At 69.9% G+C, this 210,801-nt stretch carries 193 protein-coding genes and 1 pseudogene (1 of these 194 cut by a window edge); 74 read left to right on the top strand and 120 right to left on the bottom strand.

Annotation, left to right across the window (positions count from 1 at the left end):
* The 5 genes from ABZ880_RS22730 to ABZ880_RS22750 all read right to left on the bottom strand — a co-directional run.
* Positions 1 to 909, bottom strand: the 5' portion of a protein-coding gene (locus tag ABZ880_RS22730) for a dipeptide ABC transporter ATP-binding protein (RefSeq protein WP_361265812.1). It extends 141 nt beyond the left edge of the window; the window shows 909 of its 1,050 coding nt (coding positions 1-909); its start codon is at positions 907 to 909; the stop codon falls past the left edge of the window.
* Complete coding sequence (locus ABZ880_RS22735) at positions 902 to 1,876, bottom strand: ABC transporter ATP-binding protein (protein WP_361265815.1); 975 nt, start codon at positions 1,874 to 1,876, stop codon at positions 902 to 904. The genes ABZ880_RS22730 and ABZ880_RS22735 overlap by 8 nt, the downstream gene beginning before the upstream one ends.
* A 475-nt stretch (positions 1,877 to 2,351) precedes the next feature.
* Positions 2,352 to 3,329 (bottom strand): ABC transporter permease, encoded by a 978-nt coding sequence (locus tag ABZ880_RS22740; RefSeq protein WP_361265818.1) that lies wholly within the window; start codon positions 3,327 to 3,329, stop codon positions 2,352 to 2,354.
* Positions 3,322 to 4,245, bottom strand: coding sequence for an ABC transporter permease (locus ABZ880_RS22745; RefSeq protein ID WP_361265821.1), 924 nt, complete (start codon positions 4,243 to 4,245; stop codon positions 3,322 to 3,324). Before ABZ880_RS22745 ends, ABZ880_RS22740 begins: the two co-directional genes overlap by 8 nt.
* Positions 4,246 to 4,251: 6 nt before the next feature.
* Entirely contained in the window at positions 4,252 to 5,883 is a 1,632-nt protein-coding gene (locus ABZ880_RS22750) for an ABC transporter substrate-binding protein (protein ID WP_361265824.1), read from the bottom strand.
* Between the two features lie 450 nt (positions 5,884 to 6,333).
* Between ABZ880_RS22750 and ABZ880_RS22755 the strand changes: the two genes are divergently transcribed.
* From ABZ880_RS22755 to ABZ880_RS22775, 5 genes are all read left to right on the top strand, one after another.
* Positions 6,334 to 7,362, top strand: a complete 1,029-nt coding sequence (locus tag ABZ880_RS22755; RefSeq protein ID WP_361265828.1) for an ABC transporter permease — start codon at positions 6,334 to 6,336, stop codon at positions 7,360 to 7,362.
* 81 nt (positions 7,363 to 7,443) lie between these two features.
* A complete protein-coding gene (locus ABZ880_RS22760; RefSeq protein WP_361265831.1) occupies positions 7,444 to 9,201 on the top strand; it encodes an ABC transporter substrate-binding protein in 1,758 nt (585 codons plus the stop codon).
* A gap of 93 nt (positions 9,202 to 9,294) precedes the next feature.
* Positions 9,295 to 10,275 (top strand): ABC transporter permease, encoded by a 981-nt coding sequence (locus ABZ880_RS22765; RefSeq protein WP_361265833.1) that lies wholly within the window; start codon positions 9,295 to 9,297, stop codon positions 10,273 to 10,275.
* Between the two features lie 47 nt (positions 10,276 to 10,322).
* Entirely contained in the window at positions 10,323 to 11,360 is a 1,038-nt protein-coding gene (locus ABZ880_RS22770) for an ABC transporter ATP-binding protein (RefSeq protein ID WP_361265837.1), read from the top strand.
* Between the two features lie 26 nt (positions 11,361 to 11,386).
* Entirely contained in the window at positions 11,387 to 12,436 is a 1,050-nt protein-coding gene (locus ABZ880_RS22775; RefSeq protein WP_361265840.1) for a dipeptide ABC transporter ATP-binding protein, read from the top strand.
* 136 nt (positions 12,437 to 12,572) lie between these two features.
* On the opposite strand, the gene ABZ880_RS22780 is transcribed toward ABZ880_RS22775, so the two are convergent.
* The 9 genes from ABZ880_RS22780 to ABZ880_RS22820 all read right to left on the bottom strand — a co-directional run bounded on the left by ABZ880_RS22780 (position 12,573) and on the right by ABZ880_RS22820 (position 25,468).
* Entirely contained in the window at positions 12,573 to 13,844 is a 1,272-nt protein-coding gene (locus ABZ880_RS22780) for an MFS transporter (protein WP_361265843.1), read from the bottom strand.
* A gap of 51 nt (positions 13,845 to 13,895) precedes the next feature.
* Positions 13,896 to 14,309 carry a VOC family protein gene (locus tag ABZ880_RS22785; RefSeq protein ID WP_361265846.1) on the bottom strand — a complete coding sequence of 138 codons (414 nt, stop codon included), beginning with the start codon at positions 14,307 to 14,309 and terminating at the stop codon, positions 13,896 to 13,898.
* A 155-nt stretch (positions 14,310 to 14,464) separates the two neighbouring features.
* Positions 14,465 to 15,589 (bottom strand): oligopeptide/dipeptide ABC transporter ATP-binding protein, encoded by a 1,125-nt coding sequence (locus ABZ880_RS22790; protein WP_361265849.1) that lies wholly within the window; start codon positions 15,587 to 15,589, stop codon positions 14,465 to 14,467.
* Between the two features lie 11 nt (positions 15,590 to 15,600).
* Positions 15,601 to 16,662, bottom strand: coding sequence for an ABC transporter ATP-binding protein (locus ABZ880_RS22795; RefSeq protein ID WP_361265852.1), 1,062 nt, complete (start codon positions 16,660 to 16,662; stop codon positions 15,601 to 15,603).
* Positions 16,663 to 16,683: 21 nt separating this feature from the next.
* A complete protein-coding gene (locus ABZ880_RS22800; protein WP_361265855.1) occupies positions 16,684 to 17,664 on the bottom strand; it encodes an ABC transporter permease in 981 nt (326 codons plus the stop codon).
* A gap of 91 nt (positions 17,665 to 17,755) precedes the next feature.
* Positions 17,756 to 19,561: an ABC transporter substrate-binding protein gene (locus tag ABZ880_RS22805; RefSeq protein WP_361265858.1), complete on the bottom strand. Its 1,806-nt coding sequence runs from the start codon at positions 19,559 to 19,561 to the stop codon at positions 17,756 to 17,758.
* Positions 19,562 to 19,662: 101 nt separating this feature from the next.
* Positions 19,663 to 20,697, bottom strand: a complete 1,035-nt coding sequence (locus tag ABZ880_RS22810; RefSeq protein WP_361265861.1) for an ABC transporter permease — start codon at positions 20,695 to 20,697, stop codon at positions 19,663 to 19,665.
* 591 nt (positions 20,698 to 21,288) lie between these two features.
* A complete protein-coding gene (gene typA, locus ABZ880_RS22815) occupies positions 21,289 to 23,196 on the bottom strand; it encodes a translational GTPase TypA (RefSeq protein ID WP_361265864.1) in 1,908 nt (635 codons plus the stop codon).
* A 139-nt stretch (positions 23,197 to 23,335) separates the two neighbouring features.
* Positions 23,336 to 25,468 (bottom strand): ABC transporter family substrate-binding protein, encoded by a 2,133-nt coding sequence (locus tag ABZ880_RS22820; RefSeq protein WP_361265867.1) that lies wholly within the window; start codon positions 25,466 to 25,468, stop codon positions 23,336 to 23,338.
* Between the two features lie 333 nt (positions 25,469 to 25,801).
* Here ABZ880_RS22820 and ABZ880_RS22825 point away from each other — a divergent pair, with 333 nt between their 5' ends.
* The 4 genes from ABZ880_RS22825 to ABZ880_RS22840 are packed head-to-tail and all read left to right on the top strand — an operon-like array spanning position 25,802 to position 29,646.
* Positions 25,802 to 26,092 (top strand): hypothetical protein, encoded by a 291-nt coding sequence (locus ABZ880_RS22825; RefSeq protein ID WP_361265870.1) that lies wholly within the window; start codon positions 25,802 to 25,804, stop codon positions 26,090 to 26,092.
* A 19-nt stretch (positions 26,093 to 26,111) separates the two neighbouring features.
* The gene (locus ABZ880_RS22830; RefSeq protein WP_361265873.1) at positions 26,112 to 26,933 is read left to right on the top strand and encodes a hypothetical protein; all 822 of its coding nucleotides are present in this window, start codon (positions 26,112 to 26,114) and stop codon (positions 26,931 to 26,933) included.
* Positions 26,933 to 28,876: a fumarate reductase/succinate dehydrogenase flavoprotein subunit gene (locus ABZ880_RS22835; RefSeq protein WP_361265876.1), complete on the top strand. Its 1,944-nt coding sequence runs from the start codon at positions 26,933 to 26,935 to the stop codon at positions 28,874 to 28,876. Before ABZ880_RS22830 ends, ABZ880_RS22835 begins: the two co-directional genes overlap by 1 nt.
* Positions 28,873 to 29,646: a succinate dehydrogenase/fumarate reductase iron-sulfur subunit gene (locus ABZ880_RS22840; RefSeq protein WP_361265879.1), complete on the top strand. Its 774-nt coding sequence runs from the start codon at positions 28,873 to 28,875 to the stop codon at positions 29,644 to 29,646. Before ABZ880_RS22835 ends, ABZ880_RS22840 begins: the two co-directional genes overlap by 4 nt.
* Here ABZ880_RS22840 and ABZ880_RS22845 read toward each other — a convergent pair.
* The 3 genes from ABZ880_RS22845 to ABZ880_RS22855 all read right to left on the bottom strand — a co-directional run bounded on the left by ABZ880_RS22845 (position 29,624) and on the right by ABZ880_RS22855 (position 32,224).
* Positions 29,624 to 29,956, bottom strand: a complete 333-nt coding sequence (locus tag ABZ880_RS22845) for a hypothetical protein (RefSeq protein ID WP_361265882.1) — start codon at positions 29,954 to 29,956, stop codon at positions 29,624 to 29,626. The genes ABZ880_RS22840 and ABZ880_RS22845 overlap by 23 nt on opposite strands.
* A complete protein-coding gene (locus ABZ880_RS22850) occupies positions 29,953 to 30,957 on the bottom strand; it encodes an aminoglycoside phosphotransferase family protein (RefSeq protein ID WP_361265885.1) in 1,005 nt (334 codons plus the stop codon). Before ABZ880_RS22850 ends, ABZ880_RS22845 begins: the two co-directional genes overlap by 4 nt.
* Positions 30,958 to 31,024: 67 nt before the next feature.
* Positions 31,025 to 32,224, bottom strand: a complete 1,200-nt coding sequence (locus ABZ880_RS22855; RefSeq protein WP_361265888.1) for a hypothetical protein — start codon at positions 32,222 to 32,224, stop codon at positions 31,025 to 31,027.
* A gap of 233 nt (positions 32,225 to 32,457) precedes the next feature.
* On the opposite strand from ABZ880_RS22855, the gene ABZ880_RS22860 reads away from it, so the two are divergent.
* Complete coding sequence (locus tag ABZ880_RS22860; protein WP_361266235.1) at positions 32,458 to 33,924, top strand: hypothetical protein; 1,467 nt, start codon at positions 32,458 to 32,460, stop codon at positions 33,922 to 33,924.
* Positions 33,925 to 34,010: 86 nt separating this feature from the next.
* Here ABZ880_RS22860 and ABZ880_RS22865 read toward each other — a convergent pair whose 3' ends face one another.
* From ABZ880_RS22865 to ABZ880_RS22890, 6 genes are all read right to left on the bottom strand, one after another.
* Entirely contained in the window at positions 34,011 to 36,668 is a 2,658-nt protein-coding gene (locus tag ABZ880_RS22865; protein ID WP_361265891.1) for a SpoIIE family protein phosphatase, read from the bottom strand.
* Between the two features lie 259 nt (positions 36,669 to 36,927).
* On the bottom strand, positions 36,928 to 37,389 hold the full coding sequence (locus tag ABZ880_RS22870) for an ATP-binding protein (protein WP_361265894.1): 462 nt from the start codon (positions 37,387 to 37,389) through the stop codon (positions 36,928 to 36,930).
* Between the two features lie 133 nt (positions 37,390 to 37,522).
* Positions 37,523 to 37,930, bottom strand: coding sequence for a (deoxy)nucleoside triphosphate pyrophosphohydrolase (locus tag ABZ880_RS22875; RefSeq protein ID WP_361265898.1), 408 nt, complete (start codon positions 37,928 to 37,930; stop codon positions 37,523 to 37,525).
* 25 nt (positions 37,931 to 37,955) lie between these two features.
* Positions 37,956 to 38,156: an SPOR domain-containing protein gene (locus ABZ880_RS22880; RefSeq protein ID WP_361265901.1), complete on the bottom strand. Its 201-nt coding sequence runs from the start codon at positions 38,154 to 38,156 to the stop codon at positions 37,956 to 37,958.
* A 352-nt stretch (positions 38,157 to 38,508) separates the two neighbouring features.
* On the bottom strand, positions 38,509 to 39,261 hold the full coding sequence (locus ABZ880_RS22885) for a GntR family transcriptional regulator (protein WP_361265904.1): 753 nt from the start codon (positions 39,259 to 39,261) through the stop codon (positions 38,509 to 38,511).
* Positions 39,262 to 39,408: 147 nt separating this feature from the next.
* On the bottom strand, positions 39,409 to 40,611 hold the full coding sequence (locus ABZ880_RS22890; RefSeq protein ID WP_361265907.1) for a DUF4190 domain-containing protein: 1,203 nt from the start codon (positions 40,609 to 40,611) through the stop codon (positions 39,409 to 39,411).
* Positions 40,612 to 40,755: 144 nt separating this feature from the next.
* Between ABZ880_RS22890 and ABZ880_RS22895 the strand changes: the two genes are divergently transcribed.
* Both ABZ880_RS22895 and ABZ880_RS22900 read left to right on the top strand, forming a co-directional pair.
* The gene (locus ABZ880_RS22895) at positions 40,756 to 41,961 is read left to right on the top strand and encodes a serpin family protein (protein WP_361265910.1); all 1,206 of its coding nucleotides are present in this window, start codon (positions 40,756 to 40,758) and stop codon (positions 41,959 to 41,961) included.
* A complete protein-coding gene (locus ABZ880_RS22900) occupies positions 41,958 to 43,181 on the top strand; it encodes a serpin family protein (protein WP_361265913.1) in 1,224 nt (407 codons plus the stop codon). The genes ABZ880_RS22895 and ABZ880_RS22900 overlap by 4 nt, the downstream gene beginning before the upstream one ends.
* Here the strand turns inward: ABZ880_RS22900 and ABZ880_RS22905 are convergent.
* Entirely contained in the window at positions 43,178 to 43,624 is a 447-nt protein-coding gene (locus tag ABZ880_RS22905; protein ID WP_361265916.1) for a MarR family transcriptional regulator, read from the bottom strand. The two genes, ABZ880_RS22900 and ABZ880_RS22905, sit on opposite strands and share 4 nt — an antisense overlap.
* A 127-nt stretch (positions 43,625 to 43,751) precedes the next feature.
* On the opposite strand from ABZ880_RS22905, the gene ABZ880_RS22910 reads away from it, so the two are divergent.
* Entirely contained in the window at positions 43,752 to 44,732 is a 981-nt protein-coding gene (locus tag ABZ880_RS22910; protein ID WP_361265919.1) for a superoxide dismutase, read from the top strand.
* A gap of 3 nt (positions 44,733 to 44,735) precedes the next feature.
* Here the strand turns inward: ABZ880_RS22910 and ABZ880_RS22915 are convergent, their stop codons facing one another.
* Positions 44,736 to 46,913 carry an SNF2-related protein gene (locus tag ABZ880_RS22915; protein WP_361265922.1) on the bottom strand — a complete coding sequence of 726 codons (2,178 nt, stop codon included), beginning with the start codon at positions 46,911 to 46,913 and terminating at the stop codon, positions 44,736 to 44,738.
* Between the two features lie 78 nt (positions 46,914 to 46,991).
* Positions 46,992 to 47,822: an oxidoreductase gene (locus ABZ880_RS22920; RefSeq protein WP_361265925.1), complete on the bottom strand. Its 831-nt coding sequence runs from the start codon at positions 47,820 to 47,822 to the stop codon at positions 46,992 to 46,994.
* An 81-nt stretch (positions 47,823 to 47,903) separates the two neighbouring features.
* Between ABZ880_RS22920 and ABZ880_RS22925 the strand changes: the two genes are divergently transcribed.
* Positions 47,904 to 48,830, top strand: a complete 927-nt coding sequence (locus ABZ880_RS22925) for a LysR substrate-binding domain-containing protein (RefSeq protein WP_361265926.1) — start codon at positions 47,904 to 47,906, stop codon at positions 48,828 to 48,830.
* Here the strand turns inward: ABZ880_RS22925 and ABZ880_RS22930 are convergent.
* Positions 48,814 to 51,129 (bottom strand): DUF4132 domain-containing protein, encoded by a 2,316-nt coding sequence (locus tag ABZ880_RS22930; RefSeq protein WP_361265929.1) that lies wholly within the window; start codon positions 51,127 to 51,129, stop codon positions 48,814 to 48,816. The genes ABZ880_RS22925 and ABZ880_RS22930 overlap by 17 nt on opposite strands.
* Positions 51,130 to 51,267: 138 nt before the next feature.
* On the opposite strand from ABZ880_RS22930, the gene ABZ880_RS22935 reads away from it, so the two are divergent.
* Positions 51,268 to 52,977 carry an APC family permease gene (locus ABZ880_RS22935; RefSeq protein WP_361265932.1) on the top strand — a complete coding sequence of 570 codons (1,710 nt, stop codon included), beginning with the start codon at positions 51,268 to 51,270 and terminating at the stop codon, positions 52,975 to 52,977.
* On the opposite strand, the gene ABZ880_RS22940 is transcribed toward ABZ880_RS22935, so the two are convergent.
* The 3 genes from ABZ880_RS22940 to ABZ880_RS22950 are packed head-to-tail and all read right to left on the bottom strand — an operon-like array spanning position 52,958 to position 56,005.
* Positions 52,958 to 54,667, bottom strand: a complete 1,710-nt coding sequence (locus ABZ880_RS22940) for a hypothetical protein (RefSeq protein ID WP_361265935.1) — start codon at positions 54,665 to 54,667, stop codon at positions 52,958 to 52,960. The genes ABZ880_RS22935 and ABZ880_RS22940 overlap by 20 nt on opposite strands.
* Entirely contained in the window at positions 54,664 to 55,692 is a 1,029-nt protein-coding gene (locus tag ABZ880_RS22945) for a hypothetical protein (protein WP_361265938.1), read from the bottom strand. Before ABZ880_RS22945 ends, ABZ880_RS22940 begins: the two co-directional genes overlap by 4 nt.
* 1 nt (position 55,693) lies before the next feature.
* The gene (locus ABZ880_RS22950) at positions 55,694 to 56,005 is read right to left on the bottom strand and encodes a hypothetical protein (protein WP_361265941.1); all 312 of its coding nucleotides are present in this window, start codon (positions 56,003 to 56,005) and stop codon (positions 55,694 to 55,696) included.
* A gap of 141 nt (positions 56,006 to 56,146) precedes the next feature.
* Here ABZ880_RS22950 and ABZ880_RS22955 point away from each other — a divergent pair, with 141 nt between their 5' ends.
* Positions 56,147 to 57,061, top strand: coding sequence for a squalene/phytoene synthase family protein (locus tag ABZ880_RS22955; protein WP_361265944.1), 915 nt, complete (start codon positions 56,147 to 56,149; stop codon positions 57,059 to 57,061).
* On the opposite strand, the gene ychF is transcribed toward ABZ880_RS22955, so the two are convergent.
* Positions 57,051 to 58,139 carry a redox-regulated ATPase YchF gene (gene ychF, locus ABZ880_RS22960; protein WP_361265947.1) on the bottom strand — a complete coding sequence of 363 codons (1,089 nt, stop codon included), beginning with the start codon at positions 58,137 to 58,139 and terminating at the stop codon, positions 57,051 to 57,053. The two genes, ABZ880_RS22955 and ychF, sit on opposite strands and share 11 nt — an antisense overlap.
* Positions 58,140 to 58,339: 200 nt before the next feature.
* Between ychF and ABZ880_RS22965 the strand changes: the two genes are divergently transcribed.
* On the top strand, positions 58,340 to 58,912 hold the full coding sequence (locus ABZ880_RS22965) for a DUF6542 domain-containing protein (RefSeq protein ID WP_361265950.1): 573 nt from the start codon (positions 58,340 to 58,342) through the stop codon (positions 58,910 to 58,912).
* Here the strand turns inward: ABZ880_RS22965 and ppgK are convergent.
* Entirely contained in the window at positions 58,909 to 59,655 is a 747-nt protein-coding gene (ppgK, locus tag ABZ880_RS22970) for a polyphosphate--glucose phosphotransferase (protein WP_361265953.1), read from the bottom strand. The two genes, ABZ880_RS22965 and ppgK, sit on opposite strands and share 4 nt — an antisense overlap.
* Before the next feature lie 29 nt (positions 59,656 to 59,684).
* Positions 59,685 to 60,695 carry a 4-hydroxy-3-methylbut-2-enyl diphosphate reductase gene (locus tag ABZ880_RS22975; RefSeq protein ID WP_361265956.1) on the bottom strand — a complete coding sequence of 337 codons (1,011 nt, stop codon included), beginning with the start codon at positions 60,693 to 60,695 and terminating at the stop codon, positions 59,685 to 59,687.
* 216 nt (positions 60,696 to 60,911) lie between these two features.
* Here ABZ880_RS22975 and xseA point away from each other — a divergent pair, with 216 nt between their 5' ends.
* The 3 genes from xseA to ABZ880_RS22990 all read left to right on the top strand — a co-directional run bounded on the left by xseA (position 60,912) and on the right by ABZ880_RS22990 (position 63,076).
* Positions 60,912 to 62,144, top strand: a complete 1,233-nt coding sequence (gene xseA / locus ABZ880_RS22980) for an exodeoxyribonuclease VII large subunit (RefSeq protein ID WP_361265959.1) — start codon at positions 60,912 to 60,914, stop codon at positions 62,142 to 62,144.
* Entirely contained in the window at positions 62,141 to 62,374 is a 234-nt protein-coding gene (locus ABZ880_RS22985) for an exodeoxyribonuclease VII small subunit (RefSeq protein ID WP_361265962.1), read from the top strand. Before xseA ends, ABZ880_RS22985 begins: the two co-directional genes overlap by 4 nt.
* A gap of 111 nt (positions 62,375 to 62,485) precedes the next feature.
* Positions 62,486 to 63,076, top strand: a complete 591-nt coding sequence (locus ABZ880_RS22990; RefSeq protein WP_361265964.1) for a malonic semialdehyde reductase — start codon at positions 62,486 to 62,488, stop codon at positions 63,074 to 63,076.
* An 80-nt stretch (positions 63,077 to 63,156) separates the two neighbouring features.
* Here the strand turns inward: ABZ880_RS22990 and ABZ880_RS22995 are convergent, their stop codons facing one another.
* On the bottom strand, positions 63,157 to 63,678 hold the full coding sequence (locus ABZ880_RS22995) for a DUF4245 domain-containing protein (RefSeq protein ID WP_361265967.1): 522 nt from the start codon (positions 63,676 to 63,678) through the stop codon (positions 63,157 to 63,159).
* Between the two features lie 127 nt (positions 63,679 to 63,805).
* Here ABZ880_RS22995 and glpX point away from each other — a divergent pair, with 127 nt between their 5' ends.
* Positions 63,806 to 64,840 (top strand): class II fructose-bisphosphatase, encoded by a 1,035-nt coding sequence (glpX, locus tag ABZ880_RS23000; RefSeq protein WP_361265970.1) that lies wholly within the window; start codon positions 63,806 to 63,808, stop codon positions 64,838 to 64,840.
* 174 nt (positions 64,841 to 65,014) lie between these two features.
* Here the strand turns inward: glpX and ABZ880_RS23005 are convergent, their stop codons facing one another.
* Both ABZ880_RS23005 and ABZ880_RS23010 read right to left on the bottom strand, forming a co-directional pair.
* On the bottom strand, positions 65,015 to 65,392 hold the full coding sequence (locus ABZ880_RS23005; RefSeq protein WP_361265973.1) for a WhiB family transcriptional regulator: 378 nt from the start codon (positions 65,390 to 65,392) through the stop codon (positions 65,015 to 65,017).
* A gap of 174 nt (positions 65,393 to 65,566) precedes the next feature.
* Complete coding sequence (locus tag ABZ880_RS23010) at positions 65,567 to 66,259, bottom strand: DUF1707 domain-containing protein (protein ID WP_361265976.1); 693 nt, start codon at positions 66,257 to 66,259, stop codon at positions 65,567 to 65,569.
* A 157-nt stretch (positions 66,260 to 66,416) separates the two neighbouring features.
* On the opposite strand from ABZ880_RS23010, the gene ABZ880_RS23015 reads away from it, so the two are divergent.
* From ABZ880_RS23015 to ABZ880_RS23040, 6 genes are all read left to right on the top strand, one after another.
* A complete protein-coding gene (locus ABZ880_RS23015; protein ID WP_361265979.1) occupies positions 66,417 to 68,084 on the top strand; it encodes a fumarate hydratase in 1,668 nt (555 codons plus the stop codon).
* Positions 68,085 to 68,254: 170 nt separating this feature from the next.
* Entirely contained in the window at positions 68,255 to 68,806 is a 552-nt protein-coding gene (locus tag ABZ880_RS23020; RefSeq protein ID WP_361265982.1) for an SH3 domain-containing protein, read from the top strand.
* A 201-nt stretch (positions 68,807 to 69,007) separates the two neighbouring features.
* Positions 69,008 to 69,790, top strand: a complete 783-nt coding sequence (locus ABZ880_RS23025; protein WP_361265985.1) for a DUF2690 domain-containing protein — start codon at positions 69,008 to 69,010, stop codon at positions 69,788 to 69,790.
* 67 nt (positions 69,791 to 69,857) lie between these two features.
* Positions 69,858 to 71,243 carry a class II fumarate hydratase gene (locus tag ABZ880_RS23030; protein ID WP_361265988.1) on the top strand — a complete coding sequence of 462 codons (1,386 nt, stop codon included), beginning with the start codon at positions 69,858 to 69,860 and terminating at the stop codon, positions 71,241 to 71,243.
* A gap of 72 nt (positions 71,244 to 71,315) precedes the next feature.
* Positions 71,316 to 72,011, top strand: coding sequence for a DUF402 domain-containing protein (locus ABZ880_RS23035; RefSeq protein ID WP_361265991.1), 696 nt, complete (start codon positions 71,316 to 71,318; stop codon positions 72,009 to 72,011).
* A gap of 319 nt (positions 72,012 to 72,330) precedes the next feature.
* Positions 72,331 to 74,418 (top strand): SpoIIE family protein phosphatase, encoded by a 2,088-nt coding sequence (locus ABZ880_RS23040; protein ID WP_361265994.1) that lies wholly within the window; start codon positions 72,331 to 72,333, stop codon positions 74,416 to 74,418.
* 65 nt (positions 74,419 to 74,483) lie between these two features.
* Here ABZ880_RS23040 and ABZ880_RS23045 read toward each other — a convergent pair whose 3' ends face one another.
* Positions 74,484 to 76,865 carry a transglycosylase domain-containing protein gene (locus ABZ880_RS23045; RefSeq protein ID WP_361265997.1) on the bottom strand — a complete coding sequence of 794 codons (2,382 nt, stop codon included), beginning with the start codon at positions 76,863 to 76,865 and terminating at the stop codon, positions 74,484 to 74,486.
* A 460-nt stretch (positions 76,866 to 77,325) separates the two neighbouring features.
* On the opposite strand from ABZ880_RS23045, the gene ABZ880_RS23050 reads away from it, so the two are divergent.
* The 4 genes from ABZ880_RS23050 (at position 77,326) to ABZ880_RS23065 (ending at position 81,480) form a co-directional block, all read left to right on the top strand.
* Positions 77,326 to 77,772 carry a hypothetical protein gene (locus ABZ880_RS23050; protein ID WP_361266000.1) on the top strand — a complete coding sequence of 149 codons (447 nt, stop codon included), beginning with the start codon at positions 77,326 to 77,328 and terminating at the stop codon, positions 77,770 to 77,772.
* 170 nt (positions 77,773 to 77,942) lie between these two features.
* Positions 77,943 to 78,467 carry a PadR family transcriptional regulator gene (locus ABZ880_RS23055; RefSeq protein ID WP_361266002.1) on the top strand — a complete coding sequence of 175 codons (525 nt, stop codon included), beginning with the start codon at positions 77,943 to 77,945 and terminating at the stop codon, positions 78,465 to 78,467.
* The gene (locus ABZ880_RS23060) at positions 78,464 to 79,150 is read left to right on the top strand and encodes an ABC transporter ATP-binding protein (protein ID WP_361266004.1); all 687 of its coding nucleotides are present in this window, start codon (positions 78,464 to 78,466) and stop codon (positions 79,148 to 79,150) included. Before ABZ880_RS23055 ends, ABZ880_RS23060 begins: the two co-directional genes overlap by 4 nt.
* The gene (locus ABZ880_RS23065; RefSeq protein WP_361266006.1) at positions 79,147 to 81,480 is read left to right on the top strand and encodes an FtsX-like permease family protein; all 2,334 of its coding nucleotides are present in this window, start codon (positions 79,147 to 79,149) and stop codon (positions 81,478 to 81,480) included. The genes ABZ880_RS23060 and ABZ880_RS23065 overlap by 4 nt, the downstream gene beginning before the upstream one ends.
* A 54-nt stretch (positions 81,481 to 81,534) precedes the next feature.
* On the opposite strand, the gene ABZ880_RS23070 is transcribed toward ABZ880_RS23065, so the two are convergent.
* The 7 genes from ABZ880_RS23070 to ABZ880_RS23100 all read right to left on the bottom strand — a co-directional run bounded on the left by ABZ880_RS23070 (position 81,535) and on the right by ABZ880_RS23100 (position 88,532).
* Positions 81,535 to 81,963 carry a hypothetical protein gene (locus tag ABZ880_RS23070; protein WP_361266008.1) on the bottom strand — a complete coding sequence of 143 codons (429 nt, stop codon included), beginning with the start codon at positions 81,961 to 81,963 and terminating at the stop codon, positions 81,535 to 81,537.
* A 4-nt stretch (positions 81,964 to 81,967) separates the two neighbouring features.
* The gene (locus tag ABZ880_RS23075; protein ID WP_361266010.1) at positions 81,968 to 82,354 is read right to left on the bottom strand and encodes a roadblock/LC7 domain-containing protein; all 387 of its coding nucleotides are present in this window, start codon (positions 82,352 to 82,354) and stop codon (positions 81,968 to 81,970) included.
* A gap of 66 nt (positions 82,355 to 82,420) precedes the next feature.
* A complete protein-coding gene (locus tag ABZ880_RS23080) occupies positions 82,421 to 83,245 on the bottom strand; it encodes a MarR family transcriptional regulator (protein WP_361266012.1) in 825 nt (274 codons plus the stop codon).
* 224 nt (positions 83,246 to 83,469) lie between these two features.
* Positions 83,470 to 84,846 (bottom strand): AI-2E family transporter, encoded by a 1,377-nt coding sequence (locus tag ABZ880_RS23085; RefSeq protein ID WP_361266014.1) that lies wholly within the window; start codon positions 84,844 to 84,846, stop codon positions 83,470 to 83,472.
* A 156-nt stretch (positions 84,847 to 85,002) separates the two neighbouring features.
* A complete protein-coding gene (locus ABZ880_RS23090) occupies positions 85,003 to 85,686 on the bottom strand; it encodes a transglycosylase SLT domain-containing protein (RefSeq protein WP_361266016.1) in 684 nt (227 codons plus the stop codon).
* A gap of 418 nt (positions 85,687 to 86,104) precedes the next feature.
* A complete protein-coding gene (locus ABZ880_RS23095) occupies positions 86,105 to 87,430 on the bottom strand; it encodes a PhoH family protein (RefSeq protein WP_361266017.1) in 1,326 nt (441 codons plus the stop codon).
* A gap of 328 nt (positions 87,431 to 87,758) precedes the next feature.
* Positions 87,759 to 88,532, bottom strand: a complete 774-nt coding sequence (locus ABZ880_RS23100; RefSeq protein ID WP_361266018.1) for an isoprenyl transferase — start codon at positions 88,530 to 88,532, stop codon at positions 87,759 to 87,761.
* A 770-nt stretch (positions 88,533 to 89,302) separates the two neighbouring features.
* Between ABZ880_RS23100 and ABZ880_RS23105 the strand changes: the two genes are divergently transcribed.
* On the top strand, positions 89,303 to 90,457 hold the full coding sequence (locus ABZ880_RS23105; RefSeq protein WP_361266020.1) for a winged helix DNA-binding domain-containing protein: 1,155 nt from the start codon (positions 89,303 to 89,305) through the stop codon (positions 90,455 to 90,457).
* A gap of 27 nt (positions 90,458 to 90,484) precedes the next feature.
* On the opposite strand, the gene ABZ880_RS23110 is transcribed toward ABZ880_RS23105, so the two are convergent.
* From ABZ880_RS23110 to ABZ880_RS23130, 5 genes and pseudogenes are all read right to left on the bottom strand, one after another.
* Positions 90,485 to 91,276 (bottom strand): methyltransferase domain-containing protein, encoded by a 792-nt coding sequence (locus ABZ880_RS23110; protein WP_361266022.1) that lies wholly within the window; start codon positions 91,274 to 91,276, stop codon positions 90,485 to 90,487.
* A 16-nt stretch (positions 91,277 to 91,292) separates the two neighbouring features.
* The gene (locus ABZ880_RS23115) at positions 91,293 to 91,886 is read right to left on the bottom strand and encodes a nucleoside deaminase (protein WP_361266023.1); all 594 of its coding nucleotides are present in this window, start codon (positions 91,884 to 91,886) and stop codon (positions 91,293 to 91,295) included.
* Between the two features lie 43 nt (positions 91,887 to 91,929).
* A complete protein-coding gene (locus tag ABZ880_RS23120) occupies positions 91,930 to 92,802 on the bottom strand; it encodes an LLM class flavin-dependent oxidoreductase (RefSeq protein WP_361266025.1) in 873 nt (290 codons plus the stop codon).
* Positions 92,803 to 93,013: 211 nt separating this feature from the next.
* Positions 93,014 to 93,307: pseudogene (locus ABZ880_RS23125) on the bottom strand (deaminase); the annotation flags it as partial.
* Complete coding sequence (locus ABZ880_RS23130; protein ID WP_361266026.1) at positions 93,304 to 94,056, bottom strand: A24 family peptidase; 753 nt, start codon at positions 94,054 to 94,056, stop codon at positions 93,304 to 93,306. The pseudogene ABZ880_RS23125 and the gene ABZ880_RS23130, both read right to left, overlap by 4 nt.
* Before the next feature lie 124 nt (positions 94,057 to 94,180).
* Here ABZ880_RS23130 and ABZ880_RS23135 point away from each other — a divergent pair, with 124 nt between their 5' ends.
* Entirely contained in the window at positions 94,181 to 94,558 is a 378-nt protein-coding gene (locus ABZ880_RS23135) for a DUF192 domain-containing protein (protein WP_361266028.1), read from the top strand.
* Between the two features lie 197 nt (positions 94,559 to 94,755).
* Here the strand turns inward: ABZ880_RS23135 and ABZ880_RS23140 are convergent, their stop codons facing one another.
* The 26 genes from ABZ880_RS23140 to ABZ880_RS23265 all read right to left on the bottom strand — a co-directional run bounded on the left by ABZ880_RS23140 (position 94,756) and on the right by ABZ880_RS23265 (position 117,344).
* On the bottom strand, positions 94,756 to 95,289 hold the full coding sequence (locus ABZ880_RS23140) for a hypothetical protein (RefSeq protein WP_361266030.1): 534 nt from the start codon (positions 95,287 to 95,289) through the stop codon (positions 94,756 to 94,758).
* Complete coding sequence (locus ABZ880_RS23145) at positions 95,286 to 96,125, bottom strand: hypothetical protein (RefSeq protein WP_361266032.1); 840 nt, start codon at positions 96,123 to 96,125, stop codon at positions 95,286 to 95,288. Before ABZ880_RS23145 ends, ABZ880_RS23140 begins: the two co-directional genes overlap by 4 nt.
* Positions 96,122 to 98,170 (bottom strand): hypothetical protein, encoded by a 2,049-nt coding sequence (locus tag ABZ880_RS23150; RefSeq protein WP_361266033.1) that lies wholly within the window; start codon positions 98,168 to 98,170, stop codon positions 96,122 to 96,124. The genes ABZ880_RS23145 and ABZ880_RS23150 overlap by 4 nt, the downstream gene beginning before the upstream one ends.
* Before the next feature lie 272 nt (positions 98,171 to 98,442).
* Entirely contained in the window at positions 98,443 to 98,802 is a 360-nt protein-coding gene (locus ABZ880_RS23155; RefSeq protein WP_361266035.1) for a hypothetical protein, read from the bottom strand.
* Positions 98,799 to 99,278, bottom strand: coding sequence for a hypothetical protein (locus ABZ880_RS23160; protein WP_361266037.1), 480 nt, complete (start codon positions 99,276 to 99,278; stop codon positions 98,799 to 98,801). The genes ABZ880_RS23155 and ABZ880_RS23160 overlap by 4 nt, the downstream gene beginning before the upstream one ends.
* 319 nt (positions 99,279 to 99,597) lie before the next feature.
* Positions 99,598 to 100,257, bottom strand: coding sequence for a hypothetical protein (locus ABZ880_RS23165; protein WP_361266038.1), 660 nt, complete (start codon positions 100,255 to 100,257; stop codon positions 99,598 to 99,600).
* A complete protein-coding gene (locus ABZ880_RS23170; protein ID WP_361266040.1) occupies positions 100,254 to 100,811 on the bottom strand; it encodes a hypothetical protein in 558 nt (185 codons plus the stop codon). Before ABZ880_RS23170 ends, ABZ880_RS23165 begins: the two co-directional genes overlap by 4 nt.
* 88 nt (positions 100,812 to 100,899) lie before the next feature.
* A complete protein-coding gene (locus tag ABZ880_RS23175) occupies positions 100,900 to 101,304 on the bottom strand; it encodes a hypothetical protein (protein WP_361266042.1) in 405 nt (134 codons plus the stop codon).
* A gap of 164 nt (positions 101,305 to 101,468) precedes the next feature.
* Positions 101,469 to 102,737 carry a putative T7SS-secreted protein gene (locus tag ABZ880_RS23180; RefSeq protein WP_361266044.1) on the bottom strand — a complete coding sequence of 423 codons (1,269 nt, stop codon included), beginning with the start codon at positions 102,735 to 102,737 and terminating at the stop codon, positions 101,469 to 101,471.
* 50 nt (positions 102,738 to 102,787) lie between these two features.
* On the bottom strand, positions 102,788 to 103,084 hold the full coding sequence (locus tag ABZ880_RS23185) for a hypothetical protein (protein ID WP_361266045.1): 297 nt from the start codon (positions 103,082 to 103,084) through the stop codon (positions 102,788 to 102,790).
* A 22-nt stretch (positions 103,085 to 103,106) separates the two neighbouring features.
* Complete coding sequence (locus tag ABZ880_RS23190; protein WP_361266046.1) at positions 103,107 to 104,177, bottom strand: hypothetical protein; 1,071 nt, start codon at positions 104,175 to 104,177, stop codon at positions 103,107 to 103,109.
* On the bottom strand, positions 104,177 to 104,827 hold the full coding sequence (locus ABZ880_RS23195; protein ID WP_361266048.1) for a hypothetical protein: 651 nt from the start codon (positions 104,825 to 104,827) through the stop codon (positions 104,177 to 104,179). Before ABZ880_RS23195 ends, ABZ880_RS23190 begins: the two co-directional genes overlap by 1 nt.
* A 523-nt stretch (positions 104,828 to 105,350) precedes the next feature.
* Positions 105,351 to 105,998 (bottom strand): OmpA family protein, encoded by a 648-nt coding sequence (locus ABZ880_RS23200; protein ID WP_361266050.1) that lies wholly within the window; start codon positions 105,996 to 105,998, stop codon positions 105,351 to 105,353.
* 8 nt (positions 105,999 to 106,006) lie between these two features.
* The gene (locus tag ABZ880_RS23205; protein ID WP_361266052.1) at positions 106,007 to 106,585 is read right to left on the bottom strand and encodes a hypothetical protein; all 579 of its coding nucleotides are present in this window, start codon (positions 106,583 to 106,585) and stop codon (positions 106,007 to 106,009) included.
* Positions 106,586 to 106,619: 34 nt separating this feature from the next.
* Positions 106,620 to 107,228, bottom strand: coding sequence for a pilus assembly protein TadG-related protein (locus ABZ880_RS23210; RefSeq protein ID WP_361266054.1), 609 nt, complete (start codon positions 107,226 to 107,228; stop codon positions 106,620 to 106,622).
* Complete coding sequence (locus ABZ880_RS23215) at positions 107,228 to 107,461, bottom strand: hypothetical protein (protein WP_128802046.1); 234 nt, start codon at positions 107,459 to 107,461, stop codon at positions 107,228 to 107,230. The genes ABZ880_RS23210 and ABZ880_RS23215 overlap by 1 nt, the downstream gene beginning before the upstream one ends.
* A 253-nt stretch (positions 107,462 to 107,714) precedes the next feature.
* Entirely contained in the window at positions 107,715 to 108,668 is a 954-nt protein-coding gene (locus tag ABZ880_RS23220; protein ID WP_361266056.1) for a response regulator transcription factor, read from the bottom strand.
* Positions 108,669 to 108,735: 67 nt separating this feature from the next.
* Positions 108,736 to 109,920, bottom strand: coding sequence for a histidine kinase (locus tag ABZ880_RS23225; protein WP_361266237.1), 1,185 nt, complete (start codon positions 109,918 to 109,920; stop codon positions 108,736 to 108,738).
* A 554-nt stretch (positions 109,921 to 110,474) separates the two neighbouring features.
* The gene (locus ABZ880_RS23230) at positions 110,475 to 111,362 is read right to left on the bottom strand and encodes a DUF5936 domain-containing protein (RefSeq protein WP_361266239.1); all 888 of its coding nucleotides are present in this window, start codon (positions 111,360 to 111,362) and stop codon (positions 110,475 to 110,477) included.
* A 36-nt stretch (positions 111,363 to 111,398) separates the two neighbouring features.
* Positions 111,399 to 112,343: a type II secretion system F family protein gene (locus tag ABZ880_RS23235; protein ID WP_361266058.1), complete on the bottom strand. Its 945-nt coding sequence runs from the start codon at positions 112,341 to 112,343 to the stop codon at positions 111,399 to 111,401.
* Between the two features lie 41 nt (positions 112,344 to 112,384).
* Positions 112,385 to 113,722 carry a CpaF family protein gene (locus tag ABZ880_RS23240; RefSeq protein WP_361266060.1) on the bottom strand — a complete coding sequence of 446 codons (1,338 nt, stop codon included), beginning with the start codon at positions 113,720 to 113,722 and terminating at the stop codon, positions 112,385 to 112,387.
* Positions 113,723 to 113,740: 18 nt separating this feature from the next.
* Positions 113,741 to 114,094 carry a TadE/TadG family type IV pilus assembly protein gene (locus ABZ880_RS23245; protein WP_361266062.1) on the bottom strand — a complete coding sequence of 118 codons (354 nt, stop codon included), beginning with the start codon at positions 114,092 to 114,094 and terminating at the stop codon, positions 113,741 to 113,743.
* Between the two features lies 1 nt (position 114,095).
* Positions 114,096 to 114,476 carry a pilus assembly protein gene (locus ABZ880_RS23250; protein WP_361266064.1) on the bottom strand — a complete coding sequence of 127 codons (381 nt, stop codon included), beginning with the start codon at positions 114,474 to 114,476 and terminating at the stop codon, positions 114,096 to 114,098.
* Positions 114,477 to 114,490: 14 nt separating this feature from the next.
* Entirely contained in the window at positions 114,491 to 115,738 is a 1,248-nt protein-coding gene (locus ABZ880_RS23255) for an AAA family ATPase (protein ID WP_361266066.1), read from the bottom strand.
* Between the two features lie 9 nt (positions 115,739 to 115,747).
* Positions 115,748 to 116,458, bottom strand: coding sequence for a Flp pilus assembly protein CpaB (gene cpaB, locus ABZ880_RS23260; protein ID WP_361266068.1), 711 nt, complete (start codon positions 116,456 to 116,458; stop codon positions 115,748 to 115,750).
* Positions 116,459 to 116,534: 76 nt separating this feature from the next.
* Positions 116,535 to 117,344, bottom strand: coding sequence for a hypothetical protein (locus ABZ880_RS23265; RefSeq protein ID WP_361266241.1), 810 nt, complete (start codon positions 117,342 to 117,344; stop codon positions 116,535 to 116,537).
* A gap of 334 nt (positions 117,345 to 117,678) precedes the next feature.
* Here ABZ880_RS23265 and ABZ880_RS23270 point away from each other — a divergent pair, with 334 nt between their 5' ends.
* The 5 genes from ABZ880_RS23270 to ABZ880_RS23290 all read left to right on the top strand — a co-directional run bounded on the left by ABZ880_RS23270 (position 117,679) and on the right by ABZ880_RS23290 (position 122,419).
* A complete protein-coding gene (locus tag ABZ880_RS23270; protein ID WP_361266070.1) occupies positions 117,679 to 119,241 on the top strand; it encodes a hypothetical protein in 1,563 nt (520 codons plus the stop codon).
* A 20-nt stretch (positions 119,242 to 119,261) separates the two neighbouring features.
* Positions 119,262 to 119,825: a hypothetical protein gene (locus ABZ880_RS23275; RefSeq protein ID WP_361266072.1), complete on the top strand. Its 564-nt coding sequence runs from the start codon at positions 119,262 to 119,264 to the stop codon at positions 119,823 to 119,825.
* Positions 119,826 to 119,827: 2 nt separating this feature from the next.
* On the top strand, positions 119,828 to 120,259 hold the full coding sequence (locus tag ABZ880_RS23280; protein WP_361266074.1) for a DUF3592 domain-containing protein: 432 nt from the start codon (positions 119,828 to 119,830) through the stop codon (positions 120,257 to 120,259).
* On the top strand, positions 120,259 to 120,654 hold the full coding sequence (locus ABZ880_RS23285; protein WP_361266076.1) for a hypothetical protein: 396 nt from the start codon (positions 120,259 to 120,261) through the stop codon (positions 120,652 to 120,654). The genes ABZ880_RS23280 and ABZ880_RS23285 overlap by 1 nt, the downstream gene beginning before the upstream one ends.
* Before the next feature lie 70 nt (positions 120,655 to 120,724).
* Positions 120,725 to 122,419 (top strand): glycoside hydrolase family 18 protein, encoded by a 1,695-nt coding sequence (locus ABZ880_RS23290; RefSeq protein ID WP_361266079.1) that lies wholly within the window; start codon positions 120,725 to 120,727, stop codon positions 122,417 to 122,419.
* Positions 122,420 to 122,430: 11 nt separating this feature from the next.
* On the opposite strand, the gene ABZ880_RS23295 is transcribed toward ABZ880_RS23290, so the two are convergent.
* Positions 122,431 to 123,141, bottom strand: coding sequence for a hypothetical protein (locus ABZ880_RS23295; protein ID WP_361266081.1), 711 nt, complete (start codon positions 123,139 to 123,141; stop codon positions 122,431 to 122,433).
* Positions 123,142 to 123,285: 144 nt separating this feature from the next.
* Between ABZ880_RS23295 and ABZ880_RS23300 the strand changes: the two genes are divergently transcribed.
* Together ABZ880_RS23300 and ABZ880_RS23305 are read left to right on the top strand one after the other, a co-directional pair.
* The gene (locus ABZ880_RS23300; protein WP_361266083.1) at positions 123,286 to 123,792 is read left to right on the top strand and encodes a SigE family RNA polymerase sigma factor; all 507 of its coding nucleotides are present in this window, start codon (positions 123,286 to 123,288) and stop codon (positions 123,790 to 123,792) included.
* A 40-nt stretch (positions 123,793 to 123,832) separates the two neighbouring features.
* Positions 123,833 to 125,080 carry a hypothetical protein gene (locus tag ABZ880_RS23305; RefSeq protein ID WP_361266085.1) on the top strand — a complete coding sequence of 416 codons (1,248 nt, stop codon included), beginning with the start codon at positions 123,833 to 123,835 and terminating at the stop codon, positions 125,078 to 125,080.
* A gap of 113 nt (positions 125,081 to 125,193) precedes the next feature.
* Here ABZ880_RS23305 and ABZ880_RS23310 read toward each other — a convergent pair whose 3' ends face one another.
* From ABZ880_RS23310 to ABZ880_RS23320, 3 genes are all read right to left on the bottom strand, one after another.
* Complete coding sequence (locus tag ABZ880_RS23310; protein ID WP_361266087.1) at positions 125,194 to 125,685, bottom strand: ATP-binding protein; 492 nt, start codon at positions 125,683 to 125,685, stop codon at positions 125,194 to 125,196.
* A gap of 77 nt (positions 125,686 to 125,762) precedes the next feature.
* Complete coding sequence (locus ABZ880_RS23315) at positions 125,763 to 126,668, bottom strand: MEDS domain-containing protein (protein ID WP_361266089.1); 906 nt, start codon at positions 126,666 to 126,668, stop codon at positions 125,763 to 125,765.
* A 51-nt stretch (positions 126,669 to 126,719) separates the two neighbouring features.
* Entirely contained in the window at positions 126,720 to 129,065 is a 2,346-nt protein-coding gene (locus tag ABZ880_RS23320) for a LuxR C-terminal-related transcriptional regulator (protein WP_361266091.1), read from the bottom strand.
* A gap of 363 nt (positions 129,066 to 129,428) precedes the next feature.
* Here ABZ880_RS23320 and ABZ880_RS23325 point away from each other — a divergent pair, with 363 nt between their 5' ends.
* Positions 129,429 to 130,772 (top strand): M14 family metallopeptidase, encoded by a 1,344-nt coding sequence (locus ABZ880_RS23325; RefSeq protein ID WP_361266093.1) that lies wholly within the window; start codon positions 129,429 to 129,431, stop codon positions 130,770 to 130,772.
* A 6-nt stretch (positions 130,773 to 130,778) separates the two neighbouring features.
* Here the strand turns inward: ABZ880_RS23325 and ABZ880_RS23330 are convergent, their stop codons facing one another.
* The 5 genes from ABZ880_RS23330 to ABZ880_RS23350 all read right to left on the bottom strand — a co-directional run bounded on the left by ABZ880_RS23330 (position 130,779) and on the right by ABZ880_RS23350 (position 135,312).
* Complete coding sequence (locus ABZ880_RS23330; RefSeq protein WP_361266095.1) at positions 130,779 to 131,396, bottom strand: hypothetical protein; 618 nt, start codon at positions 131,394 to 131,396, stop codon at positions 130,779 to 130,781.
* 94 nt (positions 131,397 to 131,490) lie between these two features.
* Positions 131,491 to 132,996 carry a gluconate:H+ symporter gene (locus ABZ880_RS23335; protein ID WP_361266097.1) on the bottom strand — a complete coding sequence of 502 codons (1,506 nt, stop codon included), beginning with the start codon at positions 132,994 to 132,996 and terminating at the stop codon, positions 131,491 to 131,493.
* Positions 132,997 to 133,103: 107 nt separating this feature from the next.
* Positions 133,104 to 133,514, bottom strand: coding sequence for a RidA family protein (locus ABZ880_RS23340; protein WP_361266099.1), 411 nt, complete (start codon positions 133,512 to 133,514; stop codon positions 133,104 to 133,106).
* A complete protein-coding gene (locus tag ABZ880_RS23345; protein WP_361266101.1) occupies positions 133,511 to 134,275 on the bottom strand; it encodes an IclR family transcriptional regulator in 765 nt (254 codons plus the stop codon). The genes ABZ880_RS23340 and ABZ880_RS23345 overlap by 4 nt, the downstream gene beginning before the upstream one ends.
* Positions 134,272 to 135,312 (bottom strand): sugar kinase, encoded by a 1,041-nt coding sequence (locus ABZ880_RS23350; RefSeq protein WP_361266103.1) that lies wholly within the window; start codon positions 135,310 to 135,312, stop codon positions 134,272 to 134,274. Before ABZ880_RS23350 ends, ABZ880_RS23345 begins: the two co-directional genes overlap by 4 nt.
* A gap of 137 nt (positions 135,313 to 135,449) precedes the next feature.
* On the opposite strand from ABZ880_RS23350, the gene ABZ880_RS23355 reads away from it, so the two are divergent.
* Together ABZ880_RS23355 and ABZ880_RS23360 are read left to right on the top strand one after the other, a co-directional pair.
* Positions 135,450 to 136,721 (top strand): amino acid deaminase, encoded by a 1,272-nt coding sequence (locus ABZ880_RS23355; protein WP_361266104.1) that lies wholly within the window; start codon positions 135,450 to 135,452, stop codon positions 136,719 to 136,721.
* A gap of 10 nt (positions 136,722 to 136,731) precedes the next feature.
* Positions 136,732 to 138,363, top strand: coding sequence for a D-aminoacylase (locus ABZ880_RS23360; RefSeq protein ID WP_361266106.1), 1,632 nt, complete (start codon positions 136,732 to 136,734; stop codon positions 138,361 to 138,363).
* On the opposite strand, the gene ABZ880_RS23365 is transcribed toward ABZ880_RS23360, so the two are convergent.
* Together ABZ880_RS23365 and ABZ880_RS23370 are read right to left on the bottom strand one after the other, a co-directional pair.
* Positions 138,364 to 139,233 (bottom strand): serine protease, encoded by an 870-nt coding sequence (locus ABZ880_RS23365; protein ID WP_361266108.1) that lies wholly within the window; start codon positions 139,231 to 139,233, stop codon positions 138,364 to 138,366.
* A gap of 418 nt (positions 139,234 to 139,651) precedes the next feature.
* Positions 139,652 to 140,311: a hypothetical protein gene (locus ABZ880_RS23370; RefSeq protein ID WP_361266110.1), complete on the bottom strand. Its 660-nt coding sequence runs from the start codon at positions 140,309 to 140,311 to the stop codon at positions 139,652 to 139,654.
* A gap of 125 nt (positions 140,312 to 140,436) precedes the next feature.
* Here ABZ880_RS23370 and ABZ880_RS23375 point away from each other — a divergent pair, with 125 nt between their 5' ends.
* The 6 genes from ABZ880_RS23375 to ABZ880_RS23400 all read left to right on the top strand — a co-directional run bounded on the left by ABZ880_RS23375 (position 140,437) and on the right by ABZ880_RS23400 (position 146,727).
* The gene (locus tag ABZ880_RS23375; RefSeq protein ID WP_361266112.1) at positions 140,437 to 141,648 is read left to right on the top strand and encodes a pyridoxal phosphate-dependent aminotransferase; all 1,212 of its coding nucleotides are present in this window, start codon (positions 140,437 to 140,439) and stop codon (positions 141,646 to 141,648) included.
* A 72-nt stretch (positions 141,649 to 141,720) separates the two neighbouring features.
* A complete protein-coding gene (locus ABZ880_RS23380; protein WP_361266113.1) occupies positions 141,721 to 142,137 on the top strand; it encodes a hypothetical protein in 417 nt (138 codons plus the stop codon).
* Positions 142,138 to 142,314: 177 nt separating this feature from the next.
* Positions 142,315 to 143,379, top strand: a complete 1,065-nt coding sequence (locus ABZ880_RS23385; protein ID WP_361266115.1) for a substrate-binding domain-containing protein — start codon at positions 142,315 to 142,317, stop codon at positions 143,377 to 143,379.
* 12 nt (positions 143,380 to 143,391) lie between these two features.
* Positions 143,392 to 144,603 carry a toxic anion resistance protein gene (locus tag ABZ880_RS23390; RefSeq protein WP_361266117.1) on the top strand — a complete coding sequence of 404 codons (1,212 nt, stop codon included), beginning with the start codon at positions 143,392 to 143,394 and terminating at the stop codon, positions 144,601 to 144,603.
* Complete coding sequence (locus ABZ880_RS23395; protein WP_361266119.1) at positions 144,600 to 146,141, top strand: VWA domain-containing protein; 1,542 nt, start codon at positions 144,600 to 144,602, stop codon at positions 146,139 to 146,141. Before ABZ880_RS23390 ends, ABZ880_RS23395 begins: the two co-directional genes overlap by 4 nt.
* The gene (locus tag ABZ880_RS23400; RefSeq protein ID WP_361266120.1) at positions 146,128 to 146,727 is read left to right on the top strand and encodes a hypothetical protein; all 600 of its coding nucleotides are present in this window, start codon (positions 146,128 to 146,130) and stop codon (positions 146,725 to 146,727) included. The genes ABZ880_RS23395 and ABZ880_RS23400 overlap by 14 nt, the downstream gene beginning before the upstream one ends.
* A gap of 2 nt (positions 146,728 to 146,729) precedes the next feature.
* On the opposite strand, the gene ABZ880_RS23405 is transcribed toward ABZ880_RS23400, so the two are convergent.
* The 7 genes from ABZ880_RS23405 to ABZ880_RS23435 all read right to left on the bottom strand — a co-directional run bounded on the left by ABZ880_RS23405 (position 146,730) and on the right by ABZ880_RS23435 (position 154,061).
* Positions 146,730 to 147,896, bottom strand: coding sequence for a hypothetical protein (locus ABZ880_RS23405; protein WP_361266122.1), 1,167 nt, complete (start codon positions 147,894 to 147,896; stop codon positions 146,730 to 146,732).
* On the bottom strand, positions 147,893 to 148,690 hold the full coding sequence (locus ABZ880_RS23410; protein ID WP_361266124.1) for a PP2C family serine/threonine-protein phosphatase: 798 nt from the start codon (positions 148,688 to 148,690) through the stop codon (positions 147,893 to 147,895). Before ABZ880_RS23410 ends, ABZ880_RS23405 begins: the two co-directional genes overlap by 4 nt.
* A gap of 3 nt (positions 148,691 to 148,693) precedes the next feature.
* On the bottom strand, positions 148,694 to 149,455 hold the full coding sequence (locus tag ABZ880_RS23415) for a hypothetical protein (protein WP_361266126.1): 762 nt from the start codon (positions 149,453 to 149,455) through the stop codon (positions 148,694 to 148,696).
* A 24-nt stretch (positions 149,456 to 149,479) separates the two neighbouring features.
* Positions 149,480 to 150,409: a hypothetical protein gene (locus ABZ880_RS23420; RefSeq protein ID WP_361266128.1), complete on the bottom strand. Its 930-nt coding sequence runs from the start codon at positions 150,407 to 150,409 to the stop codon at positions 149,480 to 149,482.
* A 116-nt stretch (positions 150,410 to 150,525) separates the two neighbouring features.
* Positions 150,526 to 150,810: a hypothetical protein gene (locus tag ABZ880_RS23425; RefSeq protein WP_361266129.1), complete on the bottom strand. Its 285-nt coding sequence runs from the start codon at positions 150,808 to 150,810 to the stop codon at positions 150,526 to 150,528.
* A 157-nt stretch (positions 150,811 to 150,967) separates the two neighbouring features.
* On the bottom strand, positions 150,968 to 151,954 hold the full coding sequence (locus tag ABZ880_RS23430; RefSeq protein WP_361266131.1) for a serine/threonine-protein kinase: 987 nt from the start codon (positions 151,952 to 151,954) through the stop codon (positions 150,968 to 150,970).
* A 283-nt stretch (positions 151,955 to 152,237) separates the two neighbouring features.
* On the bottom strand, positions 152,238 to 154,061 hold the full coding sequence (locus ABZ880_RS23435; RefSeq protein ID WP_361266133.1) for a phosphoenolpyruvate carboxykinase (GTP): 1,824 nt from the start codon (positions 154,059 to 154,061) through the stop codon (positions 152,238 to 152,240).
* 342 nt (positions 154,062 to 154,403) lie between these two features.
* On the opposite strand from ABZ880_RS23435, the gene ABZ880_RS23440 reads away from it, so the two are divergent.
* From ABZ880_RS23440 to ABZ880_RS23455, 4 genes are all read left to right on the top strand, one after another.
* The gene (locus tag ABZ880_RS23440) at positions 154,404 to 155,147 is read left to right on the top strand and encodes a hemolysin III family protein (RefSeq protein ID WP_361266135.1); all 744 of its coding nucleotides are present in this window, start codon (positions 154,404 to 154,406) and stop codon (positions 155,145 to 155,147) included.
* 113 nt (positions 155,148 to 155,260) lie between these two features.
* Positions 155,261 to 156,814, top strand: a complete 1,554-nt coding sequence (locus tag ABZ880_RS23445) for a DHA2 family efflux MFS transporter permease subunit (protein ID WP_361266137.1) — start codon at positions 155,261 to 155,263, stop codon at positions 156,812 to 156,814.
* A complete protein-coding gene (locus tag ABZ880_RS23450) occupies positions 156,811 to 157,452 on the top strand; it encodes a TetR family transcriptional regulator (RefSeq protein ID WP_361266139.1) in 642 nt (213 codons plus the stop codon). Before ABZ880_RS23445 ends, ABZ880_RS23450 begins: the two co-directional genes overlap by 4 nt.
* Positions 157,453 to 157,485: 33 nt before the next feature.
* A complete protein-coding gene (locus tag ABZ880_RS23455) occupies positions 157,486 to 158,211 on the top strand; it encodes a Mut7-C RNAse domain-containing protein (protein ID WP_361266141.1) in 726 nt (241 codons plus the stop codon).
* Here the strand turns inward: ABZ880_RS23455 and ABZ880_RS23460 are convergent.
* The 6 genes from ABZ880_RS23460 to ABZ880_RS23485 all read right to left on the bottom strand — a co-directional run bounded on the left by ABZ880_RS23460 (position 158,208) and on the right by ABZ880_RS23485 (position 167,537).
* A complete protein-coding gene (locus tag ABZ880_RS23460; RefSeq protein ID WP_361266142.1) occupies positions 158,208 to 160,625 on the bottom strand; it encodes a galactose oxidase early set domain-containing protein in 2,418 nt (805 codons plus the stop codon). The two genes, ABZ880_RS23455 and ABZ880_RS23460, sit on opposite strands and share 4 nt — an antisense overlap.
* On the bottom strand, positions 160,622 to 161,815 hold the full coding sequence (locus ABZ880_RS23465) for a glycosyltransferase family 2 protein (protein WP_361266144.1): 1,194 nt from the start codon (positions 161,813 to 161,815) through the stop codon (positions 160,622 to 160,624). The genes ABZ880_RS23460 and ABZ880_RS23465 overlap by 4 nt, the downstream gene beginning before the upstream one ends.
* Positions 161,812 to 163,470, bottom strand: a complete 1,659-nt coding sequence (locus tag ABZ880_RS23470; protein ID WP_361266146.1) for a phospholipid carrier-dependent glycosyltransferase — start codon at positions 163,468 to 163,470, stop codon at positions 161,812 to 161,814. Before ABZ880_RS23470 ends, ABZ880_RS23465 begins: the two co-directional genes overlap by 4 nt.
* Positions 163,467 to 164,744: a glycosyltransferase gene (locus ABZ880_RS23475; RefSeq protein WP_361266148.1), complete on the bottom strand. Its 1,278-nt coding sequence runs from the start codon at positions 164,742 to 164,744 to the stop codon at positions 163,467 to 163,469. Before ABZ880_RS23475 ends, ABZ880_RS23470 begins: the two co-directional genes overlap by 4 nt.
* 191 nt (positions 164,745 to 164,935) lie before the next feature.
* The gene (locus tag ABZ880_RS23480) at positions 164,936 to 166,966 is read right to left on the bottom strand and encodes a thioredoxin domain-containing protein (protein WP_361266150.1); all 2,031 of its coding nucleotides are present in this window, start codon (positions 166,964 to 166,966) and stop codon (positions 164,936 to 164,938) included.
* The gene (locus ABZ880_RS23485) at positions 166,947 to 167,537 is read right to left on the bottom strand and encodes a helix-turn-helix domain-containing protein (RefSeq protein ID WP_361266151.1); all 591 of its coding nucleotides are present in this window, start codon (positions 167,535 to 167,537) and stop codon (positions 166,947 to 166,949) included. Before ABZ880_RS23485 ends, ABZ880_RS23480 begins: the two co-directional genes overlap by 20 nt.
* A 114-nt stretch (positions 167,538 to 167,651) precedes the next feature.
* Here ABZ880_RS23485 and ABZ880_RS23490 point away from each other — a divergent pair, with 114 nt between their 5' ends.
* Together ABZ880_RS23490 and ABZ880_RS23495 are read left to right on the top strand one after the other, a co-directional pair.
* Positions 167,652 to 168,107: a hypothetical protein gene (locus ABZ880_RS23490; protein WP_361266153.1), complete on the top strand. Its 456-nt coding sequence runs from the start codon at positions 167,652 to 167,654 to the stop codon at positions 168,105 to 168,107.
* 77 nt (positions 168,108 to 168,184) lie between these two features.
* On the top strand, positions 168,185 to 171,385 hold the full coding sequence (locus ABZ880_RS23495; protein ID WP_361266155.1) for a tetratricopeptide repeat protein: 3,201 nt from the start codon (positions 168,185 to 168,187) through the stop codon (positions 171,383 to 171,385).
* 28 nt (positions 171,386 to 171,413) lie between these two features.
* Here ABZ880_RS23495 and ABZ880_RS23500 read toward each other — a convergent pair whose 3' ends face one another.
* Both ABZ880_RS23500 and mca read right to left on the bottom strand, forming a co-directional pair.
* The gene (locus ABZ880_RS23500) at positions 171,414 to 171,662 is read right to left on the bottom strand and encodes a hypothetical protein (protein ID WP_361266157.1); all 249 of its coding nucleotides are present in this window, start codon (positions 171,660 to 171,662) and stop codon (positions 171,414 to 171,416) included.
* The gene (gene mca, locus ABZ880_RS23505; protein WP_361266243.1) at positions 171,655 to 172,515 is read right to left on the bottom strand and encodes a mycothiol conjugate amidase Mca; all 861 of its coding nucleotides are present in this window, start codon (positions 172,513 to 172,515) and stop codon (positions 171,655 to 171,657) included. Before mca ends, ABZ880_RS23500 begins: the two co-directional genes overlap by 8 nt.
* Before the next feature lie 132 nt (positions 172,516 to 172,647).
* Here mca and ABZ880_RS23510 point away from each other — a divergent pair, with 132 nt between their 5' ends.
* Both ABZ880_RS23510 and greA read left to right on the top strand, forming a co-directional pair.
* Positions 172,648 to 173,046 (top strand): DUF4307 domain-containing protein, encoded by a 399-nt coding sequence (locus tag ABZ880_RS23510; protein WP_361266159.1) that lies wholly within the window; start codon positions 172,648 to 172,650, stop codon positions 173,044 to 173,046.
* 174 nt (positions 173,047 to 173,220) lie between these two features.
* On the top strand, positions 173,221 to 173,721 hold the full coding sequence (gene greA, locus ABZ880_RS23515) for a transcription elongation factor GreA (RefSeq protein WP_361266161.1): 501 nt from the start codon (positions 173,221 to 173,223) through the stop codon (positions 173,719 to 173,721).
* 76 nt (positions 173,722 to 173,797) lie between these two features.
* On the opposite strand, the gene ABZ880_RS23520 is transcribed toward greA, so the two are convergent.
* From ABZ880_RS23520 to ilvA, 3 genes are all read right to left on the bottom strand, one after another.
* The gene (locus ABZ880_RS23520; RefSeq protein ID WP_361266163.1) at positions 173,798 to 174,643 is read right to left on the bottom strand and encodes an ABC transporter permease; all 846 of its coding nucleotides are present in this window, start codon (positions 174,641 to 174,643) and stop codon (positions 173,798 to 173,800) included.
* Positions 174,640 to 175,656 carry an ATP-binding cassette domain-containing protein gene (locus ABZ880_RS23525; protein ID WP_361266165.1) on the bottom strand — a complete coding sequence of 339 codons (1,017 nt, stop codon included), beginning with the start codon at positions 175,654 to 175,656 and terminating at the stop codon, positions 174,640 to 174,642. Before ABZ880_RS23525 ends, ABZ880_RS23520 begins: the two co-directional genes overlap by 4 nt.
* A gap of 97 nt (positions 175,657 to 175,753) precedes the next feature.
* A complete protein-coding gene (gene ilvA, locus ABZ880_RS23530) occupies positions 175,754 to 176,983 on the bottom strand; it encodes a threonine ammonia-lyase (protein WP_361266167.1) in 1,230 nt (409 codons plus the stop codon).
* A gap of 166 nt (positions 176,984 to 177,149) precedes the next feature.
* Between ilvA and ABZ880_RS23535 the strand changes: the two genes are divergently transcribed.
* The 3 genes from ABZ880_RS23535 to ABZ880_RS23545 all read left to right on the top strand — a co-directional run bounded on the left by ABZ880_RS23535 (position 177,150) and on the right by ABZ880_RS23545 (position 178,609).
* On the top strand, positions 177,150 to 177,656 hold the full coding sequence (locus tag ABZ880_RS23535) for a MarR family transcriptional regulator (RefSeq protein ID WP_361266245.1): 507 nt from the start codon (positions 177,150 to 177,152) through the stop codon (positions 177,654 to 177,656).
* A gap of 169 nt (positions 177,657 to 177,825) precedes the next feature.
* The gene (locus ABZ880_RS23540; protein ID WP_361266168.1) at positions 177,826 to 178,329 is read left to right on the top strand and encodes a sigma factor-like helix-turn-helix DNA-binding protein; all 504 of its coding nucleotides are present in this window, start codon (positions 177,826 to 177,828) and stop codon (positions 178,327 to 178,329) included.
* Positions 178,330 to 178,360: 31 nt separating this feature from the next.
* The gene (locus tag ABZ880_RS23545; protein WP_361266170.1) at positions 178,361 to 178,609 is read left to right on the top strand and encodes a hypothetical protein; all 249 of its coding nucleotides are present in this window, start codon (positions 178,361 to 178,363) and stop codon (positions 178,607 to 178,609) included.
* 12 nt (positions 178,610 to 178,621) lie between these two features.
* Here the strand turns inward: ABZ880_RS23545 and ABZ880_RS23550 are convergent, their stop codons facing one another.
* Positions 178,622 to 179,776, bottom strand: a complete 1,155-nt coding sequence (locus ABZ880_RS23550; RefSeq protein WP_361266172.1) for a cystathionine gamma-synthase — start codon at positions 179,774 to 179,776, stop codon at positions 178,622 to 178,624.
* A 199-nt stretch (positions 179,777 to 179,975) separates the two neighbouring features.
* Here ABZ880_RS23550 and ABZ880_RS23555 point away from each other — a divergent pair, with 199 nt between their 5' ends.
* The 4 genes from ABZ880_RS23555 to ABZ880_RS23570 all read left to right on the top strand — a co-directional run bounded on the left by ABZ880_RS23555 (position 179,976) and on the right by ABZ880_RS23570 (position 183,697).
* Positions 179,976 to 181,094, top strand: a complete 1,119-nt coding sequence (locus ABZ880_RS23555) for a hypothetical protein (RefSeq protein ID WP_361266174.1) — start codon at positions 179,976 to 179,978, stop codon at positions 181,092 to 181,094.
* 82 nt (positions 181,095 to 181,176) lie between these two features.
* Positions 181,177 to 181,806 carry a DUF4291 domain-containing protein gene (locus tag ABZ880_RS23560; RefSeq protein WP_361266175.1) on the top strand — a complete coding sequence of 210 codons (630 nt, stop codon included), beginning with the start codon at positions 181,177 to 181,179 and terminating at the stop codon, positions 181,804 to 181,806.
* 8 nt (positions 181,807 to 181,814) lie between these two features.
* Positions 181,815 to 182,927: a serine hydrolase domain-containing protein gene (locus ABZ880_RS23565; RefSeq protein ID WP_361266177.1), complete on the top strand. Its 1,113-nt coding sequence runs from the start codon at positions 181,815 to 181,817 to the stop codon at positions 182,925 to 182,927.
* On the top strand, positions 182,924 to 183,697 hold the full coding sequence (locus ABZ880_RS23570) for a hypothetical protein (protein WP_361266179.1): 774 nt from the start codon (positions 182,924 to 182,926) through the stop codon (positions 183,695 to 183,697). Before ABZ880_RS23565 ends, ABZ880_RS23570 begins: the two co-directional genes overlap by 4 nt.
* On the opposite strand, the gene ABZ880_RS23575 is transcribed toward ABZ880_RS23570, so the two are convergent.
* Positions 183,698 to 184,081, bottom strand: a complete 384-nt coding sequence (locus ABZ880_RS23575) for a VOC family protein (RefSeq protein WP_361266181.1) — start codon at positions 184,079 to 184,081, stop codon at positions 183,698 to 183,700.
* A 165-nt stretch (positions 184,082 to 184,246) separates the two neighbouring features.
* Here ABZ880_RS23575 and ABZ880_RS23580 point away from each other — a divergent pair, with 165 nt between their 5' ends.
* Positions 184,247 to 184,393, top strand: a complete 147-nt coding sequence (locus ABZ880_RS23580; protein ID WP_361266183.1) for a hypothetical protein — start codon at positions 184,247 to 184,249, stop codon at positions 184,391 to 184,393.
* Between the two features lie 48 nt (positions 184,394 to 184,441).
* On the opposite strand, the gene ABZ880_RS23585 is transcribed toward ABZ880_RS23580, so the two are convergent.
* Positions 184,442 to 185,485, bottom strand: coding sequence for an NAD(P)-dependent alcohol dehydrogenase (locus tag ABZ880_RS23585; RefSeq protein ID WP_361266185.1), 1,044 nt, complete (start codon positions 185,483 to 185,485; stop codon positions 184,442 to 184,444).
* A 182-nt stretch (positions 185,486 to 185,667) separates the two neighbouring features.
* Here ABZ880_RS23585 and ABZ880_RS23590 point away from each other — a divergent pair, with 182 nt between their 5' ends.
* Positions 185,668 to 186,576 (top strand): helix-turn-helix transcriptional regulator, encoded by a 909-nt coding sequence (locus ABZ880_RS23590; protein ID WP_361266187.1) that lies wholly within the window; start codon positions 185,668 to 185,670, stop codon positions 186,574 to 186,576.
* Here ABZ880_RS23590 and ABZ880_RS23595 read toward each other — a convergent pair.
* The 7 genes from ABZ880_RS23595 to ABZ880_RS23625 all read right to left on the bottom strand — a co-directional run bounded on the left by ABZ880_RS23595 (position 186,567) and on the right by ABZ880_RS23625 (position 198,571).
* Positions 186,567 to 187,337: an antibiotic biosynthesis monooxygenase gene (locus ABZ880_RS23595; RefSeq protein WP_361266189.1), complete on the bottom strand. Its 771-nt coding sequence runs from the start codon at positions 187,335 to 187,337 to the stop codon at positions 186,567 to 186,569. The genes ABZ880_RS23590 and ABZ880_RS23595 overlap by 10 nt on opposite strands.
* An 84-nt stretch (positions 187,338 to 187,421) precedes the next feature.
* Positions 187,422 to 190,760 carry a S8 family peptidase gene (locus ABZ880_RS23600; protein ID WP_361266191.1) on the bottom strand — a complete coding sequence of 1,113 codons (3,339 nt, stop codon included), beginning with the start codon at positions 190,758 to 190,760 and terminating at the stop codon, positions 187,422 to 187,424.
* 101 nt (positions 190,761 to 190,861) lie between these two features.
* Positions 190,862 to 194,098, bottom strand: a complete 3,237-nt coding sequence (locus ABZ880_RS23605) for a S8 family peptidase (RefSeq protein ID WP_361266193.1) — start codon at positions 194,096 to 194,098, stop codon at positions 190,862 to 190,864.
* A 269-nt stretch (positions 194,099 to 194,367) separates the two neighbouring features.
* Positions 194,368 to 195,051, bottom strand: coding sequence for an ABC transporter ATP-binding protein (locus tag ABZ880_RS23610; RefSeq protein WP_361266195.1), 684 nt, complete (start codon positions 195,049 to 195,051; stop codon positions 194,368 to 194,370).
* 44 nt (positions 195,052 to 195,095) lie between these two features.
* On the bottom strand, positions 195,096 to 196,571 hold the full coding sequence (locus tag ABZ880_RS23615; protein WP_361266197.1) for an FtsX-like permease family protein: 1,476 nt from the start codon (positions 196,569 to 196,571) through the stop codon (positions 195,096 to 195,098).
* A 146-nt stretch (positions 196,572 to 196,717) separates the two neighbouring features.
* The gene (locus ABZ880_RS23620) at positions 196,718 to 197,983 is read right to left on the bottom strand and encodes an Ig-like domain-containing protein (RefSeq protein ID WP_361266198.1); all 1,266 of its coding nucleotides are present in this window, start codon (positions 197,981 to 197,983) and stop codon (positions 196,718 to 196,720) included.
* A 243-nt stretch (positions 197,984 to 198,226) separates the two neighbouring features.
* On the bottom strand, positions 198,227 to 198,571 hold the full coding sequence (locus ABZ880_RS23625; RefSeq protein WP_361266200.1) for a hypothetical protein: 345 nt from the start codon (positions 198,569 to 198,571) through the stop codon (positions 198,227 to 198,229).
* A gap of 109 nt (positions 198,572 to 198,680) precedes the next feature.
* Here ABZ880_RS23625 and ABZ880_RS23630 point away from each other — a divergent pair, with 109 nt between their 5' ends.
* Both ABZ880_RS23630 and ABZ880_RS23635 read left to right on the top strand, forming a co-directional pair.
* A complete protein-coding gene (locus ABZ880_RS23630; protein ID WP_361266202.1) occupies positions 198,681 to 198,995 on the top strand; it encodes a hypothetical protein in 315 nt (104 codons plus the stop codon).
* 42 nt (positions 198,996 to 199,037) lie between these two features.
* Positions 199,038 to 199,847: a hypothetical protein gene (locus tag ABZ880_RS23635; RefSeq protein ID WP_361266204.1), complete on the top strand. Its 810-nt coding sequence runs from the start codon at positions 199,038 to 199,040 to the stop codon at positions 199,845 to 199,847.
* A 70-nt stretch (positions 199,848 to 199,917) separates the two neighbouring features.
* Here ABZ880_RS23635 and hutH read toward each other — a convergent pair whose 3' ends face one another.
* The 3 genes from hutH to ABZ880_RS23650 all read right to left on the bottom strand — a co-directional run bounded on the left by hutH (position 199,918) and on the right by ABZ880_RS23650 (position 203,583).
* A complete protein-coding gene (hutH, locus tag ABZ880_RS23640; protein WP_361266247.1) occupies positions 199,918 to 201,456 on the bottom strand; it encodes a histidine ammonia-lyase in 1,539 nt (512 codons plus the stop codon).
* Between the two features lie 96 nt (positions 201,457 to 201,552).
* Positions 201,553 to 202,698 carry a GGDEF domain-containing protein gene (locus ABZ880_RS23645; protein WP_361266205.1) on the bottom strand — a complete coding sequence of 382 codons (1,146 nt, stop codon included), beginning with the start codon at positions 202,696 to 202,698 and terminating at the stop codon, positions 201,553 to 201,555.
* An 84-nt stretch (positions 202,699 to 202,782) separates the two neighbouring features.
* Complete coding sequence (locus ABZ880_RS23650) at positions 202,783 to 203,583, bottom strand: enoyl-CoA hydratase-related protein (protein ID WP_361266207.1); 801 nt, start codon at positions 203,581 to 203,583, stop codon at positions 202,783 to 202,785.
* A gap of 261 nt (positions 203,584 to 203,844) precedes the next feature.
* Between ABZ880_RS23650 and ABZ880_RS23655 the strand changes: the two genes are divergently transcribed.
* The gene (locus ABZ880_RS23655) at positions 203,845 to 204,327 is read left to right on the top strand and encodes a hypothetical protein (RefSeq protein ID WP_361266209.1); all 483 of its coding nucleotides are present in this window, start codon (positions 203,845 to 203,847) and stop codon (positions 204,325 to 204,327) included.
* Between the two features lie 6 nt (positions 204,328 to 204,333).
* Here ABZ880_RS23655 and ABZ880_RS23660 read toward each other — a convergent pair whose 3' ends face one another.
* Complete coding sequence (locus ABZ880_RS23660) at positions 204,334 to 205,461, bottom strand: adenylate/guanylate cyclase domain-containing protein (protein ID WP_361266211.1); 1,128 nt, start codon at positions 205,459 to 205,461, stop codon at positions 204,334 to 204,336.
* Between the two features lie 112 nt (positions 205,462 to 205,573).
* Positions 205,574 to 206,434, bottom strand: a complete 861-nt coding sequence (locus ABZ880_RS23665) for a biotin--[acetyl-CoA-carboxylase] ligase (RefSeq protein ID WP_361266213.1) — start codon at positions 206,432 to 206,434, stop codon at positions 205,574 to 205,576.
* Between the two features lie 111 nt (positions 206,435 to 206,545).
* Between ABZ880_RS23665 and ABZ880_RS23670 the strand changes: the two genes are divergently transcribed.
* The 4 genes from ABZ880_RS23670 (at position 206,546) to ABZ880_RS23685 (ending at position 209,279) form a co-directional block, all read left to right on the top strand.
* Entirely contained in the window at positions 206,546 to 208,141 is a 1,596-nt protein-coding gene (locus ABZ880_RS23670; RefSeq protein ID WP_361266215.1) for an acyl-CoA carboxylase subunit beta, read from the top strand.
* Between the two features lie 22 nt (positions 208,142 to 208,163).
* Positions 208,164 to 208,373 carry an acyl-CoA carboxylase epsilon subunit gene (locus ABZ880_RS23675; protein ID WP_361266217.1) on the top strand — a complete coding sequence of 70 codons (210 nt, stop codon included), beginning with the start codon at positions 208,164 to 208,166 and terminating at the stop codon, positions 208,371 to 208,373.
* 137 nt (positions 208,374 to 208,510) lie between these two features.
* The gene (locus ABZ880_RS23680) at positions 208,511 to 208,639 is read left to right on the top strand and encodes a hypothetical protein (RefSeq protein WP_361266219.1); all 129 of its coding nucleotides are present in this window, start codon (positions 208,511 to 208,513) and stop codon (positions 208,637 to 208,639) included.
* Positions 208,640 to 208,658: 19 nt separating this feature from the next.
* The gene (locus tag ABZ880_RS23685) at positions 208,659 to 209,279 is read left to right on the top strand and encodes a nucleoside triphosphate pyrophosphatase (RefSeq protein WP_361266221.1); all 621 of its coding nucleotides are present in this window, start codon (positions 208,659 to 208,661) and stop codon (positions 209,277 to 209,279) included.
* On the opposite strand, the gene ABZ880_RS23690 is transcribed toward ABZ880_RS23685, so the two are convergent.
* Positions 209,248 to 209,742 (bottom strand): hypothetical protein, encoded by a 495-nt coding sequence (locus ABZ880_RS23690; RefSeq protein WP_361266223.1) that lies wholly within the window; start codon positions 209,740 to 209,742, stop codon positions 209,248 to 209,250. The genes ABZ880_RS23685 and ABZ880_RS23690 overlap by 32 nt on opposite strands.
* A 382-nt stretch (positions 209,743 to 210,124) precedes the next feature.
* Here ABZ880_RS23690 and ABZ880_RS23695 point away from each other — a divergent pair.
* Positions 210,125 to 210,801, top strand: a 677-nt coding sequence (locus tag ABZ880_RS23695; protein WP_361266225.1) for a biotin carboxylase N-terminal domain-containing protein, incomplete at its 3' end; no start/stop codon positions are given.

Consider the following 210,801-nt stretch of genomic DNA (forward strand, 5'->3'; position numbering starts at 1 on the left):
CCGCTCCTGCGCCTTCCAGCAGCGGGTGCGGAAGCGGCATCCGGAGGGGATGTTGGTCGGCGACGGCACGTCCCCCGCGAGGATGATCCGCTCCCGGTGCTCACGGGCCTCCGGGTCGGGCACGGGTACGGCCGACAGCAGCGCCTGCGTATAGGGGTGCGTCGGGTGGTCGTAGATCTCCTCGTGTCCGCCGATCTCCACGATCCGGCCGAGGTACATCACCCCGACCCGGTCCGAGATGTGCCGCACGATCGACAGGTCGTGCGCGATGAAGACGTACGACAGCTCGAACTCGCTCTGCAGCCGGTCGAGCAGGTTGACCACCTGGGCCTGTACGGACACGTCGAGCGCGGAGACCGGTTCGTCCGCGACGATGACCTCCGGGCGCAGCGCCAACCCCCGTGCGATGCCGATGCGTTGGCGCTGGCCGCCGGAGAACTGGTGCGGATAGCGGTTGATGTACTCGGGGTTGAGGCCGACGACGTCCAGCAGGTCCTGGACCTTCTTGCGCCGGTCGCCCTTCGGGGCCACCTCGGGGTGGATCTCGTACGGCTCCCCGATGATGTCGCCCACGGTCATACGGGGGTTGAGGGAGGTGTACGGGTCCTGGAAGACCATCTGGACGTTGCGGCGGACGGATCGCAGGGCCTTGCCGGAGAGCCTTGCGATGTCCTCGCCCTTGTAGTGGATCCGCCCTGCCGTCGGCTTCTCCAGGTTGACCAGCATCTTGGCGACCGTCGACTTGCCGCAGCCGGACTCACCGACGATGCCCAGGGTTTCGCCCCTGCCGAGGGTGAAGTCGACGCCGTCGACGGCCTTCACGGCGCCGACCTGCTTCTTGAAGACGATGCCCCGGGTGAGCGGGTAGTGCTTGAACAGCCCGCTGACCTCCAGAATCGGCTCAGCCATTCAGGCACTCCCTCCAGAAGTGGCAGGCGCTGCGCCGGTCCTCGTCCACCTCGTACAGCGGCGGTACGTCCGTGCGGCACACGTCCTGGGCCATCGGGCAGCGGGGGTTGAAGGCGCAACCGGGCGGGATGTTCATGAGGTTGGGCGGCAGGCCCTTGATGGCGTAGAGCTCCCGGCCCTTCTGGTCGAGCCGCGGGATCGACTCCAGCAGACCCTTGGTGTACGGGTGCGCGGGCGCCTTGTAGATGTCGTGCACCGGGGCCGACTCCACGATCCGGCCCGCGTACATCACGGCGATCCGGTCGGCGACGTCGGCGACCACGCCGAGGTCGTGGGTGATGAGGATGAGCCCCATGTTGTACTCGCGCTGCAACTCGGCGAGCAGGTCCATGACTTGGGCCTGGACGGTGACGTCGAGGGCGGTGGTGGGCTCGTCGGCGATGATGAGGGCCGGCTCCAGGGCGAGGGCCATCGCGATCATGATGCGCTGGCGCATGCCGCCGGAGAACTGGTGCGGGTAGTCCCTGACCCGCTCCTTCGCCGCCGGGATCCGCACCCGCTCCATCAGCTCGACGGCCCTGCCCCGCGCGTCCTTCTTCGACATCCCCTGGTGCACGACGAACATCTCGCCGAGCTGGTCGCCCACGGAGAGCACGGGGTTGAGGGAGGACAGCGCGTCCTGGAAGATCATCGCCATCTCGGCGCCGCGGACCTTGCGCCGCTCCTCTTCCTTGAGCTCGAGCAGGTTCCGCCCCTGGAAGAGGATCTCGCCGCCGGTGATCCTCCCGGGCGGCATGTCGAGAATCCCCATCACGGCCTGCGCGGTGACGGACTTCCCCGACCCGGACTCCCCGAGCACGGCAAGGGTCTCCCCCGCGTCCACGCCGTAGTCGACCCCGTTGACGGCCTTGGCGACCCCGTCCCGGGTCCTGAACTCCACATGCAGATCCCGTACTTCGAGCAGCATGACGCCATCACCTCAACTTCGGATCGAGGGCGTCGCGCACCAGGGCGTCCCGCCGGGCAGAGCAGGGATGCGAACCGCGTCGGCCGGCAAAGTGCCCGGGCCCCGAAAGCCTCTCGCCCGACACGACCGCACGACCGGCCGACCCGGCCATCGCCACGACGCAGGAACAGCCGCCACCCGACCCCACACCGGCCCCCGAACCCACGCCCACGGACCACACGCCGCCACCACCAACACGCCATCACCTCAACTTCGGATCGAGGGCGTCGCGCACCAGGGCGTCCCGCCGGGCAGAGCAGGGATGCGAACCGCGTCGGCCGGCAAAGTGCCCGGGCCCCGAAAGCCTCTCGCCCGACACGACCGCACGACCGGCCGACCCGGCCATCGCCACGACGCAGGAACAGCCGCCACCCGACCCCACACCGGCCCCCGAACCCACGCCCACGGACCACACGCCGCCACCACCAACACGCCATCACCTCAACTTCGGATCGAGGGCGTCGCGCACCGCGTCGCCGAGCATGATGAAGGCGAGCACCGTGACCGCCAGCGCTCCGGCCGGCCACAGGAGCATGTGCGGGGCGTTGCGGATGTAGGCGGAGGCCGCCGAGATGTCGATGCCCCAGCTGACCGTGGGGGGCTTCAGGCCGACGCCGAGGTACGACAGGGTCGCCTCCAGGGCGATGTACGTGCCGAGCGCGATGGTCGCGACGACGATCACCGGCGCGACGGCGTTCGGGGCGATGTGGCGCAGCAGGATGCGGGAGTCGGAGGCGCCCAGGGCGCGGGCGGCCTGCACGTAGTCGTTCTGCTTGGCGGTGATGACCGAGCCGCGTGCGATGCGGTAGACCTGCGTCCAGCCGAGCAGCACCATGAACCCGATGACCGGCCAGATGGTGTTGCTGGTCACCACGGAGAGCAGGACGAGACCGCCGAGCACGACCGGGATCGCGAAGAAGATGTCGGTGATCCGGGACATCAGCGAGTCCATGCCCCCGCCGAAGTACCCGGCGAGCCCGCCCAGGATCGAGCCGAGAACCGCGATGCCGGCCGTGGCCAGAACGCCGACGCTGATGGAGATACGGGTCCCGTACACGGTGCGGGTGTAGACGTCGCAGCCCTGCCCGTCGTAACCGAAGGGGTGGCCGGGCTGGGAACCCTCCTGTGCCTTGGCGAGGTCGCACTTCAGCGGGTTTCCCGACGCGATCAGCGACGGCCAGATGGAGATGACGACGAGGAAGAGGATCACCAGCGCCGAGATGATGAAGACGGGGTTGCGGCGCAGGTCGCGCCACGCGTCGGACCAGAGGGAGCGCGGCCTGCCCGCCGGGGCCGTGCCGTCCGGTCCCCCGGGCGTCCTCTCCAGGGTCTCCGCCTCCGTCACGGCCAGGTCCATCGCGCCGCCCATGCCCGCGGAGGAGATGGCACCCTCGGACTCGTACTGCTCAGGCATAGCGGATCCTCGGGTCGAGTACGGCGTACAGGAGGTCGACGAGCAGGTTGGCCACCAGGAAGACGAGGACGAGTACGGTCACGAAGCCGACGACGGTCTGGGTGTTCTGGCGGAGGATGCCCTGGTAGAGCTGGTAGCCGACGCCGTGGATGTTGAAGATCCGCTCGGTGACGATCGCGCCGCCCATCAGCGCCCCGATGTCCGTGCCGATGAAAGTGACCACGGGGATCAGGGAGTTGCGCAGCAGATGCCGGACGATCACCCGGCGCCGGGGCAGCCCCTTCGCCACGGCCGTACGGACGTAGTCGGAGCGGCGGTTCTCCGCGATGGAGGTACGGGTCAGCCGTGTGACGTAGGCGAGGGAGACCGAGGCCAGGACCAGGCCCGGCACGATCAGCTCGCCGAAGGTGGCTTCCGTGGAGACCGACGGTTTGATCCAGCCCCACTCGACGCCGAGCAGCAGTTGGAGCAGCAGGCCGGTGACGAAGGTCGGGACGGAGATGACGACGAGGGTGGTCAGCAGGACCGAGGTGTCGACGGGCCGCCCGCGCCGCAGGCCGGTGATCACACCCAGCGTGATGCCGATGACGATCTCGAAGAGGATCGCGACGATCGTCAGCCGGATGGTCACGGGGAACGCCGTCGACATCAGCTCGGTGACCTTCTGACCGTTGAACGCCGTACCGAAGTCGCCGGTGAAGACGTTCCCCATGTAGGTCAGGTATTGCTGCCAGACCGGCTTGTCGAGGCCGAACTCCTTCTTCAGCTGGGCGGCCGTGGCCGCGTCGCACTGCCGCTCGCCGCACAGTCCCGCGATGGGGTCGCCCATCACGTTCACCATCAGGAAGATCAGCAGCGTGGCCCCGATGAACACCGGGATCATCTGGAGCAGACGCCGGACCACGTACCGTCCCATGGGCCGTCAGCCGACCTTGATCTCGTTGTAGACCGGCACGCTGAACGGGTTGAGCGCGACGTTGGAGAGCCGGTCCGACCAGCCGGCGCTGCCGTTCTGGTACCAGAGCGGGATGGCCGCCATGTTGTCGCGGACGACCTTCTCGGCGTTCTGGAAGATGCCGATCGCCTTGGTGGTGTCGGTCTCGGTGTTGGCCTGGTTGACGAGGCTGTCGAAGTCCTTGTTGGACCAGTGGCCGTCGTTGGAGGAGGCGTTGGTGTAGTAGAGCGGCTGCAGGAAGTTCTGGATGAGCGGGTAGTCCATCTGCCACCCCGCCCGGAACGGACCCGACATCTTCTTCTGCGTGATCTGGTTGCGGAAGTCGGCGAAGGTGCCGACCGGGTTGCCCACGCACGCCTTGTCGTTGCCGAGCGCGTTGTTGATGGAGTTGCAGACGGCGTCCACCCACTCCTTGTGCGAGCCGGTGTCCGCGTTGTAGGTGATCTTGACCTGCCCGCCCGGAAGCCCGCCGCCCTCCTTGACCAGCTTCTTCGCCTCGGTGGGGTTGTAGTCGCAGGCGCCCCCGCACAGCCCGTCCTGGAAGCCGCCCTTGGTGCCGAGGACCGGTGAGGTCCAGTCGGTGGCCGGGGTGCGGGTCTTCTGGAAGATCGTGTTGGTGATCTGCTCGCGGTTGATCGCCATGGACAGGCCCTGACGGACCTTCTCCGAGCCGCTCTTGTTCCAGTCCGGGTCGTAGAAGGGGAAGGCGAGCGTCTGGATGATGCCGGCGGGCGTGTTCAGATACCGGCTCCCGAGGTCGCTCTTGACGTTCTTGAGCTGGGCGGCCGGGACGTCGTCGACAAGGTCGAGGTTGCCGGCCATCAGGTCGGTGTAGGCGGTGTTGTTGTCGGTGTAGACCTTGAGGTCGACGCCGCCGTTCTGTGCCTTGTCGGTGCCCGGGTAGGCGTCCCACTTCCGCAGGGACATCATCGAGCCCTTGGTGTACGACGACACCGTGTACGGCCCGTTGCCGACCGGCTTCTCGATCCACCCGGCGTGGTCGGTGAAGAAGGCCTGGGGCAGGGGCGCGAAGGCCGGGTAGCCGAGGGTGTCCGGGAAGGTCGAGAACTTCTGGGTGAGCTTGACGGTGAAGGTCAGGTCACCGGTGACCTTCAGCCCGGAGAGCGTGTCGGCGGTCTGCTTGCCGGTTTCCGGGTGGACCTTGTCGTAGCCCTCGATATAGCCGAAGAAGTACGCGTTCTTCTGGTTGTTCTTGAGACTCGCGCCGTAGTTCCAGGCGTCCACGAAGGACTTGGCGGTGACGGCCTCGCCGTTGCTGAACTTCCAGCCGCTCTTCACGGTGACCGTGAAGTTCTGCGAGTCCGTGGTGTCGATCTTCTCGGCGAGCATGTCCTCGGCCGCGCCGGTCTTGGAGTTGTACCGCTTCAGCCCCCGGAAGATCATGTCGAGGACCTTGCCGCCCTGCACCTCATTGGTGTTGGCCGGCTCCAGCGGGTTCTGCGGGTCACCCCAGGAGGAGCTGAGCACCGCGCCGCTGTCCCCACTGCCGCTGCCGCTGTCGCCGCCCCCGCAGGCCGTCGCGGCGAGCGCGACCGCCGCCGCGCCCGCGGCCCATCTGGCGTGCGTGGCTCCGCGCATGGAGTGCCTCCTCGTGACCGCCGGTCCGTCACCGGTTCCGTTACCGGCCAATATCGGCGCAAAGGGCCTATTTCGCATACGCACCGAGGCCATTAGAGGAGGCAGCCATCGGCGACAATGGATCTTCCGCAGGGAGCGCAATGGATCTTCGCCATCCGATGCCGAACCGTTGGATTGTTACGCCAAGATGTACGGATTTCGATACGGAGGCATCCGCATATCGAACTCGTTGACCGTTTCGCGCAGTTGGCCCGAATCGGGACACGGATCGATTACGACGCGCTACACGCGTAGCTACAGAACAGTCAAGCACAAGCAAAGAAGGTAAAGAGAAACCCAAGCCGACCGAGATTTTATTGACCTTGAACGAATTGCGTTGAAAAAGTCCGGCGTAGCCCGTAGGGGAGCGCCCTGCGGAGTCATCAGACCCTCCCTTGGGCCAGGAGCACCATGACCCCCCCAACTCCATCGGCGGCTGCCCCGCTTGAGGTGACCGACGCGAGCGTCGAGAAGTCACCTTCGCCCTCCACCCCTAAGGGCAACGAGAGCCGCTCCCCCGGGCGTCTGGCCTGGACTCGCTTCAAGCGTGACCGCACAGGTGTCATATCCGCCTACATCGTGATCTTCTTTTTCGTGATCGCGATCGCCGCGCCGCTGATAGCGAAGCTGTACGGCAAGGACCCGTACACGACGTACGCCAGCCAGCGTCCGGACCTGCTCAACGCCTTCTCGTACCCGGCCGGCCCCAACGGCGGCATGAGCTCGGAGTTCTGGTTCGGTATCGAGCCCCAGCTCGGGCGGGACGTCTTCACGTTCCTGCTCTACGGCATCCGCACCTCGCTGGGCATCGCCGTCGCCGCCACCCTGCTCACCACGATCGTCGGCGTGATCGTCGGTGTCACGGCGGGCTATCTGGGCGGCAGGACCGACTACCTCGTGGGCCGGATCATCGACATCCTCCTGTCGTTCCCGTCCACCCTCTTCTTCATCGCGTTCATGCCGGTCGTCTACGGCCTGTTCGTCGCCCCCGACGACGACATCCCGACCTGGCTGCGCGCCACCGCCCTGATCCTGGTCCTCTCGGCCTTCGGCTGGGCGTCCATCGCCCGTCTGCTGCGCGGCCAGGTGCTGGGCCTGCGCGAGCGGGAGTTCGTCGAGGCGGCCAAGGTCACGGGCGCCTCGCCCCGGCGGATCGTGTTCAAGGAACTGCTGCCCAACCTGTGGACCCCGATCATCATCCAGTCCACGTTGATGCTGCCGGCCTACGTGACCGCGGAGGCGGGTCTGGCCTTCCTCGGAGTCGGCATCATCGACCCGACTCCGGACTGGGGCGTGATGATCCAGCGCGGCGCCCAGTTCTACACCGAGGACATCACCTTCATGCTCTTCCCGGGCCTCTCAATGGTGATCTTCGTTCTCGCCTTCAACCTGCTCGGCGACTCGGTGCGCGACGCGCTCGACCCGAAGTCCAAGCGGTAACCCCAAGCCCCATCCCGGCCCGGATCGACGACGTCCGGCTGGTCACGTTCGTTCCGACTCAATCCACGAGGCAGGCTCAGCATGTCCTTTTCCCGCAGAAACTTCCTGATTGCCACCGGTGTGGCCGCTGCCGGCACCACCGTGCTGAGCGCCTGTAGCAGCGGCAGCAGCAGTTCCTCGAACGACAAGGTCCCCTCGGTCACCGGCGCCAAGACCATGAACATCCCGGTCGGCACCAAGGCCGACTCGACCGGTCCGGCTCCGGAGGTCAAGGGCGCGGTCAAGGGCGGGACGATCTACTCGCTCGACCAGTTCGACATGGACCACATGGACCCGGCCCAGATCTACGTCTCGACCGAGGGTGCCATCACCCGGCCGGTCCTGCGGGGCCTGACCGGCTACAAGATCGACGAGAAGGGCGGCTGCACGCTGGTCGGCGACGTCGCCACCGACGCCGGCACCATGAAGGACGGCGGCAAGACCTGGTCGTTCACGATCAAGGACGGCATCAAGTGGGAGGACGGCGCCGATCTCTCCATGGACGACGTCCGCCACACCTTCGAGCGCCTCTTCGCCTCCTTCATCACCGAGGGTCCGCGCTACGTCCAGCAGTGGCTGGTCGGCGGCGACAAGTACAAGGGCCCCTACGACGGCAAGAGCCTCGACTCCATCGAGATCGACGGCAAGACCGTCACCTTCCGCCTCACCGAGGCCCGCGCCGACTTCAACTACACGCTCGCCATGCCGGGTTACGGCCTCGTGCCGAAGAAGAAGGACACCAAGGAGAAGTACGACAAGCGTCCGTACTCCCTCGGTCCGTACAAGGTCGAGAGCCGCAGCATCGGCAAGTCGATGACGTACGTCCGCAACGAGCACTGGGACCCGAAGACGGACGCCATCCGCAACGCGTACCCGGACAAGTTCGTCTTCCAGTTCGGCTTCGAGCCGGTCGCCTCCACCGACCGCTACATCGCGGACAAGGGCAACGACCAGTACGCGATGTCGATCTTCAACGAGGTCGCCGCGGAGCGCATCGCCCAGGTCCTCACCAACGCCAAGCTCAAGAAGCGCGTTCTCACCGAGGTCGACACGGTCACCTACTACTGGCCGATCAACACCACCCGGATCAAGGACGTCAAGGTCCGCCAGGCCATCAACTGGGCCTGGCCGCACCAGCAGCTGCAGACCATCCGCGGCGGCAAGGCGACCAGCGAGCTGGCCACCACGATCCTGTCCCCGGTGACCCCCGGCTACGAGAAGTTCGACCTCTACGGCACGGACACCAAGCCGGGCGGCGACCCCAAGAAGGCCAAGGCCCTGCTGAAGGAGGCCGGCAAGCTCGGCCAGAAGCTGGTCATCGCCTACCAGCAGTCGGACAACGCGGTGAAGCAGGCCGTCGCGATCAAGAACGCCCTGGAGGACGCGGGCTTCACGGTCGTCAACAAGCAGGTGGACAAGTCGACCTTCTACACCCAGATCGGCAAGATCGACAACGACTTCGACCTGTTCGCGGCCGGCTGGAGCCCCGACTGGCCGGGCGGTTACTCGGTCTTCTACCCCTGCTGGAGCGGCAAGAACATCGGCGACGGCCGTAGCAACTACGCCCAGCTCAACGACCCGAGCGTGAACAAGGCGATCGACACGGCCTCCACCATCGCGGACACGGCCAAGGCCAACAAGGCCTGGGGCGCCATCGACAAGCAGATCATGGAGCTCGCGGCGGTCGTCCCGGACTACCACTCGATCCGCAACTGGATGTACGGATCCAAGGTCGGCAACGTCGTGTACGACTCGGGCAACACCTGCGTCGCGCTCTGCAAGCTCTACGCCACCAAGTAGTCCACCGGGGGCGGCCGTTCCGACGGCCGCCCCCCTGCGGCCCACCCCCCTCAACTCCCCGGCGACGGCGCCCCGTCCGGAAAGTCACGCCCCATGTTCCGCTTCCTTGTCCGCCGAGTACTCGGTGCCATGGTCATCCTGTTGATCATCAGCGCCGTCACCTTCTGGCTCTTCTACGCCATCCCGCGTGACCCCGCCACGATGTCCTGCGGCAAGAACTGCACGCCTGACATGCTCGCGCAGGTCCGGCACAACCTGGGTATCGACCATCCCGTTCCGGTCCAGTACTGGGACTGGCTCAAGGGCATCTTCGTCGGGCGCGACTACGCCGGTTTCGGGCACTGCGACGCGCCCTGCCTCGGTTACTCCTTCGCCAACCGCGAGCCCGTTCTCGGCACGATCATGGACCGCCTGCCGCTGACCCTCTCACTCGCCTTCGGCGCAGCCGTCGTGTTCCTGATCTTCGGTGTCGGCACCGGCATGCTCGCGGCCCTCAAGCAGGGCAAGTGGCAGGACAAGGTGGCCAGTTCGGCCTCACTGCTCGGCTCGTCACTGCAGATCTACTTCGTCGGCTACATCGCGATGTACTTCCTGGTCGCGAAGCTGGGCATCCTCGACAACCCGTCGTACACGCCGCTCACCGACGACCCGGTCGCCTGGGCTTCCGGCCTGCTGCTGCCGTGGTTGGTGCTCGCGATCATCTTCACCGCCAACTACACCCGCATGGCCCGCTCCCAACTGGTGGAGCAGCTCAGCGAGGACTACGTCCGCACGGCCCGCGCCAAGGGGCTGTCCCGCGCGAACGTCTTCTTCCGCTTCGCCTGGCGCGGTGCGATGGGCCCGATCGTGACTGTCTTCGGCATCGACCTGGGCACGCTCATCGGCGGTGCGATCATCACCGAGTACACGTTCAGCCTGCAGGGTGTCGGTCGGCTCGCGGTGCAGTCCGTGGACAAGAGCGACCTGCCCATGCTGCTCGGCGTCACCCTGCTGTCGGCGGGCGCGATCGTGTTCCTGAACATCATCGTCGATGCCGTCTACGCCCTCATCGACCCGCGGATCCGGCTCGCCTGACCTCCGCCCTGCCCCCTACCTCCGCATCACCCCCCAGGAGCGTCCCCGTGACGAGCACCGATCAGCAGCCCTTCCTCTCCGTCAGGGACCTGAAGGTCCACTTCTCCACCGAGGACGGCACCGTCAAGGCCGTCGACGGGCTCTCCTTCGACCTGGCCAAGGGCAAGACCCTCGGCATCGTGGGCGAGTCGGGCTCCGGCAAGTCCGTCACCAACCTGACGATCCTGGGCCTGCACGACCGCGCCCGCACGGCGATCGACGGCGAGATCCTGCTCGACGGCAAGGACCTGCTCACCGCCAAGGAGCGGGAGTTGGAGCAGCTGCGCGGCAACAAGATGGCCATGATCTTCCAGGACGCCCTGGCCTCCCTGTCGCCGTACCACACCATCGGTTCGCAGATCGGTGAGACCTACCGCAAGCACACCGGCGTCTCCAAGAAGGAGGCCCGGGACCGGGCGATCGAGATGCTGAGGCGGGTCGGGATCCCGCAGCCCGACATCCGCGTGGACGACTACCCGCACCAGTTCTCCGGCGGTATGCGCCAGCGCGCGATGATCGCCATGGCCCTGGTCTGCGACCCCGAGCTGCTGATCGCCGACGAGCCGACGACCGCCCTCGACGTGACGGTCCAGGCCCAGATCCTCGATCTCCTGAAAGACCTCCAGCAGGAGTTCGGCACCGCGATCATCTTCATCACGCACGACCTCGGTGTCATCGCCGACATCGCGGACGACGTGCTGGTGATGTACGGCGGCCGGTGCGTGGAGCGCGGTACGAAGCAGGAGGTCCTGCGCACTCCGCAACACCCGTACACGCTGGGCCTGCTGAGCTCGATGCCGAGCCTCGACGGTCCGGTCGACGTGCCGCTGAACCCGATCCCGGGCTCGCCGCCCTCGCTGCTCAACCCGCCGTCCGGCTGCCGCTTCCACCCGCGCTGCACCTTCGTCGAGAAGGTCCCGGGCGGCCTGTGCTCCACCGAGCAGCCGGTACTCGAGGTGCTGGAAGGCCGCGGTTCGGCCTGCCATCTCTCGCTGGACCAGCGCGAGGAGTTCTTCGCCGACTTCGCCGTATCCCGGCACAACTGACGGACAAGAGACGGGATTTCACGACCATGAGCAACACCACCCCCCTCCTGGACGTCTCCGGGCTGACCAAACACTTCCCGATCAAGGGCGGCTTCCCGATCCGGCGCACGGTCGGCGCCGTGCAGGCGGTCGACGGCCTCGACTTCCAGGTCGCCGAGGGCGAGAGCCTCGGCCTGGTCGGCGAGTCCGGCTGCGGCAAGTCGACGACGGGCCGCCTGATCACGCGCCTGCTGGAGCCGACGGGCGGCAAGATCTCGTACCGAGGCCAGGACATCACCCACGCGGGCCGCAAGCAGCTGGCGTCGGTCAGGTCCGAGATCCAGATGATCTTCCAGGACCCGTATGCGTCGCTGAACCCCCGCCAGACGGTCGGGAAGATCATCTCCGGCCCGATGGAGATCAACGACATCAACCCGGCCGGCGGCCGCGAGAAGCGCGTGCGTGAGCTGCTGGAGATCGTGGGCCTGAACCCCGAGCACTTCAACCGCTTCCCGCACGAGTTCTCCGGCGGCCAGCGCCAGCGCATCGGCGTGGCAAGGGCGTTGGCCCTCGAGCCCAAGCTGATCGTGGCCGACGAGCCGGTCTCCGCCCTGGACGTCTCGATCCAGGCACAGGTCGTCAACCTGCTCCAGAAGGTCCAGGAAGAGCTCGGTATCGCCTTCGTCTTCATCGCCCACGACCTGGCGGTCGTACGGCACTTCTCACAGCGGGTGGCGGTGATGTACCTCGGCAAGATCGTGGAGATCGCCGACCGCGACGACCTGTACGAGAACCCCCGCCACCCCTACACACGGGCCCTGCTGTCCGCCGTACCCGAGGCGACGGTGGACGAGGACGCGCCCGCCCGCGAGCGCATCCGCCTGACCGGCGACGTCCCGTCCCCCATCTCCCCGCCCTCCGGCTGCCGCTTCCGCACCCGATGCTGGAAGGCGACGGACAAGTGCGCGGCCGAGGCCCCGCCGCTGGTGCAGGTCGAGGGCAACAAGCCCGGCCATCTGACCGCCTGTCACTACCCGGAGACGGAGCCGACCGTGTCGACTCCGCGTCTCTCCAAGAACCCCGAGGCGGCGGCCTGACACACCCCTTTCCGTCAGCCGCCTCCTTTCAGGAACGGACTTTCTCGGCCCATTGACCCGAGCCCATGAGCGTCCGACTCCTGGGGAGAAGGCCCACGCAGCACACTCGTGCCGCGTGGGCCTTTTGGCGTCTCCTTCACGATCGTTCATTTTCCGGCGCCGTGTTCGAAGACCTTGTGTCGTCGGAATGCGTCCTCGCCACGCCGAGGGTACGAACCTGAGGCGAGAGCAGGGCCGCCGTGGTCGCCAGGACGATCAAGGCCGCACAGCCGGCGAGGGACCAGCCCGTGCCCACGGACTGTGCAACGGGTCCGGCGACGAGGAGGCCGAGTGGGGCGAAGGCCAGCGAGCCGAACCAGTCGTAGGAACTGACCCGTGACAGGGCCTGTTCGGGGACCTGCCGCTGGATGGTGGTGGCCCAGAGAACTCCGAAGACATCGCCGGCGATCCCGGCGCCGAACATCGCCGCGGCGATCAGCCATACCGGTGCCCGAGCGCTGAGCAGAGCAACGGGCACGGCAGCCGGAAACGTGCACAGGACGGCCACCAGAACGGGCCGGTTCACTCTCACCCGGGCGGCGAACCCCGCCCCGGCGACGGTGCCCAGGGACTGCGCGGCCACGACGACCGACCACGCCCGAGCTCCTCCGAGATGCTGCTCGGCCGTCAGCGGGCCCAGAACCCCGAGGTTGGCATTGACCGCGGCGACGACGACCGCGTACTGGGCGACCACGACCCACAGCCACTGCCGGGAGGCGAACTCCTGCCAGCCCTCCCGCAGATCGGTCCACCCCGACGCCTTCTTGCGGGGCGGCACGGTCACGCCCAGCCGCGCCGTCAGCGCCGAACTGACCACGAAGGACGCGGCGTTGAGTGCGAGCGCCCAGCCGGCGCCCACCATGGCGACGGTCACCCCGGACAGGGCCAGCCCCAGCAGCATGGAGCTGTTCATACCTACCCGCAGCAGAGCATTGGCCTGTTGCAGACGGCTCGCCGGGACGAGCAGAGGAACCAGGCCGTCCATGGCGGGCGCGAAGAGGGCCGTCGCCGTCCCGGCCACCACGGCGAGCAGGCACAGGGCGGCCAAGGGCGCATGCCCGGTCAGCACCATGGCAGCCAGACCCACATAGGCTCCGGCTCCCAGTCCGTCGGCCAGCGCCATCAGCCTCGACCGGGACATCCGGTCCGCGATGACACCGCCGGCCAGGATGAAGACCAGCTGCGGCAGCGCCTGGCAGGCCACCACGAGCGAGAGCCTGCCCGCACTCGCTCCCGGGAGAGCCAGCACGGCGAACGCCAGTGCCACGCGTGCGAAGCCGTTGCCCAGTACGGAGATGACGCGTGCGCTCATGAGCAGCACGAACTGCCGATCCCGCCACAGCGGCGGCGTCGCCGAAGAATCCGTCACGGCCAGGAACCCTACGGTCCGCCACCCGACGCAGACTCCGAACCAGCCAACTCAGAAGCCGGTCCCCACAGCCCGTGGCACCCCCTGAGCCACCACCTCCACCTCGAACCCGTCCTCGTCCTCGAGGTACACCGCAAAGTGCTCGGGTCCACCCGCATAAGGATGACGGTCGGGGAAGAGGAGAGTCCAGCCGTGGCCGGGCGCCGCGTCGGCCAGGGCGTCGACCGCCGCGCGGCCGGGGGCGTGGAAGGCCAGGTGGTTCAGGCCGGGTCGCATGCGGTCGTGGCCGGTACCGGGGCGCAGGGCAGGGGACTGTTCGAGCACGATGTACGTCTCCCCCATCCGCCAGCTGCGCCCGTCCGGCCAGTCCTGGTACGGCTCGTATCCCAGCCGCTCCAGCAACCATCCCCACGCCCCGGCCGCCCGCTCCAGGTCAGGCACCCAGAGCTCGACATGGTGCAGCAACTGCCCTCCCTGGACCGGTCGTTCGGGTCGGCATGCGGCCTCCGACCGGTCCCGGGTCTCTTCGTCCAGCGCTCCGGGGCGTCGTCGCGCCCGGCGGGAACGTGGTCGTGCCGGGTTCTTGGTCGTTCGGCAGAGCGTGGGCAGCCGCGGCCCCGTCAGTCCTCCGCCCCCTCCTCCAGCGCAGCCAGCGCCGGGTCCAGCACGATGTCCTCGTCCCGCGCCTCGATCGTCGGCTCCTCCGGGAAGTGGCAGGCCGTCAGGTGGCCGTCGTGGTTGCCGGAGAGCTGGATCAGCGGCGGTTCCTCGGCGGCGCACTTGTCCTGGGCCTTCCAGCAGCGGGTGCGGAAGCGGCAGCCGGAGGGCGGGGAGATGGGGGACGGGACGTCGCCGGCCAGGCGGATGCGTTCCCGACCGGCCGCGTCCTGGCCCTCCGTCAGGCTCACCTCGGGGACCGCGGACAGCAGGGCATGGGTGTAGGGGTGGCGGGGGCGGGTGTAGATGGACGTACGATCGCCGATCTCGATGATCTTGCCGAGGTACATCACCGCCACCCGCTGCGAGAAGTGCCGTACGACCGCCAGGTCATGGGCGATGAAAAGGAACGCGATGCCCAGTTCCTCCTGCACCTTCTGGAGGAGGTTCACCACCTGGGCCTGGATCGAGACGTCGAGTGCCGACACCGGCTCGTCCGCCACGATCAGTTTCGGCTCCAGGGCCAACGCCCTTGCCACGCCGATGCGTTGGCGCTGACCTCCCGAGAACTCGTGCGGGAAGCGGTTGAAGTGTTCCGGGTTCAGGCCGACGATCTCCAGGAGTTCGCGTACGCGCTTCTCCCGGCCGCCCTCCGGCTCGATGCCGTTGATCTCCATCGGACCCGAGATGATCTTGCCGACCGTCTGCCGCGGGTTCAGCGACGAGTACGGGTCCTGGAAGATCATCTGGATCTCGGACCGGATCGGCGCCATCTGCTTGCGCGAGGCGTGCGTGATGTCCTTGCCCCGGTACGAGATCGTCCCGGCCGTCGGCTCCAGCAGCCGCGTGATCAGGCGGCCCGTCGTCGACTTGCCGCAGCCGGACTCGCCCACCAGGCCGAAGCTCTCGCCGACGTGCACGGTCAGGTCGATGCCGTCGACCGCCTGCACGGCGCCGACCGTACGGCGGATCGGAAAGCCGCCCTTGACCGGGAAGTGCTTGGTCAGGCCCGAGACTTCGAGCAGTGGCTCGCCGTCCGGACCGGCACCTGCTTCCCGCGGGGCGGGGAGGACGAGGTCCTCTGTCATGACGTCTCCTCCTAGCCCAGACGGGGCTTGATCTCTTCCACGAAAATGGTGCGCTTCTGCTCGGCCGTGAGATGGCACGCGGAGGCGCGGTCCGGGGCCAGGAGCGGGCGTTCGGTGATGCAGCGGGTGCCGCCGACCCGGTCCTGGAACGTGCACCGGGGGTGGAAACGGCAGCCGGACGGCGGGGTGAGGAGGGAGGGCGGGGCGCCGGGGATCGGGTTGAGCGGGGAGTCGAGGTCCGAGTCCAGGCGGGGCATGGAGTTCAACAGGCCCCAGGTGTACGGATGCTGGGGCGAGCGCAGGACCTGGTCGGTGGTGCCGCGCTCCACCGCGCCGCCCGCGTACATCACCATGATGTCGTCGGCCATGTCGGCGATGACACCGAGGTCGTGCGTGATGAAGATGATCCCCGAGCCGAACTCCTGCTGCAGGCTCTTCAGCAGGTCGAGGATCTGGGCCTGCACCGTCACGTCGAGGGCCGTCGTCGGCTCGTCGGCGATCAGCAGGCCGGGGTCGCAGACCAGCGCCATGGCGATCATCGCGCGCTGGCGCATACCGCCGGAGAACTGGTGCGGGTAGTCCTTGGCCCGTTCCTTGGGGTTGGGGATGCCGACCTTGCCGAGCATCTCCACCGCACGCTCCCAGGCCGCCTTCTTCGAGGCGCCGGTGTGCTTCATGAACGGCTCGGCGATCTGCCGGCCCACCGTGTAGTACGGCGACAGCGCGGTGAGCGGGTCCTGGAAGATCATCGCGACCTTGTTGCCGCGCAGCTTCTCCAGCTCCGACTCCCGGGCCGTGGTCAACTCCTGGCCCTCCAGGAGGATTTCGCCCTCGACGGTGGTGAACATCGGGTTGTGCAGCCCGAGGACCGTCAGGTTGGTGACGGACTTGCCGGAGCCCGACTCGCCCACGATGCCGAGGGTCTTGCCCTTCTCCAGGTCGAAGGAGAGCCCGTCGACGGCCTTCACGATGCCGTCCTCGGTCTTGAAGCTGACGTGCAGGTCCCGCACCGAGAGGAAGGCGCCCTCGTCGGCCGGTACGGGTGCCCCGGCTTCCTTGGTCACAGTGGTCACGACAGTCTCCTCATACCCGGCCTAGGACAACCGCACGCGCGGGTCGATGAAGGCGTAACAGGCGTCGACGATGATGTTGAACAGAAGGATCATGGTGGCCGAGAACAGCATCACGCCCAGCAGCAGCGGCAGATCGCTGAACGACACGGCGTCCACGGCGAGATGGCCGAGCCCCGGCAGACCGAAGGTGTACTCGGTGATGATGGCGCCGCCGAGGAGCGAGCCGAGGTCGATGCCGAAGATGGTGACGATCGGGATCAGCGAACCCCGCCAGGCGTAGCGGAAGAAGACGTACTTGCGGGACATGCCCTTGGCGCGGGCGGTGCGGACGTGCTCCTCCTGGAGCTGCTCGATCATCGACGAGCGCGCCATACGGGTGTACTGCGAGGCGAAGATCGTCGACAGCACCACCCACGGGATGATCAGCCCGGCGAACCAGGTGACCGGATCGGCGGTGAAGTCGTTGTAGGCGGGTTTGCTGAAGATGTGCGTCTGGTAGACGAGCGCGGCCAGCGCCAGCGGTCCCAGGAAGTAGATCTGCATCGAACTGAGCACCATGGACCCGGCGGTGACCGTTTTATCCAGTAGGGTCCCGCGCTTCCATGCCGCGAGCATGCCGGTGCCGAGCCCCACGAAGAGGAAGACCACCGCGGCACCGAGGGTCAGCGAGACGGTGATCGGCAGCCGGTCCAGCAGGGTCGACCAGACCTGGTCGTTGGTGTGGTACGAGTACCCGAAGCACGGAGCGGGGCACGGGCCCTGGGCGAACTGGTTGCTGCCGAAGACGAGGTTGTGCAGGAAGATCCCGTACTGCTCGGGAATCGACTTGTCGAGGCCGAGCACATGGTGGATGTTCGCGAGGCTCGTCGGGTTGCACGTCTTGCCGCACATCAGCAGCGCCGGGTCGCGCGGCATCCCGAAGAACAACAGGAACGTCACGATGCTCAGCAGGAACAGGATGACGACGGAACCGAGGAACCGGCGGACGAGGAAGCGCAGCATGACAGGGGCAGCTCTCTGACGTCGACGGGCCCGGCGGTACCCGGTACGAGTGCCGCTGAGGGCTCACGCACCGGGTACCGGGCGGACAGGGTTACTTGATGTAGAGGCGACGCGGGTCGACGCCGCCGATCACGTCGTCGTAGACGAAGCCGCCGACCTTGGAACCGGCGATCTGGACCTGCTTGTAGTACGCGGTCGGGACCTCGTTCACCACCTTGGTGAGGAGGTACTTGTCGAGCTTCTCCCACTCCGCCGCGGACTTCACCGGGTCGGTGATCTTGTTGATGCGGTCGATCTCGCTGTTCACGTGCTCGTCGTTGACCTGCGAGTAGTTCGACGAACCGTCGGCGATCAGCCGGCCGTCGTACAGCGGCGGGATGACCGTCGAGGAGGACGGCCAGTCGGCGCCCCACGCGGTGTGGAAGATGTCGTAGTTGTTGTCGACCTTGCTGACCTGGTCGTAGTACGACTCGGCCGGGATCTCCTGGCGCTGGACGTCGAAGCCGGCCTTCTTCAGACCCGCCGCCATGGCCGTGGAGTACTGCTGGCCCTCAGGGGTGTTGATGTAGCCGAAGGTCAGCTTCATGTTGAGCTTGCCGGCCTTCTTCAGCAGCTCCTTGGCCTTGGCCGGGTCGCCCGCGGGCTTCTTCTTCTTGCCGTACGGGTCGAAGCTCGCGTCGTAGCCGCTGACGGTCGGGCTGATCAGACCGCCGGCGACCTCCATGGCGTCGGTGCCGCCGTAGGCGCGGACGAACGGCGTGACCGGCAGGGCGTAGGCGATGGCCTTGCGGACGTTGATGTCCTTGAGCTCCGGCTTGCTCATGTTGATGTTCATCTGCCCGACGTACGGCTGGTAGCCGGAGATCGTGCGGGACTTCATCTTCGGGTCCTTGAGCACGTTGGACAGGTTGCCCGCGTCGACCTGGTTGCTGAGGCTGATGCCGGCCTGGTCGGCGCCGCTGTCGGCGAGGAGCGCCTTGGTGGACTGCTCGAACTGCTGGTTGAACGTGAAGTCCCACTGGTTCACGTACTGGTTGCGGATCGGGTCCGTCTTCGGGTCCCAGTTGGTGTTCTTCACGAGCACCATCGACTTGCCGGACTTGAACGACTGGATCTTGTAGGGACCGGTCGTCACCGGGTTCTTGTCGTACTTCTCCTTGGTGTCGCCCTTGGCCGACACGACGGAGTAGCCGGCCATGGCCAGTGCGTACGGCAGGTCCGGGTGCGCCGACTTGAACTTGAAGATGATGGTCTTGTCGTCCGGCGTCTGCAGGATGCTGTCCGGCAGGTGCTTGCCCTTGTACGGGCCGTCCGGCAGCAGCTTGCGGTACTCGGTGCCCGAGGTGTTGGCCAGCCACTGCTGGATGTAGGTCGGGCCCTGGTTGACGAAGGACGCGAACTGCCGCTCGAAGGTCTGGCGGACGTCCTTGGACGTGATCGCGGTGCCGTCCGCGAACTTGATGCCGTCCTTCAGCGTGTACTTCCAGGTCTTGCCGCCGTCCGTGGTGGTGCCGGAGTCGGTGGCGAGGTCGCCGACGACCTCGTGCGCCTTGCCGTTGTCGCTCGCCTTGTAGCCGGTGAGGCCTCTGTGGATCAGCTGGGAGAGCGCCATCTCGTCGGAGACGTAGATCTGCGCGGGGTCGAGGTGGGCGAAGCTGTCGCGCTGCAGCACCTCCATCGTGCCGCCCGACTTGGCGCCCTTCACGGCAGCCGCGGGTCCCTGGGAGTCCGCCGCGTCGCCGAACTTGATCGACGACTGCTGCCGCTTGGCGTTCTCCTGGTCCTGCTTGTTGTTGTCGCTCGCGTCGCTGCCGCCCTTGCTGCAACCGGTGAGCACGAGTGCCCCGGCCGCGAGCACGGACAAAGCGGCGTATGCGTGGCGTCCGCCCCTACTCATCACGAAGTTTCCACCCATCTGTGTGTCACCAGTGCAATGTGCGATATGGAATGCGGGAATGGCCGTGCGGATCCGGGCGAGGACGCCCTCGAACTGGCCGGTCAGCGCGCCGACTTGGGATCGAAGGCGTCCCTGACCGAGTCCCCGAGCAGGTTGAACGCGACGACGAAGATGATCATCGAGACGCCGGGGAAGAACATGTAGGTGATGTCGTTCTGCAGCACGAGCTCGGTCGAGGCCTTGGAGAACATCTGGCCCCAGTCGGGTGTCGGCTCGACGATGCCGACGCCGAGGAACGACAGGCCGGCCTCGATCGTCACGAAGTTCGGCAGCAGATACGTCGACTGCACCAGCAGAGGTGTCACGACGTTCGGCAGGATCTCCCTGCGGATGATCCGCCAGGGCGAGGCCCCGCTCACCTTGGCCGCCTCGATGAACTCCCGTTCCCGCAGGGCGAGTGTGGTGCCGCGCAGGATGCGGGCGAGGCTCATCCAGCCGAGCACCCACTGCACCACGATCAGCGCGACCACGCGCACATAGGTCGGTGTCTCGTCGCGCGGGCTCACGAACAGGGAGACCACGACCGGCATGCTGGCGATGAAGAACAGCTGGGAGGGGAAGGCGAGCAGGAAGTCGATGACCCGGCCGATCGCGTAGTCGGTCTTGCCGCCGACGTAGCCCGCCGTGACGCCGAGGAGGATGCCGGTGACGACGACGGCGACGGTGACCGCGACGGAGATCATCAGCGAGGTGCGGATGCCGTAGATCAGCTTGGTGAACACGTCGTAGCCGTTGCCCGGTTCGAGGCCGAACCAGAACTCGCTGCTGATACCGCCGTTGGGCTGGACCGGCACACCCGCGCTGTCGAAGAGTTCGGGGCGCTCGTCCGCGTAGACGGTGTACGGGTTCTTGCCGTACAGCTTCGAGATCAGCGGCGCGGCGGCCGCGATCACGAAGAAGAAGAGGACGACGAACGCCGAGATCACGCCGGTGCGGTCGCGCTTGAAGCGGATCCACATCAGCTGGCCGGGGGACCGGCCCTCGAGCTTCGCGGCCTCGGCCGTCTCCGGAGGCTGTGGTGCGCCGTCGACGACGACCGACGTCCCGCCGCCCTCAACGTCGATAGGACTTGTCACAGTTCGCCCATTTCACAGGTGTGGGTGTGGAAGCGTCAGGGCACCCCGAGGATGGGGGGAAACCCGCAGCCGGACGCGCGTAGGCATGGGCCCGCACTGACCGGCCGGTGAAATCCTCAGAGTGAACTGCCGTACACGGGAGGGCACTTACCTGCGAAAGACCGTGTGACCCACCTGGTGCTCGTGACACCGCGCATGGGACTCCTCCTCATGACTCCACGTGTTCACCAACAGGAGGAGATGCATGTGAACCCCCCGACACCCCTGACGGAGGGTCAAACATCCCCTGGTGCTCGTGAGTCGGCGCCGCCCCCGCGGCGCGAGACCCATTGACCCGAGCGCTACGCGGCTAACTATCTGCCATTGGCCAGAGGCCGACCACCGTCTTTAAATCTCAATTCAGTCACAGCTGGCGCGTACATCTTCCAAAAACTGGACAAACCGTTCGGGAGAAGAAGCCCACGAAACGGACGTGTTACATGGCTATCGGGCGCAGCATTCCGCATTTCGGACACCGGCCGACGGAAAATGAGTTGCAAAAAGCCCGGGCGCTCCCAAGATGGGAGCGCCCGGGCTCGAAGTGGCTTGTTGTCAGCCGTGCTTGGCGCGGCTCGCGGCGCGGGCGCGCTCGCGGGCGTCCAGGTTCACCTTGCGGATGCGAACGGCCTCCGGGGTGACCTCCACGCACTCGTCGTCGCGGCAGAACTCCAGCGACTGCTCCAGCGAGAGCTTGCGCGGCGGGACGATCGCCTCGAACGAATCGGCCGAGGAGGACCGCATGTTCGTGAGCTTCTTCTCCTTGGTGATGTTCACGTCCATGTCGTCGGAGCGCGAGTTCTCGCCGACGATCATGCCCTCGTACACCTCGGTGCCGGGGTCGGTGAACAGCACGCCGCGCTCCTGGAGGTTCGTCATCGCGAAGGCGGTGACGGCGCCGGCGCGGTCGGCGACCAGGGAGCCGTTGTTGCGGGTCTGCAGCTGGCCGAACCAGGGCTCGTGACCCTCGTGGATGGAGTGGCCGATGCCCGTACCGCGCGTCTGAGTCAGGAACTCGGTACGGAAGCCGATGAGGCCGCGGGAGGGAACCACGAACTCCATGCGGACCCAGCCGGAGCCGTGGTTGGACATGTTGTCCATCCGGCCCTTGCGGACGCCCATGAGCTGCGTGACCGCGCCCATGTGCTCCTCGGGCACGTCGATCGTCATGCGCTCGACCGGCTCGTAGACCTTGCCGTCGACGTCCTTGGTGACGACCTGGGGCTTGCCGATGGTCAGCTCGAAGCCCTCGCGGCGCATCTGCTCGACCAGGATGGCGAGCGCCAGCTCACCACGGCCCTGGACCTCCCAGGCGTCCGGACGCTCGGTGTCGAGCACGCGCAGGGAGACGTTACCGATCAGCTCGCGGTCCAGGCGGTCCTTGACCTGGCGGGCGGTGACCTTGCGGTCCTTGACCGCGGCCTTGTTGTCCGCGCCCTTGCCGGTGCCGCCACGGCCGACCAGCGGCGAGGTGTTCGTACCGATGGTCATCGAGATCGCCGGCTCGTCGACCGTGATCAGCGGCAGCGGAATCGGGTTCTCGGGGTCGGCGAGGGTCTCGCCGATCATGATGTCCGAGATACCGGCGACGGCACAGATGTCGCCCGGGCCGGCCATCTCGGCGGGCTTGCGGGTGAGCGCCTCGGTCATCAGCAGCTCGGTGATGCGCACGTTGGACATCGTGCCGTCACGCTTGATCCAGGTGACGGTCTGGCCCTTGCGCAGCTCGCCCTGCTCGACGCGGAGCAGCGCGATACGGCCGAGGAAGTTGTCGGCGTCCAGGTTGGTGACGTGCGCCTGGAGCGGCGCGGCCTCGTCGTACTCCGGGGCCGGCACGTGCGACAGGATCGTGGAGAAGAAGGGCTCCAGGCTGTCGCTGTCCTGAGGGACCGTGCCGTCCTCGGGCTTCGTCAGGGAGGCCACACCGTCACGCGCACACGCGTACACGATGGGGAACTCGATCTGGTCCTCGTCGGCGTCGAGGTCGAGGAAGAGGTCGTAGGCCTCGTTCACGACCTCGTCGATGCGCGAGTCGGGGCGGTCCGTCTTGTTGATGCACAGGATGACGGGCAGGCGGGCCTGCAGCGCCTTGCGCAGCACGAAGCGGGTCTGCGGCAGCGGGCCCTCGGAGGCGTCGACCAGCAGGACCACCGCGTCCACCATCGACAGACCGCGCTCGACCTCGCCACCGAAGTCGGCGTGACCGGGGGTGTCGATGATGTTGATCGTGATGACGTCGCCGCCATCCTTCGGGTGGTACTTCACGGCCGTGTTCTTGGCCAGGATCGTGATGCCCTTCTCACGCTCCAGGTCGTTCGAGTCCATCATGCGGTCGTCGAGCGATTCGGCGGCGTGCGCAGCGAAGGCACCGGCCTGCTTCAGCATGGCGTCGACGAGGGTCGTCTTGCCGTGGTCGACGTGGGCGACGATGGCGACGTTGCGGATGTCGTGGCGCGTGGCCATAAAGCGGCGTTCTCCCGGAGTGTGAGGAAGACCTGCGCGTACATCTGTGTGACGCGGGCCCTGCCGGGCTTGACATGCCACGGCCTCACCCCATGTTACGTGGCCCTGCGGGTAGCGGCCTCCGCAGGGCCGTGCGGGCTCAGTTCCCGGACGGGCTCGCGGAGGGTTTCGCGCCCTTCTTCAGGAAGCCCATGTCCTCGTAGAGCGGCGTCCGGAAACCGAAGGCACCCGCGTTGACCACGCTCTTCTTCGCCGCGATCAGCTGGGGCCGCTGGTACAGCGGGATCGAACCCGCCGCCGCCCAGATGCGGGAGTCGGCCTTGCGGATGAGGGAGTGGTTCTCGTCACCGTCCAGCGTCCCGGCGGCCTGGTCGAAGAGCTGGTCGACCTGGTCGGTGCCGACGCGGGTGTAGTTCTGCTCGACGTTCAGGGACCCGTCGGCAGCCGGAACCGGCTTCGCGTAGATGGGCCGGGCGTCGGTGGCGGGGAAGGCGGTCGCGGGCCAGGAGTACAGCGCGAGGTCGTACTGCCCGGACGCGATGTAGTCCTTGAAGTAGCTGTCGTCGGAGACCTTCGTGGTCTGCGTACGGATGCCGACGCGCGTCAGCATGCTGCTGATCCGGTCGGCGACCGCGCCCAGCGCCTGCGAGCCGGTCCCCGACGGGATCACGAAGCGGAGCGTGAGCGGCTTGCCGTCCTTGGCGAGGATCCCGGACGCGGCACCGGCCGGGGCGGGGGTGCCCTTGGGGGCGTAGGCACCGGCCTTGTCGTGGTTCTTCTTGTGGTCCTTGGGGTCCCTCTTCTCCCGGTCGGCCTCCCGGGGCGCCTTGTCGTCCTCGCCGACGATGTACGTCCCGTCGTCGCCGCCCTCGGACTCCTCCTCGGAATCGCCGTCGGCCTTCCCGTGCTCGGCGCCGGCGGCCTTCTCGCCCTTCTTCTTCTCCTCCTTGGGCGGCTCCTCCTTGACCGGGCCGCCGCGCACCCATCCGGCGTCGGCGAGCAGCGCCTGCGCCTCCTCGGTGTCCTGGCCGCCGAGGGCGCCGCTGTTGTCGGCGTAGGCGGCCTGGCCGGACAGGGCGAGGTGGCTGCCGACGGGCACCGCGGGCAGCCCGAGCGGCTTGAGCACCATCCGGACGAGCTCCTCGCGGTCGAGGGCGCGGGCCACGGCCCTGCGGACCCGCTCGTCGGCCAGGGGGCCCTCGGAACCGTTGAGGGCGAGCTGGGTGAAGGCCGGCTCCAGCGACTTGCGGACCTCGAAGCCGCGGAGCTCCTCCGGCCGGCGTTCGTCCGCAGTGCCGTGGAGAGCGGGCGCCTTCGCGGCGACGGGGCCGCCGCCGGGGCCCGCGAGCGGGGCCGGGCCCTGCAGTGGCGTACCCGTGCCCTGGGCGCGGTGGGCGAGGGCGATGCGGTCGGCGGTGGCCGGGTCGACCTCGGCCAGGTCGATGTCGCCGTCGGCCAGCGCGGCCGCCCGCTTGTCGAGCGGTACGGCCCGGAGGTCGATCTCGGCGAGCTTGGCGGGCTGTCCCCACCAGCGGGCGTTGCGAACCAGGGTGACCTGGGCGTTCTTGTGGTCGACCGCCTTCAGGGCGAAGGGCCCGGCGGTGACCTTCAGCTTCCTGCGCGCGCCGTCGTTGAACGAGTCCGGCGTGCCCATGACGTCCTTCGGGTACAGCGGCGAGAACAGCGACTGCCAGTCGGCGTACGGCCGCGCGAAGGTGACCTTGACCTCGAGGTCGTTGGCGCCGCGCTCGATCTTCGCGATGCGGTCGTAGCCGGCGTTGCGGGCGGTCCAGTACGCGGTTTCCCTGCCGGACAGGGCACGCCACTGGGCGGCGAAGTCGGCGGCGCCGATCTCCCGGCCGTCGCTCCAGACGGCCTGCTGGTTGAGCTTGTAGACGACGACCTGCTTGGGCTCGGTCTTGACGACCTTGGCGGACTCCAGGAAGTCGGCGTTGCGCTGGGGCCGTCCGCTGCCGTCCAGCCGGTACATGGACGGCAGCACGGCCTGCGCGATGCGGGTGGTGGTCGCGTCGGCGTCCGACTGGAAGGTGTTCAGGGTCTCCGGCACGTCGTCCACGGCCCACCGCAGTGTGCCGCCGTCGGCGACCAGATCCCGCGCGACGGGCACGATCTGCGGCCCGGCGAGCGGCTTGCCCGCCTTGTCCTCGGAACTGCACCCGGCGAGCAGGGGCACCGCTAGCACCCCTGCAGTGAGGAAGGCGACCGAGCGCATCACTGCACCGGGCCTGAGTCCGACGCCGTCGTGGGACATCTCTGCTACCTCCGAGGAGCCGCTCCCGCCGGTGACACGGGTGGGGGTCTGATCACATTTGGCGGTATTTTGGAGTTGATCAGATCTACGGCCCACTGAAGAGGAAAGGGTTCTTCGACCGGCGCCGACACGGCGACAGGCGCGGAGAAGCCCACTCGTACGGCCCAACGTGCGCCCCCGGCGCACACAGAGCGCTTGCAGGCGTGCACTGGAGGCGTGCAATCCGCCAATCGCTGCACATCCCTTCCCACCGGCAGGTGTGACGCGCAACACTCGCAGGCGCATGAACGTTGCCACCTGGGGCCCGAGGGCCCATGGAAGTGAGGTCACGTCATGTCCGTGCAAGACGACCTGACGCAAGTCCAGCGCTGCCTAGACGACCTGTCCCGGTCGGTGGGCCGCCTGGAGCAGCAACTCGGCAGCGGCGGTCTCGACATGCGCCGCGTCCGCGCCGACGCCGACCACCTGCGGGAGAGCGTCGCGCTCCTGCGCGAGGCGGCGAGCACCCCGGCCGCGCAGCGCAAGCCCGAGCTCGTCACCATCCCCGACACCCCGTACGACCCCTCGCTGTGGGTCGACACGGACGACGAGGGACTGGGCGCACGCGACCGCCACGCCCCCTGAACCCGACCGGAGTCATGAGTTGGCCACTGGTACGGAACCACATCTGAACAGCGGCGGCGTACGAGCCGGTACGCGCGCCGCGATCGACGCCCCGCATCTGCGCACCGACCGCTGGTGGCTGGCCCCGGCCGCCACCGCGGCCGGACTGCTGGCGTTCATCGTGTACTCGACATGGCGGGCCTTCGCGAACGCGGACTACTACTCGGCGCCGTACGTCTCGCCGTTCTACTCGCCCTGTCTGGCGGAGAACTGCAAGGACATGCCCTCGGGCCCCAATGCCGACCTCTTCGGCAGCTGGTGGGGAATCTCCCCGGCGATCATCATCCTGATCTTCCCGCTGGGCTTCCGCCTGACCTGCTACTACTACCGCAAGGCCTACTACCGGGGCTTCTGGGCCTCGCCCCCGGCCTGCGCGGTGGCCGAGCCGCACAAGAAGTACACCGGTGAGACCCGCTTCCCGCTGATCCTGCAGAACATCCACCGGTACTTCTTCTACGCCGCCATCCTGGTCGCCGGCATCCTGACGTACGACACCGTGCTGTCGTTCCGGGACACGGACGAGAACTGGGGCCACATGGGCCTCGGCACCCTCGTCTTCCTGGTCAACATCACGCTGATCTGGGCGTACACGATCTCCTGCCACTCCTGCCGGCACATCGTCGGCGGCAAGCTCAAACACTTCTCCAAGCACCCCGTGCGCTACAAGGCCTGGCAGTTCGTCGGGAAACTCAATGCCCGTCACATGCTGCTCGCCTGGGCGTCGTTGGTGAGCGTGGCGCTCGCCGACTTCTACGTCTATCTGCTGGCGTCCGGCGCCTTCGACGATCCGAGGTTTTTCTGATGTCCGTGGTCGACCGCCAGGAGTGGGACGTCGTCGTGGTCGGTGCGGGCGGCGCCGGGCTGCGCGCCGCCATCGAGGCGCGGGAGCGGGGCGCCCGTACGGCCGTGATCTGCAAGTCGCTGTTCGGCAAGGCGCACACGGTGATGGCCGAGGGCGGCATCGCGGCGGCCATGGCCAATGTCAACGAGCACGACAACTGGCAGGTGCACTTCCGCGACACCATGCGCGGCGGCAAGTTCCTCAACCAGTGGCGGATGGCCGAACTGCACGCGCAGGAGGCCCCGGACCGGGTGTGGGAGCTGGAGACCTGGGGCGCCCTCTTCGACCGTACGAAGGAAGGGAAGATCTCCCAGCGCAACTTCGGCGGCCACGAGTACCCGCGCCTCGCGCACGTCGGCGACCGTACGGGCCTGGAGCTGATCCGCACCCTCCAGCAGAAGATCGTCTCGCTGCAGCAGGAGGACAAGAAGGAGACCGGCGACTACGAGTCGCGGCTGAAGGTCTTCCAGGAGTGCACGGTCACACGGGTTCTGAAGGACGGCTCGCGGGTCTCCGGGGTCTTCGCGTACGAGCGTGAGACCGGCCGCTTCTTCGTGCTGGAAGCGCCCTCCGTGGTGATCGCGACCGGTGGCATCGGCAAGTCCTTCAAGGTGACGTCGAACTCGTGGGAGTACACGGGCGACGGCCACTCGCTGGCACTGCTGGCCGGGGCGCCGCTGCTGAACATGGAGTTCGTGCAGTTCCACCCGACGGGCATGGTCTGGCCGCCGTCGGTGAAGGGCATCCTCGTCACCGAGTCGGTGCGCGGCGACGGCGGCGTGCTCAGGAACTCCGACGGCAAGCGGTTCATGTTCGACTACATCCCCGACGTCTTCAAGGAGAAGTACGCGCAGTCGGAGGAGGAGGGCGACCGCTGGTACGAGGACCCGGACAACAACCGGCGTCCCCCGGAGCTGCTCCCCCGCGACGAGGTCGCCCGCGCGATCAACTCCGAGGTGAAGGCGGGCCGCGGCTCCCCGCACGGCGGGGTCTTCCTGGACGTGTCGACGCGGATGCCCGCCGAGGTCATCCGGCGCCGGCTGCCCTCCATGTACCACCAGTTCAAGGAACTGGCGGACGTCGACATCACGGCGGAGGCCATGGAGGTCGGGCCGACCTGTCACTACGTGATGGGCGGTATCGCGGTCGAGTCCGACACGGCGGCGGCGCGCGGGGTGCCGGGGCTGTTCGCGGCCGGCGAGGTGGCCGGCGGCATGCACGGCTCCAACCGGCTCGGCGGGAACTCGCTCTCCGACCTGCTGGTGTTCGGGCGCCGGGCGGGCTGGCACGCGGCCGAGTACGCGACGGGCCTCGCCGACGGGCGGCCGCCGGTGGACGAAGTCCAGATCGACACGGCGGCGGCCGAGGCACTGCGCCCCTTCTCCGCGGAGGGCCCGGCCCCCGGCGAGGAGGACGGACGCCCGCCGGAGAACCCGTACACCCTCCACCAGGAACTCCAGCAGACGATGAACGACCTGGTCGGCATCATCCGCCGCGAGGCCGAGATGGCGCAGGCCCTGGAGAAGCTGGCCGATCTTCGCGTACGGGCCCGTCGGGCCGGCGTCGAGGGGCACCGCCAGTTCAACCCGGGCTGGCACCTCGCGCTGGACCTGCGGAACATGCTGCTGGTCAGCGAGTGCGTGGCGCGGGCCGCGCTGGAGCGCACCGAGTCGCGCGGCGGCCACACCCGCGAGGACCACCCGACGATGGACCGCAAGTGGCGCAACATCAACCTGCTGTGCCGACTGACCGACCCCACGGGCGGGTTGGCGGCCACGGACCCCGTCCGCGGCCAGATCGCCCTCACCCGAGAGACCACCGACCCCATCCGCGCCGACCTGCTCGCCCTCTTCGACAAGGAGGAGCTGGTCAAGTACCTCGCCGAAGAGGAGCTGTACGAGTGAGCAGCTACGAGGCCCGCTTCAAGGTGTGGCGGGGCGATGTCAAGGGCGGCGGCCTGGAGGACTTCAAGGTCGAAGTCAACGACGGCGAGGTGGTGCTGGACATCATCCACCGCCTCCAGGCCACCCAGGCACCGGACCTGGCGGTCCGCTGGAACTGCAAGGCGGGCAAGTGCGGTTCGTGCTCCGCCGAGATCAACGGCCGGCCGCGCCTGATGTGCATGACGCGCATGTCGGTCTTCACACGGGAGGAGACGATCACCGTCACACCCTTGCGGGCCTTCCCGGTCGTACGGGATCTGGTCACGGACGTCGGCTTCAACTACACCAAGGCGCGCGAGGTTCCGGCGTTCGTGCCGCCGGAGGGTGTGGGGCCCGGCGAGTACCGGATGATGCAGGAGGACGTGGACCGCTCGCAGGAGTTCCGCAAGTGCATCGAGTGCTTCCTGTGCCAGGACACCTGCCATGTCGTGCGCGACCACGAGGAGAACAAGCCGGCGTTCGCCGGGCCGCGCTTCCTGATGCGGGTGGCGGAGCTGGACATGCACCCGCTGGACGCGGCCGCCGAGGGCGGGCTCGACCGCAAGAAGACCGCCCAGGACGAACACGGCCTCGGCTACTGCAACATCACCAAGTGCTGCACGGAGGTCTGCCCCGAGGGCATCAAGATCACGGACAATGCGCTGATCCCCTTGAAGGAACGGGCAGTTGACCGCAAGTACGACCCGCTGGTGTGGCTGGGGTCGAAGATCAGGAGACGGTCTTCGTCGTAGCGGCCGGCGCGTGGGTACGGCCGGGTCGCAGGCCGAGGTGCTGGAGCACCAGGCCGCCCATGAAGGCGACCCAGCCGACCCACGGCAGGGGCCCGAAGCCGCCGTGCGGCCCGTCCAGGGGGCCGAGGAAGCTGAAGACGCCCGCGCCGATGGCGGCGAGCAGCGCGCCGGCGCCCCACAGCCTCGGCCGCAGTACCGCGCGGCCCCATGGCGGCGCCCACTCCTTGACGATCCCCGCGAGGCCGATCACGGCCAGGGCCGTCACGACCAGCGCGGTCGCCACCACCAGGAAAGTGTGCATGGCGGTCATCGCGCCACGAACTCCAGCGCCCGGAGAAGGTTGTACTCCGCGATCTCCCGCATCCAGCCCGGGTTCGGGAAGTCGCCCTCGACGAGGCGGAGGGGGCCTGCGACCAGGGACAGGTGCATCGCCAGGCCGTAGAGGCGGAGGCGGTCCTCGTCGAGGCCGGGGGTGCGCAGGGCGTCGTAGTGCGGGCCGAAGCGGAGCTCGAGGAAGACGTGCTCGTACTCCACGTCGAAGTACAGCAGACCTTCGATGTCGATGAGTGCCGGGTGGCCGTCGGGGGTCAACAGGACGTGGTCCGGGCCGAGTTCGCCGTGGATGAGGGTGTGGCGGGTGCGGGGACGGACCTCGGAGGCCGATGACCGTACGGCGTCCGCCAGTTGGTCCCGTGCTGCCGCCGCCCTCGGATCCCGTACGGCGATCTCCTCGATGTCGCGCAGCGCGCCGTCCGTGACGCGCTGTTCGCATGAACCGGCGTCCGGGGCAACGCCGTTGTCGACCGCGGCGACCTTGCCGAAGGTCGGGCCCTCGTGCGCGTGCAGCGCGGTGAGCTGCTCGGCGAGGCGGGCCAGGGCCTCGGCCCCCGCTTCCGGGTCGCGGTCCAGGGCCTCCTCCAGGCTGCCGCCGGTGACGTCCTCGACGATCGCCGCGTCGGCCGGGAGATGGGTGTGGGTGGCGTCGGCGTGCAGGAGGCGGGGCGTGCGGACGCCGGCTGCGGTCAGGCGGTCGTGGGCCGCCGTGAGCAGGTCGAGGCCGGTGCCGTGGGAGAAGGGGTCGCGCAGGTCGGGCGGGGCGGCGTCCCAGTAGTCCTCGTCCGGCGACCAGACGTAGGCGACGGCGGTGGAGTCGTCGTCGAAGGCGAGACGGTAGACGCCCTTCTTGGTGCCGCCGTGGAGGCGGGTGACGGCGGCGAGGGTGCGGTGGCCTCCGGCGGCGGCGCGGGCGAGGGGGGCGAGGTCGGCCCGGGTCAGGTGCCTGCGGGCGGGGTGCTTGCGGGGCGCGGTCATTCGGCAGATCGTGGCAGGCAGGGAGAGGGGTGCGCAGGCGGTTTTTCGGCGCGGGCTGCCTTCGGCTTCAGTGGACCCAGTCCTTCTCGTACGCCTTCCAGTCCGTTTCCTTCGCCGCGAAGTCGACGTAGAGCGCGACGCCGAAGTTCGCCCGGTCCGCGTCCGTGCGGGACAGGCCGAGGCGGACGCCGCGGACGGCTGCGGGGACGGTCTCCGCGTGATTCCAGTGGCCGAACCGGTTCTCGTGGTAGAAGGGCAGGCCCATCAGCAGGTCCGTCGACTCCGGGGTGACCTCCAGGGCGAGCGAGGTCTGCTGGGCCACGTAACCGCCGTACAGGCTCTGCAGCGGCTGCATGGTGTCGTACGACATCACGGCGATCTGGTCGACCCGGCGCGCCACCTGGCCGAAGAAGCGCTGCGACCACCACTTCGGGTGTCCGGCGACCGTGCCCCAGAAGGAGTGGAAGCCGGGGAGGGGGTCGATCTGGTGGGCGGCGACGGAGAGTTGGGCGTTGTGTGCACGGGTGACGGAGCGGAGGGAGTCGAGGAGGGTGAGGTAGTCCCGGTCGCCGGAGTGGAGGGGCTCGAGGTCGAAGTGGGCGCCTTCGAAGCCGGCGGCCAGGATCTGGCGGGTGGAGGCGACCACGGCGGCCCGGGTCGCGGGGCGGTCGAGGCGCATGCCGGTGGGGCTCTCGGTCGCGAGTACGTCGCCGAGCCAGGCCTGTACGCGGAGGCGCGGCGCCCGGCGGTGCAGGGTGGTGATCAGCCAACGCGCCTTCGGGTACGCCGACTCGGGGAGCGTGCCGTCGTGTTCCAGGGGGCCTGCGTGGACGTACAGGTCGCGGATCCCGGTGGTCTCGAGGCGGTCGGCGAGGGCGGTGACGTCGGTGGTCGTCTTGCGGCCGTCGAGCCAGGCGTGGCCCAGCCAGATGGCGTCCTTGGTCCTGGTGTACGTGCCTTCCGCGGGGTCGCCGGTGTAGTTCACACGTAGGGCGATTTCGGCGGCGAGGGTGGGGAGGAGCAGGGCGAGGACGAGGGTCAGGGCGGTGCGTTTGAGTCTGCGGCGCCAGGGGTGGCTCGGGTTTCTTGTGTTTCCACCCGCACCACCCGTGCTGCTTTCGTCGTCGGGTGCGGGTGGCCCCTGTGGGGGGTCCTGAGCGTCGGCGGCTGCGGGTTCGTGGGCGGCGGCCGCGGCGGGTTCGTGGGTGGGGGTCGCAGGTCCTTCCGCGTCCGAGTGATCCCTGTGCGTGCGCTCCGTCCGGTCCATTGCCGCTCCCCCTGTCGCGTCATCGTCCGTGGTCATCCGTCCCCCTGTGTCACTTCACCCCCACCCCGGACGCATCCCGGTCGCGTGTTCGCATTCCTGCTCATACGCTCCGAAATGTGACGTCATCCTTGATCCGGGGCCGGCCGCGGCGCGCCACCTCCCAGATATCCGTGCGGGTGCTGCACACGCTGGTGGGCGCGCTGGCCGGGGTGGTGTGGCTGGTGTTGCCGTGGATGACGATCAACGCCGACGTGATGGTTCCGGCGACCCGTGCGCATTCCGCCGCCCCGACCGCGGCCGCCGCGCAGCAGGACGAGACGTCGGTGATCGACCTGGTGCTGCCGCTCCTCGCGGTGGGCGTCGTGGGTGTGCTCGCCGGGTACGGGTATGTGCGGCGCACCCGGCGGGCCCGGACGCGGACAACGCCCGGTGGGGCCGTCGCCCCCGTCGGGGCCGCCGTACCGCCCCTCTCCGAACTGGACGAGCGGGCGCGGGCGTTGCTCGTCGAGGCCGACGACTGCGTGCGCACCAGCCGGGACGAACTCGGCTTCGCCCGGGCGCGGTTCGGCGCGGAGGCCGTGGCACCCTTCGCACAGGCCGTGCGGGACGCCGAGTCCGAGCTGGCGGCCGCCTTCCGGATGCGGCAGCAGTACGACGACGGTGTCCCGGACGACGAGACGTCCCGGCGGCATGCCCTCGCCGGGATCGTCGGTCGGTGCCAGGAGGCGGGGCGGCGGCTGGACGCGGAGGCGGGCGGGTTCGACCGGCTGCGTGCACTGGGGCCGGGCGGTGGTCTGGAGGAAGCCCTGCAACTGGCGGAGGTCCGTTTCCGGGAGCTCACCGCGCGCACCGGGGGCGCGGAGGCCACGGTCGCCGAGCTCGGGCGGCGGTACTCCCCCGCCGCGATCGACGCCGTCACCGGGTACACCGAACAGGCCAAGGACCGCCTGGTGTTCGCCACCACCCGCTTCAACCAGTCCCGCCAGGCGGCCGACTTGGAGGACGGCGAGGGCGCGATACGCCATCTGCGCGCCGCCGAGGGCGCAACGGCCCAGGCCTCGGTGTTCGTCACCGGCATCGAACGCCTCGCCGCGGACCTCGCGTCGGCCGCGGGGCTGCTGGCGGCCGCCCTGACCGGCGCGGAGACGGAACTCGCGGCCGCGAAGACGGGCGGCGCGGACCTCCCCGCGGGCGAGCTGCACGCCCGGGTCATGCACGCCGACCTCGCCCTGGCCGCCGTACGAGAGGAGCTGACCGCCGGGCCGTACGACCCGCTCGACGCGCTGCGGCGGATCGTGCACGCGACCGCGCCGGTCGCGGTGGGGCGGGCCGGGGTGCTGCCGGTCGCCTCCCTGCTCGTCGCGCGCAGTGCCCTCGACGCGGCGGAGGGGTTCCAGGCGACGCATCGGGGCGCGGTGGGCTACGCGGCGCGCACCCGGCTGGCAGCGGCCCGGCGCCTGCTCACCGCGGAGCCGCCGGACGTCCTGGCCGCCGACGCGTCGGCCCGCCAGGCCCGTGACCTGGCCGAACAGGACGTGCGCGTGCACGGCAACCCGTTGGGCGGTGGGGCTGAGCCCGAGAGCGGAGTCGCCGGGGCCGTCCTCGGCGGGGTGCTACTGGGCGGAACCCCGCACGGCGGCCCGCCCGCGAGCTTCGGCGGTCCCCGCACTCGTGCCCGCCGCGGCACGAGCACGCCGTAAAGGGGCGCGGGGAACTGCGCGACCAGCCCCCGCCAACCCGCAGACGCCGAACCACCAGCAGCCCCCACCCAGTGGGCGCACCGCCGTCAGAACAGACTCAGCAACGCCTCCGCAGGATCCGCCAACCCCGTCTCCCCGTCCGGCAGCGGGAGTTCGAACCAGACCGTCTTCCCACGCGGCGTCCGGCGAGAGCCCCACGCCGCCGACAGCAACCCGACCAACTGCAGCCCACGACCACCCTCATCGGTGTCCCTGGCCCGGCGACGCCGAGGCTGAACCAGCCCCGAGTCCCACACCTCGCACACCAGCGTGCGATCCAGCAGCAGCCGCAGTCTGATCTCACCCTCGCCGTACCGCAACGCGTTCGTGACCAGCTCGCTGACCAGCAACTCCGTTGTGTCGACGAGGGGTTCGAGGTCCCACGACAGCAGCTGCCCGCGGGCGTACTCGCGGGCCCGGCCCACGCTGCGCGGCTCCCGCGGCAGCGTCCAGTCGCCGACCGAGTCGGCCGGCAGACCCTGGACACGTGCCATCAGCAAGGCGATGTCGTCCTCGCCGTGGTGGGTGTCGAGGGTGTTGAGGACGTGGTCGCAGACGTCCTCCAGCGGGCGGGTCGGGTCGGTGAGGGCGCCCACGAACGCCTGCAGGCCCTCGTCCAGCGGATGGTCGCGGGATTCGACCAGTCCATCCGTGTAGAGCGCGAGAAGGGCACCTTCGGGTAGTTCGACCTCTACCTCCTCGAAGGGCTCCCCGCCCACGCCGAGCGGCATGCCCGGCGGCACGTCGAGCATCAGCGCGTCCTCACCGGGTTCGACCAGGACGGGTGGCAGATGGCCGGCGTTGGCGAAGGTGCAGCGGCGCGTCACGGAGTCGTAGACCGCGTAGACGCAGGTCGCGAGGTACACCTCCGACAGGTCCGCCTCGCGGGGGCGGCGGGCCGCGCGCGTGGCCTGCTGGACGCCGCCCGGGGCGCCGAGGCCGCGCGCGATCTCGTCCAACGCGCTGAGCACCTCGGCCGGTTCGAGATCCAGCAGGGCCAGCGTCCGTACGGCGGACCGGAGTTCGCCCATGGCCACCGCAGCCCGCAGGCCGCGTCCCATGACGTCGCCGACCACCAACGCCGTACGGTGACCGGGCAGTTCGATCACGTCGAACCAGTCGCCGCCGACCTCGCTCGGCCGGTCCGAGGACGAGTTGCCGGGCAGATAGCGGCAGGCGATGTCCAGACCGGAGGCCACCGGGTCGCCCGGCGGCAGCAGGGACCGCTGCAGTATCAACGCCCGCTCGTGCTCACGCCGGTACAGGCGCGCGTTGTCGATACACACCGCCGCGCGCGCCGCCAGCTCCACCGCGAGGTCCCGGTCCCGTTCCCCGAACGGCTCGCTGCCCTTCGTACGGGCGAACTGCGCCAGTCCCACGACGGTGTCGTGGGCGACCATCGGCACGGCCAGCGTGGACTGGACGAGGCCGCCCTCCTCGGCAGGGACGAGCTGCGTACGGGCGGTGCGCAGGGCGTCCGCACAGGGCGAGTTGAAGGGGTAGTGGTGGACCGCGCCGACCGGGATCGGCGGCCCGGAGCCGATGAACGGCGCGTCGGAGACCGCGCTCGCGAACGCGACCCGGCGCAGCTCCGCGCTGCCGTCGGCGAGCCCGGGCGGGGTCTCGTCGCCGACCAGCAGGCCCTGGTACAGGTCGACCGTCGCGAGGTCGCAGAAGCCGGGGACGACGACGTCGAGGAGTTCGCGGGCGGTGGTCTCCAGGTCCAGGGAGTTGCCGATACGGGCGCCGGCCTCGTTCAGAAGGGCGAGATTGCGCCGTGCGGCGGCCGCTTCCCGGGCTGCCGCGCGACGGGAGGTGATGTCGGTTCCGAGCCATGCGATGCCGATGGGGCGCCCGGAGCCGCTGTGCACCCGGTAGAGGTTGATGGACCAGTGACGGCGGTCGTCCGAGCCCGGCACGAAGCCCGTGACGTGCATGTCCGTGATGGAGTCGCCGGTCTCCAGGACCCGGCGCAGCGTCGCGGACACCCGCTCGGCCTCCGGGCTGCGCAGATAGTCGTGGACTCCGCGGCCGCGGTGGTCGTCGGGGGTGCCGCCGAAAGTGCCGGCGAACTGCTGGTTGGCACGTCGGACCCGCAGATCGGTGTCGATCAGCAGGAAGCCGAACGGAGATTGACCGAAAATCGCCTGCGCGGCGGCGAGGTCGGTCTCGATGCCGCGCAGTGTGCGTACGTCGACGACGATGCAGACGGCGGCCCGCTCGCCCTCCTCGGTCCGCGTCGGCATGACGTAGACCTCGGCGAGGCCCTCCTTCACACCCTGCCCCTCGACCGGCTCGGGCGTGCGGAACGGGACCACGCCGGTCCACTCCCGGCCGTCGAGGATCTCGGCCATCTTGCGCTGGCCCTGTTCGTGCAGGTCGGGGTCGATGAACGCCTCGATGGGGTCCATGCCGACGGCGCGCTCGGCAGCGATGCCGAAGAGCTGCTCGGCGCGCAGACTCCACTGGTCGACGAGGCCGTCGGGGCCTATGGAGAAGGACGCGACCTTGATGTAGTCGTAGATGGAACCGGGCGGACTGCTCTGCCACATGGCGTCACCACCCGGTGCCTCCTCGGAGGAGGACAGCCCCGTCCCGCCTGTCGCACGACGCGGCGCGTCCGCCACGGCATCACCCGCGGCCTCGGCCCTCGCGCCGTCCGACGGGTCGTCGGACTCCGTGGCCTTCGCTGGTATCTCGCTCACGCGAACCGTCCCCTCCAGCTCACCGCGTCCGGCACCGGTCACCGGCGGCGGCTGCCCGCAGTATCCAGCACTACGGTGCCGCACAACACGGTGTTCACGATCACAGCACGATCCCGATGGTTTTCGGTCCGGGCTACAGCAACACTTCCAGTCTTCTAACCAGCCAACACGCCGTCGAATCACGCATTCCAACAACTGCCACTGGCCTGAACCAGCCGGTCGACAGAGCGGAGACGGCCGTACAGGCCCGTACGGTGCGTCAACTCGGGACGGCGAGTTCGAACCACACCGTCTTGCCCGCCTCGTCGGGCCGGGTGCCCCAGCGGCGGGAGGAGTGTGCGACCAGCTGCAGTCCGCGGCCGCTCTCGTCCTCGGGGTGGGCGATGCGCTCGCGGGGCGGGTCCGGGAGCGGGTCGGAGACCTCGACCAGCAGGACGCCCTCGAGACCCGCGGGGCGTACCAGACGGACGCCGATGGGTCCGGTGGCGTGCCGCAGGGAGTTGGTCACCAGCTCGCTGACCAGCAGGGCGGTGAGATCACAGAGGGAGTCGAGTTCCCAGCTGCGCAGTTGGCCACGGACGGCTGCGCGGGCGTTGCGGACGGCGCCCGGTTCTGCGGGAAAGCTCCACTCGGCGCGGTCGTCCACGGTGTCGATCACGCCGATCACTTCCCAAGCCAGACGCTCACCCCATGTCCGGTTTCGTGGGGTTAATTGGGACATACCCGATATCGAGCGGGCAGTACCGTCTGCCTACGGCGTTTAGGCGCGTGCGCCTATGGGCTCGGGCGCTCCTGTCGCCTGGCGACTGCCGGCTCGTTGTGGCCTGTCGCGCCCCGCGGCGGAGCCGCTGATGTCACAGCCCCGCGCCCCTGAGGGCGGCGACTGCTCGGACGGCTTCCACGTCCTCGTCGAGCCAGTTCACGTCCCAGAGCTCGCCGGGGCCCAGCCAGCGCAGCTCGTCGTGGTCCTCCAAGGGCTTCGGATCGGCAGAACCCGGGAGCAGGCGGGCCGTCCATACCTGGAGGACGTACGGGGGCTTCAGGGGCCACTCGCCCGGGACGCGCTCCACGGCTTCCGCTTCGACGCCGAGTTCCTCGTGCAGTTCGCGGGTCAGGGCCGCCTCGGGGGTCTCGCCCGGTTCCACCTTGCCGCCGGGGAGTTCCCAGCGGCCGGCCAGGTCGGGGGGTGCGCTGCGGCGGGCGGCGAGGAGGTGGGGGCCGTCGAGCAGGGCGGCGCCCACCACCACAATCCGTTCTGTCATGCGCCGGAGCCTACGGGAGTCCGGGTCAGTTGGCCGTGGCCGTTCCGCCCTGGCCGTTCTGGCCGATGCGCTCGACCCAATACAGCTGCTTGTGGCCGCGGTTGTCGAGGCTGTCCGCGATTTTCTGGGCCTCGGCCCTGGTCGCGTACCTGCCCACGCGGTAGCGATTGCCGTTGTCGTCCTGCCGTATGACGAGCCAGGGAAGAGTGATCGTGCCGTCGTTCATCGCGCCCCACCGCTCCTTCCCGTCTCGGCCCGACCGCAGCCCACCCGCGGTTCGTGCCGTGCCCCGCCCCATAAGGAAACCGCAATCCGCATATGCCCGAGCCTACGCCTAACCTTTACGCAGCGAATACGACTTTTCACAAAGAGGTACGCAACCGGCCAGACCGAGGGGGGCGCACGGCGTCGAACGCGCCGTGCGCGGACGTGGACGCATCCGGTCAGCGGTGTGCCGGGCGGGCCTGGGTCGACCTGCGAGAACGGCCAGATTCCACCGGCGCGCGGAGGTGTTCCGAGCGCTGGTGGGAGCGGGCGCGGCGGGGTGCTGTGAGCGGTGACCGCCGTATAGGTGTGCGCTACTTCACTGGGAGGTGGTACGCGACCCGGTAGCGGTCGGCCGGGATGACGACGTCGGCGGTCTCGACGGGGCGGCCCGAGGCGTAGAACGTGCGCTGGATGACCAGGACGACATGGCCGGGGACGCCGCCCAGGGCGAGGAGTTCCTCGGCGAGGCCGGGGCGGGCGCCGACCTCCTCCGTGACGTTGTCCACGATCACGTCGATCGCCGCCATGCGCTCGACGACGCCCATGCCGCCGAGCGGGCCCTCCTCGGGGAGCATCACGGGGGTACGGCCGGTGACCGCGAGGGGCTCCCAGGAGGTGGAGAGCATCATCGCCTCGCCGCCCTCCCGGAAGACGTACCGCGTGCACATCACGCGGTCGCCGGGCTTGACGGAGAGCCGCTCGGCGACCGAGGCGCTCGCCTCGGCCTGCTCGCTGCTGGACTCCCAGGTGCCGCGCGCCCCGCCGTCGGCCTGCTCCTGCCGGAAGGGGGTGGCCCCGCCGTCCGGGCGGAAGCCGGAGCGGGCGACGCTGCGCGGGACGGGGCGCTCGCGGACATAGGTCCCCGATCCCGAGCGGCCCTCGACCAGGCCCTCGGCCATCAGGACCTTGCGGGCCTCCAGCGCGACCGTGTCCGAGACGCCGTACTCCTCGCGGATTCTGGCCTGGGAGGGCAGACGGGTGTGCGGTGGCAGCGAGCCGTTGACGATCTTCTTGCGGAGATCACCCGCGACGCGCAGGTACGCCGGCTGCTCACCGAAAGTCACTGGCCGCTCCCATCAGGTTGTACAGACAGCAACAGCGTGGCAACCGTGGGTTGGCCCATGCAAGCAAAGGCCAGAGAATCACTCGATGTGATGACATGTGCCGCGGGAGGGCTTTACGCAGGCACTTTCTCCCCGCTATGGCGGCCGTCACACCTCAAGTTCGGAGCCGCCTGTGTCGTCGTCCCCGCCGGCGTCTCCGTACGCGCCTGCGGGAGGCGTCGTGGCCAGGCCCAGAGCCTTGCGGGCGGTGACCGCGCTGTCCGGGGTGGAGAGCTTCATGACCCGGTCGTAGTGCTCGTAGAAGGTGTCCGCGTCGGTGGCCGCTGCGGCCCGGACCCATTCCTTCCGTACGGCCTCCACGTCCTCGGCGACCTTGGTCACCGGCCTCTTCGCACCGGCCGGCCAGGGGTGGTCGCGCAGCATCCGGGCCTCCTTGGAGAGCGCGGCCGACACGCGCCCGGCCCATGCGCGGTTGCTCTTCAGGTCCTCCTCGGGGGTGTCCAGGGGCTGGCTGTCCAGGGCGGCGTTCTCGAGGTTGACGGCCTTGAGGTAGGCGATCTGCTCGGCGTCCAGCGTGCGTGAGTCGTTGCGGAGGGAGCCCTTCAGACCGGCCTTCTCGTCGATGTTGCCGAACATGCAGGTGACCTCGCGGTCGTCGAGCCGCCAGCTCCCCCGGGTCGGCGTCAGGTAGTACACGTCGACGTCCTCGGGTACGGCCCAGGCGTCCATGGCGTAGCCGTAGCGCAGCGCGAAGCACTTGCTGCCGGCCACCTCCTGCACCTTGCCGTCCCCGGGGTAGGCGGCGCCGCCCGTCATCCTGAAGGCGGCGAAGACCTCGGCGTCGTGGAGGCCGTCGCAGGGCACCTTGTCGACGTTGTAGGCCCTGCCCAGCAGGGAGCCGCCCGGGGCGTCGAAGCAGTCGCCCCTGGTGAGGGAGTAGGCGCTGCCGTGGTCCTTCGCGGCGTCCCTGAAACCGTCCCAGAAGTCGGACACGGCGCCCGTGGCCAGCACCAGCACCCACAGCGCGAGCCCCACCGACGACAACACCGACCCGGCCACCGCCATCGCCTTGCCGCGCTCGCCCTTCCTGCGGATCTGCCCCAGCGCGATCAGACCGAGAAGCAGTCCGAGGGCGGGGACGAAGCAGAGGACGCCCAGGACGAGGGAGGCTATGGCCAGCCCGTTGACGGGGGCGGGGCGGTTGTACGGGCTGTAGCCCTGGCCCCAGGGCTGGTACGGGGACGGCCCGGGAGCGGCGTAGGGGCCCTGCGGGTACGGGTACTGGCCCTGCGGATACGGTCCTTGAGGTCCCGGGGGCTGGTGGGGCCCAGGGGGCGGAGGTATGGACACAGGTACCGTGCTCCTGGTTCCGGGGGCGGGCGCGGGGCTGCGCGGAGACGTGCGGGGTCGAACGGACTGCCGTACGGGACCGACGTGCAGAGCCGGTGTACGACTGACTGGGCGCATGGTAAGCGCGAGGTGAGCGGGGGCGGAATGGGCATCTCAGATCCTGCGATCAAGGCGGTCAACGGCCTGACCGCGCGGTGGGCCGGCGCGATCCGCGGCGGCACGGTCTTCTCGGCGGCGGGCGTGTGGCCGCTGCTGGCGTTCCTGGCGGACGGGGCGGGGGGCGCCGCGCGGGCCGAGCTCGAGGAGGCCGTGGGCCTGTCTGCCGGTGAAGCGGCTTCCGCGGCGCGGGAGTTGCTGGGGGCGATGGGGCGGATGCGGGGCCTGGACTGTGCCCTCGGGCTGTGGACCAAGCGGACGCTGGAGCTGCGGGAGGCGTGGGAGGCGGGGCTGCCGGCGGGGGCGCACGGGGTGCTCACGGGGGATGCGGTGGGCGATCAGGAAGCGCTGGATGCCTGGGCGGCGAAGCGCACCGGCGGGCTCGTCGAGCGGATGCCGGTGGAGCTGCGCGAGGACACCGAGATGGTGCTGGCGAGCGCGCTGGGGATGCGTACCGACTGGCTGCGCCCGTTCCGGGAGGTGCCGCTGCGGCCGCGCTCCGGGCCGTGGGGGGACCGCACGCTGCTCGGCCTGCACCGCGAGAGCGCGCTGCTGGACCGGGTGGGCGTGGCGGACACGCGCAACGGCCCGGTCACCGAGCTGAGGGTGCTGGGCAACACCGCCATCGACGTCCATCTGCTGCTCGGCGAGGAGGACATGACGCCCGGGCAGGTGCTCGGCGCGGGCGTGGACATCCTCGCGGGCAGGTCCCCGGTGGTGCAGGGGGACCGGCTTCCCCACGGCGACGCCGGCCCCGGCCTCCGCGTCGAGAAGGAGCGTCGCACCCGGCCGCGACCGCCGACGCTCGACGTGACGACGGTGTCGTACGGCATGGCCGCGCACCACGATCTGCTGGAGCTGCACGGGCTGTTCGGGCTCACCACCGCGCAGGACACCGACCACGGCCACTTCCCCGGCATCAGCGGATTCCCGCTGGCCGTCGGGTCGGCCGAGCAGGGCGTGACGGCCGGGTTCGGCCCGCTGGGCTTCCGTGCGGCGGCGGTGACGTCCTTCGGGCTGGCCGCGGCCGGCGGGATTCCCGAGCTCCGTTTCGTGACCACCACCGTCAGGGCCCGCTTCGACCGCCCCTTCGGTTTCCTCGCCGTGCACCGGCACTCGCGGCTGGTGCTGGCGGCGGGATGGGTGACGCGGCCGGCACCGATGCCGGGCTTCGAGGAGTTCGCCGACCGATGAGCCTGACGGACGAAACCGTCCACGCCGTGGGCGCCCTTACGGCCCGCTGGGCTTCGACGGTCGACGACGGCACCGTCTTCTCGGCGGCCGGCGTCTGGCCGTTGCTCGGCTTCCTGGCCGACGGGGCGGCGGGCGCGGCGCGCGAGGAGCTGGCGGGGGCGGTGGGCATCCCTGCCGGCCAATCGGCTGCTGCCGCGCGGGAGTTGCTGGACGCGATGGGGCGGATGCGGGGCCTGGACTGTGCCCTCGGGCTGTGGACCCGGCGGACGGTCGAGCTGCGGGAGGCCTGGGAGGCCGGGCTCCCGGCGGACGCGCACGGGGTGCTCACCGGGGACGCGAAGGCCGACCGGTCGGCGCTGGACGCATGGGCGGCGAAGCGCACCGGCGGGCTCGTCGAGCGGATGCCGGTCATGCTGCGGCCGGACACGGCACTCGTGCTGGCAACGGCGCTCGCGTTGCGGACCGATTGGGAGGTGCCGTTCACGGGCGAACTCGCCGCCTGGCGGGGTCCGGTGGAGCGGGCCGAGGACTGGGCGGGCCTCACCCGCACCACCTCCGACCTGGACGACGTGTCGGTGGCCCGGGCCTGCGACGGCACGGTGACCGCCGTGAGAGTGCGGGGCACGAACGGACTGGACGTCCATCTCCTGCTCGGGGACGAGCGGATGGCGCCCGGGCGGGTCCTGTCCGCCGGAGTGGACATCCTGGCGGGTGGCCTCGCGGCCGTCCCCGGCAGTCGGCTGCCGCTCGGCGGGCCGGGCCCCGGCCTGCGGGTGAACAGGATCCGCACCCTGCGCCCTCAGGCCCCCAGTCTGGTGCTCGACACCGTGGAGTTCGCGCTCGCCGCCGACCACGATCTGATCGCGCGCCCGGAGCTGTTCGGCCTGGCCACCGCGTCCGACGGCGCGCCCGGCCACTTCCCCGGGATCAGCGCGGCACCGCTCGGCCTGCGGTCCGGGCAGCAGTCCGCCACGGCGACCTTCAGCGCCGAAGGGTTCCGCGCGGCCGCCGTGACGACGATGGAGCCGGTGTGGCTGAGCGCGCCCGAGCAGCAGCCGGAACCGGAGTACGAGACGACGGTGACCCACGCCGTCTTCGAGCGCCCCTTCGCCTTCCTCGCCGTCCACCGGGCGACACGGCTGGTCCTCGCGGCGGGCTGGGTCGCTGAACCGAAGCCCTTCCGCGAGGACGACTACGACTGGCCGGGCACAGCCCCTTAGGCCCGCCCGCGCTCCTTCTCCAGAAGTTCCACGCATCGCCCCAACAGCCCGACCAGCGCCTCGCGTTCCTCGGGTGCGAACTCGGCGGCCAGGGCGCGTTCGACGCGTACGGCGCGGGCGTCCGCGTCGGCCATGACCGTGCGGCCCTCGTCGGTGAGGCGGGTCTCCAGGACGTTCCGGTGCCATTCGTGCGGGGTGCGCTCGATGAGGGCGCGGTCCTGGAGGTTCTTCAGGACCGTGTTCATCGTCGGCGGTGTGACTCCGCACAGGCGGGCCAGGGCCGCGGCCGAGATGCCGGGGTTCTCGGAGAGGTGGAGCAGCGCGGAGTACTGCGCGACGGTCACGCCCGCCGGTTTCAGGACCGCGGCCTTGGTCGCCATGAGGGCCTGCTCGGCCAGCTTGAGGTGCGAGCCGAGGCGCTCGGAGGCGGGCATGGACGTCATCAGCGCATGGTATCGGGGCGATTCTTGATGTGCCTCCACATGGCCATTAGTGCATTGACGATGATTAGAGTTCTAACCTAGATTCGTCTACGTCATGGAATGTGAAGCCGAATCGAGAGGCACCAGCGTGTCCCGTTCGATCCACCGCCGTACCTTCCTCACCAGCAGCGCCGGCCTGGCCCTCGCCGCCGCGCTTCCGGCGACCACCGCCCGGGCGGCCGCCGCCGTCCGCATCAGCACCGCCTTCACGCTCCCCGGCGACCGCCCCTACCCCGAGGGCATCGCCCTCGACCCGTACACCGGCGACGCGTACGTCGGCTCGTACACGACCGGCGCGGTGTACCGGGCGGCGGCCGGCGGCCGTGCCGCCGAGGTCTTCCTGCCGGCCGGGGCGGACGGCCGCAACACCGCCAACGGCCTGAAGGTCGACCGCTCCCGTCGGCTGTGGGTCATCGACTCCACGGCCGGGGTGGACGTCTACGACCTGCGCACCCGCGCCCCGCTCGCCCGATTCACCGTGCCCGGCAGCGACCCGTCCTTCGTCAACGACCTGGCGATCGGGCCGGACGGCACGGCCTACCTCACCGACAGCACCCGCCCGGTGGTCTACCGCGTCACCCCGGCCGACCTCCGCCGTGCCCGCGGCGGCAGTGCGACGCTCGACGCCGCCTACGACCTGAGCGCAGTGGCCCCCGCCGACGGGCTGTTCCTCAACGGCATCGTCGTCGACCCGGCGGGGCGGCATCTGTTCGTCGTCGGGATGACCGGCGGCGGTCTGTACCGGGTGACCACCACCTCCGGGGCTGTGAGCCAAGTCACCCTGAACGGCGGCGACTTGACGCACGGCGACGGTCTGGAGCTGGCCCGCGGCACGCTGTGGGCGGCGCACAACACGAGCAACACGATCAGCCGCTGGCGGCTGTCCGGGGACGGCGCCTCGGCCCGGCTGGAACGGCGGTTCACCGACACCGCGCTGCAGATCCCGACCACCCTCGCCCGCGCCCACGGCCGACTGCTGGTGGTCCGCTCGCAGTTCGACAAGGGCGGGCCGATGGGTCCCGGGGTGCCCGAGGAGCCGTTCACCGTGGCGTGGGTGGACGGAATCTGACGGTCAGTCGACCCGCTCCGCGGCCAGTCTTCGCTGCTCCTCCTCGACGATCCGCCGCGCGATGCCGGCGTCCGTGACGTCGACCGCGTCCGGCGTGGCGTCCGCGGTGTCGCTGCGGCGGGCGTAGGCGTCGAAGAGGCGGTCCTTGTTCTCCAGGATGCGCAGCAGGCGTTCGTCGACGCTGTCCGTGGCGAGCAGGCGGTGCACCTGGACCGTGCGGGTCTGCCCCATGCGGTGGGCGCGGGCCACGGCCTGGTGTTCCAGGGTGGGTTTGACCTGTGGTTCGCAGAGGATCACCACGGACGCGGCCTGGAGGTTCAGGCCCACACCGCCGGCCTCGATCTGGGACAGCAGCACCGCGTGCCCGTCGGCGGCGGTGAAGTCGTCGACGAGCTGCTGCCGGCGGGCGGCGGGGACGGAGCCGGATATCGGTCCGAACACGTCCTCGCCCAGGGCCTGCCGGACCGTGGCGAGGACGTCGCGGAAGTACGAGAAGACGACCACCTTCAGGCCGTTGTCCGCCGCCTCCGCGACCAGCTCGCGCAGCCGCTGCAGCTTCGCGGACTTCTCCGGGTCGGCGTACGCGGCCCTGCGCATCGCCATGAAGTTCCCGGCCACGACCGCCGTGCGGTACGCGTCCTGGTCCGCGGCGCCGAGCTCCTCCCACTCGTCGACCTGCAGCAGTGCGGGCAGCTCGGTGAGCACGTCCTGCTGGTTGCGGCGCAGGTAGGCGGGCGCGACCGATCTGCGGAAGACCTGCGGGCCGGCGACGGCGTCGCTGTCGCGTATGCCGGGGAGCAGGTCCGGCTGGAGGTGGCGGACGAGGGTGCGGAACTCCTCGACGCGGTTCTCCATCGGTGTGCCGGTGAGGAAGAGGACGCGGTCGCAGGCCTTCGTCCAGGCCGCGATCGATCTGGCGCGGCGGGTGTCCGGGTTCTTCACGTAGTGCGCCTCGTCGACCACGAGCATCCCCGGCCTGGTGCCGTCCGGGCCGGGCAGGGTGTGCAGCAGGGCGAAGGTGGTCAGGGCGACGCCGCCGCGCTCGCGCCACTCGGCGTACGCGTCCTGCCGGTCCGGGCCGTGCACCGGCACCGCCCGCAGTGTGCTGCGGGAGCGGATCTCCCGGGTCCAGTTGATCAGCACGCTCGCCGGGCACACCACCAGGAAGTGGCTGTGCCCCTCGGCCGCGAGGTGGGCGAGCGCGGCGATCGCCTGGACCGTCTTGCCGAGCCCCATCTCGTCGCCGAGGACGACCCGGCGCTGGGCGAGCGCGAAACGGGCGCCGAAGGACTGGTAGCCGCGCAGCGAGACCCGGCGGTGGGTGTCGTCGAGCGGCTGCGCGTGCACCCGCTCGGCCACCTCCGACGGCAGGAAGCCCTCGGCGGCCGCCTCGTCGGTACGGTGCTCGGAGACCTCGGCGAGCTGGCTGTAGTACTCGGCGGAGCGCAGCTCGAAGTCGACCCAGGCCTCGATGTCGGAGGCCGGTGCGCGCAGCAGGTCGGTTGCGGCCTGCGTCAGCTGCAGCCGGGTGCCCTTGTCGGCCGCCTCCGCCGTCAGCGCGCGCAGCTCGGCCGTCGCCACGAGAGCCGCCTCCTTGCGGCGCCGACCGGTCAGCGCCAGGCGCAGCCGACCGGTCGCCGGGCGCGCCGCGGGCAGCAACTCGCGCAGCCGCCGGTCGAGTTGCCCGGCGGTGTCCACCGCGCGGCGCACTTCGGGCCCGGCCTCGACCAGCCGGTGCAGCGCGACGACCAGGGCGGTGGTGCGGGGTTCGGGGTTGTCGACGTCGATCCGGACCGACACCGTCTCCTCGACCGCCCGCGCGATCTGCCGCGCCGCGGCCAGCGCCTGGTCGGCGGTCTGGGCGCCGACGCCGGGGATCTGCCGCAGCTCGTGCCGGCTCGCCTCGTACACCGCGCGCACCGATGCGAACCCCGCCGCCTCCACGGCCGCCAGCCGCAGCCGCCCCTCGGTCGCGTCCTTGAGCCGGGCGACCGGGATGGACTCCAGCTCCTTGACGACCAGTTCTTCCCTGAGCGGCGCCAGCGCCGAGCGGACCGCCTCCAGGGCGCGGGCGTGATCGGCGAGTACGGTGCGCGCGGCGTCGTAGAGCCGAATGCCCTCCGCACACACCTCCCGGGCCCGCCGCCCCACCGGCGCCTGCACCTCCCCCACGTCCACCATGCCGCCCCTCACGTGCCGTCCACCCCAGTACGCCCATCTTGGCACCGGGGTCTGACAACCGGGGGCCGCAAGCGGGCGTCAGGCGTCGAAGGCCGTCGCTCGTGTGCGCTTCTCCCAGGCCGCGATCTCCGTGCGCACCTGGTCGAGCTTGCCGAGCACCGCCTCGACGCCGTCCTCGCCGAGCGGCAGGTGCAACGGGGTCTCCTCGGCCTCGAGGGCGGCGAGGATGAGGGCGGCGGCCTTGGCGGGGTCGCCGGGCTGGGTGCCGTCGCCGCCGGCGACCGCGCCGCGGGTCTCGCTCACCCTGGCGTACACGCCGCTGTCCGCGCTGACTCCGGCGCGACTCGTGTCGAACAGCGCCGTCCGGAAGGCGCCCGGCTCCACGATCAGCACCTTGATGCCGAACTCCCGCACCTCGTCCGCGAGCCCCTCCGACAGACCCTCCAGCGCGAACTTGGTTCCGCTGTACGCCGAGAAGCCCGCGAAGGACATCTGCCCGCCCATGCTGCTCATCTGCACGACGGCCCCCGAGCGCCGCTCGCGCATGTGCGGCAGCACCGCGCGCGTGAGGGCCACGGGGCCGAAGACATGCAGGTCGAACAGTTCGCGCAGTTCGGCGTCGGTGGTCTCCTCGAAGGCGCCGACGTGGGTCCGGCCCGCGTTGTTGACCAGCACGTCGATCCGCCCGTGCCGCGCCACCACGTCCCGTACGGCCGCCTCGGCGGCGGCGGTGTCCGTGACGTCCAGGCGCAGCGCCTCCACCTGGTCGGGGTGCGCGGCCACGAGGTCGTCCAGCGCCTCGGGCCGGCGGGCGGCGCCGACGACCACGTCACCGGCGGCGAGGGCCGCCTCCGCGATGGCCCGCCCGAAGCCGCTGCTCGCACCGGTGACCAGCCAGACCTTGTTCATGAGCCTCTCCGTCCCTGAGTGATTCCTCATTCAGGCTGCCGCCGCCCCCTGTCGCCCGTCCAAGACCTACGCTGATAGCCGATGGCTATGACGACGGACGTTCATGTGCGGGACCTGCGGTACTTCGTCACGGTGGCCGAGGAGCTGCACTTCACGCGCGCGGCCGAGCGGCTCTACGTGTCGCAGCCCGCGCTGAGCAAGCAGATCCGGGCGCTGGAGCGGCAGTTGGGGGTGGAGCTGTTCCGGCGGGACCGGCAGGGCGTGGAGCTGACCGGGGCGGGCGCGGCGCTGCTGCCGTACGCCCGGCGGGTGCTCGCGGCGTGGGCCGAGGGCGCGTCCGTGGTGGCGGAGGCGCGGGCGGCGCAGCGCAGCACGCTGGTCGTGGGCATGAGCACCAGCCCGGGCCGCGGCGGTCTGCTCCCGGCGATCCGCTCCCGTTTCACGGCCGGGCACCCCGAGGCCACGGTTCGCCTGCGCCAGGTGAGTTGGGAGGATCCGTCGGCGGGTCTGGCCGACGGCGACGCGGACGTGGCCTTCGTCTGGCTGCCCCTCCCCGACCAGGACCGGTACGCGTGGACCGCGGTGGCCGAGGAGCCCCGCCTGGTTGCCCTCCCCGACACCCACCCCCTCGCCGCCCGCAACGAGATCGACTTCACGGACCTCGTCGACGAACCCTTCCTCGCCCTGCCCGAGTCCGCGGGCCCGCTGCGGGACTACTGGCTCGCCCTCGACGAACGCTCCGGCCGCCCGCCCCGCATCGGCGCGGAGATCGCGAGCACGGAGGAGACGTACGAGGCACTGGTCGCCGGCCTGGGCGTGTGCCTGGTGGCCGCGGGCAACGCACCACTGGTCACGCTGGGCGGCGTGGTGACCCGCCCCGTGCGCGGCGTCAGCCCCAGCCGCTACGTCCTGGCCTGGCGCAAGGGCGACCGCAGACCGCTGGTGCGGGCGTACGCGGAGGCCTGCCGCCTGGCGACGGCGGCGGCGCCCGTCACGCGCCGCGCTTGATCTGCGTGAGGATGGACCGGTCGGTTATTCGGTCGTCGTCGGCGAGCAGGAACGCCTTGCTGAGGATCAGCGACAGCCGGTCGTCCTCGAACGGCAGGAACACCTTTCCGTCGCCCTTGCCGCGCGAGGGGACGATGCACAGATAGGAGTCGTCCGGCTCCATCAGGATGTTGGCCGATCCGAGATGGATCCTGTACGTGCGCAGCGCGCCCCGCACGACCAGGAAGCGCCCGTCGAGCGCGCACCGGTCGGCGATCTTCAGGCGCGGCAGGATGCGTTCCAGGACGTCGCGGCGGGCCACCGCGCTCTCGGTCAGCTCGGCGAAGCCGGCCCGCTCCCAGTAGGCGCGCACCGGACCTCCGTCGGTCCAGTCCGGGTCGGCGGCGACCGAGGTGACGCCGACGAAGAGGTCGACGTCACGCATCGCCTCGCTGAACACCAGCGGCGGCACGTCGGCCAGCGGCGCGTTCCGCCAGACGCCGTCCTCGCGGCGGGCGAAGCACACCCGGTCGGTCGAGGCCAGCAGCTCCTCGCCGTCCCAGTCCGCCAGGGAGTGGAAGAACCGGACCTGCCACTCCCCCGCCGCCAGGGTCCGTACGGCGTCGTCCTGCTTCCCGCCGTCCCAGGGCCCGAGCAGGTCGCTCTTCCACCCGCGGGCCCGGAACAGCGCGAACATCCGCCGGTAGTGGACCAGATGGGCAGCGAAGCGGTTGGAGTGGACGCGGGTCTCCTGCTCGGCCGGGGTGAGGAGGTAGATCTCGCGGAACGCCTGCTTGAACGGCTGCCGGATCCGCCGCTCGGTCAGTAGGTCCCGCCAGGCACGCACGGTGTCCGGGTCGGAGCGGAGCGGGTGCCAGAGCCGTACGGAGGCGTCGTCGGGCGCGTCGGGGAGTTCCTCGGTCTCGGGCAGGACCGTCCGCCATCTTCCCGGCTCGGTCTCGACCTCCCAGATCAGGCGGCGTACGACGGACCGGGCGAGCGGATGCCCGGCCAGGTCGGTGCGCCACCAGCCGTACGGGTGGGCGGCGTCGAGCGCGAAGCCGCCCTCCAACGCCCTTGCCAGGGTGCCGAGTTGGATGCCGACCCGCTTCACCAGGGCACGCAGCTCCTTGACCAGGTCGCCGTGGTCGCGGCGCACGGGCGCGGGGACGGAGCGCAGCGGGCGGCCGTCCTTCTCCCAGGTCAGTTCGGCGGCGGTGCCGTCGACGGTGACGACCGCCGCGTATCCCTCCACCTCTTTGCGCAGCACGCCGCCCTCGCCGAACCCGAGCGTCGGCATCCGCAGCGCCACATCGGTGCGTTCGGCCAGGGCCGCGTCCACATGCTTGAGCATCTTGTCGAGCTGCTTGGGCACCCCGGCGTGCCGCACGATCGTCCGCACGGTCCGGATCGCGGTGACCAGCTCGGGGGTCGGGAAGTCCTGTGCGGCGCGGACCAGTTCGTACAGAAGCGCCTGCGACGGCAGCGTCCTGGCGGCCGTCGGGGCGAGGGCGATGCCCGGCAGCAGGCGGTCGAACAGGGCCGGGAGCCACGGCTCGTCACGCAGCAGGGCGACCCGGGCGGCCTGTCCGAGCGTGGTGATCTCCCGGTCCGTGAACGCCTTGTCCGCCCGGTACGGGATCTCCCCCGCGCGGATCGCGTCGGCGCGGTCGGCCGCGGCTTCCAGCGCACGGCGGGCGAACGCGACGTAGGCGGGGTTCTCGGCGGACCTGTGCCAGGCGTCGGCGAAGGACGGCGAGGCGAACCGGTGTTCCCGGCCGATCCCGGACAACTGCGCCTGCTCGGCCGGACCGAGACCGGCGATGACGGCGATCTCGTCGGCGACGATGGGGCCGACGTCCTCGCAGAGCCGCTCCACGACCGCCCGCAGCGTCCCCCCGCCCGCGAGCCCGGCGACCGCCAGCAGTGCGTACGGCTGGCGTACCGCGTCCTTCGCCAGACGGAACTCCACCAGGGCGCGCGCCGGTTCGGACACGTCGGGCAGCGGGCCGGTGCAGTGTTCCAGCGCGTCCACACCCACCGTGAGGTCCACCCAGCCGCGCTCCTCGCTGCGCTCGACGAGCACCTCGAACATCCGGCGGCACGCGTCGGGCGTGAAGCGCGGCCGGCGCTCCTTGGCCGCGCCCTCGATCGCGAAGGCCAGCATCGTCAGCGCGTGCGGCGCCGAGGAGGGCACGCCGTAGGCCTCCGGAAGGAGGGTGCCGAGCTCCTCGTCGGAGAGCCGGGGCAGCTCGGCGTACGGGACCTCGATCCGGCAGTCCGGATCGGTCAGCGCGCGCATCAGCCTGTCGTAGAGCATGAGTTGGATGATGGCAGCCGGCACTGACAATGCCGTCCCGCCCACCCCACTGGCATGTACACACATGATCCGCACCGCTGTACCCTGTCGCCACTGTGCGTGAGGAGCCGCCGACGCTACACGGGGGTACAAAGGCGGATGGTCCAGACATTGCAGCACCACAGCACCGGGCCGGGGGAGTTCGAGGACGAGGACGAGCAGCGGCGGCTGTCGGTGTTTCACCTCGTCGGTCTGGCGGCCGGCGGTGTGATCGGCTCGGGCTGGATCCTGGGCGCGGACGAGGCGTTCCGCACGGCCGGTTCCGACGCCTATCTGGCCTGGCTGTTCGGCGGTCTGCTCATGCTGCTGATCGCCGCGGTCATGGTCGAACTGGGCACCGCGGCGCCCAAGACCGGCGGCCTGGTCTTCCTGCCGCTGCAGAGCAGCGGCGCGCTGGTGGCGACGGTGGTCGCGGCCGGTCTGTGGATCTTCTACGCCATCAATCTGGCCAGCGAGGCCGTGGCTATGACGAAGGGGGTCGCCCAATGGGTCGGCGGACTCCTGGACCGCTCGGCCACGCTGACGCCCAAGGGCTGGTGCTACGCGCTGACGTTCATGGCGGTGATCGCCGCCGTGAACCTGATCGCCCCGCGGATCTTCTTCCGGATCAACTCCTGGCTGACGGTGCTGAAGATCGTCATCCCCGTCCTGGCCGTCGTGCTGCTGATCGCGGCCGGCTTCGGCCACGACGGTGCTCCGGCCGGCGGCCACACCCGCGGGATGGGCGCCGACGCGGCACTGACCGCGGTGGTCGGCAGTGGCGTGATCTATGCCTATGTGGGCTTCCAGGGCCCGCTGGACCTCGCCGGGAACATCAAACGACGCGGCATCGGGGAGGCGGCGCGGCTGCGGCGGGCGGTGTTCGGGACGATCGTCGGCTCCATGGTCCTGTACATCTCGCTCCAGGTCGTCTTCACCCGGTACGCCGCCACCTGGAGCCCGAGCGTCGACGAGTCGTCGCCGTACGCCCACTTCGCGAGGATCGCCTCGCTGATGTGGCTCGGCTGGCTGCTCAGGATCGCCGCCGTGGTCTCGCCCATGGGCGCGGGGCTCGTCTTCGCGCACGCGGTCACGCGCGAGGTCGCGGCGCTCAGCCGGGCCCATCTCACCCACCGCGGGCTGCAGACCGCACGCAAGGCGACGCTGAACCGGCGCTACGACGTCTACTGGCTGGTGCTGCTGGTCGACTTCTTCATCGCGGGGACCGTACTGGTGGCGGTCGGCGGCAGATGGGACACCCTGGTCGAGATCACCGGGGTCCTGACGCTGGTCGTCTACGCCGTCCCGGGCGTGGTCCTCGTGTCCCTGCGCCCCTATCTGACCGGCTGCTCCCGCCGTCGGCGGGGCGTCCACGAGGTCCTGGCGCGGGCGAGTTTCGCCCTGATAGCGCTGATCCTCTACGGAGCGGGCTGGGCGCCGTTGTGGCGGGGCATGCTGACGCTCACGGTGGGCTGCGTCCTGCTGCTGTTCCTGCCGATCCTGGCCCGCTGGCTGCCCGCCTTCGGCCGCATCTACGACGCCAAGGTGCACGTCACGCTGTTCCGCGACTGGCGCACCAGTCCCGCGGCGCAGGCGGCGCTCTGGCTGATCGGCCATTTCGCGGTACTGACGCTGCTCACGCTGCTGGGCAACTCCTCGGTCGGCATGGACGACAAGAAGCTCCTCGGCGGCCTGGCCGTCCTCACGGCGCTCGTGTCCTTCGAGGGACTGGTCGCCGCGTCCCGAAGACACATGACCGAAGTGGCCCCCATGCTGCCGGCTCCGGGCGCGGGGCCGGCCGCCCCGGAGGCTAGCGCAGCGAGCGGATGACCTCCTTGGCCTCCGCCTCGAAGCCGCCGGCGCGCAGTTCTCCGACCGCCGCCTCGCGGCGGTGGGCGTCGGACCAGCGGCCCACCGTGGCTCGCAGCAGGAAACGCCGGTCGTCCTCCGCCATCGTGCAGGCACAGAGGCGTTCGACGACGACCGCCACCTCCTCGGGGGCGATCCGCTGCTCGTTCTCCAGGCACCGTTCGAGCAGGTCCCAGCCGTCCCGGTCCAGACCCTCGTCGTACAGCCGGGCCGCGATCTCCGCGATGACCGTGCCCGAACCCGCGGGCGGCCGCACGGAGTCCGGGGGATCCGCCAGTTCCTTGCAGGCCAGGTAGACCGCCTCGGCCCGGCCGGTGCCGCGCAGCCCGGTGACGTAGTCGACGAACAGACCGGCGTCGGCGCCCTGTTCGAGGACGCGTACGGCGAGCCGCTGGGCGATGGTCTGCGCGGCGCGGTTGCGGTCCCGCGTCCCCTCGATCCTGCCGAGCAGGGCGACCAGGTCGGCGCCGGAGCGGCCGTCGGTGTGCACCGCGGCGGCGATGCGCAGCAGCCGTCTGCACTCGGGCGCGGCGTTGACGTTGCCCAACACCGTGTGCAGGCGGTCGAGTTCCCTGGGCGAGCGCGGTCCGGCGTCCCCTTTGGCGACGATGTCGGCGAGCAGGTCCTTGGTCGTCCTGGTGAGGGCCTGGGACTCGTGCCAGGCTCTGACGATCTCGGCCAGTTCCTCCAAGTTTTCGCGCAGTGCGGCGTGTTGACGTACATGTACGCACTTCTCGGCGAGCGGCGACTTCGTCAGCTCATCGCAGATCTCCACGATGTCGTAGTGCTTGCGCCGTCTGCCGACGTGTTCCACGAGGGTGTCGCGGCCGTCCGTCCCGCTGGCGATCAGCTGGGCGACGATCCGTCTCGTGTCGTGCACGTGGTCCTCGAGCCGCAGCTGTGCGTCGATCCACTCCTCCAGGATCCGCTCGGAGGGGCTGAGCTGGTGGAGCGCTCCGGCGAGATCCTGGAACTCCCTCGGGACGGTGTCCGACGCCACCGCCGAACCGTTCTCGGTGATGGAGAACAGGGTCTGGCGCAGCAGCTCGGCCGCCTCCTCGGCGCAACTCTCGTCGCGCAGCGCGATGTAGAGCAGGGCCTTGTCGAGGTTGGTCCGCCCGGAACTCGGCGTGGTGAACATGCGCACCGTCCGGTCCACCATCTCGCGCCTGCCCACCCGTCGGCACTCGCGGATGAACACGGCGACGTCGAGGACGGTCCGCTGGCAGGCGATGTCGTGGATGATGCCGTCGGTCAGCCGGAGGGGCCTCGCGTCGCTCTCCTGCTCGGCATCCCATTGTTTGATCGCGAGCTCCGCGGCCTGCAGGATGTTCCGGCTGAGCGCCGCGGTGGCCAGCATGTTGATGGCGTCCCGGTCGTCGAACTGCCGGGCGGAGACGATGAGTTCGTCGATGGAGCGCTTGAGGGCGAAGGCGTGCAGCGCCCGGATCGCGGTGGCGGGCCGCGGGTCGCTGACCCCGGGTGTGCCCTCCCGTATGGCCTCCACGCGTCGCTTGAAGATCTGCACCGAGCAGGTGGTCACCCACTCGTAGCCGACGCTCCACGCTCCCCCGCTCTCGGCTTCGCTCGAGCGGGAGGGGCCCCCACCGTCCCCGCCCTCGGAGCCTGTGGCCTCCTGGCCCTCTCTCATACGCGCAGTGCCTTCTCCACCTGGTTCCAGTAGCGGGCGAAGGCGTGGGGCGAGCTGAACGTCCGGTTGGCCCGGGCGTCTATGTGCCGCGCGAGGTGCCGGCCGGCCTCGTCCGGCCTGGCGCTGAGGAGTGCGACGACGTCACCGGTTTTCCGTTCGTCCTTGAGCAGTTCGTCGAGACGGGAATCCCGGTCCAGCATCAGCGTCCTGACCCACTCCTCGGGAGCCACCGGCAGCAGCGGGATCTGGTCCCGCCTCGTGGGCTCCATCCGGTTGGTGAACAGCGGTGTGCCGTCCCGGGCGTCGTTCAGCGACATGCGCGGCACCTGGTGGCGGGCCCCGGTGCAGCGCTCCATCTCCGCCTTCACCGCCTCGCGCAGCAGGCCGATGGTGAGCTGGTGGTTGTAGTCCTTCGTGCCGTCCTGGAGTATGCGCAGCAGGTGCCCGCTGAACGGCGTGCACTTCGCGAGGTCCGCGGGCAGGGCCGAACAGCCGTCGGCGGACGCGAAGTTCGCGTTCTTCACGGCGGTGAAGACGCAGGTTCCCTCGTCCAGCTCGCCCAGCACTCCGGGCAGCAGCGGTTCCTCGCCCAGCTGGGGCAGCAGGTTGGAGTAGCAGCAGTCGGCGATCAGGACCTTCAGCCTCGCCCGGGCCTTGCGCATGACGCGGTAGACATACCAACTGGACAGCCACGTCCAGGGTTCGTCCCGGTGGGAGGCGCCCACGGAGAAGTGGACCTGGGCGCCGGGCAGGTCGCTCCAGTACTGGCCGTGGCCGACGTAGACCACGAGGAGTATGTCGTCCGGACCGGTCTCGTCCGCGGCCTGCTGCAAGGCCCGCATGACGCCGTCGGCCGTCTGCACCTCGTCCTCGCCGAGGACCCGGCAGGAGTCGGTCCCCCACATCCCGTCGCCGGCCAGGATCTCGCCGTACATGCGGGCGCTCTCGCCGATCGACGGGTGACTGTCGATCCCGGAGTTCTCGGCGTACCGCGCCGGCCCGATCACCACCGCCCGGAACGCCATGTCAGTCACCCCGCTCGGGGTCGGGCACGGCTTCGGTGTCGACCGTCGCCTCCGGCGGCTCCAGGCGCTCCCGGCGCCAGCGCTCCACGACCCGCTTCACCGCGTCCACCGTGGCCTCGAGGGTCATCTCGGCCGCCTTCACGGCCACTGCCACGAGGATGACCTCGACGACGCCGCCGGAAAGAACCCTGCCCTCGTCGACCGGCTCCGGGTGCCACGTCAGTCCGGTCTCCGCCTCGAGCTCGGCGAGCATACGGTCGGGATCGTCCAGTCCGATCATCCCTTTGACGGACACCGAGATCCTCGTAGCCATGCAAAGCCTCCCCGTGCCGCCAACGCCCGTACAAGCGTACCCATTTGGGCAAGCCCCGTCCGGAGGACCGAGACAGGGCGTGACATAACATCAACTTCCTTCTCACTCGGCCACTCACTCCGAAGGCGGACGGTCACAAAGGTGAACACGTGGAGGCGGAGCCTGAACGCGGCCGGGATCCGGGAACCGGAACTGCGCAGGGACTACAGCAACGGGCGGCGGCTGGTGGCGCGGTTCCGTCGCAGTTCCTACCTGGCGGCCCGTCTGCTGCTGCCGCCGTCGGTGCTGCCGCACGTGGTGGCCGCGACGGCCGTGATGCACCACGGGGACAACCTGCTGGACACCGGCCCGAAGCCGCAGCGGATCGCGGCGTGGGCGTCCTGGGAGCGGCAGCTGCGCAAGGCACTGGAGACGGGGGTGGCCGACGACCCGCTGATCCGCGCGTTGCTGCACACCGTCGCCGCGTATCCACGGCTCCGGCAGGCGGTGGAGGAGTATCTGTCCACCGCCGCCGCCGAGTTGGAGTTCACCGGCTTCGACTCCGAGGCCGACTACCAGGCCTACATCGACGCCTACTCACTGCCCGGCTTCATGCTGCTCGCCGTACTGCTGGGTCCGGAGGAGGACGACGACGGCCGGTACCGGGCGATGTGCCGGACGCTCATCGACGGCAGCCAGCGGCTGGACTTCGTCAACGATCTCGCCGAGGACACCGCGGAAGGGTGGCCGGGCATTCCGGCCGGCACGCTGGCGCGTTTCTCGGTCACGGCGGCCGACCTCACTCCGGGGCAGGACCCGCCGGGTCTGCGCCCGTTGGTGGAACACGAGATCACGGCGGCCCGGACCGCCCTGGAGGCGGCCCGCGACCTGTCCGCCGGGGCCCCGGCCCCCGGCCGGGTACTGCTGAACGCCTTCGTCGAGATCGAGCTGCTGACCGCCGACGCGGCACTGGCACGCGGAGCAGCACTGCTGCACGGCTCCGCGAGCCCTCCCCTGTCGGGCACGCTGAGGGTCCTGCGCGAGGCGCGCAGGGCCGCCAGGCGCGCTAGACGTTGAAGCGGAACTCCACCACGTCCCCGTCCTGCATCACATACTCCTTGCCCTCCATCCGCGCCTTCCCCTTCGCGCGGGCCTCGGCCACCGAGCCGGTCTCCACCAGGTCGTGGAAGGAGATGACCTCCGCCTTGATGAAGCCCTTCTGGAAGTCGGTGTGGATGACACCGGCGGCCTCGGGGGCGGTGGCGCCCTTCTTGATGGTCCAGGCGCGGGATTCCTTCGGGCCGGCCGTGAGGTACGTCTGCAGGCCGAGGGTGTTGAAGCCGACGCGGGCGAGGGTGGCGAGGCCGGGCTCCTCGGCGCCGACCGACTCCAGGAGCTCCAGGGCGTCCTCCTCGTCGAGCTCGGCGAGGTCCGCCTCGAGCTTGGCGTTGAGGAAGATCGCCTCGGCGGGGGCGACCAGGGCGCGCTGCTCGTTCTTGAAGTCGTCGTCGACCAGCTCGTCCTCGTCGACGTTGAAGACGTAGAGGAAGGGCTTCGTCGTCAGCAGGTGCAGGTCGTGGAGGAGCTCGGCGCGCTCGCTGCCCTGGACGATGCCCTGCGAGAAGAGGGTGTCGCCCTTGTCCAGGATCTCCTTGGCCTCCTCGACGGCCTTGACCTTGGGCGCGATGTCCTTCTTGATGCGCGACTCCTTCTGGAGACGCGGCAGGACCTTCTCGATGGTCTGGATGTCGGCGAGGATCAGCTCGGTGTTGATCGTCTCGATGTCGTCCTTCGGCGAGACCTTGCCGTCGACGTGCACGACGTTCTCGTCCTTGAAGGCGCGGATGACCTGGCAGATCGCGTCGGACTCACGGATGTTCGCGAGGAACTTGTTGCCCAGGCCCTCGCCCTCGGAGGCGCCGCGCACGATGCCCGCGATGTCGACGAAGTCCACCGTCGCCGGGAGGATGCGCTGCGAGGAGAAGATTTCGGCCAGTTTCGTCAGACGCGCGTCCGGGACGCCCACAACGCCGACGTTCGGCTCGATCGTGGCGAACGGGTAGTTGGCCGCGAGCACGTCGTTCTTGGTCAGGGCGTTGAACAGGGTCGACTTGCCGACATTCGGCAGACCGACGATTCCGATCGTGAGCGACACGTTGCGACTTCCCGTACGTGAGAGGACTTCAGGGGGCTGGGGCGGTGGGCCCGGTCCTTCTTCGGTGCGCGGGCGGGCCGATCCACCAGTCTACGGCGTGCCGGTCCCCGCCCCGGCGCCCCGTCGAACACATGGCCAAGGTCTGCCCGTCGGCGTGTCAGACGGGCGATTCGGCACATTAACCGACCTAAGTTGGTCCAGTGGAGCAACACAGGGCGCGACCCCCGCACAACGGACCGCGACGCGGCACAGCTCCGCTGCCCCCACAGGCGGCGCGCGGCGGCAGCGGTGGTGCGCGGCCTGCCGGACGCCGTCCGCCCGCCCGTCCCACGCCTCCACGACAGCCCGGCCCGCCCCTGCTCCAGGCCCTGCGCCGACTGCCCAACCCGCGGCTGACCGGGCTGGGCGGCGGCCTGTTCTGCGGGACCGCGATGTTCGCCCTGGGCTGCCTCGACCAGCTGCTGTTCGGGGCGTCTCTGACGCTGTACGGCGTGCTGTTCCTGCCGGTGTGCCTGCTCACGGCGGTGTGGGTGCGGGGCAGCGATCTGGTGACCGCTCCTGTCGTCGTCCCCATCGCCTTCACGGCGGGCCTGCTCCCCGTAGCCGACAGCGGCGGCGGACTGCTGGGCCGCATGATGGGCCTGGTGACGGCGCTGGCCACGCAGGCCGGGTGGCTGTACGGCGGAACGCTGGTCGCCGGTGTGACCGCGACCGCCCGGAAGGTCGCCCTGATGCGCCAGCGCGTGGCCCGCCGCCGCCCGCCCGCTTCCTAGCCCTTCTCCACCGCCCGCATCGCCGCGCCCACGATGCCCGCGTTGTTCTGCAGCTGCGCCGGGACGAGCTCCGCCTTGACGCCCTCGATGAGGTGCAGGAACTTCTGGGACTTGCGGCTGACGCCGCCGCCGATGATGAAGAGGTCGGGGGAGAACAGCATCTCGACATGCTCCAGGTACTTCTGGACGCGGTGCGCCCAGTGCTCCCAGTTCAGCTCGCCGTCCTCCTTGGCCTTGCTGGAGGCGCGCTTCTCCGCGTCGTGCCCGTGCAGCTCCAGGTGGCCCAGCTCGGTGTTGGGCACGAGGACGCCGTCGACGAACACGGCGCTGCCGATGCCGGTGCCGAAGGTCAGCAGGATGACCGTGCCCCGGCGGTCCTTGCCGGCGCCGAAGTGCATCTCGGCGACGCCCGCCGCGTCCGCGTCGTTGACCACCGTCACCGGCAGGTCGCCGAGGCGCTCGCTGAACAACGCGCGCGCGTCCGTGTCGATCCAGCTCTTGTCGACGTTGGCCGCCGTACGGATGTGGGACCCGTCGGTGACCACGCCCGGGAAGGTGAGTCCGACCGGGCCCGTCCAGCCGAAGTGGTCGATCACCTGCTTCACGCCGTCGGCCACGCCGTCGGGCGTCGCCGGGTGCGGGGTGAGCACCTTGAAGCGCTCCTCCGCGAGGTCGCCCCTGTCGAGGTCCACAGGGGCGCCCTTGATCCCGGACCCGCCGATGTCCACACCGAAGATCTGCATGGCTCTACGTTACGACGTACGACTGACAGTCACTCGGCCGAGGTGCCCGTACGCTCGGCGATCAGCGCCGCAGCCTCGTCGCGCAGGTCGCGGCGCAGCTCCTTGGGCAGCGAGAACGTGATCGACTCCTCGGCCGCCTTGACGATCTCGACGTCCTCGAAGCCGTGCTGCGCGAGCCGCTCCAGGACCTGCTCGACCAGGACCTCCGGAACGGAGGCACCGGAGGTGACACCCACCGTCGTCACGCCCTCCAGCCAGGCCTCGTCGATCTCGTCGGCGAAGTCCACGAGGTAGGCCTCGCGGGAGCCGGCGAGCTTGGCGACCTCGACGAGCCGCTTGGAGTTGGAGGAGTTGCGCGAGCCGACCACGATGACGAGCTCGGCCTCGGCGCCCATCTGCTTCACGGCGAGCTGGCGGTTCTGCGTGGCGTAGCAGATGTCGTCGCTCGGCGGGGAGATGAGCTGCGGGAACTTCTCCTTCAGGGCGTCGACGGTCTCCATGGTCTCGTCGACGGAGAGCGTGGTCTGGGAGAGCCAGACGACCTTCGACTCGTCGCGGACCTCGACCTTGGCGACGTCTTCCGGCCCGTCGACGAGCGTGATGTGGTCGGGGGCCTCGCCGGAGGTGCCGATGACCTCCTCGTGGCCCTCGTGCCCGATCAGGAGGATGTCGTAGTCCTCGCCCGCGAAGCGGACGGCTTCCTTGTGGACCTTGGTGACGAGCGGGCAGGTGGCGTCGATGGTGGCCAGCTTGCCGCGCGCGGCCTCCTCGTGGACGACGGGGGCCACGCCGTGCGCGGAGAACATCACGATGTTCCCCTCGGGGACCTCCTCCGTGCGCTCGACGAAGATGGCGCCCTTCTTCTCCAGGGTCTGCACGACGTACTTGTTGTGCACGATCTCGTGCCGGACATAGATCGGAGCCCCGTACTGCTCCAGGGCTTTCTCGACGGCGATCACGGCGCGGTCCACACCCGCGCAGTAGCCCCGGGGGGCGGCGAGCAGGACACGGCGGCCAGGCGAAGCAGTCATGCGATCCATCGTAAGGCCGCGCCCCCGGGGTCGAAGATCGCGCCCTCGGGGAGACCGGCCGGCGGAGCGGGAGGGGTGGGCAGGGACACAGCACATGAGGCACGGCTGCTTTCCGTCGCCCCGTGGCGGCCGTCCACGCCTGTCCGCACCCGCCGGCGTCCGTCGGCGTGTCACGGCGGCTCACGGCTCGGCGGCGTTGTCGTACCCGGCCGTTACTCTCGCGGCATGGCTTTGAACACGTCCGCCGAGACCCCGCTGCCCGTCGGTGAGGTCTCGCGGCTCATCGGGGGGTGGATCGACCGGCTCGGGGCCGTGTGGGTCGAGGGGCAGATCACCCAGCTGTCGCGGCGGCCCGGCGCCGGCGTGGTGTTTCTGACGCTGCGGGATCCCTCGTACGACATCTCCGTCAGCGTCACCTGTTATCGCCAGGTGTTCGACGCGGTCGCCGACGTCGTGACCGAGGGCGCGCGGGTCGTCGTACTCGCGAAGCCCGAGTGGTATGCACCGCGCGGGCAGCTCTCGCTGCGGGCCGCCGAGATAAGGCCCGTGGGAGTCGGTGAACTGCTCGCCCGGCTCGAGCAGTTGAAGAAGGCTCTCGCCGCGGAGGGGCTGTTCGCGCCGGAGCGGAAGAAGCCGCTGCCCTTCCTGCCGCAGCTCGTGGGGCTTGTGTGCGGCCGTGCCTCCGCCGCCGAGCGGGATGTCCTGGAGAACGCCCGGCACCGCTGGCCCGCCGTCCGCTTCGAGGTGCGCAACGTCGCCGTCCAGGGCGTGCACGCCGTCCCGCAGGTCGTGCAGGCCGTGAAGGAGCTCGACGAGCTCGGCGACGTGGACGTGATCATCGTCGCGCGCGGGGGCGGCAGCGTGGAGGATCTGCTGCCGTTCTCCGACGAGCAGCTCGTGCGCGCCGTCGCCGCGTGCCGCACGCCGGTCGTCTCCGCCATCGGGCACGAGCCCGACACCCCCCTCCTCGACTACGTCGCCGACCTGCGGGCCTCGACCCCGACGGACGCCGCCAAGAAGGTCGTACCGGACGTCGGGGAGGAGTACGAGCGCGTCCAGCAGCTGCGCCACCGCGCGCGCAGGTGCGTCGAGGCGCTCGTCGAGCGGGAGGAGCGCGGGCTCGCCCATGCGCTCGCCCGGCCCTCGATAGAGGACCCGCACCGGATGATCGACGAGCGGGCCGACCATGTGGCCTCGCTGGTCGAGCGATCGCGGCGCACCGTCGGGCACCTCCTCGACCGCGCCGACTCGGAGCTGACGCACACGCACGCGCGCGTGGTGGCCCTCTCCCCCGCCGCCACCCTGAAGCGCGGGTACGCCGTGCTGCAGAAGGCCGGCGGGCACGTCGTGCGCGACCCGGGCGAGGTCACGGCGGACGAGCCGCTGCGGGCGCGGGTCTCCGAGGGCGAGTTCTCCGTACGAGTGGATGCCGAGCCGATGCATAGGGTGGGCGAATGACCAGCAAGGTGGATGAGGCGCTCGGCTACGAGCAGGCGCGGGACGAGCTGATCGAGGTCGTACGGCGGCTGGAGGCGGGCGGTACGACGCTGGAGGAGTCCCTCGCGCTCTGGGAGCGCGGCGAGGAGCTGGCCAAGGTGTGCCGGCGCTGGCTGGACGGCGCCCGGGCCCGGCTGGACGCGGCCCTCGCCGAGGAGGAAGAGGCCGAGGACGGGGCGGACGGGGAGTAACCAGCCGCGTGCGCTGTGAGTCGGATCACCACGCTCCGGTTTTTGTTGAAGGTTGAACTTCTCTGGTTTAGTGTCGGTACCACCTACCGCTCATCTCCCGAGAAGGCCGATATGTCCCTCGTTCTTGACCCCGCCGCCCAGGACCTGCTGTTCCGCGAGGCCCGCACCGCGAACACCTTCACCGACGAGCCGGTGACCGACGAGCAGGTGCAGGCGATCTACGACCTGGTCAAGTACGGCCCGACCGCCTTCAACCAGTCGCCGCTGCGCATCACCCTGGTCCGCTCCGCCGAGGCCCGCGAGCGCCTCGTGCAGCACATGGCCGAGGGCAACCAGCCGAAGACGGCGACGGCCCCGCTGGTCGCGATCCTCTCCGCGGACAACGAGTTCCACGAGGAGCTGCCGGCCCTCTTCCCGCACTTCCCGGCCGCCAAGGACGTCTTCTTCTCCGAGCGCCCGGCCCGCGAGGGTGCCGCCGCGCTGAACGCCGCCCTGCAGGCCGCGTACTTCATCGTCGGCGTCCGTGCCGCCGGCCTGGCCGCCGGCCCGATGACCGGTGTCGACTTCGCGGGCGTCCAGAAGGAGTTCCTGGACGGCGACCACACCCCGCTGATGGTGGTCAACATCGGCAAGCCGGGCGAGGACGCCTGGTTCCCGCGCTCGCCGCGCCTGGAGTACGAGCAGGTCGTGACAACGGTCTGAGCGACCCCCGCGGGACAGCGAGCCCCGCATGACACAGGCCCCCGGCACATACGCCGGGGGCCTCTTCGTGTCCGGGGCGGTCAGGACATCTTCAGCGCCTGCGCCATCTCCGTCAGCTGCTTGAACGAGCCCGTGCCCGCGACCACCGTCGTCGAGCTCCTGCCGGGGAGGACCAGGGCGTCGTAGCGGCCGCCGGTGTAGTGCGTCCAGGTCCGGCCGGCAATCTCCTGGGTGGTCTTCGTCGCCTTCGCACCCTGGCTGGCCTCGTCGATGAACGTCGACGCCTTCTGAGTCGACTGCTCGACCTGCACGTACTGGTCGTCGGGGGTGTGGAAGCCCAGATGCCAGGAATCGAAGTCGTCACCCCGGAAGCGGACCGAGGTCGCCTTCCAGCTCTTGGACAGGCCCTCGGGGGCGGCCACCGGGTAGTCCGCGGCGCGGCGCGCCGTGAGCAGCTCGACACGGTAGTCGACCCGCGGGATGTCGGGAGCCGAGTCGTCGTGCGGAATGAAGACGTAGATGACCGCCGCCGCGATCCCGATCAGGCCCAGGGAGAGGATCATGTCCCGGACCGTTTTCTGCCTGCCGTTCGAACCTGCCACGTCCCCTATCGTCGCAGGTGCCCGGTCCGCTCATCCGTGGGGTCCCCTGCTCATTTTGTCGGACTGACGATAGAGTCGAGGATCGAACCCTCATCCGGCCGTCGTCGTATCAGAAAGGTGCGCCTCGATGACCGAGCATCATCACTTGCCGTCCGAACTCGAAGTCCCCAGCGAAGCCCCCGACCGCAACCTCGCCCTTGAACTCGTCCGGGTGACCGAAGCAGCCGCGATGGCGGCCGGCCGCTGGGTCGGGCGGGGCGACAAGAACGGCGCCGACGGTGCCGCGGTGCGCGCCATGCGGACCCTCGTCCACACCGTGTCGATGAACGGCGTGGTCGTCATCGGCGAGGGCGAGAAGGACGAGGCGCCGATGCTCTTCAACGGGGAGCGGGTCGGCGACGGGACCGGGCCCGAGTGCGACATCGCCGTCGATCCGATCGACGGAACCACCCTCACGGCCAAGGGCATGCCGAACGCCATTGCCGTGCTGGCGGCTGCGGACCGGGGGTCGATGTTCGACCCGTCCGCCGTCTTCTACATGGACAAGCTGGTCACGGGGCCCGAGGCGGCGGACTTCGTCGACATCGACGCGCCCGTGTCGGTGAACATCCGGCGCGTCGCCAAGGCGAAGCGTTCGACGCCGGAGGACGTGACCGTGGTGATCCTCGACCGGCCTCGGCACGAGGGGATCATCAAGGAGATCCGGGAGGCCGGGGCGCGGATCAAGCTGATCTCCGACGGTGACGTGGCGGGTTCCATCTACGCGCTGCGCGAAGGTACCGGCGTCGACATGCTGCTCGGCATCGGCGGTACGCCGGAGGGGATCATCTCGGCCTGTGCGGTGAAGTGTCTCGGAGGCACGATCCAGGGGAAGTTGTGGCCCAAGGACGACGAGGAGCGGGCTCGGGCGATCGATGCCGGGCACGATCTGGATCGGGTGCTGGGGACCGACGACCTGGTGTCGGGCGAGAACGTCTTCTTCGTCGCCACAGGGATCACCGACGGTGAGTTGCTGCGGGGTGTTCGGTACCGGTCGGATTCGGCGACGACCGACTCGATCGTGATGCGGTCGAAGTCGGGGACGGTGCGACGGATCGACTCGGAGCACCGGCTCAGCAAGCTGCGTGCTTACAGTGCGATCGACTTCGATCGCGCCAAATAGCCCGGGGCTGCGGGCTGCTGGGCGGGTGCGGGTGATCTGTGGCTTGTCGCGCCCACGCGGCGGAGCCGCAAACTGATACAGCCCCGCACCCCTGGCGGTGACCGCGGTTGCCCAGCGTCGAAGGGGCGCCCCCTGGTGCGGTAGGGGGCGCCCCTTTCATGCGCAGTCGACGGGCTAGCCCGCTGCCGCTATGCGGCCCTGTGCGCGGGTCGCCTTCTTCAGCTCCATTTCGCGGCGGCGGCGACGGGCCAGGACCACTCGGCGTTCTGCTGCGGTGAGGCCGCCCCAGACGCCGTAGGGCTCGGGTTGCAGGAGCGCGTGCTCGCGGCATTCGACCATGACCGGGCAGCGGGCACAGACGCGCTTGGCCGCCTCCTCGCGGGAGAGCCGGGCGGCGGTGGGTTCCTTGGAGGGGGCGAAGAACAGGCCGGCCTCGTCGCGCCGGCACACCGCCTCGGTGTGCCATGGAGCGTCTTGGTCCCTGTCCCGCACTGGCACCCGCTGGGCCGGAACGGCAGCTACCTGCAGGGACGAATGCGGCGGTTGCAGCACGGTCTACTCCTGACGACGGCTTCGCGAGCGAGAGACGATGCAGCAAGGCCTACCCGCTGTACGCGCGCCTATGCACTGAGTTCCGAACCGCTGGACTTCGGGTGGTCCCGAGCGCCTGCCGGCCCCGCCCGCAGGTGGACCAATTCCCTTCGGGCGCCACCGAATTCACAACCGTCAACGATCCAGGTGTTTGCGCAAACTCCTGTCGACCTTGTGCTGCACCCGATCGAGAATGTCCGCCACGAGCTTGCCCCGCTTCGGCCGCGCCTCGACGTTGCCCAGCACGGCCCAGCCGTCGATGTAGACGACGGGGGCGTCCGGATCGGTCGAATCCAGGGGCGCCACCTCGAAGTTGCCCAGGACTCCGCCGCCGGTGCCGCGCAGCGAGATGTTCTCCGGGACGCGGATCTCGACGTTGCCGAAGACCGAGATCGTCTTGATCACGACCTGCTGGTACTCGAAGAGCGCCTCGCTGAGGTCTATGTCCACGCTGCCGAAGATCGCATACGCATGGATACGGCGCCCGGCGCGCCAGCGGCCCTTGCGGACCGCGCTGCTGAAGACCGCCACAACGTTGTCGTCCGGGTCGGCCGGGATCGCGCCCAGGGTGGGGCGGTTGGGGGCCGCGGCGAAGGCGGGGGCCGCGCGGTGCCGGTGGGCCGCGGGCAGGTCCCGTATGAAGACCTCCAGCTCGCCGACCGTCTTGGCGGCGAGCACGCCCTCGACCCGCTCGGCGTGCTCGTCGGCGGTCAGGCGGCCCTCGGCGAGGGCGTCGCGCAGGATGTCGGCGATGCGGTCGCGGTCGGCGTCCGAGGCCCGCAGCTCGGGCGCCGCGGGTGCGGGTTCGGTGTGCTTCTGAAGGTCCACGACAGCAGCGTACCCAAACGCGATAGATCGCGACTACCCCAAACCGGGAACCAACTGAGGACAACCTCACAAGCCCGCTGTCAGCGGCAGGTTCTACGCTGGTGGGCGCCCGCCAGTGTCGGCGGGCGGCCGTCTGTCGAGTGAGGAATGGGCTGCGATGCCTGAGTTCGCGTACACCGATCTGCTCCCCATGGGAGAGGACACCACCCCCTACCGGCTGGTGACCTCCGAAGGTGTCTCCACCTTCGAGGCCGACGGGCGGACGTTCCTCAAGGTGGAGCCGGAGGCGCTGCGCAAGCTCGCCGAGGAGGCCATCCACGACATCCAGCACTACCTGCGGCCCGCGCACCTGGCCCAGCTGCGGCGGATCATCGACGACCCCGAGGCCTCCAGCAACGACAAGTTCGTGGCCCTGGACCTGCTGAAGAACGCCAACATCGCGGCCGCCGGTGTGCTCCCCATGTGCCAGGACACCGGCACGGCGATCGTCATGGGCAAGCGCGGGCAGAACGTGCTCACCGAGGGCGGCGACGAGGCGGCCCTCAGCCGTGGCATCTACGACGCCTACCTGAACCTCAATCTGCGGTACTCGCAGATGGCCCCGCTGACCATGTGGGACGAGAAGAACACCGGGTCCAACCTCCCCGCGCAGATCGAGCTGTACGCCACCGACGGCGGCGCGTACAAGTTCCTGTTCATGGCGAAGGGCGGCGGCTCGGCCAACAAGTCGTTCCTGTACCAGGAGACGAAGGCCGTTCTGAACGAGGCCTCCATGATGAAGTTCCTGGAGGAGAAGATCCGTTCGCTGGGTACGGCCGCCTGCCCGCCGTACCACCTGGCGATCGTGGTGGGCGGTACGTCCGCCGAGTACGCGCTGAAGACCGCCAAGTACGCCTCCGCGCACTACCTGGACGAGATCCCGGCCGAGGGCTCCGAGCTGGGCCACGGCTTCCGGGACAAGGAGCTGGAGGAGAAGGTCTTCGAGCTGACGCAGAAGATCGGGATCGGGGCGCAGTTCGGCGGCAAGTACTTCTGCCACGACGTGCGCGTGGTGCGGCTGCCGCGGCACGGCGCCTCCTGCCCGGTCGCCATCGCCGTCTCCTGCTCGGCCGACCGTCAGGCCGTCGCGAAGATCACCGCCGAGGGCGTCTTCCTGGAGCAGCTGGAGACCGACCCGGCGCGCTTCCTGCCGGAGACGACCGACGAGCACCTCGACGAGTCCTCCGACGTCGTCAAGATCGACCTGAACCAGCCGATGGAGTCGATCCTCGCCGAGCTGACCAAGTACCCGGTGAAGACCCGGCTTTCGCTCACCGGCCCCCTCGTCGTGGCCCGTGACATCGCGCACGCCAAGATCAAGGAGCGCCTTGACGCGGGCGAGGAGATGCCGCAGTACCTGAAGGACCACCCGGTGTACTACGCGGGCCCGGCGAAGACGCCGGAGGGCTACGCGTCCGGCTCCTTCGGCCCGACCACGGCCGGCCGTATGGACAGCTACGTCGAGCAGTTCCAGGCGGCCGGCGGCTCCAAGGTCATGCTCGCCAAGGGCAACCGCAGCAAGCAGGTCACGGACGCCTGCGACGCGCACGGCGGCTTCTACCTCGGCTCCATCGGCGGCCCGGCCGCGCGCCTCGCCCAGGACTGCATCAAGAAGGTCGAGGTCGTCGAGTACGAGGAGCTCGGCATGGAGGCGGTCTGGAAGATCGAGGTCGAGGACTTCCCGGCGTTCATCGTGGTCGACGACAAGGGCAACGACTTCTTCCAGGACCCGGCGCCCGCGCCGACGTTCACGACCATTCCGGTACGGGGGCCCGGACTGGCCTAGCGTCCCGGGACGCCGTACGACATCGCCGTACGACGTCGGCCGACTCCTGGATGCCGTCCCACTTCGTCCCAGGAACGGGTGGGACGGCATCTTTGCGAAGTTCGCCGGAAACGCTCCGTGCTGACTGGATCACAGCCCGTGATCCGCAGGTCATCTCGGAGGGACAACCCATGATTCGACGCACACTGCGCGGTGGTCTCGTCGCCGCGTTCGCGGTCGTCGCCGTCTTCCCGGTGGCGGCCGTCGCCTCCGCCGGGCCGGCCGCGCCCGCCCACGCCTGGAACTCCACTCCCCCGCAGATCTCCGTGCCGGGGTGGCAGCCGGTAGCCACGCCGTCCGTGCTGCCCGCCCGGCCGAAGGCCCCGAAGCACCACGCCCACCACACCGCGTGCCACCACCTGACGAAGCACACCCGGCGGCACTCGGTCGCCCGCACCGGCTACCAGCGCCGGATCGGGCACCTCCACGGCGTCCGGCACCTCGTCACGACGCACACCTGGGGCGACGTCACCACCCGCCACCTGCGGCTGAACGTCCGGTCCGGTCCGGGCACCGGGTACCGCGTCGTCGGCTCGCGGCCGGCCGGCGCCCGGGTGGCCGTCACCTGCAAGGTGCGGGGCTCCGTCGTCCGCGGCAACCACCGCTGGTACCGGCTCCCCCACCACAAGGGCTATGTCTCCGCCCGCTACGTGCGCAACCTCAGCACCGTCCGCTGGTGCTGACGGCCACTCGACCGCACCACTCATGATCCGTGGCACCTCCCGGCGGGAGGTGCCACCCGGTCGACCGGCCGTCCCCCGGGTGGCGTAATCGCAGGTCAACTCCCCTTCATATTCCGGTGATCGCGGTATGAGCGGGCACCGTCACCGGGAACACATCAGGCGGTCACTCCGGCACGGCGAGGGAGCGAGATGGAGAGCCACGTGACGGTCAAGAGGCAGCGGCTGCCCGACGCGTCGCAGGACGAGGGGCGGCTCCTGACGGAGCGGCTGCGTACCCTCAAGCAACGGACGGGGCTGAGCCTGGCGGCACTGGCCACCGTCACCCCGTTCAGCAAGTCGACCTGGCACCGCTATCTGAACGGCGACCAGTTCCCGCCCCGGGCGGCGGTCGTGGCGCTGGCCCGGCTCGCGAACGCCGATCCCGGCCCGCTGCTCGCCCTGTGGGACTCCGCCGCCCGGGCGCAGGCCGACGCGGCGGCCACCATGAAGCGGCCGCCGGCCCCGCCCGCGGTCGTACGGCGGCCCCGCCGCCTGCGCCGGCCGAGTCGCGCCGTCGTCGCCCTCGCCGCCATGGCCGCCACCGTGGCCGTCACCGCCGGCGCCGCGGACGTACTGGACCCCGACCACGCCGCGGCGACCAGAACGGCCGCCTCCTGCCACGGCGGCGACTGCCAGGGGGAACTCCCCACCTCCGAGACCTGCGACCGGGACGCCCGTACCGAAAGCAGCGTCACCGAAGGCGCCGAGGCCGTACTGCTGCGCTTCTCCCCGTCCTGCGCCACGGTCTGGTCCGAACTGCGCACCCACGCGGGCGGCCCGCGGGAGATCTCGATCAGGTCGGGCCAGGACGAACTGTCCGCTCAGTACCCGGGTCACCGGTCGGACGGGTACAGCAGCCCGATGCTGGCCGCGCCGGACCCGCGCGGGGCACAGGCGTGCGCCGAGGTGGCCGGAAAGCCCGCCTGCACCGCGCTGCCACGGTGAGATCCGGTCATGCCCCCGGGTGGCCGGGAGTCCGGAACATCCCCACCTCCCCGATCGCTATACGGACATGAGCGAATACCGCATCGAGCACGACTCCATGGGCGAGGTACGGGTCCCGGCGGACGCCAAGTGGCGGGCCCAGACGCAGCGTGCCGTCGAGAACTTCCCCATCTCCGGGCAGCGCATCGAGCGCGCCCACATCGAGGCCCTCGCCAGGATCAAGGGCGCGGCGGCGAAGGTGAACGCGCGGCTCGGGGTGCTCGACAAGGACATCGCGGAGGCGATCCAGGAGGCGGCCGGTGAGGTCGCCGAGGGGCGGTGGGACGAGCACTTCCCCATCGACGTCTTCCAGACCGGGTCCGGGACCTCGTCCAACATGAACACCAACGAGGTCATCGCCACGCTCGCCACCGAGCGGCTCGGCAGGGACGTACACCCCAACGACCATGTGAACGCCTCACAGTCCTCCAACGACGTCTTCCCCTCCTCCATCCACATCGCCGCCACCGCCGCCGTCACCCGTGATCTGATCCCCGCACTGGAGCACCTCGCCGGCTCCCTCGAGCGCAAGGCCGAGGAGTTCGGGGACGTGGTGAAGTCGGGGCGGACGCATCTGATGGACGCCACGCCCGTGACCCTCGGCCAGGAGTTCGGCGGATACGCGGCCCAGATCCGCTACGGCGTGGAGCGGCTGCACGCCTCCCTCCCCCGCCTCGCCGAGCTGCCACTCGGCGGCACCGCCGTCGGCACCGGCATCAACACCCCGCCCGGCTTCTCCGCCGCCGTCATCGAGGAGGTCGCCCGCGTCACGGGGCTGCCGCTCACCGAGGCCCGCAACCACTTCGAGGCGCAGGGCGCCCGGGACGGGATCGTCGAGACCAGCGGGCAGCTGCGCACCGTCGCCGTAGGACTCACGAAGATCGCGAACGATCTGCGGTGGATGGCCTCCGGGCCGCGGACCGGGCTCGCCGAGATCAACCTGCCCGATCTGCAGCCCGGTTCGTCGATCATGCCCGGCAAGGTCAACCCCGTGATCCCCGAGGCCGTGCTCATGGTCGCCGCCCAGGTCACCGGCAATGACGCCACCGTCGCCGCCGCCGGGGCCGCCGGCAACTTCGAGCTCAACGTGATGCTGCCGGTCATCGCCAGGAACGTGCTGGAGTCCGTACGGCTGCTCGCCAACGTCTCCCGGCTGCTCGCCGACCGCACCGTCGACGGAATCACCGCCAACCGGGAGCGGGCGCGCGAGTACGCCGAGTCCTCGCCGTCCGTCGTCACGCCGCTCAACAAGTACATCGGGTACGAGGAGGCCGCCAAGGTCGCCAAGAAGGCCCTCGCGGAGCGGCGGACGATCCGCGAAGTCGTCCTGGAGAGCGGGTACGTGGAGCGCGGTGACCTCACGGAAGAGCAGCTCGACGAGGCCCTGGATGTCCTGCGTATGACGCATCCGTAACCAATCGTCGCCCCGGCGAGAACCGTGACGCGCGCCGCAGCGTCGTATGCCTGTGGCACCTAATATCTGTTCATGGCAGAGGGTGGAGCGGTGAGAGCGGAAGTGGACACGGGTTCGGCGACGGGCTTCTGGGCCCCCGGGACACAGGTCCTGTGGCGATACCGGGAGAACGCCGGCGAGCGCTTCCACATCGCGCGCCCCGTCACCGTCGTCCGCGACGACGCCGAACTGCTCGCCGTCTGGATGGCGCCCGGCACCGAGTGCGTGAAGCCGGTGCTCGCCGACGGTACGCCCGTGCACCTGGAACCCCTGGGATCGCGCTACACCAAGCCCCGGACCGTACAGCGCGACCGGTGGTTCGGCACGGGCGTGCTGAAGCTGGCCCGGCCCGGTGAGCCCTGGTCCGTGTGGCTGTTCTGGGAGCCGGGCTGGCAGTTCAAGAACTGGTACGTGAATCTCGAGACGCCGCTTGAGCGTTGGGGTGGCGGGGTCGACTCCGAGGACCACTTTCTCGACATCTCCGTGCACCCGGACCGCAGTTGGCACTGGCGTGACGAGGACGAGTTCGCACAGGCCCGACGGGACGGACTGATGGACGATCAAGTCGCCGAACGGGTACGGCAGGCGGGGCGGGACGCAGTGGAGGTGATCCGCGCCTGGGGCCCGCCCTTCAGCGAGGGCTGGCAGCACTGGCGCCCGGATCCGTCCTGGGCTGTACCGTCTTTGCCGGAGGACTGGGACCGTACGCCCGCGCACATGTCCACATGAGACCCTTGATGCGCCCCCGGTCCACAACCGTAGGATCGTCCTCCGCAAGGGAGCGCAACGGCAACTCCCGGAGCATGCGCTGGGCTTGACCGATCGTCACCGAGGGGCGGCAGGACGTGAGCGAGGGGTACAAGGGCAACACCGGTAGGGCCTGCCCTGACCGCAGACGGTTCGCCGATGGCACAGGAACAGCCTCTGACCACGCGGGAATCCCGTTCCGGGGGCACCTATTCCGGGTATCGGGATTTCGGCGGGACGAACTGTACGCACGGCGTGCAGCCCCGGACGGACGGATTCGACGCGCGTGACGGAGCACCCCATGTCCTTCGAGCGCCCACAGCCGGGCGCCGACCCCGCGGACCCCCGCGGGGCGCTCCTGCACACCCAGACGCCCGCGCCCTCGGCCGCCTTACCCGCACAGGCGCGCACGGGAGAGACGCCGTCGACGCCGGGCACGGCCAAGCCGTGCGGCAAGGGAAAGGAACCGGCCTCGCCCCCCTCCGACACCAGCGGCCCCGAGCACTCACAGCCCGCGGCCGTGGAACCAGACACGCACCGCCCTCGGCCCGTGCCCGAGAGCATCCCGGCCCAGCCCGGCACCGAGCAGAACGGCCCGCAGGGGTCCGGGAGCCAGGAACGCCGCAAGGGACAGGGAGTGCAGCCCGGCCAGCCCACGCCGATGCGGCGCGACGGGGACCGGCTGCGGTTCGTGGGCGCCGCCACGCGCCGGATCGCCCGCGGCATCGACCTCGACGAGATCGTCATGGGCCTGTGCCGGGCCACCGTGCCGACCTTCTCGGACGCGATCCTCGTCTATCTGCGCGACCCGCTGCCCGTCGGCGACGAGCGGCCCACCGGCCCGCTGCTGCTGCGCCTGCGCCGCACCGACCGGATCCCGGCCGAGCGGGACACCGAGGGCGGCTTCTCGCCCGCACTGCAGCCGGAGCCCGCGGAGATCTCGGGGCTCGACGCGCTGGGCGCCGAGATGTGCGAGGTGCGGCCCGGCAGCGCGCTCGCCGAGGTGCTGCGCGGAGTGCGGCCGGTCTTCACCGACGCGCCCGCCGCCCATGCCGCCCTGCCCGAACTTCTGGGCGAGGGTGGAGAGTTGGTCGTACCCGGCGGTCAGCGCGCGATCCTCGCCCCGCTGCGCGGCCGGCGCCGCGTGATCGGCGCCGCGCTGTTCCTGCGCCGGCCGGAGCGCCTCGCCTTCGAGCCCGACGACCTCCTGGTCGCCGCCCAGCTCGCCACACACAGCGCGCTCGGCATCGACAAGGCGGTGCTGTACGGCCGCGAGGCGTACATCGCCGACGAGCTGCAGCGCACCATGCTGCCCGAGACCCTCCCGCGCCCCACGGGCGTACGGCTGGCCTCCCGCTACCTCCCGGCCGCCGAGACGGCACGCGTGGGCGGCGACTGGTACGACGCCATCCCGCTGCCGGGCAGCCGCGTCGCGCTGGTGGTGGGCGACGTCATGGGCCACTCCATGACCAGCGCGGCCATCATGGGCCAGCTGCGCACGACCGCGCAGACCCTCGCCGGGCTCGACCTGCCCCCGCAGGAGGTCCTGCACCACCTCGACGAACAGGCCCAGCGGCTGGGCACCGACCGCATGGCGACCTGCCTCTACGCGGTCTACGACCCCGTCTCGCACCGCATCACCATCGCCAACGCCGGCCATCCGCCGCCGGTCCTGCTGCACCTGGGCGGCCGCGCCGAGGTGCTGCGGGTGCCGCCGGGGGCGCCGATCGGTGTGGGCGGCGTCGACTTCGAGGCCGTGGAGCTGGACGCCCCTGCGGGAGCGACCCTGCTGCTGTACACCGACGGGCTCGTGGAGTCGCGCCTCAGGGACGTGTGGACCGGCATAGAGCAGCTGCGCGAGAAGCTCGCCGCGACCGCTCAGCTGACCGGACCCGACCATCCGCCGCCGCTCGAGGCCCTGTGCGATGAGGTGCTCGACATGCTCGGCCCGGGCGACCGGGACGACGACATCGCGCTGCTCGCCGCCCGCTTCGACGGCATCGCGCCGAGCGACGTGGCGTACTGGTTCCTGGAGCCCGAGGACGCGGCACCCGGCCGCGCCCGGCGGCTCGCCCGGCGGGCGCTGTCCCGGTGGGGCCTGGAGGAGCTCAGCGACTCCGTGGAGCTCCTCGTGAGCGAGGTCGTGACGAACGCCGTGCGGTACGCCTCCCGGCCGGTCACGCTGCGGCTGCTGCGGACCGACGTACTGCGGTGCGAAGTCGGCGACGACGTACCGCAGTTGCCGCGGCTCAGGCAGGCCCGGGCCACCGACGAGGGCGGACGCGGGCTCTACCTGGTGAACAGGCTGGCCCGACGGTGGGGCGCGACCCGGCTCAGCACCGGCAAGGTGGTCTGGTTCGAGCTCAGCAAGACCCCCGCACAGATCTGACGGTCACGGCACGACGAAGAAGGGGCGCCCGGTCTTCGCCGGGCGCCCCTTCTTGTGGTCGGTAGCTACTGCTGACCGTTCGGGTTCAGCGGGTCCACCGGATCGGTGCCGTCCGTCGGAGTCGACGTCGACGGAGTCGTCGGCGTCTGGGTCGGCGTCTGCGTGGGTGTCTGGGTCGGGGTCTGCGTCGGCGTCTTCGTCGGGGTCGGCGACGTCGGCGCCTCGCTCGTCGGAGTCTGCGACGGCGTCCGGGACGGGGTCTGCGACGGCGTCGGCGTGTACGTCGGCTGGACCGCCGCGCCCTGCGTGGTGTCCAGGTCGAACTTCAGGCCCGTCTCGGAGACGCCGAAGGTGTACGCCGCCCAGATCTGCGCCGGGAAGCCACCACCGTTGACACGGGGCAGCCCGCCCGCCTTGTACATCGAGACCTGGGCGCCGCTCTTCTTGGACTCACCGAACAGGCCCACCGAGGTGACCAGGTCGGGCGTGTAGCCCGTGAACCAGGCCGAGCGGTTCTCGTCGGACGTACCCGTCTTGCCGGCCACCTTCCGGCCGTCGCGGTTGGCGTTGTCCCGCACCGACACCTTGGCCGTACCGTCGTCGACCACGCCGGTCAGCACCGAGGTGACCGAGTCGGCGGCCTCGCGGCTGACGACCTGTTCGCCGATCGGGTTCGGCAGGGTGACCGAATGCCTGCTGTTCTCCACGGACTTGATGATGGTCGGGGTGACCTTCTTGCCGTGGTTGTCGAGGGTCGCGTACACACCGGCCATCTGCAGCGGGCTCGCGCCCATCGTGCCGAGGGTCTGCGCGGGTACGGCCTTCAGGTCCGCGGTGTCCATGCCGAGCTGGCTCGCGACCTTCAGCACCTTGTCCATGCCCACGTCCACGCCCATCTGCGCGAAGACGGAGTTGACGGACTTGTTCATCGCCGTCTGGACGGTGATGTTGCCGTAGTTCTGGTCGTCCTCGTTCTCCGGAGCGAAGCCGACCTTGGAGCCGTCGTCCACGACCTGGCGCTTGCTGGTGCCGTCGTAGACCGTGTTCGCGGTGATCGGCTTGTCGCTCTGCGTCTGGGCGTCCTCGTCCAGGGCGGCGGCGAGGATGACCGGCTTGAACGTCGAGGCGGGCTGGTAGTCCGTGCGGGTCGCGTTGTTGCGGAAGTGCTTGTAGTAGTCCTGGCCGCCGTACATCGCCACGACCGCGCCCGTCTTCGGGTTCACGGAGACGGCACCGGCCTGGACGTCCGCGTCGACCGAGCGCTTCTTCGGGTCGAGCTTGCTGGTCAGCTGCGACTTGGCGGCCTTCTCCAGCGCCGCCTGCTTCTTCTTGTCGATGTTGAGCGTGATGGTCCAGCCGCCGGCCTTGACCATGTTCACGGCGTCGTTGATGTTGTCGGCGGTGCCCTGGGTGACCAGCTGCTTGGCGAGCTGGTTGTTGGCCGCGTCCACCAGGTAGCCGGTCTGGCCGCCCATGCCGGGCGCCGCCTTGGGCGCCTCGGGCGTCGGGAACTTCATGTCGTCGCGCTTGGTCTTGTCCAGCCAGCCCTCCTCGACCATGTTGTCGAGGACGTAGTTCCAGCGGGCCTGCACGAGCTTCTTGCCGGTGTCGGTCGCGATCGCCCAGTCGTACTGGTTCGGCGCCTGCAGCAGCGCGGCGAGATAGGCGCCCTTCTCGACCGAGAGGTCCTCGGCGTCGACGCGGTAGTAGGCCTGGGCCGCGGCCTGGATGCCGTAGGCGCCACGGCCGTAGTAGCTGGTGTTGATGTAGCCGGCGAGGATGTAGTCCTTGGACTTCGTCCGGTCCAGCTTCAGGGAGATGACCAGTTCCTTCAGCTTGCGCGTGACGGTCTGGTTCTGCGTCAGGTAGAAGTTCTTGACGTACTGCTGGGTGATGGTCGAACCACCCTGGGCGCCCTTGCCGGAGAGCGTGTTGAGCAGACCGCGGGCGGTGCCCTTGAGGTCGACGCCGTTGTCCTTGTAGAACGTCTTGTTCTCTGCGGCGACGAAGGTCCGCTGGACCGGCTTCGGCACCTTCGCCAGGTCCACGATCTCGCGGTTGCGCTCACCGTCGCGGGTCAGCAGCTTGCCGTCGCTGTATTTGTAGACGTTGCTCTGCAGCGTCGCGTCGGCGTTGCCCTTGGGGATGTCGATCATCAGGTACAGCGCGACGAAGGCGCCCATGCCGAGCAGGCACATCGCGAAGAACGCCCCGACGATCTTCTTCCAGGTGAACAGCCGGCGTATGAAGCTCTTGCCGTCCTTGTTCTTGCCGTTGCTCTTGCCCTTGCCTCTGCCCTGAGCCGCCCTGCGCGCCGCGGCCCGGCCGCCGACGACCGTGACCGGCTCCTCCGGCAGTGCCGCGGTCGCCGTTGCCCCGGACGAGCGCGTGGGCGCCGCGCGGCGGCCACCGCGCTGTCGCGCTCGTCTGTCTTCCGCTCGTCCCATTGGTCCGATCCGCTCCGCTTCGTTCATGTGTGCCCATACGCCACACAGGTTCGCCGCTCAGGTCAACTCAGAAAGCTAACACCGGGAGATGTGGCAAAGGTCCGCCGATCCCGCCTTTTGCGGACGTGACAATCAGCACGCCGGTTCAATGGAACCGACTCACACCGGCACGCAAGGGTTGCGCAGATCCCCGGTGACCGCCGAACAGGCCAACAAGGCGTTTGTCATTGTCATGACCCTTACGTAATATAGGCACTCACGTTCGAATCGACCGCTCGAACGCGAACGGGGGGCTCCAGTGGGCAGGTGGACGGCCGACGGAAAGATCAACTACGGCCTCGACACCGACGGCGAGGGTGGCCACACCTGACGGCCGCGTGCCTGTTGATCAACGCATCCCCCCTCTTTGGCCTCATGACATGCCAACGCTGCTCTGGACGCAGCCCACAGGAGGAACTCCTTGATCAAGAACCACCGGCTCACGCGAATAGGCACCGTCGCAGGCACCCTCTCCGCCGCCCTTCTCCTCACCGTCACCCAGGCAAATGCCGCCGCCGGTGAAATCGAGCGCGCGACCGCCACTGATTCCTCCAATGAGGTCGAGTGGGTGAAGTGCGCCACCATAAAGGAGGACGGCGCGAACGTGTACCGGGCCTGCTTCTCCCCTCCGGGCGACTGGTTCGAGGTCTTCGACGGTAAACCGGATGGCTCCTCCGCCGTGGTGGACTGGGAAGTGGGGAGCCGATGGGGCTCCATTTTCAACGCTGACGGCCAGCAAACCGACCGCTACAAGAACAAGGACTTCACCGAGAGCGTCACGATCCGCTTCCGCGTCTGCCTGGGCCACTGGTCCACCAAGACGATCACTGCGGGTACCTGCTCCGGCTGGGTGAGCAACCTCACCTGACGAGACCCGGGCGCCCCGGCCTCCGACCCTGGAGGCCGGGGCGAACGCACCCGAGCCCCAGTGACACAACCGTGACAATCGGCCCCCACCAGGGCCTTGGCACCCCACCGTCGAGCACTGCACACGCTGCGTATACACACTAGGTATACACCGCATGTACAGTGCTCCCCATGTCCATCGGTCACACCCTTCTGGGGCTCCTGGAGTCCGGGCCGCGTCATGGCTACGACCTGAAGCGGGCCTTCGACGAGAAGTTCGGTCACGACCGGCCGCTGCACTACGGCCAGGTCTACTCGACGATGTCCCGTCTGCTGAAGAACGGCCTCGTCGAGGTCGACGGCATAGAGGCGGGCGGCGGCCCCGAGCGCAAGCGGTACGCGATCACCGACGCCGGCATCACCGACGTGGAGCGGTGGCTGGCGACGCCGGAGCCGCCCGAGCCGTATCTGCAGTCGACGCTGTACACCAAGGTCGTCCTCGCGCTGCTGACCCACCGCAACGCGGCCGACATCCTCGACAACCAGCGCGCCGAGCACCTGCGCATGATGCGGATCCTCACCGACCGCAAGCGCCGGGGCGACCTCGCCGACCAGCTGATCTGCGACCACGCACTGTTCCATCTCGAGGCCGACCTGCGCTGGCTGGAGCTCACCGCCGCGCGCCTCGACAAGCTCGCCGAGGCGGTGGCCAAGTGACTCCTGCCGGTTCCCTGCTGGTCGCCGACGACCTGCACAAGGCGTACGGGCCGACCACCGCGCTCGACGGTGCCGAGTTCTCCATCCACCCCGGCGAGGTCGTCGCGGTGATGGGCCCCTCCGGCTCCGGCAAGTCGACGCTGCTGCACTGTCTCGCCGGGATCGTCACGCCCGACTCGGGCTCGATCACGTACAACGGCCGCGAGATGGCAACCATGAGCGACGCCGAACGCAGTGCGCTACGGCGCTCCGAGTTCGGGTTCGTCTTCCAGTTCGGCCAGCTCGTGCCCGAGCTCACCTGCGTCGAGAACGTCGCCCTGCCGCTGAGGCTGAACGGCACCTCCCGCAAGGAGGCCGAGCGGACCGCTCTCACGTGGATGGAGCGGCTCGAGGTCGACGACCTGAAGAAGAAGCGTCCCGGTGAGGTCTCCGGCGGTCAGGGGCAGCGCGTCGCCGTCGCCCGGGCCCTGGTCACCAGCCCCCGTGTGCTGTTCGCCGACGAGCCCACGGGCGCACTCGACTCGCTCAACGGCGAGCGTGTGATGGACCTGCTCACGGACGCCGCCCGGTCGACCAACGCCGCCGTCGTCCTCGTCACGCACGAGGCGCGGGTGGCCGCCTACTCCGACCGCGAGATCGTCGTACGGGACGGCAAGTCCCGGGACATGGAGCGCATCGTATGAGGATGCGGCAGTGGGCCGACGATCTGGCCATGGGGGTCCGGTTCGCCTTCACCGGCGGCCGCGAGGGGTGGACCCGGGCGCTGCTGACGGCGGTCGGCGTGGGGCTCGGGGTGGCACTGCTGCTGCTGACGACCGCCATACCGAACGCGCTGTCCGACCGCAACGCCCGCTCGACCGCCCGGGACGACTTCACGTACAGCGCGAAGGTGCTGCCGAAGGCGGACAACACACTGGTCATCGCCGGTGTCGACACGACGTTCCACGGCAAGGACGTACGCGGCCGGCTCCTGGAGCCCGAGGGCGCGCGGGCGCCGCTGCCGCCGGGCGTCGGGAAGTTCCCCGCGAAGGGCGAGATGGTCGCCTCGCCGACGCTGAAGGAGCTGCTCGAGTCCGGCTCCGGCAAGCTGCTGCGCGAGCGCATCCCGTACCGGATCACCGGAACCATCACGAAGTCCGGGCTGGTCGGGCCCGCCGAACTCGCCTACTACGCGGGCGGCAAGGGACTCGAGGACCATCTGGCCGGCGGCTCCGTCGAGCGCATCAGCTACTTCGGGCCCTCCCCCGGGCACCAGCAGGACAAGCTGGACCCGATCCTGATCCTGCTCGTCATGATCATCTTCATTGTGCTGCTGTTGCCGGTCGCCGTGTTCATCGCCGCGGCCGTGCGCTTCGGCGGCGAGCGCCGGGACCGCCGGCTCGCGGCGCTCAGGCTGGTCGGCGCGGACGGGCGGATGACACGCCGGATCGCCGGCGGCGAGGCCCTCGCGGGAGCGCTGCTCGGGCTCGTCTTCGGCACCGGCTTCTTCCTGCTGGGGCGTCAGTTGGCGGCGCTGTTGCACGTACGGAACATCAGCGTCTTCTCGAGCGACCTCAACCCGTCGCCCGCGCTCGCGGTGCTCGTCGCCGTCGCCGTGCCGACCGCGGCCGTCCTGGTGACGCTGTTCGCGCTGCGCGGGGTCGTCATCGAACCGCTGGGCGTGGTCCGCGCGGCGAAGCCGCCGCGGCGCCGGCTGTGGTGGCGGCTGCTGCTGCCGGTGGGTGGTCTCGCGCTGCTGTACCCGATGATCGGGCAGGGCAACACCAACGGCGAGTTCAACCAGTGGATGGTCATCGGCGGCACGGTGCTGCTGCTGATCGGCGTCACCGCACTGCTGCCGTGGGTCGTCGAGGCCGTGGTGGCCCGGATGGACGCCGGCGCGGTCTCCTGGCAACTGGCCGTTCGCAGGCTGCAGTTGAGCAGCGGCACGGCCGCCCGCATGGTCAACGGCATCGCGGTCGCGGTGGCCGGGGCCATCGCGCTGCAGATGCTGTTCGCCGGCATCGAGCACGACTACACCAAGTCGACGGGCAACGACGTGAACCGGGCTCAGCTGGAGGTCGGCCTCAGGGGCGACGTCCAGCCGACCGAGGCCGGCCGGCAGCTCGCGAAGATCGAGGGCGTGCGCCGTGCGTCGGCCGTCTCCATGGGTTCGGCCGGAGACCGGGCGAAGGAGCCGGAGAACACGCTGGAGGTGGCCGTCGGCAGCTGCACCGAACTGCGCGAGGTGGCGCGGCTCGCGTCCTGCCGGGACGGTGACGTCTTCCAGATCCTCGGCGGCGAGTACGACAGCGAGTCGAAGAAGCTCACCAAGTCCGGCGGCACCCTGTACTTCGACCCGGAGTACACCGGGTCGAGCGCCCACACCGTGGCCTGGAAGGTGCCCTCCGGCATCAAGACGGCCGGGCAGCGCGAGGACCCGACAGGCTACGCGCGCAGCGGCCTGCTCCTCACCTCGGGCGCACTGCCGAAGGCGGCGGCGGCCGGCCTGTACCAGCGGGTGTTCGTCTCGCTGGACCCGTCGGTGCCGGACGCCCAGGACCACGCGCGCAACACCGCCGCGCGGCTGGATCCGCTGGCGGACGTGTTCACGCTGGCGGCCAGCGAGCAGTCGCTGCAGTTCCGGTCCATCCGCAACGGCCTGTTCGTCGGCGCCACCTGTGTCCTGGTACTGATCGGCGCGAGCCTGCTGGTCTCCCAGCTGGAGCAGCTGCGCGAGCGCAAGAAGCTGCTGTCGTCGCTGGTGGCCTTCGGCACCCGGCGCCGCACGCTGAGCCTGTCGGTGCTGTGGCAGACGGCGATCCCGATCGCGCTGGGGCTGCTGCTGGCATCGGCGGTCGGACTGACGCTGGGCGCGGTGCTGCTGAAGATGGTCGACGCCTCGGTGAGCGTGGACTGGTCGAGCGTGCTGTCGATGACGGCGATCGGCGCGGGAGTCGTCCTCGTGGTGACCCTGCTCAGCCTGCCGCCGCTGCTCCGCCTGATGCGCCCCGACGGACTGCGCACCGAGTAGACCGCGAAAGCCGTACGCAGGCCCCTCCCCGGACGGGGAGGGGCCTGCCCGCGTTCACAGGCTGTACTCGCGCACCACCCGCCGTACCTGTGCGAACAGCATGCCGACGTTGACCGACTTGCGGCAGACGACGACGGCGACGACGTCCTGCTGCTCGTTCATGCGCACGAACAGGTGGGTGAGGTTCTCACTGTTGACGAGGATCTCCTGGAAGAAGTGGTTCTCGCTCTGCATCCCACGGCGTTCCTTGAAGACGTCCTCGATCATCACGACCGTGCGCCCCTGGAACAGGTCGAGGGTTGCGCCCGCCAGCAGGTCCAGGACCTCCGGCGGATGGTTGTCGACGGTCTCGTACGACAGCAGCATGCCGGTGGACATGTCTACGACGCCCGAGGCCACACAGTCCGGGGCGTCGGTTCGCAAGGACTTGACCAGGCCCATCACCTGGTCGGAGAAACCGGGGGTCATACGCTTCGTCGCCATCCCTTCAGACTCCTTCTGCTGTCTTGTTCATGAGGATCGAGCCGATCCGGTCGAGGGCGGGCTGGGTGGCCCGGTGCAGTCGGTCCACGTCCATGCCCTCGTCGCCCAGGACGACCATCAGGGCGGTGTCGCCGACGGCGTAGAAGGCGGCACAGCCGTGGCTGCCGTACGTCACGCTCTGGCGCAGCGTGCCGCGGGCGGTCGCCTGGGCCGTACGGCGGGCGAGACCGAGGCCGGCCGCGGCGAGCGCGGCGAGGCCTTCCGGGTCGATCGAGTCGGCGGTGTCGGCCGCGATGAGCAGCCCGTCGGCCGCCGCGACCGCGGTATCGGTGATGCCGGTCACCTGCTCTCGCAGGCCACGCATCTCGTGCGCGAGGGCTTCGTGGTCCATGTGGTCAACTCCCGTATTTCTTCTTGGGATTCAGGGATCTGGTGAGCTGGGGGTGCAGGGGTTCGGTCATCTCGGGGTTCCGTTGCGGAGTCGGAAGAAGCCGCCCGGCCTGCGGCGCGGCAGGTCGGCGGGGACGGGCGGTTCGGGTGGGGGCGGTGCCGGCGGCGGGGGTGTGCGGTGGCGTATGCCGTCGGGGGGTGTGCGGACCGGGATCGGGGTGGGCGGCGGGGCGTGCTCCATGAGGCCCTCGGCGAGCATGCGGGCCAGTTCGACGGTGACGGTGTAGACGCCGCGTCCGGTGCGGAAGGCGAGGTCGCGGGCGGTGCGGCGGCCGTCGGCGTGGGTGAACAGGTCGCGGCGCAGTTCGGTGAGCGGGCCGTCGAACACCCGGGCGGGGACGGGGCGTTCGCGGTCGGGGTGGATGGGGTGGGGCAGCGCGGCGAGGGCGGCGATCTTGCGGGCCGCGTCCTCCAGGAGCCGGGCGGGAGGTTCGCCGACGGGGACCGGGGCGGGTGGCTCGAAGACCGGGGCGGCACGCTCGCAGCCGTCGACCCGGCCCGCGACGATCGCGAACGCCGCGTCCTGCAGGGCCATCACGCACACCACCCTGAGCTGGGCGGCCCCGGCGTAACCGTGGGCGATCAGCCCGGCGGCCGGCCAGCGCGTGCCCCCGGCCTCCCGCACCAGCGCGGCCCACTGCTCCCCGCTCACCCGCCCGGAGCGCAGCAGCAGCGCCTCCGCTCCCGGCGCCCCGGGCGACTCGACTGCGACGACGAGCCCGCCCCGCAGATGAAAGGTCCCGCCGGGCTGCCCGCCCACCCGCAGCTCACCGCTCAGCCCCTCACGCCCGCACTCATGCAGGGTCCGCGCCAGCAGCTCATAGCCCGACATCACGCTCCCCGCCGCCCCGGCCAAGTCGCACATACGCCTCACGCGTAGCGCTGAGGGGGGAATGTGTATCAGTCAGGGCGCATATTCCGTCCGGAGATTTCCGACCTGTCCCGAGGTGACGGAAGTTGAGCCGCGAGCCCACCCAAATAGCTTTGTTCGGCGCTCATTTGACCGATTGGGAGACGCATTTCAAGCAGCCGCGGACGTGCGGGTGCGGCCCCCGTTCACCCTTGGCGGGCGGGGTCCTCGGCGTTTTCGGTGCCGTCCCCGGGGGCTGCGTCCCCGGACTGTTCGGCCCGAACGGCCTTGTCCTCGATCGCCGGACCGGCCTGCCGGCCGCCGGCACCGGCCTCGGCACGGGTCTGTTCCGCCGAGTACGCCCGCAGATAACCCACCACCGTGTTCGACACCGCGACCAGCGGTACGGCCACCACCGCGCCGCCGATGCCCGCGACCATGCCGCCCGCCGCGACCGACAGGACCACTGCCAGCGGGTGGACGCGGACCGCGCGGCCGAGGATGAACGGCTGCAGGATGTGGCCCTCGATCTGCTGGACGGCCAGGACCACGACCAGCGTCATCACGGCCGTGAACACGCCCTGGGTGACCAGCGCGACGACCACCGCCAGCGCGCCGGACGCCACCGCGCCCACGAGCGGGATGAACGAGAACAGGAAGATGAAGACGGCGAGCGGGACCGCCATGGGGACATCGAGGAAGTAGATGCCCAGGCCGATGAAGATCGCGTCGATCAGCGCCACCAGCACCGTGCCGCGCACATAGGCCGTCAGCGTGCGCCACGCCCGCGGACCCGCGCCCGCGACGCCCGGCCGCGCCGCCGCCGGGACGAGCTTCAGCGTCCACTCCCAGATGCGCCGGCCGTCGTACAGCAGGAACAGGGTCGAGAAGAACGTGAGCAGAATGCCGGTCAGCGCCTCGACGACCACCGTCACGCCCTCGAGACCGGCGGAGGTGATCTGGTCGGTGTTCGCACCGACCGCCTCCCGCAGGTTCTTGGCGATCTGGTTGATCTGCTTGTCGGTGACGTGGAAGGGGCTCTTCAGCAGCCAGTTGCGCAGATCGTCGATGCCGTTCTGGATCTGGTCGGAGAGGTTGTCGATGTTCTCCATGACCTGCCAGGTCACGAACCAGCCGAGCAGACCCAGCACGACGAAGCCGAAGATCGCGGTGAGGGCGGTGGCCGGGCCGCGCGGCACTCCGTAGCTTTTCAGCCGCGCCACCGTCGGCTGCAGCAGAGCCGTGATGAGCAGTGCGACCACGAAGGCGAAGACGACGAGTTGTACGGCGCTGATGACCCGCATCAGGACCCAGACCGTGCCCGCCAGGATCAGCAGCCGCCAGCCGGCCTCGGCGGCGACGCGCACACCCCAGGGCACCGCCTGCGCCGGGTCGGGGCGGGCCGGTACGACGGTCACGTGCTCGGCGAGCGGCGGGGTGGCGTGGTCCGGGTCCGGGCGCGGCGGCGGCGGGTCGGCCACGGCGTCCTCGCGCTCCACCTCGGCCCGGCGCTCGTCCAACCGCTCACTCACCTCGGTCAGTCCGGCACCGATACGACCGAGCCACCCTGGCACTCGCGACATGATCCGTCCTCTTCCCCCGTCTCTCCCCACCACTCCCCCCTGGAGTCGCTGCGTCAGACCGTACAGGGCATCCGCCCGCAGATGGCGAAAGCCCCTCCCCCTAGGACGGGGAGGGGCTGCGCAAGGTTGAGAGGCGAGGCCGCGGGCCTCGGCGGCTCAGTACCAGTGGTTGGCCGACCAGAACGACCAGGCCTCACACGGGCTGCCGTACCGGCTGTTCATGTAGTTCAGGCCCCACTTGATCTGGGTGGCCGGGTTCGTCTGCCAGTCGGAGCCGACGGACGAGTACTTCGAGGCGGGTAGTGCCTGGAAGAGGCCGTAGGCGCCGGAAGAGGCGTTGACCGCGTGGTAGTTCCAGCTGGACTCGTGGTCCACGATGTTGCTGAAGCACTGGAACTGGCCGCTCGGGACCATCTGCCGTGCCATCGACTGGATCTCGGCGATGGAGTACGAGCTCTGGACGGGGAAGTCAGCGGAGCTGCGGCTGGCCTTCGTCTTGGCCTCGGCGCGCTCCTTGGCCTCCTTGGCCGCCTTCTCCGCCGCTTCCTTCTTGGCGACCGCGGTGTCGGCGGCAGCCTTGCGGGCGGCTTCCTCGGCGTCCTTCTTGGCGCTCGCGTCGGCCTGGATGGCCTGGGCGTCGGCCTGCTGCGTCAGGGACGCGGTCTGCACCTGGGCCTGCTGGCCCGTGGGTATGTCCGCGAGCAGCGTGGCGTCGGCTGCCGTCGCCTCGGCGTCGTTGGGCTGCGCGGTGCTACCCGAGGCAACGCCGACAACGCTTCCGACGGCGGTGACCGCGGTGGCCGAGGCCACTGCGAATCCCCGGACCGAAATCCGGCTCACACGGTTTCCTTCCAGCATCGCCCGCTTCGGTGACCCTGGCGGACGCAATCGTGCCCCTGGCGCTGGCCTCCCAACTACGGGGTCACGGGAGGCGCGGGCCCGGTGGGCAACTCCCCTGCGGGGAGCGCCGCGTGGTGCTCGGGCGGCATACGACGACGCTGTGGAGTTAGCTGTGGTGCTTCTGTGGTGCCGTACCGCTGGGGGTACAGGTGTGTCGTATGCGGGGCCTGACAGGAGTGAGACTCTGCCGCAACCGGACGCCGGGTGGCAATTCTGAGTTGCGTGTGAAAGCTCACATCCCGTTTGACCCAAGGGATTTTGAGAAACCGCAACACGCGAAGGCGCCGCCCCGCTAGGCTCACAGCCTTTGCGGAACGGCGCCAACTGGCCCGGATTACCTCAGATTTGGCCGATCACCTCAGATTTGGCCGTCTTCGAGCATTTCGGTCACAAGGGCCGCGATCTGGGACCTCTCGGACCTGGTCAGCGTCACGTGCGCGAAGAGCGGGTGCCCCTTCAGCTTTTCCACGACGGCGACGACACCGTCGTAGCGACCGACGCGCAGATTGTCCCTCTGTGCCACGTCATGGGTGAGAACCACCCGTGAATTGGCGCCGATTCGGGACAGAACGGTGAGAAGCACATTCCTTTCCAGTGACTGCGCCTCGTCCACGATGACGAACGCGTCGTGCAGCGAGCGTCCGCGGATGTGGGTGAGCGGAAGGACCTCGAGCATCCCGCGCGCGGTGACCTCTTCGATGACCTCGCGGCTGGTGACCGCGGACAGCGTGTCGAAGACCGCCTGCGCCCAGGGGCTCATCTTCTCGGCCTCGGAGCCGGGCAGATAGCCGAGCTCCTGCCCGCCGACCGCGTACAACGGCCGGAAGACCATGACCTTCTGGTGCTGGCGTCGCTCCAGCACCGCTTCCAGACCCGCGCACAGCGCGAGCGCCGACTTGCCGGTGCCGGCCCGGCCGCCCATGGAGACGATCCCGACGTCCGGGTCGAGGAGCAGGTCGAGCGCGATCCGCTGCTCGGCGCTGCGGCCCTTGATGCCGAACGCCTCCCGATCGCCGCGCACGACGCGGACGTTGCCCTCGGCCGTGACCCTGCCGAGCGCCTTGCCGCGCTCGGAGTGGATGGTCAGACCGGTGTGCACGGGCAGGTCGGCCGCCTCGGGAACGTAGACGTGCCCCTCCTCGAAGAGGACGTCCACCTGCTCCGCGGGCAGAGTCAGTTCGGACATTCCGGTCCAGCCGGAGGAGTCCGTGATGGCGAGTTCGGCGCGGTACTCCTCGGCGAGGAGACCCACGGACGAGGCCTTGATCCTGAGCGGCAGATCCTTCGAGACGACGGTGACGTCGAATCCCTCGGCCTGCAGATTGCGGGCGACCGCGAGGATGCGGGAGTCGTTGTCCCCCAGGCGGTAGCCGGTCGGCAGAACGCTGGGGTCCGAGTGGTTGAGCTCGACACGTACGGTCCCGCCGAGTTCCCCGATCGGGATGGGGGCGTCGAGGCGGCCATGCTTCACCCGGAACTCGTCGAGCAGACGCAGGGCCTGCCGGGCGAAGTAGCCGAGTTCGGGATGGTGCCGCTTCGCCTCCAGCTCCGTGACCACGACGATGGGGAGCACGACCTCGTGCTCGTCGAAGCGGCTCAGGGCGTTCGGGTCGGCCAGCAGAACGCTGGTGTCGAGAACATAGGTGCGCCGGTCTGGCTTGTGGCGCTTTGTGCTGGTCACCACGGAAGGACGTACCCCCTCGGATGAGGTCGGGGAGCGACGGAGTGGAGCTGGGCCGGTCGTCGGCCGCATTGCACGGGCCGAGAACCGGCCCTCCGCCTTGTCGTCCGTGCAGTGACCGCACGATCGGGCTGGTGCAAAGGGCCTCCCGGGCGGACGGCCCCGTGCCGTCCGCTGAGATCCGACACCCGTGGTTCGGGCATCGACCTGACTGGCTTATGCCCTCGAACATGCGTCACCATGCCGACGCAAATGACGGCGCCCTGGTGAACTCCTTGTTACATCCGTCCCATATTGGGGTACTCGCGCCCGCTCAGGGGGGTGCGGTGTGTCAGCCGCCGTAACGCCGGTGTCGCGCCGCGTAGTCTCGCAGGGCGCGCAGAAAGTCCACCTTGCGGAAGGCCGGCCAGAAGACCTCGCAGAAGTAGTACTCGGAGTGCGCGGTCTGCCACAGCATGAATCCGGACAGCCGCTGCTCGCCGCTGGTGCGGATCACGAGGTCGGGGTCGGGCTGGTCGCCGGTGTAGAGGTGACGGCCGATCGCGTCGACGCTGACGGACTCGGCGAGCTCCTCCAGCGAGGTGCCCTTGTCTGCGGCGTCGAGCATCATCGACCGTACGGCGTCGGCGATCTCCTGGCGGCCGCCGTAGCCGATGGCGACGTTGACGAGTATCCCGTCGATACCGGCGGTGGACTCCTCGGCCTCCTTCAGCGCGGTCTGCATCTGGGAGGGCAGCAGGTCGGGGGTCCCGACGTGGTGCACCCGCCAGCGGCCGTCCGCCGCAAGGGTCCGTACGACGTCCTCGATGATCCCGAGCAGCGGGCCGAGCTCTTCCTGCGGCCGGTCGAAGTTGTCCGTCGACAGCAGCCAGAGGGTGACGACCTCGACGTCCGTCTCGCTGCACCAGCCGAGGAACTCCTCGATCTTCTCGGCGCCGGCCCGGTGACCGTGCACGGTGGTGGAGCCAGAGGCCTTCGCCCAGCGCCGGTTGCCGTCCATGATGACGCCGATGTGCTTGGGCACCTGAGCGTGGTCCAGGTGACCTTCCACCCGGCGTGCGTACAGCCTGACCAGCAGGCCGCGCAGCTTGTCGCGCAGGTTCACGTGATTGTCAGCCCCTCCGTACGGATCGGACAGGCGCGGCCCGGGCTCGGCGGCTCGGCCGAGGGCGGGCCCTGTCCGTATGGCGGTCCGGGATCTCCGTATGACGGTCCCCGGAGGCGAAGCCTACCCCTGCCGCACCGGGCCGCCGCCAACGGGTGCCGGGCGCAGGGGATTCCACCGTGCGACAGCTGCGCGCTTGACATGTCCCGGACTCTGCGCCGCAGGCCAGGAGGCGTTCGTCCGGGCATGAAAAACGGGCCGGTCCGTGGGGGGGAGACGGACCGGCCCGAGGGGGGGTTTCCACCATAACCCTTCGTAAGTGATGCTGCGTGCATCGGCGTGCCACAACTACTCTCCGAAATCGCACGGCGACGCGCGGGTGGCCACGGACGCGCTGCTCCGTGGCCGATTCATGGCCGAATCGCAGCGGATTCCCGGCCACCCTCGCATCCCCCGGCCGGGTGACGCGGCACGTTGACGCGGGCCCTGATGCAGGAAAGGCACCGCGCAGCCCCCTCCACTGCGCGGTGCCGCCCGCGCAGCTTTGCTCACGCGAATTACCTTGGTCTGAACTTACGTGAGAGACAGGGGTCGAGGCGAGTCGGCCTCGATAACAATGCGGAAACCGCATCCGACCTGCGAATGTGCGGATGCGATCTGCCCTTCATGCGTCGATTGTCCGGTACGGGGGCATGGAGGCGGGTGTGAGTTTTCCAAGGGCGTCTGCATGTAGGACACCTTCTGACCTGGTTCCGGCCTAGCGTCGAGGCATGACCACGACGATCACGTGGAACGAGACGAGCGCGCGCCGCTTGGAACGGCAGTTCCTGGCCACGCCCGCCGAGAGCGGCACGCCGGTCGCGGAAGTCGTCGGCGCGATGCTGGGCGCGCATGCGCAGGTGCTGTCGGCGGCTGAGGTGTCGGTGGGGGTGCGGGCGGACGGCGTGACCAGGGCGGACGTGCGAGCCGCGCTGTGGGAGGACCGCTCGTTGGTGAAGACGCACGGCCCGCGCGGGACCGTGCATCTGCTCCCCGCACGCGAACTGCCCCTGTGGTGCTCGGCGTTGCCCGCGGTGCCGTCCGGAGCGAGCCCGTTCGCGCCGGGCGCCCGGGTCACCGAAGAGCAGGCGCGCCAGATCGTGGCGGCGATCGGGGACGCGCTCGAGGGTGCCTGTCTGACCGTCGACGAACTGGGCGAGGAGGTCGTCGCCCGCACCGGCTCCTGGGCCGGCGACCGGGTGATGCCCGCCTTCCAGGACCTGTGGCCGCGCTGGCGGCAGGTCCTGCACCGGGCGGGCCAGTCGGGTGCGCTGTGCTTCGGCCCGAACCGGGGCCGCAGGGTGACCTACACCCGCCCGCCGCACTTCACCCCGGTGCCACCGGACGAGGCGCTGCACGAACTCGTCCGCCGCTACCTGCGTGCGTACGGCCCGTCGACCCCGCAGAACTTCGCCAAGTGGCTTGCGGCGCCGGGAGGTTGGTCCGCCGAGCTGTTCGGGCGGCTGGCCGGGGAAGGGGCGATCGAAGAGGTCGTCTTCGAGGGAGCGCCCGGGCGGTGGGTCGCGGCGGGCGACACGGCGTTCCCGGAGGGGCGGGTGCGCGGGGTCCGACTGCTGCCGTATTTCGATGCGTACGGCATCGCCGCGCAACCCCGGGAGTCGCTGTTCCCGGGGGCCGCGTACCGGCGGGCGCTCGCGGGCGGGCAGGCGGGCAACTACCCGGTGCTGCTGGTGGACGGTGTGGTGGCGGGCGTCTGGCACCAGCGGCGCCGGGGACGTCGTACGACCGTGACGGTGGAGCCGCTCGGGCGGCTGACGGCCCGGCAGGAACGGGAGTTGGGCGAGCAGGCGGAGCGGGTGGGTGAAGTGCTGGAGGCGGAGGCGGAGTTGGTGGTAGGGGAGGTCACGGCGGGGCCTCACGCGTAGGGCTCGTCGGGCTTGGGCTCGCGGGGCTCACCGGTGGTGCGGCTTGCGGGCGTCGACGAGGTGGCGGGTGCTGTGTGCGACGAAGGGGCCGTGGGCGGTGATCTGCTCGTGCAGGGCGCGGAGTCGGGGCTCGTACGTCTCGACGGTGAAATCGGGGACCATCCAGATCACCTTGCGGAGGAAGTGGACGACGGCCGCGATGTCGTGGAACTCCATGCGGAGCCGCTCGGCGCGCAGGTCGACGATCTCGAGGCCGGCGGCCTCGGCGGCGGCGCGTTCGCTGTCGGGGTGGCGGGCGCCGAGGTTCCGGTCGGGCTGGGGCCCGAGGAAGTGCTCGACGAGCTCGAACGCGCTGCCGGGGCCGACGTGTTGGGCGAAATAGGTGCCGCCGGGTGACAGTACGCGGGCGATCTCCGTCCAGTGCGGGGCCACCGGGTGCCGGCTGCTGACGAGGTCGAAGGCTCCGTCCGCGAAGGGCAGCGGAGCGTCCTCGGGGGCGTCGACGACCACCGTGCCGCGGGGGCGGAGCAGGGCGGTGGCCTTGGCGACGTTCGGCGGCCAGCCCTCGGTCGCGGCGGTCAGCACCGGCGCCTTCGCGGCCCGGGCGAGCGCGAAGTCGAGGACCTCCCCTCCCCCGGTCTGGACGTCCAGCGCGGCGCCGGCCGCGGCGAGCCGGTCGGCCAGGGAGACGGCGTACCCCCACGAGGGCCGCTCCTCCGTGGCCCGGCCCTCGAACCAGGAGAAGTCCCATCCTTCGGTGGGGACGGCGGCGCCTTCGGCCACGAGGTCTTCGAAGCGGTGGAGTTCGCTGTGGGGCATGGGGTGATCGGTCCTGTCAGAGGTGGGGCCGGAGGAGGTCGTACGCCGCCTGGGCCGTCGGGGCTTCGAGGAGGCCGTCGGCTGCTGCGAGGCAGGGGCGGGCTGTGCGGGTGGCGGTGGGGTCGGCCCCGTCCGGGTTGTGGAGCACGCCCCACAGCTGCATGAGCAGTGCGCCGAACGTGGCGAGCGGCCCCTCGACGGGTCCTTCCCGCCGTGCCCAGCGGTCGGCGATCAGTCCGCCGACGCCGGGTACGTCCTCGATGCCACGCCAGAGCGGATCGGGTGCGGCGTACACGACATGGCGGACATGGCTGTGGATGAGGGCGCTGCTGGACAGCAGGCAGGGTCCGAGGGTGGTGTGGAGCCGGTGGCCGTCGGGGCGGCGGCCGGCCGGGAGCCGGGCGAGGGCGTTGATCTCGGCGTGGGCGATGTCGGTGCCGGCGAGCTGCCCGGGCGGGGCGACTGATTCCTGGCTCCGGTTGCGCCCGGTGGCGACGACCTCCCCCGCGGCGTCGACGACGACCGCGCCGACGGGCCGGCTGCCCGCCCGGAAGGCTTCCCGGGCGAGCTCGAAGGGGAGGCGCCAGGGGGCGGGCAGCGGCTCGTTCACGGGACTTCGGCCATTGCGGTCACGGGGTGGGCCCTCACGTGTTTCACGGCACGAGGGGTCGAACCTCTTCCGCCACGAACCGCACGAAGCCCTCCGGGTCGGGCTCGTCCCCCGTCGGCTGGAGGATCACCCGGTCGGCCCCGGCCTCGGCGAGCCGCTGGACGGCCTTCGCGACGGCCCCGGCGTCTCCGGCGACCCCGAGCTCCGGGACGGACTCGAGCCCCTCGTCGACGAGTTCGGCGCGGAGCCGGGCGGCGGCGTCGGGTCCGGTGGCGGTGAGCAGGTAGACGACGACGTCATGCGGGTCGGTGCGGCCGGCCGACTCCCGCCCCTGCTGGATGAGTTGACGTGCCTGCCGTACGCCGTCCGCGGTGGTGGACGCGGTGAGGATGGTGCCGTCGGCCGCCTCCCCGGCCAGCCGCAGCGAACGGGGCCCGGTGGCGCCGGCGACGACGGGCACGGGCCCGGCGGGCGGCCAGTCGAGCGCGACGTCGTCGAGGCGGACGTACCGCCCACTGGTGGTGAGGCGCTCCCCGCCCAACAGGGCGCGCAGCGCGAGGAGATGCTCCCGCAGCAGGGTGACCGGCGACTCGACGCGCGCCCCGACCTGCCCCATCCAGTCCTGTACGCCGTGCCCGATGCCGACGACGGGGCGCCCGGGGAACATCCGGTGCAGAGCGGCGATCTCCATGGCGGTGATGGCGACGTTCCGCAGGGGCACGGGCAGCAGCCCGACGCCGACCCGCACCCGCTCGGTCCAGGCGAGGGCGGCAGCGGCGGTGGAGATCCCGCCCTCCCGGAAACAGTCCTCCCAGAGCCAGAGCTCCTCGAGCCCGCTCTCGTCGGCGAGACGGGCGACGTCCCGCAGGCGCTCGGGAGGCAGTTGAGGTCGGAACACAGCACCGAGTCCAGTCATGACGCCTTCCTACCCGCACGGGAACGAACCGGACAACACCTTTATGCGCTGCCGTCCTTGTCATCCCGGTCGTCCCGGTCGTATCGGTCGTATCGCAGCAGCACGACCCCGTTCCCGAACACATGACTCTCCACGAGGCGCAGGGACGCGGCGATGCCGGCCTGCGGAAAGGGCCTCGTGCCGCGCCCGACCAGCGGGGATGGACGTACACCCGGTACTCGTCGACGAGCCCGAGCCGCAGGAAATCCGCGGCGATCACGGCCCCACCGAGCGCGAGATCCCCGCCCGACCGCTCCTTGAGCGCCCTGACCTCGTTGGGTACGACACTCGGCGGGTCCCGCCCGATCCCGGCGAACTCAGCGAACTCGGCGAACTCGGCGAACTCGGCGAACTCGGCGAACTCGGCGAACAAGGCGGGGGCGTAGGGGTCGGCGTCGGCGTCGGCGGGTGGGCCAGTAGTCGGCCATGACCCTCGTAGACAGGGCGGCCGTGGCCGCGCCGTCATCCGGCAGCGAAAGCCCCCAGCACCAGCCCCGTGAACGCCCCGCCGATCATGAACGGCCCCAGTGGAATCGCCGACTTGCGGCCCGCCCGGCGCAGTACCACCATGCCGAGGCCGTACAGGGCACCGTAGAGGAGACCCGCGAAGGCGCCGGTCAGGAGGATCTGCCAGCCGTACCAGCCGAGGGCCGTGCCGAGGGACAGGGCGAGTTTTACGTCGCCGAAGCCCATGCCGGAGGGGTTGATGAGGAAGAGGAGAAGGTACGCGGCGCCCAGGCTCAGGCCACCGAGGAGGGCGCCCGGCCAGGAGCCCGTGGTGGAGGGGAGGGCGGAGGCGATGCCCAGGAGGGCGGCGGTTCCTGCTGCCAGGGGGAGGGTCAGGGCGTCCGGGAGGCGGTGGACCCGGTAGTCGATCAGGGCCAGGAGGACGGCGACGGGGGTGGCGAGGAGCCAGACCGCGGTCTCGGGGTGGGGGCCGGTTGCGGCGGCAAGTGCCGCGCAGGTGAGGCCCGTTGTCGTGGAGACGGTCACCGTGCTCGGGCCGTACGGGCCGCACTGCTCCGTCTCCTCGCCCTGGCTGCAGTTCGCCCTGCCCAGCCAGCCGGCGAATGCGCCTGTGATTCGGTGGCCGCCCGGGCAGTGGTCGCTCCACGGTCGGTCCGGGTCGACCGAGAAGCGGTGGGCCGCGCGGGGCAGGAGGACGCCCGTTCCCGCGCCCCACAGGGCCGCCACGAGGGTGAGGAGTGTGCGCACGGCGGGACCCTATGCCCGGTGCGGGCGGGACGGCATGGGTCCCTGGGCCCATGTGGGGCCCACTCCCGTGCGGATACGTTCGGTTCGCCCGGCGGGCGGCAGCGTCAACGGAAGGTGGCTCGGTATGGGACGGCGATGGCAGGACGGGCGGGGGAAGTTGATCGTGCACGGTGCGGGCGGGGCGAGCGTGGTCGCCGTTCCGCTGGAGATCGCGACGTCCTACCGCGCCCGTACGAAAGGGTTGTTGGGGCGGGACTCCGTCGACGGGGCGATCCTGCTGTCGCCCGCCAACAGCGTGCACACGTTTCGGATGCGGATGCCGATCGACGTCGCGTACGTCGACCGCGACCTCGGCGTCATCGCCGTACACACCATGAAGCCTTGGCGGTTGGGACTGCCGCGCTTCCGTTCGCGGCATGTGCTGGAGGCCGAGGCAGGGGTGATGGCCGGCTGGGGGCTGCGGGCCGGGGCGCGGGTGGAGGTGGCGGTCGACGTCCCCTGAGCCCGGCTTGGACTCTGCGGAGCAGTACGGCGAGGACGAGGGAGGTCAGTTGTTGCTGCGCCGCCTCCTCCGTCTCGTTCCACTCCGATCGTTCCACTCCGACCCGTATACGCCGGTCCGGGCTTCGCCCTCCCACCGGGGCCCGATGACGAAGCCCTGACGGCGGGTCACGTCGAATGTCTCGCCCGCTCGCGCGGTCACTGTTTCTCCCCGTGCCCGTTCTCCTGCTCCCAGCGACGCATGTCCTCGGCGTTGCCGATTCTGATGCCGAAGGTCCAGGTCGGGTCGAAGAAGAGCCAGTAGCGGGACTCGAGTTCGAGGGCGAGGCACTTGAGGACGCCCTCGGCGGGGTTCGAGCCGGCGCCCGTGAAGGGGCGGACGGTGGTGCAGCGTAGGCGTTCCCAGCTGTCGCCGAAGAGCTGTTCGCCCTGAGAGGCGAGGGCGAGGGCGAGTTCGTCCCCTGCTTCCTCGATGTCCGCGAAGAGCTCGACGCCGTCCAGAGTGACCGAGTCCACGACCCGGACCTCCAAGCAGCCATACCCGCCGACCGACTCCAGCCGTAGGGCTCCCTCGTCGAGCAGAACGAAGACGACGAGCGGCTGCGGGGCGAACCAGGGAATCGTCCCGTCCCGGTCGATTCGACCCGGGACCAGGACGTCCGTGACGTATCGCTGCCGCAGGACTTCCTCGACACGGCTCCAGGGCACATCGCGGGCCGTGCTTCGGGTCACCAGGGAATGCTCCTCGGACTCGGGGTCCTCTGCCGCCACCACCGTGCGGTTTCCTCCTGCGCGCCCGGCTCGGTCCAGGTGCGGAAGTCGGCGTCCAGGTGGGCCAGGACGGTGCGCAGGCCCTCCGCATGGTCGTCGTCGACCTCGGTCACGAGTTGCGCCAGGTCGTCGCGGGCCCGCAGGTCACGTTGGAAGAGGGCCCTGTCGTACCGCCCGGCGGGACCCCACTGGGCCGTCGCCAGACGCTGAACGAGCCGTTCCCACACACGCAGGCAGTAGTGGACACGTCCTTCGACGCTCGCCGTCGTGCCCGTCGGATACGTGGCGAGGAAGGCGTCGGAGACGGGCGTTGCGATGTGTTCGTACTCGATGACCTCCGGCAGGACCTCCACCCTCGCGCGAGGGAGATCGGCGACCTTCTCCTCCACCACGTCGACCCGGTACGTCGTGTCCTCGTCGGAGTCGATCGCCTCCAGCCGGCAGCGCACGGCACGTCCGTCCGCGGTCGCGACCCAGTAGGCGCTGGGCAGGTCGAGGTCCAGGGCGGGGTGGAGGACCGAGGTGGCCGTCCGCACCGCGAGGCCCTGCGCGAGACCGGTCTCCGTGAGGGCACCGGCCGTCCCGTCCGCCACGTGGATGTCGAGCTCCAACGCCAGGTCGCCGAGCGGCAGTACACGGTAGGTGCACAGGACGGGTGCGTCCCACCGTCGCGCTTCCTGGTCTCCGTCCGTGTCGGCGACGTCGACCGCCAGGTCCGGTACGGCCAGGAACTCGGCCAGTGCGCTGCGGAGGGCGGACGGCTCCAGTTCCGCGACGGTGAAGAGATTCGCGATCACTTGTACGTCCCGTCGTACACCTGCTTGGCCTTCGCGACCTTGTCCGGGTTGTTGACGAACTTGGGATCGCGCTGCAGTTGCTGCGATTTGCTGAGATCGCCCTTGTTCCGCACGATCTCCTTCAGGGCAGCGTATTCAATACGGTCCATGTCGACCAAGCCGGGCCCGGACTTGGGGAAGACCGTGCCGGTGTCCTCGACTCCGTACTGGCGGCCGTTGATCTCGTACGTGTTTCCGTCCGGCAGGAGCTTGGCGCGGCCCTTCGCGATCGCCTCGATGTCCTCGCGGACCAGATCCTCGTTCCCGCGCAGGATCACGGTGTTGCGTTCCTTGACCTGACCGCTGCCCGCTCCGCCGACGGTGTGCCTCTTGTTGGGGAACCTCAGCGTCTTCCCGCCCGCCGGGCCGGGAACGTCGTCCCCCGCCTGCCACCGGTCCGCCGCCTTGTCCGCCTCGTCGGCCTGCTTACGGGCCTCCTCGGCCTCCTCCTTGGCGTCCTCGTCGCAGCCGTCCTCGGCGAGTACGACGTAGGGGGAGCCGCCGGCGGCCAGGACGGCGGTGCCCGTGCCGGAGGAGCCGGTGAATGTGCCCCTGCCGTCCGGTGCCGTGTCGTCGTACGGGATCCTGCGGCTCGGCGCGGAGATCGTGCAGCCGGTCTTCCTGGCCTTCTGCTCCGCCTCCTCGGCCGCGTCGTCGGCCTCCTTCGCGGCCTTCTCCGCGCCCGCCACGTCACCGGCCTTGGCCGCCCTCTTGGCGTCCTCGGCCGCCTTGCCCGCCTTCTCCGCGAGCTTGCCCAACTTGCCCAGCTTGCCGAGTACGCCGATCTTCTCGACGACCTTTCCGACGTCGTAGCCGGGGATGAAGAGCGAGCCGACGTTCCACAGGACGGTCGTGACGGCGCGGGTCTTGTTGCCGTTGTTCCACTGGTCGGCCACGTCGTCGCCGATGAACATGTCGTAGAGGACGGTCCCGCCGGTCTTCAGCGAGGCACCGCCCCAGCCCAGTACGGCGCCCAGGTAGTCGCCCTTGGACCATTTGTCGCGGGCGTCCTTGGAGTTGTCCATCCAGTCGCTGCCGAGCTGCTTGCCGTAGTCGCCGATGCCGCTGAGCGTGTCGAGGGGGTGGCGGACCATGTCGTAGATGCCGGTGAGGTCGCCCCAGACGCCGTCGACGAACAGTCCTTCACCGACCTGCTTGATCTGGTTGCCGGCACAGCCGAAGAAGGCACCGAAGCCGGAGAAACAGCCGTCGTCCTTCTCGTCGCCCTTGTCGCCCTTGTCGCCCTTGTCGTCCTTCTTGTCGTCCTTCTTGTCTCCGGTGTCGCCGTCCGTGGGCTCGTTGTCGTTGTCGTCGGTGGTCCGGGGGTCGCCCGCGGGGTCGTCGCCGCCGGTACCCCCGTTCGTGCTGCCGTTGCCCGCCGTGGCCCCGCCGGTGTCGCCCTTCCCGGCGTTGACGTCCGTGCCGCCGCCCGACGGGGCCGGGCAGCCCATGCCGGCGACCTTGCAGATCTGCGCCTCGATACCGCCGTAGATCTGGGTACCGAGCCCGCTGACGAGCAGCGCCGTGACGATCGCGGCGACGATGGCGACGAGACCGGCGTACTCGATCGCGGTCTGCCCCTCGTCCCGGCGCCAGCGGATCATGCGGGCCAGGGAGAAGGGGCGGTGCTCGGCGCGGTCCAGTTCGGGGAGCTCGTACCAGCGGCGGCTCTCGGAGCGGAGCAGGAAGCAGAGGATGAGGACGGGCAGGACGAGCTGCATGCCGCCGCGGGCGGATCCCGCGACGAGGTTGGCGACACCGCTGAGGATCAGCCAGACCTGTACGGCGACCAGCCCGCCCCAGACCCGGACCCCGCCCTCCCAGCTGCGCCGGGCCAGCCACCAGCCGAGGGTGCCGGGCGCGGCGGCGTAGGCGATGAGGGCCAGTACTTCGCCGTCGAGGGCGTCGTAGGAGGTGACGGTGAGGAGTAGACCGAGCCCACCGACGATCGTGAACGCGAAGAGGGCGTGGGTGAGGACCAGGGCGGAGGCGAGGGAGGCGGGCATGTTCCGACGCCCGCCCTGCCACGTAGGCCCAACGGCCCCGGAATCCGACACTCCCCCGATCGAAGCCATGCCCGCCCCCTCCTCAACTCCCCGGGAGGGACGGCACGTTCACGCGATTCCGCGCAACTCCAGCCGGTTCCCCCGCCGTTGGTTCACGACAGGGTTCGACGGTAGGGAGGGGGTGGCTGGGTGGGATGGGTCTGGGGGCCCAAATCGGTGCCCAATCATCTCTGCGGCCCCCGCTTCGAAGATCCCGCCACGGAGCCGCGGGCTCAGGTGCGGTCTGTGGCGCGAGGGTGTCCGGTGCCTGCGAAAGTGATCCAGCAGGTGTCGCGGGCGATGTCCAGGAGATACCAGATCCGTCCTCCGCCGGTGACCTCGATCTGCCACTGCTCGCAGGTCTGTCCCCGGTGCATGCCGTGAGCGAGGCTGCCCTTGAGTCGGTGGTGGCGGGGTGTCTCGGTGGCCGGCCTGGGGTCCTGGCGCATTGCGACCCAGGCGCGGTAGGTGTTCTCGCGGGCCTGTCGGCAAAGGTTCTCCCACCCCTTGGCCGAGGCTGCATCGGCGAAGCGGACTTCCCAGTGGCCGTCCGGGGCCGGCGGTGCGGCGCGGTCACCGCGACCCACGCTCATGCCGTGTCCCGCGGGTCGGGCGCCTGACCGTAGTCCTCACCGTGGTCTCTGGTCAGCGCTGACAGCAGTTCGGGGTCGGAGTGGACCTCGGCGGTGTGCTGCCAGGCGATGAGCAACTGGGCCACGGAGGCGCTGTTGCCGACGGAGTCGGCGGCTCGCATGGTGTCGACCAGTTCGACGGCAAAGGCGTGGACGTCGCTCTCGGGCAGAAAACGAACCCAGGGAAAGGCGTCCGGCAGTATGTCCAGGAGCAGCTCCATACTGCCGGGCTCGCGGCGCGCCATCGCGGCCAGCATGCGGGTGGCAGCAGACACCACGGTCTGGTCCTGCTCGGCCCGCGCCGCGGTGGTGAGGACCAGATCCTCCCCGTCTCTGCGGTGCAGCAACAGCCGTGGGGATTCCTTGAGCCGGGCGAGCGTCTGCTTGTTCTTGTTGACCAGTTCGGAGAAGTTCACAGCGGCGTTCTCAGTAGCCATGACTTTGAAGCTACTTCGAAACTCGCACAGAAGCCATCGCCCGGAGGAGTGACGCGAGGGTCATCGCAAACCGGAGGAAGGCCGACGGCATCTCAGCAGGCGTGAGTCCTCGGTGGGGTGTTGGTACAAGAGGAAAAGGCGTCGAGACCCGGGGACCGAGAGAACTCCAGGGAGCGAAGCAGAGCCGCACCGGCCATTGCGGGCCCAGGATCAGGAGCAGGCTCCCGAGGCAGACCAGCGCCAGAGGATCTGACCGATGACAGCCCATGTCCAGAGCGACGTCCAGGCGCGGGCCGCGCTGCCAACTGCACCCCGTGCTCTACGACTCCGCGCCCGGCAGGATCTCACCTGTCGGTTCGAGATCCCAGATTCGGACCTGGATTCTGTGCGTGAGTTTCTCGATGTCCTCAGTGGCCCGCATTAGTTCGACGACGTGATCCGTCACCGTGCGCAGCAGCACGTCGGCGCCGGCCTCGTCGTCACGCCACGCGTAACGCAGGCCTGCCAAGAGCTCATTGGCATCCTCCTGGCTCACGTAGCGGAAGGAACGGAGCCCGTCACCGACCAATTCGGCTCGATGGGGCTCGACGACCGGGGGCTCGACGGCGTCGGGGTCCGCCGCCAGGACCAAGGTCCGGAGTATCGCATCGCGCTCGCCTTGCGCCGGCTCGACAGAAGCGAAAAGCGGCAGCGGCATGCTCACCGGGTCCCATACATGCAGCAGCACCCGCGTGGCGAAGTCTTCCGGCGAGAAGGCTTCAGCACACCGGCGCAGCGTTTCGGTGAGGAACGGAAGCCCCGACGGGCCCGGATCGTTCCCGTGCGACCTCCACAACAGTTCGGCACACTCGCTCGCCCATGCGTCGATGTCCTGCCAGGTCTCCGTCTCCCAACGCGGCGGGAGCTCCAACCAGAGGCTCGGATCGTAGGTGATATCGAGGTCGAACTCGTGCTCCAGATGCACGTGGTCGTCGGTCACGTCCAGCTCCAGCGGAAGGTCGTCATCAACGCGTCGAACCACTCGACCATGGCGTCGGCGAGATCGTCCCGCGGGTCTCCGGCCCCGATAGTGGAGAACGCGGCAACGAACCAGCGGCCCGGATCGCCAGGAACGGACACGAAGTAGTCGACTCTTCGGGCGGCCGACTCGACTCCTTCGCCCGCAGCCGCGGGTGCCACACGTTCTCGGCGGACCACCAGCGCGCCGTCGATCTCACCGCTGCTCACGTCCATGTCGCCCGCCCGTCCGGAGAGCAACTGCACGGCGATCTCCGCCGGATCAGCTCCTTGACCGGGGGTGCCGACCGAGCCGGTGCGTGCGGGAAGCAACGCTTCGGAGACGATGATCGACGCACCCAGATTCACGTCGCCCGACAGTCGCATGGGTAGGTAAAGCTGCACTGCTTTGGCCTTGTGGGCCTCGACCACCGCTGCTCGAAGCCGCCGCTCCAACTCCAGCCGGAGTGGAGTCAGTTTGTCGCGGGGTACGTCAGTCGGCACGCGGGCGAAGGCCGCGCTGACGATGGAACGCACAGTCTCCTCAGTGTTGCCATGCCGCAAGGGGACCTGGATCCAGTCGGAGGGCAGGAGGAGGCGGTAGCCAGTAGGGGGTGATGTCGGCTCAGCCACGAATACGTGCCTGCCTGTTCGTGTACCAGATGCCTGCAAACACAGCGGTGCTGAAGACAATGGCGGGCAGGAGCAGCCAGATCCCCTCATTTACCGCTCCAGCCACTGCCATGAAGAGGTAGAGGCCACTGATGATCCTGAGGTCGAATTCAACGGTTACGCCGCTCCTCCTGGCCGCCGGCTCCCGGAACAGGACCAGCGCCAACAGCGGGGTGATTGCCGCGATATCGGTCCACCAGGTGGGCATCGGGATCTCCCAGCCCGCCAACGTCGCGCCTCTGAACGCAGGCAGGAACCACAGAAGGGTGAACGCAGCTACAGCGACGAGCACGTAACGCATCCTCACCGCGAGCTTGAAGAACCTCTCGTCTTCCTCGTCCGCCTCGCTTCGCCCCATACCGGTGATACCAGAGGAGTTGGGCGTGGCCCCCTCATCAGCGCCCCGCCTGGACAGACGAGGATGATGCGGTCCTGTGGCACGAACACGCCCTTGCGCTTGGCGCGCCTTCTGCGAACGGGCGTTCGCGGAGTCCCCCGCTCCCCGCTTGACCGGCTTGAACCTCACCATTGCGACCCCAGTCCCAGTACCGGGGCTGTCATGTGCCCCTTGGCGTTCGTATAGGTGGACGAGTACTCGTCGCCGATTCGACCGGCGGCGTCGAGAGCGGTACTTGCTCCCCAGGTCGCTCGGGCAACTCCCAGTTGACGATTTGCTTCTGTGGCGGTGGTGCCCAGTCGCGGATTGTCGGGGTACTGGTTCTGCCATCGGCGGATGTCCTTCGCCTGCTTCGAGGTGTCCCGGTCGCCGAGGGCGAGGAGTTTTTCCTTTCTCGTCAGCTCGGGCATGGGCTCTTCGTGAACCTGCCTGCCCGCAGCACGCCCCGCCGCGTTCTCCCGGACCCGGTGCATCCGAGCAAGCGGACCGCCGCCTCTTCTGCTTGCCGCGTTGGCGCGCGTGGCTGCTCGCCTGGTCTGGGCCCTGGCCAGTCCCTCTGAGATCCCCCGGGCCTCCTTCTGCAAACTCTTGACGGCCTTGGCCGCCTTGATTCCGTTACGGGCCATCTTGAACGCCGCGATATCGGTGAGGACGTCGAACCAGGAACCATTGCCGGTCAGCGCCTGAATGAGGTGGATGGCCATGACGATTCCCGTGAGGATGCCGACTACCACACCGACGGCCGGGAAGAAGATCGCGATGATGGAGAGCACGGAGGTGATGTCGCTCAACCACTCGGCCAGGTCTCCCAGCCAGTCCCCGCCTGCCCACGCTTTGAGATCGTTCCACCAGTTGTCCTCCATGTCGTCGTCGATCGACGATCGGATCTTGCTTGCCCAGTGGTCCGCTTGATCGCCGTAGAAGGTGATCGCCGAATTCAGCTTCCGGCGGGCTGCGTCCAGATCCTCCTCGGCCCGCTTGACTGCCGGATCGTCGGATCCGGCGTCCTGGTCGGAAGTCTTCTTCGCATCGTGGTCCGGCTTGCGCTTGTCCAGGATCCGCTGGGCGTCCTTGGCGTCGTCCAACGCCCGGTCCGCCTTCTTCTGGGCGGTCTCCATGTCGGTCGCCCAGTGGCCGAGGTGTCCCTTCACCTCGCGGTAGCGGTCCTCGGCGAGGTCCAGACGACGTCCGAGTCCGCGCGCCTTGTCGGCAAGGGCGTCCGCGTATTTGCCCTTCAAGCCGTCGCAGTCGGCCATCGCCTCCATGGCGGCGGCCTGCGTGCGCAGCTTCTCGGCCACCTTCTTCATGTGCGTGACCTCGCGCCGAATCCCTTCCGGATCGCCCGGAACGGGATCGGCTTCAGCGAGCGGCGCCCAGTCGGTCGGCCGCGCCATGGTCGCTCCCCCTGCGAAATGTTGTGGGCGTGTCGGTGAATGAGGTGCTGCTACTTCTTGCCGTTGGCGGTCCTGGCCAGGTCGTCGTCGAGGCCCTTGAAGGCGTCGCTGGTCGTCTTGACCATCTTTCCGACCTCCTCGATCTCCTCGACCAGCCGCTTGCGGTTGTTGTCCCAGTTGTCCACAAAGTCCCTCATGGCGCTCTGAACACGGCTATCGCCGAGGAAGGAACTGATCTCTTGTTTCCAGTCCTCCAGGCCCTTGAACTTACGGCGGATCTGGGCGAGTTGTTTCGCGCTCGTGGCCAACAGGTCGTAGTCGACCTGGAGATCCGATCCCTTCGACATGCCTGCTCCTCACGGATCAAAATCAGCGGTTGACGGCCTGGATCTCCTGGACCGTCATGTCTTGGGCCGTCTCGAAGGTGCCGTCCGGCAGGTCGCCCTTCGCGCCGCCGGAGCCTTCCCAGGAAATCTGCCAGGTGATCGACGCCTTCAGCTTGTACGGCTGGCCGTTGCTCGCGCGTAGATACGTGATGCCGCACGGCGGGGTCTTGCCGGCGTCGCCCTTCGTGTACGGGGTGCCGATGCTGCCGTCATCGTTGATCCCGCAGTTGCCAGAGGCGGGGAGGGTCTTGGCTTCTTCCGTGCCCGGGTCGAGGTGAAGGGCGACCGGCTTGGCCATGGTCTGCGCCCACACACCGGCGTCAGCCAGTTCGGCGCGGACCCTGACCTCCTTGAACGTGCCCTTGTCCAGCCAGACCCAAGTCGGAGCGTTCACCGTTGACTTCGCGGCCGGCTTCAGCTCGACCCTGGTCGAGGGGACATTGATCCTGCCGTAGGCGTAGGCGGCCAGTACATCCGGAGTGGGAGCGTGCTTGTCGTCCGGGAGGGTGCCGGCGTTCTGCCAGAACAGGGTCCGTTCGCAGACGGCGGACTCGGGGTCGTTCTCGCGATTCTTGTTGATCACCCCGCGCCAGAACCGGCCGTCCTTGCCGAGGTTGTAGTTCGTGTAGCCGTCTCCGCTGCCGGACTCCGCCTTGCCCTTTTCGTAATGGTCCACCATCAGCTCCTCGCCCCAGCTGAGCGTGGGAGTGACGGGCACCAGGTCCCCGCCCTTCTTCAGGCGGTCCACGGCGTCCTTCAGACCCTGGGGCGCGGCCACCGGCTCGTACCAGCACGCCGGGGGCCGCCAGTTGGGGTCCACCGGGGCCAGCGGCTTGGCGGAACGGCCAGAGGCGCCGCCACCGATTTGGGTGACTTTGATGTGGGTAGCGGTGGCCGACGCGGTCAGCGTGCTGCCGGACCTATCGCCGGAACCCTTGGAAGACGACGGTGCCTGGCTGTCATTGTCGCCAATGGCGCGAGCCGTGGTGGAAGAGCCCAGCAAAGCGCAGACCGAGACACCGGCCAGAGCACACGCCTTTGCAACTCCACGCATCAGCTGCACGCCCCGGGGACCGTGGTCAGGGACGTGATCTTCCACACGCCGTGCGCGTTCTTGTCCAGCCGGAGCCGGTACTGGATCAGCGATTCAGGCCTGTCCGGAGTGTTGACGACCTTGCCGGTCTTACGGTTCTTCGTGGAGGCCTGTCGCTCATCCACGCAGTAGAAGAGCACGCCCGAGCCCGTGTCGCTGATCAGAGGTTGGGGCTTGAAGACCCTGACGCTGCCGATGATGCCGTCATCGGAGTCAGTGAACTGCTTGATCCATTTACGGGCGGTCGCCAGGGTCGAATCCGAGTTGTAGAACGCCACCGCGTCGGAATCCGGGGTCCCTTCGATGATGGCGGCGTACTTCGCCCGCAGCTCCTCGCGTCCATCGTTCAGGATGGCCTGCAGCTTCGCGTCGCTGTTCGTCCAGCTCTCGAAGTTTGCCTGGAACGTCTTGGGGAGCGTGATCTCCGGCCGCTTGACGCCGCCCGGCGATGCAGAGGGAGAGGCACTCACCGATGCCTTCGCTCCTCCGGCGTCCGCCCCCTCGATCTTGTCCGGAGACTTGTCGTCGTCTCCTCCCGAGCCACAGGCGTTCAGCAGCAGGGCCGCGGATGCGGTGAGCACGGCCGTTACGAGCCGGGCGGGGCGGTTCACTTTGGACTCCCGTTGAGGTGGGGGGTTAACTCAAGCGAACCAACGTTATCCGTGGGGCCCATGAGGACACCAATTGGGATTCCGGCAAGATGCAACCAACTAGGGCGCGCAATCTACCGATTCGTACGGAATCTCATGCACGTCACGTAGTCGGTCGATGCGTCTCGAGTGACCCACCACACTCACACGGACCACGACGAACGGCCTGGTGGAACGATGCCGTGTGCCAACGCATGCTTCACTCTCAGGGAGTTGCCGATGCGCGACGCAGCAGAGGCAAGCCCCCATGACTCCTGCTGCGAGCTCACGATCGGTCACCGGACAGCGGGCCTCTCACGCACGCCTGACGCCGCGTGCCTCCGCGGCGGCGGTGAGCTGGTCGCGGACTTCTGCTGGCGCGCGGATCATGGCGTCGGGAGTATCGGGAGTATGCGCCACGCATACTCCCTCATACCGAGATTGACGCCGGCCCGTCCCCGCCGGTGTTTGCGCGAACGGGCCCATGGCATCCGAGAGTTGTCGGTCAGCTCTCCGTGCGCGGGAAGCTGACCTCCACCCGGCGGTTCTTCTTGCGGCCCGCCTCCGTGGAGTTGTCGGCGATGGGGTACTGCTCGCCGTAGCCGCGGACCTCGAAGGTGATGTTCGCGTCGTTCAACTCCTGCTCGAGGACCCCCTGTACGGCGTCCGCGCGCTGCTTGGACAGGACGTCGCCGTGGGCTGACGAGCCCAGGTTGTCCGTGAAGCCGAAGACCCTGACCTTGGTCGCGTTCTGGTTCTTGATCTCGTCGGCGATCGCGGAGATACGGGACTTGGCCTCGCCGCTGAGTTTCGCGCTGTCCTTGCTGAAGAGGACCTCGGCCTGGAGGGCGAACTTGACGTCGGAGTTGGTATCTTCGCGGCGTTCGTCGCCGCTTTGGTCTTCTACGACGGATTTGATGTCGAGGACTTTGGGGTCGGCGAGAGTTGCGCCGTCCGGCAGTTTCAGGTCCGGGTCATTGGGGTCCACTTTGACGGGCGCCGAGGCACTCGCCTCGGTGCCTGGGGGGACACTTGGGCTTTCGTCCGCGTGGGCAACGACGGCGCCGAAAAGGTTGGCGGCGACCATGACCGAGGCGGCAGTCAGGGTCAGGGCAAGCCGGGGAACCCCCGGCCGGGTTGTGGTGACGGTCATGATGAGCCTCACCCGGAGATCTGGATGGAGGCGGTGGCGAAGCCCGGCAGTTGGAAATCGACGTCGGTCGTGCTGGTCGGCGGTGACGGGAACTGCATGAACACCGGGATGGACTCGCCGGCCTTCAGGGTGGGCAGCCCGGTGGTGGTCAGGGGGCGGCCATCCGTGTCGCGGAGTACGTAGTAGCGCTTCTTCCCCTTGGAGTCCACGAGCGTGGCGCCACCGAGTGAACTGCCGTTCCTGATGATCTCGGTCTCATTGCCGCTGAGGTTGGAAGGGATGACGACGCTGTCCCCGCCGTCGTTCTTCATGGTGGCGTTCACCGTGACGAAGCCGCCGGAGTCCCGCTTGGCGGAGGTGATCTGAAGGAGCAGGCTGTTGGGCCCCTTCAGTTCGGCCAACGGCGTGTCCGACTGCCCTTCCTGAGCACTCGGGTTGGACCCGCCGCCCTTGGAGGCGGAGGCAGAGGCATCCGGCTTCTTGTCGTCGCCGCCCCCGCCGCAACCGGCCACGCCGAGGGCCAGACCGGCCGCAACGGTCAACGCGACCATCCCCCTGCGGGCCTTCGTAGTGAACCGAATGCTCATGACTCTGTTTCCTTCTCCACTCGTCGTTCGCTTGTCAGTCGGCCAGATGGACGTCGAAGAGGTCTTCGGGTCCGGGCAGATCGGTGAGGTCGTCCGGGTCCAGGTCCCAGTCCCTGTCCTTGCAGGAGAGCCGCGGCAGCACGTCGGCACCGGCATCCTCGGCCGGAGGCTTGAATGTGCAGAGCGATTCGATCACGGCAGTGGCGTGCGCATGCGCGTAATGGTTCTCCGTGCCGGGGACGATGGACTCCCCAACAGGCTTGTCGGCCTTCACAAAGACCGTGTAGCTCAGGGGCACCAAGCTCGGCTGGCAGCCGCCGGTGGGGCCATCCACATGCGCGTCGTTCTGAGCCGCCAGCTGGTCTGCGCGTGGGCAGCCGTTCAGCACCGCCTTGTTGCCGTTGAGGATGTCCTGCCATTGGGTGGGGTCGAGTACGTTGTCCACCCACATGCCGGCAAGTTGGTCCCGGGTTTCCTGTGCCGCCGCGAGTGCCGCCGCATCGGCGGCCGTCTGAGCACCGTTCCGATTCGCCGCGGCCTGGCCGACCGCGAAGTAGGCGAACGCAAGAAAGAGCAGGCCCCCCACCACCGTGATGTAGATGGGGAAGGCCTGCCCTGCATCGCCGTACCGGCGACCTCGCATCAAGGAGCGACCTTGGCGATCTGCGCCTTGATCTTGTCCAGGATCGTCTGACCGAGATCCGTACCGGTGATCGCCAGAACGATCGCCACGACCACCGCAATGATGCCCAGGTACTCGACCGCGGTCTGACCCTTGTCGCCGGCGCGGCGCTGCATCGCCTCGACCGTGGTGTTCTTCCAGCCGTTCACGCGGACCTTGGTCGCAACGGCGGTCTTCAGCATCAGGTCGCTCATGGTGTTCCCCTCCGGGTTCGGCCGGCCGCTCACCGGCCGACTGCTGAGTCTCTGTGCCGTTCGCGTTACCGGCTTCCTCCTTGCCGGTGCCGCTTTCGACACGAGAAACGTACGGCGGAACACCCGGTCCACCAGAGGGTCCCAGGGCCCAATCACGGGCCCAAACCGAGGCCCAACCACCACTTCGGGACTGCACGTCGGCGACCTGGGCCCGCAGGCCCAGCCCCCTACCCCCCCGTACGGTCATCGCAGGTCACCCCAGCCCTCGACCCGAACCCGGGGCCGTGCCCAGCCACTTGGCGGCGGCCTCCGAGCGACTGGTGCTGTGGAGCTTCGCGAAGATGCGGTTGATGTGGTTCTTGACCGTCTTCTCGCTGATGAAGCACGTGGCGGCGATCTGCTGGTTGTTCATGCCGGACGCGATGTGGTCCATGATCTCCGCCTCCCTCGTGCTGAGTTGGAACCTCGACCTGTCGGGAGCAGCCGGACGGCCACTCGTCCACCCAGACGAAGACTGTCCCACATCTGGTTGCACTTGCGAAAGCACTTTTGGAGAAACGGTGGGCACTGGGGCTCGACTTGACGTCAAATACCCTGGTGGAGTGGGTGGTTCTGGATTCACATACGATGGCGCGGGCGCTGCATTTCCGTATGCACTCGCATCCGCCTGCCCCAACCCCTCGGGCAGCGACACACCACCTCCCGCCCCCTGCCCCTGCCGGAGCTGCGCCAGCAGTGCCCCTGCCGCCGTCGGGGTGAAGTGGGCCCGGCCCTCCTTGATGTCCCGTACCGCTGCGACCAGTTGGTCCGCGGTGAACTCGCCGTGGACCAGGTAGCCGCCGGCGCCCCGGCGCAGGGCCTCCTGGACGATCTCCGACTCCCTGCTGTACGTCAGCATCACCACCGGGGCGATCTGCACCAGGTACGGGAGTGCCGAGATGCCGTCGACGCCGGGCATGCGGACGTCCAGGAGGACGACGTCGGGGCGGTGTTGGACGGCGACTTCGTAGGCCTGGCGGCCGTCTGCCGCTTCCGCCACCACCGTTATGTCCGCGCGGCCGGAGAGGAGTGCGGTGAGGCCTGCACGCACCACCGGGTTGTCGTCCGCCACCACTACCTTCAGCGGTTCGGGGGGCGGGAACGCCTCGAACGGGTTGTGGGCCGGCGGCTGCTGGGGGCCGGTGTGGGGAGGTGTCTGGTCCGGCATGAAGCGGCCTCCTCTCTTGTCGTGGGGGACGTGTGCGGCGTACTGCTCATCCGGCTGATCGCGATCTCTAGGTCGTCAGGGCCGCCAGCGGGAGTTCCAGGCGGACTTCCGTGCCGCGGGGGTGGGCGCCGCGGCCGATGCGGATGCGGGCGCCCACCGAGGCAGCCCGCTCCACCATTCCGACCAGGCCGAAGTGGCCTGCCCGGCGAAGCTGTTCGAGGGTGGTGCCCGGCGGGAGGCCGCGGCCGTCGTCGTACACGCTGATGCGCAGCAGGTCGCCGTGGACGCCTGCGTTCACGTCCACCCGGGTCGGGCCCGCGTGGCGGTTCGCGTTCTCCATCGCTTCCGTTGCGATCGTGAGGAGTTGGCGGGCCACCGCGGGTGGGACCGGTGGCACCGAGTGCTCGCCGGTGGGGCGGTAGGTGGCCTGGAGGCCGGTCCTGGTGCTGAAGTCCTTTGTACGGGCGGCCAGTTCCACCAGGACGTCCGTGGCGTGGTCCGGGTCGGACTCGCGGCGCAGGTCGGCCAGCAGCTCGCGGGACTCGGCGGCGGCCCGGCGGGCCGACCGGGCGACCAGTTCGGCCTGTTGCCTGACGAGTTTCGCGTCCATGCGGGAGGCGCCCGCGGAGCCCGCCAGGCCGTCTGCGGCGAGCGCGACGCCGTGCAGCGTCTTTGCCACGGAGTCGTGCATCTCCCTTGCCAGACGGGCCCGTTCGGCACTCACCGCCTCCGTCACCGCCAGACGGGCCTGGACCGTGGTCAGGGCCTGGGTCGCCGCGCCGAAGCGGAGCATGAGGTTGCGCAGGGCCGAGCCGACCGCGCCCGCGATGACACAGAGGCCGGGCAGGAGCAGGCTCTCGGCGGGGGTCGCGTGCTCGTTCCTCGACGCCGCGTAGACCAGGAAGAGGATCAGGGACTGGAGGGACGCGAAGACTGCCGCGCCGCGCCAGCCGTAGACGATGCCTGCCAGCAGTGGGGTACAGACGCTGACGTAGGCGAGGGTGGTGTCCGGGCCCGCGGAGATGAGGAGCAGGGAACCGAAGAGGGTGTCCACCGCCAGGAGGGTCGGGTGGCGCAGGAGGAGGGGGCCGAAGCGCTCCCAGTCCCTGAAGAGGACGTAGGAGCCCATGAAGGTGACGACCACGGCTGCGCCCACCAGGCGGGTGGCCAGGCCCGGCGAGGCGTTGACGAGGGCCGCGGGCGCCGACAGGGCGATCATGGCCAGGCGGAAGCCGAAGACCTGGCGGCACATGGCCTGGAGTGCGTTGACCTGGATGGGGATCGCGGGGGACGCGGAGGCAGGGGATGAGGCGGATGCCGGGGGCGTGGGAGGCGTGGGGGAGGTGCGGTCCCCCACTTCATGTGCAGCCGGCGCCGCCGGAAGCTGCGCACCGTCGGCTGCGGCGGAAGCGGCCGCCGAAGGGAGCGCGGGAGCAGCCGGCGGAGGAGGCACCGCAGCCGTCGGCGCGTTGGTCCGGCGCCCCGCCCGCGTGATCCGTACCGTCCGCTCCGCCGGAACCCCGGAAGCCCCGGGGGCCACGGGGGCCACGGGGGCCACGGGAGCCGTGCCCGTCTGCATCCGCGGATCCGGCTGGGCCGGCAGCCCCGGCAGTGGTGCGTCCGCCGGTTCCCAGCCCGGTGGCAGTGCCGGTGTCGCCGAGGTCACCGGGATGTCGGGGGCGCCCGTGCGGACGTAGGCCGGAAGGACCGTGCCTGCCGGGGGCGTTGTGATCTCCGGGGCCTTCGGGCGGCGCCGCAGGAGCCCGATGCGTTCTTTCGTCGTCGGCATCACCAGTCACCGCCTCTCTACTTGCCCGTGAGCGAGCCGAAGTCGGTGCCGGAGCCGAGGATCAGGCCGGCGCCGAGGAGGATCATCGTGGCCGGGACCATGAAGGTGGTGATCATCATGGTGGCCTTGGGGACCGCGCGGGCCGCCTTGCGGCGGGCGTTCTGCGCGTCCGTGCGGCGCATGTCCTTCGCCAGGGACACGAGGGTGTCGACGATGGGGGCGCCGAGTTCCTCGCCCTGTTGCAGTGCTGTCACGAACATCGCCACCTGCTCCGAGTCGTTCCTGCGGCGCAGCTCCGCGAAGGCCTGGCGGCGGCTCATGCCGAGGTCCATCTGGCGCAGGGTGATGCGGAGTTCGTCGGCCCAGGGGCCCTCGTACTTCGTGGCCACGCGGTCCAGGGCCTGGCGGAAGCCGAGGCCCGCGCTCACCACGACCGCCAGGACGTCCAGGAAGTCCGGCAGCGTCCGCTCGATCACGTCCTTGCGGATGCGGATCGCCGACCAGATGCCGACCTCCGTCCAGAACGCGCCGAAGGCGAACAGGATGAGGGCGACGATGAAGTTGCCCTTCATCAGGAACACCAGGCCGCCCACGCCGCCGAGGAAGCCGTACACCGCGCGGCGGGCCGCGTAGCGGTCGATGGTCAGGCCGCCGGGGTTGCCCGCGAGGTCGATCTTCCGGCGGTACTTGGCGACCATCTTCGGGCCCATCAGGCGCAGGACCGCGGGCGCGTACCGCATGCCGAGCCGGTCGACGAGCGAGTCGACCGCGCCGGTGCGGGTGGATCCGACCTCCAGGGCCAGCGCCAGGTCGACGGGCAGCCGGGCGTCCGCGCGGTACATGCGGATGCCGGCGAAGATGCCCCAGACGCTCAGGCCCATCACCAGTGCCAGCAGAAGTGCCACCATGGTCGTCCTCCTTCCTGAACCTGTCTCGGCCGCTCAGACGTCGATGCGGGACAGCCGGCGGATGAGGATGAACCCCACTGCGTACAGCGAGAACGCGATGACCACCGCCGCCTGGCCGAACGCGGAGCCCGTCATGCGGTCCAGGGCGCCGTCCTTGACGCCGTTCATGAGGAACAGCGAGCCCACGCCCAGCACGGGGACGGCGTACGACGTCATGTTGACCTGGGAGAGCTGGGTGCGGACCTCGCGCCTGGTCTCCTTGCGTTCCTCGAGGGTCTCCGTGAGGTTGCGCAGGGCGCTTACCACCTGGCCACCTGCCCTGTTCGACAGCACCAACGTCGTGACGAGGACGACGAGTTCACGGGACGGCAGGCGCTCCGCGAGCTCGCCGAGCGCATCGTCCATCGATGCGCCCACCGCCAACTGGTTGGCCACCTTGCCGAGTTCCTCCCCCGCCGGCGCCTCCAACTCCTCCGCCGCCATCCCGATCGCCGTCCGCAGCGCCAGCCCCGCCTGCGTCGCGTTCGCCAGGATGCGGGCCAGCTCCGGCAGCTGGTTGATGAACTTCTCGATGCGCTTCTGGCGCTGCCAGTTGAGGAACTGCAGGGCCACCCAGATGCCCAGCAGACCCGCGATCGGGCCGAAGAAGGGGGCCAGGGACGCCTGGCCGATCAGCCACAGGCCCGCCACCGTCGCGAGCATGTAGACGAAGAACTCGCCCGGTGTGATGTCCAGACCCGTCGCCGCGAGACGCAGTTCCAGCTTCTTGCCGAGCTGTGTGCGGCGCAGGCGGCGGTCCAGGTTGCGGAAGCGGCGTCGGCGGCCGCCGATCTGGATCTGGCCCGTGGCCGAGAGCCGGTCGACGAGGGCCTGGCGCTGGGCCTTGCCCATGGCGTAGGCGTGCAGGCCCATGACTGCCAGGACGCAGGTCAGCAGGGTGATGCCGGTGGTGAGCGTGACTAGGGTTTGCAGATCCATCGGGCGGTTCCTACCTGGATTCCATGGGGACGGGTTCCTGCCTACCTGGCTTCTCGGGTGGCGAGTTGGTCTGCGGTCTGGGCGACGCCGAAGGCCTGGGGGACGGGCTGGCTCGCCATGTAGAGGCGGTCTGCGGTACGGCGCGGGAGCGGGAAGTACTCGAAGGCGCCGTAGATACGGCCGTCCGTCGCCATCGGCCGGGCGTTGAAACGGGCCACCGTCGCCAGCCGGTACGGCTCGCTGCCGTGGCTGTCGAGGAGCGCGATCTCGGTGATGCGGCGGGCGCCGTCGGCGAAGCGGGTGAGCTGGATGATCACGTCGATCGCGCTGTTGATCTGGTCGTGCAGCGCTTCGAAGGGGATCTCGACCTCGGACATGGACGCCAGGGTCTTCAGACGCATCAGGGCGTCCTCCGCGCTGTTCGCGTGCACCGTCGCGAGCGATCCGTCGTGGCCCGTCGACATCGCCTGGAGCATGTCGAGCGACTCGCCGCCGCGGACCTCACCGACGACGATGCGGTCGGGGCGCATACGCAGGGAGTTGCGGACCAGGTCGCGGATGGTGACCTGGCCCTTGCCCTCGACGTTCGGGGGGCGGGACTCCAGACGGATCACATGCGCCTGCTGGAGCTGGAGTTCGGCCGAGTCCTCGATGGTGATGATGCGTTCGCCCTCCGGGATCAGGCCGGAGAGGGCGTTCAGGAGGGTTGTCTTTCCGGTGCCCGTCGCGCCCGACACGATCACGTTGAACTTCGCCTGCACCAACCCCGCCAGCAGGTACAGCATGTGCTCGTCGAGCGAGCCGAAGCCGATCATCTCCTGGAGCGTGAAGGAGCGCGGGAAGCGGCGGATGGTGAGGGTCGCGCCCGTGAGGGAGAGAGGCGGGATGATCACGTTCACTCGCTCGCCGGACGGCAGACGTGCGTCGACCATCGGGTTCGACTCGTCCACGCGGCGGTTCACCGTCGAGACGATGCGTTCGATCGTCTGCATCAACTGGTCGTGGGACGGGAAGCGCAGCGGCAACTGCTCGACCCTGCCACCTCGTTCGACGAAGATCGCGTCCGGGCCGTTCACCATGATCTCGGTGATCGACGCGTCCTCCAGCAACGGCTCCAGGATGCCCAGGCCCAGTGCCTCGTCCACCACTCTGCGGATCAGCTGCGAGCGCTCGACCGTCGACAGCACGGGGCCCTCGCGGCTGATGATGTGCCCGAGCACCCGCTCGAGGCGGGCCCGGCGCTCGGCCGCGGCCAGCGAGCTCATCTCCGCAAGGTCGATCTCCTCCAGGAGCTTGGCCCGGTACGAGGCGACCATGTGGCCGTCCTCGCTCCGGTGGCCGTTCTCCTCGGGGGAGTTGATACGTGCCCGCAGGCTCATCGTGTTCCTCGCAGTGCGTCAGTGGTCGAGCGGCATGGTGGCGGTCTTGTGGGCGTCTCCGAATTTCCAGAAGGGGACGATCGACGGGATGTGGACGGTGGCGGTGACGGTGACCTCGTCACCGCCGGGGGCCGCCGGGCAGCCCTTGACCTCGAGCCAGCTACTGACGGCGTCCTTGCAGGCCTGCTCCGAGCCCTGCCGCAGCGAGGCGCTGCGCGCGCCGGCCCGTGCCGCGGTGCCCGCCTGCTGGGCGGTGTAGGCGATCAGACCGAGCTGTACGGCGGCCATCGCGACGAGGAGCAGGATCGGCAGGAATCCCAGGTACTCGAGGGCGACCTGACCCCGTTCGCGGTCTTTGCGGACGTACGGCATCTCAGTTCGTCGCCTCCTCTACGGCGCCCGCGTGGCCCTTCACGGTGAAGGGGAAGTTGATCGTGCCGGGGAAGAGGACGGGGACCTTGATGCTGACGTCCGAGGTGATGTAGCCGGTGCCGAACCCGCCACACCCCGCTTGCGCGCCCTCCTTCCACGCCCCCGACAGCTTGTCCAGCCCCGCCTGCTGACACTTCGCGTTGCCGTCGTACTCGGCTGCCGTCCCCGCCCGCACTGCCTCATCCGCAGCATTCCCCGCAAGCGTGAACGCGTACCCCACGAGCACGACCTGCCACAGCACCACCAGCGTGACGATGATCAGCGGCGTCATGCCGAGGAACTCGATGGTGACCTGGCCCCGGTCCCTCTCCTTCACAGTCATCCCCCTCACTTCCCTCACTCCTTGCGCCGCCGGAAACTCACCGATCCCCGATCCCCGCGCAACCGCCCCCCGCCCCGCTGCGCCCCCTCGACCGCCTTCACCAGCCCCAACTCCCCCGCCAGCGCCCAGAGCGCCTGCTTCACCACGCTCTTGCTGTCCAGTTCGTGGATGCGTCCCGCGTCCACCGCGCCCTGAAGTTCCTTGAAGTTGGCGGGGATCGCGGTCCCGGCCACCGCCGTCCCCGTGATCTTCTGGATCAGCGGCGGCTGGATCTCCGTCCCGCGGGTGTGCCGGTTGACGACCACCGTCGTCTCCTCGGCCTTGCGGATCTGCAGCCGGTCCCACATCCGCACCGTCCGTTTGGCGCCCCGTACGGCGACCACGTCCGGCGTGGTGACCAGCAGTGCCGTGTCGGCCATCTCCACGGCGGCCGCGGCCGCTCCGCCCATCTGTGCGCCGCAGTCGATGACGACGACCTCGTAGCGCGAGCGCAGTGCGCTGACGATCTGCCGGGCGGCCCGGTCGGTGACCTCCTCGCCGCGTTCGCCGTCCCCGGGGGCGAGCAGCAGCGCGACCCCGGTGTCATGGCGGAAGACGGCGTCCGCGAGGACCCGCGGGGAGATGTCGGTGATGGCCGCGAGGTCGACGACCGAGCGGCGGAACTGGACGTCCAGGTACGAGGCCACGTCTCCCGTCTGCAGGTCCATGTCCACCAGGGCCGTACTGCGCCCGGACGCCTGTGCCGCAAGGGCCAGTTGGATCGACATGAGGGTGGCGCCGACGCCTCCCTTGGCCCCGCTCACCGTGACGACCGTGCCGCCGACCCCGGTGAACACATCGCCGCCGGAGCCCAGATGGCGCCGTACGCCCACCGACCACTGCGCGACCGCCTGGACACGGCTGGCCAACTCCTCGTAGCTCAGCGGGAGTGCCACAAGGCCGCGCGCGCCGTAGTCCATCGCCGCCTGGAACAGGCCGGGGCTCGCGTCCGAGGTGACGAGGATGACTCCCACCGCCGGGAAGCGCAGTGCCACCTCGCGGATGAGCTCCAACGCCGGGACCGGGCCGATCCGTTCGTGCACCACCACGACCTCGGGCAGTTCGTCGACCGACTCGGCGGCGAGGCGCGCGAGGGTGTCGATGAGCTGGGTCGAGTCGACGACCGGGGCCACCGGATCGGCGTCCGGGAGCTGGCTGAGCAGTGTCGTGATGGACCGGACCGCGTCCGCGTCACCGACCGCCGGGAGGATCCTCGTGGGCATGCGGGCCTCTCACTTGTCCTTCGCGAGCTGGTACGTCCGGTCCTTGTCGGGGACCGTGGTGTCGCTGCCGGGCGCCACCAGCGCGAGCCGGACCCGCTCGGCGAACGACTCGGCGTACGTGATGCGCTGGGCGTCGAGGGTGGAGAGGGCGAAGGTGATCGGCACGGCGTCGGTGGGCTGCTGCTGGTTCTTGTTGCTCTCGCTCGGATCCAGCGCGGTGATCTTCCCGACGTCCAGCACCTTGGCGTTTGTTACGATGATCTTGGACTGGGCGGGGTCACCCTCCCGCTCGCCCGCGAAGGTGGCGTACACGTTGACGGTGGAGTTCGGCGTGATCTTGCCGGCGACACCGGTCGCCGCATCGATCATGATGGCGACCTCCTGCTGCCCGGGCTGCAGAGCGGGCTGATCCACGATCATGTCGCTCTGCAGCAGGGAGCCCTTCTGCAGCGTGGTGAGGGCGACCTTGCCCTGGATCTCGCGCAGATTGGTGATCGCGTTCCCCGACAGCCAGCGCTTGGGCATCTTGATCTTCTCGAACTGGCCCGTGTTCAGCGCGCTGTAGGGCGGCACATTGGTCTTGAGCTGGTAGGCCGTGACCTCGGGGCCGACCTTGGACTTCACGTCGCTTATGACGGAAAGGACGCCGGCGAACGCGCCCAGGGCGCAGACGACCGACAGGAGCAGGAGTAGCACGCCGCGGCGCTGACGGGAGTTCATGAACCGTACAACCTCATTGGGGATATCGGTCGAGCGGAATGGATTCGTGCGAGCGGTGCGTCTGGAGGTTCAGGACTCACCCGGCGGTGATTTGGTTCTCGGTGAGCGGTGGCGTGGCGCTGCAGAAGACGCAGCGGTCGCCGATGACGTCGATGCCGCACCAGTGGCAGGTGCTCTGCCGCACGGACGTGACCAGCTGGTACAGCACTGACAGGTCGGGGAGGAAGGCGGCGAACTCGATCAGCTTGCCCGTTCCCCACCAGAGCGACGACTCGGCGGGCAGCGGCGCCTCCCGAAGTCCCTGTACGTTCCACTGCTTGGCCAGGGTCGCGGTGACCCAGTCCGACTGCAACTGCCCCTTTCCGACCAGCATCCAGGTGCCGAACTCCGGTCCGGCGAGGGTGGCTCCGGGGCCGATCTTCACCAACTGCGGCTCGGGATGGGCGAGTACGCCGAACTGGCTGCCCGGCACCCAGGACTTGGCGTGCGACTTGAGGCCCACGGGCACGCGGTCGAGGCGGGCGACGGAGCCGAGCAGGGCCCCCGCGTGGATGTAGTGGGTGAGCAGTCGGCCCGCGGAGGCGAGCACTCCGGGGCTGAGGTCGCAGGAGGCCAGTTGCCTCAACTGGCGGGCCAGGACGGCCAGCCCGAGTGGGGGCAGATCGGGGCGGAACAGGGCGATACGGTCGCTCTCCAGGAGGGAGCGGATCGTGTGCAACCGGCGCTCCACTCCGCGCGAGACGGCCTGCGAGCAGACGACGATCACATGCCCGTGCTGGTCGATGAGGCTCTGCAGGCCGGCCAGTGCCTGGTCGAGCGGCTGTTTGTCCAGGTCCGGCAGGACGACGGCAGGCAGGGTCCGCTCGTCCTGCGGTGGCAGCGCCATGTCGGCACTGGTCACGGCAATGGCAGTTGGCACGCGCAGCTCCCCGTGTTACGCCGTCGATCCACCGGGGTTACTCCGGTACACCGAGATGACTTCACTGCGTGACTACCTCAGCACTGTATCCACGCCTCTGTGACCGGAGAACAGCGTTTCTGTAGCTGGTGGGCAACTGCCGTTTCACAAGACACGTCAAAACGGGGCAGGTTGAGCATCTTGCCGGTCCCAGTTCGACACTGGGCCCCTGTTTGGGTCCCCGGACCCACGCCGCCCGGCCACCCCCGCACCTACTGTCGCGGCCATCCACAGGAACACCGCCCGCCAAGGAGGGGTGCGCATGTCTCACGGGGGAGGCATACGGCCGTACACACCACCGACGTACAGATTCGACGACCGCGGCGCGACCGGCACGGAGTACCTCGGCATGATCGTGGTCAGTGCCGCGATCGTGCTCGCCGTCTCGGCCACCGGCATCGGGCAGACGATCTACGACAAACTCGCCGCCCAGATCTGCAAGGTGGCCGGCGGCGGCAACTGCGGTGCCGGCGGCCCGAACCAGGGCAAGCCCCTCACCGACGCCGACTTCGAGCCGGCCCTGTGCCAGGTCTCCTCGGTGACCGACAAGGCGGGCTCCAAGGCGAAGATCCTGTTCTGGGAGATCGGCAAGGAGTACGGCTTCCAGGAGCAGCACCTCAAGGCGAAGACGGACGTCAACCACGACGGCAAGGTCGACGACAAGGACGAGCTGGTCTATCTGACGTTCACGGACGCCGCGTCCGTCGGCGCGAAGAAGGACTTCAAACCGGGCATGAAGGTCGGGAAGTTCGGCACCGACAAGGTGGAGCTCGGCGCCGGGATCAAGGTCACCAACGGCGACACCTGGGTCTTCGAGAGCCCCGACGAGGCCAAGCAGTTCCGGGACGACATCGAGAAGCTGCAGATGTACGAGATGCGGCGGACGATGCCCGGCGGCGCGGAGGCCAGTCTCGGCGACAGCATCGCCTACCTCTTCGGCGCCGGCCCCCTCAAGGACGAGGAGGACACCGAGAACCGGGTCAAGGAGCACCTCGGGGACAATCGCAGGATCACCTACGGCAAGGTGGGCCTGGAGGCGTCGGCGTCCGCGGGCATCAAGTTCTCACTGGCGGACGAGAAGAAGCTGAGCGCCACGCTCGGCGGCAACTTCAAGTACTCGCCGGACGTGACCTGGACGGACAACCCCTACAAGGGCACCAAGTCGTACACGTACTCCTCGTCGATCGAGTACGGCACCAAGGTCGGCTACGAGGCCGGCCCGGTCAGCGGCGACTACTCGGCCTCGCGGACCCAGACCGGCACGATCACGGTCACCTACGACAAGAAGACGGGCAAGCTGGTCCGCATCGACATGACCCGCACGGTCGAGGACGGCGGCCAGAAGGACGGCGTCAAGGTCGGCGGCGACAACGGCAAGGACAAGAAGGACAAGCGGGGCGGCAGTGTCGGCGAGAAGGGCACGGACAGCTCCACTGGCATCGAGATCGTCACCAACTCCGTGAGCTTCGACCCCGGTCCCGAGGGCGACAAGGCCCGGGCGATCGGCGAGCAGTGGCTGGACGGAAACAACGAACAGATCGCCGCGCCCTTCAAGTACATGTTCGACGACCACGCCCCGACCACCCGCCCCGGCGCCGACGACCCCTTCGGGCAGCTGATGTTCGACCAGGGCAAGTCGAGCCGGATGACGTACACGGGCCAGGTCAACGCGGCCGAGTACGGCTTCGAGCTCAACATCGGCCTCAGCCTCGGCCTGACGGTCAGCACCGAGCAGAAGTCCGAGACGCTGACCGACGCGCAGTTCCTGGGCGCACCTCGCGGCGACAGCCGCTCCTACGTCCCCTACAGCTACTGTGCGAACTGACGAGAGGGGAGCTTTCGCCGATGAAGACCCGCCGTACGTTCCTGGCCGCCGGCCTGCTGACCGCACTGCTCGCCGGGTGCGGCGACGGGAACTCCGACTCCGCCTCGGTGCCCGACGATTGGGGGACGCTGAAGACGAAGGGCGTCGACGTGTCGTACCCGAAGGGATCCGGCGGGTACGCGGAGCAGAGCGCGGCCGAGCGCAGCAAGTACAACGCGGCTGCGGCCGTACGCACCGAGAACGGCAGGACCGTCTCGATCATCACCGTCCAACTCGGCTTCACTCAGGCCGACTCGGCCGAGCAGGCCGCCATCGCCGCCGAGGCCGGCATCCAGATGGGTGCGAAGGTGAAGGGCGACAAGGACGTGAAGCTGTCCGGCACGGACGAGGCCAAGCGGATCGACTTCACCTTCAAGTCGGCGGGCCGGGACGACGATCCGCCCAAGGGCACACCGGTCAAGGGCGTGATCCTGACCGGCCTGGACTCCTCCGGCAGGACCTTCGCGGTTCGTGTCGACGCGGTCGAGGGCAAGCTCTCGGACGCGGACCTCGCGAAGATCGTCGATTCGGTGGAGGTGCACTAGCCGTGCAGGTGCCGGGTGGCGGTTACGTCGTACTCGTGCTGCTCATCGTGCTGTTCACCGCGATCGCGGTGAAGTACGCCAGGCGGCTGGTGACGGTGGCGCGGGTGCTGCGACGCGGCGTGCGCGCCTCCGGGGAGTGCGTCCGGGTCGAGACCGAGCCGTACAACCGCTCCGACGCCACCCGCCACTTCTTCGCCTTCCGTACGGCCGACGGCACGCACGTCGAGTTCGAGGACCTCGCGGGCTGGTCCACCGACGAGGGCACCCCGGTCACCGTCACCTACGACCCCCGCGATCCGCAGGGCACGGCGACCGTCGCGGGCCGGGGCAGCTGGTCGCCGGTGCTGCAGTCCCTGGCGCTGACCGCGGGCTGCGGTATGGCGGCGCTGGGCTTCACGATCCTGCTCGCGTACGAGGCCTTCGGAGGCAACTGATGGCTCTCATGCGTTCCTGGGCCGTGGGCATCCTGGTCCTCGTGGTCACCGAGTACGTCCAGATCAGGGTGGTCTACGACAACCTGGTGGGCCCCGACGGAGTCGGCTCCTTCGGCGCGGCGCTGGCCTTCGTCCATGTGCCGAACCTGCTCTGCGTCGTCCTCGCGACCTGGGCGGCCGCCCGGGTGCATCCGCAGCCGTGGCGCCAGGTGCCCGCGCGCCATGTGGCGGCGGCCTGCGCGGTGCCGGCGGCGGGGCAGTTGCTGACGGTGTCGCTGCGGCCGGAGCTGGTGAGCGTGTCGAGTCTCGCGCTGTGGATGTCGACGGGGGTGCTGCTGGCGGGCTGTTCGATGGGGCTGCTGCTGGACAAGTGGTGGGAGGGCCGGGAGGCGTAAGGGCCCCCGGCTGCGGGGAAGTTGGTCTGGACCTCTTGACAGGTGGATTGGTCTGGACCAACTTGTTGTCATGTACCCACTTAGACGATCCATGCGGTTCTGGTCGGGAGCGGTCACCGCCGCCCTCGCCCTGTCCCTGGCGGGCGCGGCTCAGGCGTCCGCCGCGGACGTCAACAACGCCAAGAACGCCGGCTTCGAGTCCGGCCTGGCCAACTGGACCTGTACCGCGAGCAGCGGCACGACGGTCACCTCCCCCGTCCACGGCGGCGCCGCGGCCCTGAAGGCGACGCCGGCCGGGCAGGACAACGCCCAGTGCACGCAGTCGGTGGCGGTGAAGCCCAACTCGACGTACACGCTGAGCGCCTGGGTGCAGGGCGGGTACGCGTTCCTGGGCGTGACCGGAACCGGCACGACGGACGTGTCGACGTGGACCCCGGACTCCTCCTCCTGGAAGCAGCTGTCGACGACTTTCACGACGGGCGCGTCCACGACGTCGGTGTCGGTGTACACCCACGGCTGGTACGGGCAGGCGGCGTACTACGCGGACGACGTGTCGGTGTACGGCCCGGACGGGGGCGGCGGCGGTGACCCGGCGCCGACGGTTCCGGGGACACCGGGCGGACTCTCGGTGTCGGGTACGACGTCGTCCTCCGTCTCCCTGTCCTGGAACTCCGTGTCGGGCGCCACGGGCTACAACATCTACCGCGACGGCACCAAGGTGACGGCGGTGACCGGGACTTCGGCGACGGTGACGGGGCTCGCGGCGTCGACGTCGTACTCCTTCCAGGTCACGGCGACGAACTCGGCGGGCGAGTCGGCGAAGTCGGCGGCGGTGACGGGGACGACGACGGCTTCCTCCGGCGGCGGGGGCGGCGGCGCAGTGCCGAAGCACGCGGTCACCGGCTACTGGCAGAACTTCAACAACGGCGCGACGGTCCAGAAGATCTCGAACGTCTCCTCCCAGTACGACATCATCGCCGTGGCCTTCGCGGACGCCACGACGACGCCGGGTGCCGTGACCTTCAACCTGGACTCCGCGGGCCTGGGCGGCTACACGGTCGACCAGTTCAAGGCGGACATCAAGGCGAAGCAGACGGCCGGCAAGAAGGTCATCGTGTCCGTGGGCGGCCAGAACGGCACGGTGTCGGTGAGCGACTCGACGTCCGCGACGAACTTCGCCAACTCGGTCTACTCGCTGATGCAGACGTACGGCTTCGACGGGGTCGACATCGACCTGGAGAACGGCCTCAACGCGACGTACATGAGTCAGGCGCTGCGCTCCCTGTCGTCGAAGGCGGGCTCGTCGCTGGTCATCACGATGGCCCCGCAGACGATCGACATGCAGTCGACGTCGAACTCCTACTTCCAGACGGCCCTGAACATCAAGGACATCCTCACGGTCGTCAACATGCAGTACTACAACAGCGGTTCGATGCTGGGCTGCGACGGCAAGGTCTACAGCCAGGGCTCGGTCGACTTCCTGACGGCCCTGGCCTGCATCCAGCTGGAAGGCGGCCTCTCCCCGTCCCAGGTGGGCCTGGGCCTCCCGGCCTCGACCAGCGCGGCGGGCAGCGGCTATGTCTCCCCGACGGTGGTCAACAACGCCCTCGACTGCCTGGCCAAGGGAACCAACTGCGGCTCCTTCAAGCCGTCGAAGACGTATCCCGACCTGCGGGGTGCGATGACGTGGTCGACGAACTGGGATGCCACCGCGGGGAGTTCATGGTCGAACTCCGTGGGGGCGCATGTGCACGGGCTGCCCTAGCCGGGTGGGTGTCACCGCCGGCTGAGGGGAACCAGGCACAGATTCGTCGTGCCGTCCTCGCTGTACTTCAGGTCGGCCAGATAGGCCCCGGCCGGGCATTCGTCCGTGCCGGGGTCCTTGACGCGGTAGGCGGCGAGTGGGGAGTCGCAGGGCACCGGCTGCAGGTCCTGGTCGGTCCAGGAACCCTGGTTGCGGACGCATGAGCCGGCGGTGAGCGGCTTCGGGGTGTCGTCGCCCCCGGCCGCCAGGCCGATGACCATCAGTACGGCGAATGCGGTAAAGGCGAGCGCGAGTGCGACCAGGGGGATCAGGGCGATCACACCCGCCGGGCGCTTGGCGACGGGCTTGCCCGGGTCCAGGGGTGGGCGCCATCCCCAGGTGGTGGGCTCCGGGAGGGCGCGGAGAGTCGCGCGGGCGCCGAGGTTCAGGAGCAGGAAGAGCGGGGTGATGAACGCCGACAGCAGGCCCCACCAGCCCTGCAGCATGGTGTCCGCCTGCATCTCACGGAAGAAGGCCGTGCCGCACGGCCGGCAGTGGACACCCTGGCGCCGCATCGAGCGCATCAGCACGATCATGCCCTGGTGGGCCCGGATGGTCACCGCCGCCGCGGGCGCCGCTCCGCACACCTCGCACACGGGGGCGGGCGCGGGGCCCGGTGCTCCGTACGTCGGGTACGGGGCGGCGTACGGGCCGGATGGGGGTATGGGCGGCGGGGTACTCATCGGGCCTCCGTCGAGCCTCCGTCGGTGATCAGGCAACGGTGGAGCACCCTACCGGCACGACGGCGCCCGACCCCGCGTGAAACATTTCCCCGGTGCCACCGCATCAATGAAGTGAGGACGGCACCGCGGACAGGGGGATCAGCAATGAGACAGGCACGCGCGGACGAGTACGCGGAGTTCGCATCGGCGCGCGCCGGTCATCTCTACCGTTCCGCCTGTCTGTTGACCGCCGGGGACACGCATCTCGCCGAGGACCTGGTGCAGGAGACTCTCGGGCGGCTGTACGTCCGCTGGGGACGCCTGGCACGGGTCGGCAACCCCGCGGCCTACGCACAGACCGTTCTCGCGCGTACGTTCCTCGCCCATCAGCGCAGACGCAGCAGTACCGAGCGCGCCACCGACGTGCTGCCGGACCGACCCGTCGAAGGCTTCGACGCGCCGTTGCGGCTGACCCTGATGGAGGCGCTCGGCCGGCTGCCCGCGAAGGACCGGGCGGTGGTCGTCCTGCGCTACTGGGAGGACCGCTCCATAGAGGAGACCGCCCAGGCCATGAACGCGAGTTCGGCCGCCGTGCGCACCCGGTGCGTCCGAGCCCTCGGCCGGCTGCGGGAGCTGCTCGGCGAGGACCTCGGCGAGTACGCGCGTCCCTGAACGCTCCGTGTCATCCCACTTCACGAAACGGTGGTGCGTCATGCCCGTCGAACAGCACAGCGATCCCTTCGAGGAGCGGCTCTCCGCCGGCCTGCGGCAGGCCGGCGGCGCCTTCGAGACCGACCGGGCCGCACTCGTCGCCGCCGGTGCCCTCAAGGGGCGGCGGCGCCTGATGCTGCGGCGGGCCGCGACCGTGGGCGGGGCCGCCGGCCTCGCGCTCGTCGGCGTGGGCGGGGCGGCGCTGCTCCTGCCCGGCGGCGGCTCCCCGAGGGAGGACGACTCCTCGGTGGCCGCCACCCGCAGCGCCACCTCCTCCCCCGCTCCCGCCCCTGTCTCCGGCGACTCCCTGATCCGTACGCTCGAAAAGCTGCTCCCCGAAGGCAAGTTCAGCCAGGCGGAGGCACGCGGCACGGACGAGCAGCCGGGACCGTACGTGCATCTCGTCTACGACGACGGCAAGGGCGCGGCGGCCGTGGGTGTCGGCCTCGACCGGGTCGAGCCGGGCAGCGACCAGGCCCGGCAGGCCACCGAATGCCCCGGGAAGGTGTTCGCCCACTACGACGCCTGCAGGACTTCGAGGCTGCCGGACGGCTCGGTGGTCATGGTCCTGCAGGGGTACGAGTACCCGGACCGCCGCGTGGACACCAAGTGGTGGAGCGCCCAACTCGTCACCCCAGAGGGTCACCACGTCAGCGTCAGCGAGTGGAACGCCGCCGCGGAGAAGGACGCGCCGATCACCCGGGATCAACCTCCCTTGTCCGCCGCCCAGTTGAAGCAGCTGGCGGCCGCGAAGGCCTGGCGGGACGCCGTCGACGCGATTCCCGAGGACTCGACCAAGCCGACCGCACGGCCGGGTTCGACCGAGACCGCCCCCGCCGTACCGGTCGCCCCGACGCTCACGAGCCTGTTGCCGAAGGGGCTCGAGGTGGGCGAGAACAGCGGTGACGACGCCGGGTTCGGCTACGCCGTCCTCGACGACGGCAAGGGCAGGAGCCTCGTCCAGGTCAACGTCCAGAGCGATATGTCGGACGTCGAGGGAGACCTCTTCGGCTCCGACGCCGAGACCCTGTCCGACGGGACGAAGGTCGCCACGCACCAGGGGCCCGGCGAGAAGGGTGGCGCGGGGGTCGTGATGTGGACCGTCGACACCATCACGACCGACGGACGGCGGGTGGTGATCAGTGCCTTCAACTCCGGCGCCGAGGACACCGCCGCCACCCGCAAGACCCCCGCGCTGACCATGAAGCAGCTCCGCGCGATCGCCCTCAGCCCGAAGTGGTGGCAGTAGCCCGGCGGTCGGCCTCACCGGTCACAAGAACTCAGCCCACGGCTGGTCCGAGACCTGCTTCACGCAAGAGGGCGTACACGATGTCGCCCCAAGGGGCGCGGGGAACTGCGCGATCAGCCCCCACAACCCGCAGACCGACCACAACCGTCCGACTCGCAGGTACCGAGTTCGAACCACACAGTCTTTCCCCGCCCGTCCTGGTGGCACCCCCAGCGCCGGGCAAGCGTGTTCACCAGAAACATCCCTCGACCGCTCTCGGAAGCGCCGGCGTCCAGCACCTGCGGAGTGCGACGGCCCGTGTCGTACACCTCGCAGCGCAGGACTCCGTGGGAGGCGGAGAGGGTGAGCCGGAAGCGGCTCGCCGAGTGGAGCAGGGCGTTGGTGGCCAGCTCGCTGACGAGCAGCTCGGCCACGTCCACGAGTTCGTCCCGGTCCGCGAGACCCCACGCCTCCAGCTGTCTGCGCACCTCCGCGCGGGCCTCGCGCACGGCGGTCGGACGTGGGTCGTACTCGACGCTCAAGTCACCCGCCCGCAAGGGTGGTTGGGGGTACGCGGCGTAGTGAGGGTCACGGTCCGGGCGGGGAGTCCCGGAGAGATCCAGCATGGTTTCAGGGTGCCCTCCCCGCGCGTCGGGCGCACGGGGAGGACTACCTGTTTCCATACCTGCGCAACCGCAAGCGGTTACCCGTACTGCAGCCGTACGGTCGTGCCCGCCGCGTCGTCCCGGACGTCGACGTAGGCGCACACCTGGCGGGTGAACCACAGCCCCTGGTCCGGTTCCAGTTCGGGGACGGGGGGCGGAACGAAGCCCGCCAGCGGGTCCTCGACCCGGCGCGATGTGCGCAGTTCGCAGACGCAGGCGGGGGCCTGACCCCACATCAGGGCCCCGGTGATCGCGCCGAGGGCGGCGGCCGCCGCGGTGACCGCCTCGGTGAACAACTCGGCGTCCGCGGGGGCGAGTCCACGGGCGACCGCTTTCCTGCGCACCGCGTCCGCGGACGGCCGCACCAGCAGCTCCGCACCGGCCGGCGGCAACGGCAGTGGTGCCGCGTCCAGTTCGGCCGTGAGGCGGAACGGGTCCTCGTAGACGGCCGTGTCGGGGTGGGCGCGGCGGGCCGCCTCGGCGATGGCGGGGCCGGCGGTGCGGATGTCGTACGCGCACAGGGCCGTGGTCGCCATCGGCGCGAAGAGGAGGTTGGCGAGGGCCTCGTAGCGCAGCCATTCGGTGGACTCGCGGACGGAGCGTCCCGCGCGGCCGTTCCAGACGGGTTCCATGAGGAGGTGGATACGGCCGCCGGGGCCCGCGTGCGCGGCGAGGTAACCGGCGCTCTGGGCAACGGCGTTGGCGGCCGAGCCCGTGTACCACTCGGTGTGCGGGATCAGCACGATGTCCTTCGCGGCGGCGCCGAGGGCATCGCGCAGCAGGTCCAGCTTGTCCGGGGCGGCGATGGCGACCGGCGGGGGTTCCCCGGGGGCGCCGAGGCCCTCGACGAGGAACGGGAGGGCGGCGGCCACGAACTCGTCGTCCGCTCCGAACACGGCCATGCGGTGGTCGAACGGAGCGGGGGCGAGTGGTGTGCTGGTCATGGTTCTCCTCTCTGGCGGGTCTGTGGGGATCGGGAGGGGAGCCTGGCTGGCTCAGCGCTGGGCCGTCACCCAGGCGGCGATCTGGCTGCGGTTGCTGAAGCCGAGCTTGCTGAGGATGCGTTCCACATGGCCTTCGGCGGTACGGCGGGCGATGACGAGTCGGTCGGCGATCTGCTGGTTGGCGAACCCCTGGGCGACGAGTTCGGCGACCTCGGTCTCGCGGCGGGTGAGGGTGGTGTCCCGGGGCGGGCGGGAGGGGCGGCGGCCGTTGCTCTTCCGCGCGGGGGTGGGCTGTCGGGGCTCTTCGTCGTGGGTGGCGTAGGCGACGATCTCGGCGAGTCCGAGGGCGCCTCCTTTGTCGTACGACCGCTCGAAGGCGGTCTGTCCCATGGCGTCCAGCACCTGCTCACCGCTGCCGCGGCGGATGTCGCCCAGGGCCGGCGAGCCCCAGCGGTCGCGGTCGATGTCGGCCCAGGTGCGGTCGGCGCCGCCGAGCAGGGTGGCCGCGCGTTCGTGGGCGCCTGCCTCGGCGGCGATGTGGGCGAGCAGGTCGAGGGTGAGGGCGATGCCGGTGACGTCGTGGACGGCGAGTTTGAGCCGCAGTGCCTCGCGGGCGTGCCGTTCGGCGTCCGGCCAGTCCTTCTTGACGGTGTGGGCGAGGGCGAGCATCCGCAGGACGTAGGAGCGCACCCACTCCTCGCCGTGCTCCTCGCACATCCGGCGGGCCCGCTCGCAGACCTCGACGGCGCGGTCGGCCTCGCCCAAGAAGCTCAGGGCGCAGGCGAGTTCGACCTGGTCGAGGCCGTGCAGGCTGAGGTGCTGGCCGGGGACGCGGCCACGGGCGACGGTGGCCTCGAAGTGGTCGAGGGCTGCAGGGAGTTCGTCGCCGAACAGGCGGATGACTCCGATGACGTATTCGGCGTGGGCGGCCTCGGCCTCGTCGCCGAGGGTGCGGGCCAGTGCGTGGGCGTCGCGGGCGCGGCGCAGGCCGCCGGTCATGTCCTGGGTGGCGGCCGCGAGGAGACCGGCCACCCACAGGCCGCGGGCCCGCTCGGCGGTCGGTTCGGGGTTGGCGGCGAGGGCCCGCTCCAGCCAGTAACGGCCCTCGCGGGGTGCGCCGCAGGCGTGCCAGTAGAACCACAGGGTGCCCGCGAGGCGCAGTGCGGCGAGGCGTTCGCCGGGGGCGGTGAGGCCGAAGTCGAGACAGGCGCGCAGGTTGTCCTGGTCGGCCCGCAGCCGGGCGACGATCGCGCGCTGCCCGGGCCCGAACCAGGCGCGCTCGCAGTCGGCGGCCCGGCGCTGCATCCAGTCCCGCCGGCGGCTGCGCGTGGCGCTCTCCTCGCCCTCCGCGAGCCGCAGCCGGTCGAGGCCGTAGTGGCGCAGGGTGTCCAGCAGCCGGTAGCGCACGCCGTCCGGTCCCGTCTCCCGGCCCAGCACGGACTTGTCGACGAGCCCGGCGACCGCCTCCAGCACCTCCTCCGGCCGCACCCGCTCACCGTCCGCGCACACCGCCTCGGCCGCCTCCAGGTCGAAGCTGCCGGCCAGCACGGACGCGCGCGCCCATACCAACTGCTCCTGCTCGCTGCAGAGTTCATGACTCCAGTCGACGGCGGCGCGCAGCGTCTGGTGGCGGGGCAGGACGGCGCTGCTGCCGGCCGTGAGGAGGCGGTAGCGGTCGTCGAGGCGCTCCAGGAGCTGCTCGACACCGAGGACCCGCATGCGTACGGCGGCCAGCTCGATGGCGAGCGGTAAACCGTCCAGGCGGCGGCACAGCCGGGCCACGGCGGCGCGGTTCTCGGCGGTGAGCCTGAAGCCGGGGACCACGGCCGCGGCACGGTCGGCGAACAGGGCGAGGGCCGGGTAGCCCTCGGCTGCGGTGAGGTCGCCGTCCGGGTCGGGCACGGGCAACGGCCGTACCTCCATGAGGTGTTCCTCGGTCAGGGCCAGGCGGTGGCGGCTGGTGGCGAGGATGCGGATGCCGGTGGTGCCGTGCAGCAGGGCCGCGACCAGGTCTGCGCAGGCCTGCAGCAGGTGCTCGCAGTTGTCGACGACGAGGAGCAGGCGCCGGTCCCGCACATGGTCGACCAGGGCGTCCAGCGGCGGCTGTGCAGAGTGGTCGTGCAGGCCCAGCGCGTCGGCGACGGCGACCGGGACGAGCGCCGGGTCGTCGAGTCCGGCGAGGTGCACGAAGCGCACACCGTCCGGGAAGGCGCGCTCGACCCGGGCCGCGATGCGCACCGCCAGCCGCGTCTTGCCCACGCCGCCCGGTCCGGTCAGCGTCACCAGGCGCGCCCTGGCGAGCAGTTCGCGGCCTTCGGTCTGTTCGCAGCGCCGGTCGACGAAGCTGGTCGTCTCGACCGGCGGCCGACGCTCCCGTCGTGGCCCCGATCCGCCCATGATCAGCCAGTCCTCTGGGGTGTGGTCCCGCTGGGATGTGGTTGAGGAACCGAGGTCCGGGGTTCCTTACGCGAAACCTCACTCTGCTTCGGTTTCGGCATATATGCACGCGCCGCTCACACCCGCGAGTGCACTTTGCCGGAGGCCGGTGCGGGGGTCACCGCCACGCGTACACTGCGCGGCCGATTTTCGTATCGTCCGAGCCGCACCCCCTTGGGTCTCTCTTGACCCGTCCATGACATTCACGGACGATGGCGGCCACCCGCACTGCACACCCGCACTGCACGTCGCTGAACGAACCACCCCCCGCTCCACTCCCCACTTCCGGCGACCCCGGAATTCCTGGAGAAACAAGGAGACTTCATGCGACTTCGGATACGAGGCTCGGGCGCCCGCGGCGGCAGACGCACCGCCGCGCTCGCCGCACTGCTCGCCCTCGCCCTCGCGGCCCCCGTCTCGGCGACCGCCGACAGCGTCCGCAAGGCGGCACCCTCCGCCGACGACATCCGCCAGTACGAGATCCACGTCGACCACAACACGCCGGTGACCCGCACCGCCATCGCGGCGGCGGGCGTGAGCGTGGACGAGGCCGACGAGGAGACGGTGGTCGTCTCCGGGCGGGCGGCGCAGATCAAGAAGCTGCGCCAACAGGGCTACGACGTCTCGCTGTCGGGCTCGGCGCCGGACCGCTCCTCGGGCGCGGACGACCTGCGGCTCTACGACTTCCCCTCGGCCGACTCGAAGTACCACAACTACACCGAGATGAACACGGAGATCGACCAGCGGCTCGCGGCCTACCCGAACATCATGAGCAAGCGGGTGATCGGCAAGTCGTACCAGGGCCGGGACATCGTGGCCATCAAGGTCAGCGACAACGTGGCGACGGACGAGAGCGAGCCCGAGGTCCTGTTCACCTTCCACCAGCATGCGCGTGAGCATCTGACGGTGGAGATGGCGCTGTATCTGCTGCGGGAGTTGGGCGCCGGGTACGGCAGCGACTCGCGCATCACCGGCATGGTGAACAACCGCGAGATCTGGATCGTCCCCGACCTCAACCCGGACGGCGGCGAGTACGACATCGCGACGGGCTCGTACCGGTCGTGGCGCAAGAACCGTCAGCCGAATTCCGGGTCGTCGTACGTGGGCACGGACCTCAACCGCAACTGGAACTACAAGTGGGGCTGCTGCGGCGGCTCTTCGGGCTCCACGTCATCCGAGACGTACCGCGGTGCCTCGGCCGAGTCCGCGCCCGAGGTGAAGGTGGTCGCCGACTTCGTACGCAGCCGTGTGGTCGGCGGGAAGCAGCAGATCACCGCCGGGATCGACTTCCACACGTACAGCGAGCTGGTGTTGTGGCCGTTCGGCTACACGTACTCGGACACGGCGACCGGGATGACGGCGGACGACGCCGCCGCGTTCAGGACCGTCGGGCAGAAGATGGCGGCGAGCAACGGGTACACCGCCGAGCAGTCCAGTGACCTGTACATCACCGACGGGTCGATCGACGACTATCTCTGGGGTGCGCAGAAGATCTTCTCGTACACCTTCGAGATGTATCCGACGTCGAGCTCCGGAGGTGGGTTCTACCCGCCCGACGAGGTCATCGAGCGGGAGACTTCCCGGAACCGGGATGCGGTGCTGCAGTTGCTGGAGAACGCGGACTGCATGTACCGGTCGATCGGGAAGGAGGCCCAGTACTGCAGCTAGCCGTGGCTACTCGTCGCCCTCGTCGGCGTTCTCGTCCGCGTTGTCGTCGGCCTTGTCGTCGAGCTTGTCTTCGGCGTTGTCGTCGAAGTAGGCGTCAAGTACCGCGTCCAGCTGCTCTTCCCACTCGCTGAAGCGCGCCCTGGCCGTCGCCTCGATCTCGATCGGGTACCAGCGGCGGTCAGGGGTGTGGACCGTGATGGTGAACCGCTTGCCGAAGCGCGGGGATTCGGTCTCCACGGCGCCGATCTCGTCCCAGCGGAACTCGCACTGCTGGTCGTCCAGAGCGAGCCGTACGCCCTTGTGATCGGCGACGATCTTCGCGCGCCGGTCGGAGGCCTCGAAGACGGGCCCGTCGGAGGCCTCTTCCTTCTCGTCGCCGTCCGCGGAAGCATCCTGCTCCCCGGCCTCGGCGTCGGCCTCGGCCGCCCCGGAAACGACCTCTTCGGACGGGACGTCCTGCGACGGGGCATCCTCCGACTCGACGTCCCCGTCCTCGGCCGTGACCTCCTCCGGCTCCTCGGACGCGGGTGAGGTGAGCCCGGGAATGAATGCCGGATCGAATCCGGCGCCCTTCACGGGCTCGCCCTTCAGGGGCTGGCTGCTCGAACCTATGCGCTGCTCCACAGCGGGCAGTATGGTCGACGATCCTGTGCCGCACACAGCCAGCCCCTACTTCGTTATCAGACGCCTACATGCGGCCCATGGGACACGGGCGCACCTACACGAACAGGCTCAGCACCGCCGCCACCACGAAGCCCGCCACCGACAGCACCGTCTCCAGCACCGTCCACGTCTTCAGGGTGTCCCGCTCGCTGATGCCGAAGTACTTCGCCACCATCCAGAAGCCGCCGTCATTGACGTGGGACGCGAAGATCGAGCCGGCGGAGATCGACATGATGACCAGGGCGACGAAGGCCTGGGAGTGGTGGCCCTCGGAGAGAAGAGGGGCGACGATGCCCGCCGTCGTCACGATCGCGACCGTGGCCGAGCCCTGGGCGACGCGGAGGACCACCGAGATCAGGTACGACAGGACGATCACCGGGAGGCCCACGTCGTTGAAGGTGTCCGACAACGCCTGCGCGACGCCGCTCGCCTTCAGGACCGCGCCGAAGACACCGCCCGCGCCGACGACCAGCAGGATGTTGCCGACCGGCTTCAGCGACGCCGTGGACACCGTCTCCAGGGACTTGCGGGACCAGCCCCGCCGTATGCCCAGCAGGTAGTACGCCAGCAGCAGCGCGATCGTCAGGGCCACGAACGGGTGGCCGAAGAACTCGATCACCGAGCGGCCCGTGGACGGGTCCAGGGCGATGGAGGAGAAGGTCGCCGCCAGGATCAGGATCAGCGGCGTACCGATGATGCCCAGCACCATGCCGAGCGGCACCGGGTGCTCGCGCGGCTCCACGCCCTGCTCGCGCTGCTCGTTGCTGCCATCCATCACCGCGCTCCGCGCGGGGGCCGCGAGCTTGGCCTCGGCCGCCGCCTCCACCATGTCCTGCGGTACGGCGACGAAGATCCGGCGGCCGATCCACGCCGAGAACGCCCAGGCGGCCAGCACCGCGGGAATGCCGCAGATGACGCCCATGAGGATGACCCAGCCGAGGTCCACGTGCAGGAGACCGGCCGCGGCCACCGGGCCCGGGTGCGGCGGCAGGAACGCATGGGTCATGGACAGGCCCGCCAGCAGCGGCAGGCAGTACAGCAGGATCGACTTGCCGGAGCGCTTGGCGGCGGCGTAGACGATCGGCGCGAGCACGAAGATGCCGACGTCGAAGAAGACCGGGATGCCGAAGATCAGGCCCGTGAGGCCCATGGCCAGCGGCGCTCGCTTCTCGCCGAACAGATTCAGCAGGCGGGACGCCAACACCTCGGCGCCGCCGCTGACTTCGAGGATCGCACCGAGCATGGTGCCGAGGCCGATGATGATCGCGACATGGCCGAGGATGCCGCCCATGCCGGTCTCGATGGTGGACACCGCGTCCGAACGCTGGACCGTGCCGAAGAGTTCGGTGACCGACAGACCCGCCATCAGGCCCACGGCTATGGAGACGGCGAGGAGGGCCACGAAGGGCTGGAGTCTGACCTTGATGATCAGGAAGAGGAGGAGCGCGATGCCGATGGCGGCCACGGTCAGCAGACCCGCGGTGCCGTCGATCAGGAGGAGCAGGCCTCCCGTGTGGGGTGGGGTCTCGACGGGGGCGGTTGCGGCGAGCGGATAGGACAATTGGGGGTCCTCTGGGTAAGTACATGGAGTTTTCGGGCAGGGGGGATCGCGGCACGGCACCCAGTGAGGTGCCGTGCCGTCCACGGCGTGCGGGAGTTGAGGGGACGTCAGCCCAGTACGGCGAGCGCGTCGATCTCGATGAGGAGGCCGGCGGGAAGGCCGACGTAGACCGTCGTACGGGCGGCCGGGGGCGCGGTGAGGCCCTGCTCCTCGAAGTAGGTGTTGTAGATGGCATTCATCTCGGCGAAGTGGTCCACGTCCGTCAGGTAGACGCGGATCATCATCACGTCGTCCCAGCCCGCGCCGCCCTCCTCGAGGATCGCCTTGACGTTGGCGAGGGTCTGGAGGGTCTGCTCGCGCAGGGTCGGGCCGGCCGGCGTCGGCGGCCTGCCCTCCTCGGCGGGCAGGAAGCCGACCTGGCCGGCGACCTGAAGGATGTTGCCCTTCTTCACACCGTGGGAGAACTTCGCGGGCGGGGTGGTGTGGGTCTTGGGGGTGAGCGCGATCTTCTCGGTCATGAGGTGACTTCCTTGACGGGGGTCTTGCCTGAGTACTCGCCGCTGATGGCGTCCGCGGTACGGCGCACCAGCGGGAGCAGGGTGAGGAGTTCGTCGGCGCTGACGACGACGTTGGGCGCGGAGACCGACATCGCGGCGACGACCCGGCCGTCGGCACCGCGGATCGGCGCGGCGACGCAGTTGATGGACTCCTCGTGGCCGCCGAGGTCGGTGGCCCAGCCCTGTTCGCGCACCTTGTCCAACTCCCGTAGGAAAGCAGGGGCGTTGGGGGTTGAACGGGACGTGTACATCGGGTAGTCGAGCTTGTCGGCCAGCGCCCGCCGCTCGCTGCCCGGCAGATCGGCCAGGAGCAGCTTCGCCACCGCCGCGACGGTGATGGCGACGGGCTTGCCGATCCGCGAGTACATCCGGACCGGGTAGCGGCTCTCCACCTTGTCGATGTAGAGCACCTCGTCCTCCTCGTACACCGCGAGGTGGACGGTGTGCCCGCACTGCTCGTTGAGGCGTACGAGATGGGGGTGGGCGATCTCGCGGATGTCGAGGTTCTCCATGGCCTCCTGGGCGAGCGCGATGAGGCGGGCGCCCAGGCGGTAGCGCTGGTCGGACTGGCGGTAGACCAGGCCGTGCTCGTGCAGGGTGCGCAGGAGGCGCAGGGCCGTGGACTTGTGCACGCCCAGGCGGTCGGCGACCTGGCCGAGGTCGGCGGGGCCCTCGGCGAGCAGCGGCAGAATGCTCAGCGCGCGGTCGACGGTCTGGCTCATGGCGTACGTACCTCCTCCGGGGCCTGCTCGGCCTGTGTCCAGCCGGGGCCGAGTCGAAGTGTCCCCCACGCCGCGTCGTCCAGGGCGACCAGGCGGTCGGCGTGGTCGCGGGCGGGGGGCGTGGCGAGGTCACCGGGGACGGTGAGGGCGGCGGCGGCCATCAGGTGACCGTGCCGGAGGCGGTCGCGGACAGGGAGACCGCGCAGGGTCGCGGAGAGGAACCCGGCGGCGAAGGCGTCACCGGCCCCGACGGCGGCGACGACGTCCACGTGCGGGGCGGGGACGAAGGTGACGTCCCCCTTGTCGAACACGGTGGCCCCGCGCCCGCCCTGCTTGACGACGAGCGTTTCGGGGTCGGGAAAGGCGGTACGGACGGCGTCGACACCGTGCAGGCCCCAGACCTCCTCCGCCTCGTCCTCCCCCACGAACACGAGGTCGGCGCCGCGCGCCAGTTCCAGCAGCACCTGCGGGCCGCTGCCGTCCTGCCACAGCCCGGGCCGGTGGTTGACGTCGAAGGAGACGAGCGGCCGGCCGGGGCGGGGCGCCGTCAGCTCCCGGAGCAGCCCCAGGCACTGCGCGGACAGCGCCGCCGTGATCCCGGTCAGGTGCAGCACGCGCCCGGCGCGCACCGCGTCCAGGTCCACGGTGTCGACCGCCATCGCGGAGGCCGCCGAACCCGCCCGGTAGTACGCCACCTCGTGCGCATCGGTGGCCCGGTCGCCGGCAGTGCGGAAGTAGATGCCGGTCGGGCGCGCCGGGTCCCGGCGCACGGACGTGACGTCGACGCCGTAGGAGCCGATGATCTCGACGAGGTGGTCGCCGAACCCGTCGGCCCCCACCCTGCTCACCCACCGCACGGAATGACCGGCCGCCGCCAAGGCACACGCCACATTGGACTCCGCGCCGCCGATGGCGCGGTCGAAGGAGGGGACGTCGGCGAGGCGGCCGGGACGGGAGGGCAGGAACGTGACCATGGACTCGCCGAGCGCGACGACGTCCACGCCGTCGGAGGCATTGCCGGCTGCGGTGGCGGTCACGATCGTCGTATCTCCCAGGTCCGTGCGGGGTCGCGGCGGCTTCGTTGACCTCGCGTTGGCCGAGATGTTAGACAGCAGTAAGCGACATACGCAATGGACGTTGCAGTTAATGCAACGCTCCTGATCAGGGAGGTTCCATGAGCACCGAGGCGCTCGCCCGACTCGCCGAGGAACGCGTCGACCACCGCTTCAAGGGCCTCCCGCCGGACGCCGACGGCCTGACGCTCGGCGAACTGGCCGCACAGCGCCGCAATCTCTTCACCGGCGGCTTCACGACCCCGGTGCTCGCGCTGTCCGCCGAGCGCCTGGAGCACAACCTCGCGCTCATGGAGACCTACGCGACCCGCCACGGCCTGGCCTTCGCCCCGCACGGCAAGACCTCCATGGCGCCCCAGCTGTTCCGGCGGCAGATCGAGCGCGGCGCCTGGGGCATCACCCTCGCCGTGCCCCACCAGGTGCGCGTGGCACGGGAGTTCGGCACCCGGCGGGTCTTCCTCGCCAACGAGCTCGTCGACCCGGCGGCACTGAAATGGATCTCCACGGAGCTCGACACCGACCCGGACTTCCACTTCATCTGCTACGTCGATTCCGTGCGCGGCGTGGAGCTGATGGACGCGGCGCTGCAGGGCTCCTCGCGTCCGCTGGACGTCGTGGTCGAGCTGGCCGCCGGCGAGGGCGCCCGCACCGGGGTCCGTACGGAGGCGGAGTGCGCGGCGGTCGCGGACGCGGTGGCCGCCACGCGGACGCTGCGCCTGGTGGGCGTCGCGGGCTACGAGGGCGAGGTGCCGCAGGCCGACCCGGAGCGGGTGCACGCCTGGCTGCGGCGGCTGGTCGCACTGGCGGTGGACTTCGACAAGGCGGGGCGGTTCGCCGCGGCGGGACTCGGCGAGATCGTCGTCAGCGCGGGCGGCAGCGCCTGGTTCGACGCGGTGGCCGACGTCTTCGCGGAGATCCCCGGACTCTCCCTCCCCGTACTGAAGTTGCTGCGCTCGGGGGCCTACGTCTCGCACGACGACGGGCACTACCGCAAGATCACCCCCTTCAACCGGGTGCCCGAGGAGGGCGCCCTGGAGCCGGCGTTCCGCCTCTGGGCGCAGGTGGTGTCACGGCCGTCGGCCGAGCAGGCCTTCGTCAACGCGGGCAAGCGGGACGCGGCCTACGACCTGGACCTCCCCTTCGCCCAGGTGGTCCGCCGGGACGGCGTGGAGCGCCCGGCCACCGGCGTCTCGGTGACGAGCCTGTCCGACCAGCACGCATGGCTGCGCACGGGTCCCGAGGCGGACCTGGAGGTAGGGGACTGGCTGGGCCTGGGCCTGTCCCACCCGTGCACGTCATTCGACAAGTGGCAGCTGATCCCGGTGGCCGAGGCGGACGGCACGGTCGTCGACTACATCCGCACGTTCTTCTAGGAGGTCTGTCGTGGAGGAGCTCGTCATCCGGGACGCGGACGTCGCCGACGGCAGCGGTCAGCCGTCGTACCGCGCCGATGTCGTGATCGACGGCGGTCGGATCGTCTCCATCGTCAAGGAAGCCGCTGCAGCCGGCTGTCAACGGCCCAGGGCGACAAGGGAGTTGGACGCCGAAGGGCTCGTCCTCTCCCCCGGCTTCATCGACATGCACGCCCACAGCGACCTCGCCCTCCTCCGCGACCCGGACCACAGCGCGAAGGCCGCGCAGGGGGTCACCCTCGAAGTCCTGGGCCAGGACGGCCTGTCGTACGCCCCGATCGACGACCGCACACTGGAAGAGGTCCGCCGGGCCATCACCGGCTGGAACGGCTACGGCGACGACATCGACTTCGACTGGCGGTCGGTCGGCGAGTATCTGGACCGGCTGGACCGCGGAATCGCGGTCAACGCGGCGTATTTGATCCCCCAGGGCACGGTCCGCATGCTGGCCGTCGGCTGGGAGGACCGCGAGGCCACGCCCCAGGAGCTGGACCGTATGCGGCAGTTGGTCGCGGAGGGCATGGAGCAGGGCGCGGTCGGCATGTCGTCCGGGCTGACGTACACGCCCGGCATGTACGCCAAGGACGCCGAACTCACCGAACTGTGCCGGGTGGTGGCGCGGTACGACGGCTACTACTGCCCGCACCACCGCTCGTACGGCGCCGGGGCGCTCGAGGCGTACGAGGAGATGGTCGCCCTGACCCGGGAGGCGGACTGCTCGCTCCACCTGGCGCACGCCACCATGAACTTCGGCGTGAACAAGGGCCGGGCGCCGGAACTCCTGAAACTGCTGGACGAGGCGCTGGCGTCCGGGGCGGACATCAGCCTGGACACCTACCCCTACACCCCCGGCTGCACCACCCTCGCGGCGATGCTGCCGAGTTGGGCGAGCGAGGGCGGCCCGGAGGCGATCCTCGAGCGGCTGGCCGACGACGGGACGGCCGAGCGCATCCGGCACCACATGGAGGTCGTGGGCGCGGACGGCTGCCACGGGGTGCCCATCGAGTGGGACACGATCGAGGTCTCGGGCGTCAGTGACGTCTCTCTGGCGGACTTCGTGGGCCGTACGGTCCGGCAGTCGGCGGACGCGCGCGGCGAGGCCCCGTGGGCGACCGCCCGTCACCTGCTGCTCGCCGACCGCCTGGGCTCGACGATCCTCCAGCACGTCGGCCACGAGGAGAACGTACAGGCGATCATGCGCCACCCGGTCCACACCGGCGGCTCGGACGGCATCCTCCAGGGCACGAAGCCGCACCCGCGCGCGTACGGCACCTTCCCGCAGTATCTCGGGCGGTACGTACGCGAGTTGGGCGTGCTGTCGCTGGAGGAGTGCGTGGCCCATCTGACCTCGCGCCCGGCCGCCCGGCTGCGACTGCCGGACCGCGGCCTGGTCCGCGAGGGGTACCGCGCCGACCTGGTGCTGTTCGACCCGGAGACGGTTGCGGCGGGATCGACGTACGAGAATCCGCGCACGCTCCCGACGGGCATTCCGTACGTCTTCGTCGACGGCCGGTTCGTCGTCGAGGACGGCCGGCGGACGGACGTACTGGCGGGCCGGGCGGTCCGTCGCAGTCCCGTGCGACGGAACACCACCGACCGATGACTACGGCTTGGGCAGCACGCAGCCGCTGGCGCTCAGGTCGAGCTTGTTGCCGACGCCGAAGCAGGCGGGGATCTGGTAGGTCTCCTCGGCGTAGTTGATGCCCTCACGGACGGTCACGTTCCCGCTCGCGTCGACCTCGCAGGGGTTGTTCTCGGTGCAGCGCTCGCCGTCCTCGTTGCCGGTGTTGTTGACGGCGACGACCTTGCCGGTCGCGTTGTCCACGACGGGCGAGCCCGAGGTGCCGCCGATGGTCTGGCAGGCGGAGGTGTAACGGACCGAGTCCTTCCAGGTCCAGTCGCCCTCCTTGAGGCGGTAGACGAAGCCGTCGATGTTGCAGGCGTACGTCCTCTTCCAGTAGCCGGAGACCACGGTGATCGCGGTGCCGGCGGTGGGGTGCGTGTCCTGGAGCGTCAGCGGGCTGATGCCGTATGTGCTCTTGATCTTCGCGTAGGTGGTGGTGAGCTGATAGATCGTCACATCGGTGTCGGTCATCGTGGAGTAGACGACCTTGCTCGCGCGCAGCGTCCCGACCCGGGTGGCCGAGGCGTTGAGCAGACCGAAGGTACGGCTGGAGGCCTGGTCGGTGATGACCTCGCCGGGCTCCGGGAAGCCGGTCTCCAGGCAGTGACCGTTGGTCATGACGAGCGCCGGGTCGGTGTCCGCGGAGTTCGGGAAGCGGATGACCGAGCCGGAACAGTTGCTGAGCGAGACGGTGCCGGCGAAGTTGACGGCCTTGAGCGTGGGCGTCGCCGTCTTCGTCGCCGTCCTGGCGGCCGCACCGTCCGCGATCACGGGTGCCGCGACCGCGGGTGCCATGCCCGCCCCGGATATGACCAGGGCTCCGAGCACGGCAAGGAGAGGCTTCTTCATGTGGGGGTCCCCTCTTGCGACTTGGGCGACCGGAGGATTTCCGGCCGCCCTTGAATTTGACATGTGCATTGTGAGGGGAGTGAGGCCGCCGGGCAAGGACTTGTTTCCGGACGGGAGTTGGGGTCGCCGGGCGGCCACCGCGGGGCGCGGCGGATGTCTCACCGAGTCAGACGGTTATTCGGAGCCTTTGGTGCCGCCGTGACCGCGACCGGGACTGCGTTCTCGTTTTCGGCCGGGAGTTCGGGACTCTTGGCGCCCGCCGCAGGACACGGCGGGCACCTCACCGAGTCGGACGGCTACTTGGGCCCCTTGGTGCCGCCGCGACCGCGACCGGGACTGCGTTCTCGTTTTCGGCCGGGAGTTCGGGACTCTTGGCGCCCGCCGCAGGACACGGCGGGCACCTCACCGAGTCGGACGGCTACTTGGGCCCCTTGGTGCCACCCTGGCCGTGACCGGGGTTGCCGTTGGCGTTGCCCCGGCCGTCGTTGCCCGTGGTGGCCGTGGGGGCGGGTGTGGCCGTGGCGGTCGTGGGTGCGGAGGACCGCGGGGAGCCGTCGCCGCCCTTGGACGCGGATGGACTCGTCGAGCCACTCGGGCTCGGGGAAGCCGTCCCGGACCGTTCCGGCGACGGGTCGGCGGCCACTCCGCCGGAGGACGCCGGTGCCGTCGCCCCCGCCGAGTCCCCCGCCGTCGGGCTCGTCCGCCTGTCCTTGCCCTGGACGCCGTCCGACGGCGATCCGGAGGGCGACCCGGAGAAGGACAGCGCGACCGCCGCGGCCATCGCCGACACCGCGCCCACCGCGCCGGCGGCCACCGCTGCATGCCGTGACCGCCACGCGCTGGGCTTCCGCCGGGACCGACGGTGCTGTCGCACCCCGCCCGGCTCGGCGCTCCGACCGGTCCCGTCCGCCACAGACGGCAGCTCCCGCGTCTCGTCGTACGCGCTCAGCCACCCGTGTGCGGCCGCCGGATCCGCGTACGCCTCATACGCGGGGGACGAGGCACCCCGCGGGTGGTACACGTTCGGCGGATCCTCGGGACCGCCGCTCTCAGGGTCGTACTCGGCTGGCTTGGACATCGCCGGGCATTGTAGAGACGGGTGGGGCCCGTGTGACAGCTACCGGCGATAACAGCCCATACCACCCGTCTCAAGTGGCGGATAACACGGCCCGCGAGGCGTTACCGGGCCGTAAGCTCCCAGACATGCAGGTGATCCAGTCGACCAAGCTCGCCAACGTCTGTTACGAGATCCGGGGCCCGGTGCTCGAGGAGGCGATGCGGCTCGAGGCGGCCGGGCACCGCATTCTCAAGCTGAACACCGGCAACCCGGCAGCGTTCGGCTTCGAGTGCCCGCCCGAGATCCTGGAGGACATCCTCCGCAACGTGTCCTCGGCCCACGGCTACGGCGACGCGAAGGGCCTGCTGGCCGCGCGCCGGGCGGTCGTGATGCACAACCAGACCCTCGGCATCGAGACGGACGTGGAGCACGTCTTCGTCGGCAACGGCGTCTCCGAGCTGATCGTGATGGCCATGCAGGCCCTGCTCGACGACGGCGACGAGGTCCTCGTACCGTCGCCCGACTACCCCCTGTGGACCGCCGCCGTCTCGCTCTCCGGCGGCACGGCCGTCCACTACCGCTGCGACGAGCAGTCCGACTGGATGCCCGACCTCGCGGACGTCGAGCGCAAGGTCACCGACCGCACCAAGGCGATCGTCATCATCAACCCCAACAACCCGACGGGCGCGGTGTACGACGAGGCGATGATCAAGGGGCTCACCGACATCGCCCGCCGCCACAACCTGCTGGTCTGCTCCGACGAGATCTACGACAAGATCCTCTACGACGACGCCACGCACACCCCGACCGCCGCGATCGCCCCCGACCTGCTGACCCTCACCTTCAACGGCATGTCGAAGGCGTACCGGGTCGCCGGCTACCGGGTCGGCTGGATGGCGATCTCCGGGCCCCGCGCGCACGCGGACTCCTACATCGAGGGTCTGACGATCCTGGCGAACATGCGCCTGTGCGCGAACATGCCGGGGCAGCACGGCGTGGTCGCCGCGCTCAGCGGGCGGCAGACGATCAACGACCTGGTGCTGCCGGGCGGGCGACTGAAGGAGCAGCGGGACGTCGCGTACGAGCTGCTCACCCAGATCCCGGGCGTGACCTGCGTGAAGCCGAAGGGTGCGCTGTATCTCTTCCCGCGGCTCGACCCCAAGGTGTTCAAGATCAAGGACGACCGGCGGATGGTCCTGGACCTGCTGCGGCGCGAGAAGATCATGGTCGTGCAGGGCACCGGGTTCAACTGGCCGGAGCCGGACCACTTCCGGGTCGTGACGCTGCCGACGGTCGGGGACCTGCGGGACGCGGTCACCCGGATCGGGAACTTCCTGGACGGCTACGGCCAGCCGTAGATCTTTTCAGCTCGCTCAACTTTAGACGAAATCTAAGCTAGGATGGCTTCCTGACAGCACAGGAGGCCATCCATGTACGAACCGATCCGCACCAAGTCGGTCCACAGCACGATGGCCGGCACGCCTTCCGACTTTCCCCACCGGTCCCGTGAGGAGGAGCTGGACATCCAGCTCGCGGGTCATCTCGCGGCACTGCTCGCCGTGACGGACGAGCTGCGGGGGCTGGCACCTTCCGCCGACCTCGACGAGGCGGCCGAGCGGCTCGCCACGCAGGTGGCCCGGTTGCGGGGCGGAACGACGCCGGTCCGCATGGCCGCGGCACCGTCCGACGACGAACCCAAGGCCCTGCACCAGCGGGCCCACGCCCTCGCCGGCCGCGCACTGGTCGTGGCGGCGTCCAGGGCGGACACGGCGGTGGCGATCCTCGCCGCCGAGCAGATGGACGTACACGCGGCGGCCCTGGAGCCCCGCGAACTCGCGTCCCACTGAGCCTCCGGGCTCCCTTGACGGCCCCGGTCCGCGTGCACCCGCAGCGACGCGCGGACCGGGCGCCATCTTTTTCTGTGAGCGGTATCGATCGTCGCGTTGTGTACCGGGACGACCGGTTCACCCCCCGTTCATCCCCCTCGCCGAGGAACGTCTGATTCCGCGAGCACTCTCCCCGGCGTGAGACGTATCGCAGGGATCGTCCTCGCGGCTCTGCTGATCGGCGGCGTGGTGGCTGCCGTCGTGGCGGGCCGGGAAGCGGACGACAAGGGCACGGCAACGAAGACCGTGCGGATGGTGATCGGGTCGGAGAAGGCCGAGTACTTCGCCGATCCGGCTGTGGTGAAGGCCCTCGCCACCAAGGGTTACACCGTGAAGGCCGAGACCTCCGGGTCCTGGGCCATGGAGGGGCTCGACCTCAAGGGGTACGACCTCGCGTTCCCCTCCAGCCAGGCCCCGGCCGTCGAACTGGCCGACCGTCACAAGGTGCACGGCACCCTCCCGCGCCCCTTCTACTCGCCGCTCGTCGTCGTGGCCCACCGCAGCGCCGCCCGGGTGCTCGCGGCGAACGGCCTGGCGACCCTCGACGGCGAGCACCGCGGCACTCTGAGGATGGCCGCCTATCTCGACGCGGCTCGGCAGGACCGCACCTGGCAGCAGCTCAAGGGGGCTGGAAAGTACGGGGAGTTGAGCGGAACCCTGTTCATCTCCAGCACCGATCCGGAGTCCTCCAACTCCGGTGCCCTCTATCTCGCCGCCGCCTCGTACGTGGCGAACGGCGGCCGGGTGGTGGCGGGCAAGGCCGATCTCGAGCGCACCGGGCCGCTGCTGAAGAAGCTCGTCAGCGTCCAGGGGGCCCAGCAGTCGAGTTCGGACGCGGTCTTCCGGGACTTCGTCAGCGGCGCCGGCAATCCGCTGGTCTGGGTCTACGAGTCCCAGGTCGCCGCGACGCTCACGGGCGGGCAGAAGCCCGACGACCTGGTCGTGCTGTACCCGGACACCACGGTCGACAGCGACCACACCGTCGTACCGCTCACCGACAACGGCAAGGCTCTCGCCCAACTCCTCACCACCGACCGCGAGTTGCGCAGGCTCGCCGCGCGGCACGGTTTCCGGCCGCAGGGCGACGCGTCCGAGTTCGCCTCGGACACCACCTACCTCAAGCAGGAACTGACCGGTGTCCGGCAGGCGCCCGTGCCCACCTCCGCGGTGCTGCACGAGATGGCGCGCCGGGCGCGCGGATGAACGGGGGCTCTTGTGACCAGCTTCAACACCAGTCAGAACAGCAGCAGTCAGCACACCCTCAGCGGGGACGACGTCTTCACCCTCACCCCGCCGGAGGCCGTCGCGCCCGTCCCGCGGGAGAAGGCCGGCGGACTCGTGCCCGTCGACGACGGCGTCCGTACGGACATGGCGGAGAAGGCCGCAGCGTACGTGGACGGGCTCGCGGCCCTCGATGCCCGCTCGCCCGAGTTCGCCGGCAAGGTCGGCGAGATCACCGCGCTCGGCGCCGGTGAGATGCGCACCGCGGCCGCGCAATCCAACCGGATGCTGGAGCGGACGGTCAAGTCGCTGCCGAGCAAGGGCGGGGACGCGCAGTCGCAGGTCGCGGGTTCGCTCGTCGAACTCCGGCGGGTGGTCGAGGACCTGGACCCGCGGGACCTGCCCGCCGGCAAGGGACGGAAGTTCCTGTCCTGGCTGCCGGGCGGCAACAAGCTGCGCGACCACGTCGCCAAGTACGCGTCCGCGCAGGGGACGTTGAACAAGATCGTGGGATCGCTGCGGGGCGGTCAGGACGAACTCCGGCGCGACAACGCCGCGTTGCAGACGGAGCGGATCCGCCTGTGGGAGACCATGGGCAAGCTCCAGGAGTATGTCGTCCTCACCGAGGCGCTGGACGCGGCCGTCGAGCAGCACATCACCGGGGTCCCGGACCCCCAGGCCGCCGACTCGCTCCGGGCCGACGTGCTCTTCCCGGTCCGGCAGAAGCACCAGGACCTGCTCACCCAGCTCGCGGTGTGCGCCCAGGGCTACCTCGCCATGGACGTCGTACGACGCAACAACGACGAGCTGATCAAGGGCGTCGACCGCGCGGCCACCACGACCGTCTCGGCCCTGCGCATCTCCGTGATGCTGGCCTCCGCGCTCGACAACCAGAAGAAGGTCGTCGACCAGGTCAACGCCCTGCGGGGCACGACCGAGGACCTGATCCGGGGCAACGCCGAGATGCTCGCCACGCAGAGCGGGGAGATCCAGCGGATCGCCGCCGACCCGGCCGTGGGCGCCGAGACCCTGCGCTCCGCCTTCCAGCAGATCTACCGCACGCTGGACGCGATCGACACGTACAAGGTCCAGGCGAACGAGGCGATGGCGACGACCGTCGAGTCCCTGACGGCCGAACTGCAGCAAGCGAGCGCGTACTTGGACCGCAGCCGGTCGCGGGGCGCGCTGGAAGGGGGCCTCGCGTGAGACGGACCCTCGTGGCTGTCGCCGTCTCGGCGACCGCTCTCCTCACCGCCTGCACGGCGGCGCAGCGGGAGCAGCCGGCGGACCCCGCCGCCCCCACACCCGGCACCCTGCGCATCCTCGCCTCCAGCGAGCTCGCGGACATGGCGCCCGTCCTGGAAGAGGTCCGGGGGGACACCGGCCTCACGGTGCGGCCCACCTACATGGGCACCCTTGACGCCGTGAACCTGCTCGCGGCAGGGAAGGCCGACGGGCGGTTCGACGCCGTGTGGCTGTCGTCGGACGACTATCTGCGGCTGCGGCCGGAGGTGGCGAAGAAGGTCGTCTCCGAGACCCCCATCATGTCGAGCCCGGTTGCCATCGGAGTCAGAACGGCCACCGTGAAGGCGCTCGGCTGGAAGCCGGCCGACGTCACCTGGTCGCAGGTCGAGCAGGCCGTGCAGAACGGCGGGCTGACATACGGCATGACCGACCCGGCCCGCTCCAACTCCGGCTTCTCCACGCTGGTTTCGGTCGCCTCCGCCCTCTCCGGCGCTCAGTCGGCGCTCACCGATGCGGACATCGCGAAGGCCAGGCCCCGGCTGAAGGAGTTCTTCAAGGGGCAGCAGCTGACCTCGGGGTCGTCGGGCTGGCTGGCGACGGCGTACCGGAGGCGCGGCAACGTCGACGCGCTCCTCAACTACGAGTCCGTCCTCAAGGGCATCCCGGGCCTGACCGTGATCCGCCCCAAGGACGGCGTGGTCACCGCCGACTACCCGCTCTCCTCGCTCGCCGCCACGGACACCACGACCCGCGAGGACGTCCGCCGCCTGGCCGAGGCCCTGCGCACGCCGAAGATCCAGCGGGAGATCACCCGGCGCACCCACCGCCGCCCGGTGATCCCCTCCGTGCCGCCCGCGGCCGGTCTCGACACCACGCGGCGCCGCGAACTCCCCTTCCCCGGCAGCCGTTCCGTCGCCGACGGACTGCTCGACTCGTACGAGAACGAGCTGCGCCGCCCGTCCCGGACCGTCTACGTCCTCGACACCTCGGGCTCGATGCGGGGCGACCGCCTCGACCGGCTGAAGAAGGCCCTGGGTGACCTCACCGCCGACTTCCGCGAACGCGAGGAGGTGACGCTGATGCCGTTCGGGTCGGGCGTGAAGAGCGTACGGACGCATGTGGTCGACCCGGTGGACCCGGACGCCGGGCTGGACGGCATCCGCAAGGACACCGGAGCGCTCGGCGCCGACGGCGACACCGCCATCTACACCTCGCTGGAGAAGGCGTACGAGCGTCTCGGCACCGATCCCGACACGTTCACGTCGATCGTGCTGATGACGGACGGCGAGAACACGACGGGCGCGAAGGCCGGGGAGTTCGACGCCTTCTACCGCGGGCTCGGCGCCGGTCAGCGGGAGATCCCGGTCTTCCCGATCCTCTTCGGCGACTCCGACCGGGGGGAGCTGGCGCACATCGCCGACCTGACCGGCGGCCGCCTCTTCGACGCCCAGAAGGGCTCGCTGGACGGCGCCTTCGAGGAGATCCGTGGCTATCAGTAAGTACCTCGAGTCCCGCAAGAACATCGCGGGCAGCGCGTGCGGGCTCGCCGGGCTCGTGCTCACCTTCACCGGCGTCGCGGGGCCGTACTGGCCCGTCGTGGTGGCGGGGCTGTACGGCGCGGGCGCGCTGATCGCTCCGCCGGAGCGGCCGCCGCTGCCGGACTTCCCGGACCCGTCCGCCCAACTCGACGAGCTGCGCGGCGACTTCGGGCGGCTGGGCGCGTATCTGGCGGACGTGGAGGTGCCGCCGGTGGCCGCGGGTTGGCTCACCCAGCTCCACGAACTGCTGTCGGGGCTGCTGGACCCGGGCTGGGCCGCCGAGCTCCTCGCCCAGGACCCGGAGGGGCTGCACGTCCTCGCGCGGGCCGTGCGGCAGGACGTGCCCGAGGCCGTCGACACCTTCGTACGCACGCGCTGGTGGACGCGGCTGGCGCCCGGGCAGGAGCCGCCGGAGCGTCATCTGGAGCGGCAACTCTCGCTCGTGCACGAGGAGTTGAAGCGGGTGGCCACCGCTCTTCGGGAGACGGAGGAGCGGCGGCAGGAGTCGCACACGCGGTATCTGGAGGACCGGGGGCGGGCGAACTGACCTCAGGGTCGGAGGCCGGCCACGATCACGATGATCACCAGCAACGCGATCAGCAGAAGCGCCACCTTCAGCGGCCCGAACCGGCGGACGGTCGGCGGCGGTTGCGGTGGCGTGGCCGGCATCGGCACCGATACGGGCCGCGGCATGTTGAACACGTCGTGCCCCGTGCGGGCGGCCCGGGCGCACCACGGGCAGGACGGCAGATGGGAGCCGTACGCGTGCAGGGGCCGTGCCTGGCACATCCGTATCTGGGCGCGCTCCTTGTCGAGGGCGCGCAGCCAGGCCTCCGCCGGGGGGCGTGCGGCAGGGGCGTGCACGCCGGGTCCGAAGGCCGCGCGGGCCAGGGCGAGCAGGTCGGGCGGCAGAACGGACGGGTCGACGGTGCCGCGCGGGACGACGACCAGTTCCGGACGGACCACGTAGGAGACGCTGGCGGCGATGTTGTCCTTGACCGTCGACTCGGAGGCGCTGTCGTGCGGGACGCCCCCGAAGGGATGGTTGCCGGCCGTCAGCAGCTGGTAGACGAGCACCGCGAGGGCGAAGTCGTCGCTGGCCCGGGTGGCGGGGCCGCCCGACTGCCGCTCGGGGGCGGAGTAGTCGGTGGTGTGCATCAGGCACGGGAAGGGCTCGCCCGTGACCGGGTCGGTGAAGGCGATGGAGTCGCAGTCGAGGAAGGTGACGAAGCCGTTGGCGTCGACGACGACGTTGCTGCTGGAGAAGTCGCCGACGACGAGGCTGTCGTAGTGCAGGCGCGCGGTCATGAAGGCGAGGTTCCAGGAGACGCCGAGCAGGAAGCGCCAGTCCGCCTCGGGGAAGAGCCTGAGGCGCTGGGCGCGGGTGAACAGGCCGACCAGCTGGACGTGTTCGGGCTCGCCGAAGCGGTGCATGGCGTACCCGAGGAACTCGCCCTCGGGGCTGCGGGCGAGCGCGGTGGGCCAGGCCAGTTCGGGCGGCTGGGAGCGGTCTGTGGGGCGGGCGGCGAGCGGGGACATGGTGAGCATGCGGGCCAGGCGGCGCTCCTGGTCGGGGCCCGGCGGGTCGCGGTAGAGCTTGACGACCGTCGCGTGGTCGCCCTCGACCGGGAAGACGGCCGCCTGGCCGCCGCCCTTCAGCGGGAGCTGCGCGAGCACGACCGGTTTCCCGTCCAGGTGCACGACCCGGCCGCTCATGGCCGCACCTGCCGTACGGCCCGCAGCAGCGTCTTGTCGTCGGCGTTCAGCGCGGTCAGCCGGTCCGATCTGAGCAGTGCGGCCAGGTTCTCGTGGGCGGTGTCGGAGACCGGTCCGGGGGCGTCGAGGGAGCGGAAGACGGCGTCGGCGAAGGAGGCGTTCGGTGTCGGCGCCCCGTCTGCGGACCGGGAGAGCGCGGCCTGTGCGAGTCCGTCGGTGGACAGCAGCACGCCGTCGATCCCCGCGTCGGACACACAGTCGGTGTGCACCCAGCGGGCCGCGTCCGGCGAGGTGAGGAAGACCGTCTCGTTGCTGTACTCGCTGGCGGCCGCGGGCTGCGGCAGCATATGGAACTGCCGCTCGCCGTCCTCGACTCCGGCGCGCAGTACGACGAAGCCGTCCCCTACCGTGAGGTGGCCGAGCCAGCCGGGGGCCAGGACGACGACGGTGAGGGTGGTCGCGAAGTCGCCTGCCGACGGCCCCGTGGTGTCCAGGAACACCTTGGTGACGTCGTGGTAGGCCTCCGTCAGCAGGTCGTGCACGGCGGCGCCGGGCGGACTGTCGACGGCCGCCGCGGCCCGCCGTACGAAGTGCTCGGCGGCCAGCTCCACCGCGAGCCGGGAGCCCTCGTCGGAGCGCGGCCGGCTGCCGGCGCCGTCCGCGACGGTGAGGACGGCGACAGGCCCCGACTCGGTGTGCGCGCACGCGTCCTGGCAGGGCAGACCGTCCCGGCGGTGCCGGTAGCCCTCGACGCTCAGGCCGTGGATCCGCCAGCCGGCCCGGCCCGCGCCCATCGCCTAGCTCTCCCACGCCGGACGCTGGGTCTTGAACTGGCTGAAGATCTTCTCGAAGACCTCGTCGCCGGCGCCCTTCTGCTCGGCGTTCGCGCTGGCGGACATCATCTGCAGCAGTTCACGGAACGGGAATCCCTGGATCCTGGCGTTGAAGGTCGGCGCGAAGGCCCTGAGGACCTGCTCGCCGGTGTCGGTGATGCCGCCGACGCCGATCGCGTACAGCCGGAAGCGCCGGGCGCGCTGCTCCTCGTCGAGCACGGGGATCAACCGGTGCCAGGAGTCGGTGAGATGGCCCGTGGCGTCGGTCGGGATGCCGTCGGTGACCAGGCAGATCTGCGGCCGGTAGTACTGCAGCCCGGAGGCCCGCAGCTCGGCCTTGCGGGCGGCGACGATGTGCATCGACAGCTCCAGGGCCTCCGTCATCAGGGTCACCCCGGAGGCGGCGAGCTGCGGCGGCCGGAACATGTGGGCCGGCACGAAGGGGCTCAGCCTGGCTCCGGGGGCGAGGAGCTGGGGGCCGCGCCAGGCGGCGACGCCGCGGCCGCCGAAGGTGACCAGGGCGACCTCGACGCTGTAGCTGAGGGCGACGTCGTCGTGCAGTTCGCGGGTCCAGTCCACGAGGGCGTTGTTGAGCGTCTGGATCGGCTGTCCCGCCATGGAGCTGGAGGTGTCGAGGCACAGCACCAGCGGCAGGCGCTGGGCGTTGTTCTCGAACTCGATGTCGGCGTACTCCGCCGGCAGGGTGGGCGGGTATTCGCTGGACATGGCGTCTCCTGGTGGACCGGTGCGTCAACGGGCGTGGGCGTGCGCGTGCCGTCCGGCGGCGGGCGGGAAGGCGTACAGGACGTCGGAGTCGGTTTCCGCGGGGTCGGTGACGTCGACGTGTGAGCCGGGAGCGGGCGCGGGCCGGCCGGGCTGCGCCCACACCGCCCGGTACAGGACGCGGTCGAGCTCGACGTATCCCTGGGGATGCAGCTCGGTGCGTACGAGGGCGGACCTGGCGGGCCCTGTTCGCGCCGCGGTGCGGGACGCGGTGGTGCGCAGGCGCGCGCTGGGGTCGTCGGTGGCCGGCAGGGGGCCGATGCCGGGGGCGGCGAGGACGGCGCGCGGTGCGCGGGAGCGGCGGACGGCGTACACGAGGGCGGCGAGGAGGAGGACCAGGAGAGTGGCGGTGGCGAAAAGAAGCCATGTCTCGGGGCCGTCCCTGCCGCCGGGGGTGTCGGCGACGTATCCGAAGTGCCCGGTGGCCTGCTTCTTGTCGATCAGCGCCTGTCCGGTCAGCCCCTGCTTGCCCGGCCCCACCAGTTCGCACAGGTCCTTGTTGGTTCCGGTGCACAGAGCGTTGTCCGTCAGCTCCTTGACCGTCTCCCGCGACAGTCGGTCGATCCTGGCCTCCGGGTGGACGAGCCGGTGTGCGGCCAGCACGAGCAGTACCGTCCCGCCCTCGCCCGTGGAGACACCGGCCGGCACCTGGACCTCCAGGTGCCCGCGCTGTTTCGCGGCGAGGGCGATGACCTTGTCGCGGTCGGACCTGGAGCCGTCAAGCGCCAGTGCGTGATCGAGGGTGATGGTGACGGTGTCCCTGCCGAGCGGGCCGGACCAGCAGCCCAGCCTGGCGGGGAATGCCCCGTCGCACGAACCGTCCGCACTCGCGGGCACTGCGGAGAGCAGGGCCGTGAGCACCCCGAAAAGCACGGTGAAAGCGAGCGAACGCCTCATGGGCACCCCCTGTGGCCGGAAGCCACACCCCCCGTGGCCCGAAAACAGCCCTCGCCCATAGTGGAGGCAACAGGGCCTTACCCGAAAGGGGTTGAAGGCCCTCACACAATTCACTTCTACAGCTGGAAAACCTGATGGCAACGGGTGAACATCTGCCGCGCCCGTTCCACCCAGTCACTGGCCAGGGCATCGAAGTCCGCCTGGGTGACCCGGCAGGTCAGCGGCAGGTCGCACACCCCGGCGAGACAGGGCTGCGGCCCCCGGACGTCCCACACCGAGAGCATGGGATTCAGCTGTTCCGTGTTCCACGCGTTCGACGCCGCCGCGGCGACGGCCAGTTGGTCGTGGCGCAGGAAATGACCGTCCGTGACGAAGGCGACGAGCAGCCGCTTGGTGGTCATGAATCGGACCGTGAGCACTCGGCCCGTTTCCTCGAGATCGAATTGCAGGGACACGGAATCCGTCTCCGTCACGGCACGGTAATTCCGCTCGGCCCCCCATTTCCGCACCAACTGCCGCCAGTGCGTACCGATTTCGAGGACGGCGCCGGGAGGCGACTCAGACGGTGCCACGGCCCACCGCCCGGGCGACCATCGCGTCGGTCAGGCCGGCGTCCAGCAGGGCCTGGGCGTGCAGCATCAGACAGGAGGGCACGGACACACCCGTACCGGCCGCGCGGCGGGCCGCCAGTTCGCTGACACGGATCTCGATGGTCCGTCTCACCTTGGGCGGCGGCCACGACGGCTGCTGCGGGGTCTCGGCGACCAGTTCGGCCAGCAGCTCCTCGAGCCGGGGCCGGTCCTCGGGCCGCTTGGCCAGACAGCGCGAGACCAGCGGCCGCAGGCCGGGCGGTACGGCGCCCAGATGCGGCTCGCCGAACACGACCCGGTAGCGCACCGACTCCCCCGTCCCGTGCGGCGGCCGTCCCGACAGGGCGTAGACCAGGACCCCGCCGAGGGAGAACACGTCGCTGGGCGGGCCGGCCTGCGCCCCCTTCATCTGCTCGGGCGACATGTAGGGCGGGGTGCCGACGATGAGGCCGGCCCGGGTGAGGCCGGGCGCTCCGTCGACGCGGGAGATCCCGAAGTCGATAACGCGCGGCCCGTCGGACGCCAGCAGCACGTTGGACGGCTTGAGGTCCCGGTGCACCACTCCGGCGGCGTGCACGGCCTGCAGCGCCTCGACCAGGAACGCGCCGAGCCGGCGTACCTGCTCCTCGGGCAGCGGCCCGTCCGTGCGGACCGCCTCCGCGAGCGAGGGGCCGGGTACGTACATCGTGGCCAGCCAGGGCAGTTCGGCCTCGGTGTCGGCGTCGACGACCGCCGCGGTGTAGGCGCCGCTGACGACGCGGGCGGCCGCGACCTCGCGGGCGAAGCGCTCCCGGAACTCGGGCTCGGCGGCCAGTTCGGGGCGCACGACCTTCACCGCCACCTCGCGCCCGGCGGGCGAACGGCCGAGATACACCCAGCCCATGCCGCCGGAGCCGAGCCGTCCGACGATGCGGTACGGCCCCACCTTCATCGGATCGCTGACCGGTGTGCGCACCCCGCTCACCTCTTTTCGGGGTTCGTTGCAGGATGTCCCGAGTGTCCCGCGAAATCCCGGTCCGCACAGAGGCGATGGCGGAAAAGGTACATAGCCGCTGCCTGAAAAGGACGAAGGCCTGTCGTCGCCTTCCCGTCGGGGCGGACGGGAATACGACGACAGGCCCAGAGCCCCGCACGCCGTTGTACGGAACCTCGTCGGCTGTCACCGCGACCGGCCGTGACGATCACTGGTCAGGGCATTCCCCCACCGCCGGCCGCGGAGCTTTCTCGAAGGGCGGGGCTCAGCCCAGGCGCTGCACCAGCGCGCGGTACTCGTCCCACAGTTCCTTCGGGGTGTGGTCGCCGAAGGTGTTGAGGTGCTCGGGGACCAGGGCGGCCTCCTCGCGCCAGACCTCCTTGTCGACCGTGAGCAGGAAGTCCAGATCGGACTCGGACAGTTCGAGGCCCTTGGTGTCGAGGGCGCCCTTGGCCGGCAGGATGCCGATCGGGGTCTCGACGCCCTCGGCCCTGCCGTCGAGGCGGTCGACGATCCACTTCAGGACACGGCTGTTCTCGCCGAAGCCGGGCCAGACGAACTTGCCCGCGTCGTTCTTGCGGAACCAGTTGACGTAGTAGATCTTCGGGAGCTTCGACTGGTCCTTGCCCTTGGCGACGTCGATCCAGTGGCCCATGTAGTCGCCCATGTTGTAGCCGCAGAACGGCAGCATGGCGAAGGGGTCGCGGCGCAGCTCGCCGACCTTGCCCTCGGCGGCGGCGGTCTTCTCCGACGCGACGTTGGCGCCGAGGAACACGCCGTGGTTCCAGTCGAAGGACTCCGTCACCAGCGGCACCGCGGTGGCGCGGCGGCCGCCGAAGAGGATCGCCGAGATCGGCACACCCTTCGGGTCCTCCCACTCGGGCGCGATGATCGGGCACTGCGCGGCGGGGGTGGTGAAGCGGGCGTTGGGGTGGGCGGCCGGGGTCTCGGACGCCGGCGTCCAGGAGTTGCCCTTCCAGTCCGTCAGGTGAGCCGGAGTCTCCTCCGTCATGCCCTCCCACCAGATGTCGTTGTCGTCGGTCAGCGCCACGTTGGTGAAGACCGAGTTGCCCCACAGCGTCTTCATCGCGTTGGCGTTGGTGTGCTCACCCGTGCCGGGCGCGACGCCGAAGAAGCCGGCCTCGGGGTTGATGGCGTAGAGGCGGCCGTCCTCGCCGAAGCGCATCCAGGCGATGTCGTCGCCGATCGTCTCGACCGTCCAGCCGGAGATCGTGGGCTCCAGCATGGCGAGGTTGGTCTTGCCGCAGGCGCTCGGGAAGGCGGCGGCGACGTACTTCGACTCGCCCTGCGGCGGCGTCAGTTTGAGGATCAGCATGTGCTCGGCCAGCCAGCCCTCGTCCCGCGCCATCACCGAGGCGATGCGCAGGGCGTAGCACTTCTTGCCGAGCAGTGCGTTGCCGCCGTAGCCGGAGCCGTAGGACCAGATCTCGCGACTCTCGGGGAAGTGCGAGATGTACTTGGTGGAGTTGCACGGCCACGGGACGTCGGCCTCGCCCTCCGCCAGCGGGGCGCCGAGCGTGTGGACGGCCTTCACGAAGAAGCCGTCGGAGCCGAGCTCGTCCAGGACCGGCTGACCCATGCGCGTCATCGTCCGCATGGAGACCGCGACATAGGCGGAGTCGGTGATCTCGACGCCGATCGCGGAGAGGTCCGAGCCGAGGGGGCCCATGCAGAACGGGACGACGTACATCGTCCGGCCCTTCATCGAGCCGCGGAAGATGCCCTGCTCACCGGCGAAGATCTCCCGCATCTCGGCGGGAGCCTTCCAGTGGTTCGTCGGGCCCGCGTCCTCCTCCTGCTCGGAGCAGATGAACGTCCGGTCCTCGACCCGCGCGACATCGGTCGGGTCGGAAGCGGCGTAGTACGAGTTGGGGCGCTTGATCGGGTCGAGCTTCCGGAAGGTGCCCTTCGCGACGAGCTCCTCGCTGAGGCGCTCGTACTCGGCCTCGGATCCGTCACACCAGACCACGCTGTCCGGCTGGGTCAGTTCCGCGATCTCGTTCACCCACGAGATCAGTTCCTGATGGTTGGTGGGGATGACGGGGGGAGCCGCGATGTCGCGCGCCACGATTGCTCCTAAATGAGGGATTTTTGTTTTGGAGGCCCCGTGGGGGCTGCGGCCCGGATGCTCCGTGGCTGGATCTTCAGCGCTCATCCGGTGCCGACCGCACTCATTTGATCATCCGACGTGAGCGCCCATCTGTCCAGAGGGCCTCACAGGTGAGCGGAGTGAGGATCGCCACGTGCTTTTTGTGCGCGGAACGTTTATTTGCGTGCACGTAGGGTTCAAGTGACCGCCCCTTGGCGCGGTAGGCCCGAGTGTCAACTCCCGTGAGATGATGGCCACTCTTGGCCGGTTCTCAGGCCGCACTCATCCGCAACTTACGGTTCCGTAGGTACGATGCCGGGCATGACTGCGCCCGTCCCCGACGCGCCCACGGACACACCGGCCGCCGGCCGCGGTCCCGCGTCCTCCCTGCCGCACCAGATAAAACAGCACGCCCAGCAGCTCGCCGAGCCGATCAAGCCGAAGCTGCGCGGCTGGCTGCACCTCGGCATGTTTCCGGCCGCGCTGATCTCGGGCCTGGTGCTCACCGCCCTCGCGGACTCGACCAGAGGGCGCATCGCCTGCGGGATCTTCGCTCTGACGGCCTGCCTGCTGTTCGGCGTGAGCGCGCTGTACCACCGGGGCAACTGGAGCCCGCGCATGGACGGCGTCCTGCGCAGGCTGGATCACGCCAACATCTTCCTGATCATCGCGGGCACCTACACCCCGCTGACGATGCTGCTCCTGCCGGGCGCGAAGGGTCAGTGGCTGCTCTGGGGCATCTGGGGGGCCGCGGCGGCCGGAATCGTCTTCCGGGTCTTCTGGGTCGGCGCCCCGCGCTGGCTCTACACCCCCTGCTACATCGCGATGGGCTGGGCGGCGGTCTTCTTCCTGCCGGACTTCATGCGCACCGGCGGCATCGCGGTGCTGGTCCTGGTCATCGTCGGCGGCCTCCTCTACAGCGCGGGCGGCGTGATCTACGGCATCAAGCGGCCGAACCCGTCACCGCGCTGGTTCGGCTTCCACGAGGTCTTCCACTCGTTCACGCTGGCGGCGTTCGTCGTCCACTACGTGGGAATCTCACTGGTCGCGTACCAGCACGCGTAGCACCACCCACCCCTGAAGGGCCACGGCTTCCGTGGCCCTTTTTGCATGCCTCAAACCTTCCGAAAGTCGATACCTATTGACAGTAACTAGTTTTTGAGAGCTACTCTCATTTCATGGAAACCATCACTCCAGACCCCCGCCGCTGGTGGGCTCTCGGCGCCCTCGTCGCGAGCATGCTGACCCTCGGCTTCGACACGACGATCCTCAACGTGGCGCTGCCGACGATGGCCGGCGACCTCGGCGCCACCACCGGCCAGCAGCAGTGGATGGCGGACGCGTACGTCGTCGTCTTCGCGGCGCTGATGCTCCCCGCCGGATTGCTCGGCGACCGCTTCGGACGGCGGCTGATGCTGATCGTGGGCCTCGCGGTCTTCCTCGCCGGTTCGCTGGCGGGCGCACTGGCCGGGGACGTGAACTGGGTCATCGCCGCCCGCGCACTGATGGGCGTCGGGGCGGCGCTGGTCACCCCGCTCGCGCTCTCCGTCGTGCCCACGCTGTTCGCCCGCGACGAGCAGCCCAAGGCCACCGCCATCGTCTCCGCCGCCTCCGCGCTCGGCCTGCCGCTCGGCCCGATCATCGGCGGCTGGCTGCTGAACCACTTCTGGTGGGGCTCGGTCTTCCTGGTCAACGTCCCGATGGCCGCGATCGGCATCGCCGCCTGCGTCTTCCTGCTCCCCGAGACCCGCGACCCCGCCTCCCCCGAGGTCGACATCGTCTCCACCGCACTCACCGCGACCGGCCTCGGCGCCCTGGTCTACGCGATCATCGAGGCGCCCACCCGCGGCTGGGGCGACCCGCTGGTCCTGGCCATGCTCACGGCAGCCGTCGTCCTCATCACCGCCCTGGTCCTGCGCGAACGCCGGGTCGAGCGCCCGATGCTCGACATGGCCCTCCTCGCCCACCGCGGCTTCCTCTTCAACACGATCGCCGCGACCCTGGTCATGTTCGTCCTGTCCGGCCTGCTGTTCGTGCTGCCGCCCTACCTCCAGGCCGTCCTCGGCAACGACGCCTTCGGCACCGGCGTGCGGCTGCTGCCGATGATGGGCGGCATCCTGGTCGCCTCCCGGACAGCCCCGCAGGTCGCCGCCCGGTTCGGCGCCCGGGCCGCGGTGAGCGCGGGTCTGGTGGCGCTGGCCTTCGCCGCGCTCCTCGGCAGCCGTACGACGGTCGACTCCGGGTACGGCTTCACCGCGCTGTGGCTCTCGATCACCGGTCTCGGCTTCGGCTTCTCGCTCATGCCGGCCATGAGCGGCGCGCTCGGCGCCCTGCCCCGCGACCGCGCCGGCAGCGGCTCCGGACTGCTGATGACGCTGCGCCAGGTCGGCGGCGCGATCGGCATCGCCCTGCTCGGCAGCCTGCTCGCGAGCACCTTCCGCGACCGGCTCGACGTCGCCGGGCTGCCCGCCAGGGCCGCCGACACCGCCGGGGACTCGGTGGTCGCGGCGCACATCGTCGCCGAGAAGGCGCACTCCGCCCAGCTGGCCGCCTCCGCGAACAGCTCGTACGTCCACGGCATGGGCCTGGTGCTGCTGGTGTGCGGGGCCGCGGCGCTCGTATCGGCGCTGCTGGCGGCGGCGTTCCTGCCGGGTACGCAGCCCGCACGGGCGGCCGTGTCGCCGCCGCAGGCCCCGGACATGGCCGCCGAGCAGGCGGATGCCCGACAATGACCAGCATGACGGCCGCACGTTCCCCCCTCTCCCCCGCCGACCGCCCCGGACTGGGCCTGCGCGAGCGCAAGAAGATCAAGACCCGCGAGGCGATCCGCTCGGCGACGTACGCACTGATCAAGGAGCAGGGGTACGACGCCACGACGATCGAGCAGATCGCCGAGCGGGCGGAGGTGTCGCCGTCGACCGTCTTCCGGTACTTCCCGACCAAGGAGGACATCGTCCTCACGGACGAGTACGACCCGCTGATGGTGGAGGAGTTGCGCGCACGGCCCGCCGGGGAGCCGTGGATGGACTCGCTGCGGCACATCATGCAGAAGGCGATCGAACTGACCGCTGCGGAAGACCCCGAGATGATCAAGATGCGCGCGCATCTCGGGGTCCAGGTCCCCGCCGTCCGCTCCCGGATGTTCGAGAGCATGTCGGAGACCGGGCGCATGCTGTGCGGGGCGATCGCCGACCACTTCGGCCTGGCGCCGGACGACCTCAGGGTCCGCGTCTACGCGATGTCCCTGATCGGCGGCCTGATGGAGGTCTCCATGTACTGGGCGGAGAACGACTTCAAGGGCGACCTGAAGGACCTCATGCACCAGGCCCTGGACGTCCTGGAACACGGCCTCCCCACCGAAAAGCCCTGAGCCCGCCGTTCTCTCCCGTGACATCCTGACCGGGTGAACGGTCCCGAGATCCACGTCGAGTTCGCCCGCGACCTGGCCCCGTTCGTCGCCGGTGAGCGGCGCCGGGGTGCGACGCCCGTCTCCACGGACGGCGTCTCCTCCCTCGGCCATGTCGTCGAGTCCACCGGCGTCCCGCTGACCGAGGTGGGGGCGCTGTGGGTGAACGGCCGCGAGGTGCCGCACTCGTACGTCCCCGAGGCGGGCGACACCGTGGAGGTGCGGACCGTCGACCGGCCCCAGCAGGTCCCCGGCGCTCCCCTGCGCTTCCTCCTGGACGTCCACCTCGGCACCCTCGCCCGCCGCCTGCGCCTGCTCGGCGTGGACACGGCGTACGAGTCGACGGACATCGGCGACCCGGCCCTCGCCGCCCGCTCGGCCGCCGAGAAGCGGGTCATGCTCAGCCGCGACCGGGGTCTGCTGCGCCGCCGCGAGCTGTGGGCCGGGGCGTATGTCTACAGCACCCGGCCCGAGGACCAACTCCGGGACGTCCTGGACCGGTTCCGGCCCGAGCTCAGGCCCTGGACACGGTGCACCGCCTGCAACGGACTGCTGAAGGAGGCCACGAAGGACGAGGTGGCCGACCAGCTGCAGGGCGGCACGCACCGCTCGTACGACGTGTTCGCGCAGTGTCAGGACTGCGGGCGCGCGTACTGGAAGGGCGCGCACCACGAGCAGCTGGTGGCCATCGTGGAGCGCGCCCTGGCGGAGTTCGCCGGTTAACCCTTGCGGATGTCCGCCTTTCCGCAGGCGAGCCCGTCCTTGTTCGGGTCGAGGCCCAGCGGGTCGTCCTTGCCGTTGACCTTCAGCCGGCCGTAGTCGTTCTTCTTCAGCCAGGCGCAGCGGGAGGCCGCCGTCTTCTTCACACCCTTCGGGAAGACGGTCGGCACGCACACGTTGATGGATCCGTAGTGCCGGTCGCAGCCGGAGATGGTGACGGAGACCTTCTGCGACTTCCGCTTCTTGCCGGGCTCGATCACCTTGCCCGACAGGGAGTCGGCGAAGGAGTGGACGTGCGCCGAGGCGGTGTCGGCGCTCAGGGCCTGCGGGCCCCCCAGGTGCACCCACTTGGCCACCGACGGAACGCCGTTGGCGTCGACCGCGAAGAGCATGTACCAGCCGGGCGGGGCCACGTTGGGGTTGCTCGTCACGTTCAGGTCGACGTTGTTGCCGTCCACCGACAGCGGCAGGTCCACGAACCGCTGGTTCGGGTCCGAGGAGTGCGTGACCGCGGCCGGGCGGATCAACTCGGCCTTGGCGATGGGCCGGTCGACCGTGATCCGCTGGGTGTCGCCGTAGTTCCACTCGGTGTCGATCACCGAAGTGATCGTCGGACGCGTGCCCTTGAGGAGATAGGGCGGCGTGTAGATCGACACGTTGTGGTTCCAGGTGCCGTTGCCCGGGTTGTCACCGGTGGCCATCACCCGGCCGTCCGGCAGCAGGAACGCGGAGGAGTGGTAGCCGCGGGCCTCGGGGTCGGCGGCCACCGGGTCGAAGGTGTTCGAGTCCGGGTCGTAGATCGAGGCCTCGAAGACCGGGTTGGCCCGGTTGTGCAGACCGCCGCCGGTCTCCAGGACCTTGCCGTCGGGCAGCAGTACGGCGGAGACGTACATCTTGCCCTGGTCGCCGGTCTCGGGGACCTTGCCGTTGCCCAGGTCCACGGTCCCCTGCGGGATCTGCGGCCCGGCCACATACGACGGGTTGGCCTGCTTGAGGTCGATGACGTCCGTCAGGCGGTTGCCCTCGGGGTTGGAGTCGATGTTGCCGCCGCCGATGGTGAGGACCTTCTGGTCCTGCGCCGGGGGCAGCAGCACGCTCGCGGACTGGTCGCGCTGGTCCTTGTTCTGCAGGCCCGGGATCTGCGTGATCGTGTTGGCGTTGTAGTCGTAGATCGCCGATCCGGTGCCCGGGATGTTGTTGCCGAAGACATGGCTGCCCGAGTAGAAGAGGCGGCCGTCCTGCATCAGGATCATCGACGGGTACAGACCCCAGAACGACCAGGTCTGGTTGACCTGCCACAGCGCCAGCCACTTCTGCTGGGCGTCCGACCAGTACTCGGCGGTCACCGAACCGGACGAGTCCTCGCGCAGACCGCCGAAGGAGATGACGTCGCCGTTGCCGAGCTCGGTCGCCGAGGGGTACCAGTGGCCGTCGTTGAGGTCGTTCGTCTTGCTGTAGGTCTCGGTCGCCGGGTCGAAGATGTACGAGTCCTTGTAGCCCTCGTAGCCGTGCCCGCCCGCGACCGGGAACGCCTTGTTGCCGCTCAGCACCAGCACCCGGCCGTCCTGCAGCTGGATGTGGCCCGAGCAGAACATGTCCTTCGGCGTCGGGATGACCTTGTAGGAGCCGTCGGCCGGGTTGTAGACGGCGGAGGTGAAGGTGCCCGCGTTGAAGTTCTCCTCGCTGTTGCCGGACCCGGCGATCAGCAGCACCTTGCCGTTGTTGAGGACCACGGAGTGCATGGAGCGCACCGGGTTCTGGGTGGGCAGCACGTCCCAGCGGCCGTTGGCGCACTCGTCCGCCGTACCGGTGCAGGTGGCGGGCGGGGTGACGTCGGGGACCTGGTCCATCGTGTAGTCGTCGGTGGTCGCCGAGCCGGTGCCGTAGACCGAGACACCCCAGGTGATGCGGTCGGTGCCGGCCGGGACCTCGGGTGTGCGGACCGTGGCCTGGGTCCAGCCGGACTGCATCTCCAGCGTCTTGAGGTCGGTCCAGTACTGCCAGCCGGCGGTGGTGTCGTGCCGGAACAGCGTGATGTTCGCGTCCGGCGTGGTCGTCTTGTACCAGAGTCCGAGGTCGTACTGCTTGCCCGCCGTCACCACCGGCGCGCACTCCGTCGACTCGGTGATCAGCGCCTTGCGGTCGCCGTCGACGCGGCGGGTCAGCGACACCTTCATCGCCTTGGACCCGCTGTGCGCGTCACTCGTCGTCTCGAACGTGAAGTCGTTGTCGCCCCAGCCGGACTTCTCCCAGCAGTACGGCATCCCGTCGGTGCCGGCCGTCTCGAAGCCCGGGTTCTTGACGAGGTTGGCGGCCTCGGCGGACTGGGGTGAGGTGAGGAGCAGACCGGCGGTCAGGGCCCCCACCCCGACCAGTGCGGTCCGTCTTCTGTGCTTGGCCGAAATGCGTCTGTTCACACGGCTCTCCTTGCTGCGGTACTCCCCCCACGCCCCCTGCGCGGGAGATAGACCAGCGCTTCGGTCCCCATGAAGCGCAGGACGAACGTCGTCACCAGCGCGAGCGCGGTGGCGGACAGGGCCCCCATCCCGAACCGGTGCACGAACAGCGCGATCAGCGGGATGCGCAGCACCAGGTCGGCATTGGCGAGCAGCGCGAACCGGCCCACGCGGTCCCACCAGTTGCGGTGCCGGCGGCGGTCGCGGAACAGCAGATGCTCGATGAGTACGAAGTTCCAGGCGACGCCGAGCTGGTTGGCGAAGATCTCGGCGGGGACGTAGTGCATCCCGGCGGCGGTCAGCGCCCACAGCCCGAGCAGGTTCGGGAAGAAGCCGGTCGCGCCGATCAGGCCGAAGGCCACCATGCGCGCGATGGGCGAGGCGGTGCGCAGTCCGACGAGGTGGCGCAGGAAGCGGAAGCCCTCCTGCGCGGACGACTTGGACTCCCCGGCGAACCGGTCCTGGAAGACGAACGGCACCTCGGTGACCTGGCGGGGCCGGCTGCGGACGGCCAGTTCGAGGAGGATCTTGTAGCCGAGGGGCTTGAGGGCCTCCGCGGTGATGTCGCTGCGCCGGATCGCGAAGAAGCCGCTCATCGGGTCGCTGATGCCGTGCAGCTTGCGGGGGAACAGGGACTTGGTCAGCCAGGTCGCGCCCCGGGACACGGCCACGCGGTAGCTGCCCGCGAGTCCTGCGCGGCTGCCGCCCTTGATGTACCGGGAGGCGACCACGAGTCCGGCGTTCGCACGCTCACCGGTGGCCACCAACTCCGGTACCAGGGACGGCGGATGCTGGCAGTCGCCGTCCATGACGACGATCCAGTCCGAACCGGCCGCCTTCATGCCCTCGACGACCGCACCGCCGAGCCCGCCGACCGGCTCCTCGCGGTGCAGGACGGTCACCGGGAACGGGCAGTCCTTGGCCGCCTCGTAGATGACCTCGGGGGTGTCGTCGGTGGAGTCGTCGACGAAGACGACCTCGCAGGGCAGCCGGGAGGGCACCGACTCGGTGATCTGGTGCAGGAGTTCACGGATGTTCGCGGACTCGTTGAAGGTCGGTACGACGATGGTGACGGCACCGGGCTCGGCGATCTCGGCGCCGCGTACGGCGGGGTCGTTGAGCTCCCCCGGAGCGGTGTACTCGTGGGTCATCGGGTGCCTCCGTCAGCGGTGCCGGCCGTCTGGACCTGCCGGATCTCGATCCGGTCCTCTCCGGTACCGAACGTGGCGACCGGGGTCGAATGCTCAATGGCGGCCTTGACGTTGGGCAGGTCCACCGCGTCGCGCCGCACCGTCGGGGAGGCGACCACGTAGTCGATGTCCTTCCAGCCGTGCGGCATCGTCTTCGTGACGGCCGGGTCGAGGTCGGCCTTGTAGAACCAGATGACACCGAGCCCCGGCCTGTACCCGTCGTGCACGAGGTCCAGCCAGAGCGCGTCGTCGACGAGGACCCGGGTGTCCTTCGGGTCGGCGACCTCGGTGGTGAGCCACTTGGAGGCGGCCCGGTAGGGGGCGTTGGCGTCGGCGGTGACGGCGGTGCGGTCGCCGTCGTACCACTTCGGTACGACGTACGCGCCGGCGGCGATCGCGAGGACCGCCGCGAGAGCGTACCGGCCGCCCGTCGTCCAGCGCTGTTCGTCGGGGCGCCGCCATCTGCGCAGTACGGCGTGGGCGACGGAGGCGGTGCCTCCGGCGAGGACCAGGGCGAGGAAGGGCAGCGCCTGGATGACGTACATCGCGGGCAGATAGCCGTTCGGACGCATGGCCAGCACGGTGAGGATCGCGATCGTGAGGGCCGGTCCGGCGAGTGCGCGGGCGGTGACCGACCAGCGCCAGGTGGCCACCAGCAGCAGGGCGCCGGCGAGGCCGCCGAGCGGCAGGACGCGGTCGTAGTAGAGCCACGAGTGCAGGACGCCGTAGGAGCCGGATCCCTGGTCCAGGATGAAGCCCGAACCGGGCCTGGTCATCTGGTACTTGATGCCCTCGAAGAGCGAGACGTGCCCGCCGCCCGGGAACAACTCGCCCTTGAGCAGGGCGAAGAGGGGGTAGCTGAAGCCGATCAGCGCGCAGGCGGTGATCGCTCCGGTCACCGCGAACTTGCGGGTGTCGCGGTGGCTGTGCCGCCACATGGTGACGAACAGAGCGGGCAGGACGACGAGCATCGTCTCCTTGGTGAGCACCGCCGTGGCCGCCGCGAGGCCGGCTCCGAAGTGGTGCCACAGGTGGCGGCTCGGGGAGGCGGCGAGGGTGAAGGCGAGGAGCGTCCACATCACCGCGAGGTTGTCGAGGAAGATCTCGCGCTGGAGCACGACCGAGAGCGGCGAGAGGCCGAACAGGGCCATCGCGAGGCCTGCGGCCCAGCGGGGCAGGGACAGACGGCGGGCGAGGACGTAGACGAGGACCGCGCTGACGGCACTGATCACCAGCATCGTGACGCGCATGCTGCCGACGGTCATCGAGCCGGGGCTGAGCCACGACGGTATCCAGGTCAGCACGGCCAGCTGGATCCAGCCGAGGGGCGGATGGTCGTACCAGTACGTGTAGTGGGCGAGGCCCTTGCCCTGCTGGACCGCCCAGGCCTGGGCGAGATAGGTGCCCTCGTCGTCGCTGAGCGTCGGGTAGTCGGCGATGTTCCAGCCCTGTACGACGAGGATCGCCACCAGGAGCGCGCCGCACAGGAGGAGGTCGGGACGGGAGGAGCGGAGGCGTTTGGGCGGGGCCGTTCGACCGGTCGAACCGGCCTCAGGCACAGGCTGCCGCTGCGCGGGGACCTTCGGAGTGGTCACCGCGGGAAGGGTGGAGGTCACGCAGGGACGTCCTCTCGGAGGTCTCGGTTCACTTCGGCCTGGGTGAGGTGGGCCCCGACGTGGCTGGTCAACTCCCAGTCGTTGCGGCCGCGTTGCTCACGCCAGACGGCGCGGATCGCGGCCCCGGCGAGGAGGACCTGGTAGAAGGGGCCGCCCACGACGAGCTTGAGGTAGTGGACGAGGCGGACGCGCAGTCCGTACTGCTTGCCGAAGTCGTGCAGTCCGACGACCTCGAAGACGAAGGTGACCGCGGCGGTGACCAGCGGCAGGAAGGTGAGGAAGGCGATCCCGACGGGCACGTCGAGGAAGAGCGCGATCGCCGCGTTGAGGGGGATGATCACGCCGGAGAAGGCCTGCAGGAACGGCGTCATCAGGGTGTACCGGGCGAGCAACCGCTGCCCGAAGCCCGGGAGTTGCTTCCAGTCCTTCTTCCGGTAGACCTGCAGGAAGCCCTGGTTCCAGCGGGTGCGCTGTTTGAGCAGCGACATCAGCGAGCCCGGGGTCTCCTCCCGGGTCACCATGTCGGAGTCGTAGGCGACGACGACCTTCTTGCCGACGGACGACAGCCGCACGCCCAGGTCGCAGTCCTCGGCAAGGCAGTTGGGGTCCCAGCCGTCGGCTTCCCGCAGCACATCGGTGCGTACGAAGACGGTGTTGCCGCCGAGCGGGATGAACCCCTTCTGCGCATGCAGATGCAGTCGGGAGCGGAACCAGAAGAAGTACTCCAGGCAGTTGCGCAGGGAGTACCAGCTGGAGTGGAAGTTGATGAGCTGGACCCCGCCCTGCACGACGTCCGCACGGGTCGTCCGGAAGGCGTGGTCGACGTGGGCGAGGAGCTCGGGATGGACCTGGTCCTCGGCGTCGAAGACACCGACGACGTCGCCGCGGCAGTGCGGCAGCGCCGTGTTCATGGCCTTCGGCTTGTTCTTCTTCTCATGGGTGTCGACGACGACACGGACGCGCGGGTCGCGTTCGGCGGCCGCCTCGGCCACCGCCGTGGTCTCGGGGTCGTCGTGCCCCACGATCACGATGATCTCGAAGTCGGTGTGCGTGGACTCCAGCAGCCGCTGGATGGTGTGGTCCAGCACGGCCTGTTCGTGCCGCGCCGGCAGCAGCAGCGAGAACGAGACGTGCTCGTCCCCGTCCGGTCTGCTGAATCGGGTGGAGGCAAGCACTTCGGGCGTACGCCACGCGTGCATCTGCCACCACAAGGTGAAGGCCGCCATCCAGAACAAGGCCAGCGAGACGGCAGCGATGAAGACAGATGTCAACAACAGATCCCCCCAGATCCCCAATGCCCCCCGGCACGACATTGAGTCACACCTGTCGCGCCACTGTGCAGAGATTATGGTTGATCTGTGAAGTGTGCAGGCCGTTTCGATGAAGAGCGCGTTTCATCACAACGAGTCCCGAGAGTGAACAATTCGAACACAGGTTGCGTAAAAGCCAGTTGCGCGCTGTTGTTTCAGCTGTTCAGCGCGGTCCGCAGCCGTTCCGGATCGGTGGTCGGGGCGTCGCAGGTGAAGTTACGGCAGACGTATGCGGCGGGTTCACCGCCCACGAGGGGCCGATCGGCGAGCAACGGGAACTCGTCACTCTCCGCAGCTCCCACGGCCACGACAGTGCCGGGCGCGGTGGCGAGAAGTGCCGTACGGTGCAAGGCCCTTGTGCCCTCGTCGTCGAGTGCGGGGCCGACGATCGCGACCTCCCGCGGCCCGTCGAGCTGCGCCTCGGCGACCGCGAGCCCCCAGCCGATGAAGCGGGGCACCCGCGGACCGAGCGCCTTCACGACCCCCAACGCCCTTTCGGCGGCGGTGCGATGGGGCTCGGAGCCGGTCTGGGCGGCGTAACTCAGCAGTGCGCCCGCGGCGGCCGTCCACCCGGAGGGCGTCGCGTTGTCGGTGGGGTCCTGCGGCCGGCGGATCAGCTGCTCGGCGTCGGCGGCGGTGTCGTAGAGCGTGCCGGTCTCCGCGTCGACGAAGCGGGCGAGCACGTGGTCGAGCAGGAACCCGGCGAACTCCAGCCAGACGCCCTCACCGGTGACGGACGCGAGCGCGAGGAAGCCCTCGGCGACGTCGGCGTAGTCCTCCAACACCCCCGCGTTGGCGCCGACGTGCCCGTCCTTGCTGGTACGGGCGAGACGGACCTGCTCGTCCAGATGCAGCCGTACGAGGAGATCGGCCGCCGCCACGGCCGCCTCGACGAGGTCGGGGCGGTCGAAGTAGGCGCCGGTCTCGGCGAGCGCGGCGATCGCGAGTCCGTTCCAGGCGGCGACGACCTTGTCGTCACGGCCGGGGGCGGGGCGGCCGGAGCGGGCCCCGAGGAGACGGCCCTTGATGGACTCGACCTTCTCGGCGTCGAACACGCCCTCCTGCTGCGGGAGCTGGAGGACGGACCGACCGTGCTCGAAGGTGCCCTCCTCGGTGACGCCGAAGTACTGGGCGGCGAGCTCGGCGTCCTCGCCGCCGAGGACCTCCGTCAGCTGCTGAGGGGTCCACACGTAGTACGCGCCCTCGACGTGCTTCCCGCTCCCGTCGTCGCTGTCGGCGTCGAGGGCGGAGGCGAACCCGCCCTCGTTCGTGCGGAGTTCACGGACCAGGAAGTCGGCGGTCTCGAGGGCGACGCGACGGGCGAGCTCGGACCTGGTGCTGCGCCAGAGGTGCGCGTAGACCCGGCACAGCAGGGCGTTGTCGTAGAGCATCTTCTCGAAGTGCGGCACGACCCAGTCGCGGTCGACGGAGTAGCGGGCGAAGCCGCCGCCGAGCTGGTCGTAGATGCCGCCGCGGGCCATGCGTTCGCAGGTGTCGTGGGCCATCTGCAGCGCGCCCTCGGCGCCGGTGCGGGCGTGGTGGCGCAGCAGGAACTCGACGGCCATGGACGGCGGGAACTTGGGGGCGCCGCCGAATCCGCCACGCTGCGGGTCGTACTCGCGGGTGAGGCCGAGCAGCGCCCGGGCGAGCTCCTCCTCGCCGGGGGTCTGCGTGTCGCCGTAGGAGATCTCCCGCCCGGCGAGGTCGCGCACGATCTTGCCGGCGACCTCGGCGACCTCGTCGCGCCGGTCGGTCCAGGCGGAGCGGACGCCCTCCAGGACCTGCCGGAAGGAGGGCATGCCGGAGCGGGGGGCGGGCGGGAAGTAGGTGCCGAAGTAGAAGGGTTCGGCGTCGGGCGTGAGGAAGACGGTCATGGGCCAGCCGCCCTGGCCGGTGGCGGCCTGCACGGCTTCCATGTAGACGGCGTCGACGTCCGGGCGCTCCTCGCGGTCGACCTTGACGCTGACGAAGTGCTCGTTGAGGAAGTCGGCCGTGGCCTGGTCCTCGAAGGACTCGTGCGCCATGACGTGGCACCAGTGACAACTGCTGTACCCGACGCTCAGAAGAACAGGTTTGTTCGTCTTCCGGGCCTCGTCGAAGGCCTCCGTCGACCAGGGCCACCAGTCGACGGGGTTGTCGGCGTGCTGAAGGAGGTACGGGGACGTCTCATGGGCCAGTCGGTTCACTGTTCCACTCTCCCACGGGCTCGGGCACCGCGTAGAAACGCATGTTGACCGGGCGTGCCCCTTCGGGGGCGCTCTCGCGGGAGTGGCCGTGGCGGTCGAGGAGGGCGTGGTACTCGCGCATGAAGGCGAGGAGTTCGTCCTTGGTCATCCAGGCGCCGTGCCGCTGGACCTGCGCCCAGCCGTCCGGGCCCCGGTACTCCTGGTGGGCGCGGCGGAACAGCTCGGTGTCGACGTCGATCTTCAGCAGGGCGAGGTGCTCGGCGGCCGTGTACTCCTCGGCGGTCATGGTGGCCGGGTCGGGCGTGGTGTGGCTGAACGGCAGCGAACGCCACCACCTCTCCCGCCCGCCGGACTTCTCCGGGATCTCCTCGATGAGCCGCTGCTCGGCAAGTTTGCGCAGGTGGTAGCTGGTGGTGCCGGAACTCTCGCCGAGTTCCTTCGCGAGCACGGTGGAGTTCGCCTCGCCGTGCCGACCGAGGTAGTCGAGGATCCGGCGGCGCAGGGGATTGCCGAGGGACTTGTAGAGGGCGGTGCGCTCGAGGCTGGTCAGCTCGGACGGACGGTCGGTCATGCGGTCACGGTAACCCTGAGAACCCTGAGTCGACCCCCATGTCTGCCGAGTTTTCTTTGCAGAATTTTCTCTGCGGTCTAGTGTGGAGGCACGAGGAACAGAAGGGGGAACCGGATGAGGAAGCAGCCGCACAAGAAGGCGTTACTGGGGTGGACACTGCTCCTGCTGGGCGCGGCGGTGGGCGCGGTGGCCGTGGCGCTGAAGAGGTGGACGCCGGTCCTGCTGGGCGCGGCGGCCGTGCTGCTGGTGCCGTGGATGGTGGTGCTCGGCCTGACGCTGCCGGGCAGCACGGAGGTGCGGAACTGGTCGCCGGCCTGGATCGGCCTGGACGTACTGATGGCGGCGGGTTGCGCGACAACGGCCCTGCTGGGCCTGCGCGGTGACCCCCGAGCCCGCCTGACGGCCTCCGCGACGGCCGCCGTCGCGGTCCTGGACGCCTGGTTCGACATAACCACGGCCACATCGGGCTCGGCCCTGCTGCAGGCGCTGGCCTGCGGGGCGGCGGAGGGGGCGCTGGCGGTGGCGTGTGTGTTTCTGGCGGTGGGCGGGCACCGTTCCCGCGCAGAATGATCGCCGCACCCTCGCGCTCACGCCCGACCCGAAGGACACTCATAGGCAAAGGAGTTGCCGCCGGAGGGGGACGTGACATGCGGGACAGTCATCGGGCGGATGCCGAACGGCTGTTGGCCCGGGCCGTGGAGGAGGAGGTGCGGCGCTCCGGCGGGCGCACCGACGGGACTGTGCTGCTGTCGAGGGCGCGCGGCGCGCTGGACGCGATGGCGCAGACGGCCGCCGAGGAGTACGAGGCCTACACACGCGCACTGGACGAGGCGGAGGCCGGCCGGCTCACCTTCGCACAGCGCTACGCCAAGGAGGGTTCGGGAACTCCCCTGCTGGTGGCGGCCGTTGGCGCGGTCGCGGCCATCGTGGCCGACCTGGCCCTCGGCACCGACACGGGCACGGCAGTCGGCGTGGGCGTGACCGTCGGCGTCGTCGGCGCCGCGGCGACCGTGGTCAAGGTCGCCGGCTCCCATCTGCCCGCGGCCCACCACAGTGCCGGCGCGGCGAGCCAGCCGGGCGGCCCGGAGCAGTTGCGGCTGCAGTGGCTGACGGCGCTGGAGGTGCGCGGCATCCGCCCGTTCCTCGACCAGCAGCGCGTCCTCGCCGCCTCCACCGGCCCGAAGAAGACGGGACCGAAACTACGCGGCACGGACAAGAGCGCGGCGGCCCGGGGACGGAACGTTCTGGCGCAGTCGTTCGGTCAACTCCCCGAACCGGCAGGCGTGTTCGCGGGCCGGCGGCAGGAGATGGCTCGGATCCGGCAGTGGGTACAGGCGGCCCGCGCAAGCACGGAGACCCGCCCGACGGTCGTGGTACTGCACGGCACACCCGGCAGCGGCCGTACGACACTCGCCGTGCGCGCCACGCACGACCTGAAGGACTACTTCCGCGGCGCCTGCGTCGTCGACCTGCGCGGCGGCAGCCCGGAGGAGCAGCCGCTGTCCACCCGCGACGCCCTGCTGCACCTGCTGAACCGGCTGGGCGCGCCGCGCGAGCAGCTGCTGTTCCGTGAGCGCTCCTCCCCCGACCAGCAGGTCAAGCGGCTGAGCGAGCTGTACCACCAGCATCTGACGGGCCTTCCGGTCACGATCGTCCTGGACGACGCCTCGGACCCCGACCAGATCCGCACGCTCGTCCCCGAGCGCTCCGACAGCCTGGTCCTGGTCACCGCCCGCGAGCCCCTCGAACTGCCCTCCGACCTCCAGGCCCATGTGCACGAACTGCCGGTCGAGGCACTGGACTCGGCGGGCGCGGAGGAACTGCTGGACGCTGCGGCACAGGACAGCTCCGGTCCGTACGACGCCGATTCGGCCGACCGGATCAGGGAGTTGTGCGGCGGGCTGCCGCTGGCGCTGAGCATCGCGGGTTCGTCGCTGGGCCCGCGTTCACCGCGCCAACTGGCCACGGATCTCGCAGCGTACGGCCCCGTCGAGCCGATCGAGCGCGTGCTGTGGCTGCGCTACACGGACCAGTCGGAGACGGCCCGCAGACTGCTGCGCCGGCTGGCCCTGGCCGGCCGCGCATCCCTGGGCGGCGCCGCGGCCGCCTCTCTCCTGGCGACCGACGAGGCGGAGGCGACCCGCCACCTGGTGGCGCTCTCCCGGGCCGGCCTGATCGACCATGTGCGCGGCAACCGCTACCGCCTGCACGACCTGGTGCGGGCCTTCGCCCAGGCCCGCCTCCTGGACGAGGAAGAGGCGGCCGAGCGCTCCGCCGCGCAGGAACGCCTGATCGTGAACTACGCCGACCTCGCGGACTCGGTGCTGCGCCTGGTCGACGGCAACATGTCGACCCGCTCGGACCGCTTCAGCCCGCACGGCTTCACGTCCCTGGACGAGGCCCTGCGCTGGCTGGACGACGAGTCGAGCTTCATCACCTCGACGCTGCGGCACGCGGAGGGCGTGAACCAGGCGGCGGTGCTGAATCTGCTGGGCGCGCTGTGCGACTACTGCCTGCTGCGCGGCGACCTCTACCGCCTGGGCGAGATCAGCGAACTGGCGCAGGCCGTCGACCAGGGCCTGCTGGTCCGCTCGGTGCAGTGGCGCACGGGCATCGCGGCCCGGCAGCTGGGCGAGCTGGACAAGGCGCGCACGACGCTGACGTCGGTGGTCGATCTGTACATGGAGGCCCACCACGACGCGGGCGCGGCCCGTGCCCTGTGCTCCCTCGGCATCACCCTCCACCACCAGGGCAACCTGACGGAGGCGGCGGCCAAGCTCCGCGAGGCCCTTGACCTCCAGTCGCCCCCGGAACTGGCGACGGACCGCGCCTGGACGATGCACGCGCTGGCCGCGGTGGAGCGGGACGAGGGCCATGTGTCCGAGGCGCTGCGCCTGCTCACCGATTCGCTGGTGCTGCACCGCGCCGGCGAGTCCGTGCACGGCGAGGCCTGGGCCCACTTCCAGCTCGGCCAGCTCTCGCTGCGCATGGGCGACGTCCCGCGCGCGGAGTCGGAGCTGCGCGCGGCCCTCGACCGCTACGGCCGCACCCGCGACGCCCGCGGCGAGGCCTGGGCGCTGACCCAGCTGGCCCGCGCCCGCCTGGTCGCCGGCGACCCGTCCCCGGCGGTGGACGGCCTGCGCCAGGCGGCCTCCCGGCACCGCGAGAACGAGGACGCCCGCGGCGAGGCCTGGACGGTCTACTACCTGGGCCAGGCCCTGGAGGAGACGGGCAACCTCGACCACGCGGTCCGCGAGCTGGAGCGCTCCCGCACGATGTTCTCCCGCATGCGCGACGTCTACGGCCTGGCCTGCGCCCGCCACCACTCGGCCAGAGTCACCCGCGACCAGCGCGCGGCCCAGACGGGCTCGCTGCGCAACTCCGGTTTCGCCCGCCAGCTCCTGGTGGACGCCCGGGCCGACTTCCAGCGCATCGGCGTCGCCCACGGCGAGGCCTGGACCTGCCTGGAACTGGCGGTGGTGGACGCGGGCAACGCCCGTACCCAGCAGGCACTGACCCTGTGCGACGAGGCGGTCGGCCTGTTCACGTCGTACGACGACCGCCGCGGCGAGGACTGGGCCCGCTTCCTGCGCTGCACCCTGCTGCCTTACGCGGCGCCCGGCGGCTTCGAGGTCGGCACGGCGGTGGCCCAGGAGGACCTGGCCCAGCTGTCCCGCACGGGCCATCCCCTGCGGGACGAGAAGCTGGACGACTACGTGGAGGCGTACCAGCTGCTGCTGGAACGCGGTGTGAGCCTCGAGGCGGGCTGGCAGGCCTGGCGCCTGGGCATGGTGCCGAGCCGGCACGCCCGGGAGGTGATGGGGGTGGCGGTACCGGCCACGCAGTGACCGCCGCACACCCCCGCTACCCGCGCTGTCAGCCCTGCTGGGCCTTGGAGTCGGTCGTCGACTCCGAGGCCTCGGCCTTCGGGTCGGTCGGCTCCTTGAACTCCACCCGGCTCATGTGCCGGTTCATGGACTTCATCAGTGCCCACACCGCCAGGGCCATCGCCGCGAAGACGATGAAGCCGAGGACGCCGGGGGTGACCTTGTTCTCGTCCACCTCCTTGGCGAGGGGGACGAGGTTCGTCAGTGCCAGGCTCACGCTTGCGCTCATGTCAGGCATTGTCGCGGATGCCCGCGAAGAGGTCGTCCTCGGGGAGGGAGGAGTCCACGAGCGACTTCGCGAGCTCGTACTCCTCCGTCGGCCAGACCTCCTTCTGGATCTCCATCGGGACCTTGAACCAGCCCCCGTCGGGGTCGATCTGCGTGGCGTGCGCGATCAGCGCCTTGTCGCGGATCTCGAAGAACTCGGCGCAGGGGATGTGCGTGGTCAGCGTGCGCTCCGTGCGCTCGAACTCGCTCCAGCGCTTGAGCCAGTCCCCGTACGGCGACTCCATGCCGCGCTCGAGCAGCGCGTTGTGCAGCGCCTCGGTGCGCGGGCGGTTGAAGCCCTGGTTGTAGTAGAGCTTGAGCGGCTGGTAGGCCTCGCCGAACTCCGACTCCGGGTACTTCTCGGTGTCCGCCGCGCCCTCGAACGCCACCATCGAGATCTTGTGGGTCATGATGTGGTCGGGGTGCGGGTAGCCGCCGTTCTCGTCGTAGGTGGTGATCACCTGGGGACGGAAGGCGCGGATCTGCTTCACCAGCTCGCCGGCCGCCTTGTCGACGTCCTCCAGGGCGAAGCAGCCCTCGGGCAGCGGCGGCAGCGGGTCGCCCTCGGGCAGGCCCGAGTCGACGAAGCCGAGCCACTCCTGCTTGACCCCGAGAATCTCGCGGGCCTCGTCCATCTCCTTCTTGCGTACCTCGTGGATGTGCTCCTCGATGTACTTGTCGCCCTGCAGCTTCGGATTGAGGATGGAGCCGCGCTCCCCGCCCGTGCAGGTCACGACCAGCACGTCCACCCCCTCGGACACGTACTTCGCCATGGTGGCCGCGCCCTTGCTCGACTCGTCGTCGGGGTGCGCGTGCACGGCCATCAGTCGCAGCTGGTCAGTCAAGACTCGATCCTCAGTAGTCGGCGCCCGGTGTGAACCGGCGCGATCGGCGCTTCTATAGTGACCGAATCGGGGGGCGAAAAATTCCGGGCCCCGGTTTCCGAGAGGACGATCATGAGTACGGCGAGCACGCGGCTGCCCGAGGGCCGCTACGGCCGCTCCTCGGACGAGCGCGCCGACCGCAAGCTCAAGATCGCCGGAGCGGTACTCGGGGCGGCACTGCTCGCCCTGGTCGGCTACTTCGCCTACCACTACGTCGGCCAGAACAGGATCAGCGGTGAAGTGATCACGTTCGAGCCGCACAAGAACTCGGTCTCGGTCCATCTGGAGGTCCGCAAGGACTCCGGCGCCTCCGGCTACTGCACCGTGCGGTCCCAGGCGGAGGACGGGTCCGAGGTGGGCCGGGCCGACTTCCGCTTCGACGGCGGCGCCACGCGGATCGACAAGGTCGTCACGCTCCGTACGACATCCCCGGGCACCACGGCCGAGCTGCTCGGCTGTCACGCCGACTGACACAGAGCCTTCCCCGGATACGTAGGCCCTGACCTGCGTTGACGCAATTCTGATGGCTTATGTCCTCCCCCTTCAGCCGCTGAATTGTTAGGCTCGTGGTTTCGCCCATCCGTGAAGGAACATTCTTCTGGGTAGGGCGATGCTTTGTATTCCCAGTACCTACGAGGAGCACCTGTGACCCAGACCAGCGAGAACGTCACCTGGCTGACCCAGGAGGCGTACAACCAGCTCAAGGCCGAGCTGGAGTACCTGTCTGGTCCTGCGCGCACGGAGATCGCCGCCAAGATCGCGGCCGCGCGCGAGGAGGGCGACCTGCGTGAGAACGGCGGGTACCACGCGGCCAAGGAAGAGCAGGGCAAGCAGGAGCTCCGTGTGCGCCAGCTGACCCAGCTCCTGGAGAACGCCAAGGTGGGCGAGGCGCCCGTGTCGGCGGACGGCGCGGTGGCGCCCGGCATGGTCGTGACCATCGCCTTCGACGGCGACGAGGACGACACGCTGTCCTTCCTGCTCGCCTCGCGCGAGTACGCGAGCTCCGACATCGAGACCTACTCGCCGCAGTCGCCGCTCGGCTCCGGCGTGATCGGCCACAAGGTCGGCGAGGACGCGGAGTACGAACTGCCGAACGGCAAGAAGGCCTCCGTGAAGATCCTCAAGGCCGAGCCCTACACCGGCTGACCCCCCGCTGACCGGCCGCTCCCGGCCGGCACGCCCTTGGCGAGCCCCCGGCGTCCGTGAGACGCCGGGGGCCTCGTCATGCGGCCGCCGAGCGGTACTTCCGTACCGCCAGGGTCCGGAAGACGACGACGATCAGGACCGAGTAGATCAGCGAGGCCCACACGGGGTGCGCCATGGGCCAGGCGTCCGAGGGCGAGACGCCGGGGTTGCCGAAGAGCTTGCGGCAGGCCTGGACGGTCGCGCTGAACGGATTCCACTCGGCTATGTGCCGAAGCCAGGGGGTCATGCGGCTGGAGTCCACGAACGCGTTCGAGATGAACGTGACCGGAAAGAGCCAGATCAGCCCGCCCGAGGTGGCCGCCTCGGGGGTGCGCACCGACAGGCCGATCACCGCTCCGATCCAGGTGAACGCGTAGCCGGTCAGAAGCAGCAGTCCGAAGGCGCCGAGCACCTCGCCGATGCTGGTGTGGGTGCGCCAGCCGACCAGCAGGGCGACCATGGCCAGCACGAACAGCGTGAGTGCCGTCTGCACCAGGTCGGCGAGCGTACGCCCGGTCAGCACCGCACCGCGCGCCATGGGCAGCGAGCGGAAGCGGTCGATGAGCCCCTTGTGCATGTCGTCGGCGATACCGGCCCCGGCGCCCGCCGTGGCGAAGGTGACGGTCTGGGCGAAGATGCCGGCCATCAGGAACTCGCGGTAGACCGAGGAGTCCGTGGTGCCCCCGATGTTCATGGAACCGCCGAACACATAGCTGAACAGCACCACGAACATGATCGGCTGGATCAGGCCGAAGATGACCATCTCGGGGATCCGGGACATCCGGATCAGGTTGCGTTTCGCGACGACCAGCGAGTCCCGGATCCCTTGGCTGATCGCGTTGCCGGGCGGCGCGATCCGTACGGCGTCGGTGGCGGCGCTCACTTTGCGGTCTCCTTCTTCTGCCGGCGGTCCTTGGCGGCCGCGTCCGTGCTCTCGCCGTTCTCCTCGGGCTTCGCCTCGGCCACATGTCCGGTCAGGGACAGGAACACGTCGTCGAGGGTCGGGCGGCGCAGGCCGATGTCGTCTATCTCGATGCCGCGGACGTCCAGTTCGCGGATGACCTCGGCGAGCAGCTTCGCGCCGCCGGTGACGGGCACGGTGAGCTGGCGGGTGTGCTCCTCGACGGTGACGTCGCCCTTGCCGAAGCCGCCGAGGACCTCGCGGGCGGTCGGGATGTGCTCGCGCTCGTGCACCACGACCTCGACCCGCTCGCCGCCGGTGCGGGCCTTGAGCTGGTCGGAGGTGCCGCGGGCGATGACCCGGCCGTGGTCGACGACCGCGATGTCGTGCGCGAGGTGGTCGGCCTCTTCCAGGTACTGGGTGGTCAGCAGCAGGGTCGTACCGCCGGAGACGAGTCGCTTGATGACCTCCCACAGCAGCTGGCGGTTGCGCGGGTCGAGGCCGGTGGTCGGCTCGTCCATGAACATCACGGGCGGCGAGACCACCAGTGCGGCCGCGAGGTCGAGTCGGCGGCGCATGCCTCCGGAGTAGGTCTTGGTCGGGCGGTCGGCGGCGTCCGCGAGGTCGAACTGGGCCAGCAGCTCCTCGGCCCTGGCCTTCGCGGCCCTGGCCTTCATCTGGTAGAGCTGGCCGACCATCTGGAGGTTCTCGCGGCCGGTCAGGTATTCGTCGACGGCGGCGAACTGGCCGGACAGGCCTATGCTGCGCCGCACCTCGTTGGGATGCTTGAGCACGTCGAGGCCCGCGACTTCCGCGCGGCCGCTGTCGGGCTTCAGCAGGGTCGTCAGACAGCGGACCGTGGTCGTCTTGCCCGCGCCGTTCGGCCCGAGCAGGCCCAGCACGGTGCCCTCGGGGACATCGAGGTCGACGCCGTCCAGAGCCTTTACGTCACCGAAGGTTTTCACCAGGCCTTCGGCATAGATGGCGCCTGGCATGTGAGTCTCCACGTCGTCGGGGATGCTTGGGAAAGCTGACACTAACGCGATGTATCGCGTCTCTCAACGGATTTTCCCGATCGGACCGCTCGGCGCCTCAGTCGATGACCGTGTAGCCCGCCTCGCGCAGGGCTCGGCCGACCTCGGCGCAGTGCTCCGGTCCTTTCGTCTCCAGGTGCAGCTCGACCTCCGCCTCTGTGAGCCCGAGCCGTGGATCGGTCCGTACGTGACTCACATCGAGGACGTTAGCGTCCACCACTGACAACACCCCGAGAAGTGTGGCGAGGGCCCCCGGCCGGTCCGTCAGCCGCAGCCGTACGGCCAGGTAGCGGCCCTGCGCGGACATGCCGTGCCGCAGGACGCGCTGCATCAGCAGCGGATCGACGTTCCCGCCGGAGAGCACCGCCACCACCGGGCCCTCGAAGGCCCCCGGCTCGCTCAGCAGCGCCGCCACCGGGCTCGCGCCGGCCGGCTCGACGACCAGCTTGGCCCGCTCCAGGCACAGCAGCAGCGCGGTCGACAGCTCGTCCTCGGAGACGGTACGGACCTCGTCCACCAGGTCGCCGATGATCCCGAACGGCACGTCGCCGGGCCGCCCCACCTTGATGCCGTCGGCCATGGTCGCCGGGTTCTCGATCGACACCGGGCGCCCGGCCGTGAGCGAGGGCGGATACGCCGCCGCCCCCTCCGCCTGTACGCCCACGATCCGCACGTCCGGCCTGAGCGCCTTGACCGCGACCGCGATGCCGGCCGCGAGACCTCCGCCGCCGATGCCGACGACGATCGTGCGCACCTCCGGGCACTGCTCCAGGATCTCCAGGCCGACCGTGCCCTGGCCCGCGATGATGTCGGGGTGGTCGAAGGGGTGGATGAACACCGCGCCGCTCTCGGCCGCGTACGCCTGCGCGGCGGCCAGCGTCTCGTCGACCACCTGCCCGTGCAGGCGCACCTCGGCGCCGTACTCGCGCGTGGCGCTGATCTTCGGCAGCGGGGCGCCCTTCGGCATGAACACCGTCGAGCCCACGCCCAGCAGCGAGGACGCCAGGGCGACGCCCTGCGCGTGGTTGCCGGCGCTCGCGGCGACGACCCCGGCGGCCCGCTCCTCGGGCAGCAGCCCGGCGATGCGGACGTACGCGCCGCGCAGCTTGAACGAACCCGTCCGCTGGAGGTTCTCGCACTTGAAGTGCACCGGTGCGCCCACCAGCTGGGTCAGGTGCCTGCTGCCCTCCATCGCCGTCACCCGTGCCACGCCCGAGAGCATCTTCTGGGCGCCCCGGACGTCGTCCAGGGTCACGGGCCGCAAGGAGTCAGCCGTGCTGTAGCTCATGACTCAAGCATCGCAGTTCACAGGCGCACACGGCCGCTGTGACCAACGTCCGAGACTGGTTTCCGCAGCGCCGGTACGGCCCGCCCCCCGGCCGCGTACTCTGTCCCCCATTCCAGACAGCCCCCCTTCATGAAGTGAGCCTCCGGCCATGCCCACAACACCTGAAATGTCGATGGACATGACGACCGTCGGTGACACCGGTCTCCTCGACACGCTGCAGCACGAGGTGGCGGTCTTCGCCCGCCGTGCCGAACAGACCCGGCTCGGCGGGGTCGGCCAGGTGCGCAACTCCATGGACCGCGCCGCATACCTGCTGCTCAACCGCCTCGACAAGGAAGGCCCGATGGGCGTCAAGGCGCTCGCCGCGAGCATGGGCATCGACTCGTCGACGGTCACCCGGCAGGTGGCTCCGCTCGTCGACACCGGGCTCGTCAAGCGCACCTCGCACCCGGAGGACGGGCGGGCCGTGGTGCTCCAGCTGTCGCCGCGCGGCCAGTCCCGCCTGGAGGAAGTGCGCTCCTCGCGACGCCAGTTGATGGCCGAGCTGACGCACGACTGGGCGCCGGAGGAGCGCGAGGCGTTCTGCACGCTCCTCACGCGCTTCAACACCGCGCTGTCCTCCCGGATGGCGGCCCAGGGGATGCCCGGGCCGGAGGTCCAGTCCCCGTCGTAGACACGCGCGCGTGCGTGCTCACCGGGATCTTGCGTGCGCGTGCCGCCGGGCTCTTGACCGAAAGGCCACCGCGGGCCTCATATGAGATCGGGACCTCGTCGTACGCGGTTCAAATTCCGTAAGCGGCCGGAGTCCCGGTTCCTCAGGGGCGCGTCAGGCGGGAGGCGCGGTGCGACAACGGCAGGTGTCACAGGGCGCCCGCCGGGCCCGGGAGTTCGAGGCGTTCACCGCGGGCGCGGCAGGGCGGCTGCTGCATGCCGCCACGCTGCTCACCGCGGAGGCACCGGACGACAACCCGCGCGCGCGTCGTCTGCTGTCGCTCGCCCTCGCGCACACGTACGCGTGCTGGGGCCGCCTGCGCGGCGAGGATCCCTACGACCGCACCCGCCAGTACCTGGCCACCCGCTTCGCCCGCGCGGCCTGGCACCAGTACGGCGGTTTCGGCCGGGGCCGCCCCTACCCGGGCAGTCCGCTGGCCCAGCTCTCGCCGCAGGAGCGCCTGATCCTCGTTCTCAGGCTGTACGAGGGAGTCGCCGAGGAGCAGACCGCGGCACTGCTCGGCCTGCCGACGGAACGTGTCCGCACGATCTGCGACCGGGCGACCGCGACGCTGCTGCATCCGCCGCGGAACCCGGCACCGGCGGTGACGCCGGCGAAGGTGGTGCCGTCATGAGGCGCGTCCGTGAGAGCAGAGGGAGGCGTACATGAACCGGCTCGAACGAGAGGCCGCCGCGCGGCAGATCATGGAGCGGGTGCCCCCGCCGGTGCCGCCCGAGCTGTACGCGGACGTCATGCGCCGCGGCGCCCGCATGCTGCGCCGCAGGGTGCTCGCCCGCCGCCTGCTGTGGCTGCTGATGTGCGCCGCGGCCGTGGCGTTCCTGGTGTGGGCCATGATGGCCCGCCCCTGGGTGGAGCCGCCCTCGCAGACGACTCCCCCGTACACGGGCTGGTGACCGGGCGGTCGGCTAGCCGAGCGCCTGCTGCAGGTCCTCCAGGAGGTCGTCGACGTTCTCGATGCCCACGGAGAGGCGGACGAGGTCGGCCGGCACTTCCAGGGCCGAGCCCGCGGCGGACGCGTGCGTCATGCGGCCGGGGTGCTCGATCAGCGACTCGACGCCGCCCAGGGACTCGCCGAGCGTGAACACCTTGGCGCGGTTGCAGACCTCGACGGCCGCCTCCTCGCCGCCCTCGACCTGGAACGAGACCATGCCGCCGAACGCCTTCATCTGCTTGGCGGCGACCTCGTGGCCGGGGTGCTCGGGCAGACCCGGGTACAGAACGCGCGTCACGCGCGCGTGCCGGGTGAGCATGTCGGCGACCTTGGTGGCGTTCTCGCTGTGCCGGTCCATGCGCACCGACAGGGTCTTGGTGCCGCGCAGCACCAGCCAGGAGTCGAAGGGCCCGGCGACCGCGCCCATCGCGTTCTGGTGGTACGCCAGCTCCTCGCCCAGGTCCCGGTCGCTCACCACCAGCGCGCCGCCGACGACGTCCGAGTGGCCACCCATGTACTTCGTCAGGGAGTGCACGACGACGTCCGCGCCGAGCGACAGCGGCTGCTGCAGGTACGGCGTGGCGAAGGTGTTGTCCACGACGAGCTTCGCGCCCGCGTCCCGGGCGATCTGGGCGACCGCCGCGATGTCGGTGATGCCGAGCAGCGGGTTGGAGGGGGTCTCCACCCACACGGCCTTGGTCTTCGGGGTGATGGCGGCCCGTACGGCGGACGGACTGCTGGTGTCGGCGACCGACCACTCCACCCCCCACCGGGAGACGACCTTCGCGAACAGACGGAACGTACCGCCGTACGCGTCATTGGGGATGACCACGTGGTCGCCGGGGCTGAGCAGCGTACGCAACAGGCAGTCCTCGGCCGCCAGTCCGGACGCGAACGCAAGGCCGCGGCGGCCGCCCTCCAGGGCTGCGAGGTTCTCTTCCAGGGCGGTCCTGGTGGGGTTGGCGCTGCGGCTGTACTCGTAGCCCCCGCGCAGGCCGCCCACGCCGTCCTGCTTGTAGGTCGAGACCTGGTAGATCGGCGGGACGACCGCGCCGGTGAGGGGATCGGCGGTGTTGCCCGCGTGGATCGCGAGGGTCTCGAAGTGCTGACTGATGTGCCTGTCGCTCATGGGCACCGAGGGTAGTGCGCTCGCGGGGCGGGTGCCGGACGGCGAGGCGCTAAAGGCAGTAACGCCGGGTTTTCCCTCGGTTCCGACGCAGGTGCACAGCCGGTTCCGACGGCGGCGCACAGCGCCTGGGCCCCGGAGTTTTCCACAGGTCCGGCGACCGGGTTGGCCAATTGTCACAGGCGTCTGGAACGCTTGAGGCATGGAATTTCTCTGGGTCCTGATCGCGATCGTCATGCTGGGCTTCGTGCTGCTCCCGTTCATGCGGCGCAGGCGCGGCATGATCGAGCAGGTCCCGGCCGGCCACCCGGACGCCGCCGACCCCGCGAACTACGGATTCGTGCGGGAGGAGGAGCTGGACGTCCGCATGCCCGGCCCCGACCAGGACCTCCTGGACGTCCTGGACCTGGTGCAGCGCACGCAGGACTACCGCGCGGCCTCGCAGCTGCTGGCGGGCACGGAGGCGGAGGGCGAGCTGCGCTGGCAGCGGGTGCAGGCCTTCGCGGGCGCCGCCTCGCTGGAGCTGCAGCAGCGGCCGGGCGGGGTCAGCGAGACGCCGGGCGGGCAGTGGCTGCGGGTGTGGCGGGCCGAGCAGCCCAAGGACGCGGGCGGCGCGGCGGTGCATGCGGAGTTCCTGGCCCAGCAGGCGTGGCGGACGTCGACGCGGGGCACGGACGAGTTCCGGATCATCATGGAGGAGGCGAGGGCGGCGTGCGGCGACGCGGCGCTGCTCGCCCCCGGCGACCCGGTCCCGTACATCGTCGAGCTCTCGGTGGCCCGCGGACTGGCGTACCCGCAGCCGGAGTTCGAGCAGCTGTGGCTGAAGATCCTGGACCGCGACCCGAAGCACATGGGCGCCCACCTGGCGGCCCTGCACTACTGGTGCGAGAAGTGGCACGGCTCGCGGGAGCTGGCGTACTCCTTCGCGGAGGCGGCGGCCGCGAGGGCTCCCGAGGGCTCGCTCCTGGCCGCCATGCCGCTGTTCGCGGTCTTCGAGCACCTGCCCGAGGTGAACCTGGTCAGCGGCTTCTACCAGAGCGAGGTCGTGACGAAGGCGATCCACGGCGCACTGCACGCCGTGCACTCGGCCCGTCCCGACGACCCGATGCTGGCGCACGTACGCCACCTGCTGGTCTTCTTCCTGGTCCGCGCCGAGCGCTGGGCGGAGGCCATGAACCAGCTCATACACATCGACGGCCACATCGGAGCCCTCCCCTGGACCCTGTCCGCGGACCCGGCGGCGGAGTTCGCGGTCTACCGCGCCCTGGCGGTGGCGGGCTACGAGGCGAACGGCGGCAGCCCGGCGACGCTGCCGCAATGACCGTACGGGGCCGGCGGATTCCTGGGTGGACCCGTCGAAATTCAATGGCCGACGAAAGACGCCCGCCCCCACCCTGTTCGGCATGGAAGAACCGCAGCGCTGTATTCGTGCGCTTTACACCGCGTCCACTGTCACCGTTTATCAGGCGTACTCCCCCGAGATCGGTCTGCCGGCGGCTCGTGACGGGCGGTTTCCCGGGGTGTGGAAGCGGGGGCGGATGACGTGGATCAAACCGTCGTTTCTGTGGATGATGTATCGGTCGAGTTGGGGGACGGGTGTCGGGCAGGAGACCGTGCTGGCCGTGGAGATCGCTCGGGACGGGTTCGACTGGGCTCTGCGAAATTCCTGTCTGTCCAGCTACGTTCCGGGCGTGCATGCCGATCGGGCGGGCTGGCAGCGGCAGTTGCGGCGGGCGCCGGCGCGGGTTCAGTGGGATCCCGAGCGGGATCTGAATCTGCAGGCCCTGCCGTATCGCGCTCTGCAGCTCGGGCTCTCCGGGGAAGCCGCGACGCGCTACGCGGACGAGTGGATCGTGGCCATCAGGGACGTGACGCCGCTTGCCCGTGAGGTTCATGGGCTCGTCGGGCGCGGTGAGTTGGAGGCCGCGGCGCGGCTGCTGCCCGAGGAACGGCGGTATCCCGCCGGGGACGAACTGCTCGGCCACCTGCGCGGTCAGGAATTCGGTTGCCTGCGGTCCGCCGATGCGCGCTAATGCCACCCATGGCTGATATTCAGGGCTCGTACGACGACCTGTTCACCGCGGTGCCGGGCGCGCTGGCCGCGCTGCTGGACGCCGGAGATGCCGGCGGCTCGGTCGCGGTCTTCGTGGACGGTGAGCCGGTCGTGGACGTGTGGGGCGGCTTCGCCGACGCCGAGCGAACCGTCCCCTGGCAGCGGGACACGGTCGTCAACGTCTACTCCGTCACCAAGACGATGACGGCGCTGTGCGCGCTGGTTCTCGCCGACCGCGGCGAGCTCGACCTGGACGCGCCGGTCGCCCGCTACTGGCCCGAGTTCGCCGCGGCGGGGAAGGAAGCGGTGCTGGTACGGCATCTGCTGTCGCACACCGCCGGCCTTCCCGACTGGGACGGGCCCGTCGAAGAGGTCTACGACTGGGCGGCCGCCACGGCGCGGCTCGTCGCGCAGGCTCCGCAGTGGGAGCCGGGCAGCGCGGCCGGATACCACTCGCTCACCCAGGGGTTCCTGGTGGGCGAGGTCGTCCGGCGGGTCAGCGGCCGCAGCGTGGGTGAGTTCTTCGCCGCCGAGATCGCCGGGCCGCTGGGCGCCGACTTCCACATCGGGCTGGGCGCCGAGCACGACCACCGGGTGGCGCTCACCGTCCCGCCGCCGGGACGGGACGAGGACTACACCGCGAGCGCGCCCGGCCGCGGCGCGGCCCCCGCCGCCGGGACGGCGCTCAGTGTCCGCGACGGCAACAGCGTCGCCTGGCGCCGGGCCCAGATCCCCGCGGCGAGCGGCTTCGGCAACGCCCGCTCGGTCGCCCTCGTGCAGTCGGTGATGGCCTGCGGAGGCACCACGAACGGGGTGTCGCTCCTGTCGCAGGCAGGCGTCGACCGTGCGTGGGTGGAGCAGTTCAGTGGTGAGGATCGGGTCCTGGGCATGCCCGTGCGCTGGGGACTCGGCTACGGGCTCTTCGGCAGCAGCTACGGGTGGGGCGGCTGGGGCGGCTCGCTCGTCATGATCGAACCCGCGGCCCGGCTGGTGGTCGCGTACGTGACGAACCAGATGCGTGAACCCGCCGAGGACACAAGGGGGTTGGAGATCGTCATGTCCGCCTACGACGGGATCACGGGCATGGGGTTGCGGGCATGAGCACACACAGATCCGGTACGCGCACCTTCCTCATCGGCGGCGGATGGGACGCGGAAGCGGCGCGCGCCGTCTACGAGCCGTTCGTGCGCGCCGCCGGAGAAACCGCCGGGAGCACTGGGACCGCCGCCACGCCCCGCATCGGGTGCGTGGTCGTCGACGAGGGTGACGGGGCCGAGCAGTTCGCCCGGTACGAGGGGGTGCTGCGGAAGGTCGCCGACTGCGCTCCCGTACCGCTGCTCGTGCCGCTCGGCGGGCGGTTCGAGCTCGGTGCCCTGGAGGGGCTGGACGGGCTCCTGGTCTGTGGTGGCCTGACGCCCGCTTACCAGGAGGCGTTCGCCGGGTGCCTGGACCAACTGCCGTCCGCCCTCGCCGAGTTCGGCATTCCGTACGCCGGTTTCTCCGCTGGTGCCGCCGTCGCCGCTCGGCACGCCGTCGTCGGCGGTTGGCTCGACGACGGCGTTCCCGTGTGTCACGAGGACACCGCCGAAGACCTGGAGGAGATCGCCGTACGGGACGGGCTCGGGCTCGTGCCCTTCGCCGTGGACGTGCATGCCGCGCAGTGGGGGACGCTGCCACGGCTCATCGCCGCGGTTGCCGGGAAGGGGCTGTCGCACGGCGTCGCCATCGACGAGAACACCGCGGTCGAGGTCGCTCCGGACGGACGCGTCCGGGTCTCGGGGCTCGGGCGCGCGCATTCCGTACGGCCGTCGGCCGACGGGGGCGTTCTCCTACGGTCCTACGGAGCCGGCGAGTTCATCCCCGCCGGCTGATCAACTCCCGCTGCCGTACGGCCTCGTAAGGATCTCGAGGTTGTGGCCGTTGGGGTCGTCGAAGTACGTGCCCCGGCCGCCGTCGTTGTGGTTTATCTCGCCGGTGCGGTGGTGGTACGGGTCCGCCCAGTAGGTCAGGCCGGCGTCCTGGATGCGGGCGAAGATGACGTCGAAGTCGTCCTCGGACACCAGGAACGCGTAGTGCTGCGGCTTGATCTCGCCGGATGTCTCCATGTAGTCGAGGGTCACGCCGTTCGGGATCTCGACCGGGATGAACGGGCCGAACTCCGGGCTGACTTCCAGCCCCAGCATGTCGGCGAGGAACTGGGCCGACGCCTTCCTGTCGTGCGCGGCGACGATGGTGTGGTTCAGCTGCACGGTCATCGTGTGGAACCTCCTCGCTCTTCACCATACTCCGAATAAAGCTAAGGTAAGCCTTGCCTTAGCAAATGATCGGAGCAGTCGTGCGGGCAGTGGTGGGAATGAGGGCCGTTGTGGCCGCGGGTGTGGTCGGCGGGCTGCCGGCCGGGTGCTCCTCGGCGGACGGCGGTGACTCGGATCCGGGAAGGGCCCTCCGCCGCAGCGAGCACGCTCGCCGCCGCCACCCTCCTCAGCCTCGCCGTCGGCACCGTGCCGCTGGTCGGGGGGGGGCCGTATCTGCTGTGGCTGCCGGGGCGGCGTACGGCGACGCGCTGAGGGCCCCGGAGCAGTGCGGCTCCGGGGCCCTCGGTCATGAGGCGGGCGTCAGATCGTCGCCGTGTCGATCACGAAGCGGTAGCGGACGTCGCTCGAGAGCACCCGCTCGTACGCCTCGTTGATCTCGTCCGCGCGGATCAGCTCGATCTCCGCGCCGAAGCCGTGTTCGGCGCAGAAGTCCAGCATCTCCTGGGTCTCCTGGATGCCGCCGATGCCGGAGCCGGCGAGGGTCTTGCGGCCGCCGATCACCGAGAAGAGGTTGAGCTTGACGGGCTCCTCGGGGGCGCCGACGTTCACGAAGGCGCCGTCCGTCTTGAGCAGGGACAGGAAGGCGTCCAGGTTCAGCGGGGCCGAGACCGTGGACAGGATCAGGTCGAACGTGCCCTTCAGGTCCTTGAAGGTCTGCTCGTCGCTGGTCGCGTAGTAGTGGTCGGCGCCCAGCTTCAGGCCGTCGTCCTTCTTGCGCAGGGACTGCGAGAGCACCGTGACCTCGGCGCCGAGCGCGTGCGCGATCTTGACGCCCATGTGGCCGAGGCCGCCCATGCCGAGGATCGCGACCTTCTTGCCGGGGCCGGCGTTCCAGTGGCGCAGCGGGGAGTACGTGGTGATGCCGGCGCACAGGAGCGGCGCGGCGACGTCGAGGGACAGGCCGTCGGGGATGCGGACGACGTAGTTCTCGTCGACGACGATCTTCTCCGAGTAGCCGCCGTAGGTGGGCTCGCCGTTCTTGTCGAGGGCGTTGTACGTGCCGACACCGCCGCTGCCGGTGCAGTACTGCTGCAGGCCGGCCTTGCAGTTGTCGCACTCGCGGCAGGAGTCGACCAGGCAGCCGACGCCCACACGGTCGCCGACCTGGTACTTGGTCACCCCCGGACCGACCTCGGAGACGATGCCCGCGATCTCGTGGCCCGGGACCATCGGGAAGATCGCCTCGCCCCAGCCCTCGCGGGCCTGGTGGATGTCGGAGTGGCAGATACCGGCGAACTTGATGTCGATCAGGATGTCGAACTCCCCCACCGGGCGGCGCTCGATGGTGGTGCGCTCCAGCGGCGCCTTCGCGGCGGGGGCGGCGTACGCAGCAACAGTGGTCATGCCGAGGGGTCTCCTAGCAGTGATGACGCGCCCGGCTGCCTTCTGATCTTCCTTCTGACCGGGCTGGTGTTCAGCATGCCGGACGGTTCAGGGCTCACCCAGTCCCCGCCTCTGCGTACGTCCGCCGTGCCTACCACTGGCGGGGTCAGGATGGTGTGCGTACGACCGTGAATACTGGACGTATGGACGAACAGCCCGATGCCGTACGGAGGGCCGGCGGCGCTCTGGACCGGCGTGCCGAGCTCAGCGAGTTCCTGCGCACCCGGCGGGCCCGGCTGAAGCCGGAGGACGTCGGGCTGCCCGACTTCGGCCGGCACCGGCGGGTGCCGGGGCTGCGCCGCGAGGAGCTGGCGCAGCTGGCGGGCGTCTCGGTGGCGTACTACACCCGGCTGGAGCAGGGCAACGGGCGGAACGTGTCGGCGGAGGTCCTCGACTCGATCGCGCGGGCGCTGCGGCTGACCAACGCCGAGCACGCGCATCTCACTCATCTCGCGAAGCCGAAGCAGCACAAGAAGAAGCCGGCCGGGCGGGCGCAGCAGGTGCGGGGTGCGCTGCGGCAGCTGCTGGACACGATGGACGGGGTGCCCGCGTACATCTCGGGTCGGCGCTCGGACATCCTCGCCTGGAACCCGATGGCCGCGGCCGTCTTCGGCGACTGGGGTGAGCTGCCGGCGCAGGAGCGGAACTGGGCGCGGCTGGTGTTCCTGAAGCCGGAGTACCGCGACCTGTTCGTGGAGTGGGACGAGAAGGCGTCCGACATCGTGGCGTTCCTGCGCATGGACGCGGGCTGCTACCCCGACGACCCGCGGCTGTCCGCACTGGTCGGTGAACTCTCCGTGAAGAGCGAGGAGTTCAGGCGGCTGTGGGCCACGCACGACGTCAAGGAGAAGAGCTACGGCGTCAAGCATCTGCGCCACCCGCTGGTCGGCGACCTGACCCTCAACTTCGAGTCGTTCCGTCTCGCCGACGACGACGGCCAGGCCCTGACCACGTACCACGCGGAGCCGGGCTCCCCGTCGGCGGAGGCCCTGCGACTGCTGGCCAGCTGGGGCGCGGACGCGACGCGTTCGGCTGCCGCACGTCACCCCTGATACGGCGGCATGGCCCCCCAGTTCCACTTCGGCACCGGCTGCTCCGCCGGCGGCTTCGCGTTCGGGCTGGAGAAGTGGACGGCGAGCCTGGTGCCCCACTCGACGTACGCGAGGAACGCCGAGCGGAACTCGGCATCCCTGGGCAGCGCCGCCTCGTCCGCCGCGTCCTGGATCAGGTTCACCCAGCGGCGGCGCTGGGGCTCGGTGATGTGCTTGCCGAAGTGCTTGGCGACCATGTGGCCGTGGCCGCCCTGGGTGAGGGAGTAGGTGGACGGGCCGCCGAAGACCTCGCCGAGCCACAGGGCCACGTGCTCGGCGTGCTCGGGGGCCAGGTCGGCGAAGAGGGGCGCCAGGAGGTCGTCCTTCAGCACCTTGTCGTAGAAGACCGAGGTGAGGCGGGAGAAGGCCTCCGCGCCGCCCGCCCACTCGTACAGCGTCGGCACCGACGAGCCCGTGCCGCGCACCGTCGTCGGCTTGTAGTGCCGCATCTCCTCGATGTTCTCGATGTACGGGCGGATCTCCGCGAGGAAGCCGGCGAACAGCTCCGACTTGCGGAAGCCCTCCACGTGGTCCTCGGTCGAGGTCCAGGTGATGCGCAGGACGTAGTGCTCGAAGTCCTCCTCGCAGCGCGCCAGTTCGTAGTCCACGCACTGCGGTGCCGCCGCCAGCTGGGCCGCGGCGCGGGTGTAGGCGGCCAGGAACTCCGCCGAGCGGTCTTCCGGGATGCGGTAGCGGATGTACTCGACGGTCGTTGTGGTCATGCGTCCACGGAAACACGAAGGCCCGCCGGAAGCTGTACTTCCGGCGGGCCGTTCGCTCATGGCCTACTTCGGCGGACTACCGGCTCACTTGCCGTAGTACGCGTTGTAGATCGAGATCGTCGACTTGTTGTCCTTCTTGTCGGTGATCTTGGCGTGGAAGGAGATCGCCTTCCCCTTCGCCGGGTTCTTGACCTTGATCTTGCCGTTCACGACGTCGACCTTCTTCCAGGTCTGGCCGTAGTCGTACGAGACCCAGACGCCCAGCGACTTGAGGTTGCTGCCCTTGGCCGAACCCTCGACGACCACCGGGATGCTGACCGTCTTGTCGGCCTCGACCTTGCTGCCCAGGTCCGTGGTCGCGTTGAAGCGGACCGTGGACGCGGGGAGCTTGGTGAGGTCGGCCTTCTTGGAGCGGAACGTCCAGCTCGCGTCGATGCGGGTGGACGCCGCCGCGACCTTGACGCTGCGCTTGACCGAGGTCGTCAGCTTGTACGCGGCGTCGCCGGCCGGGACCTTGAACTGCTTGTCACCGAAGAGCGGGTCGTCGTTGGAGCCGACCTTGGTGCCGCCCCGGTAGAGGGTCGTGTTGACCGAGGTGAAGAGCGAGGAGCCCGCGTGGGTCTTGCCGTCGGCGAACAGCGGGACGATGCCGTAGATGCTGTTGCCGTCGCGGTACAGGCCGAAGTCGGCGTTCAGGTGCGGCCCGAAGACGGCCGTGTTGAACGTCTTCGAGTAGGTCGTGCCGCCCTTGAAGGTCTGCGGCGCGCCGATCGTGTACTGGGCCTCGGCGATCGGGAAGCCGTCCGAGTCGACGCCGCCGTCCTGCTCGAAGTCCAGCTGCCACTTCACACCGTTGGTCGTGGACAGGTGCAGCTTGCGGGTGCCCGGCAGGGTCTGCTGGACGCCGATCGAGGAGGCGCCGCTGCTGATGGGCAGCCAGCCCACCGCGTCGACGGAGCCCTTCTTGCCGCCGGCCGCCGCGCCCATGCCGACGTTCACCGTGGCCAGGTCGCTCGCCTTCCAGTGCTTGGTGTAGCCGGTGGCGAGCTGCTTGACGACGGCGCCGGTGGTGGCGTCGTACTGCTCGTCGGTGCCCTTGGTCCAGTGACCGTCCCACGTCTGGGTCAGCGAACCGTCGGTGAGCTGCGGACCGAGGCCCTTGGAGCGGAAGTTGTCGTACGAGTCCAGGAACCACCCGAAGCCGTAGTCGGAGCTGCCGACCGCGACGTCGTACCCGGGGAAGGCGAACGCCGACTTGGCGGCCGCGTCCGGGACGGTGATGTCGACCGGCTTCGTGGTGCGCGCGTCCAGCGTGACCGTGGTGTTCTTGGTGACGTCCAGCTTCGGCTGGGCCAGCCAGTCGACGCCCTTGGTGGCGTCCTGCGGGTCCACGAAGACGCTGCCGTCGAGGACGTAACGGCCCTTGGGCAGACGCACGGTGACGGTGCCGGACTCGTCGTACGGCGAGTAGAACTTGTCCTTGCCGAGGCCGGAGACACCGATCAGCAGGGCGCCGTAGTTCTTCGTCGCCTGTCCGTCACGCCCGATGGCCTTCAGCGTGACGTCGTACGACTCGACCTCGCGCTGTACGGCCGCGGCCGTACGGACCGTCTGGCCGCCGCCCGTCGCCGTCACGTACGCGGAGTACGCGCCGTCGAGCGTGCCGCCCAGCTTGGTGTTGACCGTGAAGTCGACGGAGGCCTTGCCGCCCGCCGGGACCGTGACCGTGGTGGCGGCGAGCTTGAAGAAGCCGGACGGTGCCGCCTGGCCCTTGGGGTTGGTGGCGGTCGACGTCAGCTTCAGCGTGACGTCCTTCGTGCCGAGGTTGCGGTACGTGAGCTGCTTGGTGACCGGCTTGTCGTCGGTGTGCGGCCACTGCGCGACGCCGAAGCTCACCGACACCGGGTCGGCGATCACGGACTGCTTGATGGCCTTGTCGACGGCGATACGGCCCGAACCCTGCTGGAACGGCGTGTACTTGCCGCCCTTCGCCGAGCCGGTCAGCGCGCCCTTGAGCTCGCTGAACTTCCAGTCCGGGTGCTGCTGCTTGAGCAGTGCGGCGGCGCCCGCGACATGCGGGGTCGCCATCGACGTACCGGAGATCGTCAGGTAGCCGGCCGGCTTCTCGCCCACCTCCTTGTCGATCACGCTGCCCGGAGCTGCGGCCGCGGTGATGTCGACGCCGGGGGCCGTCACGTCGGGCTTGATCTGGCCGTCGAGGCCGGGGCCGCGGCTGGAGAAGGACGCCAGCTTGTCGTTGTCGTCGACCGCGCCGACCGTGAGCGCGTCGGCCGCGCTGCCCGGGGAGCCGATCGTCTGGTCGCCGAAGTCGCCCTCGTTGCCGGCGGCGATGGCGAAGAGGATGCCCTTCTCCTCCGACAGCTTGTTGACCTCGGCCTCGAGCGGGTCGATCTCCGGGGTGTCGCCGCCGCCCAGGCTGAGGTTGACGACGTCGGCGCCCTGCGCGGCCGCCCACTCCATGCCGGCGAGGATGCCCGAGTCGTCACCCGAACCGTTGTCGTCGAGCACCTTGCCGTTGAGGATCTTGGCGCCGGGCGCCACGCCCTTGTACTTGCCGTTGGACTTCGCACCGGTACCGGCCGCGATCGAGGCGACGTGCGTGCCGTGACCGAAGTGGTCGGTGGCGTCGGCAGCGGTGGAGAAGTTCTTGGACTCGATGACCTGGGTCTTCAGGTCCGGGTGGGTCGCATCGACACCCGTGTCCAGTACGGCGATCTTGACGCCCTTGCCGTCGTAGCCGGCCGCCCACGCCTTCGGCGCGCCGATCTGCGGCACGGACTTGTCGAGGCTCGCCTTGCGCACCCCGTCGAGCCAGACGTGCGCGATCCCGGAGGCGGTCCTGTCGCCGTTGGTGACCGCGTTCCACAGCTCGGGCGCGTCCTGCTTCGGCGTCTGAACGGCGTCCGCGTTGAGCAGCTTCAGGCTCTCGCGGAGCTTGCCCGCGTCGCGGACCTCCGCCTTGGCACCCGATGCGGCGCCCTTGTAGCCGACGATGACCTTCAGGCCCTTGGCCTGGGACTTGCGGGTCGCGGACTTGTTGAGCTCGGTGACGTCGAACAGCCGCTGGTCGACCTTGCCGGTCGCGATCATGCGGGCGACGTCGGCCGGTACGACCAGGGTGTGGCCGTCGGCCTTGCGGATCTGCACGGGTATGTGCTCGCGGCCCTTGGCCGGCTCCAGGCCTATGACGCGGCCCTTGGCGTCGACGGCGACGCGGTCACCCGTGATCAGCGTGATGCGGTGCTTGACGGCAAGCGCCGACTTCGCAGCCTGCGAGGCCTTCGAAGTGGCGCCCGTCTGCTCGGCCTTGGCGGACGCCGGGCTGGTCATGCCCGCCGCCAGGGCCACGGCCGCCGCTGCGGCGATCGTGCCCGCGCACGCTCTTCTGACTTGTCTGCGCAAAACTCCCCCTAGGAGATGGTCCGGGCGAACAGGCCCGCCGGAAGCGGTACTTCACTTCCGGCAGGCCGATCGCCGTGGGACCGGATCGGCGGACTAACGGCTCACTTGCCGTAGTACGCGTTGTAGATCGAGATCGTCGACTTGTTGTCCTTCTTGTCGGTGATCTTCGCGTGGAAGGAAATGGCCTTCCCCTGGTCGGGGTTCTTGACCTTGATCTTGCCGCCGACCACGTCGACCTTCTTCCAGGTCTGGCCGTAGTCGTACGACACGTACACCGAGAGCGACTTGAGGTTGCTGCCCTTGGCGGCGCCCTCGACGGTGACCGGGATCGAGACCGTCTTGCCGGCCTCCACCCTGTTGTCCAGGCCCGTGGCCGCCTTGAAGCGGACCGTGGACGCGGGCAGCGTGGCCAGATCGCCGGAGGCCGGCTTCTTGGAGCGGAACGTCCAGCTCGCGTCGATGCGGGTGGACGCCGCCGCGACCTTGACGCTGCGCTTGACCGAGGTCGTCAGCTTGTAGGACGCCTCGCCGGCCGGGACCTTGAACTCCTTCGCACCGAACAGCGGGTCGTCGTTGGAGCCGACCTTGGTGCCGTTGCGGTAGAGGGTCGTGTTGACCGCGGTGAAGTCCGAGGAACCGGCGTGCCCCGCCCCGTCGGTGAACAGCGGCACATAGCCGTAGATGCTGTTGCCGTCGCGGAAGAGCCCGAAGTACGTGTTCAGATGCGGGCCGAAGACCGCCGTGTTGAAGGTCTTCGTGTACTTCTGGCCCGCCTTGAAGACCTGCGGGTCACCCAGTGTGTAGTACGCCTCCGGGATCGGCAGGCCGTCCGCGTCGTGGCCCTTGTACTGCGTCAGGTCCCACGTCCACTGGATCTTGTCGGACGTCGACAGGTACAGCGTGCGCGAACCCGGCAGCTTCTGCTCGATGCCGTTGGCGAAGACGGCGTCCTCGGGGAACAGCCCCAGCGGAGTGAGCGCACCGGTCTTGCCGGAGGCGCCCGAACCGAGGTTGTTCTTCACCGTGGCGAGCTCGCTCGCCTTGAAGTGGCGGACCTTGTCGCCCTGGATCTTCTTGACCTTGGCGGTGGTCGCCACGTCGTACTCGACGTCGTCGCCCTTGGTCCACTGGCCGTTCCAGGTCTGGTGCAGGCCCGAGACCTCCCCGCCGAGCGGCGCCATGCGCACGTCGTCGAAGGACTTCAGACCGACGCCGACCCCGATGCCCACGGTGTCGTAGGTGTAGCCGATCACCCCGAGCTGCTGCTCGGCCTGCGCGTCCGGCACCGTGATGTCGGCCGCCTTGGTCTTCCGGGCGTCGATCGTCACCGTGGTGTTCTTGGTGACGCTCAGCTTCGGCTGGACCAGCCAGTCGAGGCCGCCCTCGAACTTCACGAAGTCCTTGGCGATCCAGGCGTCCAGCAGGTAGTTGCCCTTGGGCAGGCGCATCGTCGTCGTACCGGAGTCCGAGACGGTCACCGCGTAGCCGCGGCCCTCGGCGAGGCCGGAGTAGCCGAGCAGGATGTCGTTGTAGTCGCCGGTCGGCTGCCCGTCACGCCCGATGTGCTTGAACGTGACGCTGTACGACTCGACTTCGCGCTGCACGCCCGCGGCCGTCCGCACGGTCTGGCCGCCGCCCGTCGCCGTCACGTACGCGGAGTACGCGCCGTCGAGCGTGCCGCCCAGCTTGGTGTTGACGGTCAGGTCGACGGAGGCCTTGCCGCCCGCCGGGACCGTGACCGTGGTCGCACCGAGCTTGAAGAAGCCCGCCGGTGCCGCCTGGCCCTTCGGGTTGGTGGCCGCCGAGGTGAGCTTCAGCGTGACGTCCTTCGTACCGAGGTTGCGGTACGTGACCTGCTTGGTGACCGGCTTGTCGTCGGTGTGCGGCCACTGCGCGACGCCGAAGCTCACCGACACCGGGTCGGCGATCACCGTCTGCTTGATGGCCTTGTCGACGGCGATACGGCCCGAACCCTGTTGGAACGGCGTGTACTTGCCGCCCTTCGCGGAACCGGTCAGGGCGCCCTTGAGCTCGGAGAACTTCCAGTCGGGGTGCTCCTGCTTCAGGATCGCCGCAGCGCCCGCGACATGCGGGGTCGCCATCGACGTACCCGAAATGGTCAGGTAGCCGGCCGGCTTCTCGCCGACCTCCTGGTCGATGACGCTGCCCTTGGCCGCCGCGGCCGTGATGTCCACGCCGGGGGCGGTGACGTCGGGCTTGATGGCGCCGTCGACGGTCGGGCCGGTCGAGGAGAAGTCGGCCAGCTTGTCCTTGTCGTCGACCGCGCCGACCGTGAGCGCGTCCTCGGCGCTGCCGGGCGAACCGACCGACTCCGGGCCGGAGTTGCCCGCGGCGATCGCGAAGAGGATGCCCTTCTCCTCGGACAGCTTGTTGACCTCGGCCTCGAGCGGGTCGATGCCGGGCGAGTCCTGGCCGCCGAGGCTCAGGTTGACGACGTCGGCGCCCTGCTCGGCCGCCCACTCCATGCCGGCGAGGATGCCCGAGTCGTCACCGGAGCCGGTGTCGTCGAGCACCTTGCCGTTGAGGATCTTGGCGCCGGGCGCCACGCCCTTGTACTTGCCGTTGGACTTCGCACCGGTACCGGCCGCGATCGAGGCGACGTGCGTGCCGTGACCGAAGTGGTCGGTGGCGTCGGCAGCGGTGGAGAAGTTCTTGGACTCGATGACCTGGGTCTTCAGGTCCGGGTGGGTCGCATCGACACCCGTGTCCAGTACGGCGATCTTGACGCCCTTGCCGTCGTAGCCGGCCGCCCACGCCTTCGGCGCGCCGATCTGCGGCACGGACTTGTCGAGGCTCGCCTTGCGCACCCCGTCGAGCCAGACGTGCGCGATCCCGGAGGCGGTCCTGTCGCCGTTGGTGACCGCGTTCCAGAGCTCCGGCGTCTCCTTCTGCGGGGTCTGAACTGCATCCGCATTAAGGGACTTGAGGGCCCGTCGGAGAGTTCCCGCGTCCCGTACGTCGGCCTTGGTGGCCGTGGCGGCCCCCTGGTAACCGACGATGACCTTGAGCCCCTTCGCCTGGGACTTGCGGGTCGCGGACTTGTTCAGCTCGGTCACGTCGAACAGCCGCTGGTCGAGCTTGCCGGTGGCGACCAGCCGGGCCGCGTCCGCCGGCACCACGAGCGTGTGCCCCTCGGCCTTGCGGATCTGAACCGGTATGCGCTCACGGCCCTTTGCCCGCTCCAGGCCGACGACACGGCCCTTGGCGTCGACGACCACACGGTCGCCGGTGATCAGGGTGATGCGGTGCTTGGACGTGAGCTGAGTCTGCGATGCGGTGGTGGACCGCTCCGCCTTGGCGGAGGCCGGGCTGGTCATTCCCGCCGCCAGGGCCACGGCGGCGGCCGTGGCTACGGTTGCCGCGCATGCTCTTTTCACTTGTCTGCGCAAGTCTCCCCCTGGAGATGAGGTACCGGGCGAATTCCCCCTTCACCCGGCCGGGGGTGGTCTCGCACGCATGCGCGTACACCCCCCGGAATACGGAGTATGCCGGGGGGTGATCAGCTCCTCAATAGGTGAGAGAAAGGTGAGAGACGGCCTTCACAACTGTTACGTTCCTGCCGGAAAGCCGTTACCGTTCCGCCGAGTTACGCGCCCGTGTTCTCCTTGACGGTGAGCTTTCCCTTGCGGATGGTCGCCAGGCGCGGCGCCTTCTTCGCGATGGCGGAGTCGTGGGTGACCATGATGAAGGTCAGGCCCAGCTCCTTCCACATCCGCTCCAGCACCTCCATGATCTCGTCGCGCATCGACTCGTCGAGATTTCCGGTGGGTTCGTCGGCGAGCAGCACCTTCGGCTGCTTGACGAGGGCGCGGGCGATGGCGACGCGCTGTTGCTGACCGCCGGACATCTCGCCCGGCAGATGCCCCAGGCGTTCGCCGAGACCGACCGACTTCAGTGCCTCGGCGGCCCGTTCCCTGCGGTCCTTCACCTTTGTGCCAAGGGGTACGAGAGCGGTTTCCACGTTCTCCTGGGCGGTGAGGGTGGGGATGAGATTGAAGGACTGGAAGACGAAGCCGATGTTCTCGCTGCGGACCCTGGTGAGCTTGGCCTCGGGGAGCTTGGCCAAATCGGTGCCGTCCAGCACGACTTCACCTGCGGTGGGCCGGTCGAGACCGCCGAGCATCTGGAGGAGGGTGGACTTGCCGCCGCCGGTGGGGCCCTGGATGACGAGACGGTCCCCGTCGGCGATGGCGAGGTCGACTCCGTCGAGGGCGTGGACCGTGTCCTTGCCTCGGGTATAGCGCTTGGTGACGTTTCTGAGTTCGTACATGGAGCAACTCCTGGGATGGGTACGGGGGTTGGGGCCGACGTCGGCTACTCGACGCGGCGCAGCGCATCCGCCGGGCGCAGCCGCGACGCCCGCCAGCCGCCGAACGCTCCCGCGATCAGGCCGCCGGCCACCGCGAGGACCACCGCCAGCACGATCGTCGTCACGCTCACGGGCGCGGTCAGCGCGACCTCGAGCGTCTTCGCGGCCTGACGGCCCGGACCGCCGCCGAAGCCGCCAGGACCACCACCGGCACCGCCCGCGTTGCCGCCGCCCCCGCCCAACTGCGCCTGCAGCGTGGGGCTCACGGAGGTCACGACATAGGCCCCCGCCAGACCGAGCGCGATCCCCAGCGCACCGCCCAGCAGACCGTTCACCATGGCCTCGCCGACGACCTGCCGGGTGACCCGCCCCGACTTCCACCCCAGCGCCTTGAGCGTGCCGAACTCCCGCACCCGGCGGGAGACGGCCGACGACGTCAACAGCCCCGCCACCAGGAACGCGGCCACCAGCACCGCGATCGACAGCCACTTGCCGACGTTCGTGGCCAGCGACGACGCCGTGGACAGCGACCCGGACACCGTCTTCGCAAGGTCCGTCGAGGTCGTGACCGTCGTACCCGAAACGTTCTTCTGGATGGTCGACTTGACGGAGTCGATCTGCTGGGAGTCGGTCGCCTTGACGTAGATCGTGGTGACCTTGTTCTTCTCCCCTGCCAGCGTCTGCGCCTGCTCCAGCGGGATGTACAGGTTGGCCGCTGCGTCCCCGCTGTCCGCGGTCGCGATGCCGATCACCTTGTACTTGACGCTCTTGACGGTGACGGTCGAACCGACCTTGTACTTCTTCTCCTTGGCGTACGCCGAGTCCACGACCGCGACCTTGGCGTCGGTCTCCGTCGTCTTGAACGTACGGCCGCTGGTGATCTTCGAGGAGGTCAGCGGCCCGAGGCCGGTCTTGGTGACGTCGGTGCCGTAGACCGAGTACTGGTTGAGGCTGAAGTCGGCGCCACCGCCCTGCACTTCGCCCTGCGGCTGGCCGCTGCTGCCGCCGTTGCCCTGGCCGGGACCGCCCTGGTTGTTGCCACCGGAGTTCTGGTTCTGCTGGAACTGCCCGCGGGTGAACTGGCCGCTGACCTTCACCACGTTGAGGCTCAGCCCGCCCACCGCGGACGAGACGCCCTTCTGGCCGCCGACCTTGGAGACGGTCGAGGAGGCCAGCGTGGTGAAGCCCTGCACCATGACCCGGTCGCTGCTCTGCGTCGAGTCGTCGCCGTTGTTCTGCGCGTCGAACTGGAAGCGCGGCCGCTGCGAGTTGCTCGCGGTCGGGGTGGCCGCCTTGGTGACCGTCATGTCCGTACCCAGGCCGTAGAGCGACTGGAGGACCTTGTCCTGGGCCTTCCCCATGCCGTTGGACACGGAGTTGACCACGATGACCAGCGCGATGCCCAGCGCGAGCCCGGAGGCGACGACGAGGGCCGCCTTTCTGCGGCGGCGCAGCTCGCGCCTCAGGTAGGTGAAGAACATGGCCGCAAGCTAGGGACGGCTCGTGATGACTGGATAAGGCCGAAATAAGAGATGCATGAGAAGGCTGTGGCGGACCCCAGAAAGGCCCCAGAAACACCGATGCCGCCCCTGGGGGCGGCATCGGAAAGCTGTGAGGTACCGGTGGGTCAGACGGCCGAACCGGCCTTCCAGTCCGCCCAGCTGAGGTTCCAGCCGTTGAGGCCGTTGTCCGGCGACACCGTCTTGTCACCGGTGTTGGAGACGACCACGACGTCACCGACGATCGAGCTGTTGTAGAACCAGTAGCCCGCCGTGTTCTTGTCGTTGGCGCCCTTCGTGTCGGACAGACCCACACAGCCGTGGCTGGTGTTCACGCTGCCGAAGATGGACTTGGCGCCCCAGTAGTTGCCGTGCACGAAGGTGCCGGAGTTGGTGAGCCGGATGGCGTGCGGCACGTCCTTGATGTCGTACTCGCCCTTGCCGTCGTCGTCGGTGAAGCCCACGGTCGCGCCGTTCATGCGCGTCTCCTTGAACTTCTCGGACATCACCATGATGCCCTCGTACGTCTTGTTGGTCGGCGAACCGGCCGAGATCGGGATGGTCTTGACCGTCTTGCCGTCCTGCGTGACCTTCATTTGCTTGGTCTTCGCGTCGACGTAGGAGATCTGGTTGCGGCCGATGTGGAAGGTGACCGTCTTCTGCTGCACGCCGTAGACACCGGAGGCGCCCTCGACGCCGTCGAGCGCGAGCTTCAGCGTGACGGTGGAGTTCCCCTTCCAGTAGTCCTCGGGGCGGAAGTCGAGGCGGTTGGCGTTGAACCAGTGCCCGACGACCTCCTGACCGCTGCTGGAGGAGACCGTGATGCCCTTCTGGACCGCGGCCTTGTTGGTGATCGCCTTGTCGAAGTTGATCGACACGGGCATGCCCACGCCGACCGTCGAGCCGTCCTCCGGCGTGAAGTTGCCTATGAAGCTGTTGGACGGGGAGACCGTGGTGAACGAGGCGTTCTCGTGGGCCTCGAGACCCTTGGAGTCCTTCGCGGTGGCCGCCACCTTGTAGGTGGTCGAGCGCTCGAGCTGGGCGCTGGGCTTCCAGCTGGTCTTGTCGGCGGAGAGGGCGCCGGAGACCGCGGTGCCGTTCGCCGTCGTCATCGTCACGTTCGTGAGCGTGCCCTTGCTGACGGTGACGGCGGCGGAGTTGTTGATGGAGGCGTTGTCGGAGCCGTCCTTGGGCGTGATCTTGATGTCGGCCTCGGACGTCTTCTTGGCCGCCGCCTCGTCGGCCTTGGCCTGCGAGGTGTCCTTGCTCTTGCTGCCGGAGGCGTCGTCGCCACCGCCGGAACAGGCCGAGAGCACCAGGACCCCGCCGAGCAGTGCGGACGCGACCGTCAGGCCCCTGCGCCGCTTACTGTTCGTCATCACACGCTTCTCCATCGTTGCCGTATCCCCAAAAACCCCGAGAGTCCCCGTCGACGGACCTCAGCCGAAACTTCAGCCCTCAACGAGCTTCAACGCTACGACCGGTTTCTCCCGTTCCACATTCCCTGAAGGTGTGGGGCACGCCACGTTCGCCGGGGCGGATGGTGCGGACGGTGCGGACGTCGGTCAGTGCGCCGCTCAAGACGACGAGACCCCGGACGGCGGTTGCCACCCGGGGTCACGATTTCCCCAAGCCGCTCAGACGACGCCGCCCTCCTCGTCATCTTCGCCCTCATCATCCTCGTCCAGGTCCCAATCCGGCGAATCGGGGTCGTAGTCGATCGGCTCGCTGGACCAGGAGGCCTGCGCGAGTTCGACCCCCGGCACCTCGCCCACCAGGTCGAACGGGTCGACGAGATACGCGAGGGCCTCCGCCGTGTCTTCCGTCACAGCGCCTTCGGCATGCGCCCGCTCGTCGGCCGGCATGTCGGCCTCGCCGGCGATCCGCTCCAGCGCGGCCTTGGTCACGGCGTCCGCGTCGTCGATTTCGACGACGAGTTCAACGCGAAGCCGGACAAAACGTGATGTCTCTTCAGTGCTCATGGCGTGAGCGTACGACCCAGTCCTCCCGTGACTTTCCCGTGACCCGCGCCTTTCACTAACATCGCTCCACACGGCCAATTCGCCAGCGCCACAAGGGGATCGATATTCCGTGTCATCCGCTCGCCGTCCGTTGCTGACAGCCACCGCCGCAGGGACCCTCCTGTGCGCCCTGTGGTTCGTCCCGTCCGCCAACGCGACCGGGGACGCACCGGCCAGAACGACCCCCGGGGCGACCCCTTCCTCGCAGGTCACAACGCAGGCGCGGGTGACCTCGGAGACCACGGACGCGACCGGCACGGACACCCGACTCGCCGACACGGGAAGCTTCGACACCACTCCGTACGTCGTCGGCGGCACTCTCTTCCTCGGCGTCGGCGCGGGCTTCGTGATCTATTCGGTACGTCGCGAACGCCTCGGGTTTTAAATCGGCTTGACGATTCCTTGACGCGGACTTCACACTCCGCTCATGAAGAGATCATCGAGGGCGCGCATGGGCGCCACGGCGACTGTGAGCGTGCTGTCGCTCGCCCTCATCACAGGTTGCGGCGGGAACTCCGGCTCCGAGGACTCCAAGGACTCGGCGGACAAGGGTTCCTCGTCGACTGCGGCCGCCAAGGCGCTCAGCGCGGCCGAGCTCGAGAAGCTGATCATCAGCAGCGCGGACCTCGACGGCTATGACGTCAAGTCCGCCGACACGGGCGGCAAGTTCGCCGAGTCCAAGGACCAGGTGACGGTGGCCGACGCCAAGTGCGAGCCGCTCGCCTACGTCCTCACCGGCTTCGCGCCGGGCGACGACGAGAGCGCGTACGTGAACCGCATGGCGACCAAGAAGAGCGCCGAGCCGACGTCCACGGGCACCTCCGACGAGGACCTCGACGCCCTCGAGGACAGCCTCAAGGACATCATGGGCTCCACGATGACGATCGTCTCCCTCTCCTCGTACGACGGCGAGGGCGCCCAGGAGACGATGAAGTCCGTGTCGGACGCGGTCAGCGGCTGCGCGAGCGGGTTCACGGTCTCGGCCAAGGGCCAGGACACCCAGAAGTTCAACAAGGTCGCCGAGGAGAAGTCCTCCGGCACCGGTGACGAGTCGGTGGCCTTCGAGGTGACCGGCAAGGTCGAGGGCGACACCCAGACGGTGCACGGCGAGGTGGTGCGCCACGGCTCCACGATCGCCGCGTACTACTCGATCAGCCTGGCCGCCCTGGCCGGCGAGCAGACCAAGTACGACATCCCCGCCGAGGTCATCAAGGCCCAGGCGGCGAAGCTCAAGTAGAGCCGAGGTCGTAAGAGGGCCGCCGCCCAAGGGGGGAGATCGACGGCGGCCCTCGCACCTACAAGAGCGGTCAGGCGAGCGGACCCGTCACACGCTCCACCGCGGTCACCAGATGGCCGGCACGTACGAACGCGTCCGCGGCGGCCAGGTCGGGCGCCAGGAACCGGTCCGGGCCGGGGCCCTGCACTCCGGCCTCCCGTACGGCCTCGATGGCGGCCTGCGAGGCGGGCGCCGGGGCCAGTCCCTCGCGGAGCTGGATCGCGCGCGTGGCGGCGTAGAGCTCGATGGCGATCACCCGCGTGAGGTTGTCGACGGCCGTGCGCAGCTTGCGGGCGGCCGACCAGCCCATGGAGACATGGTCCTCCTGCATGGCGGACGACGGGATCGAGTCCGCCGACGCCGGCACGGCCAGCCGCTTCATCTCGCTGACCAGCGCGGCCTGCGTGTACTGGGCGATCATGAGCCCGGAGTCGACGCCCGCGTCGTCGGCGAGGAACGGCGGCAGCCCGTGGCTGCGGTTCTTGTCGAGCAGCCGGTCGGTGCGCCGCTCGGCGATGGACGCCAGGTCCGCGGCGGCGATCGCGAGGAAGTCCAGAACGTACGCCACCGGTGCCCCGTGGAAGTTGCCGTTGGACTCCACGCGCCCGTCGGGCAGCACCACCGGGTTGTCGACGGCGGACGCCAGCTCGCGCTCGGCGACGAGCCGCGCGTGCGCCATGGTGTCCCGTCCGGCACCGGCGACCTGCGGCGCGCAGCGCACCGAGTAGGCGTCCTGGACGCGCGGGGCGTCGTCCTGGTGGTGCCCGGTGAGCTCCGAACCCTTCAGCACGGCAAGCATGTTGGCGGCGGACGCCCCCTGCCCCGGGTGCGGGCGGATGGCGTGCAGCTCGGGGGCGAGGACCTTGTCCGTCCCGAGCAGGCCCTCCAGCGACAGGGCGGCCGTGATGTCGGCGGACTTGTAGAGGGAGTCCAGGTCGGCGAGGGCCATGACCAGCATGCCGAGCATGCCGTCGGTGCCGTTGAGGAGGGCGAGGCCCTCCTTCTCGCGCAGCTCGACCGGGGCGATCCCGTGCTCGGCGAGCAGCTCGCCGGCGGGACGTACCGTGCCGTCGGGCCCCTCGGCGTCGCCCTCCCCCATGAGCGTCAGGGCGCAGTGGGACAGCGGGGCGAGATCGCCGGAGCAGCCCAGGGAGCCGTACTCGTGGACGACCGGGGTGATCCCGGCGTTCAGCACATCGGCCATGGTCTGCGCCACCTCGGGACGGACGCCCGTGTGTCCGGAGCAGACGGTCTTGAGCCGCAGGAACATCAGGGCCCGTACGACCTCCCGCTCGACCCGCGGCCCGAGGCCGGCGGCGTGCGAGCGGACGATGTTGCGCTGCAGCTGAGCGCGCAGCTCCTGGCTGATGTGCCGAGTCGCCAGCGCACCGAAGCCGGTGCTGACGCCGTAGACGGGCTCGGGCTTGGCCGCCAGCGCGTCCACGATCTCGCGGGCGGCGGCAAGCGCCCCGACGGCCTCCTGCGAGAGCTCGACCCGGGCGCCGGCGCGCGCCACGGCGAGAACGTCGGACGCGGTCACCCCGGACGTCCCCACCACCACAGTGTGCATATCCATATTCAGGAGCGTACGCAGTGAATTCGGAGTTGTCACGAGTGGGTGGCCGGTTTACCCCTTACCGAATTGGTCACACCCCGGGCCCGGCGCTCAGGGCCTGCCCCGGAACCGGCGGCGCTCGGCGGTCCGCTCGCCGGAGGGCGCGTCCGCCAGCCGTACGACGGGGTCGTCGGGGCCCGCGCGGCCGGCCACGACCGGCTTGGTGGCCCGCTCGGCCTTGGCCCGGTACTGGGCCGCGTCGGCCAGCCGGAACAGCCGGCGGGCAGAGCGCACGGGCCCGATGGGATCCTGCGTGGACGCGACCCCGCAGGCCACCCCGTCCCCGAGCTCCAACTCGGCCGCGCGGCGGCAGAGTTCGTCGGCCGCCTTGACCGCCTCGTCGGCACTGGGCCCGACGGCCAGCAGACAGAACTCGTCACCGCCGAGGCGCGCGGCGAGCGCACCCGGCAGCATGGCGCCGCACAGGGACAGGACCGAGCCGAAGCGTTCGAGCAGCCGGTCGCCGACGGCGTGCCCCTGGGTGTCGTTGACCCGCTTGAGCCCGTTCAGGTCGCAGACGACGAGGCTGACGACCGTGCCGTCCGCACGGTGCCGCTCGATGGCCTCGTCCAGTCGCACGTCCACGGCACGGCGGTTGGCGAGACCGGTCAGGGAGTCGGTGAAGGCGAGCCGTCTCGCCTCCTCCAGCCGCTCGGCCTGGGCGATCCCGGCGGCGACGACGGCGGCCAGGACGGTGGCGAAGTCGGCGTCGCCCCGGTCGAAGACGGGATCGCCGGCGGGCCGGGCGACATACAGCTCGCCCCACGCCCGCCCGTTCAGCACGATCGGCGCGACGACACAGCAGCCGCGGCCGCGCCGGCGGAGGGCGGCGACGCGCTGATGGATGTAACCGGGTCTGCCCACGGCCGTCGGCCCCTGGGCCGTCTCGACCCACGCGTTGGGCTCCCCGCCGCGGGCCCATCTCTCGTGCAGGAACTCGGTGATCTCGGGGAACTGGTGCACCGGATACGACTCGTCCTCCGGATACTCCTCCTCCCCCTCCACCCGCTCCCCCACGTTCACGAGGACCCGCAGCCGGCCGAGCTCGCGCTCCCACACCGACAGCGCGGCAAAGCTCCCGCCGAGCGCCCGGCACGCCCCGACCGCCGCCGCCCGCCACGCCTCACGCGAGCCGTGGGCCGCCGCCATGCCCTGCGCCAGCGCGACGACGGCCGCCAGCCGCTTGTCCTCACCCATTACCCCAGGTTAGGGAGGTTTCGGATGATTCGTTCTATTGATACGGCGCTGGGGTGACCGGCCCCCGAGGCCGGCGCAGCCGTCCTACTCCCCCGGCCACTGAGGCTTCCGCTTCTCGTTGAACGCGGCCACACCCTCCGCCCGGTCCCCCGAGAACGCCACGGACCGCCAGGCCGCGTCCTCCACCTCCAGCCCGGCGCGCAGATCCAGCCCCTGCCCCAGCCGCAACGCCCGCTTGGCGGCCCGCAGCCCGACCGGCGAGTTCGCAGCAATGCGAGCGGCCAGAGCCAAGGCCTCCTCCCGGTCGCGCCCCTCCTCCACCAGCTGATCCACCAGCCCCAGCTCCTGCGCCTCCCCGGCCTCCAACCGCCGCCCCGTGAAGATCAGCTCGGCAGCCCGGGCCGCCCCCACCCTCCGCGGCAGCAACTGCGTACCGCCCCCGCCGGGAATCACCCCCACGGACACCTCCGGCAGCCCCACCACCGCCGTACGGTCGGCCACGATCACGTCGCACGACAGCGCCAGCTCGAAGCCGCCGCCCAGCGCGAACCCGTGCACCGCCGCGATCGCCGGCACCGGCAGCTCCAGCACCGCGGTGTAGGCGCCGCGGGTGACGGGCCGCTGGCGCATCAGATCGGCGTCGGTGAAGGAGTTCCGCTCCTTCAGGTCCGCCCCCACACAGAACGCCCGCTCGTGCGTCGACGTCAGCACGACCGCCCGTACGTCACGGTCGGCCCCCAGCGCCGCACACGCCCCGGCGATCGACCGCGCCATCTCGCTCGACACGGCGTTCATGGCCTTGGGCCGGTCGAGGGCGAGCTCCGCGACATGCCTGCTCCTGTGCCGCCGCACCAGCACGAACTCCCCGAACCGCTCCTCGCTCATGACACCCTCCGGTTAACGCGTGTTAACAACCGTCGGCCCGATCATCGCAGGGTTTCCTCCCGTTGTCCCCGTTCGGGTGACATCCCGCCCAACTCCCCCCGCACCGCGCACAGGAGCGCATAACGTGCGTCCGCCACGGCGCGCAGGGGGCGCGAGCGCAACGGGGAGGGGACCGTGATGGCACAGACGTCGGTGGGGCCTCGGACCGGACAAGAGGGTGTACGCACGCGCGGGCGGCATCGCAGACCACGGCCCCGCAAGATGCTGTACGCCGTCGGCGGGCTGGCGCTGGCCGCCGGTGCGCTCAGTCTCGTACGGATGCCGCCGAATACGGGCTCCGGCGGGGCCGGGACCGCCGTGGCCGAGCCCGGGCATGATCCGGTCTCCGGAGCCGACCGGTCGGACAACGCCGTGGCCACCGTCGAGGCCGTACCCCGGGTGAGTCCGTCGGCGACCTCCGCGATGGGCGGGGTGAGCGCGACACCGACACAGACCGCAGGCCTCGTACCCCTGCCGACGACGACCACGCCGCCGGCCCCCGCAACCCCCGGCACGCCCACGACCATCCCGGAGGCGCCCAACACCCCGGCACCGGCCACCCCACCCGCGCCGACGACCGCGGCCCCGCAACCGGCCCCGACCCCGAGCCGGACGACCGAGCCCCCCGCCCCGAACCCGAGTCAGCCCGACCTGTGCGTCCCGGTCGTCGGACTGTGCGTGGACGCGGCCATGCGGGCCCACTGAGGGCGGCTAAGACGCCGGTCCGCTCCGCCTGGTCAGCAGCCATGGCTCGACCACGCCGAGGCCGCGCACCGGGCGCTGCCACATCGGCTGGAGCGCGAAACGGTACGTCGGGGGCTCCTCGCCCTCCTTCTCGGCGGCCGCGGCCGCCTCGGCCGCCTCCGCCTCGGAGGCCGGGGCCTCACCGGTGCGGATCAGCTCCTGAGCGAAGTCGCTGTCGACGAGGACGGCGTCGCGCGGGGCTATCGACGTCAGCCGGGAGGCGAGGTTGACCGTCGTACCGAAGACATCGCCCATACGGGTGGTCACCGTGCCGAAGGCGATGCCGACGCGCAGTTCGGGCATGGTCTCGTCGTTCGCCATGGTCTCGATGAGCCGCAGCGCGATCTCGGCGGCGACCGCGGAGTCGTCCGCCGCGTAGAGCACCTCGTCGCCCAGCGTCTTGACCAGCCGTCCGCCGTGCGCGGCGACCAGGTCGGCGGCGGTGGTCTCGAAGGCCTCGACGAGCTCGCCGAGTTCCTCCTCCTCCATACGGCGGGTGAGGCGGGTGAAGCCGACCAGGTCCGCGAAGCCGACGGCCAGGCGCCGGTCGACCATCTCCTCGTCGTCGGCGGCCTGCACGACCCGGCCGGCCGAGGCGGCGAGCTGGCGCCGCCAGACGTAGACGAGGAACTCCTCCAGCTCGGGCAGGAGCAGCTCGACGATCGGGTACGTCACCTCGGTGCGCGTCATCCCGGGTTCCGGGGGCTCGGTGAGGCCCTCCAGGAAGGAGTCGATCTGCCACTCGGCGAGCCGGGCCGTGGTCTGCCCGGTGGACCGGGCCACCTGCACCGCCATCGCCTCGCTCAGCAGGCCCGCCTCGACGAGACCGGACAGGCGGCGCAGCGCCAGTACGTCGGCCTCGGTGAGCGCCTTGGCCTGGCCGATGTCGGCGAAGCCCATGGCCCGCCAGAAGCGGGTGGCGAGCTCCACGGAGACGCCTGCGCTGCGGGCCGCCTGGAAGGGGGTGTAGCGCCGCTCGGCGCCGAGGATCAGATGCTCCAGACGCAGGGCGAGGGGGTCCTCGACGGGATCGGCGGCGTGGGGGTCCACCCGGCCGTCCGCGCCCGTGCCGGAGCCCGTGTCGTCGACGGTCACGCCTGCTGCCCTTCCGATCTGCCACGGTCAGGTATCGACCGGCCTCAACTGTACGGCAGGTGTGCGGTAGCTCACTCCCGACGGTCACTGCACGAGGCCGCGACATCCGATCTCACGCCGGCCGCAGGTGCACGATGTCTCCCGCGCCCACCGGTTCCTGCACACCCTCCTCCGTAGCGATCACCAGGCGTCCGTCCCCGTCCAGCGCCACCGCCTCCCCGACCAGCGAGCGGTCCCCGGGCAGCTCCGCCCGCACCGTCCGCCCCAGCGTCGCGCACCCGGCCGCATACGTCTCCTGGAGACCGCTCACCGTCGGGTCGCCCATGGCCGCCCGCCAGCGCAGGTACCACTCCTCCAGAGAGCGCAGCACCGCCCGCAGCAGGGGATCGCGGTCCGTGCTCACCGCCCCCGCCAGCGCGAGCGACCCGGCCGTGGGCACCGGGAGTTCGTTCGCCCGCAGGGTCACGTTGATGCCGACGCCGATGACCACGCCGTCGTCGCCGGCCCGCTCGGCGAGGATGCCGCCCGCCTTGCGTTCCTCGCCCCCGATGGAAACGAGCAGGTCGTTGGGCCACTTGAGTGCCGTGTCCACGCCCGCCGAGCGGGACAGCCCCGTCGCCACGGCGACCCCGGTGAGCAGCGGCAGCCAGCCCCAGCGGGCCACCGGCACCTCGCCCGGCTTCAGCAGGACGGAGAAGAAGAGGCCGGAGCGGGCCGGTGCCGTCCACTGGCGGTCCAGCCGGCCCCGCCCCGAGGTCTGCTCCTCGGCGACCAGTACGGTTCCCTCGACGGCCTTGCCCGCGGCCGCCAGGGCGACCAGGTCGGAGTTGGTGGAGCCGGTGCTCTGCACCACCTCCACCTCGCGCCACAGCCCGCCTTCCTGCACTAGCCCGCGCCGCAGCGCGGTGGCGTTGAGCGGAGGCCGGTCCAGATCGGACCAGCGGCTGTCGTCTGATGCATCTCGCGGCGTCATGCAAGCCACCCTAGGTGTGTGAAACGCCGCACTGCTGATTCGTAGCGCCCCCACTACTCTACGGATGAGTAACCGTCCCCCCTTTTGAGCAGGCAGGGAGCCGCGATCCCGATGTCCGAGCCGGAAGAGATCGACATTCACACCACCGCGGGCAAGCTCGCGGATCTCCAGCGTCGTATTGACGAGGCGACGCACGCCGGCTCCGCACGCGCCGTCGAAAAGCAGCACGCCAAGGGCAAGTTGACGGCCCGTGAGCGCATCGAGCTCCTCCTCGACGAGGGTTCCTTCGTCGAGCTCGACGAGTTCGCCCGGCACCGCTCCACCAACTTCGGCCTGGACAAGAACCGCCCCTACGGCGACGGCGTCGTCACCGGCTACGGCACGGTCGACGGCCGCCCGGTGGCGGTCTTCTCCCAGGACTTCACCGTCTTCGGCGGCGCCCTCGGTGAGGTCTACGGCCAGAAGATCGTCAAGGTCATGGACTTCGCGCTGAAGACCGGCTGTCCGGTCATCGGGATCAACGACTCCGGCGGCGCCCGCATCCAGGAGGGCGTGGCGTCCCTGGGGGCGTACGGCGAGATCTTCCGCCGCAACACCCACGCCAGCGGCGTCATCCCGCAGATCAGCCTGGTCGTCGGCCCCTGCGCCGGCGGCGCGGTCTACTCGCCCGCGATCACCGACTTCACGGTGATGGTCGACCAGACCTCGCACATGTTCATCACCGGCCCGGACGTCATCAAGACGGTCACCGGCGAGGACGTCGGCTTCGAGGAGCTGGGCGGCGCCCGCACCCACAACTCGACCTCCGGCGTGGCGCATCACATGGCCGGCGACGAGAAGGACGCCATCGAGTACGTCAAGCAGCTGCTGTCGTACCTGCCGTCCAACAACCTCTCCGAGGCCCCGGTCTTCCCGGAGGAGGCGGACCTCGCCGTCACGGACGAGGACCTCGAGCTGGACACTCTCGTGCCCAACAGCGCGAACCAGCCGTACGACATGCACACGGTGATCGAACACATCCTGGACGACGCCGAGTTCTTCGAGACGCAGCCGCTGTTCGCGCCGAACATCCTCACCGGCTTCGGCCGCGTCGAGGGCCACCCGGTCGGCATCGTCGCCAACCAGCCCATGCAGTTCGCCGGCTGCCTCGACATCACCGCGTCCGAGAAGGCGGCCCGCTTCGTGCGCACCTGCGACGCCTTCAACGTCCCGGTCATCACCTTCGTCGACGTCCCGGGCTTCCTGCCCGGCGTCGACCAGGAGCACGACGGCATCATCCGCCGCGGCGCCAAGCTCATCTACGCCTACGCCGAGGCCACCGTCCCGCTCATCACGGTCATCACCCGCAAGGCCTTCGGCGGCGCCTACGACGTCATGGGCTCCAAGCACCTCGGCGCCGACCTCAACCTCGCCTGGCCCACGGCCCAGATCGCCGTCATGGGCGCCCAGGGCGCGGTCAACATCCTGCACCGCCGCACGATCGCCGAGGCGGAGGCGAACGGCGAGGACCTCGAGGCCGTCCGCGCCCGCCTGATCCAGGAGTACGAGGACACCCTCCTCAACCCCTACATCGCGGCCGAACGCGGCTACGTCGACTCGGTGATCATGCCGTCCGAGACCCGCCGCCACGTCGTCCGCGGCCTGCGCCAGCTGCGCACCAAGCGGGAGTCGCTGCCCCCGAAGAAGCACGGCAACATCCCCCTCTAGCCCGCGGACCCTGGGAGCCGTCATGAACATCAAGGTCGTACGGGGCAACCCGACCCCGGAGGAACTGGCCGCCGCCCTTGCGGTGGTCCGCGCCCGCGCCGCGGCGGCGGCCTCGGTCCCGCCGGGCGCGGTACGGGACAAGGACTCCTGGTCCGACCCGTCCAGGATCGCAAGCCACCGCCTGCCCCAGCCCGGGCCCACGTCCTGGGCCCGCACGTATTGGCCAGGGTGACCGAAGGTTTTTCAGGGGCACGGGGCACCGCGCGACAAGCCCCCACCGGCCCGCAGACAAGTCACTACGTCTGCGGGCCGAGAACTTGAGTACGCGTACTCAGGCGCACACGGCCAAACCTCCGCAAGCTAAAAGACATGCTGTGGTCCGACCCTGAGAACGAGCCGCCCAAGGAACTGCAAGACATGCAGGTCATGATGCGGCGGCTCGGCCTTCTCATGGCCCTGGCCATGCTCCTGGCAATGATCGTGATCGGTCTCAAGTGACCGGCGATACCCTGACCGCATGACAGACGCGCCCCGCCGCCGCCTCATCCTCGCCTCCCAGTCCCCCGCCCGCCTGAACCTCCTGCGCCAGGCCGGCCTCACACCGGAGGTCATCGTGAGCGGCGTGGACGAGGACGCCGTAACGGCCCCCACACCGGCCGAACTCGCACTCGCGCTGGCCGAGGCCAAGGCCTCCGTCGTAGCGGCGCGGCCGGACGCACACGGCGCCCTGGTGATCGGCTGCGACTCCGTGCTGGACCTGGACGGCGAAGCCCTCGGCAAGCCCGCCGACGCCGAGGAGGCGACGGCCCGCTGGAAGTCGATGCGCGGACGCGCCGGCACCCTCCAGACGGGCCACTGCATCTGGGACACGGCGAACAAGCGGTACGCGTCGGGCACCGCCTCCACCGTCGTCCGCTTCGGCGAGCCCACCGACGAGGAGATCGCCGCGTACGTCGCCTCGGGCGAACCCCTCTATGTCGCCGGTGCGTTCACCCTGGACGGCCGCAGCGCCCCGTTCATCGAGGGCATCGACGGCGACCACGGCAACGTGATCGGCATCAGCCTGCCCCTGGTCCGCCGGCTGCTCGCCCAACTGGGCGTCGGCATCACGGAGTTGTGGGCGCCGGCGGAGGCGTGACGGGCGAGCCCCCGTCGTCCTTGCCGCCCTCGGGGCCGGGGGCCTCGGTGGGCGGGGTGTCGCTGGGTTCGGCCGGACTGTCGTACGTCATCAGGAGCAGCACGATGAGGGCGAGTACGGCGATCATGAACAGGAACGCGGCCCAGCCCACGAGCCCCCACACGAACGCCCCCAGCAGCCCGTGCACCACGGCCGCGCTGATCAGCAGGATCCGGCCGAAGCCGGCCGGCGGGCGGTTGCGCAGGGCCACGAGGAGCGCGACCAGGCCGCACAGGGCGTAGTAGAGGCCGAAGACGATGCCGCCGACCTTCGAGGACACCGACATCGTGTCGGGGTCGAGGCCGGCCAGGGACATGTCCTGACGGTCGACCACGACCCCCAGGAACCAGTTCAGCGCGGCCACCCCGAACGCCTCCACGAAGAGGACGACGGCCACGATCCACGCCACCGGTCTGCGCACCACCGGTCCCACCCACTTTCGACTGCCGCCCGAGCCCGCCGGGCAATGCTCTGTTACCCCAAGTACGTCCGAGACATCGTGAACGCTACTAACGGGTAAACCCCGGGACAAGAGTTCTGTCGGCGGCAAAGAATCGTTGGGCCATTCGTAGGGACTCCACAAAGAAACCGAGTGGCCCGCAGCACGCTCTCACAGAGACCTTGACCACATGGGAGGGCTAGGGTTGCCGGGAGGAGTCCTGCGTACCGAGGTGCGACATGGGATTTCGCGGGTCGAGCGAGCCTCGTATCACGCTCCGTGTGGGCAAGCTCACCATTGGGGACGGGTCGAAGTGCCGTGTCGGCAGTCCCTAAACTCGGCTTGTTTCAAGGAGGGAGCCTCAATCGTGCGCAAGGTGCTCATCGCCAACCGTGGCGAAATCGCTGTCCGCGTGGCCCGGGCCTGTCGGGACGCGGGGATCGCGAGCGTGGCCGTCTACGCGGACCCGGACCGCGACGCTCTGCATGTCCGCGCCGCGGACGAGGCGTTCGCCCTGGGCGGTGACACCCCGGCGAGCAGCTACCTGGACATCGAGAAGGTCCTGAACGCGGCGCGCGAGTCGGGCGCGGACGCCATCCATCCGGGCTACGGCTTCCTTTCCGAGAACGCCGACTTCGCGCAGGCGGTCCTGGACGCCGGTCTGATCTGGATCGGCCCGCCGCCGCAGGCCATCCGCGACCTCGGCGACAAGGTCGCCGCCCGGCACATCGCGCAGCGTGCCGGCGCCCCGCTGGTGGCGGGCACGCCGGACCCGGTCAGCGGCGCCGAGGAGGTCGTGGCCTTCGCCGAACAGCACGGCCTGCCGATCGCGATCAAGGCCGCGTTCGGTGGTGGCGGCCGCGGTCTGAAGGTCGCCCGCACCCTCGACGAGGTCCCCGAGCTGTACGAGTCGGCAGTGCGTGAGGCGGTGGCCGCCTTCGGCCGCGGCGAGTGCTTCGTCGAGCGCTACCTGGACAAGCCCCGGCACGTGGAGACCCAGTGCCTGGCCGACACCCACGGCAACGTGGTCGTCGTCTCCACCCG

The sequence above is a fragment of the Streptomyces sp. NPDC047043 genome (assembly GCF_040644055.1).
Taxonomy (GTDB): domain Bacteria; phylum Actinomycetota; class Actinomycetes; order Streptomycetales; family Streptomycetaceae; genus Streptomyces.

Excerpts from the sequence above, each read along its gene's own strand:
- ABZ880_RS22735 (WP_361265815.1), bottom strand. The coding sequence starts at position 1,876 with ATGCTGCTCGAAGTACGGGATCTGCATGTGGAGTTCAGGACCCGGGAC.
- ABZ880_RS22740 (WP_361265818.1), bottom strand. The coding sequence starts at position 3,329 with ATGCCTGAGCAGTACGAGTCCGAGGGTGCCATCTCCTCCGCGGGCATG.
- ABZ880_RS22745 (WP_361265821.1), bottom strand. The coding sequence starts at position 4,245 with ATGGGACGGTACGTGGTCCGGCGTCTGCTCCAGATGATCCCGGTGTTC.
- ABZ880_RS22750 (WP_361265824.1), bottom strand. The coding sequence starts at position 5,883 with ATGCGCGGAGCCACGCACGCCAGATGGGCCGCGGGCGCGGCGGCGGTC.
- ABZ880_RS22755 (WP_361265828.1), top strand. The coding sequence starts at position 6,334 with ATGACCCCCCCAACTCCATCGGCGGCTGCCCCGCTTGAGGTGACCGAC.
- ABZ880_RS22760 (WP_361265831.1), top strand. The coding sequence starts at position 7,444 with ATGTCCTTTTCCCGCAGAAACTTCCTGATTGCCACCGGTGTGGCCGCT.
- ABZ880_RS22765 (WP_361265833.1), top strand. The coding sequence starts at position 9,295 with ATGTTCCGCTTCCTTGTCCGCCGAGTACTCGGTGCCATGGTCATCCTG.
- ABZ880_RS22775 (WP_361265840.1), top strand. The coding sequence starts at position 11,387 with ATGAGCAACACCACCCCCCTCCTGGACGTCTCCGGGCTGACCAAACAC.
- ABZ880_RS22790 (WP_361265849.1), bottom strand. The coding sequence starts at position 15,589 with ATGACAGAGGACCTCGTCCTCCCCGCCCCGCGGGAAGCAGGTGCCGGT.
- ABZ880_RS22800 (WP_361265855.1), bottom strand. The coding sequence starts at position 17,664 with ATGCTGCGCTTCCTCGTCCGCCGGTTCCTCGGTTCCGTCGTCATCCTG.
- ABZ880_RS22805 (WP_361265858.1), bottom strand. The coding sequence starts at position 19,561 with ATGAGTAGGGGCGGACGCCACGCATACGCCGCTTTGTCCGTGCTCGCG.
- typA (WP_361265864.1), bottom strand. The coding sequence starts at position 23,196 with ATGGCCACGCGCCACGACATCCGCAACGTCGCCATCGTCGCCCACGTC.
- ABZ880_RS22820 (WP_361265867.1), bottom strand. The coding sequence starts at position 25,468 with ATGTCCCACGACGGCGTCGGACTCAGGCCCGGTGCAGTGATGCGCTCG.
- ABZ880_RS22825 (WP_361265870.1), top strand. The coding sequence starts at position 25,802 with ATGTCCGTGCAAGACGACCTGACGCAAGTCCAGCGCTGCCTAGACGAC.
- ABZ880_RS22835 (WP_361265876.1), top strand. The coding sequence starts at position 26,933 with ATGTCCGTGGTCGACCGCCAGGAGTGGGACGTCGTCGTGGTCGGTGCG.
- ABZ880_RS22845 (WP_361265882.1), bottom strand. The coding sequence starts at position 29,956 with ATGACCGCCATGCACACTTTCCTGGTGGTGGCGACCGCGCTGGTCGTG.
- ABZ880_RS22850 (WP_361265885.1), bottom strand. The coding sequence starts at position 30,957 with ATGACCGCGCCCCGCAAGCACCCCGCCCGCAGGCACCTGACCCGGGCC.
- ABZ880_RS22855 (WP_361265888.1), bottom strand. The coding sequence starts at position 32,224 with ATGGACCGGACGGAGCGCACGCACAGGGATCACTCGGACGCGGAAGGA.
- ABZ880_RS22860 (WP_361266235.1), top strand. The coding sequence starts at position 32,458 with ATGACGATCAACGCCGACGTGATGGTTCCGGCGACCCGTGCGCATTCC.
- ABZ880_RS22870 (WP_361265894.1), bottom strand. The coding sequence starts at position 37,389 with ATGTCCCAATTAACCCCACGAAACCGGACATGGGGTGAGCGTCTGGCT.
- ABZ880_RS22875 (WP_361265898.1), bottom strand. The coding sequence starts at position 37,930 with ATGACAGAACGGATTGTGGTGGTGGGCGCCGCCCTGCTCGACGGCCCC.
- ABZ880_RS22880 (WP_361265901.1), bottom strand. The coding sequence starts at position 38,156 with ATGAACGACGGCACGATCACTCTTCCCTGGCTCGTCATACGGCAGGAC.
- ABZ880_RS22895 (WP_361265910.1), top strand. The coding sequence starts at position 40,756 with ATGGGCATCTCAGATCCTGCGATCAAGGCGGTCAACGGCCTGACCGCG.
- ABZ880_RS22900 (WP_361265913.1), top strand. The coding sequence starts at position 41,958 with ATGAGCCTGACGGACGAAACCGTCCACGCCGTGGGCGCCCTTACGGCC.
- ABZ880_RS22905 (WP_361265916.1), bottom strand. The coding sequence starts at position 43,624 with ATGACGTCCATGCCCGCCTCCGAGCGCCTCGGCTCGCACCTCAAGCTG.
- ABZ880_RS22915 (WP_361265922.1), bottom strand. The coding sequence starts at position 46,913 with ATGGTGGACGTGGGGGAGGTGCAGGCGCCGGTGGGGCGGCGGGCCCGG.
- ABZ880_RS22920 (WP_361265925.1), bottom strand. The coding sequence starts at position 47,822 with ATGAACAAGGTCTGGCTGGTCACCGGTGCGAGCAGCGGCTTCGGGCGG.
- ABZ880_RS22925 (WP_361265926.1), top strand. The coding sequence starts at position 47,904 with ATGGCTATGACGACGGACGTTCATGTGCGGGACCTGCGGTACTTCGTC.
- ABZ880_RS22930 (WP_361265929.1), bottom strand. The coding sequence starts at position 51,129 with ATGCTCTACGACAGGCTGATGCGCGCGCTGACCGATCCGGACTGCCGG.
- ABZ880_RS22935 (WP_361265932.1), top strand. The coding sequence starts at position 51,268 with ATGGTCCAGACATTGCAGCACCACAGCACCGGGCCGGGGGAGTTCGAG.
- ABZ880_RS22940 (WP_361265935.1), bottom strand. The coding sequence starts at position 54,667 with ATGAGAGAGGGCCAGGAGGCCACAGGCTCCGAGGGCGGGGACGGTGGG.
- ABZ880_RS22945 (WP_361265938.1), bottom strand. The coding sequence starts at position 55,692 with ATGGCGTTCCGGGCGGTGGTGATCGGGCCGGCGCGGTACGCCGAGAAC.
- ABZ880_RS22950 (WP_361265941.1), bottom strand. The coding sequence starts at position 56,005 with ATGGCTACGAGGATCTCGGTGTCCGTCAAAGGGATGATCGGACTGGAC.
- ppgK (WP_361265953.1), bottom strand. The coding sequence starts at position 59,655 with ATGCAGATCTTCGGTGTGGACATCGGCGGGTCCGGGATCAAGGGCGCC.
- ABZ880_RS22975 (WP_361265956.1), bottom strand. The coding sequence starts at position 60,695 with ATGGATCGCATGACTGCTTCGCCTGGCCGCCGTGTCCTGCTCGCCGCC.
- xseA (WP_361265959.1), top strand. The coding sequence starts at position 60,912 with ATGGCTTTGAACACGTCCGCCGAGACCCCGCTGCCCGTCGGTGAGGTC.
- ABZ880_RS22985 (WP_361265962.1), top strand. The coding sequence starts at position 62,141 with ATGACCAGCAAGGTGGATGAGGCGCTCGGCTACGAGCAGGCGCGGGAC.
- ABZ880_RS22990 (WP_361265964.1), top strand. The coding sequence starts at position 62,486 with ATGTCCCTCGTTCTTGACCCCGCCGCCCAGGACCTGCTGTTCCGCGAG.
- glpX (WP_361265970.1), top strand. The coding sequence starts at position 63,806 with ATGACCGAGCATCATCACTTGCCGTCCGAACTCGAAGTCCCCAGCGAA.
- ABZ880_RS23015 (WP_361265979.1), top strand. The coding sequence starts at position 66,417 with ATGCCTGAGTTCGCGTACACCGATCTGCTCCCCATGGGAGAGGACACC.
- ABZ880_RS23020 (WP_361265982.1), top strand. The coding sequence starts at position 68,255 with ATGATTCGACGCACACTGCGCGGTGGTCTCGTCGCCGCGTTCGCGGTC.
- ABZ880_RS23030 (WP_361265988.1), top strand. The coding sequence starts at position 69,858 with ATGAGCGAATACCGCATCGAGCACGACTCCATGGGCGAGGTACGGGTC.
- ABZ880_RS23035 (WP_361265991.1), top strand. The coding sequence starts at position 71,316 with ATGGCAGAGGGTGGAGCGGTGAGAGCGGAAGTGGACACGGGTTCGGCG.
- ABZ880_RS23040 (WP_361265994.1), top strand. The coding sequence starts at position 72,331 with ATGTCCTTCGAGCGCCCACAGCCGGGCGCCGACCCCGCGGACCCCCGC.
- ABZ880_RS23045 (WP_361265997.1), bottom strand. The coding sequence starts at position 76,865 with ATGGGACGAGCGGAAGACAGACGAGCGCGACAGCGCGGTGGCCGCCGC.
- ABZ880_RS23055 (WP_361266002.1), top strand. The coding sequence starts at position 77,943 with ATGTCCATCGGTCACACCCTTCTGGGGCTCCTGGAGTCCGGGCCGCGT.
- ABZ880_RS23065 (WP_361266006.1), top strand. The coding sequence starts at position 79,147 with ATGAGGATGCGGCAGTGGGCCGACGATCTGGCCATGGGGGTCCGGTTC.
- ABZ880_RS23070 (WP_361266008.1), bottom strand. The coding sequence starts at position 81,963 with ATGGCGACGAAGCGTATGACCCCCGGTTTCTCCGACCAGGTGATGGGC.
- ABZ880_RS23075 (WP_361266010.1), bottom strand. The coding sequence starts at position 82,354 with ATGGACCACGAAGCCCTCGCGCACGAGATGCGTGGCCTGCGAGAGCAG.
- ABZ880_RS23080 (WP_361266012.1), bottom strand. The coding sequence starts at position 83,245 with ATGTCGGGCTATGAGCTGCTGGCGCGGACCCTGCATGAGTGCGGGCGT.
- ABZ880_RS23085 (WP_361266014.1), bottom strand. The coding sequence starts at position 84,846 with ATGTCGCGAGTGCCAGGGTGGCTCGGTCGTATCGGTGCCGGACTGACC.
- ABZ880_RS23105 (WP_361266020.1), top strand. The coding sequence starts at position 89,303 with ATGACCACGACGATCACGTGGAACGAGACGAGCGCGCGCCGCTTGGAA.
- ABZ880_RS23110 (WP_361266022.1), bottom strand. The coding sequence starts at position 91,276 with ATGCCCCACAGCGAACTCCACCGCTTCGAAGACCTCGTGGCCGAAGGC.
- ABZ880_RS23120 (WP_361266025.1), bottom strand. The coding sequence starts at position 92,802 with ATGACTGGACTCGGTGCTGTGTTCCGACCTCAACTGCCTCCCGAGCGC.
- ABZ880_RS23135 (WP_361266028.1), top strand. The coding sequence starts at position 94,181 with ATGGGACGGCGATGGCAGGACGGGCGGGGGAAGTTGATCGTGCACGGT.
- ABZ880_RS23150 (WP_361266033.1), bottom strand. The coding sequence starts at position 98,170 with ATGCCCGCCTCCCTCGCCTCCGCCCTGGTCCTCACCCACGCCCTCTTC.
- ABZ880_RS23155 (WP_361266035.1), bottom strand. The coding sequence starts at position 98,802 with ATGAGCGTGGGTCGCGGTGACCGCGCCGCACCGCCGGCCCCGGACGGC.
- ABZ880_RS23160 (WP_361266037.1), bottom strand. The coding sequence starts at position 99,278 with ATGGCTACTGAGAACGCCGCTGTGAACTTCTCCGAACTGGTCAACAAG.
- ABZ880_RS23175 (WP_361266042.1), bottom strand. The coding sequence starts at position 101,304 with ATGGGGCGAAGCGAGGCGGACGAGGAAGACGAGAGGTTCTTCAAGCTC.
- ABZ880_RS23180 (WP_361266044.1), bottom strand. The coding sequence starts at position 102,737 with ATGGCGCGGCCGACCGACTGGGCGCCGCTCGCTGAAGCCGATCCCGTT.
- ABZ880_RS23185 (WP_361266045.1), bottom strand. The coding sequence starts at position 103,084 with ATGTCGAAGGGATCGGATCTCCAGGTCGACTACGACCTGTTGGCCACG.
- ABZ880_RS23190 (WP_361266046.1), bottom strand. The coding sequence starts at position 104,177 with ATGCGTGGAGTTGCAAAGGCGTGTGCTCTGGCCGGTGTCTCGGTCTGC.
- ABZ880_RS23200 (WP_361266050.1), bottom strand. The coding sequence starts at position 105,998 with ATGACCGTCACCACAACCCGGCCGGGGGTTCCCCGGCTTGCCCTGACC.
- ABZ880_RS23205 (WP_361266052.1), bottom strand. The coding sequence starts at position 106,585 with ATGAGCATTCGGTTCACTACGAAGGCCCGCAGGGGGATGGTCGCGTTG.
- ABZ880_RS23210 (WP_361266054.1), bottom strand. The coding sequence starts at position 107,228 with ATGCGAGGTCGCCGGTACGGCGATGCAGGGCAGGCCTTCCCCATCTAC.
- ABZ880_RS23215 (WP_128802046.1), bottom strand. The coding sequence starts at position 107,461 with ATGAGCGACCTGATGCTGAAGACCGCCGTTGCGACCAAGGTCCGCGTG.
- ABZ880_RS23220 (WP_361266056.1), bottom strand. The coding sequence starts at position 108,668 with ATGCCGGACCAGACACCTCCCCACACCGGCCCCCAGCAGCCGCCGGCC.
- ABZ880_RS23225 (WP_361266237.1), bottom strand. The coding sequence starts at position 109,920 with ATGTGCCGCCAGGTCTTCGGCTTCCGCCTGGCCATGATCGCCCTGTCG.
- ABZ880_RS23235 (WP_361266058.1), bottom strand. The coding sequence starts at position 112,343 with ATGGATCTGCAAACCCTAGTCACGCTCACCACCGGCATCACCCTGCTG.
- ABZ880_RS23240 (WP_361266060.1), bottom strand. The coding sequence starts at position 113,722 with ATGAGCCTGCGGGCACGTATCAACTCCCCCGAGGAGAACGGCCACCGG.
- ABZ880_RS23245 (WP_361266062.1), bottom strand. The coding sequence starts at position 114,094 with ATGCCGTACGTCCGCAAAGACCGCGAACGGGGTCAGGTCGCCCTCGAG.
- ABZ880_RS23250 (WP_361266064.1), bottom strand. The coding sequence starts at position 114,476 with ATGACTGTGAAGGAGAGGGACCGGGGCCAGGTCACCATCGAGTTCCTC.
- ABZ880_RS23255 (WP_361266066.1), bottom strand. The coding sequence starts at position 115,738 with ATGCCCACGAGGATCCTCCCGGCGGTCGGTGACGCGGACGCGGTCCGG.
- cpaB (WP_361266068.1), bottom strand. The coding sequence starts at position 116,458 with ATGAACTCCCGTCAGCGCCGCGGCGTGCTACTCCTGCTCCTGTCGGTC.
- ABZ880_RS23265 (WP_361266241.1), bottom strand. The coding sequence starts at position 117,344 with ATGGCGCTGCCACCGCAGGACGAGCGGACCCTGCCTGCCGTCGTCCTG.
- ABZ880_RS23270 (WP_361266070.1), top strand. The coding sequence starts at position 117,679 with ATGTCTCACGGGGGAGGCATACGGCCGTACACACCACCGACGTACAGA.
- ABZ880_RS23275 (WP_361266072.1), top strand. The coding sequence starts at position 119,262 with ATGAAGACCCGCCGTACGTTCCTGGCCGCCGGCCTGCTGACCGCACTG.
- ABZ880_RS23285 (WP_361266076.1), top strand. The coding sequence starts at position 120,259 with ATGGCTCTCATGCGTTCCTGGGCCGTGGGCATCCTGGTCCTCGTGGTC.
- ABZ880_RS23290 (WP_361266079.1), top strand. The coding sequence starts at position 120,725 with ATGTACCCACTTAGACGATCCATGCGGTTCTGGTCGGGAGCGGTCACC.
- ABZ880_RS23295 (WP_361266081.1), bottom strand. The coding sequence starts at position 123,141 with ATGAGTACCCCGCCGCCCATACCCCCATCCGGCCCGTACGCCGCCCCG.
- ABZ880_RS23300 (WP_361266083.1), top strand. The coding sequence starts at position 123,286 with ATGAGACAGGCACGCGCGGACGAGTACGCGGAGTTCGCATCGGCGCGC.
- ABZ880_RS23305 (WP_361266085.1), top strand. The coding sequence starts at position 123,833 with ATGCCCGTCGAACAGCACAGCGATCCCTTCGAGGAGCGGCTCTCCGCC.
- ABZ880_RS23310 (WP_361266087.1), bottom strand. The coding sequence starts at position 125,685 with ATGCTGGATCTCTCCGGGACTCCCCGCCCGGACCGTGACCCTCACTAC.
- ABZ880_RS23315 (WP_361266089.1), bottom strand. The coding sequence starts at position 126,668 with ATGACCAGCACACCACTCGCCCCCGCTCCGTTCGACCACCGCATGGCC.
- ABZ880_RS23320 (WP_361266091.1), bottom strand. The coding sequence starts at position 129,065 with ATGGGCGGATCGGGGCCACGACGGGAGCGTCGGCCGCCGGTCGAGACG.
- ABZ880_RS23325 (WP_361266093.1), top strand. The coding sequence starts at position 129,429 with ATGCGACTTCGGATACGAGGCTCGGGCGCCCGCGGCGGCAGACGCACC.
- ABZ880_RS23340 (WP_361266099.1), bottom strand. The coding sequence starts at position 133,514 with ATGACCGAGAAGATCGCGCTCACCCCCAAGACCCACACCACCCCGCCC.
- ABZ880_RS23345 (WP_361266101.1), bottom strand. The coding sequence starts at position 134,275 with ATGAGCCAGACCGTCGACCGCGCGCTGAGCATTCTGCCGCTGCTCGCC.
- ABZ880_RS23355 (WP_361266104.1), top strand. The coding sequence starts at position 135,450 with ATGAGCACCGAGGCGCTCGCCCGACTCGCCGAGGAACGCGTCGACCAC.
- ABZ880_RS23365 (WP_361266108.1), bottom strand. The coding sequence starts at position 139,233 with ATGAAGAAGCCTCTCCTTGCCGTGCTCGGAGCCCTGGTCATATCCGGG.
- ABZ880_RS23370 (WP_361266110.1), bottom strand. The coding sequence starts at position 140,311 with ATGTCCAAGCCAGCCGAGTACGACCCTGAGAGCGGCGGTCCCGAGGAT.
- ABZ880_RS23375 (WP_361266112.1), top strand. The coding sequence starts at position 140,437 with ATGCAGGTGATCCAGTCGACCAAGCTCGCCAACGTCTGTTACGAGATC.
- ABZ880_RS23380 (WP_361266113.1), top strand. The coding sequence starts at position 141,721 with ATGTACGAACCGATCCGCACCAAGTCGGTCCACAGCACGATGGCCGGC.
- ABZ880_RS23405 (WP_361266122.1), bottom strand. The coding sequence starts at position 147,896 with ATGAGCGGCCGGGTCGTGCACCTGGACGGGAAACCGGTCGTGCTCGCG.
- ABZ880_RS23410 (WP_361266124.1), bottom strand. The coding sequence starts at position 148,690 with ATGGGCGCGGGCCGGGCCGGCTGGCGGATCCACGGCCTGAGCGTCGAG.
- ABZ880_RS23415 (WP_361266126.1), bottom strand. The coding sequence starts at position 149,455 with ATGTCCAGCGAATACCCGCCCACCCTGCCGGCGGAGTACGCCGACATC.
- ABZ880_RS23420 (WP_361266128.1), bottom strand. The coding sequence starts at position 150,409 with ATGAGGCGTTCGCTCGCTTTCACCGTGCTTTTCGGGGTGCTCACGGCC.
- ABZ880_RS23425 (WP_361266129.1), bottom strand. The coding sequence starts at position 150,810 with ATGACCACCAAGCGGCTGCTCGTCGCCTTCGTCACGGACGGTCATTTC.
- ABZ880_RS23440 (WP_361266135.1), top strand. The coding sequence starts at position 154,404 with ATGACTGCGCCCGTCCCCGACGCGCCCACGGACACACCGGCCGCCGGC.
- ABZ880_RS23445 (WP_361266137.1), top strand. The coding sequence starts at position 155,261 with ATGGAAACCATCACTCCAGACCCCCGCCGCTGGTGGGCTCTCGGCGCC.
- ABZ880_RS23450 (WP_361266139.1), top strand. The coding sequence starts at position 156,811 with ATGACCAGCATGACGGCCGCACGTTCCCCCCTCTCCCCCGCCGACCGC.
- ABZ880_RS23465 (WP_361266144.1), bottom strand. The coding sequence starts at position 161,815 with ATGACCCACGAGTACACCGCTCCGGGGGAGCTCAACGACCCCGCCGTA.
- ABZ880_RS23485 (WP_361266151.1), bottom strand. The coding sequence starts at position 167,537 with ATGACCGACCGTCCGTCCGAGCTGACCAGCCTCGAGCGCACCGCCCTC.
- ABZ880_RS23490 (WP_361266153.1), top strand. The coding sequence starts at position 167,652 with ATGAGGAAGCAGCCGCACAAGAAGGCGTTACTGGGGTGGACACTGCTC.
- ABZ880_RS23495 (WP_361266155.1), top strand. The coding sequence starts at position 168,185 with ATGCGGGACAGTCATCGGGCGGATGCCGAACGGCTGTTGGCCCGGGCC.
- ABZ880_RS23500 (WP_361266157.1), bottom strand. The coding sequence starts at position 171,662 with ATGCCTGACATGAGCGCAAGCGTGAGCCTGGCACTGACGAACCTCGTC.
- mca (WP_361266243.1), bottom strand. The coding sequence starts at position 172,515 with ATGGCCGTGCACGCGCACCCCGACGACGAGTCGAGCAAGGGCGCGGCC.
- ABZ880_RS23510 (WP_361266159.1), top strand. The coding sequence starts at position 172,648 with ATGAGTACGGCGAGCACGCGGCTGCCCGAGGGCCGCTACGGCCGCTCC.
- ABZ880_RS23525 (WP_361266165.1), bottom strand. The coding sequence starts at position 175,656 with ATGCCAGGCGCCATCTATGCCGAAGGCCTGGTGAAAACCTTCGGTGAC.
- ilvA (WP_361266167.1), bottom strand. The coding sequence starts at position 176,983 with ATGAGCTACAGCACGGCTGACTCCTTGCGGCCCGTGACCCTGGACGAC.
- ABZ880_RS23535 (WP_361266245.1), top strand. The coding sequence starts at position 177,150 with ATGTCGATGGACATGACGACCGTCGGTGACACCGGTCTCCTCGACACG.
- ABZ880_RS23545 (WP_361266170.1), top strand. The coding sequence starts at position 178,361 with ATGAACCGGCTCGAACGAGAGGCCGCCGCGCGGCAGATCATGGAGCGG.
- ABZ880_RS23550 (WP_361266172.1), bottom strand. The coding sequence starts at position 179,776 with ATGAGCGACAGGCACATCAGTCAGCACTTCGAGACCCTCGCGATCCAC.
- ABZ880_RS23555 (WP_361266174.1), top strand. The coding sequence starts at position 179,976 with ATGGAATTTCTCTGGGTCCTGATCGCGATCGTCATGCTGGGCTTCGTG.
- ABZ880_RS23560 (WP_361266175.1), top strand. The coding sequence starts at position 181,177 with ATGGAAGAACCGCAGCGCTGTATTCGTGCGCTTTACACCGCGTCCACT.
- ABZ880_RS23565 (WP_361266177.1), top strand. The coding sequence starts at position 181,815 with ATGGCTGATATTCAGGGCTCGTACGACGACCTGTTCACCGCGGTGCCG.
- ABZ880_RS23570 (WP_361266179.1), top strand. The coding sequence starts at position 182,924 with ATGAGCACACACAGATCCGGTACGCGCACCTTCCTCATCGGCGGCGGA.
- ABZ880_RS23575 (WP_361266181.1), bottom strand. The coding sequence starts at position 184,081 with ATGACCGTGCAGCTGAACCACACCATCGTCGCCGCGCACGACAGGAAG.
- ABZ880_RS23585 (WP_361266185.1), bottom strand. The coding sequence starts at position 185,485 with ATGACCACTGTTGCTGCGTACGCCGCCCCCGCCGCGAAGGCGCCGCTG.
- ABZ880_RS23590 (WP_361266187.1), top strand. The coding sequence starts at position 185,668 with ATGGACGAACAGCCCGATGCCGTACGGAGGGCCGGCGGCGCTCTGGAC.
- ABZ880_RS23595 (WP_361266189.1), bottom strand. The coding sequence starts at position 187,337 with ATGACCACAACGACCGTCGAGTACATCCGCTACCGCATCCCGGAAGAC.
- ABZ880_RS23605 (WP_361266193.1), bottom strand. The coding sequence starts at position 194,098 with ATGACCAGCCCGGCCTCCGCCAAGGCGGAGCGGTCCACCACCGCATCG.
- ABZ880_RS23610 (WP_361266195.1), bottom strand. The coding sequence starts at position 195,051 with ATGTACGAACTCAGAAACGTCACCAAGCGCTATACCCGAGGCAAGGAC.
- ABZ880_RS23615 (WP_361266197.1), bottom strand. The coding sequence starts at position 196,571 with ATGTTCTTCACCTACCTGAGGCGCGAGCTGCGCCGCCGCAGAAAGGCG.
- ABZ880_RS23620 (WP_361266198.1), bottom strand. The coding sequence starts at position 197,983 with ATGGAGAAGCGTGTGATGACGAACAGTAAGCGGCGCAGGGGCCTGACG.
- ABZ880_RS23625 (WP_361266200.1), bottom strand. The coding sequence starts at position 198,571 with ATGAGCACTGAAGAGACATCACGTTTTGTCCGGCTTCGCGTTGAACTC.
- ABZ880_RS23635 (WP_361266204.1), top strand. The coding sequence starts at position 199,038 with ATGAAGAGATCATCGAGGGCGCGCATGGGCGCCACGGCGACTGTGAGC.
- hutH (WP_361266247.1), bottom strand. The coding sequence starts at position 201,456 with ATGCACACTGTGGTGGTGGGGACGTCCGGGGTGACCGCGTCCGACGTT.
- ABZ880_RS23645 (WP_361266205.1), bottom strand. The coding sequence starts at position 202,698 with ATGGGTGAGGACAAGCGGCTGGCGGCCGTCGTCGCGCTGGCGCAGGGC.
- ABZ880_RS23650 (WP_361266207.1), bottom strand. The coding sequence starts at position 203,583 with ATGAGCGAGGAGCGGTTCGGGGAGTTCGTGCTGGTGCGGCGGCACAGG.
- ABZ880_RS23655 (WP_361266209.1), top strand. The coding sequence starts at position 203,845 with ATGCTGTACGCCGTCGGCGGGCTGGCGCTGGCCGCCGGTGCGCTCAGT.
- ABZ880_RS23665 (WP_361266213.1), bottom strand. The coding sequence starts at position 206,434 with ATGACGCCGCGAGATGCATCAGACGACAGCCGCTGGTCCGATCTGGAC.
- ABZ880_RS23670 (WP_361266215.1), top strand. The coding sequence starts at position 206,546 with ATGTCCGAGCCGGAAGAGATCGACATTCACACCACCGCGGGCAAGCTC.
- ABZ880_RS23675 (WP_361266217.1), top strand. The coding sequence starts at position 208,164 with ATGAACATCAAGGTCGTACGGGGCAACCCGACCCCGGAGGAACTGGCC.
- ABZ880_RS23680 (WP_361266219.1), top strand. The coding sequence starts at position 208,511 with ATGCTGTGGTCCGACCCTGAGAACGAGCCGCCCAAGGAACTGCAAGAC.
- ABZ880_RS23685 (WP_361266221.1), top strand. The coding sequence starts at position 208,659 with ATGACAGACGCGCCCCGCCGCCGCCTCATCCTCGCCTCCCAGTCCCCC.